The 228,392-nt window shown below is 67.7% G+C and carries 202 protein-coding genes, 6 tRNA genes and 3 pseudogenes; 105 read left to right on the forward strand and 106 right to left on the reverse strand.

The window, feature by feature from the left end:
- The coding region (locus tag J2728_RS12270) for a glucose PTS transporter subunit IIA (protein ID WP_309999490.1) at positions 1–950 on the reverse strand (950 nt) is incomplete at its 3' end.
- 195 nt (positions 951–1,145) lie between these two features.
- Between J2728_RS12270 and J2728_RS12275 the strand changes: the two genes are divergently transcribed.
- From J2728_RS12275 to J2728_RS12290, 4 genes are read left to right on the forward strand one after another with little or no spacing between them, the layout of a single operon-like run.
- On the forward strand, positions 1,146–1,943 hold the full coding sequence (locus tag J2728_RS12275; RefSeq protein WP_310000099.1) for a GntR family transcriptional regulator: 798 nt from the start codon (positions 1,146–1,148) through the stop codon (positions 1,941–1,943).
- 40 nt (positions 1,944–1,983) lie between these two features.
- Positions 1,984–3,060, forward strand: a complete 1,077-nt coding sequence (locus tag J2728_RS12280; protein WP_309999492.1) for an SIS domain-containing protein — start codon at positions 1,984–1,986, stop codon at positions 3,058–3,060.
- On the forward strand, positions 3,060–4,223 hold the full coding sequence (gene nagA, locus J2728_RS12285) for an N-acetylglucosamine-6-phosphate deacetylase (RefSeq protein ID WP_309999495.1): 1,164 nt from the start codon (positions 3,060–3,062) through the stop codon (positions 4,221–4,223). Before J2728_RS12280 ends, nagA begins: the two co-directional genes overlap by 1 nt.
- Positions 4,195–6,507: a GH92 family glycosyl hydrolase gene (locus J2728_RS12290; RefSeq protein ID WP_309999497.1), complete on the forward strand. Its 2,313-nt coding sequence runs from the start codon at positions 4,195–4,197 to the stop codon at positions 6,505–6,507. The genes nagA and J2728_RS12290 overlap by 29 nt, the downstream gene beginning before the upstream one ends.
- Before the next feature lie 12 nt (positions 6,508–6,519).
- Here the strand turns inward: J2728_RS12290 and J2728_RS12295 are convergent, their stop codons facing one another.
- The 8 genes from J2728_RS12295 to J2728_RS12330 all read right to left on the reverse strand — a co-directional run bounded on the left by J2728_RS12295 (position 6,520) and on the right by J2728_RS12330 (position 15,667).
- Complete coding sequence (locus tag J2728_RS12295; protein WP_309999499.1) at positions 6,520–8,499, reverse strand: TonB-dependent receptor; 1,980 nt, start codon at positions 8,497–8,499, stop codon at positions 6,520–6,522.
- A gap of 53 nt (positions 8,500–8,552) precedes the next feature.
- Positions 8,553–9,971, reverse strand: a complete 1,419-nt coding sequence (locus J2728_RS12300; protein WP_309999500.1) for an efflux transporter outer membrane subunit — start codon at positions 9,969–9,971, stop codon at positions 8,553–8,555.
- Positions 9,968–10,852, reverse strand: coding sequence for an efflux RND transporter periplasmic adaptor subunit (locus J2728_RS12305; RefSeq protein ID WP_309999502.1), 885 nt, complete (start codon positions 10,850–10,852; stop codon positions 9,968–9,970). Before J2728_RS12305 ends, J2728_RS12300 begins: the two co-directional genes overlap by 4 nt.
- 2 nt (positions 10,853–10,854) lie before the next feature.
- The gene (locus tag J2728_RS12310) at positions 10,855–11,064 is read right to left on the reverse strand and encodes a DUF1656 domain-containing protein (protein WP_013080236.1); all 210 of its coding nucleotides are present in this window, start codon (positions 11,062–11,064) and stop codon (positions 10,855–10,857) included.
- Entirely contained in the window at positions 11,061–13,082 is a 2,022-nt protein-coding gene (locus J2728_RS12315; RefSeq protein WP_309999508.1) for an FUSC family protein, read from the reverse strand. The genes J2728_RS12310 and J2728_RS12315 overlap by 4 nt, the downstream gene beginning before the upstream one ends.
- Before the next feature lie 10 nt (positions 13,083–13,092).
- Positions 13,093–13,551: a MarR family winged helix-turn-helix transcriptional regulator gene (locus tag J2728_RS12320; RefSeq protein ID WP_309999510.1), complete on the reverse strand. Its 459-nt coding sequence runs from the start codon at positions 13,549–13,551 to the stop codon at positions 13,093–13,095.
- 146 nt (positions 13,552–13,697) lie between these two features.
- Positions 13,698–14,561 carry a dienelactone hydrolase family protein gene (locus J2728_RS12325; protein WP_309999511.1) on the reverse strand — a complete coding sequence of 288 codons (864 nt, stop codon included), beginning with the start codon at positions 14,559–14,561 and terminating at the stop codon, positions 13,698–13,700.
- Between the two features lie 77 nt (positions 14,562–14,638).
- Complete coding sequence (locus J2728_RS12330) at positions 14,639–15,667, reverse strand: glycosylasparaginase (protein ID WP_309999513.1); 1,029 nt, start codon at positions 15,665–15,667, stop codon at positions 14,639–14,641.
- A 53-nt stretch (positions 15,668–15,720) separates the two neighbouring features.
- Between J2728_RS12330 and J2728_RS12335 the strand changes: the two genes are divergently transcribed.
- Positions 15,721–16,479 (forward strand): copper homeostasis protein CutC, encoded by a 759-nt coding sequence (locus J2728_RS12335; RefSeq protein WP_309999515.1) that lies wholly within the window; start codon positions 15,721–15,723, stop codon positions 16,477–16,479.
- On the opposite strand, the gene J2728_RS12340 is transcribed toward J2728_RS12335, so the two are convergent.
- Genes J2728_RS12340 through J2728_RS12350 form a run of 3 tightly spaced genes read right to left on the reverse strand, consistent with a single transcriptional unit; the run spans position 16,476 to position 19,087 of the window.
- On the reverse strand, positions 16,476–17,639 hold the full coding sequence (locus J2728_RS12340) for a glutathionylspermidine synthase family protein (protein ID WP_309999518.1): 1,164 nt from the start codon (positions 17,637–17,639) through the stop codon (positions 16,476–16,478). The genes J2728_RS12335 and J2728_RS12340 overlap by 4 nt on opposite strands.
- Complete coding sequence (locus tag J2728_RS12345) at positions 17,639–18,391, reverse strand: PspA/IM30 family protein (RefSeq protein ID WP_309999520.1); 753 nt, start codon at positions 18,389–18,391, stop codon at positions 17,639–17,641. The genes J2728_RS12340 and J2728_RS12345 overlap by 1 nt, the downstream gene beginning before the upstream one ends.
- 24 nt (positions 18,392–18,415) lie before the next feature.
- Positions 18,416–19,087 (reverse strand): YjfI family protein, encoded by a 672-nt coding sequence (locus tag J2728_RS12350; RefSeq protein ID WP_309999521.1) that lies wholly within the window; start codon positions 19,085–19,087, stop codon positions 18,416–18,418.
- Between the two features lie 156 nt (positions 19,088–19,243).
- Between J2728_RS12350 and J2728_RS12355 the strand changes: the two genes are divergently transcribed.
- The 4 genes from J2728_RS12355 (at position 19,244) to J2728_RS12370 (ending at position 21,588) form a co-directional block, all read left to right on the forward strand.
- The gene (locus tag J2728_RS12355) at positions 19,244–19,885 is read left to right on the forward strand and encodes a YjfK family protein (RefSeq protein WP_309999523.1); all 642 of its coding nucleotides are present in this window, start codon (positions 19,244–19,246) and stop codon (positions 19,883–19,885) included.
- A gap of 10 nt (positions 19,886–19,895) precedes the next feature.
- On the forward strand, positions 19,896–20,309 hold the full coding sequence (locus J2728_RS12360) for a DUF350 domain-containing protein (RefSeq protein ID WP_309999524.1): 414 nt from the start codon (positions 19,896–19,898) through the stop codon (positions 20,307–20,309).
- A gap of 11 nt (positions 20,310–20,320) precedes the next feature.
- Positions 20,321–20,953, forward strand: coding sequence for a DUF1190 domain-containing protein (locus J2728_RS12365; protein WP_309999527.1), 633 nt, complete (start codon positions 20,321–20,323; stop codon positions 20,951–20,953).
- Positions 20,954–21,096: 143 nt separating this feature from the next.
- Complete coding sequence (locus J2728_RS12370; protein ID WP_309999528.1) at positions 21,097–21,588, forward strand: hypothetical protein; 492 nt, start codon at positions 21,097–21,099, stop codon at positions 21,586–21,588.
- 3 nt (positions 21,589–21,591) lie between these two features.
- Here J2728_RS12370 and J2728_RS12375 read toward each other — a convergent pair whose 3' ends face one another.
- The 5 genes from J2728_RS12375 to J2728_RS12395 all read right to left on the reverse strand — a co-directional run bounded on the left by J2728_RS12375 (position 21,592) and on the right by J2728_RS12395 (position 28,612).
- On the reverse strand, positions 21,592–22,068 hold the full coding sequence (locus tag J2728_RS12375) for a low molecular weight protein-tyrosine-phosphatase (RefSeq protein WP_309999529.1): 477 nt from the start codon (positions 22,066–22,068) through the stop codon (positions 21,592–21,594).
- On the reverse strand, positions 22,068–25,685 hold the full coding sequence (locus J2728_RS12380; RefSeq protein WP_309999530.1) for a hydantoinase B/oxoprolinase family protein: 3,618 nt from the start codon (positions 25,683–25,685) through the stop codon (positions 22,068–22,070). Before J2728_RS12380 ends, J2728_RS12375 begins: the two co-directional genes overlap by 1 nt.
- A gap of 174 nt (positions 25,686–25,859) precedes the next feature.
- A complete protein-coding gene (locus J2728_RS12385; protein ID WP_309999532.1) occupies positions 25,860–26,435 on the reverse strand; it encodes a TMEM165/GDT1 family protein in 576 nt (191 codons plus the stop codon).
- A 338-nt stretch (positions 26,436–26,773) separates the two neighbouring features.
- Positions 26,774–27,511 (reverse strand): DUF2793 domain-containing protein, encoded by a 738-nt coding sequence (locus J2728_RS12390; RefSeq protein ID WP_309999534.1) that lies wholly within the window; start codon positions 27,509–27,511, stop codon positions 26,774–26,776.
- A gap of 93 nt (positions 27,512–27,604) precedes the next feature.
- Positions 27,605–28,612 carry an NAD(P)H-dependent flavin oxidoreductase gene (locus J2728_RS12395; protein ID WP_309999536.1) on the reverse strand — a complete coding sequence of 336 codons (1,008 nt, stop codon included), beginning with the start codon at positions 28,610–28,612 and terminating at the stop codon, positions 27,605–27,607.
- Between the two features lie 233 nt (positions 28,613–28,845).
- Between J2728_RS12395 and J2728_RS12400 the strand changes: the two genes are divergently transcribed.
- Both J2728_RS12400 and scpA read left to right on the forward strand, forming a co-directional pair.
- Positions 28,846–30,237, forward strand: coding sequence for a methylmalonyl-CoA mutase family protein (locus J2728_RS12400; RefSeq protein WP_310000100.1), 1,392 nt, complete (start codon positions 28,846–28,848; stop codon positions 30,235–30,237).
- Between the two features lie 3 nt (positions 30,238–30,240).
- A complete protein-coding gene (gene scpA, locus J2728_RS12405) occupies positions 30,241–32,391 on the forward strand; it encodes a methylmalonyl-CoA mutase (protein ID WP_309999537.1) in 2,151 nt (716 codons plus the stop codon).
- Here scpA and J2728_RS12410 read toward each other — a convergent pair.
- Positions 32,388–32,861 (reverse strand): DUF4112 domain-containing protein, encoded by a 474-nt coding sequence (locus J2728_RS12410; RefSeq protein WP_309999538.1) that lies wholly within the window; start codon positions 32,859–32,861, stop codon positions 32,388–32,390. The genes scpA and J2728_RS12410 overlap by 4 nt on opposite strands.
- A 139-nt stretch (positions 32,862–33,000) precedes the next feature.
- Here J2728_RS12410 and meaB point away from each other — a divergent pair, with 139 nt between their 5' ends.
- Together meaB and J2728_RS12420 are read left to right on the forward strand one after the other, a co-directional pair.
- Complete coding sequence (meaB, locus tag J2728_RS12415; protein ID WP_309999539.1) at positions 33,001–33,984, forward strand: methylmalonyl Co-A mutase-associated GTPase MeaB; 984 nt, start codon at positions 33,001–33,003, stop codon at positions 33,982–33,984.
- Positions 33,985–34,105: 121 nt separating this feature from the next.
- Positions 34,106–34,423, forward strand: coding sequence for a hypothetical protein (locus J2728_RS12420; RefSeq protein WP_309999541.1), 318 nt, complete (start codon positions 34,106–34,108; stop codon positions 34,421–34,423).
- A gap of 151 nt (positions 34,424–34,574) precedes the next feature.
- Here J2728_RS12420 and cckA read toward each other — a convergent pair whose 3' ends face one another.
- From cckA to J2728_RS12450, 6 genes are all read right to left on the reverse strand, one after another.
- Positions 34,575–36,656: a cell cycle histidine kinase CckA gene (cckA, locus tag J2728_RS12425; RefSeq protein ID WP_310000102.1), complete on the reverse strand. Its 2,082-nt coding sequence runs from the start codon at positions 36,654–36,656 to the stop codon at positions 34,575–34,577.
- Between the two features lie 102 nt (positions 36,657–36,758).
- A complete protein-coding gene (flhB, locus tag J2728_RS12430; protein WP_309999543.1) occupies positions 36,759–37,844 on the reverse strand; it encodes a flagellar biosynthesis protein FlhB in 1,086 nt (361 codons plus the stop codon).
- A gap of 9 nt (positions 37,845–37,853) precedes the next feature.
- Positions 37,854–38,609 carry a flagellar biosynthetic protein FliR gene (gene fliR, locus J2728_RS12435; RefSeq protein WP_309999545.1) on the reverse strand — a complete coding sequence of 252 codons (756 nt, stop codon included), beginning with the start codon at positions 38,607–38,609 and terminating at the stop codon, positions 37,854–37,856.
- A 15-nt stretch (positions 38,610–38,624) separates the two neighbouring features.
- Positions 38,625–38,891, reverse strand: coding sequence for a flagellar biosynthesis protein FliQ (gene fliQ / locus J2728_RS12440; protein ID WP_201722860.1), 267 nt, complete (start codon positions 38,889–38,891; stop codon positions 38,625–38,627).
- 327 nt (positions 38,892–39,218) lie between these two features.
- On the reverse strand, positions 39,219–39,521 hold the full coding sequence (locus J2728_RS12445) for a hypothetical protein (RefSeq protein ID WP_309999550.1): 303 nt from the start codon (positions 39,519–39,521) through the stop codon (positions 39,219–39,221).
- Positions 39,522–39,582: 61 nt separating this feature from the next.
- A complete protein-coding gene (locus J2728_RS12450) occupies positions 39,583–40,944 on the reverse strand; it encodes a hypothetical protein (protein ID WP_309999552.1) in 1,362 nt (453 codons plus the stop codon).
- A 388-nt stretch (positions 40,945–41,332) separates the two neighbouring features.
- Between J2728_RS12450 and J2728_RS12455 the strand changes: the two genes are divergently transcribed.
- Complete coding sequence (locus J2728_RS12455) at positions 41,333–41,812, forward strand: ribonuclease H family protein (protein ID WP_309999554.1); 480 nt, start codon at positions 41,333–41,335, stop codon at positions 41,810–41,812.
- Position 41,813: 1 nt separating this feature from the next.
- Here the strand turns inward: J2728_RS12455 and J2728_RS12460 are convergent, their stop codons facing one another.
- Entirely contained in the window at positions 41,814–42,206 is a 393-nt protein-coding gene (locus J2728_RS12460) for a methylglyoxal synthase (protein ID WP_309999556.1), read from the reverse strand.
- 171 nt (positions 42,207–42,377) lie between these two features.
- Between J2728_RS12460 and J2728_RS12465 the strand changes: the two genes are divergently transcribed.
- Positions 42,378–43,607 (forward strand): pyridoxal phosphate-dependent aminotransferase, encoded by a 1,230-nt coding sequence (locus tag J2728_RS12465; protein ID WP_309999558.1) that lies wholly within the window; start codon positions 42,378–42,380, stop codon positions 43,605–43,607.
- A gap of 48 nt (positions 43,608–43,655) precedes the next feature.
- On the opposite strand, the gene J2728_RS12470 is transcribed toward J2728_RS12465, so the two are convergent.
- Complete coding sequence (locus J2728_RS12470) at positions 43,656–45,119, reverse strand: alpha/beta hydrolase (RefSeq protein ID WP_309999560.1); 1,464 nt, start codon at positions 45,117–45,119, stop codon at positions 43,656–43,658.
- Between the two features lie 112 nt (positions 45,120–45,231).
- On the opposite strand from J2728_RS12470, the gene J2728_RS12475 reads away from it, so the two are divergent.
- A complete protein-coding gene (locus tag J2728_RS12475) occupies positions 45,232–46,650 on the forward strand; it encodes a LytTR family DNA-binding domain-containing protein (protein ID WP_309999561.1) in 1,419 nt (472 codons plus the stop codon).
- On the opposite strand, the gene J2728_RS12480 is transcribed toward J2728_RS12475, so the two are convergent.
- Positions 46,647–48,245, reverse strand: a complete 1,599-nt coding sequence (locus J2728_RS12480; protein WP_309999563.1) for a peptide chain release factor 3 — start codon at positions 48,243–48,245, stop codon at positions 46,647–46,649. The two genes, J2728_RS12475 and J2728_RS12480, sit on opposite strands and share 4 nt — an antisense overlap.
- Before the next feature lie 67 nt (positions 48,246–48,312).
- Entirely contained in the window at positions 48,313–50,703 is a 2,391-nt protein-coding gene (locus J2728_RS12485) for a TonB-dependent receptor plug domain-containing protein (protein WP_404979751.1), read from the reverse strand.
- 291 nt (positions 50,704–50,994) lie between these two features.
- Here J2728_RS12485 and J2728_RS12490 point away from each other — a divergent pair, with 291 nt between their 5' ends.
- Positions 50,995–51,132 (forward strand): hypothetical protein, encoded by a 138-nt coding sequence (locus J2728_RS12490; protein ID WP_309999567.1) that lies wholly within the window; start codon positions 50,995–50,997, stop codon positions 51,130–51,132.
- A 13-nt stretch (positions 51,133–51,145) separates the two neighbouring features.
- On the opposite strand, the gene J2728_RS12495 is transcribed toward J2728_RS12490, so the two are convergent.
- Together J2728_RS12495 and J2728_RS12500 are read right to left on the reverse strand one after the other, a co-directional pair.
- Positions 51,146–51,526 carry a hypothetical protein gene (locus J2728_RS12495; protein ID WP_309999569.1) on the reverse strand — a complete coding sequence of 127 codons (381 nt, stop codon included), beginning with the start codon at positions 51,524–51,526 and terminating at the stop codon, positions 51,146–51,148.
- Positions 51,527–51,662: 136 nt separating this feature from the next.
- The gene (locus J2728_RS12500; protein ID WP_309999570.1) at positions 51,663–52,001 is read right to left on the reverse strand and encodes a DUF1491 family protein; all 339 of its coding nucleotides are present in this window, start codon (positions 51,999–52,001) and stop codon (positions 51,663–51,665) included.
- 106 nt (positions 52,002–52,107) lie between these two features.
- Here J2728_RS12500 and J2728_RS12505 point away from each other — a divergent pair, with 106 nt between their 5' ends.
- The gene (locus J2728_RS12505) at positions 52,108–52,956 is read left to right on the forward strand and encodes a hypothetical protein (RefSeq protein ID WP_309999572.1); all 849 of its coding nucleotides are present in this window, start codon (positions 52,108–52,110) and stop codon (positions 52,954–52,956) included.
- Positions 52,957–53,004: 48 nt separating this feature from the next.
- Here J2728_RS12505 and J2728_RS12510 read toward each other — a convergent pair whose 3' ends face one another.
- Positions 53,005–54,732: a sensor histidine kinase gene (locus J2728_RS12510; RefSeq protein ID WP_309999574.1), complete on the reverse strand. Its 1,728-nt coding sequence runs from the start codon at positions 54,730–54,732 to the stop codon at positions 53,005–53,007.
- A 193-nt stretch (positions 54,733–54,925) separates the two neighbouring features.
- Here J2728_RS12510 and J2728_RS12515 point away from each other — a divergent pair, with 193 nt between their 5' ends.
- The 5 genes from J2728_RS12515 (at position 54,926) to J2728_RS12535 (ending at position 58,036) form a co-directional block, all read left to right on the forward strand.
- Positions 54,926–55,720 carry a sensor histidine kinase gene (locus tag J2728_RS12515; protein WP_309999576.1) on the forward strand — a complete coding sequence of 265 codons (795 nt, stop codon included), beginning with the start codon at positions 54,926–54,928 and terminating at the stop codon, positions 55,718–55,720.
- A 46-nt stretch (positions 55,721–55,766) separates the two neighbouring features.
- Entirely contained in the window at positions 55,767–56,201 is a 435-nt protein-coding gene (locus J2728_RS12520; RefSeq protein WP_309999579.1) for a SufE family protein, read from the forward strand.
- The gene (gene trhO, locus J2728_RS12525) at positions 56,194–57,144 is read left to right on the forward strand and encodes an oxygen-dependent tRNA uridine(34) hydroxylase TrhO (RefSeq protein ID WP_309999580.1); all 951 of its coding nucleotides are present in this window, start codon (positions 56,194–56,196) and stop codon (positions 57,142–57,144) included. The genes J2728_RS12520 and trhO overlap by 8 nt, the downstream gene beginning before the upstream one ends.
- A 59-nt stretch (positions 57,145–57,203) precedes the next feature.
- Positions 57,204–57,653 (forward strand): PA2169 family four-helix-bundle protein, encoded by a 450-nt coding sequence (locus J2728_RS12530; protein WP_309999582.1) that lies wholly within the window; start codon positions 57,204–57,206, stop codon positions 57,651–57,653.
- A 62-nt stretch (positions 57,654–57,715) separates the two neighbouring features.
- Positions 57,716–58,036 (forward strand): ArsR/SmtB family transcription factor, encoded by a 321-nt coding sequence (locus J2728_RS12535; protein ID WP_309999584.1) that lies wholly within the window; start codon positions 57,716–57,718, stop codon positions 58,034–58,036.
- Positions 58,037–58,200: 164 nt separating this feature from the next.
- Here J2728_RS12535 and J2728_RS12540 read toward each other — a convergent pair whose 3' ends face one another.
- From J2728_RS12540 to J2728_RS12555, 4 genes are all read right to left on the reverse strand, one after another.
- Complete coding sequence (locus J2728_RS12540; RefSeq protein WP_309999586.1) at positions 58,201–59,112, reverse strand: metallophosphoesterase family protein; 912 nt, start codon at positions 59,110–59,112, stop codon at positions 58,201–58,203.
- A 72-nt stretch (positions 59,113–59,184) separates the two neighbouring features.
- Entirely contained in the window at positions 59,185–61,668 is a 2,484-nt protein-coding gene (locus J2728_RS12545; protein WP_309999588.1) for a TonB-dependent receptor, read from the reverse strand.
- Between the two features lie 105 nt (positions 61,669–61,773).
- Complete coding sequence (locus tag J2728_RS12550) at positions 61,774–62,751, reverse strand: FecR family protein (protein WP_309999589.1); 978 nt, start codon at positions 62,749–62,751, stop codon at positions 61,774–61,776.
- Positions 62,745–63,203 carry an RNA polymerase sigma factor gene (locus tag J2728_RS12555; RefSeq protein ID WP_309999591.1) on the reverse strand — a complete coding sequence of 153 codons (459 nt, stop codon included), beginning with the start codon at positions 63,201–63,203 and terminating at the stop codon, positions 62,745–62,747. Before J2728_RS12555 ends, J2728_RS12550 begins: the two co-directional genes overlap by 7 nt.
- Positions 63,204–63,417: 214 nt before the next feature.
- Between J2728_RS12555 and J2728_RS12560 the strand changes: the two genes are divergently transcribed.
- Positions 63,418–64,914: a serine hydrolase domain-containing protein gene (locus J2728_RS12560; RefSeq protein ID WP_309999593.1), complete on the forward strand. Its 1,497-nt coding sequence runs from the start codon at positions 63,418–63,420 to the stop codon at positions 64,912–64,914.
- A 216-nt stretch (positions 64,915–65,130) separates the two neighbouring features.
- On the opposite strand, the gene J2728_RS12565 is transcribed toward J2728_RS12560, so the two are convergent.
- A complete protein-coding gene (locus J2728_RS12565) occupies positions 65,131–66,486 on the reverse strand; it encodes an ATP-binding protein (RefSeq protein ID WP_309999595.1) in 1,356 nt (451 codons plus the stop codon).
- 13 nt (positions 66,487–66,499) lie between these two features.
- Positions 66,500–67,219: a response regulator gene (locus J2728_RS12570; RefSeq protein ID WP_309999597.1), complete on the reverse strand. Its 720-nt coding sequence runs from the start codon at positions 67,217–67,219 to the stop codon at positions 66,500–66,502.
- Between the two features lie 156 nt (positions 67,220–67,375).
- Here J2728_RS12570 and J2728_RS12575 point away from each other — a divergent pair, with 156 nt between their 5' ends.
- The 6 genes and pseudogenes from J2728_RS12575 (at position 67,376) to J2728_RS12600 (ending at position 71,885) form a co-directional block, all read left to right on the forward strand.
- A complete protein-coding gene (locus J2728_RS12575) occupies positions 67,376–67,780 on the forward strand; it encodes a hypothetical protein (protein ID WP_309999598.1) in 405 nt (134 codons plus the stop codon).
- Between the two features lie 157 nt (positions 67,781–67,937).
- Positions 67,938–68,861 carry an alpha/beta hydrolase gene (locus J2728_RS12580; protein WP_309999600.1) on the forward strand — a complete coding sequence of 308 codons (924 nt, stop codon included), beginning with the start codon at positions 67,938–67,940 and terminating at the stop codon, positions 68,859–68,861.
- A gap of 86 nt (positions 68,862–68,947) precedes the next feature.
- Positions 68,948–69,227, forward strand: a pseudogene (locus J2728_RS22400) (DDE-type integrase/transposase/recombinase); the annotation flags it as partial.
- A 199-nt stretch (positions 69,228–69,426) separates the two neighbouring features.
- Positions 69,427–70,221 carry an MlaA family lipoprotein gene (locus tag J2728_RS12590; protein WP_309999601.1) on the forward strand — a complete coding sequence of 265 codons (795 nt, stop codon included), beginning with the start codon at positions 69,427–69,429 and terminating at the stop codon, positions 70,219–70,221.
- A 75-nt stretch (positions 70,222–70,296) separates the two neighbouring features.
- A complete protein-coding gene (locus tag J2728_RS12595; protein ID WP_309999602.1) occupies positions 70,297–70,785 on the forward strand; it encodes an ABC transporter substrate-binding protein in 489 nt (162 codons plus the stop codon).
- On the forward strand, positions 70,782–71,885 hold the full coding sequence (locus J2728_RS12600; RefSeq protein WP_309999603.1) for a sensor histidine kinase: 1,104 nt from the start codon (positions 70,782–70,784) through the stop codon (positions 71,883–71,885). Before J2728_RS12595 ends, J2728_RS12600 begins: the two co-directional genes overlap by 4 nt.
- Here the strand turns inward: J2728_RS12600 and J2728_RS12605 are convergent.
- Both J2728_RS12605 and J2728_RS12610 read right to left on the reverse strand, forming a co-directional pair.
- Positions 71,837–72,532 (reverse strand): response regulator transcription factor, encoded by a 696-nt coding sequence (locus tag J2728_RS12605; RefSeq protein ID WP_309999605.1) that lies wholly within the window; start codon positions 72,530–72,532, stop codon positions 71,837–71,839. The two genes, J2728_RS12600 and J2728_RS12605, sit on opposite strands and share 49 nt — an antisense overlap.
- Before the next feature lie 5 nt (positions 72,533–72,537).
- Positions 72,538–73,326, reverse strand: a complete 789-nt coding sequence (locus tag J2728_RS12610; protein ID WP_309999607.1) for a MipA/OmpV family protein — start codon at positions 73,324–73,326, stop codon at positions 72,538–72,540.
- Positions 73,327–73,689: 363 nt separating this feature from the next.
- Here J2728_RS12610 and J2728_RS12615 point away from each other — a divergent pair, with 363 nt between their 5' ends.
- Positions 73,690–74,439, forward strand: a complete 750-nt coding sequence (locus J2728_RS12615; protein WP_309999609.1) for a glucose 1-dehydrogenase — start codon at positions 73,690–73,692, stop codon at positions 74,437–74,439.
- Between the two features lie 3 nt (positions 74,440–74,442).
- Here the strand turns inward: J2728_RS12615 and J2728_RS12620 are convergent, their stop codons facing one another.
- The 5 genes from J2728_RS12620 to J2728_RS12640 form a co-directional block, all read right to left on the reverse strand.
- A complete protein-coding gene (locus tag J2728_RS12620; RefSeq protein ID WP_309999610.1) occupies positions 74,443–75,168 on the reverse strand; it encodes a DUF6456 domain-containing protein in 726 nt (241 codons plus the stop codon).
- Positions 75,165–75,536 carry a helix-turn-helix domain-containing protein gene (locus J2728_RS12625; protein ID WP_309999611.1) on the reverse strand — a complete coding sequence of 124 codons (372 nt, stop codon included), beginning with the start codon at positions 75,534–75,536 and terminating at the stop codon, positions 75,165–75,167. Before J2728_RS12625 ends, J2728_RS12620 begins: the two co-directional genes overlap by 4 nt.
- Positions 75,537–75,724: 188 nt before the next feature.
- Entirely contained in the window at positions 75,725–77,491 is a 1,767-nt protein-coding gene (locus J2728_RS12630) for a DUF885 domain-containing protein (protein ID WP_309999612.1), read from the reverse strand.
- Between the two features lie 93 nt (positions 77,492–77,584).
- Positions 77,585–77,659 (reverse strand) — tRNA-Gly (locus tag J2728_RS12635).
- A gap of 49 nt (positions 77,660–77,708) precedes the next feature.
- A tRNA-Gly gene (locus tag J2728_RS12640) sits at positions 77,709–77,783 on the reverse strand.
- Between the two features lie 171 nt (positions 77,784–77,954).
- Here J2728_RS12640 and J2728_RS12645 point away from each other — a divergent pair.
- Positions 77,955–78,815, forward strand: coding sequence for an SDR family oxidoreductase (locus tag J2728_RS12645; protein WP_309999615.1), 861 nt, complete (start codon positions 77,955–77,957; stop codon positions 78,813–78,815).
- Positions 78,816–78,819: 4 nt separating this feature from the next.
- Here J2728_RS12645 and J2728_RS12650 read toward each other — a convergent pair whose 3' ends face one another.
- Entirely contained in the window at positions 78,820–79,692 is an 873-nt protein-coding gene (locus tag J2728_RS12650) for an alpha/beta fold hydrolase (protein WP_309999617.1), read from the reverse strand.
- Positions 79,693–79,749: 57 nt separating this feature from the next.
- Between J2728_RS12650 and J2728_RS12655 the strand changes: the two genes are divergently transcribed.
- Together J2728_RS12655 and J2728_RS12660 are read left to right on the forward strand one after the other, a co-directional pair.
- The gene (locus J2728_RS12655; RefSeq protein WP_309999618.1) at positions 79,750–80,931 is read left to right on the forward strand and encodes a glycosyltransferase family 4 protein; all 1,182 of its coding nucleotides are present in this window, start codon (positions 79,750–79,752) and stop codon (positions 80,929–80,931) included.
- A complete protein-coding gene (locus tag J2728_RS12660; protein ID WP_309999620.1) occupies positions 80,928–81,902 on the forward strand; it encodes a glycosyltransferase family 9 protein in 975 nt (324 codons plus the stop codon). The genes J2728_RS12655 and J2728_RS12660 overlap by 4 nt, the downstream gene beginning before the upstream one ends.
- 6 nt (positions 81,903–81,908) lie before the next feature.
- Here J2728_RS12660 and J2728_RS12665 read toward each other — a convergent pair whose 3' ends face one another.
- Together J2728_RS12665 and J2728_RS12670 are read right to left on the reverse strand one after the other, a co-directional pair.
- Positions 81,909–82,508: a YitT family protein gene (locus J2728_RS12665; RefSeq protein ID WP_041538343.1), complete on the reverse strand. Its 600-nt coding sequence runs from the start codon at positions 82,506–82,508 to the stop codon at positions 81,909–81,911.
- 70 nt (positions 82,509–82,578) lie between these two features.
- On the reverse strand, positions 82,579–82,950 hold the full coding sequence (locus J2728_RS12670) for a hypothetical protein (RefSeq protein ID WP_310000122.1): 372 nt from the start codon (positions 82,948–82,950) through the stop codon (positions 82,579–82,581).
- Here J2728_RS12670 and infC point away from each other — a divergent pair.
- The 12 genes from infC (at position 82,858) to J2728_RS12730 (ending at position 93,593) form a co-directional block, all read left to right on the forward strand.
- Positions 82,858–83,379, forward strand: coding sequence for a translation initiation factor IF-3 (infC, locus tag J2728_RS12675; RefSeq protein ID WP_309999624.1), 522 nt, complete (start codon positions 82,858–82,860; stop codon positions 83,377–83,379). The genes J2728_RS12670 and infC overlap by 93 nt on opposite strands.
- Before the next feature lie 130 nt (positions 83,380–83,509).
- Positions 83,510–85,444 carry an alpha/beta hydrolase family protein gene (locus J2728_RS12680; protein WP_404979753.1) on the forward strand — a complete coding sequence of 645 codons (1,935 nt, stop codon included), beginning with the start codon at positions 83,510–83,512 and terminating at the stop codon, positions 85,442–85,444.
- A gap of 50 nt (positions 85,445–85,494) precedes the next feature.
- Positions 85,495–86,688: an MFS transporter gene (locus J2728_RS12685; protein WP_309999625.1), complete on the forward strand. Its 1,194-nt coding sequence runs from the start codon at positions 85,495–85,497 to the stop codon at positions 86,686–86,688.
- Between the two features lie 177 nt (positions 86,689–86,865).
- Positions 86,866–87,066 (forward strand): 50S ribosomal protein L35, encoded by a 201-nt coding sequence (gene rpmI, locus J2728_RS12690; protein WP_062099735.1) that lies wholly within the window; start codon positions 86,866–86,868, stop codon positions 87,064–87,066.
- A 15-nt stretch (positions 87,067–87,081) separates the two neighbouring features.
- On the forward strand, positions 87,082–87,438 hold the full coding sequence (rplT, locus tag J2728_RS12695) for a 50S ribosomal protein L20 (protein ID WP_013080315.1): 357 nt from the start codon (positions 87,082–87,084) through the stop codon (positions 87,436–87,438).
- A 121-nt stretch (positions 87,439–87,559) separates the two neighbouring features.
- The gene (gene pheS, locus J2728_RS12700) at positions 87,560–88,633 is read left to right on the forward strand and encodes a phenylalanine--tRNA ligase subunit alpha (protein WP_066683042.1); all 1,074 of its coding nucleotides are present in this window, start codon (positions 87,560–87,562) and stop codon (positions 88,631–88,633) included.
- Between the two features lie 136 nt (positions 88,634–88,769).
- Positions 88,770–91,244 (forward strand): phenylalanine--tRNA ligase subunit beta, encoded by a 2,475-nt coding sequence (gene pheT / locus J2728_RS12705; RefSeq protein WP_309999631.1) that lies wholly within the window; start codon positions 88,770–88,772, stop codon positions 91,242–91,244.
- A gap of 261 nt (positions 91,245–91,505) precedes the next feature.
- Complete coding sequence (locus J2728_RS12710) at positions 91,506–91,655, forward strand: hypothetical protein (protein WP_106907222.1); 150 nt, start codon at positions 91,506–91,508, stop codon at positions 91,653–91,655.
- 127 nt (positions 91,656–91,782) lie between these two features.
- Positions 91,783–92,085: a hypothetical protein gene (locus tag J2728_RS12715; RefSeq protein WP_013080318.1), complete on the forward strand. Its 303-nt coding sequence runs from the start codon at positions 91,783–91,785 to the stop codon at positions 92,083–92,085.
- The gene (locus J2728_RS12720) at positions 92,064–92,360 is read left to right on the forward strand and encodes a hypothetical protein (protein ID WP_309999633.1); all 297 of its coding nucleotides are present in this window, start codon (positions 92,064–92,066) and stop codon (positions 92,358–92,360) included. The genes J2728_RS12715 and J2728_RS12720 overlap by 22 nt, the downstream gene beginning before the upstream one ends.
- A 52-nt stretch (positions 92,361–92,412) precedes the next feature.
- A complete protein-coding gene (gene msrA, locus J2728_RS12725) occupies positions 92,413–93,003 on the forward strand; it encodes a peptide-methionine (S)-S-oxide reductase MsrA (RefSeq protein ID WP_309999635.1) in 591 nt (196 codons plus the stop codon).
- A gap of 62 nt (positions 93,004–93,065) precedes the next feature.
- A complete protein-coding gene (locus J2728_RS12730) occupies positions 93,066–93,593 on the forward strand; it encodes a TIGR00645 family protein (RefSeq protein WP_309999636.1) in 528 nt (175 codons plus the stop codon).
- Positions 93,594–93,611: 18 nt separating this feature from the next.
- Here J2728_RS12730 and J2728_RS12735 read toward each other — a convergent pair whose 3' ends face one another.
- Positions 93,612–94,226, reverse strand: a complete 615-nt coding sequence (locus tag J2728_RS12735) for a DUF1134 domain-containing protein (RefSeq protein ID WP_309999637.1) — start codon at positions 94,224–94,226, stop codon at positions 93,612–93,614.
- A 141-nt stretch (positions 94,227–94,367) separates the two neighbouring features.
- Between J2728_RS12735 and lepA the strand changes: the two genes are divergently transcribed.
- The 8 genes from lepA to J2728_RS12775 all read left to right on the forward strand — a co-directional run bounded on the left by lepA (position 94,368) and on the right by J2728_RS12775 (position 104,515).
- Positions 94,368–96,176: a translation elongation factor 4 gene (lepA, locus tag J2728_RS12740; RefSeq protein ID WP_309999638.1), complete on the forward strand. Its 1,809-nt coding sequence runs from the start codon at positions 94,368–94,370 to the stop codon at positions 96,174–96,176.
- A gap of 261 nt (positions 96,177–96,437) precedes the next feature.
- Positions 96,438–96,959: a hypothetical protein gene (locus tag J2728_RS12745; protein ID WP_309999640.1), complete on the forward strand. Its 522-nt coding sequence runs from the start codon at positions 96,438–96,440 to the stop codon at positions 96,957–96,959.
- Positions 96,959–99,652, forward strand: coding sequence for a serine/threonine-protein kinase (locus J2728_RS12750; protein ID WP_309999641.1), 2,694 nt, complete (start codon positions 96,959–96,961; stop codon positions 99,650–99,652). Before J2728_RS12745 ends, J2728_RS12750 begins: the two co-directional genes overlap by 1 nt.
- 9 nt (positions 99,653–99,661) lie before the next feature.
- Entirely contained in the window at positions 99,662–100,717 is a 1,056-nt protein-coding gene (locus tag J2728_RS12755; RefSeq protein ID WP_309999642.1) for a hypothetical protein, read from the forward strand.
- Between the two features lie 253 nt (positions 100,718–100,970).
- Positions 100,971–102,011: a hypothetical protein gene (locus tag J2728_RS12760; protein WP_309999643.1), complete on the forward strand. Its 1,041-nt coding sequence runs from the start codon at positions 100,971–100,973 to the stop codon at positions 102,009–102,011.
- A 160-nt stretch (positions 102,012–102,171) separates the two neighbouring features.
- A complete protein-coding gene (locus J2728_RS12765; protein ID WP_309999644.1) occupies positions 102,172–102,585 on the forward strand; it encodes a very short patch repair endonuclease in 414 nt (137 codons plus the stop codon).
- On the forward strand, positions 102,582–103,745 hold the full coding sequence (locus J2728_RS12770; RefSeq protein WP_309999645.1) for a DNA cytosine methyltransferase: 1,164 nt from the start codon (positions 102,582–102,584) through the stop codon (positions 103,743–103,745). The genes J2728_RS12765 and J2728_RS12770 overlap by 4 nt, the downstream gene beginning before the upstream one ends.
- A complete protein-coding gene (locus J2728_RS12775) occupies positions 103,742–104,515 on the forward strand; it encodes a GIY-YIG nuclease family protein (protein WP_309999647.1) in 774 nt (257 codons plus the stop codon). The genes J2728_RS12770 and J2728_RS12775 overlap by 4 nt, the downstream gene beginning before the upstream one ends.
- A gap of 1 nt (position 104,516) precedes the next feature.
- Here the strand turns inward: J2728_RS12775 and J2728_RS12780 are convergent, their stop codons facing one another.
- The 3 genes from J2728_RS12780 to J2728_RS12790 all read right to left on the reverse strand — a co-directional run bounded on the left by J2728_RS12780 (position 104,517) and on the right by J2728_RS12790 (position 106,955).
- Positions 104,517–105,398, reverse strand: a complete 882-nt coding sequence (locus tag J2728_RS12780) for a hypothetical protein (RefSeq protein WP_309999649.1) — start codon at positions 105,396–105,398, stop codon at positions 104,517–104,519.
- A 132-nt stretch (positions 105,399–105,530) separates the two neighbouring features.
- A complete protein-coding gene (locus tag J2728_RS12785; RefSeq protein ID WP_309999652.1) occupies positions 105,531–106,340 on the reverse strand; it encodes a protein NO VEIN domain-containing protein in 810 nt (269 codons plus the stop codon).
- A 48-nt stretch (positions 106,341–106,388) separates the two neighbouring features.
- A complete protein-coding gene (locus J2728_RS12790; protein WP_309999656.1) occupies positions 106,389–106,955 on the reverse strand; it encodes a hypothetical protein in 567 nt (188 codons plus the stop codon).
- Between the two features lie 63 nt (positions 106,956–107,018).
- Here J2728_RS12790 and J2728_RS12795 point away from each other — a divergent pair, with 63 nt between their 5' ends.
- Together J2728_RS12795 and J2728_RS12800 are read left to right on the forward strand one after the other, a co-directional pair.
- A complete protein-coding gene (locus J2728_RS12795; protein WP_013080330.1) occupies positions 107,019–107,198 on the forward strand; it encodes a hypothetical protein in 180 nt (59 codons plus the stop codon).
- Positions 107,195–107,815, forward strand: a complete 621-nt coding sequence (locus J2728_RS12800; protein ID WP_309999657.1) for a glutathione S-transferase family protein — start codon at positions 107,195–107,197, stop codon at positions 107,813–107,815. The genes J2728_RS12795 and J2728_RS12800 overlap by 4 nt, the downstream gene beginning before the upstream one ends.
- Here J2728_RS12800 and J2728_RS12805 read toward each other — a convergent pair.
- Positions 107,745–108,794, reverse strand: a complete 1,050-nt coding sequence (locus tag J2728_RS12805) for a M15 family metallopeptidase (protein WP_309999658.1) — start codon at positions 108,792–108,794, stop codon at positions 107,745–107,747. The two genes, J2728_RS12800 and J2728_RS12805, sit on opposite strands and share 71 nt — an antisense overlap.
- Before the next feature lie 86 nt (positions 108,795–108,880).
- Between J2728_RS12805 and J2728_RS12810 the strand changes: the two genes are divergently transcribed.
- From J2728_RS12810 to J2728_RS12840, 7 genes are all read left to right on the forward strand, one after another.
- Positions 108,881–109,960 (forward strand): L,D-transpeptidase family protein, encoded by a 1,080-nt coding sequence (locus tag J2728_RS12810; RefSeq protein WP_309999659.1) that lies wholly within the window; start codon positions 108,881–108,883, stop codon positions 109,958–109,960.
- A gap of 87 nt (positions 109,961–110,047) precedes the next feature.
- A complete protein-coding gene (locus tag J2728_RS12815; protein WP_309999660.1) occupies positions 110,048–110,635 on the forward strand; it encodes a beta/gamma crystallin-related protein in 588 nt (195 codons plus the stop codon).
- 91 nt (positions 110,636–110,726) lie between these two features.
- A complete protein-coding gene (locus tag J2728_RS12820; protein ID WP_309999661.1) occupies positions 110,727–110,864 on the forward strand; it encodes an entericidin A/B family lipoprotein in 138 nt (45 codons plus the stop codon).
- Between the two features lie 285 nt (positions 110,865–111,149).
- Positions 111,150–111,542 (forward strand): DUF983 domain-containing protein, encoded by a 393-nt coding sequence (locus J2728_RS12825; RefSeq protein WP_309999663.1) that lies wholly within the window; start codon positions 111,150–111,152, stop codon positions 111,540–111,542.
- A 94-nt stretch (positions 111,543–111,636) separates the two neighbouring features.
- Positions 111,637–111,792 carry a DUF3309 family protein gene (locus J2728_RS12830; protein WP_309999665.1) on the forward strand — a complete coding sequence of 52 codons (156 nt, stop codon included), beginning with the start codon at positions 111,637–111,639 and terminating at the stop codon, positions 111,790–111,792.
- A gap of 60 nt (positions 111,793–111,852) precedes the next feature.
- Positions 111,853–113,292 (forward strand): MFS transporter, encoded by a 1,440-nt coding sequence (locus J2728_RS12835; protein WP_310000105.1) that lies wholly within the window; start codon positions 111,853–111,855, stop codon positions 113,290–113,292.
- 116 nt (positions 113,293–113,408) lie between these two features.
- Positions 113,409–114,164 carry a DUF599 domain-containing protein gene (locus J2728_RS12840; protein ID WP_309999667.1) on the forward strand — a complete coding sequence of 252 codons (756 nt, stop codon included), beginning with the start codon at positions 113,409–113,411 and terminating at the stop codon, positions 114,162–114,164.
- Between the two features lie 55 nt (positions 114,165–114,219).
- Here the strand turns inward: J2728_RS12840 and J2728_RS12845 are convergent, their stop codons facing one another.
- From J2728_RS12845 to J2728_RS12880, 8 genes are all read right to left on the reverse strand, one after another.
- Complete coding sequence (locus J2728_RS12845) at positions 114,220–115,761, reverse strand: TolC family outer membrane protein (protein ID WP_404979761.1); 1,542 nt, start codon at positions 115,759–115,761, stop codon at positions 114,220–114,222.
- 210 nt (positions 115,762–115,971) lie between these two features.
- Positions 115,972–117,471: a tryptophan halogenase family protein gene (locus J2728_RS12850; protein WP_309999671.1), complete on the reverse strand. Its 1,500-nt coding sequence runs from the start codon at positions 117,469–117,471 to the stop codon at positions 115,972–115,974.
- A gap of 20 nt (positions 117,472–117,491) precedes the next feature.
- Complete coding sequence (locus J2728_RS12855; RefSeq protein ID WP_310000107.1) at positions 117,492–118,598, reverse strand: cupin-like domain-containing protein; 1,107 nt, start codon at positions 118,596–118,598, stop codon at positions 117,492–117,494.
- Positions 118,523–119,245, reverse strand: coding sequence for a SapC family protein (locus J2728_RS12860; protein WP_309999673.1), 723 nt, complete (start codon positions 119,243–119,245; stop codon positions 118,523–118,525). Before J2728_RS12860 ends, J2728_RS12855 begins: the two co-directional genes overlap by 76 nt.
- 98 nt (positions 119,246–119,343) lie before the next feature.
- Positions 119,344–122,448, reverse strand: coding sequence for a TonB-dependent receptor (locus tag J2728_RS12865; protein ID WP_309999676.1), 3,105 nt, complete (start codon positions 122,446–122,448; stop codon positions 119,344–119,346).
- A gap of 389 nt (positions 122,449–122,837) precedes the next feature.
- Positions 122,838–125,333 carry a beta-galactosidase GalA gene (galA, locus tag J2728_RS12870; protein WP_309999677.1) on the reverse strand — a complete coding sequence of 832 codons (2,496 nt, stop codon included), beginning with the start codon at positions 125,331–125,333 and terminating at the stop codon, positions 122,838–122,840.
- A 199-nt stretch (positions 125,334–125,532) separates the two neighbouring features.
- Positions 125,533–128,184, reverse strand: coding sequence for a TonB-dependent receptor (locus J2728_RS12875; RefSeq protein WP_309999679.1), 2,652 nt, complete (start codon positions 128,182–128,184; stop codon positions 125,533–125,535).
- 117 nt (positions 128,185–128,301) lie between these two features.
- Entirely contained in the window at positions 128,302–129,663 is a 1,362-nt protein-coding gene (locus tag J2728_RS12880) for a glycoside hydrolase family 53 protein (protein ID WP_309999681.1), read from the reverse strand.
- 354 nt (positions 129,664–130,017) lie between these two features.
- Between J2728_RS12880 and J2728_RS12885 the strand changes: the two genes are divergently transcribed.
- Positions 130,018–130,950 carry an iron-containing redox enzyme family protein gene (locus J2728_RS12885; protein ID WP_309999683.1) on the forward strand — a complete coding sequence of 311 codons (933 nt, stop codon included), beginning with the start codon at positions 130,018–130,020 and terminating at the stop codon, positions 130,948–130,950.
- A gap of 37 nt (positions 130,951–130,987) precedes the next feature.
- Positions 130,988–131,197 (forward strand): hypothetical protein, encoded by a 210-nt coding sequence (locus tag J2728_RS12890; protein WP_309999685.1) that lies wholly within the window; start codon positions 130,988–130,990, stop codon positions 131,195–131,197.
- A 30-nt stretch (positions 131,198–131,227) separates the two neighbouring features.
- Here the strand turns inward: J2728_RS12890 and J2728_RS12895 are convergent, their stop codons facing one another.
- Entirely contained in the window at positions 131,228–131,962 is a 735-nt protein-coding gene (locus J2728_RS12895) for a Crp/Fnr family transcriptional regulator (RefSeq protein WP_309999689.1), read from the reverse strand.
- Positions 131,963–132,188: 226 nt separating this feature from the next.
- On the opposite strand from J2728_RS12895, the gene J2728_RS12900 reads away from it, so the two are divergent.
- Complete coding sequence (locus J2728_RS12900; RefSeq protein WP_309999692.1) at positions 132,189–132,929, forward strand: Crp/Fnr family transcriptional regulator; 741 nt, start codon at positions 132,189–132,191, stop codon at positions 132,927–132,929.
- 13 nt (positions 132,930–132,942) lie between these two features.
- Here J2728_RS12900 and J2728_RS12905 read toward each other — a convergent pair whose 3' ends face one another.
- Positions 132,943–133,344, reverse strand: coding sequence for a DUF2177 family protein (locus J2728_RS12905; protein ID WP_309999694.1), 402 nt, complete (start codon positions 133,342–133,344; stop codon positions 132,943–132,945).
- A 163-nt stretch (positions 133,345–133,507) separates the two neighbouring features.
- On the opposite strand from J2728_RS12905, the gene J2728_RS12910 reads away from it, so the two are divergent.
- The 4 genes from J2728_RS12910 to chrR all read left to right on the forward strand — a co-directional run bounded on the left by J2728_RS12910 (position 133,508) and on the right by chrR (position 136,952).
- Positions 133,508–134,884: an NAD(P)/FAD-dependent oxidoreductase gene (locus tag J2728_RS12910; RefSeq protein WP_309999696.1), complete on the forward strand. Its 1,377-nt coding sequence runs from the start codon at positions 133,508–133,510 to the stop codon at positions 134,882–134,884.
- A 2-nt stretch (positions 134,885–134,886) separates the two neighbouring features.
- The gene (locus J2728_RS12915; protein ID WP_309999698.1) at positions 134,887–135,675 is read left to right on the forward strand and encodes a DUF1365 domain-containing protein; all 789 of its coding nucleotides are present in this window, start codon (positions 134,887–134,889) and stop codon (positions 135,673–135,675) included.
- A gap of 81 nt (positions 135,676–135,756) precedes the next feature.
- The gene (locus J2728_RS12920) at positions 135,757–136,317 is read left to right on the forward strand and encodes a sigma-70 family RNA polymerase sigma factor (protein ID WP_309999700.1); all 561 of its coding nucleotides are present in this window, start codon (positions 135,757–135,759) and stop codon (positions 136,315–136,317) included.
- Entirely contained in the window at positions 136,314–136,952 is a 639-nt protein-coding gene (chrR, locus tag J2728_RS12925; protein WP_309999704.1) for a cadmium/peroxide/UV radiation responsive anti-sigma factor ChrR, read from the forward strand. The genes J2728_RS12920 and chrR overlap by 4 nt, the downstream gene beginning before the upstream one ends.
- A 21-nt stretch (positions 136,953–136,973) precedes the next feature.
- Here the strand turns inward: chrR and J2728_RS12930 are convergent, their stop codons facing one another.
- Complete coding sequence (locus tag J2728_RS12930) at positions 136,974–137,744, reverse strand: DeoR/GlpR family DNA-binding transcription regulator (RefSeq protein ID WP_309999706.1); 771 nt, start codon at positions 137,742–137,744, stop codon at positions 136,974–136,976.
- A gap of 172 nt (positions 137,745–137,916) precedes the next feature.
- On the opposite strand from J2728_RS12930, the gene J2728_RS12935 reads away from it, so the two are divergent.
- The 3 genes from J2728_RS12935 (at position 137,917) to J2728_RS12945 (ending at position 142,868) form a co-directional block, all read left to right on the forward strand.
- A complete protein-coding gene (locus J2728_RS12935) occupies positions 137,917–139,464 on the forward strand; it encodes a glycerol-3-phosphate dehydrogenase (protein WP_309999707.1) in 1,548 nt (515 codons plus the stop codon).
- Positions 139,465–139,508: 44 nt separating this feature from the next.
- Positions 139,509–141,854 (forward strand): TonB-dependent receptor, encoded by a 2,346-nt coding sequence (locus J2728_RS12940; protein WP_309999709.1) that lies wholly within the window; start codon positions 139,509–139,511, stop codon positions 141,852–141,854.
- An 81-nt stretch (positions 141,855–141,935) separates the two neighbouring features.
- A complete protein-coding gene (locus J2728_RS12945) occupies positions 141,936–142,868 on the forward strand; it encodes an alpha/beta hydrolase (RefSeq protein WP_309999711.1) in 933 nt (310 codons plus the stop codon).
- A gap of 137 nt (positions 142,869–143,005) precedes the next feature.
- Here J2728_RS12945 and J2728_RS12950 read toward each other — a convergent pair whose 3' ends face one another.
- From J2728_RS12950 to J2728_RS12965, 4 genes are all read right to left on the reverse strand, one after another.
- On the reverse strand, positions 143,006–145,420 hold the full coding sequence (locus tag J2728_RS12950; RefSeq protein WP_309999712.1) for a glycoside hydrolase family 31 protein: 2,415 nt from the start codon (positions 145,418–145,420) through the stop codon (positions 143,006–143,008).
- Between the two features lie 2 nt (positions 145,421–145,422).
- Complete coding sequence (locus J2728_RS12955; protein WP_309999714.1) at positions 145,423–146,670, reverse strand: MFS transporter; 1,248 nt, start codon at positions 146,668–146,670, stop codon at positions 145,423–145,425.
- A gap of 199 nt (positions 146,671–146,869) precedes the next feature.
- Entirely contained in the window at positions 146,870–148,120 is a 1,251-nt protein-coding gene (locus J2728_RS12960; RefSeq protein ID WP_309999716.1) for a histidine-type phosphatase, read from the reverse strand.
- Positions 148,121–148,238: 118 nt separating this feature from the next.
- Positions 148,239–148,328 (reverse strand) — tRNA-Ser (locus J2728_RS12965).
- 172 nt (positions 148,329–148,500) lie between these two features.
- Between J2728_RS12965 and msrA (J2728_RS12970) the strand changes: the two genes are divergently transcribed.
- Both msrA (J2728_RS12970) and J2728_RS12975 read left to right on the forward strand, forming a co-directional pair.
- A complete protein-coding gene (msrA, locus tag J2728_RS12970) occupies positions 148,501–149,166 on the forward strand; it encodes a peptide-methionine (S)-S-oxide reductase MsrA (RefSeq protein ID WP_309999717.1) in 666 nt (221 codons plus the stop codon).
- Positions 149,166–149,519 (forward strand): MmcQ/YjbR family DNA-binding protein, encoded by a 354-nt coding sequence (locus J2728_RS12975; RefSeq protein ID WP_309999718.1) that lies wholly within the window; start codon positions 149,166–149,168, stop codon positions 149,517–149,519. The genes msrA (J2728_RS12970) and J2728_RS12975 overlap by 1 nt, the downstream gene beginning before the upstream one ends.
- Here J2728_RS12975 and J2728_RS12980 read toward each other — a convergent pair.
- Complete coding sequence (locus tag J2728_RS12980; protein ID WP_309999720.1) at positions 149,516–150,145, reverse strand: TetR/AcrR family transcriptional regulator; 630 nt, start codon at positions 150,143–150,145, stop codon at positions 149,516–149,518. The genes J2728_RS12975 and J2728_RS12980 overlap by 4 nt on opposite strands.
- 366 nt (positions 150,146–150,511) lie before the next feature.
- Between J2728_RS12980 and J2728_RS12985 the strand changes: the two genes are divergently transcribed.
- The 3 genes from J2728_RS12985 to J2728_RS12995 all read left to right on the forward strand — a co-directional run bounded on the left by J2728_RS12985 (position 150,512) and on the right by J2728_RS12995 (position 156,525).
- Positions 150,512–153,016: a TonB-dependent receptor gene (locus tag J2728_RS12985; protein WP_309999722.1), complete on the forward strand. Its 2,505-nt coding sequence runs from the start codon at positions 150,512–150,514 to the stop codon at positions 153,014–153,016.
- A gap of 139 nt (positions 153,017–153,155) precedes the next feature.
- A complete protein-coding gene (locus tag J2728_RS12990) occupies positions 153,156–155,015 on the forward strand; it encodes a glycoside hydrolase family 2 protein (protein ID WP_309999723.1) in 1,860 nt (619 codons plus the stop codon).
- Positions 155,016–155,214: 199 nt separating this feature from the next.
- Positions 155,215–156,525, forward strand: coding sequence for an MFS transporter (locus tag J2728_RS12995; protein ID WP_309999724.1), 1,311 nt, complete (start codon positions 155,215–155,217; stop codon positions 156,523–156,525).
- Positions 156,526–156,701: 176 nt separating this feature from the next.
- Here J2728_RS12995 and J2728_RS13000 read toward each other — a convergent pair whose 3' ends face one another.
- The 5 genes from J2728_RS13000 to J2728_RS13020 all read right to left on the reverse strand — a co-directional run bounded on the left by J2728_RS13000 (position 156,702) and on the right by J2728_RS13020 (position 161,496).
- A complete protein-coding gene (locus tag J2728_RS13000) occupies positions 156,702–157,589 on the reverse strand; it encodes a TauD/TfdA dioxygenase family protein (RefSeq protein ID WP_309999725.1) in 888 nt (295 codons plus the stop codon).
- A gap of 77 nt (positions 157,590–157,666) precedes the next feature.
- Positions 157,667–159,295 (reverse strand): glycoside hydrolase family 43 protein, encoded by a 1,629-nt coding sequence (locus tag J2728_RS13005; protein WP_309999726.1) that lies wholly within the window; start codon positions 159,293–159,295, stop codon positions 157,667–157,669.
- On the reverse strand, positions 159,292–160,527 hold the full coding sequence (locus J2728_RS13010) for an MFS transporter (RefSeq protein ID WP_310000108.1): 1,236 nt from the start codon (positions 160,525–160,527) through the stop codon (positions 159,292–159,294). The genes J2728_RS13005 and J2728_RS13010 overlap by 4 nt, the downstream gene beginning before the upstream one ends.
- Positions 160,528–160,697: 170 nt before the next feature.
- On the reverse strand, positions 160,698–161,213 hold the full coding sequence (locus J2728_RS13015) for a low affinity iron permease family protein (RefSeq protein ID WP_309999727.1): 516 nt from the start codon (positions 161,211–161,213) through the stop codon (positions 160,698–160,700).
- A gap of 31 nt (positions 161,214–161,244) precedes the next feature.
- Complete coding sequence (locus J2728_RS13020; RefSeq protein WP_309999728.1) at positions 161,245–161,496, reverse strand: hypothetical protein; 252 nt, start codon at positions 161,494–161,496, stop codon at positions 161,245–161,247.
- A 352-nt stretch (positions 161,497–161,848) separates the two neighbouring features.
- On the opposite strand from J2728_RS13020, the gene J2728_RS13025 reads away from it, so the two are divergent.
- Positions 161,849–162,238: a VOC family protein gene (locus J2728_RS13025; protein ID WP_309999730.1), complete on the forward strand. Its 390-nt coding sequence runs from the start codon at positions 161,849–161,851 to the stop codon at positions 162,236–162,238.
- Between the two features lie 58 nt (positions 162,239–162,296).
- Here the strand turns inward: J2728_RS13025 and manD are convergent, their stop codons facing one another.
- Positions 162,297–163,508, reverse strand: coding sequence for a D-mannonate dehydratase ManD (gene manD, locus J2728_RS13030; protein WP_309999733.1), 1,212 nt, complete (start codon positions 163,506–163,508; stop codon positions 162,297–162,299).
- A 155-nt stretch (positions 163,509–163,663) separates the two neighbouring features.
- Between manD and J2728_RS13035 the strand changes: the two genes are divergently transcribed.
- The 3 genes and pseudogenes from J2728_RS13035 (at position 163,664) to J2728_RS13045 (ending at position 170,740) form a co-directional block, all read left to right on the forward strand.
- Positions 163,664–164,425 (forward strand): FadR/GntR family transcriptional regulator, encoded by a 762-nt coding sequence (locus tag J2728_RS13035; RefSeq protein WP_309999735.1) that lies wholly within the window; start codon positions 163,664–163,666, stop codon positions 164,423–164,425.
- 431 nt (positions 164,426–164,856) lie between these two features.
- A complete protein-coding gene (locus J2728_RS13040) occupies positions 164,857–167,706 on the forward strand; it encodes a TonB-dependent receptor (protein ID WP_309999737.1) in 2,850 nt (949 codons plus the stop codon).
- 177 nt (positions 167,707–167,883) lie between these two features.
- Positions 167,884–170,740: pseudogene (locus J2728_RS13045) on the forward strand (M14 family metallopeptidase).
- Between the two features lie 729 nt (positions 170,741–171,469).
- Here J2728_RS13045 and ggt read toward each other — a convergent pair.
- The 5 genes from ggt to J2728_RS13070 all read right to left on the reverse strand — a co-directional run bounded on the left by ggt (position 171,470) and on the right by J2728_RS13070 (position 180,000).
- Positions 171,470–173,206, reverse strand: coding sequence for a gamma-glutamyltransferase (gene ggt, locus J2728_RS13050; RefSeq protein WP_309999739.1), 1,737 nt, complete (start codon positions 173,204–173,206; stop codon positions 171,470–171,472).
- A gap of 75 nt (positions 173,207–173,281) precedes the next feature.
- On the reverse strand, positions 173,282–176,566 hold the full coding sequence (locus J2728_RS13055; protein WP_309999741.1) for a TonB-dependent receptor: 3,285 nt from the start codon (positions 176,564–176,566) through the stop codon (positions 173,282–173,284).
- A gap of 126 nt (positions 176,567–176,692) precedes the next feature.
- Positions 176,693–177,655 carry a FecR family protein gene (locus tag J2728_RS13060; protein ID WP_309999743.1) on the reverse strand — a complete coding sequence of 321 codons (963 nt, stop codon included), beginning with the start codon at positions 177,653–177,655 and terminating at the stop codon, positions 176,693–176,695.
- Positions 177,652–178,245: an RNA polymerase sigma factor gene (locus J2728_RS13065; RefSeq protein ID WP_310000110.1), complete on the reverse strand. Its 594-nt coding sequence runs from the start codon at positions 178,243–178,245 to the stop codon at positions 177,652–177,654. Before J2728_RS13065 ends, J2728_RS13060 begins: the two co-directional genes overlap by 4 nt.
- Positions 178,246–178,332: 87 nt before the next feature.
- Entirely contained in the window at positions 178,333–180,000 is a 1,668-nt protein-coding gene (locus tag J2728_RS13070; protein ID WP_309999746.1) for an MFS transporter, read from the reverse strand.
- A 200-nt stretch (positions 180,001–180,200) separates the two neighbouring features.
- Here J2728_RS13070 and J2728_RS13075 point away from each other — a divergent pair, with 200 nt between their 5' ends.
- A complete protein-coding gene (locus J2728_RS13075) occupies positions 180,201–180,818 on the forward strand; it encodes a peptidylprolyl isomerase (protein ID WP_309999748.1) in 618 nt (205 codons plus the stop codon).
- A 101-nt stretch (positions 180,819–180,919) separates the two neighbouring features.
- Positions 180,920–181,846: a Gfo/Idh/MocA family protein gene (locus tag J2728_RS13080; protein WP_309999750.1), complete on the forward strand. Its 927-nt coding sequence runs from the start codon at positions 180,920–180,922 to the stop codon at positions 181,844–181,846.
- Positions 181,847–181,984: 138 nt separating this feature from the next.
- Here J2728_RS13080 and J2728_RS13085 read toward each other — a convergent pair whose 3' ends face one another.
- From J2728_RS13085 to J2728_RS13095, 3 genes are all read right to left on the reverse strand, one after another.
- Entirely contained in the window at positions 181,985–183,577 is a 1,593-nt protein-coding gene (locus tag J2728_RS13085) for a fatty acid--CoA ligase (protein WP_309999752.1), read from the reverse strand.
- 266 nt (positions 183,578–183,843) lie between these two features.
- Positions 183,844–184,647 (reverse strand): copper resistance protein B, encoded by an 804-nt coding sequence (locus J2728_RS13090; protein ID WP_309999753.1) that lies wholly within the window; start codon positions 184,645–184,647, stop codon positions 183,844–183,846.
- The gene (locus J2728_RS13095) at positions 184,647–186,332 is read right to left on the reverse strand and encodes a copper resistance system multicopper oxidase (RefSeq protein WP_309999756.1); all 1,686 of its coding nucleotides are present in this window, start codon (positions 186,330–186,332) and stop codon (positions 184,647–184,649) included. Before J2728_RS13095 ends, J2728_RS13090 begins: the two co-directional genes overlap by 1 nt.
- 45 nt (positions 186,333–186,377) lie before the next feature.
- On the opposite strand from J2728_RS13095, the gene ybaK reads away from it, so the two are divergent.
- Entirely contained in the window at positions 186,378–186,854 is a 477-nt protein-coding gene (gene ybaK, locus J2728_RS13100) for a Cys-tRNA(Pro) deacylase (RefSeq protein ID WP_310000111.1), read from the forward strand.
- A 63-nt stretch (positions 186,855–186,917) separates the two neighbouring features.
- A tRNA-Met gene (locus J2728_RS13105) sits at positions 186,918–186,994 on the forward strand.
- 100 nt (positions 186,995–187,094) lie between these two features.
- Here the strand turns inward: J2728_RS13105 and J2728_RS13110 are convergent.
- From J2728_RS13110 to J2728_RS13130, 5 genes are all read right to left on the reverse strand, one after another.
- Complete coding sequence (locus tag J2728_RS13110; protein ID WP_309999757.1) at positions 187,095–187,751, reverse strand: hypothetical protein; 657 nt, start codon at positions 187,749–187,751, stop codon at positions 187,095–187,097.
- 7 nt (positions 187,752–187,758) lie between these two features.
- Positions 187,759–187,959 carry a hypothetical protein gene (locus J2728_RS13115; protein ID WP_309999760.1) on the reverse strand — a complete coding sequence of 67 codons (201 nt, stop codon included), beginning with the start codon at positions 187,957–187,959 and terminating at the stop codon, positions 187,759–187,761.
- Complete coding sequence (locus J2728_RS13120; protein WP_309999761.1) at positions 187,956–188,402, reverse strand: hypothetical protein; 447 nt, start codon at positions 188,400–188,402, stop codon at positions 187,956–187,958. The genes J2728_RS13115 and J2728_RS13120 overlap by 4 nt, the downstream gene beginning before the upstream one ends.
- Before the next feature lie 252 nt (positions 188,403–188,654).
- Positions 188,655–191,447 carry a TonB-dependent receptor gene (locus tag J2728_RS13125; RefSeq protein ID WP_309999763.1) on the reverse strand — a complete coding sequence of 931 codons (2,793 nt, stop codon included), beginning with the start codon at positions 191,445–191,447 and terminating at the stop codon, positions 188,655–188,657.
- Positions 191,448–191,959: 512 nt separating this feature from the next.
- Positions 191,960–192,232, reverse strand: a complete 273-nt coding sequence (locus tag J2728_RS13130) for a hypothetical protein (protein WP_309999764.1) — start codon at positions 192,230–192,232, stop codon at positions 191,960–191,962.
- 242 nt (positions 192,233–192,474) lie between these two features.
- Between J2728_RS13130 and J2728_RS13135 the strand changes: the two genes are divergently transcribed.
- Positions 192,475–192,888, forward strand: coding sequence for a GFA family protein (locus J2728_RS13135; RefSeq protein WP_309999765.1), 414 nt, complete (start codon positions 192,475–192,477; stop codon positions 192,886–192,888).
- A 12-nt stretch (positions 192,889–192,900) separates the two neighbouring features.
- On the opposite strand, the gene J2728_RS13140 is transcribed toward J2728_RS13135, so the two are convergent.
- Both J2728_RS13140 and hutC read right to left on the reverse strand, forming a co-directional pair.
- A complete protein-coding gene (locus J2728_RS13140) occupies positions 192,901–193,440 on the reverse strand; it encodes a DUF1993 domain-containing protein (RefSeq protein WP_309999766.1) in 540 nt (179 codons plus the stop codon).
- A 43-nt stretch (positions 193,441–193,483) separates the two neighbouring features.
- Positions 193,484–194,227 (reverse strand): histidine utilization repressor, encoded by a 744-nt coding sequence (gene hutC, locus J2728_RS13145; protein ID WP_309999767.1) that lies wholly within the window; start codon positions 194,225–194,227, stop codon positions 193,484–193,486.
- Between the two features lie 81 nt (positions 194,228–194,308).
- On the opposite strand from hutC, the gene hutH reads away from it, so the two are divergent.
- Complete coding sequence (gene hutH / locus J2728_RS13150) at positions 194,309–195,853, forward strand: histidine ammonia-lyase (RefSeq protein ID WP_309999768.1); 1,545 nt, start codon at positions 194,309–194,311, stop codon at positions 195,851–195,853.
- A gap of 87 nt (positions 195,854–195,940) precedes the next feature.
- Here hutH and J2728_RS13155 read toward each other — a convergent pair whose 3' ends face one another.
- Both J2728_RS13155 and J2728_RS13160 read right to left on the reverse strand, forming a co-directional pair.
- Complete coding sequence (locus J2728_RS13155; protein WP_309999770.1) at positions 195,941–197,488, reverse strand: glycine betaine ABC transporter substrate-binding protein; 1,548 nt, start codon at positions 197,486–197,488, stop codon at positions 195,941–195,943.
- Positions 197,481–198,245: an ABC transporter ATP-binding protein gene (locus J2728_RS13160; protein ID WP_309999772.1), complete on the reverse strand. Its 765-nt coding sequence runs from the start codon at positions 198,243–198,245 to the stop codon at positions 197,481–197,483. Before J2728_RS13160 ends, J2728_RS13155 begins: the two co-directional genes overlap by 8 nt.
- Before the next feature lie 149 nt (positions 198,246–198,394).
- Between J2728_RS13160 and J2728_RS13165 the strand changes: the two genes are divergently transcribed.
- Positions 198,395–198,547 carry a hypothetical protein gene (locus J2728_RS13165; protein ID WP_193852707.1) on the forward strand — a complete coding sequence of 51 codons (153 nt, stop codon included), beginning with the start codon at positions 198,395–198,397 and terminating at the stop codon, positions 198,545–198,547.
- A gap of 76 nt (positions 198,548–198,623) precedes the next feature.
- Here J2728_RS13165 and J2728_RS13170 read toward each other — a convergent pair whose 3' ends face one another.
- Positions 198,624–199,496 (reverse strand): LysR substrate-binding domain-containing protein, encoded by an 873-nt coding sequence (locus tag J2728_RS13170; protein ID WP_309999775.1) that lies wholly within the window; start codon positions 199,494–199,496, stop codon positions 198,624–198,626.
- Between the two features lie 118 nt (positions 199,497–199,614).
- Between J2728_RS13170 and J2728_RS13175 the strand changes: the two genes are divergently transcribed.
- Positions 199,615–200,598, forward strand: coding sequence for a sodium-dependent bicarbonate transport family permease (locus J2728_RS13175; RefSeq protein ID WP_309999777.1), 984 nt, complete (start codon positions 199,615–199,617; stop codon positions 200,596–200,598).
- Here J2728_RS13175 and fliE read toward each other — a convergent pair.
- From fliE to flgB, 3 genes are read right to left on the reverse strand one after another with little or no spacing between them, the layout of a single operon-like run.
- Positions 200,595–200,903, reverse strand: a complete 309-nt coding sequence (fliE, locus tag J2728_RS13180; protein WP_309999778.1) for a flagellar hook-basal body complex protein FliE — start codon at positions 200,901–200,903, stop codon at positions 200,595–200,597. The genes J2728_RS13175 and fliE overlap by 4 nt on opposite strands.
- A 10-nt stretch (positions 200,904–200,913) precedes the next feature.
- On the reverse strand, positions 200,914–201,333 hold the full coding sequence (flgC, locus tag J2728_RS13185; RefSeq protein ID WP_309999779.1) for a flagellar basal body rod protein FlgC: 420 nt from the start codon (positions 201,331–201,333) through the stop codon (positions 200,914–200,916).
- A gap of 11 nt (positions 201,334–201,344) precedes the next feature.
- Complete coding sequence (flgB, locus tag J2728_RS13190; protein WP_309999781.1) at positions 201,345–201,788, reverse strand: flagellar basal body rod protein FlgB; 444 nt, start codon at positions 201,786–201,788, stop codon at positions 201,345–201,347.
- Between the two features lie 105 nt (positions 201,789–201,893).
- On the opposite strand from flgB, the gene J2728_RS13195 reads away from it, so the two are divergent.
- Genes J2728_RS13195 through J2728_RS13205 form a run of 3 tightly spaced genes read left to right on the forward strand, consistent with a single transcriptional unit; the run spans position 201,894 to position 203,963 of the window.
- The gene (locus J2728_RS13195; protein WP_309999782.1) at positions 201,894–202,208 is read left to right on the forward strand and encodes a FliO/MopB family protein; all 315 of its coding nucleotides are present in this window, start codon (positions 201,894–201,896) and stop codon (positions 202,206–202,208) included.
- Positions 202,205–203,005: a flagellar type III secretion system pore protein FliP gene (gene fliP / locus J2728_RS13200; RefSeq protein ID WP_310000112.1), complete on the forward strand. Its 801-nt coding sequence runs from the start codon at positions 202,205–202,207 to the stop codon at positions 203,003–203,005. Before J2728_RS13195 ends, fliP begins: the two co-directional genes overlap by 4 nt.
- A gap of 40 nt (positions 203,006–203,045) precedes the next feature.
- Positions 203,046–203,963 carry a ribokinase gene (locus J2728_RS13205; RefSeq protein WP_309999784.1) on the forward strand — a complete coding sequence of 306 codons (918 nt, stop codon included), beginning with the start codon at positions 203,046–203,048 and terminating at the stop codon, positions 203,961–203,963.
- 11 nt (positions 203,964–203,974) lie between these two features.
- Here the strand turns inward: J2728_RS13205 and mopJ are convergent, their stop codons facing one another.
- The 4 genes from mopJ to J2728_RS13225 form a co-directional block, all read right to left on the reverse strand.
- Entirely contained in the window at positions 203,975–204,469 is a 495-nt protein-coding gene (mopJ, locus tag J2728_RS13210; RefSeq protein ID WP_310000113.1) for a motility/cell cycle regulatory protein MopJ, read from the reverse strand.
- Between the two features lie 196 nt (positions 204,470–204,665).
- Positions 204,666–205,085 carry a Ros/MucR family transcriptional regulator gene (locus J2728_RS13215; RefSeq protein ID WP_309999786.1) on the reverse strand — a complete coding sequence of 140 codons (420 nt, stop codon included), beginning with the start codon at positions 205,083–205,085 and terminating at the stop codon, positions 204,666–204,668.
- Between the two features lie 227 nt (positions 205,086–205,312).
- Positions 205,313–206,536 (reverse strand): DUF2336 domain-containing protein, encoded by a 1,224-nt coding sequence (locus J2728_RS13220; protein WP_404979756.1) that lies wholly within the window; start codon positions 206,534–206,536, stop codon positions 205,313–205,315.
- Positions 206,537–206,620: 84 nt separating this feature from the next.
- Entirely contained in the window at positions 206,621–207,019 is a 399-nt protein-coding gene (locus J2728_RS13225) for a winged helix-turn-helix transcriptional regulator (RefSeq protein WP_309999790.1), read from the reverse strand.
- A 75-nt stretch (positions 207,020–207,094) separates the two neighbouring features.
- On the opposite strand from J2728_RS13225, the gene J2728_RS13230 reads away from it, so the two are divergent.
- Complete coding sequence (locus tag J2728_RS13230; protein WP_309999792.1) at positions 207,095–207,460, forward strand: YybH family protein; 366 nt, start codon at positions 207,095–207,097, stop codon at positions 207,458–207,460.
- A gap of 282 nt (positions 207,461–207,742) precedes the next feature.
- Here J2728_RS13230 and J2728_RS13235 read toward each other — a convergent pair whose 3' ends face one another.
- Together J2728_RS13235 and J2728_RS13240 are read right to left on the reverse strand one after the other, a co-directional pair.
- Positions 207,743–208,627 (reverse strand): crotonase/enoyl-CoA hydratase family protein, encoded by an 885-nt coding sequence (locus J2728_RS13235; RefSeq protein WP_309999793.1) that lies wholly within the window; start codon positions 208,625–208,627, stop codon positions 207,743–207,745.
- Between the two features lie 228 nt (positions 208,628–208,855).
- Positions 208,856–210,190, reverse strand: coding sequence for a cytochrome P450 (locus tag J2728_RS13240; RefSeq protein WP_309999794.1), 1,335 nt, complete (start codon positions 210,188–210,190; stop codon positions 208,856–208,858).
- A 164-nt stretch (positions 210,191–210,354) separates the two neighbouring features.
- Between J2728_RS13240 and J2728_RS13245 the strand changes: the two genes are divergently transcribed.
- The 6 genes from J2728_RS13245 to J2728_RS13270 all read left to right on the forward strand — a co-directional run bounded on the left by J2728_RS13245 (position 210,355) and on the right by J2728_RS13270 (position 216,562).
- Positions 210,355–212,022 (forward strand): GMC family oxidoreductase, encoded by a 1,668-nt coding sequence (locus J2728_RS13245; protein ID WP_309999795.1) that lies wholly within the window; start codon positions 210,355–210,357, stop codon positions 212,020–212,022.
- Between the two features lie 13 nt (positions 212,023–212,035).
- Positions 212,036–213,574, forward strand: coding sequence for an acyl-CoA synthetase (locus J2728_RS13250; protein WP_309999796.1), 1,539 nt, complete (start codon positions 212,036–212,038; stop codon positions 213,572–213,574).
- Between the two features lie 274 nt (positions 213,575–213,848).
- Positions 213,849–215,183: an Nramp family divalent metal transporter gene (locus J2728_RS13255; protein WP_309999797.1), complete on the forward strand. Its 1,335-nt coding sequence runs from the start codon at positions 213,849–213,851 to the stop codon at positions 215,181–215,183.
- A 55-nt stretch (positions 215,184–215,238) separates the two neighbouring features.
- A complete protein-coding gene (locus J2728_RS13260) occupies positions 215,239–215,688 on the forward strand; it encodes a MaoC family dehydratase (RefSeq protein WP_013080433.1) in 450 nt (149 codons plus the stop codon).
- An 83-nt stretch (positions 215,689–215,771) separates the two neighbouring features.
- Entirely contained in the window at positions 215,772–216,089 is a 318-nt protein-coding gene (locus J2728_RS13265; RefSeq protein ID WP_309999799.1) for a DUF1272 domain-containing protein, read from the forward strand.
- A 2-nt stretch (positions 216,090–216,091) separates the two neighbouring features.
- Complete coding sequence (locus J2728_RS13270; RefSeq protein ID WP_309999800.1) at positions 216,092–216,562, forward strand: OsmC family protein; 471 nt, start codon at positions 216,092–216,094, stop codon at positions 216,560–216,562.
- Positions 216,563–216,598: 36 nt separating this feature from the next.
- Here J2728_RS13270 and J2728_RS13275 read toward each other — a convergent pair whose 3' ends face one another.
- The 3 genes and pseudogenes from J2728_RS13275 to J2728_RS13285 form a co-directional block, all read right to left on the reverse strand.
- The gene (locus J2728_RS13275; RefSeq protein ID WP_309999802.1) at positions 216,599–218,500 is read right to left on the reverse strand and encodes a CocE/NonD family hydrolase; all 1,902 of its coding nucleotides are present in this window, start codon (positions 218,498–218,500) and stop codon (positions 216,599–216,601) included.
- Positions 218,501–218,664: 164 nt separating this feature from the next.
- A pseudogene (locus J2728_RS13280) lies at positions 218,665–218,867 on the reverse strand (CsbD family protein).
- 58 nt (positions 218,868–218,925) lie between these two features.
- Positions 218,926–219,774, reverse strand: a complete 849-nt coding sequence (locus J2728_RS13285) for a trypsin-like serine peptidase (RefSeq protein WP_309999803.1) — start codon at positions 219,772–219,774, stop codon at positions 218,926–218,928.
- A 135-nt stretch (positions 219,775–219,909) separates the two neighbouring features.
- Here J2728_RS13285 and J2728_RS13290 point away from each other — a divergent pair, with 135 nt between their 5' ends.
- The 3 genes from J2728_RS13290 (at position 219,910) to J2728_RS13300 (ending at position 224,535) form a co-directional block, all read left to right on the forward strand.
- Complete coding sequence (locus J2728_RS13290; protein ID WP_309999805.1) at positions 219,910–222,099, forward strand: S9 family peptidase; 2,190 nt, start codon at positions 219,910–219,912, stop codon at positions 222,097–222,099.
- Positions 222,096–222,653, forward strand: coding sequence for a GNAT family N-acetyltransferase (locus tag J2728_RS13295; RefSeq protein WP_309999806.1), 558 nt, complete (start codon positions 222,096–222,098; stop codon positions 222,651–222,653). The genes J2728_RS13290 and J2728_RS13295 overlap by 4 nt, the downstream gene beginning before the upstream one ends.
- Before the next feature lie 115 nt (positions 222,654–222,768).
- Entirely contained in the window at positions 222,769–224,535 is a 1,767-nt protein-coding gene (locus J2728_RS13300) for an ATP-binding protein (RefSeq protein WP_309999807.1), read from the forward strand.
- 218 nt (positions 224,536–224,753) lie between these two features.
- Here the strand turns inward: J2728_RS13300 and J2728_RS13305 are convergent, their stop codons facing one another.
- Both J2728_RS13305 and J2728_RS13310 read right to left on the reverse strand, forming a co-directional pair.
- Positions 224,754–225,182, reverse strand: coding sequence for a Ros/MucR family transcriptional regulator (locus J2728_RS13305; protein ID WP_309999809.1), 429 nt, complete (start codon positions 225,180–225,182; stop codon positions 224,754–224,756).
- A 603-nt stretch (positions 225,183–225,785) separates the two neighbouring features.
- Positions 225,786–225,859 (reverse strand) — tRNA-Gln (locus J2728_RS13310).
- Positions 225,860–226,024: 165 nt separating this feature from the next.
- Here J2728_RS13310 and J2728_RS13315 point away from each other — a divergent pair.
- A tRNA-Pro gene (locus J2728_RS13315) sits at positions 226,025–226,101 on the forward strand.
- Between the two features lie 175 nt (positions 226,102–226,276).
- Positions 226,277–228,061 (forward strand): signal peptide peptidase SppA, encoded by a 1,785-nt coding sequence (gene sppA, locus J2728_RS13320; protein ID WP_309999810.1) that lies wholly within the window; start codon positions 226,277–226,279, stop codon positions 228,059–228,061.
- The last annotated feature ends 331 nt before the right edge of the window (positions 228,062–228,392 follow it).

Here is a 228,392-nt window from a genome sequence, read left to right on the forward strand (position 1 = left end):
TGCTCGCGCACGGCGATGTCGGACGAGGCCAGGCGCACGGCCTTGCCGATCGCCAGGCCCGGCGCGGCCAGCACGCCCTTCAGCACCCCGTCGGCCGGCAGCGCCGCCGGCGCCAGAGGCGCTTCGGCGGCGATCGGCGCGGGAGCCGAAGTCGTCTTCGCCGAGGTCTTCTGGGCCGGAACCGGCGCCCCCTCGCCCATGCCGCTCTCGATCAGGGCGGCGATGGCGTCGACGGCGGCCTGGGCGTTCGCGCCCGAGGCCATGACCTGGATCTCGTCGCCATGGCGCGCGGCCAGGGCCATCAGCCCCACCGGGCTCCTGGCGCTGGCGCGGCGTTCGCCCACCACCAGCGCGGTCTCGGCGGAAAAGGTCTTGGCCAGCTCGGCGATCCGCGCCGCCGGTCGCGCGTGGATCCCGTGCATCAGCGGCACGGTCACCGCGCGGGTGATCTCGTTGATGGGGTCGGCGGCGTCCGAGACGCCGGCGCCGCCCAGCGGCCGCAGCTCCATCAGGAACCCGCCGGCCTCCACGGCCATGTCCTGGTCGCGGCGGACGATCTCGAAGGCTTCGGGATTGGTGACGACCACCGGGGTGATCAGGCTCTTGGCCCGCCGGGCCAGCAAATCCAGGTCAAAGCTGATCAGCGACTGCCCGGCCTTGACCGCCTGGCCCTCGCGCACGTGGGCCGTGAAGCCCTCGCCGCCCAGCGCCACCGTCTCCAGGCCCACATGCATCAGGATCTCGGCCCCGCAGTCCGCCCGCAGCGTCACCGCGTGACCCGCCCGATGCGCCGACACCACAACCCCGTCGCACGGCGCAACAAGCTCCCCGCCCAACGGATCGATCGCAACCCCGTCACCCAGCATCCGTCCCGCGAACACCGCGTCCGGAACCTCCGACAACGACGCGATCCAGCCCTTCAAAGGTGAAGACAGCACCAATGCCGACATCTGAATCGCCCCCCCCTTCCGCCGCGCTCCAGCGACGGGAAGGCACTACATTCCATTTTAATACCATTTGGCAAGGCCACTTTTGCTCTCTGGCATGGCCACTATTGCTAAGCCCCAGAAATAGCCAATATAACGGGACAAATCGGCGCGACCGAGGTATGAAGCGTTGACATCCGCCGCCGGATAATCGGACTCATATTGGTATCCGACGATTTGACCGTCGGGGTCACGCAACCGCAGGAGGCGGAGCAAGTGTCTCTTTCCCAGCGCATAGGCTTCGCCCACGGGGCGGTTTCTGCGCCTCTGTATCTTCAGCTGCAGCGCGCCCTGCGCGAGGCGATCCAGTTGAAGGTGCTGAGCCCGGACGACGCGCTCCCGCCCGAGCGGGACATGGCCGACGACTTCAACGTCTCGCGCATCACGGTGCGCAAGGCTCTGGAAGGCCTGGTCAACGAAGGCCTCCTGACCCGCCGTCAGGGCGCCGGAACTTTCGTGGCCGCCCGTGTCGAGAAGAACTTCTCCAAGCTGACCTGCTTCACCGAGGACATGATCTCGCGCGGCCGCGCGCCGCACAGCGAATGGATCACCCGCGCCGAGGGCGCGGTGACGCCGGAAGAGGCCTTGATGCTGGGCGTCTCTCCCAACACGCCGGTCTATCGCTTCCACCGGATCCGCTTCGCCGACGGCGCGCCGATGGCGGTGGAATACACCACGATCGCCGCCTTCGCCCTGCCCTCGCCCGAGGTCGTCAAGGACTCGCTCTACGAGGCGATGGCCGCGCATGGCCATCGTCCGGCCCGCGCGCTGCAGCGCCTTCGCGGCGTGCTGATCAACCGCGAACACGCCGCGCTGCTGGGCGTGAAGCCCAAGGACGCCGGCCTCCTGGTCGAACGGCGCGGCTTCCTGAAGGACGGCCGGGCCATCGAAATCTCTCATTCCTACTACCGCGGCGACGCCTACGACTTCGTCGCCGAACTGAACGACGCATCCTGACCGGCGCTCGCGCGCTGGCATGTTTCAAAGGACCACGAGCTTGGAGGCGACTGTCTTGACCCGTCCTGAAGGCCCCGCGACGGGGCGGCTGTCGCCGGAAAGCACGAAAATGTTCGCCGAGGCCAGCCAAGGCGCGGCGGTGGCCAAGGCGCTGCTGGCGGCGAACGCCGAACGCGTCGCGGCCCTGGCCGAGCGCCTGCGCGCCAACCCGCCCCGCGTGGTGGTGACCTGCGCGCGCGGCAGCAGCGACCACGCCGCGACCTTCGCCCGCTACCTGATCGAGACCAAGGCGAGCGTCCTGACCTCGTCGGTCGGCCTGTCGGTCAGCTCGGTCTACGACGCCTCGCCGAACCTGGAAGGCGCCCTGTGCCTGGCGGTCTCGCAGTCAGGCAAGAGCCCCGACCTGCTGGCGGCGGTGACGGCGGCGAAGGCTGCCGGCGCCTACGCCGTGGCCCTGGTCAATGTCGAGGACTCCCCGCTGGCCCAGCTGGCCGACGCGGTGATCCCGCTGCACGCGGGGCCGGAGCTGTCGGTGGCGGCCACCAAGTCCTACATCGCCGCCCTGGTGGCGGTGACCCAGCTGATCGCCGCCTGGACGGAGGACGCCGCGCTGACGGCGGCCTTGGCGGACCTGCCCGCCGCGCTGGAAGAGGCCTGGACCCTGGACTGGTCCGCGGCCGGCAAGCGCCTCGAGACGGCGACCAACCTCTATGTGCTGGGCCGGGGCGTGGGCTTTGGCGTCGCGCTGGAAGCCGCCCTGAAGTTCAAGGAGACCTGCGGCCTGCACGCCGAGGCCTTCAGCGCCGCCGAGGTGCTGCATGGGCCCATGGCGCTGGTGAAGGACGGCTTCCCGGCCCTGGTCTTCGCGCAGAACGACGAGAGCCGCCAGAGCGTCGAGGACATGGCCCAGGGCCTGAAGGCGCGCGGCGCCGACGTGTTCCTGGCCGCTCCAGGTAAAACCGGGGACGACCTGTTGCCTAGCCTCAAATCGCACCCGGTGCTCGAGCCGATCCTGATGGTCCAGAGCTTCTACCGCATGGCCAACGCCCTGTCGGTCGCGCGCGGCTACGACCCCGATAGCCCGCCCCACCTCAACAAGGTCACCGAAACCCTCTGATGTTGGTCGCGCTTATCAATGGCCGGGTGCTGACGCCGGCCGGCGTTGTCGACGGCCACGCCGTCCTCGTCGAGGGCGGCAAGGTCGCCGCCGTGGTTCCGATGGCGCGGGTCCCCGCGGACGCCGAGCGCCAGGACCTGGCCGGCGGCCTGCTGGTCCCCGGCTATATCGACACCCAGGTCAATGGCGGCGGGGGCGTTCTGTTCAACGACGCGCCCACCGTGGAGACGATCGCCGCGATCGGCGCGGCCCACCGCGCCTATGGCACGACCAGCTTCCTGCCGACCCTGATCAGCGATGACCTGGATGTGGTCGATGTCGCCCTGCGGGCCACCGAGGCCGCCATCGAGCGGGGCGTGCCCGGCGTGCTGGGCGTCCACATCGAGGGGCCGTTCCTGAACCCTAAGCGAAAGGGCATCCACGACGAGGCCAAGTTCCGGGTCATCGACGAGGACGCCATCGCCCTGCTCTCCTCGCTGAAGCGCGGCAAGCTCTTGCTAACCCTGGCCCCCGAGCGGACCACGCCGGAGATCATCGCCCGCCTCTCGAAGGCTGGCGTGATCGTCGCCGCTGGCCACACCAACGCCCGCTACGAGACCATGCGTCAGGCCATCGATCATGGCCTGACCGGCGTCACCCACCTCTTCAACGCCATGTCGCCGCTGACCAGCCGCGAGCCCGGCGTCGTCGGGGCGGTGCTGGAGAACCAGAGCGTTTGGGCCGGGATCATCGTCGATGGCCGCCACGTCGATCCGGTCACCCTGAAGATCGCCCTGCGCGCGCGGCCTCTGGACCGGTTCATGCTGGTCACCGACGCCATGCCGACGGTGGGCATGGTCGACAAGCGCTTCATCCTGCAGGGCCGCGAGATCACCGTCCGCGACGGCGTCTGCGTCGACGACGCCGGCACCCTGGCCGGCTCGGACCTCGACATGGCCGCCGCCGTCCGCAACGCGGTGAGAACGCTCGACCTCCCCTTGGCCGACGCCGTCATGATGGCCTCGGCCGCTCCCGCCGCGTTCCTGGGCCTGGCCCACCAGCGCGGCCGGATCGCCCCCGGCCTCGCCGCCGACTTCTGCCTGCTAGACGACGACCTCAACGTCGCGAAAACCTGGATCGACGGGAAGGAAAACCATGTCCGGAAAGAGCCTCTTCCCGTCTAGGCGGGTTCTGGCCCTCGCGGTCGCGCTGAGCCTGGGTTCCGTCGGCCTGGCCAGCGCCCAATCGGCGCCCGAGCTGCTGGCCAAGGTCGATCCGTTCGTCGGCGTCGACGGCGGCGGCGTCACGGGCGGCAACACCGTCCCCGGCGCCGGCGCGCCGTTCGGCTTCGTGTCGCTGAGCCCCGACACCACCAACGCCGACACCAACGGCTACGATTCCAAGAGCCCGATCATGGGCTTTAGCTATACGCACGTCAGCGGCACGGGCGGCTCGGGCAAGTACGGCAACTTCCGGGTCACACCGACGGTCGGCCCGCTGCGCGTCAACCACCTGCACTATGGCAAGACCGACGAGCGCGCCTCGCCCGGCTACTACGCGGTGGGCTTGGGCAACAGCGACGCCGAGCGGGTCAAGGTCGAGCTGACGGCCTCGCGCCGCGTCGGCTTCCAGCGCCTGACCTATCCGGCGCTCGCCGAGAGCAACCTGATCTTCGACGTCAGTTCGGTGATCGCCATGCGCGGTCGGGGCCAGCGCGTTCGCCTGGCCAAGGTCGAGCTGATCGACGACCACACCCTGGCCGGCGAGGTCACGGTCGAGGGCGGCTGGAACCCGACGCCCTACACCCTCTATTTCCACGCCGTGACCGATCGTCCGGCCGAGGCCTTCGGCGCCTGGAAAGCGGGCCAGGGCTGGATGGAGACCCAGCCCGGCGTCGGCCGCGCGGAAGGCGGCGTCCAGGTCAAGAGCGCGGCCAACCGCCAGGGCCTGATGATCGAGTACGACACCGAGCGCGAGTTCTCCAATCGCCTCGGCGCCTATCTCACCTTCGACACGACGACGAACCGCCAGGTGCAGATGAAGCTGGCCGTGTCGTTCGTCAGCGCTGACAAGGCCCGCGCCAACCTGGCCGAGGAGATGCCCGGCTGGGACTTCGACGCCTATCACGCGGCGACGGCGGCGCAGTGGTCGGACGCGCTGGCCAAGATCAAGGTCGAGGGCGGCACCGAGGAGCAGCAGCGGATCTTCTATTCGGCGCTCTATCGTTCCCACACCATGCCGCATGACCTCAGCGGCGAGAACGTCTGGTGGAAATCCGACGAGCCGCACTACGAGGACTTCTACACGCTGTGGGACACGTTCCGGACGCTGCATCCGCTGCTGACGGTGATCCAGCCGCAGCGGCAGCGCGACATGATCCGGTCGCTGGTCGACACTTACAAGCACACCGGCTGGATGCCCGACTCCCGCATCGCCGGGGCCAACGGCATGACCCAGGGCGGCTCGAACGGCGACATCCTGATCGCCGACGCGGTGACCAAGAAGCTGGGCGGTTTCGACGTCAACCTGGCCTATGAGGCGATCCGCAAGAACGGCGAGGTCGACAGCGACCGGCCCTTCCTGCAAGGCCGCGTGCTGAAGGACTATCTGAAGCTAGGCTATGTGCCGTTCACCGAGACTCGCTCGGCCTCGCGCACGCTGGAATACGCCTATGACGACTACGCGATCGGCGTGGTCGCCAAGGCCCTGGGCAAGACCGAGGACGCGAAGCGCTACATCGCCCGCTCGGGCAACTGGAAGAACATCTGGGACGATAGCCTCGGCTGCGTGCGCCCGCGCTATCCGAACGGCGAATGGGTCGAGAACTATAGCTGCACCTACGAGTATCCCGATCGCTCGGGGCCGTGGTGGGACGCGGTGTTCTACGAGGGCAACTCGCTGCAGTACTCTAGCTACGTCCCGCAGGACGTGGCGGGGCTGATGGCCAAGACCGGCGGGCCGGAAGGCTTCGTGAAGTGGCTGGATCACCTGTTCGACGACCACTACTCGCAGGGCAACGAGCCGGACCTGCTGGCGCCGTATCTGTACATCCATGCGGGGCGCCCGGATCGCACGAACGAGATCGTGCGCGGCTTGATGGCCAAGCACTATCGCCTCAGCCGCACGGGCCTGCCCGGCAATGACGACGCCGGGGCCATGTCCAGCTGGTACGTCTGGAACGCGATCGGGCTCTATCCCAACGCCGGCCAGCCCTACTACTACATCGCCTCGCCGGTGTTCTCGCGCGGCGTGATCGCGCTGGAGGGCGGCAAGACCTTCGAGGTGCGCGCGCCGACGACGTCGGAGACCAACCGTTACGTCACCGGGGCCAAGCTGAACGGCAAGCCGCTGGATCGCGCCTGGATCAGCCACGACGAACTGGCCAAGGGCGGGGTGCTGGAACTGACCTTGGGTCCGGCGCCGACCGGCTGGGCCAGCCGCTTCACGCCGCCGCCCAACGGGCTCTGAGCCGCCTTCGCCCTAGCGACGGAGCGCGAACCCCACGAAGACCGTCCGAGGCGCCGCGTAGCTGGTCACGCCATCGGCGGTCTGGGCCACGGCGAGGTTCGCGTCCAAGACGTTGTCGGCGGCCAGATAGACCTCGCTGGTCGGCGACAGCGCCCAGCCGGCGCGGAGGTCGACACTCGTCCCGGCCTTCAGCGTCCGCAGGTTCAGGTCGTCCTCATACCGCTTGCTCTCATAGCGCAGGTCGGCGTCCAGGTTGAGGCGCTCGATCGGTTTCCAGCGGGCGCCCGCCGTGACCGTCAGCGCTGGCGCCTGGGCCGGACGCTTGTCGGTCAGCTGAGGCGCGAGGACGCCGCCGTCGACCCGCGCATGCGTCGCGGAAAAAGCGGCGCGAACCGTCCAGGCCGGGGAGAGATCGGCGCTCACGTCGCCCTCAAGCCCGTAGGCGTTGATCTCGCCCGCGTTGCGCCGCTGACGCAGCACGCCGCCGGCCGGGATGAAGCCGGCCACGGGAAAGGTCCCCGGCCCGATCCCGACCGTGACGTTGGTGATCGGGTCCTGCACCTGATTGTAGAACAGCCCCAGGTTCCACCGGACGGCGCCCTCGCCGGTGAGCCCCGTCTCGACGCCGTACAGCGTCTCCGGCTTCAAGGCGGAATTGGCCTCGGTCACGTCATTGCCGACGCGGAACGGGCGATGCAGTTCGTTCAAGGTCGGCGGGCGGAAGCCGGCATAGGCGGCGGCCCGGATCCAGGTGTCGCCGGCCAGCCGCTGACGAACGCCCGCGCGCGCCGTCGGCGTCGTCCCCGAGGCGTCGGCGACGGGCGCGTCGAGGGTCAGCGCGCCGGTCGCCGCGTCCCGCTCGCGCCGCACGCCGTGATACGAGCGCCAGCCGTCCAGCCGCGCCCCGCCCGTCAGCGAGAAATCCGGCCGGCTGTAGGCGGCCTCGGCATAGACGCCGCCGACCAGGGTGCGGCCACCCGCCGTTCGCTGCCGGGTGAAGGCGCCGTTCTGATAGCGGTAGCGTTCGTTCGTCCGTCCCTCGGTCGCCCTAACGTCGCCGCCCAGCTCCCACGACCAGTCATTCGATTGGCCCTGCCAGGCGGCGTTAAGGCCGTAGCCGCTGGCGGGCGTGGAGTATTGTTCGTTGGCGGGTGTCGTCCCCGTCCGGCCGGCGGCCACGGCGGCGGAGGTGTTCTCGAGATCGCTCGACCGCGCCCACGCCTGCAAGCGCCAGCGATCGGTCGCCAGCGTCAACGCCAGCGAGCTTCCGGTCGCATTCGACTTGGCGCCGAACAGGCCCGCGCCGCGCTTTTCCTGGAAGGCGCCGAGCCGCGCCGCCCAGCGCACGCCGCCCGCCTCGCCTTGGACGCGGGCGGCGATCGAACCGTCCTCGAGGGTGGTCGGGACGTCGGCCGCGCCAGCCGCCGCGCCGCGCACGGGGCGATAGCCGTCGGTGCGAGAACCGCTGGCGGTCAGCAGCAGGTGATCGGTTCCGAAGGTCCCGGCCGCGCGCCAGCTGTCGCGCTCGCCGGCCTGCACTGAAAGACTGGAAAGGCCGCCGCCGGCCGCGCGCTCTCGCAACGCCACGACGCCGGTCAGGGCGCCCGCGCCATAAGGCCCCGCGCCCGCGCCGCGCACGATGGTCGCGCCGGAAAGTCCCTCGCCCGGTAAGGCGGTCCAGATGACCCAACCGCCGAACGGGTCGTTCTGCGGCGCGCCATCCAGCGTCACCAACGCCCGGCCCGCGCCCGACGGCGCCACGGCGCGCAGAGAGAGCCCCTGGATCGTCGGATTGGCCGCGTCGCTGCCCGTGCGCCGGAACAGCGAGACGCCGGGAGTCGTCTTGAGCACGTCATCCAGCCGCGCCGAGGCGCCCAGCTGGACGGCGTCATAGGTCGCGGTCGAGAAGGCCTCCTGCCCAGCCAGCGGCGGGAGCCGGGGCGCCTCGACGACGACGGCGGAGACCGGGGGCGGCGGGACGTCCAAGGGCACGGAAACCTCTAAGCGGGGAACAGCTACGGTTTAGCCAAAGCCTTCGCCCCCGGCTATCGTTCCCAGCCCCCGCCCAAAGCCAGGAACAGATTCACCTGATCGGCGGCGACCTGGCTGTCGGACGCGGCCAGCGCCGCCTCCGCGCCGGCCAGAGCGCGCTGGGCGTCGAGGCCGGCGAGGTAGGGGCTGCGGCCAGCCTGATAGAGCCTGCGCGCCTGATCCTCGGCCAGAGCGGCCTGATCGCGCGCGGCCTTCAAGGCGGCCTGGCGCCGCAGGTCGTGAGCATAGGCGTCGAGGCTGGTCTCGGTCTCCCGCAGCGCGGTGAGCACGACGCCATCGAACCGGGCCAGGGCGGCGTCCGCGCCGGCCTCGGCCTGGCGGATCCGTGACCGCTCGCTTTCGCCCGGCAGGGTCCAGGTGATCAGCGACGTCAGTCCCCAGCGGTTGGCGGCGGGCTGGCCGATGTCGGCCAAAAGGCCCGTCGAACCCGCGCCCGCGCCCAGGGTGATGCTGGGATAGAGCGCGGCGGTCGCCACGCCGATGCGGGCGGTCGCGCCGGCCAGGGTTCGCTCGGCTTGGCGCACGTCCGGACGGCGCTTCAGAAGGGCCGCGCCGTCGCCGACCGGGATGGGCCGCTTGAGCGCGGGCGGCGTCACGCAGGCTTCGACCGCTTTCGGAAACTCGGCGGGCGGCTTGCCGGTCAGCGTCGCCAGACGATAGAGCGCGGCGCGGCGGCGGCTCTGAAAGGTCGGCAGGGCCGCGCGCGACTGGTCCAGCAAGGCCTGGGCGCTGGTCAGGTCAACGGCCGTCCCCCTGCCCGCGCCGACCAGCCTGCGCGTCACCTCCAGGCCGCGGCTCCGCAGATCGACCGTGCGTTGCGCCACCGCCAGCTCGTGCCCATTGGCGCAGGCCTCGACATAGGCGCGGGCGACGTCGGCGGCGACGCTCACCCGGGCGAGGTCAAGCGCCGCCTGGGACGCGTCGGCGTCGGCGTGCGCCGCTTCGGACGCGCGCTTCAGCCGGCCGACCAGGTCCACCTGGTAGGAGACCTTCACGCCCGCGTCCGCCAGGTTCTCGACGGGCAGAGGTTCGGAGAGCAGGAACTGTTCGCCCGACTCCCGCGCGTGCATGGCGGAGGCCGAAGCCCCGACCTTGAAGCCGCCGGCGTCGTCGGCTTCGCCAGCCACCGCGCGGGCCCGGGCCAGGTTGGCGGCGGCGACCCGGAGGTCGGTGTTGGCCTTCAGCGCTTCCTCGACCAGAGCGTTGAGCACGGCGTCGTCGTACAGTTTCCACCAGCCGGCCGGGACGGGATCCTGGCGGACGGCGGCGGACTGGGCGCCAAGGAACGCCCCTTGGGCCGTGGGCGCGTTCAGCTTGGCCTCGTCGGGCAGCTTGTAGTTCGGGCCGACGGTCGCGCAGGCCGCCAGGCCCACCAGCGAGCCGGCCAGAGCCAGCGCTCTCAGCGGGTTCATCGACGGCCCCCCGTCAGCACCGACACCGTCGCGGTCCGGCCGGCGATCAGGCGCAAGTCGCGCGGCGTCTGCTCCAGGGCGACCCGCACGGGCACCCTCTGAGCCAGGCGCACCCAACTGAAGGTCGGATTGACGTTGGGCAGCAGGTTGTCGCTGGCGGCGCGGTCACGGTCCTCGATCCCGGCCGCGATCGACTGGATGTGGCCCTTGAGGGTCTTGTCCTCGCCCATGATCTTGACGCTCACCGGTTGGCCGATCCGCAGGCCCGAGAGCTTGGTCTCCTCGAAATACCCCTCGACCCGGAACGAGTGGGAATCGATCAGCGCCAGGACCGGCTTGCCCGCGGTGACGTAGTCGCCGGTGCGCAGCGTCAAGTCCGACAGGAAGCCGTCGGTCGGCGCCAGGACCTCGGTTCGCTTCAGGTTCAAGGCGGCCACGTCGCGGCTCGCCACCGCCTGGGCCAGGGCGGCCTGGACTTGCTCGACTTTGGACAGGCTCTGTTCCGTCACTTCGGCCGCGACGAGGTCGCCGAGCGCGCGGTTGCGCGCGAGCTCGCGGCGCGCCTGGATCAGGCTGGCGCGTTGGGCCTCGACGGCGGCGTCGGCTTGGCGCAGCGCCAGGGCGTAGCGCTCGCGATCCACATAGAACAGGGGCTGGCCGGCCTTGACGGCTTCATCGTTGGCGGCGGCGACCCGGGTGACGAGACCGGACACGTCCGGCGCCACCTTCACGACGTCGGCGCGGACGCGACCGTCCCGGGTCCACGGATCGACCTGGTAGTGGGTCCAAAGCGCCTTGCCGCCGACGACGGCGGCGACGAGGACGGCGCCGGTGACGGCCATGCGGCCGGCATAGGGTAGAAGGGTCTTCAAGGGGGGCATGGTCAGAACTTCAGGGGAGACGGGACCGTCACGACGGCGGCCCAGAGGATGACGAACAGGGCGGCGTCGAACAGCGCCGGATGCCAGACGAGGCGATAGGCGCCAAACCGGGCCAGCAGGCGTCGCAAGACGAACGCCGCGATCAGGGCGATCACCGCCGAGACCAGGACGGACGATAGGAAGACGCCGTCGATAGCGATTTCGCCGGTCATCGGGCGACCTCCGGAACGAAGGCCGGAGCCTTCGGGAACAGATTGCGGCGCAGGCCCACCAGACCCGCGACGCCCTGCACGGCCGAGGCGGCCGGCGCTTCGGCCAGGTCGCGCAGGGCGGCGTCGATGCGGGCTAGAAGCTCGGCGCCGGGCGCGGCGCGCGCGCCGGCGGCCAAGGCGGCGAAGTGGTCGCCGACGCCGTCCAGGGCGGCGTCGACGTGCTCCTTCCCATCGCGCGGCAGGTCCGGGCGCGCGGCCTGCACGGCGACCAGGTTCATGCCCACCCGCAGGTCGCGCAGCGCGTCGACGCCGACCAGGTCATGCGCGTGACCGACCTCGGCCAGCTTGGGCGTCAGAATACCCAGGCGATCCACCAGCACGGCGGCGAAGGCGGCGGGTTCCGGCGCTTGGCGCGCGCGGGCCAGGCGCGCCAGATTGCGCCAGGTGCGTGTCAGCAGGCGCCGGGCGCTGGCGTCCGTCCCCATCGATCGCAGGGCGGCCGTCACGGTGATGGCCAGCAGCAAGCCCACGAACTGGCCAAGGTTGCCATTGAGGAAGCCGGCGAAGTCGGCGCTGAACGTCTCCTGCAGGGCCAGGGCGTTGCAAAAGCCCATCAGCACGGCCAGGGCCGCCCCCATGCGGCGCGGATCGGGAATGTAGAGGCCCAGGAACAGCAGCGGCGGCCCCATGGCGGCGACGAGCATCGGAAAGCCGTCGATCGCCGGCAGGATGGCGAACATGTAGAGCGCCGCCAGCGGCAGCGAGAGCAGCGAGAACAGGCCAAAGTCCTTGATGGCCGGCACGGGATCGTCCAGCGCGGCGAAGAAGCAGCAGAACACGGCGGCCATGACCGGCGCGGCGATCCCGTCACCCCAGCCGAATTGAATCCAGGCCGCGCAGGACAGCATCACCGCGATCGCGGCGGCCCCGCCCGACAGAAGGGCCAGCGGCAGGTCGGCGTGCATCCCGTGGCGGGCGTTCTCCCGCGTGGCGGCGTCCAGCGCCGACGACAGCGGCGCGTCGGGATCGTCGATGCGGGCCATCAGGGCGTGCCCCTCGGCCAGCGCCCGCACGGCCTCCGATAGCCGCACCAGCAGGCTTTCCACCAACAAGCTCGACCAATTGGCGTCTGACCGGAGGGCGGCGAGGGTCCGGAGCTCGGCGATGAGGTCGAGCCCCGCCTCGCGTGGCGCGCCGGCCTCGATCCAGGCGATCACCGCATTCAGAGCCTCGCGCACCCGCGGTTCGCGAACATCTCGGAGGGCCTCCATGCGATCGCCGAGGCCGGACAGCAGGGGGATCAGCAGCAGCATCCGCTCCTGCAGCGCGCGCACGACGCCGGTGGTCTCACGCAGGCGCGAGGTGTCGAACGGGAGGTGGACGGCCAGCATGCGGATCTCGCTGGCGGCGGCGGCGAGGTGGCGGCGGTCGCGCGCGATCGTCGCCGGATCGGCCTCCTCGCGCAGGACATCCAGCGCCCAGCGATCGGCCTCGCCCAGCCAGTTGGCGAGGCGGATCTTCAGCACGCGCCCGACGGGACGGGGAAACACGAGGCTGTGGACCATCGTCGCGCACAGGATGCCAAGGCCGATCTCGATCACGCGCGAGACGGCGACGTCGAAGATCGCGCCGGGCTGGGAGACGCTGGGAAAGCCAATGATCGCGGCGGTGTAGCCGGCCAGCATCATCACATAGCTGCGCGGCGTGCGATCCAACAGCGAGATGGTCAGGCAGCCGCCAACCCACAGGGCCAAGGCTAGCGACAGCAGCCAGGGGGCGTTCACCAGGTTGGGGACCAAGGCCACGGTGGCGGCGGCGCCCAGGATGGTGCCGAGCACACGATAGACCGCCTTGGAGCGCACGGCTCCGGCCAGGGGCTGACTGACGATATAGGCTGTGGTCATCGCCCAGTATGGGCGCGGCAAGCCCAGGGCGAACCCGATATAGAGGGCCAGCATCGCCGCCGCGAAACTGTTCGCCGAGAACAGCAGCGTATGCCGATCGAACTTGGGCAGCATCTTGAGGTTCTCAGATCCCCTGCCCTGCCGCGAGCTCCAGCGCGGCCTCGAAGGCGGCGAAGGTGCGCAGGGCGGCCGCCAGATCGTCGTCCCCGACACCCGTCAGCATCTGGGCGCGCACGACCTGCACCGCGTCCTCGACAACGGCGGCCAGGGCTTGTCCCTCGGCGGTCAAGTGAAGGGTCTTGGCGCGCTTGTCGGTCGGATCGTCGCGCCGCTCGACGAGGTTGGCATGACAGAGCTGGTCCAGGATCCGGACCAGCGACGGCCCCTCGACCCCGATCTCTTCCGCCAACGCGCCCTGGCGAAGCCCGCCGCCGGCGCGGGCGATGTGCAGCACGGGCATGGCCTTCGCATCCGAAATGCCGTGGGCGGCCAGGGCGCGATTGACCTCCCGCCGGTAGACCCGCGCCAAGCGCAGCAGCGATTGGGCGAAGGTGCGTTCGTTCTGGATGCGAGCAGAGATCATGGAATGGCGATCTTTTAAATAGGTAGCTTCCTATTTAAATTAGATAGCATCCTACCTTTTTCATCGCAAGCTTCGTCGCCCTGGAAATTTGATACAGCGCAAAAAGCAAAAGGGCCCGGCGCCTAGCCGAGCCCTTCGCGATCGCCCTAACCCAAGGCCTGCTTGTAGAGCGCCAGAAGGTTGCTCCACGCCCGCTCGGCGGCTTCCTCGTTGTAGACTTGGCTGCCCTTGACGGTCCAACCGTGGTTGGCGCCCTCGAAGACCTCGACCCGCGCCGGCAGCTTGGCCTCGGCGAAGGCGGCCTTCAGCTTGTCCTTCACCGCCGGGTCCTGCTTGTCGTCGTTGTCGGCGATCTCGATCAGGTATGACGCCTTGGTCTTGGGCAGCAGCAGGTGCGGGCTGTCGGGCTTGTCGGTCAGCAAGCCGCCGCCATGGAACGAAGCCACGGCCGCGATGCGGTCCGGGACAGCGCCGGCGGTCTGGAACGACAGCGGTCCGCCCATGCAGTACCCCTGCACGCCGACCTTCTTGGCCTTGTTGGCCTGGGGCTGAGCGTCGAGGAACGCGATATAGGCGACCGCGTCCTTGGCCGTGCCCTCCGGCGTGACCGAGGCGCGCATTGGCATCAGCTTGGCGCGATCGTCCGGGTTGGCGAAGTTGAAGCTGCCCTGGATCACCGGCGCCTTCTGGACGCGGTAGTAGAGGTTAGGGACCAGCACGACATAGCCGGCCGCGGCCAGGCGACGGCCCATGTCGCGGAACACCGGCCGCAGGCTCATCACGTCGGGCCAGAGCAGCACGGCCGGGAACTTGCCCTTGGCTTTCGGATAGAACAGCGCCGCGTCGGCGGTCCCGTCGGGCGTCTTGATCTCGACATCCTTCTCCACGACCGTGTCGTCGGCGCGGGCCACGGTCGCGACACCGGTCAGGGCGACCGTCATCAGGCCGAAGGCGCGGCGGGAAACGCTGGGGTCGTGCACGAGGCCTTGGTGGATATCGTCATCGCACATGGCGGTCTCCTCCGGATGGGTTGGTCGGGCACGCTATAACCGCGTTATCCGTTCGCCTATCCACTTTACGTCGTAGGTCAGGCTCCGGATGCGTAGGTCGCCTTGCCCGGCAGCAGAAGGTCCTGCTTTCGACCGTCGCACAGCGCGTAGCTGAAGCCCGACTGGATCGCCCAGGCGCCGACCTCGCCCTTCTTGTTGATGGCCAGGAAGCCGACCTGGATGTCCTTGGCCTGGGGCTTCTTCTTCAGGATGCGCTCGACGGCCTCGCGACAGGCCGCCTCGGGCGAGCGCCCCTGGCGCATCAGCTCGACCACGAGAAAGCTGCCGACATTGCGGATCACTTCCTCGCCGACGCCGGTGGAGGTGGCGCCGCCGACCTCGTTGTCGACATAGAGGCCCGCGCCGATGATCGGGCTGTCGCCCACCCGGCCGCGCATCTTCCAGGCCATGCCGCTGGTGGTGCAGGCGCCGGCGATGTTCCCCTTGGCGTCGATGGCCAGCATGCCGATGGTGTCGTGGTTGTTCGCGCCGCCGGGCGTGCCCAGCTGGCCCGTGGTCTTTCCGTAGTCGCCGACCTCGCTGTTGGCCTTCGGCTGGTACTTGGCCTCTTTCTTCCAGGCTTCCCAGGCGGCGCGGGACTCCGGCGTCAGCAGCTCCTCGCGCGGGAAGCCCTGCTCCAGGGCAAACTGCAGCGCGCCCGCGCCTACCAGCATCACGTGCGGCGTCTTCTCCATGACCCGACGCGCGACCGAGATCGGATGGGCGATGTGCTCCAGGGCCGCGACCGAGCCGCAGTTGCCCAACTCGTCCATGATGCACGCGTCCAGGGACACATGGCCGTCGCGATCGGGATAGCCGGCGCGGCCGACGCTGTGGTTCTTCAGGTCCTGTTCGGGAACGCGCGCGCCCGCCTCGACGGCGTCCAATGCGCGGCCGCCTTTCGACAGCACAGCCCAGGCGGCCTGGTTGGCCGGCACGCCGAAGTCCCAGGTCGAGATCACGCAGGGTCCTTGCAATTGAACGCTCTCGCCCGCCGCCGCTGCCCGCCCACTGATCATCGCCGATCCAGCCAGGGTCGCGCCAATCAAGCCTCTACGATTCATCATGCCGGTGTGCTCCAAGAAGACCGCCGAATCCGTAACACGGCCGGAGAGAGACCATGACCGCCGCCAATAATCTCGTGGAAGGGCGCGTCCTGCTGGAAGTCTGTGTCGATACGCCCGCCGGATTGGCGGCGGCGATCGCTGGTGGGGCGGATCGGGTCGAACTTTGCGCGGCCTTGACGCTGCAAGGCCTCACGCCCGCCCCCGGGCTGATGGCGCTGGCGGCCGCCTCGCCAATCCCCGTCTATCCGATGATCCGGCCACGCAACGGCGACTTTTGCTACGACGCGCGCGACCTGGACACCATGAAGCGGGACATAGACGCGGTTCGCGCCTACGGCCTCGCGGGGGTCAGCATCGGCGCCAGCCGGCCCGACGGCGAGTTGGACCTCGATGTGCTGGGCGGGTTGGTCGCGCACGCGCAAGGCCTGGGCATGACGCTACACCGCGCCTTCGACCTCGTGGCGGATCAGTCGGCGGCGCTGGAGATCGCCGTCGAGATGGGCTTCGAGCGCGTGCTGACCTCGGGCGGGGCGATCAGCGCATTGGTCGGCGCCGAGCGGATCGCCGCCCTCGTCTCCCAGGCGAACGGCCGCATCGGCATCCTGGCCGGCGCCGGCGTGCGCGTCTCGAACGTCGGGCAGCTCGTCCAAAGCACCGGCGTGCGCGAAGTCCACGGCTCGTTCGGCGGCGCGCGACCGGGCGCGGACCCGGCGTCGAAGCTGGGCGCCATGGGCTTTGTTCCGCCGACGCTGCAGGACACCGACCAGGCCACGGTGGCCGAGGTCGCGCGGATCCTGCGCGGCTTGTCCTAGCCCTCGATGATGTGCGGCACGAACCGCGAGCGGTCACGCGTCACGCGGCCCCGGTCCTCGCGCACGCCAATCCCGGCCGGCTGGTCGCCGATCACCCAGGAGCCGACCACCGGGTAATTCGCGCCGAAGCGCGGCGGCGGCTTCAGTTCCTGGCGGATCCAGCCTTCGGCGCCATAGCCCTGGTCCAGCACCCGGCCCTTGCGGCCATTAGTCCAGAGCTCGACGTTCGCGCCTTCACGGCTGAACAGCGGCTTGCGGGCGTAGCTCGATCCCAGGCGTTCGACCTTGGGATCGTCGTCGAAATAGGTCTCGAGCAGATTGGGGTGCCCCGGATGCCGCTCCCAAAGCAGCGGCAGCAGCGCCTTGTTGGACAGCAGCGCCTTCCACGGCGGCTCGATGAACAGGGTCTTGGAGCCGCCGATGTTGGCCGCGTATGGCTCGCGCAGCATGTCCTCCCAAGGGTACAGCTTGAACATCGCGCCGATGAGGTAGTTGTCCTGGTCGACGAAGCGGCCGTCGGCGTCGAGGCCGATCTGCGTCGTCGGGACGAACTTGGGCTCCAGCCCCGCCAGCCGCGCCATGTCCTCCAGGAACCGCACCGTCTGGCGGTCCTCGACGAAGTCCGGATCGCTGGCGAAGTGGACGAAGCCGCCGTTCGGGAAGATCGCCCTGAAGCGCTCGGCGAGTTGGTCGTGCAGGCTGTTGAACTGGTCGGTGCTGTCGGGCAACGCGCCGCGCTGGATCAGGTCTTCCAGCCACAGCCACTGGAACACCGCCGCCTCATAGATGCTGGTCGGGGTGTCGGCGTTGTACTCGTAGAGCTTCGGCGGCCCCGCCCCGTCGTAGAAGAAGTCGAAGCGGCCATAGAGCGACGGATCGCGCGCCTTCCACGAGGCGGCCACGACGTCGCGCGAGGCTTCGGGAATCTGGAGCTTCGCCATCAAGGCGTCGCTGGCCACGGCCTCCTCGACGAAGTCCAGACACAGCTTGTGCAGCGCCTCGGTCGCGGGCTCCAGATGGCCCTCGACCTCTTCCAGCGTGAAGGCGTAGGCCGCCCGCTCGTCCCAGTAGCGGCGACCGTCGGCGTGATGCCAGGTGAAGCCGACGGCCTCGGCCCGAGACTTCCAGTCCGGCCGAGGCGTCAGGGCAAGACGGCGCATCAGGCGTCCTTGGACCCGGCCTTCACCTTGTCCTCGATGGCCAGCATCGGCGCGGGCAGAGCCTCGTCCTTCGGCGCCATCAGGCGGGCCAGAACGTCCTCGGCCCCGCCGCCGCCCGGCAGGATGCCCGCCGCGGCCAGCTTGGCGTCGAGATCGGCGCCGGTCTTGCGGTCCTCGGTCTCGCTGTGCAGGCGGAACTGCTCCTCGCGGACGGCCTGACGCTCCTTGATGCGCTTGAGGCTGTCAGCCGCCGAGCCGACCACGCCGCTGGCCGATCCCGAGCGCGAGATGACGGCGGCCTGGGCCTTCTGGACGCTCTCGTTGACCTTGACGATCTCGATCTCGCGGCGCAGCGCCTCGACCTTGGTGTCGGTCTGGGCGATGATCGTGCGCAGCTTTTCCTCCGCCGCGCGAAGCTCGCTCATCTGGGTCGACTTCTGCGTCGCGTCCTTCTCCAGATCGGCGATGCGCTGGGCCACTTCCAGGGCCAGGGCCTGGTCACCCTTGCCCATGGCCGCGCGGGCCGAGGCCTCGTACTTGCGGATTTGATCCGTCAGGCTGGCGACCTCGGTCTCCAGCGACCGGCGGCGGGCCACCAGCTTGGCCAGTTCGTCCCGGGCCTTGCCCTGGGCGTTGTCGGCGTCGCGGATTTCCTGGTCCAGGATCCGCAAGGCGTTGGCGTCCACGATGGTCTGCGCCCCGTCGTGCGCGGTCCCGCGGAACAGGGCCGAGAGCTTGCTCCAGATCGACATTAGAAGGTCTCCAGGTCTTGTTCGTTAGGCGGCCGCGCCGCGGCTCTTTTCGAAGGTGTCGCGCAGATCGCTGGCGGCGGCGATGGCGTTGTCGGCCAGGGTGCGCAGCTCGATCAACAGGGTCTGCAGGGTGGTCTTGGACGAAATCTCGCCCATCAGCTCGTAATAGTCGCGGCCTTCGATGGTCGTGATGCCAAAGTTCGACAGCGGTACGATCTTCTGGGCCTTGAGCAGGAATTCATTGAAGGCCGCGCGGTCGTTCTGCTCGTCGCAGGGCCAAAGCAGGGTGGAAACCACCAGCTGCAAACCGCCGCCGCTGACATAGATCGGCAGGTCGCCGAACTCGTGCATCACGACCAGCAGCACGGGCTCGACGCCCTCGACGACGGTGACGGTCATTTCGTCCTCGCGGACGAGCGAGCTCTCCACCAGTCCGTCACGCAAGGTGTGGATCGTCCAGGCGGTGTCGATAACGGAATCCATGTGTCTCACGCCCTTGGGAGGGTTGGGGTTGGTTTTCAGGGCCGGCCCGCGGGCCGACTCCACGACGATGGCTTGGACAGCCGAAAGGATGTCGGGCTTGCACGCCGCCGGGGCCCAGACCTCGATCTTCACGAAGCCGGCTTGCCGACGGGCTTCACGCCACGCCCTGGTTCTTTCGGCGGCCTGGGCGCCTCTCGTCGGTTTGGCAGGCATGCGTTACATGTACGCATAACATGTACGCTTGACAAGGCGTCGTCCGGCGTCATCCTGCGCCCCACTTCGCCAAGGGACAAGCGCGTCCGGCGGTAGAGCTGGCCTGGTCGCTTAGATGGGCACGCCGGCCAGGTATTCGAGGGCTCGCGAACGGCGATGTTCGGAAAGCTTTTCGGCAGAAAGGACGCCCAGCGCCCCGCCCTGCCCGTCATCCGCAACGTGACCATCGGCCGGACCGTGGTGCTGGATCCTCTGGCCTGGCGGCGCTTCAGCGGCGAAGCGAAGTTCGCCCTGGATCGCGACACTCTGGAGATCACGGCCCAAGGCCTGATCCACCTGAACGACGGCGCGTTCGTGCACCGCTTCTATACGGACGACGAAATCCTGTTCCAGGTGGTCTCGGACGACCGCGAGGGCCAGCGCGCCAATGACTTCACCGTCTTTGTTCCGTGGTCCAGCGAGTATCCGGCCGATCGCGCTGATCGTGACCTGTGGGCCGAGCGCCTGCGGGCCCGCGCGTTCCAGGCCGAGGGCCTGCCCGAGTACCGCCGCTTCTGGTTCGGCGAGGACGCCGAGCGCCAGGATCCCGTGACGCTGTGGGAAGACGTCTATTATGACCGCGAAGGCGCCGCGCCCGACCGGCGGCTCTTCCAGACCACCATGCTATTTCACCGCGAACTTTCGGGCGGCGAAGGCCGCGAGCTTTTGCTGGCGTTGACCGCCGAGCCCGAGGACGGTGACGTGACGCACGAGACGATGATCGGCCTGCCGCTGTCGGTGGGCGAGTTCAAGGCTTAAGGAGAGGCCGATGTTCGACTTCACGGCGTTCCAGGATGGAGCGATCGCGTTCCTGGTGGCCTTCGTGGCCGCCGGCCTGTTCACCATCGCCTTCAAGTACATCTACCAGTGGGTGACGCCCTACAACGAGAAGGCGCTGATCCGGCAGGGCAATCTGGCCGCCGCCATCGCCCTGGCCGGCGCCTTGATCGGCTACGTCCTGCCGCTGGCCTCGGCGCTGAGCCACACGGTCAGCCTGCCCGAGTTCGCCGCCTGGGCGACCCTGGCCGGCGTCATCCAGATCGCCGCCTTCACCGGCGTGCGCCTGGTCGCCCTGCCCGACGTCAAGGCGCGGATCGAGAACGGCGAGACCTCGATCGGCGTCTATCTGGCGGGCATCTCCATCGCCGTCGGCGTTCTGAACGCCGCCTGCATGACGGCGTGAGGAGCGGAGCCATGAGCACCCGTAAGCGCTCCGCCTCGCTGCGACTGACGACCATGCTGGCCGGGGCGGCCAGCCTGACCCTGGCGGGTTGCGATGACCCGGGCGCCGGCGCCCAGGCCAGCTGGGACCCCAATCGCGGCGAGCAGGTCGAGGCCTTCAGCTACAAGTCGCTGGAGGAGTGCAAGGCCGCCAACGAGGTCTCGGACCAGCAATGCGACACGTCCTGGGCGACCGCCCAGAAGGACGACCAGAAGAACGCGCCGCGCTATGAGGCCCGCGCCTCCTGCGAGGACGTCTATGGCGCCGGCAACTGCGTGCCGCGCAGCGAGCAAGGCGGCGGCAGCTTCTTCACGCCCCTGCTCACCGGTTTCGTGATCGGCCGGATGCTGGACGGTGGAGGCTACCGCGGGACAGGGCTCTATCGCGGGAACGACGGCTACTACTCCACCTGGGGCGGACGCCTGGGACGCGACTACGGCACGGGCCGGACAGTCATTACGCGCGAGAGCATCGACCCGCCCGACACGATCCGCAACGCACCGCCCAAGGTTCAGACCCGCACTTCGGTCGTCTCGCGCGGCGGCTTCGGCGGTGGTCGCAGCTATGCCTATAGCGGAAGCCACAAGGGCGGCTTCGGCGGATAAGGCGCCCGATAATTTTTGCGATTGACTCGCAACTAGACATCTCGTTTAGTTGAGAAGTGTTCGCAAGAACGCGTCGGGCCGCTCACCGAAGTCGGTTCGCCAGGGCGGGTGTCGGCCCCCTGCTCGGCGAGGAGATTTCCGGCGTGCGGTCCGACCTTTTCCCCGATCTCTTCCACGGCGCTTGCGTCGACGATTGCGGCCCGATGGAGCTAACGCGCGGCGAACGCGTGCTGCTTTGGATGCTGCGCCAGTGGGTGACGGCGCGCGTGCTGGACCAAGAACCGGGCGCGCGCCTGTCGCGAGAGGCCGGCGCCCTCGTCTCCCCGCGCGTGGCGTCGGCCTTCATCCTGATGATGACGACCATCGAAGGCCAGGTGCGCCGCCCCCTGTGCATCGCCGCCCCCTGCCGCCAGGGTTACGCCGAGGACGAGCAGCGGCTGATCACCGCCTGCGGGGTCTGCCCGGCCTCGCCGGAGATCGCCGGCCGGCTACTGGAGGATATGGTGACGACGCCGGAGCCGGTGATCGTCGCCGCTCGCTTTCTGAACATGGCCCTGGCCCATGACGCGCTGGCCCTGCCGCTCCGGTTCGACGAGCCGGCGCGCGCGCCGACGGCGCGGCCGACCTTGCACTGACCTCTACCGATACCCTTGATGCGCCAGGCGCTGGGCCAAGGCTCGGGCCGCCATCTCGACGTCGCGCCAGGTCGCGTCGAAGTCGCTGGCGTCGCCGTAATAGGGATCGGCCACCGCCTTGCCCTCATAACCGGGCACAAGATCCAGCAACAAACCCAGCTCCGCCGTCGCGTCCCGAGGCGCCAAGGCCCGCAGGCCGCTCAGATTGGTCTCGTCCAACGCGTAGATGTGGGTGAAGCTGCGGAAGTCGTCCTTGGTCACCTTGCGCGCCCGTTGACGGGTGATGTCGACGCCGTTGCGCCGCGCGGCGGCGATGGCGCGCGGATCCGGCGGCTCGCCGGCGTGCCAGCCGCCCGTGCCGGCGGAGTCGATGAGCACGTCAAGCTGCATCCGCTGGGCCTCGGCCCGGAACGCGCCCTCGGCCAGGGGCGAACGACAGATGTTGCCCAGGCATACGAACAGAACCGAAGCTTTCGCCATCAAGCCCTTCCCCAGCCGCCGCCGCCCGGCGTCTCGATCACGATAGCGTCGCCCGCGCCGACTCGCACCAGATCCGTGGCCGCCAAGGGTTGAACCTCGCCGTCGGCGCGTTCGATACGCGCCGCGCCCAGCGCACCGGGCTGGCCGCCTTCCATGCCGAAGGGCGGGACGCGACGACGGTTTGAGAGCAGCGTGACAGTCATCGGTTCTCGGAAGCCGATCTTGCGCACGACCCCTTCCCCGCCGCGATGCGTCCCTTCGCCGCCGGAGCCGCGCCGGATCGAGAAGGCCTCGACCAGCACCGGATAGCGCGCTTCCAGCACCTCGGGGTCGGTCAGGCGGCTGTTGGTCATGTGGGTCTGGACCGCGTCGGTCCCGTCGAAGTCAGGCCCCGCGCCAGAGCCCCCGCAGATGGTCTCGTAGTACTGCCGTCGATCGTCACCGAAGGTGAAGTTGTTCATCGTCCCTTGCGCCGCGGCCATCACGCCCAGCGCGCCGTAAAGCGCGTCGACCACCACTTGGCTGGTCTCGACATTGCCGGCCACCACCGCCGCCGGATAACGCGGCCGCAGCATCGAGCCCTCGGGGATCACCAACTCCACCGGTCGCAGGCAGCCGTCGTTCATCGGAATCTCGTCGTCCACCAGCGTGCGGAAGACATAGAGCGCCGCCGCCCGGCAGATCGAGGCCGGCGCGTTGAAATTGGTCGGAACCTGGTCGCTGGTCCCGGTGAAGTCGACGCGCGCGGCGCGGGCCTTCTGGTCGACCGTGATCGCGACCTTCACCACCGCGCCGTCGTCCAGTTCGTAGGCGAACGCGCCGCTCTTCATCGTCGCCAGCACGCGGCGGACGGCCTCCTCGGCGTTGTCCTGGACGTGGGCCATGTAGGCCTCGACGACGTCCTGGCCGAACTCGGCGACCATCGCTGTGAGCGCTTCGGCCCCGCGCGCGCAGGCGGCGATCTGAGCCTTCAGGTCGCCGATGTTCTGGTCGGGATTGCGGGCCGGCCACGCGCCAGAGGCTAGCAGGGCCCGGGTCTCGGCTTCGCGGAACCGACCGTCCTCGACCAGCAGGAAGTTCTCGATCAGGACGCCCTCTTCCTCGACCGTCTTGCTGTTCGGCGGCATCGAGCCCGGCGTGATCCCGCCGATGTCGCCCTGGTGCCCGCGCGCGGCGACGTAGAACAGCAGCGCGCCCGCCACATCGAACACGGGCATGACGACGGTCACGTCCGGCAGGTGGGTGCCGCCGTTGTAAGGCGCGTTCAGCATGTAGACGTCGCCGGGCTTCATGCCGCGACCGTCCGAGAGGCGCGCGTCGCGGATCGCCCGCACGCTGTCGCCCATCGAGCCCAGGTGCACCGGCATGTGCGGGGCGTTGGCGATCAGGTTTCCCTCACGGTCGAACAGGGCGCAGGAGAAGTCCAGCCGCTCCTTGATGTTGACCGAATAGGCGGTGTTCTGAAGGGCGAAGCCCATCTCCTCGGCCACGGCCATGAAGAGGTTGTTGAACACCTCCAGCATGACCGGATCGGCATCCGTCCCGATCGCCTTGCGGCTCGGCAGGGCGACAACGCGGTCGAGGATCAGGTTCAATCGGGCGTCGACGGTCGCGCGCCAACCGGGCTCGACGACCGTGGTGCCGGTGGCCTCGCGGATGATCGCGGGACCAAGGATCTCCGCGCCGACCGCCAGGACCACTCGATCGAACACCGGCGTGGCCTGGAGGGCGCCGGCCATGCGTGTTTCGACCGCGGCCAAGGCCTCGGGCGGTCCCATCGCCCTCGTCGCGCCGAAGCTTGGTTCGGCGCCGGCGTCGGCATGGCCGATCGCCTCGACCGACAGGGTCTCGATCACCAGCGCCGTCGCCGGGGAGGTAAAGCCGAACCGGCGCTGGTGCAGCGCCTCGAAGGTCGCGCGGACTTCGGCCGGCTCGCCGAACGGCACGACCATGGGCGTGTCCGTGCCCGCGTACTTCACGCGCAAGGTGGCGAGTGTCTCGACCGATACCAGGGGGATGCCCTGAGCGCGCAACGCGGTCGTCGCCTCGCCGGCCAGAACCGTCGCCCGCGTCGCGAGATCGCCCGCCGCGTTCAGGGGCCGCTCGACCGTCTCCTCCCGGATCAGGCGCAGGTCCGCCAGGCCCATGCCATAGGCCGACAGCACGCCCGCGAACGGGTGGATCATCACCTGGGTCATCCCCAGAGCGTCGGCGACCAGGCAGGCATGCTGGCCGCCCGCGCCGCCAAAGCACGCCAAGACATAGCGCGTGACGTCGTAGCCGCGCTGGATCGAGATTTGCCGCACGGCCTTGGCCATGTTCTCGACGGCGATGGTGACGAAGCCCTCCGCGATCTCTTGGGGCGCCATGACCTTGCCGGTCGCCGACGCGACCTCCGCCGCCATCGCCTGGAAGCCGCGTGTCACGGCCTCGACGTCCAGCGGCTGGTCGGCGCTCGCGCCGAACACCTTGGGAAAGAACTCCGGACGCAGCTTGCCCAGCATGACGTTGCAGTCGGTGACCGTCAGCGGCCCGCCCCGGCGATAGGCCGCCGGTCCGGGAACCGCGCCGGCGGAGGCCGGGCCGACGCGCAGCCGCGCGCCGTCGAAGCCGCAGATCGAGCCGCCGCCGGCCGCCACGGTGTGGATGTTCATCATTGGCGCGCGCATCCGCACGCCCGCCACCACGGTCTCGAAGGCCCGCTCGTACTCGCCCGCGTAGTGGCAGACGTCGGTCGAGGTGCCGCCCATGTCGAAGCCGATCACGCGGTCGAACCCGGCCTCGGCCGCCGTCCGCGCCATGCCGACCACGCCGCCGGCGGGACCTGACAGGATGGCGTCCTTGCCCCGGAAGGCCCGCGCGTCCGTAAGGCCGCCGTTCGACTGCATGAACAGCAGCCGCGTGTCGTGGCCCCCTCTTTCCTTTGCTTGAAGCGCGCCGGCGACCTGGTCCACGTAGCGGCGCAGGATCGGCGAGAGGTAGGCGTCGACCACCGTCGTGTCGCCCCTGCCGACCAGCTTCATCAGCGGGCTGACCTCGTGGCTGACCGAGACCTGGACGAAGCCGATCTCGCGAGCGATGGCGGCGACGCGCGCCTCGTGATCGGTGAAACGGAAGCCGTGCAGCAACACGATCGCCACCGCGCGGAAGCCGGCGTCGTATGCGGCTTGAAGCCCGGCGCGCGCGGCGGCCTCATCCAACGGCCGCAACACCTCGCCCTCGACACTCATCCGCTCGTCGATCTCGACAACGCGGTCATAGAGGGCCTCGGGCTTGACGATATGGCGCTCGAACAGCTTGGGCCGCGCCTGGTAGCCGATCCGCAGCGCGTCGGCGTGGCCCTTGGTGATCGCCAGCACCGTCGGCTCGCCCTTGCGTTCCAGCAGGGCGTTAGTCGCGACGGTGGTGCCCATCTTGACCGCGTCGATCGCCGCGCCCTGGGGCAGCAAGGCGCGCACGCCCGCCACGGCGGCGTCGGCGTAGTACTCGGGATTCTCGGACAGCAGCTTGTGGGTGACCAGCGCCCCGTCCGGCCGCCGCGCGACGATGTCGGTGAAGGTGCCGCCGCGATCGATCCAGAACTCCCAGCCGCGCGGCTGTTGATCGGTTGCGGTCATGAGTTGGGCTGCTCCCTTAGCGCCCCCGTCATAGCGGGTTCACAACCCGTGTCATCCCGGAAGCCTCGCCGAGGCTATCCGGGACCCAGGAGTGACGCAGCGCCGTGCGCGCCGCCCCTGGGTCCCGGCGCAACGCGCTACGCGCTTCGGCCGGGATGACGCGCTTTGGCGGGGTTACCTCAGAACCCCCAGCAACTCCGCCGCCTGCCACAGGCCCAGCAACAGGAAGATCACCGCGGCGCCGATGCGCACGTACTTCAGCGGGACGACCTTGGTGGCGGCCTCGCCCAGGTACACGGCCGGGACGTTGGCCAGCATCATGCCCAGGGTGGTGCCGGCGGCGACCCAGGCGATCGAATGGAACTTGGCGCCCAGGGCCACGGTGGCGATCTGGGTCTTGTCGCCCATCTCGACCAGGAAGAAGGCGATCGTGGTGGTCAGGAACACGCCGTAGCGGCCAGCGTTCTGGCCCTCCTCGTCATCGGCCTTGTCGGGGATCAGGGCCCAGCCTGCCATGGCGATGAAGGAGATGGCGATGGCCCACTTGAACCAGGCGCCGCTCAAGAAGTCCGACACCCAGTAGCCCGCCGTGGCGGCCAGGGCGTGGTTCGCGAGCGTGGCGACCAGGATGCCAAGGATGATCGGGACAGGCTTCTTGAACCGCGTGGCCAGGATGATGGCCAGGAGCTGGGTCTTGTCGCCGATCTCGGCGATGGCCACGACCAGGGTCGAGACGAGCAGGGCTTCCACTGAAATAGTCCTCCGGGCCGGGCGCATGCCAATAGCGTCGATGCCCCACCCGGCCCGGATAGAGATCGGCGCCACTGGTCTCGCCAAGGAAGCTTCAAGTCCGCTTCCCTTCCCCGCGCCATGCTTCCGGAGAAGCAAGTGTGTTGACGGCGGGGCCCGCTGATAGGCGCGGGCGGCTACTCCCCAAAGGTGGGGCGCGTGTAGCGGGTGAGAGAGATCAGGTCAATCTCCCTTCCCCCTTTGACGGGGGAAGGGTCGGGGATGGGGGTGAAGCGGCGGCTCAGCCATAAAGGCCATGGATCACCCCCACCCTCCCCTCCCCCATCGAGGGGGAGGGACTAGACGGAGGCCGGCGCGTCGAAGCGCATCACGTGGATCGCCACCCTCGCCTTGCCGCCGACGAAGTTGCCGCCGACGGCGGTCAGCACAACCGGTGTATCGGCGTAGTAGGCCGTCGGTCCGACAACCCCGATGTTGCTGGAATTCTTGGCCACGCCCAGCGAGCCGCCAAACTTGCTGGCCTCGCCCGCGACGCCGCAGTTGTAGGCGGTGGCGCCCGTGATCGCGGCGGTGGTCCGGGTCGAGACCGCCAGGACGATCGCCCGGTTGGGGATGACGATGCTGGTCGCGGTCGAAGCGCCCGACAGGGTCACCTCCTGCTCCAGGATCTCGAGCCGCGTGTTGGCGAGGCTCGGCGAGGCCGCGGCGGTCAGGCTTCGGAAGGTCGTCGACAGCGGCGTCCAGACGGCGCCGTCGAAGGCCACCATCTGGTTCTCGTCCTTGACCCACGCCAGCACGCCCTCGGCGGGCGCGAGCGCCTCCCAGGCGCCGGCCTCGAAGCGCATCAGAGTGCCGGCCGGTTGGCCCGTCCACGCCGCGCCGGACGCTCCCGTCGGCAGGATCCAGACGCCGCCGGCGACGGGATTGGCCGGCTGCGCGGCGAGGGTTCGGCTTTCGACGGCCAGCTGAATAAGAGCGTCCAGCCGAGCGAAACTCTCGTTGATCGGGATATGCTTCTGCGCCTGGGCGGCGACCACATAGGGCAGGCCAAGGCGGGGCGTGACGTCATCGAACATGGAGCGGCTCCGGGAGCGATGGAAGACGCTCCCAGCATCATGCCGCTGTCAGGGCGGGGGACGGCGCGGTCTCCGTCCCCGTCGAACGCCCGTCTATTCGGCGGCGAAAGCCAAATGATTTCCAGAGGTAAGCGCCGTCTTGGCCGCGAGTTCGGCCTTGGCTTGCTCGTACTCGGCCGCGAAACGCGCGATGAGTTCGGCGGCCGGCAGCACTTCCTTGATCGCGCCGATGCCCTGGCCCGAGCCCCAGATGTCGCGCCAGGCCTTGGCCTCCTGATTGCCGCCGGAGCCGAAGCTCATCTTGGACGGATCGCTTTGCGGCAGGTTGTCCGGATCCAGGCCCGCGGCGACGATCGACGAGCGCAGGTAGTTGCCGTGCACGCCGGTGAACAGGTTCGAATAGACGATGCCGTCGGCCTGGCCTTCGACGATGGCGCGCTTGTAGCCTTCCACCGCGTTGGCCTCCTCGGTCGCGATAAAGGCCGAGCCGATATAGGCCAGATCCGCCCCCATCGCCTGGGCGGCCAGGATCGAGCGACCGCAGGCGATCGAGCCCGACAGCGCCACCGGCCCGTCGAACCACTGGCGGATCTCCTGGATCAGGGCGAACGGCGACAGCGTGCCGGCGTGGCCGCCCGCGCCGGCCGCGACCGGGATCAGGCCGTCCGCGCCCTTCTCGATCGCCTTGCGGGCGAAGCGGTCCGTGATGACGTCGTGCAGCGTGATCCCGCCGTAGGAGTGGATCGCCTGGTTCAGGTCCTCGCGGGCGCCCAGCGAGGTGATGACCACCGGGACCTTGTACTTCACGCACAGCTCGATGTCTTCCTCGAGCCGGTTGTTCGTCTTGTGAACAATCTGATTGACGGCGAAAGGCGCCGAGGGGGTGTCTGGGTTAGCCTTGTCGTAGGCGGCCAGCTCTTCGGTGATCCGCGCCAGCCACTCGTCCAGTTGCGACAGCGGGCGCGCGTTCAGCGACGGGAACGAGCCCACGATGCCCGCCTTGCACTGGGCGATCACCAAGTCGGGATTGCTGATGATGAACAGCGGCGAGGCGATGACGGGAAGGCGCAGGCGGTCACGCAGGATCGGCGGCAGGGCCATGGGCGAAGGTTCTCCCCTTTGGAGATCGGCTTGAGCGCCGAATATATGATCACCGTTCAGCTTAAACGCTCGTTTGGCGCTCGCGCAAGGCTTGACGGCCGTAGCGGCAGGGGCGCATCACGATCAAAAATAACAATGCTGCAGTGCAGGAGAGAGACGCTTTGACCGAGGCGACCACGCCCCTGGCCGAGGACTTTGGTCCGCAAGGCGACGACGCCACCCGCGCGCGTTGGATGGCCCTGGTCGAGAAGACCCTGAAGGGTCAGAGCTTCGAGGACACCCTCACCACCGCCACGCCGGACGGCGTGACGATCCAGCCTCTCTACACCGCCAAGGACGGGGTCGCCGTCGCCCGCGACCTGCGCCTCCGCGACGCCGAGCGGCCGTGGGACCTGCGCGTCCGCGCCGCCCATCCCGATCCAGCGCGCGTCGCCAAGGACGTGTTGACCGACCTCGAAGGCGGCGCGGCCTCGGTGCTTTTGCAGCTCGATCCCTCGGGCGAGAATGGTATCGCGGTCGGCTCGGCCGATGATCTCGCCAAGGCCCTGTCGGGCGTGCTTTTGGACCTGGCGCCCGTGGCGCTGGACGCCGGTTTCCTGGGTCCGAAGGCGGCCGACTGGCTGGGCGCCCTGGCCAAGGCCGCGCCGAACGCGCCGCTGGCTTTCCACCTCGATCCGCTGACCGCCTTCATGCGGGCCGGCTCCAGTCACGGCCCGATCGAGAGCCACGTCTTCAACGCCGCGACCGTGGCCACGCGCCTGGCTTCGACCTACGCCAAGGCCAGCCTGTTCCTAGCCACCGGACGCGCCACGCACGAGGCCGGCGGCTCGAACGTCGAGGAACTGGCCGCCATGACCGCGGCCGCCCTCGCCTACGCCAAAGCGCTGACGCGATCGGGCCTGTCGACGCGGGAGGCCTTCGACCGCATCGTTCTGGGCGTCAGCCTGGACGGCGAATACTTCACGGGCGTCGCCAAGCTGCGCGCCGCCAAGGCGCTGTGGGCGCGCCTGACCGAGGCTTGCGGCGTCTCCGTTTCCGCCAAGATCGAGGCCCGCTCGTCGCGGCGGATGCTGGCCAAGGCCGACGCCTGGACGAACCTGTTGCGGCTGACCTCGGCCGGGTTCGCCGGGGCGGTCGGCGGCGCCGACGCCATTGTGCTGGACGCCTTCACCGACGCCATCGGCCTGCCCACCGCCTTCGCCCGCCGCCAAGCACGCAACACCCAGCTGGTCCTGATGGAGGAGAGCAACCTCGGCCGCGTCGCCGACCCGGCCGGCGGGGCCTGGTACCTCGACAGCTTGACCGACCAGCTGGCCCGCGCCGCCTGGAACGACTTCCAGGCCATCGAGGCCGCCGGCGGGATCATCAAGGCGCTGGAGAGCGGCTTCGTGGCCAGCGGCGTCGCCAAGACCCGCGCGGCGCAGGAAACCGCCTTCGCCGACAAGACCCGCAAGATCCTCGGCGTCACCGTCTTCCCCAACGCCGACGACAAGACGCCGGAGGTCGAGACGCCCGATCCGGCCGCCTTCGCGGTCGCCGCGCCGGACGTCCGCCTCCCCGGGCCGGACAGCAAGTGCGCCGCGCTGACGCCCATCCGCTTCGCCGCCGCCTTCGAGGGAGCCTGAGCCGTGACCAAGTTCCCAGACTTCACGACGATCGACTTCGCCGAGGTCGCCCCCGGCGCCGCGCCGGTCGGCAAGGCCTGGAGCACGCCCGAGGGCGTCGATGTCGCCCCGGCCTTCGACGCCAGCGACATCCAGGGCCTGGACTTCCTGGGCGGCTATCCGGGCGTCGCGCCCTATGTGCGCGGCCCCTACCCTACCATGTACGTGACCAACCCGTGGACGGTGCGCCAGTACGCCGGCTTCTCGACGGCCGAGGACTCCAACGCCTTCTATCGCCGCAACCTGGCGGCCGGTCAGATGGGCCTGTCGGTGGCCTTCGACCTCGCCACCCACCGGGGCTATGACAGCGACCACGAGCGGGTGAAGGGCGACGTCGGCATGGCCGGCGTGGCCATCGACTCGATCCTGGACATGCGCACGCTCTTCTCGGGCATCCCGCTCGACAAGATGAGCGTGTCGATGACCATGAACGGCGCGGTGCTGCCGATCCTGGCGCTCTACATCGTCGCGGCCGAGGAGCAGGGCGTCAGCCCCGACAAGCTCTCCGGGACGATCCAGAACGACATCCTCAAAGAGTTCATGGTGCGGAATACCTACATCTATCCGCCCGCGCCCTCGATGCGGATCATCTCGGACATCTTCGCCTTCACCTCGGCGAACATGCCCAAGTTCAACTCGATCTCGATCAGCGGCTATCACATGCAGGAGGCCGGCGCGACGGCCGACCTGGAGCTGGCCTACACCCTGGCCGACGGCGTCGAATACGCCCGCGCCGGCGTCGCGGCCGGCATGAGCATCGACCAGTTCGCGCCGCGCCTGTCGTTCTTCTGGGCGATCGGCATGAACTACTTCATGGAAGTGGCCAAGATGCGCGCCGCGCGCCTGCTGTGGGCCCGCCTGATGAAGCGCGAGTTCGAGCCCAAGGACGACCGCTCGCTGTCCCTGCGCACCCACAGCCAGACGTCGGGCTGGTCGCTGGCGGCCCAGGACGTGTTCAACAACGTCGCCCGCACCTGCGTCGAGGCCATGGCCGCCGTGAACGGTCAGACCCAGAGCCTGCACACCAACAGCCTGGACGAGGCGCTGGCCCTGCCGACCGACTTCTCGGCCCGGATCAGCCGCAACACCCAGCTCTTCCTGCAGATGGAGAGCGGCACGACCCGTGTCGCCGACCCTTGGGGCGGCAGCTACTACGTCGAGCGCCTGACCTACGAGCTGGCCCAGAAGGCCCTCGCCCACATCGAGGAAGTCGAGGCGCTGGGCGGCATGGCCAAGGCCATCGAGCAGGGCCTGCCCAAGCTGCGCATCGAGGAAGCCGCCGCCCGCACCCAGGCCCGCATCGACAGCGGCAAGCAGAGCGTCGTCGGCGTCAACCGCTACAAGCCCGAGGTCGCCGACGACATCCCGGTGCTGAAGGTCGACAACGGCTCGGTCCGCGCCCAACAGCTGGAGAAGCTGGCCCGCCTGAAGGCCGAGCGCGATCCGGCCGCCACCGAGGCCGCCCTGAAGGCTCTGGAGGACGGCGCGCGGGGGAACGGCAACCTCTTGGCCCTAGCCGTCGACGCCGCCCGCGCCAAGGCCACCGTGGGCGAGATTAGCTACGCGCTGGAGAAGGTGTTCGGCCGCCACCGCGCCGAGATCAAGTCGATCCAGGGGGTCTACATGAAGGAGGCCGGCAACGATCCGAAGACCGCCCGCGCCAAGGCCATGGTCGAGGCGTTCGAGCAGGCCGACGGCCGCCGCCCCCGCATCCTGATCGCCAAGATGGGCCAGGACGGTCACGACCGGGGCCAGAAGGTCATCGCCACGGCCTTCGCCGATCTCGGCTTCGACGTCGATATCGGACCGCTGTTCCAGACCCCGGCCGAGGCCGCGCGCCAGGCGGTCGAGAACGACGTGCACGTGGTCGGCGCCAGCTCGCTCGCGGCGGGTCACCTGACCCTGGCGCCGGAGCTCAAGGCCGAGCTCGCCAAGCAAGGCCGAGACGACATCCTGATGGTGGTCGGCGGGGTCATTCCGCCCCAGGACTTCCAGGCTCTGCGCGACGCCGGGGCGGCGGCGATCTTCCCGCCGGGCACGGTGATCGCCGAGGCGGCCATCGAACTCCTGGACCAGCTCAACCGGCAGCTGGGCTACACGCAGGAAGCGGCCTAGACGGACCTACGCCGGAACAGACCGCGCTTCTTCTGGCTCCGCTCGAAGGCGACTTCCTCCGGCAGGCCATGACGCGCCTCGATGTCCTTCTGCAGCGCCTTGGCCGCCATCAGGTGGCCGGGGAAGATCGTGTCCACGGCCCAGCCGAGGACCGGCACGGTGTCGGAGAGGTTATCGGCGGCGAGATAGGCCGCCATCCTGCCCATCGTGCTGGGCGAGGCCTTGGCGTGAGCGGCATGGAACAACAGCAGCGCGCCCGCGCCCAGGCCGTAGGCGAGGCCCACGCCTGGAACCCAGGCCAGCACGCCGTCGAGGCCGATACCAACAGGGCCCACGCCGATCAGGCGGTCGGAGAGACGCTTGATGGTCTCGGCCGCCCGCCAGGCGCGGTGCGCCTTGAACCGCGCGTCATCCACGGGGCCCGTTCGCGGGCCAGCATAGGCGGCGGCCATTGAGACATCCTCGGTCATGCTCGCAGAACGCTCCGTCTCGGACCTCGTTGCATGGGTATCAGATCGTGCCGCGTCGACGCCGCGGCAAGTGCCAGGCCGTCGCGTCGCCGACCCGTTTGGGTTTCGCGATCTGACCGCGTCGGCTAAGCGAGGACTCGTGAACCCTGGTCTCGACATAGACGTCCTCGAACAGCGCCTGGTCGGCGGCGACCGCGCCGCCCTGGCCCGCGCCATCACCTTGGTCGAGAGCCGCCGCGCCGATCACCAGGTCGCGGCGCGGACCCTGCTGTCCCGGCTCATGCCGCTGACCGGCCGCGCCCAGCGGATCGGGATCACCGGCGTGCCCGGCGCCGGCAAGTCCACGACGATCGAACGGTTCGGCTGCGACCTGATCGAGGCCGGCCACAAGGTCGCGGTGCTGGCCGTCGATCCGTCCTCAGGCCGACACGGCGGTTCGATCCTGGGCGACAAGACCCGGATGGAACAGCTCAGTGTCCAGCCCAACGCCTATATCCGCCCTTCCCCGTCCGGCGGCGCGCTGGGCGGGGTGGCGCGTAAGACCCGCGAGGCCATGCTGCTGTGCGAGGCGGCCGGGTTCGACGTGGTCATTGTCGAGACCGTCGGCGTCGGCCAGTCCGAGACGGTCGTCGCCGACATGGTCGACATCTTCCTGGCTCTGCTGATCCCCGGGGGCGGCGACGAGCTGCAGGGCATCAAGAAGGGCCTGATCGAGCTGGCCGACCTCCTGGTCATCAACAAGGCCGACGCCGATCCGGCGAAGGCCGAACGCTCGGCGCGCGACTATCGCAACGCCCTGCATATCCTGACCCCCGCCCACCCGGACTGGACGCCGCCGGTGCTGACCGCCTCGGGCCTGACGGGCCTGGGCCTCGACGTGCTGTGGACCCAGATCCAGCGCCATCGCGAGATCATGACCGCCAATGGCGCGCGCGCCGCCCGGCGCGCCGACCAGGACGCGCGGTGGATGTGGGCGATGGTCGAGGATCGTCTGCGCGACGCCTTCCGAAACGCGCCGGCGGTGGCCGCTCTGGCGCCGGACCTCGAAGCGGCCGTGCGCGCGGGACAAGTCCCCGCCTCGGCCGCCGCCGACAAGCTTCTGGATGCGTTCGGCTTGCTTTGACCGTCCGGTCTAGCGCTCCGCCAATCGCGGGCGGTCGATCACCGCTGACATCGCCGCTTGAGCGGCTTTTCACTCATGTCTCGCGGATGGGAACAGCGGGCCAACGGTGCTAGGACGGGCCATGGTTCGCAAAGTCACCGCCAAGATCGTCCCCGCCAGGGATCCGACCGCCGAGGCCGATCGCGCCTGGTTCGAAGCCAACACCGAGCGGCGCTTCCGGCTGCGCGATCCCGCGCCGCTGGAATTCAGGGACCCGCTGGGCGATCCGGGCGACGGCTTCTCGTGGCGCGTGCTGGTCGCGAGACTGCCGGACGGGGGTCGGTTGCGACTGCCGATTTCCCTGTCGTGGGAACTGCACAACGACCACGCCAAGGATCAACACCTGCGGATCCTGTTCGACCAGATCGCGCCGCCGGAAGCCAAGGCGCGCCTAGGCTAGTCCTATGGACGCGGCGCCGGGATCGCGCCCCCTCGCCGCATGACCCGCGCGATCCTGATCTGAGCGTTGGTCCTCGCGGTCGGCGCTTTCGCCCTGGTCAGCGCGGCGTTGCCGCGCAATTCGCGGTCCCTGCCCGCGAAAGCTTGAAGACCTAGGCCGCCTGCAGCTGCTGCTTCACCCGCTCGGCCAGGGTCTTGATGTCGATCGGCTTGGGCAGGAACGTCACGCCCGTCTCGCCTTCCAGCAGGTCGCTGAACTCGGCCTCGGCATAGCCCGAGATGAACATCACCGGCGCGTTTCCGAGATAGCCGCGGGCCTTCTTCAGCAGGGTCGGGCCGTCGATGCCGGGCATGATCACGTCGCTGATCAGAAGATCGATCGTGCCGGCGTGCTCCTCGGCGATCAGCAGGGCTTCCTCGCCGTCGGCGGCCTCCAGCACTTCGTAACCGCGGGCGCGGAGCAGACGAGCGGCGACGCTGCGGACGGCGTCCTCGTCCTCGACGAACAGGATGCGGCCGGCGCCGGAGAGGTCGCGGGCGGCGCGGGGCTTGGCCGGCTCGGCGGCGGCGGCCTCGGCGGCCAAGGTGACACCGGCGGGCGCTTCGTAGACCGGCAGGAAGATGCGGAACGCCGCGCCTTCGCCCGGGCGGCTATGGACGTGGATCCAGCCGTCGCTTTGCTTGACGATGCCGTAGACGGTGGCCAGGCCCAGGCCCGTGCCTTCGCCCACCGGCTTGGTGGTGAAGAACGGGTCGAAGATCTTGCCCATCACGTCGGGCGGAATGCCGGGGCCGTCGTCGCTGACCTCGATGAAGGCGCAATCATCGTCGGCCGCCGGGAAGCCCAGCTGGATCGCCTCGTCGCGAGTCAGGCGCGCGGTGCGGATGCGCACCACGCCGCCGCCCTTGGCCGCGCGGACCGCGTCGCGGGCGTTGACGGCCAGGTTCATGACCGCCGTTTCGAGCTGGCTCTTGTCGGCCCGCACCCGGGGCAGGTCGCGGCCGTAGTCGGTGATCAGCTTGACGTCCTCGCGCAGCAGACGGCGCAACAGGACCTCGAACTCGGAGATCAGCTCGCCCAGGTCCAGCACTTCGCGCTGGACGGTCTGCTTGCGCGAGAAGGCCAGCAGCTTACGGACCAGATCGGCGGCGCGCACGCCGGTCTGGCGGATTTCGTTGAGCCCCTCGTACGACGGGTCGCCGACCGGGTGACGGTGCAGCAGTTCGTCCAGGCGCAGTTGGATGGCTGTCAGCAGGTTGTTGAAGTCGTGGGCCACGCCGCCCGCCAGCTGGCCGATCGCCTGCATCTTCTGGGCCTGGGCGAGTTGCAGTTCGATCTGCTTCTGCTCGGACACGTCGATCATGTAGGCCACCAGGCGGCCTTCGGCGCGATAGAGATAGAGGTGGGCGATGCGGGTGGCGTCGCGGGCCAGGCGCACTTCGTAGGGACCGGCGCGGCCTTCGGCCAGCCGCGCTTCGGTGTCGGCGCGCGAGGCGGCGTCGATCAGGTCGCCAAACACCACGCCAGCCTTGGCGCCGGTCATGGTGGTGAGGGCGGGGTTGGCCTCCAGAACGCGGGACGTGAAGGGATCCAGACCTTCCAGCAAGGCCGCGCCGAACGGCGAGGCGCCGGCGAAGGCGTCCAGCGAGTTGGGCGGCGGCGCGGCGCGCTCGGCGACGGGCGCGGGCGCGACGGGCTCGGCGACGGGCTCGGGAGTCGCGACGGGCGAGAGGCGGATCAGCAGACGGCCGCCGGGCAGGCAGGACACCTTGGCGCGGTGATCGATCTCGCCGGCGCGCAGCGCGCCCTCGGCCATCTCGCCGTTGCGCGCCCGGATCATGGCCGCGAAGAGGTCGGCGCCAGCCACGCCCTTGGGCAGACGACGCTGCGCCCCCATCAGAGCCCGCCAAGCGGCGTTGGCCGCCAGCACCCGGCCGTCCGGCGCGGACAGGCTGGCTGGCTCGCTCAAGGCGGCGATAAAGGTCTCGGCTTGATCGGAATCGTCGCCGCCTTGCGCGGCGCCGCGGATGGCCAACAAGCCGAGAACGGCGACGCCCGCCACGCCCAGCAGCAGCAGCAGACCCGCCAGGGTGGCCGGGCCCGCCTTAAGCGCTGGCGCGGCCGAAAAACCGGCCGCCGCCAGGAAGAAAATCGCCGCGCCCGCCAACCACGGATCGAAGCGCCGGCGCGCCGCGCCGGCCAAGGCTCTGTCCTGGAGGTGAAGATCGGCCATCGGCGGCATGAATACCTTGGTTACGGCAAGCCCGCGACTCACCGGAGATCGTTGAAACAATAACCTTTCCCGAGGGCTAGGTCATTTTTACGGAAATGGAGCCTATAGCGGACGAGCCCTGGACTGGGACTTCTTGCCGTTGAGGATAAAGCTGATGACCTTGGCCACCGCTTCGAAGTGCTCGACGGGGATTTCCTCGTCGACCTCGACGCTGGCGTAGAGGGCCCGGGCCAGGGGCGGATCCTCCAGCACCGGCACCCCATGCTCCTCGGCGATGGCGCGGATTTTCAGGGCCAGTTCGTCCACGCCCTTGGCCACGCAGAGCGGCGCGGGCGTCTCGCCGGCCTCGTACTTCAACGCCACGGCGTAGTGGGTCGGGTTCATGACGACCACGGTCGCCTTGGGCACCTGCTGCATCATCCGCTGGCGCGAACGCTGCATCTGGATCTGGCGGCGCTTGCCCTTGATGTGCGGGTCGCCGTCCGATTGCTTGAACTCGTCCTTGACCTCCTGGAGGGTCATCCGCATCCGGTTCATGAACCGATGGCGCTGCCAGAACCAGTCGAAGGCCGCCGTGCCGGTCAGGAAGATGATCACGGCGATCAGCAGCGACTTGGACAGCTTCATCGCCTCGGGCAGCATCAGCGCCGGATCGAGACCGACCAGGTTACGAACCTCCCCGACATGGGGCTTCAGCACCATCCAGGCGATCAGGCCGGTGACCAGGAACTTCACGGCCGACTTGGCGAACTGGACGAAGCCGTCGATCCCGAAGATGCGCCCCAGGCCCTTGATCAGGTCAAGCTTGCTGAAGTCGGGCTTCAGCTTGCTGGGCGTCAGCAGGAAGCCGGACTGAGCGATGTGGGCGACCGCGCCGGCGCAGGCCGAGACCAGCATCACCAGGATCAGCGGCGGCAAGGCGGCCATGGTCGCCCGCTTCATCACCACCATCGCGCCGCCGCTCGAAAGGTCGATCGTGCCGGCGTGGGCGATGAACGGATAGAGGGCGGCCGACAGGTCGCGGGTCAGCCAGCCGCCGGCCAGGATCACCACCGAGACAGCACCGACCAACGAGGCCAGTTGCGGAATATCGGCCGACTTGACGACATCGCCCTTGGCGCGCGCGTCCGATAACCGCTTCGCCGACGGTTCTTCTGTTTTCGATTCGGGATCCGTATCGTCCGCCATGCGCGCCCCTTAAGCGAAGACCTGCAGGAGCGCGCGGTAGCGGTCGGTCCAGACCATGGCGATGCCGCCCAACGAGAGGGCCAGCAGCGACAGGCCCAGGATCACGCTGAGCGGCGAAGCGACGAAGAAGATCTGGAATGCGGGCATGACCCGGCCGACGAGGCCCGTGGCGAGGTTGAAGACCAGCGAAAAGACGATCACCGGCGCGGCCAGTTGCACGCCCAGCGAGAACGACTCCGCCACCGTCCGCACGGCCAGGGTGACGGCGTCGTTGACCGGCACGGCGCGCGTGAACGGGAACAGGGTGTAGGACTTGACGATCGCGCCGATGAACAGGTGATGCAGCCCGGTGGCCATGACCAGCGTCAGCCCCATCATCGACAGGAACGTCGCCACCGCCGTGCTCGAGCCCTGCATCGATGGGTTGGTGGTCTGGGCGAAGGAGAGCGTCGTCTGCAGCGAGATGATCTCGCCGGCGGTGGTCAGCGAGATCATGAACAGCCGCAGCACCGAACCGATCATCAAGCCGATCAGGATCTCGTGGATGATCGCGCCGACCAGACCGCCCAGGGTCGTCGGGATCGGCGGCACCGTGTCCTGGACCAGCGGCCCCAGCAACAGCGCCATCAGGAGCGCGAAGGACAGGCGAATGCGCGGCGGCACCGTCTGGTCGCCAATGCCAGGCATGGTCATGACCATGGCGCCCACCCGCGAGAACACGAGGGCGGCGACATAGACCTGAAACGCCGTGGCGAACGCGTTCACGCCCCTCCCCTTCCGCTACATGCCGGCGATGCGGGCGGCGATCTGGCGCATGAAGGCGCTCATCAAGGCGCCCATCATCGGCAGGAAGATCAGCAGCGAAACGAAGATGGCGACGATCTTCGGCGCGTAGACCAGGGTCTGCTCCTGAATCTGGGTCAGGGCCTGGAACAGGCCGATGGCGACGCCGACCACCAGGCCGACGATCAGCACGGGCGCGCATAGCTTAAGCGTCAGCCAGATCGCGTCCCGGCCGACATCCAGAACCTCGGCGCCCGTCATCAAAAGCCTCGTGGGAATCGGCCGCCCGGGGCCGTGGAATCGAGGGCTTCAGCTTGGGCGAAATATGGTTAACGAGGCGTTAGGAGTTACGCGTTCGAAGGGGCGATGAGGCGGGCGCGACCGTGGGTCGCGGCGGGGAAGACCGCCCGAACCCTGAACGTCTTGCCCAACAGCCTCTCGGCCAATCTGGACGTCCCGTCTCGCGCCGGCTTGTCACCTTCCGGCGCGAGAGACGCTCGATCCTCTATTCGGCCGACGACGGCGCGATCTGGATCCGCTCGACGGGAAACCCGCGAGCGTCACCAAGGAGGACCGCGAGGTCGTGAAAATCTAGCGGATGCGGATGCGCACCGGCACCTGGATGTAGGAGCCCGCGCGGCTCTTGCCGTCGGGGCCCAGCAGGTCGACCTGGAACTGGGACGCCATCGCAAGCGCCGCTTGGCCAACGCCCAGTTCGCTGGGCGTTTCGTTTTGCACGGTGCAGCCCGTCAGGCGGCCATCGTTCTTCACGAGGCAGTTCAGCAGGGCGACGGCCTCGCGCGGCTCCGAGGCGGGGATGAGCATGTCCGAGGCGGTCTTGGCCGGAACGGGGGTGGCGACCACGGCGGCGGCCAACGCGAGCGAAGCAATCACGAGTTCATCCCTTACTTGTCGTTCTTTTGGCGGGTCCTCTCCCGCCGCGTCCCGTTTCGGGTCAGACGGCCGGAGCCCGCTGGAGGCGTTGCAGGCCCTGTGCCGCCAGATCGGTCAGCGAGCGCAGACCCAGCTCCGAGAAGATGTCGAAGGCGGCGGCCAGGGCGACGCCGGCGCGCGCCAGGCGACCATCGTCGCGGCCCGTGATGTCGACGCGCGCCTCATAGAGGCGAGCCAGGTTCATCTGGGCGACCGCCCAGCTGGCGGGATCCCGCGCGCCGCGCACCTCGGCCAGCTCGGCCTTGAAGGCCAGTTCGGCCGCGTCCAGCACGGCTAGATCGGCGGTCAGTTCGGCGCAGCGGGCCAGGCACAGGGCGCGGTTGTTGGCGACGTGGGCGCGCAGGGACAGAGCCGGCTGAACCCTCAGGATCTGGGTGGCGCGGTCGTAAGCCGACACGGCCTGCTCGAAGATGCGTTCGCTGGTCGTCGCCTCGCCCATGGTTTGCAGGGCCGCGCCAAGCAGCGCCTGGGCGCGGGCCCAGTCCATCGGGCTATGATCCAGCGAAATGACCTGACCCGCGTCGGTGATCGCCTGAACACCCTCGCCAATACGCGCGATCTCGCCATCGAGGTCGCCCAGCTGCACCAGGGCCGCGCCGCGCAGGCATTCCAGCCGAGCCCAGGCCAGGGGTTCGAAGTCCGAGTCCAGGCCTTCCAAGGCGGCCTTCGCCTCGGACGCGGCGAGCTCCGCCAGGGCGCGGTCCTTCAGGCGTGTCGAACAGGTCAGGATCAGGTCGATGCGGGTGGCGCGCTGATCAGCCAGCAGAAGCCGGGCGGCGCCGCCCTTGGCGCGCTTGGCGGCCGCCAAAGCGCGTAGTGGCGCCTCGAAGCCCTGGACGGCGGCGAGCGCCCGGTCCAGATCGCCATCGACCATCGCCGCCCGCCCCTCGAGCGTCGACGACAAGGCGCCGCAGAGCGGGGTGCGGTGACTGGCCGGCGTGCGAGCCAAGGTCGAGACGGCGGCGGCCACCAGGCCCTCGTCGCCGAACAGATCCGCGCCTTGCAGCGCCAGCATGACCTGTTCGCAGCGCGCGGCGGCTTGACCGTCTGGACGGCGCTCGGTCTCGAAGATCTTGAGAGCGGCCTCGGCTTGCGCCGCGCCCTTGCGCAGGGCCGTCGCGTCGCCGGTGCGGCGAGCCAGTTCGCGCCAGATCACGGCCGCTTCCAGAAGGCGGCTCCCACGATCCTTCGCGCCGAGGCGGCTGGCGGCGACATCGGCCGAGCGCGCCTCATTGGTCAGAAGGCGTGTGTCCAGCAGCTCCAGCAGCGAGGTGTCGCCGCCGGTCAGGCCTTCGCGCCAAGCGCCCTTGGCCTCGGCCTCGACACCGAACAGCCGCTTCAAATCTCGTCCGAATTCGAACATGGCCAGCGCACTCCACTTGGGGACGTCCCAACCCGGGACAGCCTTCGAAGGTTCAACGCCCAAGCAGCAAAACCGGAGCCAGCAGCTTTAACAAGTGGTTAATAGGCCTTTACAGCGCGTTAACCATAAATATTTCCTGACTTTTTATACTCCACGCACAAGTCCGCCCAAAAAGGTGGATATTGGGCCAATATGGCACACTTCTTGCTTCAGCGAAGACGTCCAAACGCGCCCAGTGAGCACATTTGTTAGAACAATGTTCATCGAGCTTAAAATGACGTTAACCATACGTTTTAGGACGATGTTTACCTTCCGTTCGCGCCCACTCCCCTAGCCCGAGCGAAGCAGGTTAGAACCTGGGCCAATTCGCCTTGATTGGGAGCCCGCCATGGTCGCCGCCACCCTCTGGATCGCCAGCCTCTGCCGCCAGGACCCGAGCTATGGCGGCTGGTGCTATGTACGGCGGATCGACGGCGAGACCGGCGCGGGCGCGATCAAGGGCGCGGCCGGCGGAGAGCGGCGCACAACGGCCGCCAAGATGAGCCTGACGGCCCTGACCGAAGCCCTTGACGGCCTCTCGGACCTGCCCGCCGACGCCGCGGTGACCCTGCGCTTCTCCGATCTGGAGCTGGCGAGCCAGTTGGTCGCCTCCGATGGCGACTACGCGACCGCCGAGCCCGACGCCTGGGCGGCCGCCCGCGCCGCCGTGGCCTCGCGCCCCGTGCTGGAGATGATCCCCGCCTCGCCCGTCGACGCGGTCCATGGCTTCCTCGCCGCATGGGCCGAGTTTGGCCTCGACACCAGCAAGTCGCGCGGGACCTTCAAGGCCGCGATCCCGAAACCCAACCTGATGAAGTTCCCGGGCTGACCTAGTCGCGACTGCCCACGATCAGGTCGGCCGTCGCCGGGTTGCAGGCGAACGGGATGTCCGCCAGCGTCGCCATGCGGATCAGCGCCTTGACGTCCACGTCATGCGGCTGCGGCGACAGCGGATCGACGAAGAAGATCAGCACGTCCAGCCGCCCCTCGGCGATCATCGCGCCCAACTGCTGGTCGCCGCCCAGGGGGCCGCTTTTCAGGCGCACCAGATCAAGGTCGGGCAGCGCCTCCAGGATCCGGCCGCCGGTTGTGCCGGTGGCGAACAGCGCCTTGTCCTTCAAGAAGCCGGCGTGCGCCCTGGCCCAGTCGACCAGGGCGGCCTTCTTGTCGTCGTGGGCCACCAATCCAATCGAGATGGGACCGATGGCGAGGGGAGCGGGCATGGCGCGATTCCTGGCGGCTTGGAGGCGCACTCATTTCGCGCCTCGGGTGCGATGGCAAGCCGGGCTTTGCTCGCGACTTGAGCAGGACGCGCGCGAGCGTCGCCCAGCCTCTTGCGTGATCGCGCGCGAAGGTTCGTCCTGAAGCTCTAGCCAGATGGGGAGCAGACGACGATGGTCACGCGCGATTCCGACGAGCCGGCGCTGGGGCGCCGTTCCTTCCTGCGGAGCGCGGCCCTGCTCGCCGCCGCCGCGCCGATCGTGACCGAGGCCAGCCTCGCCCACGCGGCCCAGACCACCGCCCCGCCGTCGGGCATGGCGCTGCATGGCCAGAGCCCCAACGCCCCGCCCTCCGGCGCGGTGCTGATCAACGCCAACGAAAACCCGCTTGGCCCCAGCAAGGCGGCCTGCGACGCCATCGCCCGCGTGGCCCCGCTGGGCGGGCGCTATGACCTGAACGGCGAGACCGACATGCTGGTCCGAACCTTCGCGGCCCAGAACGGCCTCAAGCCCGAGTCCGTCGTCGCCTATGCGGGGTCCTCCGAGCCGCTGCACTACAGCGTGCTGGCCTTCACCTCGCCGACCAAGAGCTTCGTGACCGCCGATCCGTCCTACGAGGCGGGCATGTACGCGGCCAAGACCAGCCAGGCCAAGGTGGTCAAGGTGCCGCTGACCAAGGACTGCGCCCACGACGTCAAGGCGATGGTCGCCGCCGACGCCCAGGCCGGCGTCATCTATATCTGCAATCCGAATAACCCGACCGGCACCGTCACCACCAAGCAGGACATCGTCTGGGCGCTGGAGAACAAGCCCGCCGGCTCGATCCTGTTGGTGGACGAGGCCTATATCCACCTCACCGACGAGCCTGACACCCTGGACCTGGTGGCCCAGGGCAAGGACCTGATCGTCCTACGCACCTTCTCCAAGATCTACGGCATGGCCGGCATCCGTTGCGGCTTCGCGGTCGGCCGCCCCGATCTTCTGGCCAAGCTCAAGCCGTTCGGTCAGAACGCCATGCCGATCACCGGCTCGGCCGCCGCCCGCGCCTCGCTGGAGGACGCCAGCCTGGTGCCCGAGCGCCGCAAGATCATCGGCGACACCCGCCGCGACACGATCGCCTGGCTGAAGGCGGGCGGCTACAAGGTGATCGGCGATCCCCAGACTAACTGCTTCATGATCGACACGGGCCGCAACGGCAAAGCCGTGTTCGCGGCGATGAAGGCCAAGAACGTCCTGATCGGCCGCACCTGGCCCATCTGGCCCAACGCCGTCCGCGTCTCGGTGGGCACGCCCGAGGAAATGGCGGCGTTCAAGGTGGCCTTCAAGGCGGTCATGGACGCCAAGCCGATGGCCTCGGGCGACCACGTCCAGCACGCGGAACTGGACTATTACGCGACACTGTAGACCCCGGCGGTAGGCCGGCGAAGACGACTCCCCCGGCCCACCTACCCGTCAAGCCAGCTTGAACTTCGGCGGCGGCAGGCTCAACCGGGTGTCGGCGACGGCGTCGCCGCGGAAAAACCGCACCAACAGGCCCTGCACGTCGGGATGAGCCTCGAAGACGTTGTGACCCGCGTTCTCGACGATCACCCTGGACATGCGCCTGAACTGAGCCGCGACCTCGTCCTGTTCGGACATCGGCGTGCGGCCGTCCAATGTGCCGGCGAGCAGAAGGGCGGGATGATCGATCCGGAGCGGCGTCCGGAAGGTTTCGCCCAGGTCGACGCCCGGGACCGCGCCTAGCAATTGCGGCATCGGGAAGTTCAGGGCCTCGCCCAGCACGGCGGTCTTGGCCTCGCGTCGCACCAGGGCCAGCCGGCCGGGCGAGATGCCCGACGCCAGGTCCGTCGCCTCGGGCATGCCGGCGATGCCGAGCTGCCCCGCGAACTCGCCCACGAACGGCTTGAGCACGTCCGTGTTTCCAGCGTCCAGCGCCAGATAGAGCCCCGGCAGCATGACCAGGGTCTGCGGATTGGCGATCATCCCGCCAGCCATCAGCTGAATGGCGAAGCCGCCCAGCTTCAGCTCGACCGGCTTGCCGTTCAGCGTCGCGGCCATGCTGACCGGCGCGGCCTCCATCTTGGCGTGAACCCGCCGCATCAGGGCCGGCAGGTCGGGGATCGCCGCTCGGACGGCGGGGTCGGCGGCCAGAAGGCTATCCACCTGTCGCAGCATCGCGTCGACCGCCGCCGGCCGCTTCACGGTCTGGTCCTGACCTTCCAGGCTGGCCAGGGCCACGCGGTTCACCCGCTCGCCGTGCCGTTTGAGCATGCTGAGCGCCAGGTGGCTGCCATAGCTGATGCCCCACAGATCGACCTTCTCGGCGCCCAGATGGCGGCGCAGGTCGTCGATGTCGTCGGCGTTCTGTTCGGTGTTGTAGCCCGTCATGGCCACGCCGGCCTTGGTCCAGTCGGCCCACGCCTCCTGAAAGTCCCGCCGGAAATAGGACGTCAGCCCTCCCTCGGTGAACGGCGGCGGCGGGCGCGTCGAGGCTGGGCGCTCGGGGATGTGGTTGGACAGGCCCGTGCCGCGCTGATCGAAGGCGATGACGTCGGCCACCTCGCGCAGGGCCATCATGATCGGAAAGCGCGGTCCGGCCAGCGCCCGCGTCGCCAGCCCCCCCGGTCCGCCGGCCAGATAGATGATCGGCGGCCCAGGCTTGGCCGCCGTCGAGGCGAACCGGACATAGCTCAGGCGGATCTTCCGCGAGCGAGGATCGCGACGGTCCTCCGGAACCTCGAAGAAGCCCCGCTCGGCGTCGGTCTCCTGGCCCTTCCAGCCCTTGAAGCGGAACGGACCGGGCGGCGGCGAGGACGGCGCGGCTGTTTGGGCCAGCGCCCCTCCAGAGACGGCAAGGCCAGGAAGGGCGAGGCCGGCGGCGAGCACGGCGCGGCGGTTGAGCGATGCATGGGTCATGACGACAGCTGAGCCGATCGGCGGGGCCGTCGGCCACACCGCTTCGGTCAACGGCGGCTGGCGATCGGTGAACGGTGGCGCGCCTCGGCGAACGGCGCTCTAGAGTGACGCCATGTGGCGAACCCTTCTTCCGATCCTCTTTCTGACAAGCCTCGCGACTCTGGCGCGGGCCCAGGACCTGGCGTGGGAGGCCTGCCATGGCGCGCCCAGCGTGACGGGCCCCGTGCTGAGCGATTGCCGTCCGATCGGGGACTTCGTCGATCCCCAAGGCCAGGAGCTCTGGATCCGCGCGACGATCCCCGCCCCGAGCGACACCCAGCCGCGCGCCCTCTACGTGGCCGGCGTCGCCTCGTCCGAGGCCTGGCTCAATGGCCAGCGGCTGGGGTCTAACGGCCGCCCTGGGGCGTCGGCGCGGGACGAGATCCCAGGACGCTATCAGGCGACCTTTCCGATCCGCGAGACCGCCTGGCGTCCCGACGCGAACACCCTGGTGCTGCGCCTGTCGTCCTTCCATGGCGGCCTGCGCTTCGCCGGCCCCATGACCGCCATCACCGTTCTGCCCTTCCCCTACCCACAGCGCGCCGCCTTGTTGGCCGTGACCTTCGTGGCGACCGGGACCCTGCTGGCGGCGGCGTTCGGGTTCGGCGTCATCCACGCCCTGAGACGGACGGGCTCCAGCCTCATCCTGGCCGCCATGGCGAGCGTCGCGGCCGCGCAGTCCATCGTCGAGAGCTTGCGGCCGCTCTTCAACTATCCCTATCCGCTTCATGCTTGGCGGATGAGCGCCATCTGGGGACTGGCGGCCGCCTTCGCGATCCTGCTGGTCGCCTATGTCACCAGCCGGTTCCTGCCCAAGGCGCGAGGCCTGATGATCGGTCTGGCCATGGGCGGGGTCGGCGCCACGGTCCTGTTTCCTGGCTTCGACAACAAGACGGTTTGGGCGCTGATCCTGGGCGTGGCGCTGGCCGTGGCGCCGGCGGTGGCAGGCGTGCGGCGGCGCATCCCCGGCGCCCGGCCCGCCCTGGCCTATCTGGCGCTGTTCCTGGCCCTGGCCCTCGGCTTCCCCGAATGGCTGGCCGACTTCTCCTACTTCCTGCTCGCCGCCAGCCTGGTGCTGCCGCTGCTGATGGTCGAGGTCGTACGGCTGGGCCGCGAGGACCGCGGCCGCGAAGCCGCCCTGACCCGCGCCGTCAGCCTTCCCGACCGGCTGACCGTGGCCTCGGCGCGCGGCGTCGAGCTGGCGCCCGTCGCCGAGATCCTGGCCGTGGTCGGGGCCGACGACTATGTCGAGCTGCGGATGGTCGGGGGCCGAAGCCTGCTGCACGCGGCGCGCCTGGACGGGCTGACGGCCCAACTGCCGGCGAACTTCCTGCGGGTCCACCGGTCGGTGATCGCCAACCTGGCGCACGTCCAACGGCTAGAGCGCGACGGGGACCGCTGGCGGCTGCATCTGAGCGAGGGCGCGCCCTTGCCCGTCAGCCGTGCCCGTCAGCCCGCCGTGCGCGAGGCCCTGGAAGCCCCTTCCGCCTAGGCCCGTTCCTTGGTCCGCTCGAAGCGCACCTTCGGATAGCGCTCGGCGACATAGCCGATCTCCCAGGAGGACTTGCCCAGGAAGACCGGGGCCTCGTCGATGTCCTGGCCCATGGCCGACTTGTGCTTGTTGACGAAGTCCTCGACGTCGGCGCGGTCGCCGCCTAGCCAGCGGGCTTCGGCGTACGGGCTGGCCTCGAAGATCACTTCCAGCTGGTACTCGTTGGCCAAGCGGTCGGCCATGACCTCGAACTGCAGCTGGCCGACGGCGCCGACGATGAAGTCGCTGCCGATCATCGGCCGGAAGAGCTGGGTGACACCCTCTTCCGCCAGGCCTTCCAGGGCCTTCTTCAGGTGCTTGGCCTTCAGCGGATCCTTGACGCGCACGCGGCGCAGGATTTCCGGCGCGAAGTTGGGCAGGCCGGCGAAGCGCAGGGTCCCGCTTTCGGACAGACTGTCGCCCACTCGCAGCACGCCATGGTTCGGGATGCCGATCACGTCGCCGGCGAAGGCGTCCTCGGCCAGCTCGCGGTCGCTGGCGAAGAACATGATCGGCGCGTTGACGCTCATGGCCTTGCCGGTGTTCTGGGCCTTCAGCTTCATGCCGCGCGTGAAGCGGCCGCTGGTCAGGCGCAGGAAGGCGATCCGGTCGCGGTGGTTGGGGTCCATGTTCGCCTGGACCTTGAACACAAAGCCCGACACTTCGCTGTCGCCCGGCGCGACATGGGTCTCCGCGCCGTTCTTGCTGGCCGGCATGGGCTTGGGCGGCGGGGCGTAGGCGCCGATGCCGGCCAGAAGCTGGGACACGCCGAAGTGACGCAGCGCCGAGCCGAAGAACACCGGCGTCATGTGCCCCTCGAGGAACGACTGAACGTCGAACGGCTTGCCGGCCTCGGTGACCAGCATGGCGTTGTCTTCCAGCTCGGCCTTTTCCTCGGGGTCCAGATACTGGACCACCGCGTTGCCCTTGAAGGCGATCGGATCGGGATGGCCCTCGTCGTCGGTCGAGCTCTTCTTGGCGTAGGGAATGAACTTGTCGTTGCGCAGGTCCAGCATGCCCTTGAAGCGGCCGCCGGAGCCGGCCGGCCAGAAGAGCGGCGCCGGATCGAGCGCGAGCTTCGACGAGACTTCGTCCAGCAGCTCGAACGGATCCTGGGCCTCGCGGTCCATCTTGTTGATGAAGGTGATGATCGGGATGTCGCGCAGGCGGCAGACCTCGAACAGCTTCAGGGTCTGGGGCTCGATGCCCTTGGCGGCGTCCAGCACCATGATCGCCGCGTCGGCGGCCGTCAGGGTGCGGTAGGTGTCTTCCGAGAAGTCCTCGTGGCCCGGGGTGTCCAGCAGATTGAACATCAGGCCGTCGTGGTCGAACGTCATGACCGAGGCGCTGACCGAGATGCCGCGCTCGCGCTCGATCTTCATCCAGTCCGACTGGGTGCGCCGCGTCTGGCCGCGCGCCCGCACGGCCCCCGCGGCCCGGATCGCCCCGCCAGCCAGCAGCAGGTTTTCGGTCAGGGTCGTCTTGCCGGCGTCGGGGTGACTGATGATGGCAAAGGTGCGCCGACGGGCGGCTTCAGCGGCGGGGGAAGAGCTCATGGGCGGGGACTAACGTCATCAGCCCTTTTTGTCACCTTCCCTCGCCGCCGCACCGACCACGCGGCGCCTAGAACTTCGCCGACAGACGCGCGTACCAGAGGCCGCCGTCGGTGTCGTAGGGCGCGTTACGCGAGTAGATCAGGCCGCGCGAGGCCTGGAACGTCGCCTCGTCCGGATAGGTGTCGAACAGGTTCTCGGCCCCCACCGTCAGCTTGAGCGCGTCGGTCAGTTGCGCGCTGACCGACAGATCGACCAGCGCCTTGCCCGAGAACTTCTGGATCAAGTCGGCGGTCCCGTTGGCCTGGGCGTCGGTCCATTCGCCCGACCAGCGGGCGCGGATCAGGCCGCTGAAGCGGCCCTTGGCGTAGTCGAACGACACATTGGCGGCGTTCTGCGGCAGGCCGTCTTCCAGGTTGATGCGAGCCAGCTTCGAGACCTCGGTCAGCTTCGAGCGCGTGACCTTGGTGTCGTTCCAGTTCCATGCGGCAGTGACGCCGGCGCGCCCGCCCCAGACCTGGCCGCGCCAAGAGCCAACGACGTCAACGCCCTGGGTGCGGGTGTCGAACGAGTTGGTGAAGTAGCTGACCGTCGTCAGGCTGTCGGCGCCGGGAACGCCCGCGGCGACCAACTGAGCGCGCAAGGCCGGTGTCACCGTGAAGTTCGGCGAGACGGCGAAGCGGTTGTCGATCTCGATACGGTAGTAGTCGACCGAGGCCGTGAAGCCGCCCTGGCGGAACACCGCGCCCAGCGACAGGTTCTTGGATTCTTCCGGCTCCAGCGGCTTGCCGCCCAGGGCCACCGAGATCGGGTTGATCGGCGACAGGCGGCCCGAGGTGTTTAGCAACAGGGTCGTGGTGTTCAGGCCCTGCGAGGTGCGGGTGTTGTTGATCTGGCCAGCGGTCGGGGCCCGGAAGCCCGTCGAGACCGCGCTGCGGAGGGCGAAGTTCGGGGTGAACTCGTAGCGCGCGGCGATCTTGCCGTCGGTCGTCTGGCCGAACTCGGAGAAGTCCTCGTGGCGGATGGCGATGTCGGCGCCGAACTTGTCGGTGATCGGCAGGTCGAGATCGGCGTAGGCCGCGTAGCTGGTCTGATCCCAGGACCCGGCCTGGCTGGGCGCGTAGCCCGGGAAGCCGTTCGAGCCGCTGGGCAGACCCGTCGCCGCGCCGGGGCCGACGTCCCACGAATAGCGGTCGCCCGCCTCGATCTTGTACGTTTCCTTGCGCGCTTCCAGGCCCAGGGCCAGGTTGGCGGGCTTGGCCAGGAACGACCATTCCAGCGGGCGCGAGGCGTCGAGGTTCAGCGTCGCCTCTTCCTGGATCAGCGAGCCGGCGTCGAAGCTGGTCGGCGATCGCGGACCGAACGAGGCGTTGATGCTGTTGTTCAGGAAGTAGTCGACCTTGTCACGGCCCCAGCCGGCCGAAGCGTCCCACGACCAGCCCATGGCGTCGCCGCGCACGCCGCCGTTGACGGAGGCGTTGGTTTCGTCCTGGCCGAACTTGGGCGAGAAGCCGGCCGGATAGATCTGGTTCAGCGACCACCCCGGAAACACCGTGCTGGCCCTGTACGAACTGTCGGTCGACGGGTTGCGCCAGTTGAAGTCGGTGACGCCGTGCAGATCGCTATAGGTCGCGAAGCCATAGGCTTCCGCGACGTCGCCAAGCGGCAGGACCAGATTCAGCGAGCCCCGCCACACTTCGCGATCGGGCTGGCCCCAGCGCTGGACCGGGTTGGGAACCTTGATGTTCGGATTGGCCGCCTGGAAGGCGATCGCGTCCGGACGCTGGCGCGTCCGCGAAGTCGCCTCGGCGTTGGTGTAGTCCAGCGCGGCGACCACGCTGCCGCCATTGCCGATCGCCAGGCCGTAGCGCGCGCCGATCTCGGTCTTGTCGCCGTCGCCGGCGAAGTAGCGACCACCCTGAGCGTAGCCCTCGAAGCCCGTCTTGTCGCTCAAGAGGATGTTGATCACCCCGGCGATGGCGTCCGAGCCGTACTGGGCCGAGGCGCCGTCGCGCAGCACCTCGATGCGTTCGATGCCGCTGGTCCCCAGGGCGGCCAGATCGACGCCCTGCTGGCCACGGCCGCCCAGCACGGCGGACCGGTGGCGGCGCTTGCCATTGACCAGCACCAGGGTCTGGTCGGGCGAGAGGCCCCGCAGGGTGGCGGGACGGACGAAGGCCTGGCCGTCGGCGGCCGGCAAGCGCTGGACGTTGAACGACGGCGTCGTGGCCGCGAGCTTGTCCATGATCTCGTCCGAGACGACGCTCTTCAGCGCTTCCTGGCTGACGACATCCACGGGCGCGGCCGACTCGAAAGCCGTACGGTCGACGCGGCGGGTGCCGGTGACGACGAGGGTGTCCACCTCCGCGACCTCGGGGGCCGGCGCCGCCTGCTGGGCGTGGGCTTGGGTGGAAAGAACCAGGGCGAGCACGCCCCAGGCGGCCGTCGTCATGAGCTTCATCGGGAACCTGCGCTGTTTACTGCGGCGCGGGGTAAAGACCGGTCTTGTCAGGTGGACGACAGACGTGTGTTGGTTCGATGAAGGCTCAGAACGGCGTTCTTCAAACATTACACCAAGGGTTGAACGCCACGACCAAAACGAGTTTCGCTCGCCCAAACCGCGTCACCATGTCTCCACGAAGAGCTCACCAGGCGGGCAGAAACCCTCTATTCGAAGAATGGGTTTGGAGTCATGCTCGCCCAATCACCAATGACGACGCTAGATCGTCAGGTGTTTGGAGGAAATAGAAAGATGGCCCTGCTTGACCATCACCGTTCCGAGGGCCGGCAACACCCCGCCGGCAGCGCTCTGTGTCTTGGCGTCACGATCGCCGGCCTCATCGGCTTGGCGATAATGATCAGCTGGCTGATGACGTTCGTGACGTTCTAGAGCGCGGCGGGCTCTAGGCCGCCAAGCGCTGCCAGACCTGACGGTCGGCCTCCGCGTTGGTAAGGGCGCCCGCGTTCTGGCGGTGCAGCAACGCGCCCATGACTTCCACGCTGAGCTGCACGTAGCGAGCCTGCACATCCTCGACCATGCAACCGCGCGCGGGGGCCACGAACAGAGCCGCATTGATATCCGGCGCCTTGGCGATGATCAGAGCGGCGAGACGCTGAGCCCGCTCGACGTCCTTGTGCTGCAGGATGGGCTCTTCCGAAAACAGCTCTTTCCCGAGATCCAGCACGCTGTTCAGCGACAACTTCGCGAAGCGTTCGCGCGTCACGGGCGGCGTCACTTCGCTCGGGTCGAAGCTGAGGATGACGTCATTCATCAAGAAAAGCATGGGCGTCACGGGCTGAACGGCTACGAGCCGGACAGATACCCGATCCGGGCTTTCAGTCGGGTTTAGGATCAGGGTTAATGGGGCGCCGACGTGGTTCGCCACCGATCAACGGCCGTCTCGCGCCGAGTTCGTCCGTTCAGGCCGGGTCGGATTCGACGGGCTCGGTCAGGAAATGTCGCCCTTCGCGATCCTCGATCTCGACCAGCCAGATATCGGGATCGATGCGCGCGGCGCGCTCGACATAAGCGTCCAGGTCGGGTTCGAACACGGATCGGACCGGCTGCATCCAGAAACGCTCGCCATCCCCGCGCATCGCCTCGCTGTAGAGTCTGGCGGTTCCAGCCCGACGGTCGATCACCTTGACCAGGACCGCGCCCGCGCGCGCGTCGCCCTTGCGGGCCACGGTGGCGAACGCCCCGCTCAGCTCCGCGCGCCGGATCAGCGCGCCAATCCAGATGTCCGTCGAAAGTAGCATGCTAACCGAACCGCAACCCGAGCTGGCCTAGAACCCGCTCTTCGAGTGTCTCACCCATAGGCCAATGACGTCCGCAGAGCATCATAAAGGTCGCGCCCGTCGCGGGATGACGGCGGTCGTTCTCGCGGGGATCCTCGCCGCGCCCGCGGGACCATGCGCCGCCGAGGCCGCCGACCAGCTGTACGAACGCACCTTGATGACCGCGGCGGATGCGCGATGCCGTCTGTTCGCGCCTCCGATCTCGGCCGCGCTGGACGCCGCCCGCGCCCAGGCCAGGGGCGCCACCCTACGCTCGGGCGTCAGCGAGCAGCAGGTCTCCGCGCTGGAGCAGAGGGCCCGCGCCAAGGCCGGCGCCTCGGCCTGCAATTCCAAGGACCTGACCTTGGCGGCGTCGCGCGTCAAAGCCGCTTTCGACGGCTACGCCCAGATGCAGACCATGAGCTACCCTGGGGACGTCGCGTCGTGGAAGGCCGATCGGTCCTCGTCGGCGACCATTCCATTCTGGCGCCTATCGCAGATGTCGGCGTTCGGCGGCGACCGGCTGATGTTCGGCCTCGCCGGACGCGACAAGGCCGTCACCGCCGTCGCGACCTTCGAGACCGGCCAGCGCCCCTACGCCGCGCGCGTGATCATGCGCGACACCCGCCGCACCTTGGGTCCCTATATCGATCAGCGCTCGGGCCGGGCCTTGAACGGCAAGGTCGCGCCGCGCAACGCCAGCCTGGTGTTCAACGCCGAGACCCGCGATGAAGCCCCGCCGACCCTTCTGCCCACCGGCGCCAAGACAGGGCTCGCCTTCCGCTTCCCCATCGCCGTGGCCGACGCCATGTCGCGATTGGATCCCCGGGAGGCGGTGACGATCGAATTCGTCTTTACCGGACGCGCTGACGAGATGACGCGCAAGGCCTATGTCGAGGTGGGCGATTTCGCGGCCGGACGGGCGTTCCTGCGCTAGAGCCCCCTCGCTTCCGGTGGAGACGTCGGAAGCGGAAAGGCTTCGCGATCAGCGGGGCGCGAAAGCGATGACGTTGTCACCCAGGCTCGAGGGCGGCGGGGAAGTGTCTTCGACCGGCGCTTCGGGCTCGGGCGTCTTGGCCGGCGGCAGCACCGCCAGCAGCACCGGTAGCCGCACCGACACCGTGGTGCCAGCGCCCAGACGGCTCTCGATGGCCATCTCCCCGCCGTGCAGCTTGGCGAAGGCGCGAACCAGCGACAGGCCAAGCCCCGTGCCCCGGGCGCGCTGTTCCGCACCGCCGGCCTGCTCGTAGGGCCGCCCCAGCCGTTCCAGGTCCTCGGGACTGATGCCAACACCCGTGTCCGCCACGACGATTTCCAGGACGCCGTCATAGCCGTCCAGCGTCACGGTCACCTGGCCGCCGCGGGGCGTGAACTTCAGAGCGTTGGAGACGAGGTTCAACACGATCTGCTTCAAGGCGCGACGATCGGCGTCGACCTCCAGCTCGCCCGGCGGCAGAACGCCGCGCAACTGGACACCCGCGCCGTCCGACTGGACCCGCAGCAGGCGCATGGCCGCCTGAACAGCCTCGCGCGCGTCGAAGACCCCGCGCTGCAACTCGAACCGCTCGGCCTCGATCTTCGACATGTCCAGCACGTCGTTGATCAGATCCAGCAGGTGCCCGCCGCTCTCGTGGATCAGCTCGGCGTATTCGGCGTAACGATCGCTGAGAGGACCGAACATCCGCGCCCGCATGATGTCCGAGAAACCCATGATGGCGTTCAGCGGCGTGCGAAGCTCGTGGCTCATATTGGCCAGGAAGCGCGCGCGGCCCGCGGCCAGGCCCTCGGCGTCGGCGCGGGCCTGTTCCAGGGCGGCCGCCCGGTCGCGCTCGGCCGTCACGTCGCGCAGGACCCCGACCAACTGGTTAGGCGCCACGCGCTGGAGGTCCAGAGCCACGACGCGCTCCACGCCTTGCGCGGGGGCGAAGTCCAGGCTGGCCGCGCCATCGCGATGAGCCTGGGCGATGGTGGCGGCGAGCCGCGAGCGGTCCGCGGGCGCGGCCGACTCGGCGAGGCCGCGCGTCATCAGTTGCTCGATTGACATGCCCAGCGGCGCCGAGCCGCGCACCGTCGTGACCTGATCATGGCCTCGCACGGCGAGCGCCAGATAAGGAAGCCCATCCAGCAAGGTCTCCAGCCAGCCGATCTCGAGGGCGTCGCGATCCTCGCGCAGCTCCTGGCGACGACGGCCGATGAGAAGCCCGGCGGCGAGACCCAGGCCCATGGTGACCAAGGCCAGGAAACCCAAAAGGAAAGCCAGGGGTCCAGTCGGCGCGGGTGGAGCCAGGCCCGAAAGCTGAATCAGGGCCGCCACGCAGCCGCCGATCAAGGCCAGGGCCGCGCCTTCCGCGAGACGCTTGGGCCGATTCATGGTCGAGGCCGCGGCGACGGGCGCCAGACACCAGGCCGCCATCGCGCCCGACACGCCCCCGGTCAGGGACGCCGCGGCGGCTCCGCCGACGGCCCAAAGCACCAGCAAAAGAGACTCGGCGCGCTCGCCGCCGCGCGTGAACATCACGGCGGCCAGGGCGGGCGCGGCGCCGGCCGCCAAAGCGCTCCAGATTGGCCAGGCGCGGGCGTCGACGATGAACAACGCCGCCGCGGCGGCCAGACAGACAGCACCCAGCCATCCCAGCCGCCAAGCAAGCGCGGGATCGAACCCCGCTGTAGGAGCGGGACGCCTGATCGAGTCTGGTCGCGCTTCGAGTTCCAAGGCCGGCCGGTTTCGACTGCGGCGGGAGTCGCCGTTCCATGAAGCCTAACGCGAGCGGCAGGTTCCGGCCAAGCGCGCACAATCGTTAAGCGAGGTTAATGGCGGACTTCGCTGTGGACGGAAACGGAATCGTAAGCGCCATGCGTCATGGTCCGACTCTGATTGGTGCGGACAGAAGGTCCGGGAGTTCGTAATGCCAGAACCGGCGTCCCTGGACGCATCGCTTATCGTGCCCTTCGACGACGCTGTTCCGACCGAGCGTCGGACGGCGGCGGAGGAGCGTCGCCGCGCGGCGCTCGACGATCGCAAGCGTTCCTTCCTGCGTATGGTCAGCCATGAGCTGCGCACCCCTCTGAACGCCGTCATCGGCTTTTCGGAGATTTTGTCGCATGAGCTGTACGGCCCGCTTGGCGCGCCGCAGTACCGCGAATACGCGCAGATCGTGCACGAAAGCGGCGTGAAGCTGCTGAAGCTGGTCAATCAGATCGTCGAGATCGCGCGCCTGGAAGGCCACGTCACCGACATCAAGATGACCCCCGAAAGCCTCGACGAGGCCCTGGAGGACGTGATCGAGGGCCTGCGCCCCGAAATCGCCCGCCGCGAGGTGATCATCCACATCATCGGCCAGGGCGCCCTGCCCCTGGTCCTCGCCGACAGCCGGGGCCTGCGCACCATGCTGTCGAACCTGCTGCAGAACGCCGTCACCCACTCGCCGGCCGGCGGGGTGGTGCACGTCGCCGCGGGGCGGATCGGCGCCGAGGTCGAGGTCACGATCCGAGACCAGGGTCCAGGCGTCGACAGCGCTGAATTGCCGCGCCTGCTGCAGCCGTTCGAGCAAGGCGGCTCGCCCCTGACCCGCGCCAACGAGGGCGTGGGCCTGGGCCTGCCGATCGTGGACCTGTTGTCACGCGCCATGGGCGGGCGGCTCAAGCTGTCGTCCAGCCTGGGCGCGGGGTTCCTGGCGCGGCTGATCCTGCGGGCGGGCTGATCGCCACGCTTGCCTTGGACGGGCGAAGGCGCCTAAACGCCCGCCCATGACCAACCCGATCGACGCCGCCCTCGACGAACTGGCCGACGAGTTCGAACTGCTCGGCGACTGGGAAGAGCGCTATCGCTATGTGATCGAGCTCGGCAAGGAGCTCGCCCCCCTCACCGACGCCGAGCGTTCGGACGAGAACAAGGTCCGCGGTTGCGCCAGTCAGGTGTGGCTGGTCACAGAGCCCCAGGCCGACGGAACCCTGACATTCCGCGGCGACAGCGACGCCCATATCGTCAGCGGCCTGGTCGCGATCATGCTGCGCCTCTATTCCGGCCGCGCGCCCGCCGACATCGTCGCCTTCGACGCCAAGGCCGCCCTCGACCGGCTGGGCCTGTCGGAGGCTCTCTCATCGCAGCGCTCCAACGGCCTGAAATCGATGGTCGCCCGTATTCAGCGGGACGCCCAGGAGGCGCTGGCGAACCTTGGCTAGGTATCGGGTCGCCGCGCTCTATCGGTTCACGCGGTTCGAGGATCCGGCCGCGATCCAAGCGCCGCTGGCGACCCTGTGCTGTGGCCTGGGCGTCAAGGGCACCCTGCTGCTAGCGCGCGAGGGGATCAATGGCACGATCGCGGGCGAGGACGCCGCCATCGAGGCCGTGCTCGCCCACATCCGCGCCCTGCCCGGCTGCGCCGATCTGGCGCCCAAGACCGCCTGGGCCGAGCGCATGCCGTTCCACCGGATGAAGGTGCGGCTGAAGAAAGAAATCGTGACGTTGGGCGAGCCGGACCTCGATCCCACCGATCCCGGGACCTATGTCGCCCCCGCCGACTGGAACGCCCTGATCAGCGATCCCGACGTCGTGGTGATCGACACCCGCAACGACTACGAGGTCGGCGTCGGCCGGTTCGAGGGCGCGGTCGATCCCCGGACCGCGAGCTTCTCCGAATTCCCGGCTTGGTTTCGCGACTGGCGCGCCGAGGTCGAGGCCGCGCGCGGTCCAGGCGCCCCGCCGCTGAAGGTCGCCATGTACTGCACCGGCGGGATCCGCTGCGAGAAATCGACCGCTTTCCTGAAGTCCGAAGGCGTCGAGCAGGTCTTCCATCTGAAGGGCGGGATCCTCGACTATCTGGAGCAGGTCCCCGAGCCCGAAAGTCTCTGGCGCGGCGAGTGCTTCGTGTTCGACGAGCGGGTCGCGGTGGGCCACGGGCTCTCGCCGGGAACCCACGTGTTATGCCGAGGCTGCCGCATGCCGGTCAGCCCGGAGAACCAAGCCTCGCCCCTCTATGTCGAGGGCGTCTCCTGCCCCGCTTGTCATGATCGGCGAACGGAGGACCAGAAGGCCAGGGCCGCCGAGCGTCACCGCCAAGCCCTGCATTGCGAGGCCTTGGGCATAGAGCATGTCGGCGCGCGGCCGCCCGCGAGAACAGGCTGAACCCTTCCCGCCCCGCCCGCGTTGACCAGGCTCCCCTTCCCCACGCGAGGAGCCTCCCGATGCATACCAACGAAGATCACATCAAGCTCGTCAACGGCCTGGTCGAGACCACGATCGACAGCGCCGACGGCTACGCCGAGGCCGCCAAGGACGCCGACAACAGCCGCTACAAGGATCTGTTCGAACGTCGCGCCCAGGAACGCCGCTCGGTGGCCTCGGAACTGCAGGAAGAAGTTCGTCGCCTCGGCGGCGAGCCCAAGGACGACGGCACCATCCTGGCCGCCGCTCACCGCGCGTTCCTGAACCTGAAGGACGCCATGACCAAGGGCGACGAGGCCGTGGTCAACGAGGTCGAGGCCGGCGAGGACCACATCAAGGCCAAGTACGAAAAGGCCATGCAAGACGCCGACGTCGATCCCCAGACCCGCGCCGTGATCGAGCGCGCCTGGACGTCGGTGAAATCCGGCCACGACCAGATGCGCGACATCAAGCACATGCTGAAGCACTAGACGATGCGAAGGGCGGGTCCGAAAGGTCCCGCCCATTTGCTTCCTGGCGCGTCCCAACGCATATGACGACCATGGAAGACGCGCCGCGCCCCGCCCTCGCCGAACACCTCGTGCTGGATGAGCGGCAGGTGAACCTGATCGCCAAGGCCTTGGCCGAGCCTCGCCGCCGGCGGATTCTCAAGGAAATCGGGGCCGCCAGCGAACCCACGCCCTGCGGCGCCGTCGCCCAGCTCATCGAGGTCAGCGCGGCCACCTTCTCGCACCACATGAAGGAGCTGGAGAACGCCGGCCTGATCCGCATCTGCCGCCAGGGCAAGTTCGCCTTCCTGGTGCTTCAGCGGGACGTGCTGAATGCGTACCTGGCCCAGTTGGCGGAGATCTAGGCCTTCTCGATGAGGCGCTCGGCAAGGGCTACCGGCCGCCTTCAGGCCGTAACGCCGATGCGAGAATAGCGCGTTCCAGGCCGCGCCGCCCGCGCGCGTGGATGAGGGGCCGCCCTCGTTGCCGGGAGGTCGACGACCAGGCCGCGCGCGCCGTCACCCGTGCGTCAAATCGGGACATCCCGGCGGCGTGGCGGCGTGAAGCCGTAGGTTCTGAATTGGGTATCGAGACGACCGTTGGCGATGGTCACCTCCAAATAGCCCTCCGGCGTACCAAGGAAGCTACCGCGCCAGTCCGCGCCAGCGACCGCGCCGCTGGAGATATAGCGCACCCCGGCGACCTCGACGGTCTCGTATACGTGACCATGTCCCTGAAGCACCCCCAGCACATTGCGGTTTTGGAACAGGCGCATCACCTCCCGGCCGTTCATCACCCGCGTCCAGTCATAGGGCGAGGCCGCCCAGTCTTCGGGCTCGTAGCACTCAAGCGCGGTCACCAACGGGATGTGGGTCAGGACGACCACCGGATCCGAGGGCGAAAGGATCGCGAACTCGCCACGTAGCCATGCCAGCTGCTCGGCGTCGATGCGGCCCTCGTAGTTGCGCCCCTTGAAGCCGATCGAGTCCAGAACGAGGAACCGCACGCCCTTGTGGCTGAAACCGTAGTAGGTCGGCCCAAATTGGTCGGTGAAATAGCGCTTGCCGTAGCCAGGCTCGGACGGGTCGACCCCGCTCTTCTCGAAGAGCCCAAAACAGTCGTGGTTGCCCAAGACGTGATGGACGGGCTTGCCCAGAAGGCGCTCGGACTCGCGATAGAGCGCCATCTGAGCGTCGGCGCGGGCGCGTCCCACTTCCATGGCGTCGAACACATGGTCGCCGCCATGCACCACGAAATCGGCGTCGCTGGCCGCCACCTGGGCGAAGCAGCGACGCACGCCCTCGACCGCCCCGTCCTCGGGCTGGATGTGCGTGTCGCTGAGGAACACGAACTTGAAACCCCCAGGCTGGGCCTGGGCGGTCGCGGCGGCGGCGCAACTGGCGGAGACAAGCGCTCCGCGAAGCAGGGTTCGACGGTTCATGGCGGTCTCGATCATCATGTTGCTCGAAAGGCGTCGCCGCCGAGGCGCGACCTCGGCGGCGTTTGGACCGGACTAGAAGCTGACGCGGACGGTGGCGAACACCTGGCGGGGCGCGCCTTGCTGCAGCGTCGTGTACGAGCCCGTGGGGTCGGTATTGACGAAGCCGCTGGTGCCAACGGACGAGTAGTAGCGCTTGTCGAACAGGTTGGTGACGTTCAGCAGCACCTCGACACGCGTCCGAGGGACGCGATAGCCAGCCGCTAGATCAAATACCGTCGAGCTCTTCACCGGCGAGTCGTTCAGGTAGGTGTAAAAGCGCTCGCCTTGATAGTGCGCCGTGATCTTCGACCAGACCGCGCCGTTGTCATAGGCCAGTTCGGCGCCGCCGACGGTCTTCGGGGCGGCCACGACGCGCTTGCCCTTCGTCGCGATCGCCGCGCCGCCGAGCGGCCTGACGTCGTCGTCGTACTTGGCGTCGTTGTAGGCGAAGCTGCCGAACAGCGACCAGTCGGGCGCGAAGCGCCAGTTGATCGCCGTCTCCACGCCGCGCGAGGTCACGCCGCCGACATTCTGCAGAACGTTCTGGTTGCCGACGATCGTGGCGCTGATCGAGGTGGCCAGCAGGCGGTTCTGGAAGGCGACGTCATAGGCGGTGACGGTGGCCTGCAGCCCGTCCCTGGAATAACGATAGCCGGCCTCCAGGGTGCGGGTCTTCTCGGGCTTCAGGTCCTTGCGGATGTAGTCGAAGCCGGCCTGGGTGGTCGAGAAGGGACCGCTGGACGCGGAGGCCACGAAGGCGGCCATGTTGCGCGTGAAGCCGGCGAACAACTCGTTGCGCTCATCGAGGCGATACAGGATCCCGGCCGAGGGCAGGAAGTAGTCCTTGGCCTCGATCGTGCCATTGATCGGCGTTTTGCTGGTGATCGTCTTGGCGTCGTTCGTGACCTTCAGCGCCTTGAAGCCGGCGTTGACCTTCAGGTCGTCGGTGACCGACCAGGTGTCACCGACATGGAACTGGTAGGTCTTGGTGCTGAATCGATAGTCCCAGCGCGTGCGGAAGGGATTGTCGTAGAAACGCTGGAAATTGGTCGGAGCAACGCCCTTGGTCAGGCCATAGAGATAGGCCGCTTGGTGAAAGTCGTTGTTCTCGTACCAGACCCCGGCATCCAACTTGTGATCGCCCAACGTGTAGCTCAGGCGGCTGATCAGTCCGGCGCGGTCGATGTCGTAGCGCAGCGCTGAAACCGAGACCGACGATCCGCCATACGCCTGCGGTGTCGCGTCGTAGGGGCTGGCATAGGTGCCGATGCCGTGATCGCGGTGATAGTAGGCGGTCGTCGAACCCGACAGCGACGGCGTCACGTCGTAGTCGAGCCGTTCATAGACCAGGGTGTCCTGCCGCACGCCGCCGCCGTTGTAGTAGACGTCGTCGGCGTTGAGATACGGCTTGGGAACGGCGCCGCCAGTCTGCAGGGCGGTGGCGAGCGTTTCGGCCAGGGCGAAGTCGTCGCTAATGGTGTCGACTTTCCAGCCCAGCCGATTGACCAGGGCGAAGGACAAGTCCGCGTAGTCGTCCTCGCGGCGGTCGGCATAGTCGACGAAGGTGGTCGAACGCACGGCTTCGCCCAGCGGCTGGACGAACTTCACATTGACCTGCTCGATGTTTTGCTCGCCAGCGGCCTTCCACTTCTTGGTGTCCTGCCGGGCATAGGCCGCGTAGAGGCTGCCGCCGCCAGGCAATTTGCCCGTGTTAAGCCGCGCGAACCCGCGCCAGGTGCCGCCGCTGCCGTAGGTACCGGCTATATCGACGCCGAACGCGTCGGTCGGGTCGATGGAGGTGAAATCGATCGTGCCGCCGATATTGCTGGTCGAGGCCGTGCCAAGGGCGCTGCCGCCCTGCGAGAGCGAGGTGGCGCCGTTGTTCTCGGTCAGCAGCGCGCGGCCGATGCTCAGGCCGTTGTTGTTGCGGTACTGCATGTTGCCCAGGGGCAGGCCATCCAGGGTGTAGCCCATCTGGTCGGTGGTGAACGAGCGGATGGTCACCTGCTGGGCCCATTCATAGGCGCCGAACGGGTCGGAGGACGTGAAGTTTACACCCGGCAGCTTGTTCAGCGCCGCCAGAGGTGAAGTGCCCGGGGCAAGCTTGTTCAGTTCGGCCCTCGAGAGCGTCTGCATCTGGCGCGTGCGCCCGCGGCCCAGCACGACCACGACCTCGTCGACCGCCGCGACGTCAGCCTGGGCGAGCGGAGCAGGAGCCTCGACGAGCAGATAGGAGCCGCCCGGCGTCGTTTGGACGTCCAGCCCCGACCCGACCAGCAGTCGGCGCAGCGCGGCGTCGGCGGTGAAGCGACCCTTGAGGGGCTCGGCGGCCTTGCCGCTGACCTGCTCGGGGCGGAAAACAACATTGACCTGGGCCTGACGGCCGACGGCGGTCAGCGAACGCTCGAGAGACTGGCCGGGCAGGTTGAAGGCGTACTGGGCCTGGGCTTGGGCCGCTCCGGCGGCCATCACTACCAAGACGGCCGCGCTCGCGACGGCGGCGTGTTTGAAAGGCATCTGGATCCCCTGAAGACTGGAGAGGATCCAGCGGGACCCTCACAAGGGAAACGAAGCCTTCGCGCCGATCCGACATGAAGATTTCATGACTTGGCGGCGGCCCGCCTATCGCCGCAGGTCCAGCCCATCCTCCCGATGCACGACCTTGAGCCCGTGCAGCTGAGCCGCGGCGGTGGCGAACTCGGCGGCCTGGTTGGTCGCGAAGACGCCGGAAATCCGCAGGTCCGAGACATCGGCGTCGACCGTGACCTTGATGGGTCCATAGCGATTCATCTCGTTGGCGGCTTCGGCCAGGGTGGCGCCTTCGAAGATCACTTCGCCTTGCTCCCAGGCGGTCACCATCTCGATAGGCGGCGTGTCCAGCTGGGGCTGCGCCTGCGGCGCCACCCGCAGCCGCTGGCCCGGGGTCAGGATCGCCAACACCCGCTTGGCGCCGCGCGAGTCCGCGCCCGCGCCAGAGACTTCCACCTTGCCGCGCACCAGGGTCACCGAGACCCGATCGCCCTGCCGTCGCACCACGAAGGCCGTACCCAGAGCGCGGACTTCCGTCGTCCCGGCCACGACGACGAACGGGTGGGCCGGATCGTGAGCCACGTCGAACGCGGCTTCCCCGCGATCCAGGCGGATCCGGCGCTCGGTCGCCGAATAGATCACCTTGGCGCGGCTGTCGGTGTTGAGCGTCAGGCGCGAGCCGTCCGCCAGGGTCATGGCCCTATGCTGCCCCTCCTCGGTGACATAGACCGGCCCGCCCTTGATCGTGATGACCCCGATGGCCGCCAGCACGCAGGCCGCCAGCCCCAGTCCAGCGAAGGCGGGTCGGATCGCCGAGCGCCGAGGGGCGAAGCCTCGACTAGAGCGCGCGGACGCCGACTGCGTTGGCGACATCAACGCCGCCGCGCCGGGCAGAAACTCCCAGGTCTCGGTTACCTGCTGGAAAGCAAGCCGGTGCTCGGGATCCAGCGACAGCCAGTCCTGCAGAGCCTGGCGGGTTTCCTCCACGCCGGTCTCGCGCTGGATGCGTATCAACCATACGGCGGCCTCCGCCCGAACGCGGTCGCGACGCGGTGCGGCCGGCGTCACCATAGATCCATCCACTTCGTCAGCTCGACGGTCGCGCGCGCAACATGCTTTTCCACCGCCGCGACGCTCATGCCTTCCTTCTCCGCGATCTGGGCGTAGCTGAGTCCGTCTATCCGGCGCGCCAACAGAAGCCTACGCGTACGCTCGGGCAAGCGTTCCAGTCCCTTGGCCGCGTGACGGAGCTTGGACCGCGCGCGGAGGATCTCGTCGGGAGCCGGCGTTTCATCGGCGATCAGCGGCGTGGTGTCGTCGAGGTCGATGAAGGGCGCGATCCGACGGCGTCGCGCCGCGTCGATCGACAAGTTCACCGCGGCCACCACGACGCGACCTTCGGTGACAGGCGCCCCCTCGCGCCGCCCGAACGCCTCGACCCGCAGGAAGGCTTCTTGGACGAGATCCTCGGCGTCCTGCGCCAGGACGCCCCGTCGGATGACCGCTCCGCGCGCCTTACGCAAGATTTGCTTCAACCCATCCATGGCCTGCCCGCGAACGCGCCCATCTCCGTAGACGAACGGGGACGTCGAATCCGACATTTGCGCCTCAGTTTTGTGACGCCGACCTCCGCGAGCGCGGGGCGGCTCGAGGCTCCGCCATGGTTACGGCGGTTTAACTTCGCGGCGACAACGGGATGATCCAAGGTCGCGCTGGTGGCGATGTGGAGCGCGATTGATGAGCCGTCTTCTGCTGGGAGTGGCCCTGGTCGCCGCGATCGCGACGCCAGGATGGGCGGCGAACTCCGATCCGCTGGCGGCTCTTGACCGCGGCCTGCGTCCCGACGTGATCGCGGCGGGCCAGACGACGCCGGGTTGGGCGCTGACAGAGCGCATGGCTCACTACAAGGTGCCAGGAGTAGCCGTCGCCATACTCAGGGACGGCGAGGTCGTGAGCGCGGTCGGCTACGGCGTTCGCGAAGCCGGGAGCCAGGACAAGGTCGACGGCGACACGCTGTTCTCGGTGGGATCAATCAGCAAGGTGGTGACAGCGGCGACCACGCTGCGACTGGTCGCGGACGGTCGACTGGACCTAGACCGCGACGTCGACGACTACCTGAAGCGCTGGAAGCTTCCAGCCTCGACCGAGGTCCCCGAGCCGTACGTCAGCCTGCGTATGCTGATGTCGCACACCTCGGGCCTGGGCGTGCACGGCTTCGCCGACTACCAGCCCGCCGAGCCTTTGCCGACCCTGGTCCAGGTGTTGAACGGGGAGAAGCCGGCCAAGAACGAGGCCGTGCGGTTCAAGTGGTCGCCGGGCGCCCTCAACGACTATTCGGGGGGCGGAATCACCGTCGAGCAGGCCGTGATCGAGGATGCGACCGGGCAGCCCCTCGAAACACTAGCCCGGACTCGGGTGTTCGCGCCGCTGGGCATGAAGCGCAGCACGTTTGAGAGCCCACTGTCGGCGGCGCGCGGCAATATCGCCAAGGCCCACGACGCCCAGGGCGCGCCGACCGCCCTGCCGCGCGGTTGGGAGAGCTTCGCCGAGGCCGGCGCGTCCGGCCTGTGGACCAGCGCGAACGACCTGGGCCAGTTCGTGGGCGGCTTGATCAGGAGCTACCAGGGACGCGGCGACTTCCTGCCCCAGCCCCTGGCGAGGGCGATGATGACCGAGATCGCGCCCAGCCCCTTCGGCCTGGGGCCGCGGCTGAGCGGCGCCGGCCCGGGGCGGTACTTCTTCCACCTGGGCGCCAACCAGAGCTACCTCGCCCTCATGGAAGGCTATCTCGAGACCGGCGACGGCTTCGTGATCCTAACCAATGGCAGCAATGGCCTAGCCTTGATCGCCGAGGTCCGCAACGCCCTGGCCGACGCGATTGGACAGGGCGCGCACCCGCCGCTACGCGCCGTCGCGCCGCGCGCGCCGCCGTCGCCGGACTTCGCCGGCCGCTATCGGCTCGACCCCGCCACGCCCGCCGATCTGCGTCGAGCGCTGGCTGACAATTTCGAGTACGACACCCTGCGGGTGGGCGTCACCGACGACACCGTCGCGATCACGCCGACCGGTCAGGACACGCCGATGCCGCTGGCGCCGCTGGGACCAGCTAGGTTCGCCCTGTCGGGCCTCTACGCCTTCACCTTTGAATTCCATCGCGACGCCTGGGGCAAAGTGCGCGGGCTGACGGTCTTCATGCCCGAGACCAGTTCGTCGGCGTACTATTCGCGCCAGTAAGCGCATTCAGAGGTCCCCTGGCGTCTAGCCAGACCGTTGCATTCGCCCGTTCGCCAGCATCGCTGGATGTCGCCCTCGGAGCGACCGCGCAGGCCGTTCATGGCTCATCGCTGACCTTGCGAAGGTCTGCCCCTGGGCGCCGCGCTAGAGCCTAAATCCAGTGCGCCCGGCGCGTCCGCTCCCGGGTCTTCGGGACCTTCGCCGGACCGCCGAGGATCATGGCTCCGCGAGCCGACCCAAGGGCGTTGGCAGCGCTATGGTCGCCATCAAACCCCCACCCTCGCGGTTGGCCAGGACTAGCCGGCCACCTTGCGCCTGGGCCAGGGCCTGGACAATCGAGAGGCCCAGGCCCGCTCCGCCGGTGCGTCGGTTGCGCGAGGCCTCGCCGCGCTCGAACGGAGCGGTGACGCGGGCCAGCGCCGCGTCTGGCAGGCCAGGACCGCGATCCAGCACCGTGATACGCGCCTCCCCATCCGTGACCTCGGCTTCCAGCGTCACGCCGCCGCCATACGCGACCGCGTTGTCCACGAGGTTGTCCAGCATCCGCCGCAAGGCGACCGGCGAGACAAGGGCCGTGACGGGCGCGCCCCCCGAAAGGGCCACGACCTGGCCCATGTCGGCGCGCAGGGCGACCAGGCTCTCCAGTTCGCGCCGGACCTCGACGGGCCGCGCGCCCTCGCCGCGCCCGGCCTCCTGGCGGGCGAACAGCAGGGTGTCGTCCAGCAACTGGGACATCTCGGCCAGGTCGCGGGTCGCCTTGGTCCTCTGCTCGGGGTCGGCGATGAACTCGGCCCGCAGGGTCAGCCGGGTCAGGTAGGTGCGCAGGTCGTGGGCGATGGCGGCCAGCATGCGCGTGCGCTCGTCGACCAGCCCCCGGATTCGTCCGCGCATGGTGTTGAAGGCGGCCGAAAGCTCGCGGATCTCGCGAGGCCCCGTCGCGGGAAGCGAGGCCGCGTCCAAGTCGTCGCCGAACCGCGCCACCGCGCGCGCTAGGCTCTCGACAGGCCGGGTCGTCTGGCGCACGGCCACCAGGATCATCAGCAGGGTCACCGCCAGCAGGGCGGCGCAAGCCAGGGTGATGCGGCCCAGATAGCGCCGCGCCGCCTCCGGCGCGCGGCGGCGCAGGGTCAGGACCGATCCGTCCTCCAGCCGCACCGACAGGCGCAGGGCCGCGCGTCCGGGCATGAAGCCGTCACGGAGCCGGCCGCCGCGCAGCACCTCGATCCGCCAGTCGCGCCCCGCCAGCGCCCGGTCGTAGACCCCGTAGCCGGGATCACGCGCGTCGGCGGGACGCGCGCGCCGCAGCGAGACGGGAAAGTCCGCGCCGAGCGTGGCCCGGATCACGCCGGTGTCCAGCGCCTTCATCACGGCGGGGCGGGCCGAGGGCGGCGAGGCGTCCAGGGCCTCGACCATGGCCACCGCCTCGGCTGGCTGGGGCAGTTGGTAGAAGCGCACCCCGCCGCCATCCTCGGAGGGCCAGATCAGCAGCGCCGCGCCCAGAACCAGCAGGATCATCAGGCCCGCCAGCAGGATGGCGGCGATGCGCGAGGAGAGGTTGTCCAGCATCACCATCGGCGGCGCCCCCTCAAAGCCGCTCGACCGGCGCGCTGAACAGGTAGCCGCCGCCGCGCACGGTCTTGATCAGCCCTTCGCCGCCCGCGCCCGAGGCCAGCTTGCGGCGCAGGCGGCCCAGCAGGACGTCGATCGAGCGGTCGTATGGCGTGGCGCTGCGGCCCCGCGTCCAGTCCAGCAGCTGGTCGCGGCTGAGCACCCGCTGGGCGTGGCGCAGGAAGGCCATCAAGAGGTCGTGCTCCCCGCCCGTCAGCACCACCGGCGCGCCGGCGGCGTCGAGGAGATCGCGGCTGGCCGAGTCCAGCCGCCAGCCGGCGAAGCCATAGACCTCGCCCGGCGGCGCGACGGCCACCCGATGGATCTCGCGCGTGCGGCGCAGGATGGCGCGCACTCGGGCCAGAAGCTCGCGCGGCACATAGGGCTTGGGCAGGTAGTCGTCGGCGCCGATCTCCAGCCCAACCACGCGGTCGATGTCGTCGCCCTTGGCCGTGACCATCAAGATCGCCGTGTCGCCCGTGGCCCTCAGGCGGCGACACAGCGACAGGCCGTCCTCGCCGGGCATCATGATGTCCAGCAGAACCAGGTCGACGCGACGGCGGGCGGCCAGTCGGTCGAAGGCGGCGGCGTCCTCGCAGCCCACGGCCTCCCAGCCTTCCCGGCGCAGCAGGCCCAATGTCAGGTCGCGGATCTCGGCGTCGTCCTCGACGACCGCGATCAGGGTGTTGTCGATCATGACCAAAGCCTTGCCCCAGGCGCGCGGCGCGGAAAAGGCCAAGGGGCCCACGATTACATTTCGACACGTTTCGTCGGCGAGGAAACATCGGGGCGAGCGCGCCAGCGTGTTTTCTGTCCAGCGACGAGGGACGTCACCCCAGAGATGGAAGACACCATGCGTAAGACTGTTTTCGCCGCCGCCGGCATGACCGCCACGGCCCTGTTCATCGCGCTCGCTCCCGCCGCCGAGGCCGGCCAGCATGGCCACACGGTCCGCGCGCAGGGCGCCTATGGCCGTGGCTACGTCCACGACCGTCATGTCAACCGCCAGCCGGGCGCCGTCTCGGTCTCTCGCGGGACCCAGACCAACGGCGGCTACGGAGTCGCCAGCCAGCGCGCCGCCAGTTGGAGCGATGGCGCCTATTCCGGAAGCGCCTCTCGGACGTTCAACAACGGCGCCTCGGCCAACCGCGCGACCAGCGTCGTCAACAACGGCGACGGCACCTACAGCTACAACGCCAGCCGCACCGGCTATGACGGCGACATCCGTTCGGTCAGCGGCGTTGTGAGCCGCCCCTGATCGAGGCCGGAGCGCGTCGGCGGCGAAACCTCGCCCGGCGCGCTCCGGACGCCAGAGTCCGAGCCTGTCCACGGACGGGTCCCGGAGGCCGGCGCGCGGCAGCCCCCTAGTATCGCGCGTCGGCCATCGCTTTCTCGCTGGAGCACTGACCTTGAAGATGACCCGCCCACTGACCCTCGCCCTGGCCGCCGCGCTGACCGTCTCGCTGACCGCTGGCGGCGTCGCCGACGCCCAGATCGGCCCGCGCGGCAAGATGCGTGAACGCATGATGCAGCGCCTGCAGGAGAAGAAGGCCGAGGAGGAGCGCCCGATCGACCTCCAGGCCATCCTGCCCGGCGCCCGCAAGCTGACGGCCTCGTACGGCGCCGATCCGGCCCAGGCTGTCGACATCTACATCCCGCCGAACGTCCCGCGCGACGCGCCGGTGATCGTGATGGTCCATGGCGGCGCCTGGAAGATCGGCGACAAGGCCAATACGGGCCCGGTCGAGAACAAGCTTCGCCACTGGCTGCCCAAGGGCTTCGTGTTCGTCAGCGTCAACTATCGCATGCTGCCCCAGGCCATGGCCTATACGCAGGCTCAGGACGTGGCCGCCGCCCTGCGCTGGACGCAGAGCCACGCCGCCGACTGGGGCGCCAGCAACCGCCACATCATCCTGATGGGCCATTCGGCCGGCGCGCACCTGGTCGCCCTGCTCTCGTCCAAGCCCGCGATGGTCGGCCAACCCTGGGCCGGGACGGTGGTGCTGGACTCGGCGACGCTGAAGGTCTCCGAGACCATGGCCGGCCGCCATCCGAAGTTCTACGACGAGGCGTTCGGCGGTGATCCCGCCGGCTGGGCCAAGGCCTCGCCGATGGACCAGTGGACGCCGTCCGCCGTGCCGATGATGCTGATCTGCTCGACCAAGCGTCCGGACAAGCCCTGCGACGACGCCCGCGCCTTCCAGGCCCTGGCGAGGCGGGCGAACGTCCCGATGCCGGTCTTGTCCCAGCCCCTGACCCACGCCGATGTCAATCGCGCCCTGGGCCTGCCCGGCGACTACACCGACGCCGTGGATCGGTTTATCGCTGAACGGCTGTGACGCTGAAGGAAGCCGACATCCTCCTTCGGCGGCGCCAAGACGCCGACGCGGCCACAAAGTTCTTAGCGAGATTGCTGCGCGGCCACTTGCATCTTTCGGGCGGCCTGCGCGAGAACAACAGGGTGGAGAACTCGCACCTGCCGATCCGACAGCGGGAGCGAAGGATGCAAGGCTTCAAAAAGCCCGGCCTCCGTTCAGCGCGTTCCCACCACCCACGCCGCCGTCTACAACACCTTCAACACCCAACGTCATCTGGTCAGCCGCTCAACACTTCGGCGCTTCCGCGCCCAGGGCTCACGCCGCGTGGGCGGCGACTCCCCCCCTGAGGCGGCCAAGTATTCGACCTCTGTGACCTGGCGCGATTAACTTGACAGCTCCCTTTGACGCGGTCCCAGTGCGCGACGCGCCTTCATCGAACGCCGCATTCCTGGAGGCGCGGCGACGGCGGAAATTGGCGCGATCCCGCCCCCCCCCTCCCCCCCCGCGGACGAGACGTCTCACAAAGAAAGCTTCGAGCAAGCTACGGCGGCCATAGGGCTGGGCGTCCTTCCTGGAGCCCAACGTCATGACCAAGTCGTTCTCCGCCGCCCGTCGCCTAGGGCTGATCGCCAGCCTGACCTTGGCATACGCCGCGCCGCACCACGCTCTGGCGAAAGCCCTCCCTGAACTCCCGCTTGAATTGACGCGGGAAGTCGGTCCCCTCGCACACGATCCATGGGAAGGGCTCAACCGAAAGACCTTCAAATTCAATCAGGGCCTCGATCGCGTCCTAATCGGGCCGATCGGACGGGGGTACATGAAGGTGACGCCGCGTGTCGTTCGCGGCCGGGTGTCCTCGTTCGTGGCCAACCTGGCCGAGCCGCGCACCGCCATCAACGATCTGGCTCAGGGGCGCCCACGCGCGGCCGGCGTGACGGCCTCGCGCTTTCTGATCAACACGACGGTCGGGGGGCTTGGCCTGTTCGACGTCGGCGGTAAGCTGGGCCTGGAAGGCCACCAGGGCGATTTCGGCCAGACCCTGGGCCGTTACGGCGCCGGTTCGGGGCGCTATCTGGTCCTGCCGCTGATGGGGCCGACCACCTTGCGAGACGGCGTCGGCCAGTTGGTCGATATGATGACCGATCCCGTCGCCATGGCCACGGCTGGCGGTCCGAAAATGTTCGGCCCCATCCGCTCCAGCGCCACCATGCTCGATGGACGCGCCAACGCCGACGGCTTTCTTCGCGCCCTGGACGACGCGGCGGATCCCTATGCGATGATGCGGTCCGCCTACCTGCAGAACCGGGCGGACATGGTTCGCCAGGCTCGCGGCGGCGCCCAAGTGCTACCAGACTTCGACGCGGCCAAGATCGAGCCCTGATCGCGCATGACCTATCGCTTCAGTCCTTGGCGCGTTCTCATGGAATGCGCGCTCCCCGCGCCATGGACGGTCCTCGTGAGCCAGTCGGAAGCCGAAGCCTTCGTGGCCGAGACCGTGCGGGATCTTCTGCGCATCATGGCCGACGCGACCCTGACCCCGTCCAGGCGGGCGGGCGCCTTCGCTTCGGCCATGGTCCGGGTCGCGGACTTCGGAGGTATCGCGGACTTGATCCTAGGCGCTCGCGCCTCCGGGCTGACCGCGGCGCGGCGACAGCGCTTCGCGGCGACGCTCGCCTCCCATGTCGGACACGCCTATGACGGACGGCTCTGGTACGGGTCCGCCGACGATTTCACCCTGCTGGGATCGACGGCTCCCAAGCTTGATGAGGTCGTCGTCCGTTTTACGGTCCGGAACAGCCGCGCCTTCGCGCCGATCCAGATGTCCTGGCGCGTCTTGCGATCGGTGGGAGGATGGCGGCTGATCGACATGGAATATCGCGGAATCTGGCTGGTCGACGCGCACCGGTCGAAGGGGCGACGCCGCAAGGGAGGAACATGCCGATGACGCGCCGGACCTTGATGCGTCTGTCTCGAAGACTGGGCGGCCCGTCGCTGATGCGGATGCTCGTGCCGCTGGTCCTGCTGGCGGTCGCCGCCACGATTCTGTTCGCCATGGCCAACGGCGACACGCCAGAAGAGCACGCCATGTCGATGCTTCAGCGCATGCAACCAGCGCGCCTGTTGGCCGAGACCACCGACAGCGCGACGGAGATCCTGCTGCTGGTGAGCCTGATTATGGTCGGCGTCTATCTGACCCTGCACATCGGCCTGCGACCGCTGCGGCGCCTGTCGAGGCTGGCCGGCGGCATCGGTCCCGCCACCATAGACGCTCGGCTGCCAGTCGAGAGCGCCCCGCGTGAGGTCGCCCCGCTGGTCGAGGCCTTTAACGCCGCCCTCGATCGGCTGGAGACCGGCCTGCGCGCGCAGCGAGATTTCTCGGCCAACGCCGCCCACGAACTGCGCACGCCGCTGGCGACGCTGCGGGCCCAGGTCGAGAGCCTGCTGGAGCCGAGCGAGCGCCAGGCGGCCAGCGAGGAGTTCGAGCGGCTAGGGCGACTGATCGCCCAGCTCCTCGCATTGGCCGAGGCCGAGGGCGGCGCCTTGGGGGCCAATACGCGCTTCGACCTGGTCGCGCTGTCGCGAGACGTGGCCAGCGATATGGCCAGCTTCATCCTGTCCAGCGGTCGGACGCTCGGCTTCGATAGCGCGGTCCAGGCGCTCACGCTCGACGGCCAGGCCGGGCTTGTGGGGACGGCTCTGCGCAATCTGCTTGAGAACGCCGTCCGCCATACGCCCCCCGGCGCGGAGATCCTCGTGGCGGTCACCGCCGACGCCGTGGTGCGGGTCAGTGACGATGGGCCTGGCGTGTCGGCCGAGATCCGGGACCGGGTGTTCGAACGCTTCAGTCGTGGGAGTCCAAGCGGTGCTGGCGCCGGCCTGGGCCTGTCGATCGTCCGCCAGATCATGGAGCGGCACGGCGGCGTGGCGCGGTTGACCTCCGTCGAGCGCGGCGCGTGTTTCGAGCTCGACTTTCGGCCGCAAGGCCATCGCGGCGATCAGTCGGTCGCGCAGGTTCCCGCGGGCGGTAACCGGACGGCCATGTAGCCTAGACCCCTCAGCGCGCGGATCGTCACGTCGGCGCCCAGCTCGGCCATCTTCCGGCGCACGCGATGGACGTGCACCTGGATCGAGTTGTCGGTGTAGTCCTGGTCCAGGCTGTGCAGGCTGTCGCCCAGTTGAGCCTTGGTCACGACACGGTCGGGATGGCGCAGGAAGCGCTCCAGTACGATGCTCTCGCCCCGCGACAACGGCAGGCGCGCGCCGCCGACGCAGATCTCCCGCGCGCCCTGGTCGTACTCTAGGTCGCCGTAGCGCAGGACGTCGGCCGTCAGGGCCGGCCGACGTCCCAGCGCCCGCAGACGCGCCACCAGTTCTTCGATGGCGAAGGGCTTGATCAGATAGTCGTCAGCGCCGCGCTCCAGGCCCTGAACCCGCTGGTCGACGCTACCCAGGGCGGTCAGCATCAGGACCGGTGTGCGCAGGCCGGCGGCGCGAGCCTGGGCCAGCAGGTCCAGCCCACTTTCGCGACCTAGCATGATGTCGAGGATCACCACGTCGTAGGTCACGCTGCGCCAAGCGTGCCAGCCGTCTTCCAGCGTGTCGAACAGGTCGACCGTGAAGCCGGCCTTGACCAGCGACCGGGTGGTCGCTTCGCCGAGCCGAACATTGTCCTCGATCAGCAGGGCGCGCATGGGTGTCAGAAGCTGTACATCAGGGCGAAGACGAGTTGGCCCTGATTGGCGGAGCCCTCGCGGGCGACTATGGGGCTGTCGGCCGCGCTGTCAACGAGCCGGCTATAGCCGCCCCGCGCCAGGGCGCTCCAGCGATCGCTGATCTGGTAACGCAAGCTGGCGCCGACATCCACGGACTCAACCCCGGCCTTGGCGGCGTAGGGCGTCAGGCCGCTGGCCGAGGCCCCCGTCGCCGAGACGCCATAATAGGTCCGCATGTACTTGCGGTCGGCCCAGGTCGCCGAAGCGTCCACACCCAGGCTCCAGCGGTCGGTCAATTCACGGTCGTAAGCGACCTCGAAGCGCGCCAGCTTGCCTTCGTGGACCTTGCCGGTGTCGGTCAGGGCCTCGATCCCGACCGACAAGGAGTCCTGCCCGACGTCGAAGCGCTTGCGAATGAACACACCGGCGTTCACGGCGGCGTCGATCTCGCCCAAACGGCGCACGGTCAGGTTCTTGATGTCATCATCGCGGCCGCGGTCATAGGTGATCACCGGGCCGGCCTCCACGAACCCGCCGGGTACGAGATTGACGCGCAGCGAGGGGCCTTCGAGGGCCACGTAGTAGTCGCCCCGGCCATAGCGCAGGGCCACGAAGGGCAGGGGCTTGAACTCATAGTCCTTGGAGCCTTTGAACTCGGGGCGATAGGCGCCAGCCACGCCCAGGGAGAGGCGCAAGCCGTCCTCGTCCTGGGCGCGCGCGGCGCTGGCCGCCGAAAGGATCAGGCTCAGGGTCAGAAGGGGGAGCTTCATCATACTCAGGTCCGACAAGTCCGCTTTCGTGCGGCGGCCGGGGTATGCGAGCTCAAGCTTACACGGAGCTTTCAGCCGCGGGCTTTGCGCGAGCGACGACAGGTCCCTCGTCTTCTAGATCGCTTTCGGCGCGTCCACATTCTGGCCAGGTGCCAAGGTCCGCTTTTGGCGAAGAAAGGTCGTGACAATAAAAAGCCTTCAAGATGCGATTGATTCGCATTGTTGACAATTCCAACTGGAAATCGGGACGGTTCTAACTGGTACCGACACAGCGACACGCCAAAAATCCAGCCTCTCCCATTGAATCACTTCGACACTTATCTAAATGTCTAACCGATCGCCAATTGGGCGATGGAGAGACAGATCATGAGTAAGCTCGCGGGCAAGACGGCCGTGGTGACCGGCGCGTCGAAGGGGATTGGGGCGGGGATCGCCAAGGCGCTGGCGGCCCAGGGCGCGGCGGTGGCGGTCAACTACGCGTCCGACCGAGCCGGCGCCGAGAAGGTCGTCGCCGAGATCACCGCCGCTGGCGGCAAGGCCATCGCCGTCCAGGGCTCTGTCGCCAAGCCCGAGGACGTCACCCGGCTGTTCGACGAAGCCCAGACGGCCTTCGGAAGCATCGACATCCTGGTCAACAACGCCGGCGTCTACGCCTTCACGCCGCTGGAGGCGGTCACCGAGGCCGAGTTCCATCGCCAATTCGACACCAACGTGCTGGGCCTGCTGCTGGCCTCCCAGGAGGCGGCCAAACGCATGGGTCCGGATGGCGGCGGCATCATCAACATCAGCTCCTCGGCGGTGACGCTGGAGCTCCCGGCCTTCTCGATCTACACGGCCACCAAGGCCTCGGTGGACGCGATCACCCGCGTGCTGGCCAAGGAACTTGGGCCGCGCAAGATCCGCGTCAACGCGATCGCGCCAGGCGCTGTCGAGACCGAAGGCACCCACACCGCTGGCATCATGGGTTCGGACTTCGAGGCCCAGATCGTGGCGAGCACGGCCCTGGGCCGCGTGGGTCAGCCCTCGGACATCGCGCCGATCGCGACCTTCCTGGCCTCGCCCGACAGCTTCTGGATCACCGGTGAGGTGATCGCGGCGGCCGGCGGCAACCGCTGATCCTCAGACCATCCGATAGTGCCGCGCCAGGCGCTGCAGGGCGAGTTTCAGGACCGTCTTGCCCGTCCGGCGCGGCAGCTTCAGCGCGGATTCGGCGGCTTCGAGGGCCGAGCCCATCAGGCAGACGCGCTCGAGAATTTCACGCAGACCCGGCCCCGCCGCCGCCAAGGCCGAGGCGATCCGCTGGCGGGCGGCGTGGTTTCGTTCGGCGGATGCCAGTCCGGGCGGTCCGCCGTCAACCCGCGCGGCGTCCCAGCGCATGGTCAGCCGCCCTTGCGTTCCCAGGCGCTCGAACTCCTCGCGCAGGCGTTCGCCGGCGGCCGCCTCGATTGGCGTCAACCAGGGCTGTCCGTTCCGATCGCGGCGGCGCGCCAGCCAGGCGATCGGCGACTCGCCCAGGTTCTTCCGCACCGGCTTGGACGCGTCGGGCAGAATGACCTCTTCCTCGATCACGCCGGGGCGGCCCGGCGGTGGCGGCGACAGGGGTTCGGGCCTGGCGGTCATGGTCCAGCCGCCCAGCGAACGAACCTTCAGCGTCGCCTCGCGGGCTAGAGCCTGGAAACCGGCTTCATCGAGCGTAAGCATCACGCGCCGGCGACGGCTGGCCCCCAGCCGCACGCCATAGCCGTCGCCCTGGGCTTCGACCACCGCGCCCGGGCGCGCCAACAGACGCATGGCGCGCTCGGCCTGACGACGGGCTTCCAGCTCTTGATCGAACGTCGCGCTCATAGCGGCAGGGCCTCCGAGTGAGCCGGCGCCTGGCGCAGGCAAGCTTCCAGCTCTGCCAGGCGACGATCGAAGTCGACGTTCTCGCGCAAGTCCTCGATCTTGCGGCAGGCGTGCCCGCAGGTGGTCCGGTCGCGGCCGAAGGCATAGGCCACCCGATGCAGCGGCCAGTGGAAGGTGATGTGGGTCAGGTAGATGGCCAGATGCCGCGCGCGTACGGCGGCGTTGGTGGTCCGGCGGGCCGTGTTGATCTCGGCGGCGGGAATCCCGGTGGCCAGGGAAACGAGCTGGGTGACGAAACCCGCCATCAGGCGGTCGCGTCTAGGATCGGGCGTGATGACCCAGATATCCTCAAGGGCATGAACCAACATGGCGCTCTCTCCTCCCGACCGCGAGTAGGTCGGATAGCGCCACTATAGGTTTATTTTCCCACGCAGAGGAAGATATTCCTATTTTCACGAGACTCAGGAGGTCAAGCCATTGAAAGATCAGGAGAGCTTGTCGCGAAATCCCGTGGCTTGACGAGCGCTCGCGCCATCGGACGCGGCGCCCTCCCCCTTCAACGCTTCGCCTTCCGCTCGGCGATCCACGCGTCGATTCGGCGCTCCAGCACCGCCAGGGGCAGCGAGCCGTCCAACAGCACCACGTCGTGGAACGCGCGCTCGTCAAAGCGTGGACCCAGCGCCCGCTCGGCGCGGCGACGCAGTTCCAGGATCTTCAACTCGCCGACCTTGTAGGCCAGCGCCTGCCCGGGCCACGACACGTAGCGCTTCAGCTCGACCTCGATATTGACCGGCGACAGGGCGGTATTGTCGGTGAAACAGGCGCGCGCCTGGTCCAGACTCCAGTGCTTCCAATGGATGCCGGTGTCCGCGACCAGGCGGCAGGCCCGCCACATCTCGTAGGACAGGCGGCCGAACAGTTCGTAGGGGTCGCGATAGATCCCCATCTCCTCGCCCAGCCACTCCGAATAGAGACCCCAGCCCTCGCCGAAAGCGGTGAAATAGAGGCTCTTGCGGAACTCCGGCGCGCCGGTCTGCTCCTGGGCCAGCGAGGTCTGGATGTGGTGACCGGGCGCGCCTTCGTGCAGCACCAGGGCGGGCAGCTCATAGAGCGGCCGCTGATCCAGTTCCGAGGTGTTGATCATCAACCCGCCCGCGCGGCCAACCTTCGGATCGCCGCCGAAGTAGCGGCCCGTGGTGTAGCCCTTCTCGATGGCGGCCGGCACGGGCCGCACGCCATAGGTCAGGCGCGGCAGGACGCCGAAGTGGGCCGGCAGCTGGTCATCGGCGCGCTTGGCGATCTCGCTGGCCTTCTCCAAGAGCTGTTGACGGCTGGTCGCGTAGAAGCGCGGATCCTTTCGCAGCATGGCGATGAAGGCCGGCAAGTCGCCCTCGAAGCCAGCCGCCCGCATCGTCTCCAGCATCCGCCCCCGGATGCGCGCGACCTCGGCCTGGCCGATGTCGTGAATCTGGTCCGGCGTCATGGTCGTCGTGGTGTGCCGACGGGCCAGGAAGGCGTAGTAGCGCTTGCCGTCCGTCAGATCCGAGGCCGCCAGGCTCTTGGCGGCGTGAGGGACGTATTCCTCGGTCATGAACTCGACGAAGCTGGCCCGGGCCGGAGCGACCTTGGTCGTCACGGCGCTTTCGCCCTCCGCCATCAGCGCCGCGCGCGTCGCGTCGGGGATGCCCGCCGGCAGGGCCCGCAACGGCGCCAACAAAGGGTCTTCCGCCAGCGGCGTGGCGGCGGCGCGCTGGGCCCGCTCGAGCACGGTCCGCGCGGTCGGAACCGCCTGGACGAAGCCCGTCCTCACGCCGCGACGGGCGTTCTCGATATTGACCGCGTACCAGTCGGGCATGCGGTTCAGCAGCGCGATCCAGCGGCGCGCCTCGCCCTCGTCCTTCAGGCGTAGCCCGCTGGCGCGATACAGCATCATCACGTCGAAGCCGCCGTCGCTGCTGAACGGCAGGCGGGATTCGTCGAAGCTCGCCGCCTCGATACGATCGCTCGCGGTCCATAGAAGAAGCTCGCGGGTTAGAGCCTCGTCTTCCGAAAGCCTGGACGTTCCCATCGCGGTCAGTTCGGCCCGGATGGCCTTCAGCTTGACCAGGCGCGCGGCGTCGGCGGCGGGGGTGACATCGGGCAGGCGCCAGCGCGCCTCGGCGGCGCCGCCGGAGTCGGGATCCTCATCGCCGCCGCCCAGCGCTTCGAACCGCGCCACGAGCCCCATCAAGGTTTCGGAGGGACCAGCCCACGCGGCCGACGCGGTCAGGGCGGTGAGACAGACGCCGACGAGAGCGGCGCGCCAAGGTGCGATGCGAGTCATGCGCGCAGCTTAAGCGAACGCTCGTCCCCGAGCGAGACGCCGGCGTGGACCGCGACGCGGTCCGAAATGTCCAATATCGGAAAGAACCGAGAATGGAGCGGGCGAAGAGATTCGAACTCTCGACATCCACCTTGGCAAGGTGGCGCTCTACCACTGAGCTACGCCCGCGCTATTCGCGAGATATGGTCTCCTCCAGCCCGTCCCGAAAGGGAGGGAATGGAGCGGGCGAAGAGATTCGAACTCTCGACATCCACCTTGGCAAGGTGGCGCTCTACCACTGAGCTACGCCCGCATCGGAGGGGCTTGGTGAAGCGCCCCGCGACGAGGAGGCGGCTTATGGCAGAGCGCTTCGCGGTTTGCAAGCGCCCTTTGAGGGGTTGCGAAGCGGCTTTTTTCCACGGCTTGATCCAGCCCCGTTTCGGCTAGGTTTTTCACTTGGCGATCTTGGGGCGGAGTCCTGGCGTTGCGTCTGTTCGTGTTCGGTCTTGGCTATGTGGGAGCGGCTTTCGCCGAGGCCTTACGGGCGCGCGGCTGGGAAGTCGCGGCCAGCGCGCGGAGCGCCGATCAGGCGCGGATACTCGGCGCGAACGGCGTCGTGGCCGTCGATCCGGACGATCGCGACGCCATGGCGCGGGCGTTGACGGGTGTGAAGGCGATTCTGATCACCGCTCCGCCGGGGCCGGACGGCTGCCCCGCGCTCGAATCGATCGTCCCCGCCCTCGCCCACGCCCAGGCCTTTCCCGACTGGATCGGTTACCTGTCGACGACCGGAGTCTATGGCGACTTCGACGGGCGCTGGGTGTTCGAGACCTCGCCGCTGAAGGCCCAATCGGTCGAAGGCGCGCGCCGGGTTGGCGCCGAGCGCGACTGGCAGGAGGTCGGGCGCGGCATGGGCCTGACGGTCACGGCTTTCCGCTTGCCCGGCATCTATGGGCCAGGCCGCAGCGCTCTGGATCGCCTGCGCGCCGGCGAAGGCCGCCGCATCGTCAAGCCGGGCCAGGTGTTCAGCCGCATACACGTCGACGACATCGTCTCGGGACTGCTGGCCTCGCTGGACAAGCCCCGCGCGGGCGGCGTCTACAACCTGGTCGACGACGAGCCCGCGCCGCCGCAGGACGTGATGGAGCACGCCGCCCACCTGCTGGGCGCACCCGTCCCGCCGGACCTGCCGTTCAACGAACTGGGCCTCTCACCCGCGACCCGCCGTTTCTACGCGGAGAACAAGCGCGTCTCGAACGCGCGCGCCAAGGCCGAGTTGGGCTGGCGGCCCGCCTATCCGACCTATCGCGAGGGGCTGAAGGCGATCCTGAAGGCGGGCGGCTGAGCGCTTACTCGTCGTCGATCGCCGGCGATCGCGGCGTGATGCCCACGGCCTCGAGCCCCGCCGCGTTGCGCAGCCGCGCGGCGCGGGCCAAACGGCGCGAGACGAGGTCGCCCTCCTCCGGCTCGGCCAGGCCTTTCGCCTCGGCGACAGCGGCGACCAGGCGCTCCAGGTCCTGGGGCCGCGAAAGGCGATGGTCCCCGTCCTTGATCAGGGTGAAGACGACGTCCTGGCTGGTCAGGGCGTTGGCCAGTTCAAGGGCGTGGGTCCACGGCACATCCGGATCCGCGCCGCCTTGCAGCACGCGGACGGGTATGTCGATCGGCACGGCCCCCGGCAGGATCGACCACCGCGCCCCATCTTCCAGAAGGTGGCGGGTGATCGGATAGCCCCCGTCGTCGTATTCGGAAGGGCGGATCCAGAAGCCGTCGCGGGCGATCGCGGCCTTGGCCTCGTCGGAGAGTTCGGGCGCCATCAGCTTTTCGGTGAAGTCGGGCGCGGGCGCGATCAGCACCATCGCCTTGACCCGGTCCGGCCGCGCGATGGCCGCCAGGCACGCCAGCCAGCCGCCCATGGACGATCCGACCAGCACCAGCGGCCCTTCGGTCAGCTCGTCGATGACCGCCAGCGCGTCCTCGCGCCAGCGGCTGATCGCGCCGTCCTTGAACGCGCCCTCGGACTCGCCGTGGCCGAAATAGTCGAAGCGAACATACGAACCGCCGCTCGCCATGGCCTGCTCGGCCAGCACCTGGGCCTTGGTCCCGGTCATGTCGGAATGGAAGCCGCCCAGCCACACGACCGTCGCGCCCTCTCCCGAAATGCGTCGGAAAGCGAGCCGGGAGCCGTCTTCGCGCTTTAGGGCGCCTGGGGATTCGGTCATGGCGTCGCCTCGATCCTTTCGCTACTTACAGCCCCGCGTTGTCCTCGCGAGAGTCGTGTGTCCGACCTACCTCCCGATTTCACCCTGCTGCAAGTGACGCCGGAGCTGGAAACCGGCGGCGCGGAGCAGACGACGATTGATGTCGCGCACGCGGTGGTGGCGCAAGGCGGCAAGGCCCTGGTCGCGACCAAGGGCGGGCGGATGGCCGCGCGCCTGACGGCCGACGGCGGGCGCCTGGCGCAAATGCCGGCCCAGTCCAAGAACCCTCTGGTCATGCTGGGCAACGCCGCGCGGCTGATCGACCTGATCCGGCGCGAGAAGGTCAGCCTGGTCCACGCGCGCTCGCGCGCGCCGGCGTTCAGCGCCCTGTGGGCCGCCCACGCCACCAAGACCCCCTTCGTCGCCACCTATCACGGCGTCTACAACGCCCGCTCGAACCTCAAGCGCTGGTACAACGCGGTGATGACCAAGGGCGACCTCGTCATCGCCAATTCGGAATATACCCGCCTGCATGTGATCCAGGAGCACGGCATCCCGCCCGAGAAGGTGGTCGCCATCCCGCGCGGCGTGGACCTGTCGCGCTTCGAACCCGGGATGGTCGGCGGTGATCGCGTGAAGGGCCTGGCCGAGACCTGGGGCGTCGCGCCGGACGAGCGCCGGCTCAAGGTGCTGCTAGCGGGCCGCCTGACCCGCTGGAAGGGCCAGGGCCTGATGATCGAGGCCATGACGCTGCTGAAGGCGCGCGGCGAGGATCGGATCCTGCTGCTGCTGGCGGGCGACGACCAGGGCCGCAAGGGCTATCGCGCCGAACTGACGAACGCCATCGCCACCGCTGGCCTCGAGGATCGGGTCAAGCTGGTCGGTCACTGCGACGACATGCCGGCCGCCTACATGCTCGCGGATCTCGCCATCGCGCCCTCGCTGGAGCCCGAGGCGTTCGGGCGGACGGCGGTCGAGCCGCAGGTCATGGGTCGCCCGGTCATGGCCGCCGATCACGGCGCGACGCGTGAGACGGTGGTCCTGGGAGAAACCGGCTGGCTGGTGAAACCCGGGGACGCCGAGGCCTGGGCCAACGCGCTCCTGGAAGCCGCCGAGGCGGGCGCCTCGCGACGCCAGGGGATGGGTCAAGCCGCCCGCGCCAGAGCACGGCGGTTGTACTCTGTGGACGCGATGTGCGAAGCCACTCTCGATGTCTATGCTCGCGTGTTGCGGGCCCGCGGCATGGAGCACGCGTCGTGAGCAAGGAGATCAAGAAGGTCCTGGTCATCAAGCTGGGCGCGCTGGGCGACTTCGTCCTGGCCCTGGCCGCGATGAAGAAGATTCGCGAGGCGCATCCCAAGGCCAAGATCACCCTGCTGACCACGCCGCCATTCGAAGCGCTGGCCAAGCTCAGCCCCTATTTCAACGCTGTGGAGACCGACGGCCGCCCTGGCGATTTCGCCGAGACGCTGTCCATGATCGGCCGGATCCGAAAAGCGGGCTATGACCGGGTCTACGACCTCCAGACCAACAGCCGCACCAACTGGTACTTCCAGCTGCTGCGCCCCTTCCCGCCGCAGTGGAACGGCATCGCCTTCGGCTGCGCGCTGCCGCAGAAGGGCAAGGCTCGCCTGGGCATGCACACGCTGGAGCGGCAGGCCGACCAGCTGAAAGCCGCCGGCATATGGCCCGACGCGCCGACCGAGCCGGGCAGCGCCCCGGCGCCGGACCTGTCCTGGATTCTTCGAAAGCGGAAAAAAGAGCCGCCCCCCGTTCCGGGTGCCGCCAAGCCCAAGCCCTATGTGTTGCTGGTGCCCGGCGGTTCGGCCCACAGGCCCGAGAAGCGCTGGCCCGTCGAGTTCTACGCCCAACTGGCCTCGCTGCTGAAGGCGCGCGGCTTCGACATCGTCATCATTGGCGGTCCACAGGAAAGCGCCATGGCGCGCCAGATCCAGAAGGCGGCCGCCGGCGCGCGTGACCTGACCGGCCGCACCGACTTCGCCCAGCTCGCCCTACTCGGCGCCAAGGCGGCGCTGGCCGTGGGCAACGACACCGGCCCGACGCACCTGCTGGCCGCCGCCGGCGCGCCGACGATCGCCCTGTTCTCGGACGCCTCCGATCCGGACCTCTGCGCGCCCCGCGGCCATGTGACCGTGATCCGCTCGCCCGACCTGCAAGCCCTGCCGGTCAGCACGGTGGCTGGCGCGGCCATGGCGCTGACGACGCGCTAAGGCGCCTTAGTACCCGGCGTAGCGCCCCGGCTTGTGGTTGGCGATGATCACCGCGCTCAGCGCCACGGCGCTGGCGATCGACAGCAGCAGCTTGTCGAAGCTGATCGTGAAGAAGGCGGTGGCCACGACCACGCAATCGGCCGCCATCTGCACCTTGCCGGCGCTGATCCCCCGCCGCTCCTGCAGATAGAGGGCCAGCACCCCAATCCCGCCCACGCTGGAGCGATGCCGGGCCAAGGCCAGGATGCCCATGCCGACGATCGTGCCGCCGAAGATCGCCGCGAAGATCGGATCGACGCCCGTCACCTTCAGCCAATGCGGCATGGCGTAGGCGAAGCCGGCCAACAGCAGGTTCGTCGCCAGGGTCTTGAAGGTGAACATCCATCCCAGGGTGCGCTGGGCCAGCACATAGAACGGCAGGTTCAGCACGAAGAACACCACGCCCACTGGCCAGCCGCTCAGGTACGAGACGATCAGCGCCACCCCGGCGACGCCGCCCGTGACCAGGCCCGCGGCCTTCAGCAGGGTTAGGCCGACAGCGATGAAGCTGGAGCCGATCAGGAGGGCGTGAACGTCCTCCAACGCGGTATGACGATGCGGATTCATGGAGATCAGGCAGGGGTCTTCGTCAGGATGACACGCATCCCCGCCTCGCCGTTTCCCCCTAGCCGCCCCTCTAGAGCATTTTCTGGTAAGTGCGAAACGGTATTGGGTCGAAAAATGCCCCAAACTTTTCAGTTGGAGCCTTTTTTACCCAGCCCGGTGAACTCAGCCGGATCGGAAAGAACTCCGCCCCCGAAAAAACTCGGTCCGGCGACGTCTCTTTAACCGCCTTCGCTTGATAGAGCGCGGCCGGCGCGTCATATATCAGTTTCTCGCGGCGCGCCCAGCGCGGCGCGTACGCGTTCAGCCCTACCCTATCAACAGCCTCGGAGCCGCCCCTATTCGCCGTCCTATGCAAACGCCGCCCGTCAAGGACGGGCCGCGTATCAACGATGAAATCCGTGTCCCCCGCGTCCTGCTGATCGACCAAAATGGCGAGAAGCAAGGCGAGATGCCGACGTCCGCCGCCCTGGAAGCGGCCGAGGAGGCTGGCTTGGACCTGGTGGAAATCGTTCCGAACGCCAATCCTCCCGTCTGCAAGATCTTGGACTACGGCAAGTTCAAGTTCCAGGAGCAGAAGAAGAAGAACGAGGCGCGCAAGCGGCAAAAGGTCGTCGAGCTCAAGGAAATCAAGCTCCGCCCCAACATCGACAAGCATGACTACGACGTCAAAGCCAAGTCGATGTTCCGCTTCTTCGAGGAAGGCGACAAGGTCAAGGTGACCCTGCGCTTCCGCGGCCGCGAAATGGCGCACCCGGAACTTGGCATGAAGCTGCTCCAGCAGGTCAAGGCCGACTTCGACGAGGTCGCCAAGGTCGAATACGAGCCGCGCATGGAAGGCCGACAAATGATCATGATCCTGGCGCCGCGCTAGGATTGGATCACAGGTAAAGATCAAGACGCCCCGGCCCCACGGCCGGGGCGTTTTGTTTTATCTATTCGATCGAGCATCTCGACAGCTCCTCAACCCGTGATAGATTTTTCGCGGGGTTGGGGAGTCTCTTGTGATCAAGTCGCTATTGGCCGCGGGGGCGGCCTGCTTTGCTCTGTGCTCCAGCGTGGCGTTTGGGGCTGAAAAACCCGATCTGGCGATCTACGGGCGATTGCCGCAGTTCGAGGGGGTGACGATCTCGCCCGACGGCTCGAAGCTGGCGCTGATCATGACCAACGGCGAAGATCGCGTTCTCGCCGTCCGCAAATTGAATGGCGAGATGCTGGGCGGCGTGAAAGCGTCCAAGGCCAAGCTGCGGAGCGTCCTATGGGGCGGCGAGGACCACGTCATCATGGTCTCCTCGCAAACCGCGGACGTCTACGGCCTGCGGGGGCCGACCCGCGAATACCTGATGGCCGTCGACTTCAACCTGGTCACGCGCAAGCAGACGCTGCTGCTGCGCTCCCAGCCCGACTCGATGAACGTGATCCTCGACCGACCGATGGTTCGCACGATCGGCGACCAACCCGTCGCCTTCGTCGAGGGGGTCCATTTCGTCGACAACTCGGGCGTCAACACCCTCTTTCGGATCAATCTGAAGGACGGCGCCACGCGCATGCTGGACGGCGGCGCGCGCGCGGAAACCGATGGCTGGCTGGTCGACGCCGCGGGCGAGCCGGTCGCGCAATCGCTCTATGACGGCAAGAAGGGGCGCTGGGCCCTGCGGATGAAGATCGGCGCCGGCTGGAAGACAGTCGACGAGGCGGATGCGCCGATGGGCTCCTACGGGCTTTCCGGCTTTGGCCGCGACGGCAAGTCGGTGCTGGTCTGGCGCACCGACGACAAGAACGCCAGCATCCTGCGGGAGTATCGCGGGGTGGGCGCCTACGAGGACCTCCCTGGCGGTCTCGATCTGAGCGGCCTCCTGCACGACCCCGACAACCTCGGCCTGCTGGGCGGCTATGCGTTGAAGGGCGACGACCTCGCCTACACCTTCTTCGATCCCGTCAGCCAGAAAGCCTGGGACGCCGTGACCAAGGCCTTCAAGGGCGACCGGGTCAGCCTGGCGTCCTGGTCACGCAACCGAAAGCGCGTGGTCGTTCTGGTCGACTCGGCCGTGGACGGTCCCGCCTACGCGCTGATCGACCTCGACACCAAGCGGGCCAGTTGGCTGGGCGTCGTCTACAAGGACCTCGGCGCCGAGGCGGTCTCGCCGGTGCGCCCGATCAAGTACAAGGCGGCCGACGGACTGGAGATCACCGGATACCTGACGCTGCCCAAGGGCCGCGATCCAAAAAACCTGCCTCTGATCGTGCTGCCGCACGGTGGCCCGGAAGGGCGCGACACGCCTGGTTTCGACTGGTGGAGCCAGGCTCTGGCCTCGCGCGGCTACGCCGTGCTGCGGCCCAACTTCCGAGGTTCGGAAGGCTTTGGCTGGGACTTCGTCAAGGCGGGCTTCGGCGAGTGGGGCAAGAAGATGCAGACGGACCTGTCCGACGGTGTCCGGGACCTGGCCAAGCAGGGAATCGTCGACCCCAGGCGCGTCTGCATCGTCGGGGCGTCCTATGGCGGCTACGCGGCGCTGGCGGGCGCCACGCTGGACCAAGGCGTCTATCGATGCGCGGTCTCGGTGGCCGGCCCCTCCGACATCAAGAAGATGCTGATCTCGGTGCGCGACGTCCACAATGGCGCGATGTCGGCCGCCCAGCGCTACTGGCTGCGCTTCATGGGCGCCGACGGCATCAAGGACCCCGACCTGGTGGCGATCTCGCCGGCCCGCCTGGCCGACAAGGTCGAGATCCCCGTGCTGCTGATCCACGGCAAGGACGATACGGTCGTGCGCTACGACCAGAGCCAGATCATGGCCGACGCCCTGAAGAAGGCCGGCAAGCCTTATGCGTTCGTCACCCTGGAGAGCGAGGACCACTGGCTGTCACGCGGCGCCACGCGACTGAAGATGCTGACCGAGACCGTCGCCTTCGTCGAAAAGCACAACCCACCGGAGTGATCACAAGAGCGGTCGCCAAGCGGTGGGTTCGGGGGTAAACCCCGCCCGCGATGTCCGATACCGCTCACAGCACCCGCGCCTTGGCCGTCCTGCTCCTGGTTGTCTTCGTCAACCTGGTGGGTTTTGGCGTGGTCATCCCGTTGCTGCCGTTCTACGCCACGGCTCTGGACGCCGCCCCATGGCAGGTGACGACGATGTTCGCCGCCTACAGCCTGGGGCAGTTCTTCGGCGAGCCGTTCTGGGGCCGGATGTCCGACCGCGTCGGCCGGCGTCCGGTGCTGATCGTCACGATCCTGGCCAACGCCATCGCCTATGTGGCGCTGGCCTTCGCGCCGAACATCTGGATCGCCATGGCCATCCGCCTGGTCGGCGGCTTCGGCAGCGGCAACATCTCGACGATCCAGGGGTACATGGCCGATGTGACGCCGCCCGAAAAGCGGGCCGGGCGCATGGGCCTGCTGGGCGCGGCGTTCGGCGCGGGCTTCGTCATCGGCCCGTCGCTGGGCGGACTGCTGGCCCACCCCAGCGCCGGACAACTAGGCTTCCAGATTCCGCTGTTCGTCGCCGCGGGCATGGCCGCGGCCGCCGCGATCGGCGTCGTCGCCTTTGTCACCGAAAGTCGGATCGGCATGGCGTCCGGCGCGCCCCAGCCCGGACGCGGCGAGGCCTTGGCCCAGGCCGCCGCCCACCCGATCCTGTCGCGCGTTCTGCTGGTCACCCTGGTCTCGACCGGCGCCTTCGCGGGCATGGAGTCGATCTTCGGCCTCTGGGCCAACGCGCGCTTTTCGTGGGGACCGCGCGAGGTTGGACTGTGCTTCGCGGTCATCGGCGTGATCGCCTCCCTAGGCCAAGGCGTGCTGACCGGCCGCCTGGCCCGACGGTTCGGCGAGAGCCGCGTGCTGACCACGGGTCTTGTCATCATCCTGCTGAGTCTGTTCGTCACGCCCTTCGCGCCGCATGCCAGCCTGGCCATCGTCGCCGTGGGCTTCACGGCGTTCGGCCAGTCCCTGGTCTTCCCCTGCGTGGCGGCTCTGATCTCCCGCGCCAGCCCGCCGGACCGGCAGGGACAGATGCTGGGCCTGAACATGGCGGCGGGCTCGCTGGCGCGGATCGCCGGCCCCTTGACCGCCGGCCCGCTGTTCGGCCTCGCGACGGGCGGCCCCTACTGGCTGGGGTCGGCGCTGATGATTCCGGCGATCGCCCTGGCTCTGACGATCGTGCGCCGGACCAAGACCGCCGCTTGATCCTGGTCGCGGGGCGGACGTCGAAACCGTCCGCGCTTTTCGACCGCCGCGCCGCGAACCCTTGCCAGAGGCGAGTCTTTCCTGTAGCAACGCCGCCTTTCCGGAACCGCCTGGCCATTGGCATGCCATGGCGGTTCGTCATGCTTCCAGAGGACGGGGCGAAAGCTCCGACGCGAAATGCCGAAGTTGAAGACGAAATCGGGCGCCAAAAAGCGCTTCAAACTGACCGCCACGGGCAAGCTGAAGGCCGGCGTCGCCGGCAAGCGCCACCGCCTGATCGGTCACAATGGCAAGTACATCCGCCAACAGCGCGGCACGAAGGTGATGAGCGAGGCCGACGCCAAGATCATCAAGACCTACCTGCCCTACGGCCTTTAAGAGGAGCGCTGACACATGGCTCGCGTTAAACGGGGCGTCGTCGCCCACGCCAAGCACAAGAAGGTTCTCGAGCAAGCCAAGGGCTTCTACGGGCGCCGCAAGAACACCATCCGTACGGCGAAGGCCGCGGTCGACAAGGCCGGCCAATACGCCTACCGCGACCGCAAGGTGCGCAAGCGCGCCTTCCGTTCGCTGTGGATCCAGCGCATCAACGCCGGCGCTCGCCTGGAAGGCTTCACCTACTCGCAATTTATCCACGGCCTAGACGTGGCGGGTATCGTGATGGACCGTAAGGTCCTCGCCGACATCGCCGGCGCCGATCCGGTTGCGTTCAAGGCCATCGCCGACAAGGTTCGCGCCGCCCTGGCCTAAGGACATCTGGGTTTTTCGAAGCCCAATCGATCCTGAAAAGCCCTCCGGTGCGAACCGGAGGGCTTTTTGCTGCGCGCTCCCCTACTCCCCCGCGACCAAATCCTCTAGACGGATGCCCGTCATGACCGATCTCAACACCCTCGAAGCCGATGTGCTGGCCCAGGTGGCCGCCGCTGGCGATCTCTCGACGCTCGACGCGGTCCGCGTGGCCGCCGTCGGCAAGACCGGCTCGATCTCGGGCCTGCTGAAAACCCTGGGCGCGATGAGCCCCGAGGAGCGCAAGACCCAGGGCGCGGCGATCAACGCTTTGCGCGACAAGGTCACCGAGGCCATCGCCGCCAAGAAGGCCGCGCTCGAAGCCGCAGAGCTGGACGCGCGCCTGGCCAGCGAGACCCTCGATCTGTCGCTGCCCGCGCCCTACCGCCGCAAGGGCTCGGTCCACCCGACCATGCAGACCATGGACGAGATCGTCGCGGTCTTCGCCGAGATGGGCTTCGCCGTCGCCGAAGGTCCGGACATCGAGGACGACTTCCACAACTTCACGGCTCTGAACTTCCCCGAGAAGCACCCGGCCCGCGAGATGCATGACACCTTCTTCTTCAATACGAAGGAAACGGGCGAACGCATGCTTCTGCGCACCCACACCAGCCCCGTGCAGGTGCGGACCATGGTGTCGCAGAAGCCGCCGATCCGCATCATCGCGCCGGGCCGCACCTATCGCGTGGACAACGACGCCACCCACACGCCGGTGTTCCACCAGGTCGAGGGCCTGGTGATCGACAAGGGCATCCACATGGGCCACCTGAAGTGGACCCTGGAGACCTTCCTGGCGCGGTTCTTCGAGACCGACGCGGTCACCACCCAGTTCCGTCCGCACCACTTCCCGTTCACCGAGCCGTCGGCCGAGATGGACGTGCAGTGCGACCGCTCGGGCGGCGAGATCAAGATCGGCCAGGGCACCAGCTGGCTCGAGATCCTGGGCTGCGGGATGGTTCACCCGAACGTCCTGCGCGCCTGCGGCATCGATCCGGACGAGTACCAGGGCTTCGCCTTCGGCATGGGCGTCGACCGCCTGGGCATGCTGAAGTACGGCATGCCGGACCTGCGCGACATGTGGTCGTCGGACGTCCGCTGGCTGTCGCACTACGGCTTTAGCGCCTTCGCCGCGCCGAACCCGGCCAGCGGCCTGAGCTGAACAATGCTCCCCCCAGCGGGGGAGCTCCCGGCGAAGCCGGGTGAGGGGGAAGTCAGCGCAACGCTTGCAGCTACTCCCCCCTCCACCGCTTCGCGGTCCCCCTCCCCCAGAGGGGGAGGATTTTGAGAGACGGACCATGAAATTCACCCTGTCCTGGCTCAAGGATCACCTTGAGACCACCGCCACCGTCCCCGAGATCGTCGCGGCCATGACCATGGCCGGGCTCGAGGTCGAGCACGTCATCGACCCGGCGACGAAGCTCAAGCCCTTCACGGTCTGCAAGATCGTCGAGGCCGCCCGCCACCCGAACGCCGACCGTCTGCAGGTCTGCCAGGTCGACACCGTCGATGGCCGCAAGGAGATCGTCTGCGGCGCGCCGAACGCCCGCGCGGGCCTGACCACCATCTACGCCCCGATCGGCGCCTATGTGCCGGGCCTGGGCGTGACCCTGGTCGAGAAGCCGGTGCGCGGCGTCGTCTCGAACGGCATGCTCTGCTCGGCCGCCGAGCTGGAATACGCCACCGAGAGCGACGGCATCATGGAGCTGCCCGACAGCCTGGCGGTCGGCACGCCAGCCGTCGACGCGCTCGGCCTGGAAGCCGTCATCGACTTCGAGGTCACCCCCAACCGTCCCGACTGGCTGGGCGTCGCCGGCATCGCCCGCGACCTTGCCGCCGCGGGCGTGGGCAAGCTGAAGGACCTGTCGATCGCGCCGGTCGCCGGGACCTTCCCTTGCCCGATCACCGTCAAGGTGGACGGCGAGGCCTGCCCGGTGTTCGCCGGCCGTCTGATCAAGGGCGTCAAGAACGGTCCCTCGCCCAAGTGGCTGCAGGATCGCCTGACCGCCATTGGCCTGCGCCCGATCAACGCCCTGGTGGACGTCACCAACCTGATCTCCTACGACCGCGCCCGCCCGCTGCACGTCTACGACGCGGCCAAGCTGGTCGGCGCGACGATCGAGGCTCGACTGGGCCGCGGCAAGGCCGAGATCACGCCGGGCGATCAACCCTCGCCCGCCGAGCATCACGACGAGCAGCTGATCGCGCTGGACGGCAAGACCTACGACGTCACGCCGGAGATGTGCGTGATCGCCGACGCCCAGGGCAACCGCCCGATCGGCCTGGGCGGCGTCATGGGCGGCGAGAGCACCGGTTGCTCGGACGAGACCGTGGATGTCTTCATCGAGAGCGCCTGGTTCGAGCCGATCCGCATCGCCCAGACGGGCCGCGCCACCGGCATCAACAGCGACGCCCAGTACCGCTTCGCCCGGACGGTCGACACCGGCTCGGTCGTGCCGGGCCTCGAGCTGGCCACCAAGCTGATCGTTGAGCTGTGCGGCGGCCAGCCGTCGGAGATCGTTGTCGCCGGCGAGGCCCCGGCCGCGCCGGGTCCGATCCTGTTCGACCCGGCCTATGTCGGCCAGCTGTCGGGACTGGAGATCGAGCCGGAACGGTCGCTGCAGATCCTGCGTGACCTTGGCTTCACGGTCGAGCCGCCCAAGGACGTGTCGGCCGCCGACTTCGTCACCCACGCCGAAAGCTTGGTCCGCGTCACGCCGCCGACCTTCCGCCGTGACTTGGAAGGCAAGGCCGACCTGGTGGAAGAAGTCGCCCGCATCGCCGGCTACGGCGCCCTGCCCTCGACGCCCCTGCCGGAAGTTCCCCGCGCCGTCGGCGGCGTGCTGACCGCCAAGCAGGCCCGCGCCCGCGCGGCGCGTCGGGCGCTCGCCGCCGCCGGCTACGCCGAGGCCGTGACCTTCAGCTTCACCAGCCGCGAGACCGCCGAGCTATTCGGCGGCGGCGCGGCCGAGCTGGTCCTGGCCAATCCGATCGCCTCGGAGCTGGACTGCATGCGCCCGTCGCTGCTGCCCAACCTGATCGAGGCCGCTGGCCGCAACGCCCGCCAGGGCTTCCCCGACGCGGCCCTGTTCGAGATCGGCCCGACCTTCCACGGCGACAAGCCGAACGATCAGCGCACCGTCGTCTCGGCGATCCTGGTCCCCAAGGCCCCGCGCGGCTGGGACAAGGCGGCGCAAGGCGACGTGTTCACGGTGAAAGCCGATCTGCTGGCCCTGCTGGAGGAGCTGGGCGCGCCTGTCGCCTCGCTGCAAACGGCGCAGGGCTCGGCCTCGTCCTGGTGGCACCCGGGCCGCTCGGCGCGCCTGCAACTGGGCCCCAAGGCGGTGATGGCCGAGTTCGGCGAGATCCACCCGGCGGTCCTGAAGGCCCTCGACGTGGCCGGCCCGGTCTACGGCTTCGAGATCACCCTGGAGGCGATCCCCGAGCCGAAGAAGAAGTCGGTCAAGACGCGCCCGGCCTTCTCACCCTCGGCCCTGATGCCGCTGACCCGCGACTTCGCCTTCCTGGTCGAGAAGACCAAGGCCGCCGGCGATCTCGTGAAGGCCGCCGCCGGCGCCGACAAGGCGCTGATCACCGCCGCGCGCGTGTTCGACGTCTACGAAGGCCCCGGCGTGCCGGAGGGCTTCAAGTCGATCGCGATCGAGGTCGTGGTCCAGCCCCGCGACGCCACCCTCACGGACGCCGAGATCGAGGCCCTGTCGGCCAAGGTCGTGGCGGCGGCCGAGAAGGCCGGCGGCAAGCTGCGGTCGTAGGTTCTAGACCCTCCCCCTAGCGGGGGAGGTGTCCGCGAAGCGGCCGGAGGGGGAAGTCCTGCCGAGGCGGTCACTCCCCCCTCCGGCCTTCGGCCTCCCTCCCCCACGGGGGGAGGATTGTCCACTTTCCAGGCGCCAAGCCTCACCACGGGCAAAACCCGCCCCCTCCGCGACCGAACGTCCCTGCTGGGCGCGGGCCCTTGCGCGGCGCCAAATGTCACGCTACCTGTAAGAAGCGCTCACTGGAGTCATCGCTTCCACATGCAATCGACCTTCGCCTTCGCCGCTTTCGTGACCACCGGCCTCGCCGCCGTGGCCGCGATGTCGTGCGCGGTGTCGATGTGGAATATGATTAACCAGATTAAAACCGTGCGAGTTCGAACGGGGCAAAATCGGCGCAAGCAACGGTAGGGAACCCTACCAGACCCAAAGCCGAAGGATCGCAAGATCTCCAAAAAAGCCCCGCTCCCACGAGCGGGGCTTTTTTGTTGCGCGGTTCCTCGGTCCTCCAAGTCTCTCAAATCCAAGGACCACCTCGATGAGCTACCTACCCTCTCCACCCGCCTTCCACAGCGACGCCGACGGCGTCACCGTGCACCAGTTGCTGCTGGCCGCGCAGGACGCGCCCAGCGCGCTCGACGCCGTTCGCCAAGGCCTGGCCGACAGCGGCGCCGAACTGTGCGGCCTGACCCTGAAGCCCGTCGGTCAGATCGTCGAAGCCTCGCTGCGCGTGCGCCATCTGGGCGACCAAGCGGCCCGCCTTCTGGCCCGCGACCTCGCCGCCTGGCCGGGCGTGAGCTCGGCCTCGGTAGAGCACCAGTGGGTCCGTCCGTGCGCGTAGAGGACCTCAAACCGGAAGAAGACACCTTTGCTTCTCTTAGGCGCCGCCTCTTCCTCGTAACCGCCGAGGACACGCCCGACGCCCTGATGCGCGTCCTGGGCGTGGCCTCGGTGCAGCAGGCGCGGCTGCGCGCCCTGTCCGCCGCTCCCGAGGGCCAGCACATGGCCATTCGACTCGAGATCGACGACCAGGGCGACGCCCGCGCCGAGGCCCTGGCCTCGCGCCTGGCCGCCTGTCCGGCCGTGCATGGGGTCGGGTTCGGCTGGCGACAGTAACCAATCGGCGCTCTCGTGCGTATCTGAAATGAGTACGCCTCCGGAGACCACGATGCGCCGCCTGTTTGCCCTCCTCGCCACCGCCTTGGCGCTGTTCGCCGCCGGCGCGCCCGCGCTCGCCGCCCCGAAGACCGAGACCGCCGTCTTCGCCGGCGGCTGCTTCTGGTGCATGGAGCACGACATGGGCGGCGTCCCGGGCGTGCTGAAGGTCGAGAGCGGCTACACCGGCGGCCACGTCAAGAACCCGACCTATCGCGACGTCACCAGCGAGCGCAGCGGCCACTACGAGGCCGTCCGCGTCACCTACGACCCCGCCAAGCTGGACTACGGCTTCCTGCTCTATCGCTATTGGAAGCTGGTTGATCCGACCGACGACGGCGGCCAGTTCTGCGACCGCGGCCCGTCCTACCGTCCGGCGCTGTTCGTCACGCCGACCCAGCGCCCGATCGCCGAGAAGTCCCGCGCCGAGGCCGCCAAGCGCCTGAAGACCGGGACGATGAAGGCCCAGATCCTGCCGCTGCAAACCTTCTATCCGGCCGAGGAATACCACCGCGACTACGCCAAGCGGAACGCGGCCAACTACAACGCCTACCGCCTGGGCTGCGGCCGCGACGCGCGGCTGGCGCAAGTGTGGGGTCGATAGCCGCCGCGAGGTAGCGTTCGCCGTCCTCCGCCGCTAGGTTGCCCACCCACGCGGAGGTCTTGATGAAGAAACCAGTTCTGGAGATGTGGCTCGAGCGCGGCCTGTTCGCCTCGCGCTGGCTGATGGCGCCGTTCTATGTCGGCTTGGTCGTCGCTCTCGCGGCGCTGATCGTCGTCTTCTTCCAGGAACTGGCTCACGAGCTGCCGCGCGTCCTGTCGATGAAGCCCGAGGACGCCATTCTGCTGGCGCTGTCGCTCATCGACCTCTCCCTGGCCGCGAACCTGCTCGTGATCGTGATCCTGTCCGGCTACGAGAACTTCGTCTCGAAGATCGACACGGCCAGCCACGAGGATCGGCCCGACTGGATGGGGACGGTCGATTTCTCGGGCCTGAAGATGAAGCTCATCGCCTCGATCGTGGCGATCTCGGCCATCGCCCTGCTGAAGGCGTTCCTCAAGCTGACCGAATCTGGCCAGCCCGTCGATCAGGTGCGCCTGTTCTGGCTGGTGATCGTGCACCTGTCGTTCGTCGTGTCCGGCGTGCTGCTGGCCGTGATGGACTGGCTGAACGGCAAGGTGGAGAAGCACTAGGCTTCTCCACGCTGGTTCCTAGAACGGCAGCGTCCGGCGCTTCCGGCTATAGCCGAGGTAGCCGATGTTGGCGCCCAGCCGCAGACCAACGCCCGCGCGGATCGGCGCCAGGGTGATCTCGTCGGCCTTCTGGTAGTTCACGCCCAGGCCGCCCACCAGATAGGCGCTGCCTTCGACGCCCGGGAACCGGCGGAAGATGGCGTCGGGATACTGCAGGTTATAGCAGAGGGTGAAGACACGGCTCGCGTTGCCGCCCCAATCCCAGCCCACCGAGGGGCCTTGCCAGAAGACCTCCAGCGTCGGACGGCCCTTCATATACAATAGGCCCCGGCCATAGCGCAGGCCCGCGATGAACGCGCCCGAGCCTTCCTCGCCGGCGATGTAGCCGGTGGGCTGGCCCTTGTCCTTGAACACGCGCTCCACCGCCGCGCCCGCGCTTTCGGCCGTCACGCCCAGGAAGTCAGAGGTGGCGCGGACCATCTCGTCGCGCGAATAGGTCGAGGCGCCCCCGGTCTCGTAGACCGGGCCGCTGGACCCCGCCGGCGGCGGATTGGCCTGCCGGGCCAAGGCGTCGGTCGCCGAGGCGGTCAGGCCGGCGGCGGCGCCGGAGAGGATCAGCTTGCGACGGTCCATGGGTGGGCCTCCAGGTCGATTACTTTGCAACACTGTTGCAAGCCATTGAGACGGGTTTGCGGCCCCAAACTTAACGCGCGGTTAAGCATGTCCTCCCGCCGCCCCCTCGCGAAGCGGGCCAAATGTGCTAGAGGCTCGCTCATGACTTCGACGCCTCTCGACAAGATCCGTAACTTTTCCATCGTGGCGCACATCGACCACGGCAAGTCCACGCTGTCCGACCGCCTGATCCAGACCACCGGCGGCCTCACCGCGCGCGAGATGAGCGCGCAGGTGCTGGACAACATGGACATCGAGAAGGAGCGCGGGATCACCATCAAGGCGCAGACCGTGCGCCTGACCTACAAGGCCAATGACGGCGAGACCTACATCCTCAACCTGATGGACACCCCCGGCCACGTCGACTTCGCCTACGAGGTCAGCCGGTCCCTGGCCGCCTGCGAAGGCTCGATCCTGGTCGTCGACGCCTCGCAAGGCGTGGAAGCCCAGACCCTGGCCAACGTCTACCAGGCCATCGACAACAACCACGAGATCGTCCCGGTCCTGAACAAGGTTGATTTGCCCGCCGCCGACGTCGACCGCGTCAAGGCCCAGATCGAGGACGTCATCGGCCTGGACGCCTCCGACGCCGTCGAGTGCTCGGCCAAGACCGGCCTGGGCATCCCCGACGTGCTCGAGGCCATCGTCACCCGCCTGCCCCCGCCCAAGGGCGACCCCAACGCCCCGCTGAAGGCCCTGCTGGTCGACGCCTGGTACGACGCCTACCTCGGCGTCGTCGTCCTGGTCCGCATCTTCGACGGGACCCTGAAGGCCGGCCAGCAGGTCCGCATGATGCAGACCGGCGCCACCCACCGCATCGACAAGGTCGGCGTCTTCACGCCCAAGGCCACCGACGTCGAGTACCTGGGCCCCGGCGAGGTCGGCTTCTTCACCGCCTCCATCAAGGAAGTGGCCGACGCCGCCGTCGGCGACACCATCACCGACGAGAAGAAGCCCACCGCCGCCCCGCTCAAGGGCTTCAAGGAAGTGGTCCCGGTCGTGTTCTGCGGCCTCTTCCCGGTCGACGCCGCCGACTTCGAGGACCTGCGCGCCGCCGTCGGCAAGCTGCGCCTCAACGACGCCAGCTTCACCTACGAGATGGAGAGCAGCGCCGCCCTGGGCTTCGGCTTCCGCTGCGGGTTCCTGGGCCTCCTCCACCTGGAGATCATCCAGGAGCGCCTGTCCCGCGAGTTCGACCTCGACCTGATCGCGACCGCCCCCTCGGTGGTCTACAAGATCAAGCTGCGCAACGGCGACGAGGTCGAGCTGCACAACCCCGCCGACCTGCCCGACGTCATGCAGATCGAGGAGATCGCCGAGCCCTGGATCAAGGCCACGATCTTCACCCCCGACGAGTACCTGGGCGGCGTCATCAAGCTGTGCCAGGACCGCCGCGGCATGCAGCGCGAACTCAGCTACGTCGGCAGCCGCGCCATGGTCGTCTACGACCTGCCGCTGAACGAGGTTGTCTTCGACTTCTACGACCGCCTGAAGTCGATCTCGAAGGGCTACGCCAGCTTCGACTACCAGCTGGAGGACTACCGCGCCGGCGACCTGGTGAAGATGTCGATCCTGGTCAACAGCGAGCCCGTCGACGCCCTGTCGATGCTGGTCCACCGCAGCCGCGCCGAAAGCCGCGGCCGGGGCATGTGCGAGAAGATGAAGGAGCTCATCCCCCAGCACATGTTCGTCATCCCGATCCAGGCCGCCATCGGCGGCCGCATCATCGCCCGCGAAACCGTCCGCGCCCTGCGCAAGGACGTGACCGCCAAGTGCTACGGCGGCGACGCCAGCCGCAAGCGCAAGCTTCTGGACAAGCAGAAGGAAGGCAAGAAGCGGATGCGCCAGTTCGGCAAGGTCGAGATCCCGCAGGAAGCCTTCATCGCCGCCCTGAAGATGGACGAGGATTGATCGGGGCGGTTGGCGCCGGATCGTTGGGTTTAGAGCGCCCCCGCCGGGAGACTGGCGGGGGTTTTGTTTTGGGCTCATCGACGACATCGAGAAGGGCCGACCTGGTGAGGACAGGCCTTCACTAGCCAAGTGTCTCTCGTCGCCACGCCGAGCTCGCCTGGCGGGCGTACCGAGAACGGTTCAGCCGAAGATTGACCTAGTCGTATAAGACGTTCAAAGATTTGTTAAAGTTTGCCTGGGGGGGGAGGCTGCGTCCGAACGTTGACCGAGATCCAAGAACTGCTGGCGCGCACGGTTGCGTCGCGCAAACTGAAAATTCTCGTTTTCGGCCCTCAGGTAGCGACGATCTCCCCGGATGAGAGAACCGCTAAGCTCCAAAAGAAAAGAATAGAGATCCGGGAGAAGCTCGAGGCCCTCGGTCATCATGTTCGCTACGCTGAAGAGTTGGTCGACCCGAGCCTGCCAGGCCTAATGGGCAACCCGGTCTTTCAGGAGATGATCCTGATGCGAGAGTACGATTTCGTGGCGACCTTGGTGGAGTCGCCGGGCAGCGTCGTGGAAGCTACCTTGATCGCCGGAGACGACGAGCTCGCCCGAAAAGCCAGCCTCTTCATCGATCATGACTATCGCCATGGCCTAGCCGCAAAAGCCTGCGAGATGGCTCAGGCCAGGGGGTGCCACTTCACGACATACAAATATCCCAATGATCTCGACGAATGTAATTTGTATGGGATGATCGCTGACCGAGTGAGCCATATCCAGGCCGTGAAATACATCTTCTGATGACGTCGAACCTAGACAGCGTCAATCAAGTCATCGCCGAGAACCAAGGTGTTCTATCGGTGCTCGCTCGGCGCGACTTGTCGTCTTTGCTCGAAGAATTTGACTACGACTGGATTTCCAATAGCTTCAATCAATCATCTGAATTCGCCAATACGATAAAATCGCTGAACTACGAGGATGAGGCGCAACCTGGGTCTCTGAATCGATCAGGAAAGCTCTTTATGGGGCGACTACTGCTCCACTTCGATATAATCGAAAAAGACCCCTCGAATTCAATCACAGACAAGTACAGCGAATTTGAGCTGATTTCCTCCGGGAAGAACGCCATCGTTTTCTCGGCCAGGCATAAGCTACTCAACTCTCGGGTAGTCCTAAAGATCGTCCGCCCGGGCGCGTCGGAGAACATCACAGACTCAATTCGACGCTTGAGTGACATTCGGAGCGATAGCGGGCTTGTTCTTCCCATCGATTACATCGAGGCGGCCGTCCCCGACCTCCTGGGCAAGCCCTCACCAGTTGGATGCATCGTGTTCCCTTACATCAAGGGAAAGACCTTCGGCGAATTCCTTAAGCAGCAAAACCATCACCTTAATTCCCAGGTGGTGATTTCTTTTGCGCGGCAGATCGCTAGGGCGTTAGCGGAGCTAGAGCGGGTTGGCGCCTACCATGGCGATCTTCACGAGGACAACATCCTAGTCGATCAGTACGCCGACGGGGGACTGACATTTCGCGTTGTCGACGTCTCCTTCGACGCCATGGGCAGCCTTTCCAGAGAAATATGCAAGAACAATGATCTTAATAGCTTCAAGCAGCATGTATGGCGAGTATTGGCGGCACAACGCGCCTTTGTACCCACCTTGTCGATCAGGAAGTATATTGGAACAAGGTCCTACCTTATTATATCATCTATACTTTCGGAAAGAGCCGACTCATTTTCTAACATTTGCTCTCTTCTAGAGAGTGATGGCGGGTACTCTGCCTTCATAAACGATCGCGATCGCTTCATTAGCAAAAAGTTCGAGACGCCAAGCTCGTTCCGGCTCCAGCGTTACGAAGAGATCACCGACCCCACGGTGGCAGTAGAACTTTTTGTACCATTTGAAGAACTTATCAGTAAAATCACCGAATTCGGAAACATGTATGTCTCCGGAAACCGGGGATCCGGAAAATCTACCTACCTAGCTGCGCTAGCGTTCTTTCCGGAAACCGCCGGCTCTGTTGTAGAAACTGAGAAGATATTTGGCATTTACTTCCCCTGCCGACAGGGCGAGTTCAAGGCATTAGAAGGACGAACACTGAATCGCGAGTCGGTGACACGAGCCACAAATCGACTACTTGCGATCAAGATCATCCGGACAACCCTTGAGGCCGTATCGGCCGGACTGGGGGCGGGAAAGCTCTCCACCCCTTCAGATCTTTCCAAGCTTCGGGATTACGTGTCCGGGTTTGTCCCCCCTCCGGGCCTAGTGTCGGTCAGCCCCGACGTACAATCGGAGATGGAAAACCTCGTCTCAACGATGGTTCGCGTAGAAATGGTCGAAAGCGCTTGGCTTTTCGATGGCACTAATGATCGCGCCCCTCCCCTTGAGCTTCGGTCGCTAATCGACTTTTTCAAAAGGCTGCGCGAGGCGATTCCTCAACTTGTCAGCACTCAGTTCCATCTACTTTTCGACGATGCGGGAACGCCGTATGTGCCGAAAAATGTCCAGGCCGCACTCAGCGACCTAATGTTACTGTCCAACCCCATATTTTGCGTGAAGATTTCGGCCGAGAAGCTTACCTTTGATTTCTGCAGCTCAGAAAATAAGATTCTGGAAATTGGTCAAGACTATGTAGAGCATGACATTTCTCAGGTTCTATTTATTGGCGCAGATAAATCCCTAAGACGGGAAGAACTTTCAAGATACTTTAGAAAAATTGTCCAAGAGCGTTTAAAACATTTCCGATACAGCAGTACTGATATTCTTGAATACCTTGGCGACCACCAAATACCGCCCGATGAGCTGATCATGCGCTTAGCTAAGCGCCAGCGTAACGCCTACTACTGCGGCTGGACCGCAGTCTGGAATATCGCCGACCGGACCCCCAGAAACCTCCTAGAGATCGTCTCCGAGGTCTTCGCCGCAGGAGGCATAGAGCCCAACTCCCCCCCTAAGCTCGTGGGGCCATCCGCACAAAACAGGGCGATACGCACGATTTCGGAGAAACGGCTGGATTCACTAAGCCAAATTTCGGGCGCGATAGCAGTTGGCGGAGAAGAAATCAGCCTTGGCAGACGGCTGTTCGAGGTGACAACAGCGATCGGCTCAACTTTCCGAAAATACCTTAGGTCTGATGAAGGCATTCGCCCGCCACGCCAACATCTAGCCGTAGAGAGAAATGACCTCGGAGAGCTATACCCAGATGCACAACGAATTTTGAACCGCTTAATTACATTTGGGGTGCTGGACGCTACAAAATTTGAATTTTCTCGCGATGATGAGGCCCGCAAACCTATTTATGTCCTCAACAGGATATATTGCCCAATATTTGGAATAAGCTACAGACGCGATGATCACCTGCGATTATCCAAATCTAAACTAGAAATGCTATTGATGAGGCCAAACTTGTTCTTGCGAGACGGCACCAGAAGACTTCGAGAGCTTGAAGAGGGCGGAGAGGAAGATCTCTTCACATATCGTCAAAAACTGTGAGCCTTAACAATGACCGCCGCACCCTCGGTACATCCAGTGATCGACTTAGCCTCCGCCACAGGGGCGGTCGACGCCCTTATAGTGGCGGGTGGCTTTGAGGAGCGCGCATTCAAGGTTCTTGAGGAGGCTAGATTTCATCCGGACGCGCATTGCGTCATCATTCGCTATGCCAACAACGTCTTGAACAATCGAACCCATTTCGTCCGCTACCTCACCGAAGCTCGCAAGAAGCTCGCGGAAGAGCGCATACATGTCGTTACCCTGCGTGATACCGACATTGCAGGGTTTTCGGCGGACTTTAATAAAGCCCTGGCCAACCTACCACGCGATGTCCGCGCAATGGCCGTCGATATTTCAGGCATGCCCGCCTATCTGATCTGCACTGTCCTAAGGATATTGCGAGAACATCGCTCGCGAGAACGTCAAACCATTCTCTACACCTCGGCCCAGGACTACACGCCGACCCGCGCTGAGTACGACAGAATAATCGCTGACGCGCACGAAGAGATCGAGCTAGTACCCCGGTCAATGGTTTTAGAGATGGGAGATAACCTCGTCCTCGACGCATTCTCGGGTTACCGCAGTCAGGCCGGCAAAACCTGTTTGGTGATCTTCGCCGGCTACGACCCTCACCGAACCGCTGGCGTCCTCGACGCTGTAAACCCCGCTTTACTTTTGCTGCTATATGGCAAGCCTGGCAATCCCGAATTAGCCTGGCGATTAGATCTATCCCAGCGCCTACACAAGAAGTTCGAACGCGGCAGACGAACGGCCACGGAAATTGTTTCAACCCTAGAAGTTTCAGAGTCTCTAGAAACTCTAGAGGAATACTATAATTATCTCATCGATGACTATGATCTTGTTATAGCCCCCATATCATCAAAGATGGATACTCTAGCAACCTATCTATTTTGGGAACGCTACGGTGAGGTGCAACTGACATTCCCGATTCCAATCGGCTACAATCCAGACAATTGCCCCCAGGGCGCTTCAACCACCTACCAAATGGTACTTGAGCCGCGGCGGTCGCTATTTAGATCTCAAGACGTACCCGCGACGCCGTGAGGCTTTTGCATTCACCAACTCGAACCGGCGTGAACGCGCGTTCGCGGTCTTCTGGTGAAGGGTTAATCAAACAGACCGAAAGTCGTACTGTTTCAACCGACGGCCGGCGGCAGTCCTAGCCACCGAAGCGGCACCAACGTCGATTGCCCTATCCCCACCTCTTCCCACGCCTAACCCCCTGAAATCCCTCACCCCGACCCCGCTCTACGCCCCGCCGCGTCCCCGGTGTCCGGAGCGGCCGTATTCTACGGCCATGAGCAGATCACATCCCGACGCCCGCCCCACCTGGTTCCGCCTCTCGGAGGCCTCGTGGGCCCAGGTGGCCGAAGAGTACAAGAACGGCGCGACCGCCGCCGAGCTGGGGGCCAAGTGGAAGGTCTCGGTCAGCAGCGTCTATCGACACGCCTGCAAGGACGGCTGGACCAAGAAGGCGCACGCCGACGACGTGGCGCGCGAGCACGCCGCGGCCGCCGAGGCCGAAGCCGAAGCCGCGCGGCGGACGGCGCTGGGCGGCGCGGGGCCCCTGCCCGGCGAGCTTTGGCTGACCGGCGACGAGGACGCCGACGAGGAGGCCCTCAGCGCCTTCGGCGCGTCCTTTGGAGACAAGACGACCTTCGATCCGGCCTTCGCCGCCGCCTTGCGCGCGGCGACGCCCCCGCCCCCGCCGCTGTCGACCGATCCCTCCGACCTGAAGGCCGCGACGCTGGCGCGGCTGGCGGCGGCGATCCAGTCGGGGCGCGACCAGGAGGCGCTGAGGCTGGCCACCCTGGCCGACCGGCTGACGCGGCTGGCCTCGGCCGACGACGAAGGGCTGGGGTCGTTTCCGGGCGGCGGCGCGTCCGACGGCGACGAGCCCTATGACGCCGAGCGGGCGCGGCTGCTCATGACCGGCTTCGTCGACTGGCGGCCGACGCGGGCCCAGGTCGAGCACGAGACGGCCTACATGTTCCGTTCGATCTACCTGATCGCCCTGGCCATGCTGCTGAAGCCCGACACCGTGCCGGGCCTTTTCAAGCGGCGGGTCATGCGCTTTCGGCGCGACTATCTGGGCGAGGACGATCCCGAGGCGATGGAGGCCGCCGAGATCATCACCGAGGCCCTGCTGCGCGAGCAGGAGGTGGCAGCCATGGACTTCACCGGCGCCGCGCCGCGGCCGGCCCGCAAGCTGCCGGCCCGGACCTGGCCGCCGCCGCGTCCGCCCTACCCCTCGCGCAAGGACCTGGCCAAGGAGGCCACGCCCCTGCCGCCGGCCGAGCCCCCGCCCGGGGCGGTGCGTTATGGGCGGCGGCGCTAGAGCCTCGCGCGTCAAAACGGAATCGTTTCGACGCGATAACGAGGCTCTAAATCAAACACTTAGAGCGCGACTCGTGCCGAAACCGGTTCCCACTTTCGGCGTCACGCTCTAGGGAGCGCTCGGCGTTTAAAGGCCGTCGGAAATAGACTAGGCGTTGTCCATGGACACCCTCTCCCCCGCCGAGCGCAGCGCCCGGATGGCCCGCGTCAAGGGCAAGGGCTCCGAGGCCGAGATGACGGTCCGGCGGCTGGTCCACCGGCTGGGCTATCGCTACCGGCTGCATGGCGGAACGCTGCCAGGAAGGCCGGACCTGGTGTTTCCCGGCCGGCGCAAGGTGATCTTCGTCCACGGCTGTTTCTGGCATCGTCACCCCGATCCCGACTGCAAGCTGGCGCGACTCCCCAAATCACGGCACGAGTTCTGGATCCCGAAGCTGGAGGGGAATCGCGCGCGCGATCTTCGCCAGCTGGCGGCGCTGGAAGCGCTCGGCTGGCGGGCCCTCGTCCTTTGGGAATGCGGGCTGAAGGACGAGGCTTTTCTCGAGAACGAAATTAGAACATTCTTGGACTCATGAAGTCGATCGAACTGTTCGCGGGCGCCGGGGGGCTGGGGATCGGTCTCTGCCGGGCGGGGTTCAAGCCGGCCAAGGTGGTCGAGTGGAACCGCTATTGCCGCGAGACCATCGCCGAGAACCGCGCCAGCAAGGCCTCGCCCATGGCTGGGTGGCCCGTGGTCGAGGGCGACGTGCGCGACGTCGACTTCCGGCCGCTGGAGGGCAAGGTTGATTTGGTCTCGGGCGGGCCGCCGTGCCAGCCGTTCTCGCTGGGCGGCAAGCACCGGGCCTATGATGACACCCGCGACATGTTCCCCCAGGCGATCCGGGCGGTGCGCGAGACGCGGCCGCGGGCCTTCGTGTTCGAGAACGTCAAGGGCCTGACGCGGGCCAGCTTCCGCAACTACTTCGAATGTATCCGGCTGCAGCTGGAGCATCCCGAGGTCGTGGCGCGGCCGGACGAGGACTGGTCCGAGCACCTGTCGCGGCTGGAGGAGCATCACCTGCGCGGCGCGCGCGACGGCCTCTCGTATCGCGTGGTGGCCCGGGTGCTGAACGCGGCCGACTACGGCGTGCCGCAAAAGCGCGAGCGGGTGATCTTCGTGGGCTTCCGCGACGATCTCGACCTGGAATGGTCGTTCCCGACCGCCACCCACTCGGCCGAGGCCCTGCTGTGGGCGCAGTATCGCTCGGGCGACTACTGGGACGCGCACAAGGTGGCGCGCAAGGCTCGGCCGGACGCCTCGGCCGCCCCCGCCCGCGCCCTGGCGCTGAAGGACAAGCCCGAAGAGCTCGCCTGGCGCACGGTGCGCGACGCGATCGCCGACCTGCCCGACCCCGAGTTCGAGCCGGAGGCGGCGGCCGCCTTCGCCTATCACCGCTTCCAGCCGGGGGCGCGGTCCTATCCCGGCCACACCGGCAGCCCGCTCGACGAGCCCGCCAAGACCCTGAAGGCCGGGGTGCACGGGGTGCCAGGCGGCGAGAACATGCTGGCGCGGCCGGACGGCTCGGTGCGCTACTTCTCGGTCCGCGAGAGCGCGCGCCTGCAGACCTTCCCGGACGGCTTCATCTTCCACGGGGCGTGGAGCGAGGTCATGCGCCAGCTGGGCAACGCCGTGCCGGTGCGCCTGGCCGAGGTGATCGGCCAGGACGTCGCCCGCAAACTGCGCCGCGCGGCATGACCAAGGGCTACGCCGAGTTCGAGCTTGATTTGCCCAAGGCGCTGCTGCGCGAGCTGACCCACGTCCTCGAGAGCCTGCCGCCCGCGCCGCTGACCGCCGAGGCCGTCGCGGAGCTGCCGCGGCGCCAGGGCGTCTACCAGCTGCTGCTGGGCGACGAGGACGATCACGAGGTGATCTACATCGGCAAGACCGACGCGGCCTCGGGCCTGCGCGAGCGCCTGCAGAAGCACCACAAGAAGGTCCAGCACCGGCATGGCCTCGCGCCCGAGCGGGTGCTGTTCCGCGCCGTGCGGGTCTTCGTGTTCACCGCCGTCGACCTGGAGGCGCTGCTGATCGGCGCCGAGAAGCAGCGGGCCAAGGCGCTGTGGAACGGCAGCGGGTTCGGCGCCAAGGACCCGGGCAAGGAGCGCGACACCACCAGGTACAAGCCCGAGCACTTCGACACCTGGTACCCGATCGACATCGACCGGCCGTTGGACGAGGACTTCCCCACCGAGGGCTCGGCGGCGGCGCTGGTCCAGGCGCTGAAGCGCCAGCTGCCCTACGTCTTCCGCGCGCAGGGCGCCGACGAAGGCTCAGGCTCGCACGATGATCTGCTCGCCACGCCGATCGTCCTGGAAGGCCCTCTGACCGCGCGCGCCGCGCTGAGCCAGATCCTGGAGCGCCTGCCCGCCGGCTGGCACGCCACGAAGCTGCCCAGCCACGTCATCATGTACAAGAACGACGACCGCAAGTTCCCGAGCGGCGAGCTGATCGGCGCCTCGCGCTAGGCTAGGCGGCCGCCTGGTATTGCGCCTCCCACCAGCCCAGCAGGTTCTGCTCGCGCATCGCCGCGAAGAACCGCATCAGGACCTGGGCGTGGCGCTCGGAGAAGGCGCGCCAGCGCGGCTCCTCCATCAGATCGGGGGGGATCAGGTAGCCGCGCCCGACCTTCCGGCAGAGCCCGTTGTCGGCGATGCGCAGCGCGTTGCGGCGAACGCTCTCGAACGGCAGCCCCAGGGCGCGGGCGATGGCCGAGGCCGGAACGGGCTTGCCCTCGGTCGCCTGGCTGCCGTCGAGGATCGCGAACAGCATGACGACGGCGAACGGGTCGCCGACCATCGGCAGCAGGGCCTCGATCAGGCGCAGGAAGTGGTTGGTCCACAACCGCATCATCAGGCGCAGCGGCGGCGGCTGGTCCGGCGTCGCGGGCTCGACCGGCTCCAGCGCGCCGGCGCGGCGCAGGTTGGCGTAGAAGGTGGTGAACAGCGCCCAGGTGTCGATCGCCGTCCGCAGCGCGTGGGGCGAGCTGGTGAAGGCCTGGGGCATGATCACGCCGTCCTCGCGCATGACCAGGATTCCGGCCTCGACCAGGGTGGCGACCCGGCGGCGCGCCGTCTCCTGCGGCACGCCCAGCGACACCGCGATCGAGCGGACGCGCGCGGGCCGCCGCATCTCGTCGGGCGGCGAGACCTCCAGCCCGGCATAGGTCTTCTGGAACTCGGCGTCGCGCGCCATCGGGGCCAGGTTGGCCTGGGCGATGGCCAGCATTAGTAGAATGTCGATCGCCGAACGGTGGCCCTGTTTTCGAAAGCCATTGGGAATTAGCTGAGCCGAAAAGGCCAGGCACAGGCCTTCGCAGGTCCTGTCCGCCGTCACGGTCGATGCGGTCATAATGTCAAAACCCCAGGAAGGGGTCCGAGACCTGCCCCTATGCTTGGTCTCCGCCCCCCATCCTAAATATTGCGCCCTGTCGTGATCTAGTGCCGACCGTCGGTGGGCGCAATTCACATCCTCGGCTTATGGCTAGCCGCGCGTGGCTTCCTCGAACGGCGGCTTGAGCCGGAAGAAGCGGGCCTCGCCCAGCAGGTCGTAGACGCGCCGCATACGGAAGGCCTCGGGGCGGGCGCGGGCCAGGGCCAGCTCGGCCTCCGTCAAGCCGAACGGCGCGACCTCGGCGCCCAGGGTGGTCTTGACGACCAGCAGGCGCGGCGCGGCGTCAAGGTCGAAGCTGACGACATCGCAGCCTTCGGGATCGCCGGCCCTGGCCAGGCGAACCTGGTGGGCCAGGTCGAGACGGCCGTGGTCGGTCAGGCGGCGGACCTCGTGGGCGACGATACTGGCCGCGCCCACGCTGGGCAGGAAGCGATCCTCGGCGGCGCGCGTGGCGAGGTCGAAACGCTGGATGATCCTGGCCAGGGTCTCGTCCGGCGGCACGGGCTGGGGCGGCGCGGCTTCGATCAGCGGAATGGCCGGCGGGGCGGCGAACAGGGCGTCGGGACGGACGGCGGCGGCCAGCAAGGCGGGCTTGGCGAGAAGGGCGTCCTCGATGGCGGTCAGCAGCGGCGCGTCATAGGTCCAGCGAGGCGGCGGGTCCTTCAGTACCGGCAGGCCGATCAGGGAGAGAACCGCGGTGATCTCGCCCTGCTTGGCCATGATGGGCATGCCGGACTTGCCGGTGACGAAGCGCACCGCCCGGTCGTGGGTGGCGCGGTCGACCGGCTTGCCGGCCAGGGTCTTCTCCAGCTGGGTCAGGTAGTCGCCGACCACGACGGTGAGCTCAGCGCCAGTCCACTCGCGCCCGATGGCCTCCCGTTCCGCCGAATCCCCCGTCATCGGATGATCCTGCGCCAGCGGGCGCGCGCGCGCCAGGGCTTGGGCGGTTTAGCGGCCGCCGGCCGTCCCCCCCACCGAGGCGCGCGGAGGCTCTTGCACCGGCGTCTGGTCCGACCGCAGCCCGGCCAGTTCCATGGCGCGGCGCAGGGTGGTGACCGGCGCGCCATCCTCGACCTTGAAGGTCAGGCTGGCGGTCTCGGCGGGGTTCTCGCCGAGATTGGCGAAGCCGCCGGACCGCTCCGCGTTGAAGGTCACCCCGTAGACGCGGCCCGCCAGCACGCGGCAGATCAGGACGAAGGTCTTCTGATCGGAGAGCAGGCGCGGGGTCTTCACGCAGTCCATCGGCTCGACGCCCGGCGCGGGCGCGTAGTTCCAGACGGTCGGCGACATCTGCTGATCGAAGGCGGCCTTCAGGATCAGAATCCCCGGCGCGACGCTCTGGTCCTGGGTCGGATAGGTCGAGACCAGCTTGGGCGGCAAGGTCGGCGGCAGGATCAGCACCGGCGAGACGGCGTTCGGAGCCTCCGCCGACGGCCTCTGAACCTGGGCGTGGGCGCTCGTGGCGCACACGGCGGCGCAGAGGACAACGGCGGGAACCAGGCGGCGGCGCGGCATCTTTCCAGAGTGGCCGCTAAGCGCGGCCTTCTCAAGGCGCCAAACGAGGCCTACATCGCCCTCATGACCGACAAGACCGACGCTCCCCCGCCGGAGGGCGAAACGCCGATGCAGCGCGCCCTGCGCCTGAAGAAGGCCGCCCAGGGCCGCCATGGCCACGGCCCCAAGGCCTCCAGCGGCAAGGTCGAGCGCGCCAGCGCCGCCGCCCCGACCGGCAAGTCCAAGCCCTGGATGACCCGGTGACGATCCCCCGGGTTCTCGGCCGGACCTCGTCCATCAACGTCCGCAAGGTCCTTTGGACCCTGGACGAGCTGGGCCTGGCTTACGAGCGCGAGGACTGGGGCGCGGGGTTCGCCTCGACCAAGGCCCCTGGGTTCCTGGCGATGAACCCCAACGCGCTCGTCCCGGTGCTGGTCGATGAGCACGGGTCCCTGTGGGAGAGCAACACCATCTGCCGCTACCTGGCCGCCGGTACGCCGCTGCTGCCCGAGGGCCGGCGCGCGCGCGCGGTGGTCGAGCAGTGGATGGATTGGCAGGCCACGGAACTGAACACGGCCTGGCGCCACGCCTTCGCGGGATTGGTGCGCAAGAGTCCCGGCTTCGACGACCCCGCCCAGATCGCCGCCAGCGTCGAGGCCTGGAACACCGCCATGGGCCTGCTGGACGCGCGCTTGGTCGACACCGGCGCCTATGTGGCGGGCGAGAGCTTCACCCTGGCCGACATCGTCCTGGGCCTGTCCACGCATCGCTGGCTGCGCAGCCCGATCCAGCGCGTCGAGTGGCCCGCCCTCACCGCCTATTACGCGCGGCTGAAACAGCGGCCGGCGTTTGCGGCGTGGAGCCTTCCAGAGGTTCCGTGACCGGCTCGGCGCCGGCCTGGGGAAGGCTGACGATCGGCGTCCCGGGCAGCAGCGGCTCGCCGGTCCACTCCCAATGCCAGGGCTCGTAGACGTAGTTGACGAAGCCGAAGCGCCCCGCGTTCGACACCATCCATCGATAGAGCGGCGAGCGCGCCATCGCCAACCGATTAGCGTCGGCCGACGAGTCGGGGCCAAAGCCGGGGGCGGCGTCGATGAAGAGGTCGACGGCCAAGCCGGTGCGGTGGGCCGAGCAGATGGTGCGGATCAGCCCCTGGCAGTTGCGGTCGCGCGCGCAGCGTTGGGCGTCGGCGTCCGGGGCCCGAAAACCAGAATAGATCTTCAGCGCCTCGGGCCGCCGCGGCACGCCGGCGGCGCGGGCCTCCGCCGTCATCCGGCGATAGGCCTCCAGCGCGGCGGGGCGCAGTTGGATCGTCTTTCCGCCATAGCTCTCGTCGGGGCGAGCCGTCGCGAGGCTGGTCGGGGCGGGCGCGCCAGGACAGACCCCGTCGCGGTTCACTTGGACGAACGGCCGCGCCAGGTGCCAGCGCGGCAGCATGACGGCGAAGGCCGCCGCGTCCATCACCCCCGTTCGCGGCAGGCGATTGGCCACCTGCCAGCGAGCCAAGGCGGCGGCGAAGCCTTCGGAGCCCGCGGCGCAACTCGTGCCGATCTCGGCGGCGATGCGTGGCGCATAGATTTCCCAGCCTGTCTCGGGCTTGCCGAACGGCGACCAGGCCAGGGTCGAGAGCGAGGCGGCGTTGGCGGCCGCCGCGCCGGGCGGGCCCGCTTCGCTTCCGACGCAGAGCGCCGGCGCGGCCACCAGGGGCGGGGCGATCTCGGCGATGGCCGGAATGTCGGACGGCCGATCGACACCGGCTCGCTCGGATCGAGCGGCCTCGCCCGGGGGCCAGACAACCCACAGCCAGAACGCGCCCACGGCCAGCGCCAGCGCGACCAGTCCCCACAACAGACGACGCAACGCCCTCAAGCCCAGCCTCACAACTCGTGGAACTTCGCCATGGCTCAAGCCTTCAAGCGGTGAAGTTGTTCCCGCCTGGAGTTTTCATGACCGGTCTGGTTTCCCGTTTCGCCCTCGTCGCCGCCCTCGCCTTGAGCGCTTGCGACGACAAGCCGCCGGCCAAGCCCGCCCCCGCCAACACCGTTCAGAAGACACCCGCGCCCACCGTCTCCGCGCCGCCGGTCTCGGCCGCATCGTCGCCGGTGGGGCAAGCGATCAACGCCGCCGCCTTCGATCCCGCGGCCACCGATCCGCGGGCGCGCCGCGACGTGCTTATCCGCGTCCAGACCCTGCTGGACCGCGCCCATTTCTCGCCGGGCGTCATCGACGGCCGCGATGGCGGCAATCTGAAACTGGCGATCCAGGCCTTCCAAAAGGCCCAGGACATGACGATGGACGGCGAAGTCAGCCAGGCGCTGGTCAACGCGCTGGTCGCCGCGGACAACGGTCCGGTGATGGTCGACTACACGATCACCGCGGCGGACGTGGCCGGCCCGTTCACCCCGCCCATCCCCAAGGACGACTACGAGGCGATGGCCCGGGAGCCGGCCATGAACCACCACGACATCGTCGAGATGCTGGCCGAGCGCTTCCACATGGACGAGGCCCTGCTGCGCGAGCTGAACCCGGGCGTGAACTTCAACCAGGTCGGGGCCGCGATCATGGTCACGGCCGCCGGGGCCGACCGTCTCGAGGCCAAGGTCGACCGCATCGAGATCGACAAGGCCCTGGGCCAGGTGCGCGCCTTCGACGAAGCGGGCGTCGAGTTGGCCGTCTATCCGGCCACGGTGGGCAGCACCGAGCGCCCCGCCCCCTCGGGCGAGTGGGCGGTGCGGACGCTCGCGCCGCGCCCGACCTACACCTACGATCCCTCGCGCCTGACCTTCGGCAAGCCCAACACCAAACTGACCATCCAGGCTGGTCCGAACAACCCGGTGGGCTCGACCTGGATCGACCTGACCAAGGACACCTACGGCATTCACGGCACGCCGGACCCCAAGCTGGTCAACAAGCGCGCCTCGCACGGTTGCGTGCGCCTGACCAACTGGGACGCGGCCGAACTGGGCTCGGCGGTGAAGAAGGGCGCCAAGGTGATCTTCATGGGTGTCGAGGCGCGGCCCGGCTAGACCTTCGCAAGCTTCAGCGTTCAGGCTGGGTTCAGCCAGCGAGCCATCTAGTGCCCCCACACGTAGCTTTTGCTTGGGGGAACCAAGATGTCCAACACGCTCAGCCTGACCGCTCTCTCCACCGCCATGCTGATCGCTGGCTGGGCCGGCGCCGCCAGCGCCCAGGCCCCCGGCTGGGATGGCCGTTACGACGAACCGCCGCGCGGGTCCTATACGCGGTCGTGCCGCGAGATCACCGCCTTCGACGGCCGCGTCTGGGCGCGGTGCCAGAACGATCGCGGCGGCTGGGAATGGAGCAGCGCCCGCGCCCGCGATTGCGGCGGACAGGGCCTCGAAAACCGCGACGGTCGCCTGCAATGCGCCGGGTTCGGCGGTCCCGGTCCCTTCCCCGGCCCTGGCCCGGGCCGTCCGCCGGGCGGCGGCTGGCGCGCGGACGCGGTTCTGTTCGAGCACGTCGGCTACGACGGTCGCGTCTACGAGGTGCGCGGCGACATGCCCGACCTGAGCCAGACCGACTTCAACGACAAGACCTCCTCCATCAAGATCCTGCGCGGCGCGTGGGAAGTCTGCGAGGACGCCTACTACCGCGGCCGCTGCACCGTGATCGACCGCGACCAGGGCGTCTTGCCGCGCGAGTGGAACGACCGGATCAGCTCGATCCGTCGCGTTCGCTAGACGTCGCGCGCCACCTTGGGTCGCGCCCCTCTTGAAGGCCGGCGCGACCCACGGTTAAGGTCCCGCGCCCCGAGAACAGTGGAGTTTCAATATGCGTAAGATCGTCGTTCTGGCCGCCGTGGCGACGGCCTTGCTGGTCTCGGCCTGCAACACCATCGAAGGCGCCGGCCGCGATATTTCGGCCGCTGGCCGCGCGGTCAGCAATACCGCCAAGGACGTCAAGAACTGACAAGCCTAGGGCGTCTCGACCCAGCGTCGAGTTCAGGCCAGCCGACAAGATCGGCGGGCGTTTTGCCTGATCGAGTACTAAATTCGGAACTTATGTCGAAAAATAAACGATCCTAATATTCATCGCATTAACTTCACCGTGAAATTCCGCGTGAACCCGTCGCGAAGGCCGGGCCTGTTCTCGAGCTTCGTGGCGAAAATGCGCGGAATACTCTTGTTTTGATCGAGACAAATCGTCGCCGTGCGACCCCCGGTCGCCCTTTTCTTGCCAGGCCAGGAAGCGCATATGGACGCCATGTCCGAGACCCGCACCGCTCCCCCGTTGCTCACCGGCCTTAAGCGCGGCCTGCTGCACCGTTGCCCGAACTGTGGCGACGGTCGGCTGTACATGCGCTATCTGAAGGTCGACCCCGAGTGCGAAGCCTGCGGGCATGAGCTGGGCTGCTATCCGGCCGACGATGGTCCCGCCTATTTCACGATCCTGCTGATCGGCCACCTGTTCGTGGCGCCGCTGCTGTTCTTCCCCTGGATCTGGGAAGCGCCGCCGGCCCTGGTCGCGCCGCTGACCTTGATCCCCCTGGCCGTCCTGACCCTGCTGCTCCTGCCGCGGGTGAAAGGTGTCGTCATCGGCGCCCTCTGGGCCATGCGCCTGCGGAAGGCCGAAGACACGCCGAGCTGATCTCCGGAACCGACCCGCGCCGTCGCGTATTCCCAACACGTGCTCCTAGCGTCGCCGTGGTGGCGGACACGGGAGCGGAGGGAAACCACGGACCATGCTCGGCACGATCCTTATCATCATCCTTATCCTCGCCCTGATCGGCGCTCTGCCCACCTGGGGCCACAGCCGGTCGTGGGGCTACTTCCCGTCGGGCGGTCTGGGCCTGATCCTGGTGATCATCGTCATCCTGGTCCTGATGGGCAGAATCTAGCGCGCTTGCCCTAGAACGGCGTTCGCCTAATCTCCCCCTCGACAAGAGGGGGAGATGACCATGACGGCGAACGCCGACGCGCTGGCAGCGCGACTTTCGCCGACCGCCCGCGCACGGGCCATTCTCGGCGGATCGGCCGGCAACCTCGTCGAATGGTACGACTGGTTCGCCTACGCCGCCTTCACCCTCTATTTCGCCCCCGCCTTCTTCCCGAAGGGCGACCAGACCGTTCAGCTGCTGCAGGCGGCGGCGGTCTTTTTCCTGGGCTTCGTCGCGCGCCCGATCGGCGCCTGGCTGATGGGTCTCTACGCCGATCACGCCGGCCGGCGGGCGGCGCTTTCGGTTTCGGTGGCGCTCATGTGCGCCGGGGCGCTGATCATCGCCATCACGCCTGGCTATGCGGCGATCGGCCTGTGGGCGCCGGCGATCCTGCTGTTCGCGCGCGTGCTGCAGGGACTTTCCGTCGGCGGCGAATACGGCGCCAGCGCCACCTATATGAGCGAGATGGCCGGCAAGCAGCGTCGCGGCTTCTGGTCCAGCTTCCACTACGTGACCCTGATCGCCGGCCAGCTTCTGGCCCTGGGCGTGCTGATCACGCTGCAGAGGCTGATGCCCGAGGACGCCCTGAAGGCCTGGGGCTGGCGCATCCCGTTTGTCATCGGCGCCTTGCTGGCCGTGGTGGTGTTCTGGATCCGCAGGGGCCTGGACGAAAGCATCTCGTTCAAGAGCGCCGGTCCGCGCGAGAGCTTGTCGCGGCGCCAGGTCGGCGTCGCCGGCGCGCTGCTGGCCCTGACCGTGATCGGCGGCGTCGTGGGCGTGGCCAGCGGCCCCCTGGCGAGACCCGCCCAGATCCTGGGCGCGGTGTTCCTGGTGCTGTTCTTCGTGTCGCTGATCGTGCCGCTGGTGCGCCTGCATCCGCGCGAGAGCCTGCTGATCATGGGGCTGACGGCGGGCGGCTCGCTGACCTTCTATGTCTACACGACCTACATGCAGAAGTTCCTGGTCAACACGGCGGGCTTCTCCAAGGGCCAGGCCTCCGAGATCAGCGCCATCAGCCTGATCGGCTTCCTGCTGGCCCAGCCCCTCGCCGGCTGGCTGTCGGACAAGGTGGGCCGCAAGCCGATGCTGATCGCGGCCTTCGGCGGCGGCGCCCTGACGATCTGGCCGATCATGACGGGAATCTCCCAGGCGACCACGGTGACCGGCGCCCTGGCGCTGATCCTGGTCGGCGTGGCGATCCAGTCCTGCTACACCTCGATCAGCGCGGTGGTGAAGGCCGAGCTGTTCCCCGCCCACATCCGCGCGCTGGGCGTGGCCCTGCCCTACGCCCTGGCCAACGTGCTGTTCGGCGGCACGGCCGAGATGGTCGCCCTGGCCTTCAAGCACGAGGGGATCGAGAGCGCCTTCTACGTCTATGTCGCCGGCGTCATGACCCTGGGCCTGATCTGCGCGATCATCCTGAAGGACACCGGCCGCCACAGCCTGATCCACGAGGACTGACGCCGGTGCTTTTTGGGCGCGTGGCGGGCGCCCAAGCCGCTCACGCCTTCGGCCGCCACGCCTAGATCCTTCGAACCCCGTTTTCCGACTCTCCGCGCCCGTCTAGATTGCCGCCCATGCCGTTGCTCGACATCATCGTCCTCGTCGCCTTCACGCTCTGCTGGCTGCTGTACGAACCCATGCTCCGCCGCCTGGGCGAGGCGGGGGGCGTGCTCAACACCGACATGACGGTGATCCGCCGCCGGTGGATGCAGGAGATGGCGGTACGCGAGATCGCGCTGCTGGACGGCCAGCTGTTGGGCCACGCGATCAATTCGGCCAGCTTCTTCGCCTCGTCGAACCTGATCCTGATCGCCGCGGCGGCCGGGGTGCTGTTCGGCGGCGACAGCGCCTTGCGGAGCGTCGAGGGCCTGGCGGTGCTGGCCAAGACCACGCCGATGATGTTCCAGATCAAGCTGGGTTTGGTGCTGGTGGCCCTGGCGCGCGGCCTCTTGGACTTCATCTGGTCGATCCGGCAGATGAACTACTGCCTGGCCGCCATCGGCGCCGCGCCGATGTGGGCCCCGCCCAAGGTGCTGGAGGAATACGCCGAGGCGGCGGGCGGCATCCTCAACCCGGCCCTGTCGGCCTTCAACGCCGGCGTCCGCGCCTACTACTTCGCCCTGGCGGCGGCGTGCTGGCTGCTGGGCCCCCTGCCCTTCATGACCGCCACCTTGGGCGCCATGACCCTGTTGCTCTGGCGCCAGCGCCGCAGCCGCGCCTCGATCGCCGTGCACAAGGTCCGCGAGATCCTGGAGCGCCAGCCGGTCGTGCACGGACCGCACCTGACCAAGCTGAAGAGGCCGCCGCATCCCCCGAAGGACCGCTTGTAGGCGCCCCGGGAGAGGGCCGCTGCGCGGCCCCGCGGGAGCACGCCGCGATCGCGCGCTAGTTCTTCGGCGCGGTGACTAGCGGGCCCTCGCCGTCGCTGGGCGCCATCATGTCGCTCATCGAGGCTGGCGGCGTGACCTTGTCCGCCGACTCGGGCTTGGCCGGCAGTTCGCTGGACGGCGGCCGGATCGGCGTGGTGTCGCCCGCCGGCGGCTTCTTGGCCGCCATCGGCAGGGCGATCTTGTCCATGGTCTGGACGATCAGGTCGGTCGGCAGCACGCCCTTGTAGCGAACCTTCTTGAAGTTGCGGGCGGGGTCATAGGACGCCACGCCCGGCGCCAGGTCGCTGACCTCCAGCGTGCCCATCTGCGCCAGCAACTGCACGCGGCTGACATATTCGGTCGCCCGACCGCGCACGAAGCCGATCTGGGCGCCCTGCAGTTCGGCCTGGGTGTTCAGCACCTCGATCGTGCTGCGCAACGCGAAGCGTTCTTCCTCGCGCACGCCATAGAAGGCGATCGTGTCGGCCTTCATTTCCTCTTCGGTGGAAACCAGCGCCTTACGGGCGGCGGTCAGCTGGTTCCAGGACTGCGAGACGTTCAACACCATCGTGCGCCGAGCATCCTCGATGAGGAGTTGGTCGCGATTGTTCTCCTCGATCGCCTGGCGGACCTCGGAATTCAACTGCCCCCCCGCGTATAGGGGCTGGGTCAGGGTGATGGCCGCGTTGAGCGTATTGTTACGATTGCCTTCCCGGTAGGCGTAGAACGGGCCGTTGCGGTAGTCGGCGCGGGCCGAGATCGAGAACAGACGGCGGGCGCGCGCCTCGGCCACGCTCAAGCGCGACGCCTTCTCGGTGAAGAGCGCGGCGTTCAGGGACGGGTTCGTCTGTTCGGCCTGGTTGAAGGCCTCGTCGAGGGTGGTGGGCAGGCCGTCGATATCCGGCTCGGGCTCGAGGTTGTCCGGAAGGCGCCCGACCAGGGCGGCATAGTTGGCGACCGTGATCGCGAGTTGCGCCTCGGCGTTGGCCACCTGGGTGCTGGACGCCGCGAGACGGGCCTTCGACTGATTGACGTCGGTCAGGGTGACCTGACGGACGCTGTATTTGTCCTGGGTGTCCTGCAATTGCTTGCGGAGAAACGTCTCCCCGCCTTGAGCGATGCGAAGAACCTCGCGGTCGCGCCGCACCGCGACATAGGCGTTGGTGACGCGCACCAGCAGGTCCATCTCGATCCGACGGAGATTCTCGCGGGCCGCCTTGATCTGGGCCTCCACGGCGCCGAGACGCGCGGCGTAACGGCCGTTGGTGTAAAGCGCCTGACTGACAGACAGCTCCGTCGACGGATTGAGCGCGTCCTCGCCGGGGGGCGGGCGCGTGAGCGAGGCGCGCGTCTGCGGCCCCTTGGCGTAGCCGTAGGATTCGCCCGTCGAAATGCTGGCTTGAGGCCCATAGGCCGCCCGGGCCTGAGCGTAGTTTTCGTCCAGCCCCCGCAGCGAGGCCCGTTGAGCCTGAATGGCGGGGTTGCTCTGGTAGGCGGCGGTGATCGCGTCGGCCAGGGTTTCGGCGTGGACGAGCTCGGCGCGGCCCATCACGGCCATGGCGACCGCCACGGCGATCACGGACGTCCGACGGAACAGGACTTTCGACAGCACTCGCGTTTCCCTGACTTGCCGGCGCCGCCGGGTCGCGGCGGTTCAAGCCTCTATTTGTGGCTTAATCAAGAAGGAGAAACACAGTCACCGCCCCTGTGACATTCTTGTCGCGCTGGATATCACGGCCCAAGGGCCGCGCCGGTCGACGCTTGGCGGTCAAGCGCTCTTGCTGACCGGCGGCGCGCAATAGGCGTCGAGGAACGCCTGGTGCTGAGGCAGGCGCGTGACCGTGGCGGCGATGTTGCGCTTCAGATCGTCCAGGGCCTGCTTCAGCTGCTGCGGCGGCATCAGCCGGCCCATGGCGTGGAAGCTCTCCGGCTGGACGCGTTGGCCCAGCAGCACCTGCAGCCAAGAGTCGACCTGGAACAGCTCGCCCGGCGCCTGATAGACCTGGGCGCTTTCCCGGAACAGCTCGATGCGCTGGGCCAGGCTGTCGGGGATATCCATCTGGCGCACGCGATCCCAGAACGGACTGTCGGTCCGCTCGGTCGCCTTGTAGTGCAGGATGATGAAGTCGCGGATCTTCTCCAGCTCGTCATCGGCCAGACGGTTGTAGCGGTCGATCACGGCCTGGCTGATCCCACCGAACGGGAACAGCTGCATCAGTCGCGTGACCCCGACCATGATCAGATGGATCGAGGTCGATTCCAGGGGTTCGACGAAGCCGCTGGAGAGACCCAGGGCGACGACGTTCTTGTCCCAGGTCTTGCGGCGGCGGCCCGTGCGATAGCGGATCAGGCGCGGCGGGATCAGGGTCTCGCCCTCGATCTCGCCCTGGAGCAGGGCCAGCGCCTCGTCGTCGGACATGAACTCGTTGCAGTAGACGAGGCCGTTGCCGACGCGGTGCTGCAGCGGGATCTTCCAGCGCCAGCCGGCGTGGTGGGCGATGGCGCGGGTGTAGGGCTTGGCCGGCTCGGTCGAGCGGGTCTGGACGGCCAGGGCGCTGTTGGTCGGAAGCCAGTGGTCCCAGTCCTCGTAGCCGGCCTTCAGGGTCTGCTCGATCAGAAGCCCCCGGAAACCGGTGCAGTCGATGAAGAGATCCCCCTCGACGACCTGCCCCGACTCCATGACCAGCGCCTCGACCGAGCCGTCGGTCGCGCTCTGGCGGACGCTGGCGATCTTGCCCTCGACGCGCTTGACGCCGTCGGCCTCGGCCATCCGGCGCAGGAACTGGCCGTAGAGGCCGGCGTCCAGGTGGTAGGCGTAGTTCAGCGGGCCATTCTCGCCCGTGAAGAACCGGTCGCCCTCGGCCGCCTTCAGCTCCAGGCAGTAGTCGCCCAGGTCTCCGCCGAAGCCCTGCGCCTGGGCCTGCATCCAGAAGTGATGGAAGCCGCCCATCCAGGTCGACTTGCCCACCTGGCCGAACGAGTGGATGTAGCGATCGCCGATCTCGCCCCAGTTCTCGAACGAAATGCCCAGCTTGAAGGTCGCCTGGGTCGCCCGCATGAACGCGGCCTCGTCGATGCCGAGCAGGGCGTTGAAGGTGCGGGCCGTGGGGATGGTCGACTCCCCTACCCCCACCGTGCCGATGTCCTCGGACTCGACCAGGGCGATGTCCAGCAGGGGGCCGAGCTGCCGCGCGAGCGCGGCGGCGGCGGTCCAGCCGGCGGTGCCGCCGCCCGCGACCACCACCTTGCGGATTCTCTGCTCGGTCATGGCGTCACTCCCTCTGGATCCTATCGGTTGAGCCGGTCGAGCAGTTGCGCGCGCAACCGCCGCGCGGTCATCGCGTCCATCGGCCCAAGCGGCCCGCGCGCGCCTTCCGGCAGATGCGCGCCGGCCCGCTCGGCGGGACCGAAGACGTAGTAGTCGAACATCGCTCTCCAGGCCTGTTTCTCGAACTCAGGACGATCCCTGAGGCTGAGCAGGCCGTGCAGCAAGGTGTTCATCGGCGTGTCGGCGTGAACCGGCGCGGCGTTCCACCAGTAGTTCATCAGGATGTTGAACGGCTCCAGCGCCTCGACCTGGTGCCACCAGAGCGCCGGATAGACCAGCACGTCGCCGGGCTCCATCTCGGCCACCTGCGCGGTGGCCAGCGCCTCGCGGAAGCCGGGGTGGGCGTCGAAGTCCGGATTCTCGAAATCGACCATGCTGACCACCTGCCCGCCCGGCGTCGGCTCCAGCGGCCCGGGATAGAGGTTGGCGACCTGGTCGGGCGGGAACAGGGTGAAGCGCCGGCGCCCCGCGGCGCAGACGGCGATGTTGTTCGACATATCCCAATGGGCGGCGGCCACCGTGCGGTTGCCGATCCAGATGCCGGCCATCGGCGGCTGGTCGCCATAGAGCTCGGGCCCCAGGCCAAGATCGTTCTCGGCCTTGAGGCCGGGGAAATAGGCGTCCAGATCGGCCGAACCGACATAGACGGCGGGCGCGTCGTTGAGCGCCTCGACCTCTTCCAGCCGGCTCAGAAAGGTCTCCAACGGCGCGCGCTCGGCCCTGAAATTCACCGCCGCGCGGGTCTCGTCGTAAAAAAACCGCCCCCGGATTTCCGGCCCCGCCGAATAGCCAACGACGCGGCCGCCTTGGTCGTGGCCGCGAATATAGTCGCGGGCGACCTGGCTGGATTCGAGGCCTTTCTGGACAATCGGCCAGTCGCGAACGAGGCCCTTGAACAGCATGGGCGTCTGGCCCGCGAGGATGGCGTCGAACGGAATGTCCGCCGGCGCGGCGACGGCGGCCTCCAGCACGCGGCGGGCCGTCGGGGCGGTCATGCCAGCAGGGCCTTGCGCCGCGCCTTGCGGGCGATCAGGTCCTCGATATTGCCCATGGAGGCGATGATCCAGTGGGCGGCGCGCAGCAGGCCCGACTGGTGAAGCCTTTCCAGCGGCTCGCCGGTCACCGCGGCCAGCCGGTCGGGCGCCAGGGTGAAGACGTCGGGCAGGTCGTAGGTGGTCCCGTCGTCCAGCTTGATCTCGACATCGATCGGCTCGATCAGGCCCAGTTCGTCGAAGAAGGCGAACATGGGACCGGCGATCTCGAGGCCGTCGTGAATCTGGCCCAGCGCGCGGCTGACGGACTGCAGGTACGGCGCGTTGCCGCCGGCCGGCAGGAACAGGCGCTCGCCGTCATCGCGGCTGACGCGGGGATGGTCGAGATCGACATGGATCATGGGGCGAGGTTCGCCGCCGACGCCATCGCGCTGCAGGGCGATGGAGAAGGGCCCGCGCCGCTGCACGGCCGGGACATAGCGGGCGTTCCAGCCGGTCTCGTCCAGGAAGAGGTTCTCGTCGCGGTCCAGGCCCAGCAGGACCACGGCCTGGTACGCGCCGGCGGCGTCCTTGCGGATCAGGATCGGATATTCGCGCTGGGCCGCCTCGAACTCGGTGGGCAGGATCAGGGTCTGGTTGATCGCGTCCCCAAAGGCCGCGCCGTGGCCGGCGATCACCCGCAGGTCGGCGTGATCGACATTGTTCAGAAGCACTCGGTTCATCGGGGCCGCACTCACGCTGTCTCAAGCGTACTTCAAAGGAAGAAAGGGGCCGCCGCAAGCGCGGCGGCCCCTCCTTGGACTTCTAGGAAACTCCAGACCTAGAAGCGGTAGCGAGCACCGAGCAGGAAGCGACGGTCCAGCTCTTGAGCGAACCACAGCTGGTTCGGATCGCGAGCGTAGGTGCGCACGTGCTCCTTGGTCAGGTTGATGCCTTCGAACGAGACCGCCAGCTTCGGCGTGACGTCGTAGCTGATGTTGAAGTCGATCTGCGTGAAGGGCGCGACATAGACCGGGTTCCGCGAACCACCGCGGTTGGTGGCTTGCAGGAACTTGTCACGCCAGTTGTAGGTCAGGCGCGCCGAGATGCCGTTCTTGTCGTAGATCAGCGTGGCGTTGGCCGTGTCCGACAGACCCAGCAGAGCGAACTGGTCTTGCGACGGGCTCGCGCCGTTGTCGAATTCGACGTCGCCGCGCACCATCGTATAGGCCCCCGAGACACCGATGCCGGTGTCGCCGAAGAAGTGCTGAGCCGCGATTTCGAAGCCGTGGATCTTGCCGGTCCGGTTGTTGATCGGCTTGGACACCTGGAAGTTCATCAGCGGATCGCTGCTGTTCGGCGCGATGTCCACCGCGGCCAGGATCTGGTCGACGAAGGCTTGGTTCAGGTCGCCGCCCGTACCGCGGTTGGCCTGGAACTGAGCCTGAGCCGCCGCCGAGGAGCCGGTGGTCTGCAGCAGGGCCGTCATCGTGAACAGGTTGACGTCGGTCTGATCGGCGCCGATGGCCGTCAGCAGCGCCTTGGCCGTGCCCGAACGCGTGCCGTCCGCGCCCGAGCTGACGTCACGCAGACCAAACAGGTTCTGGGTGAAGGTGCCGGTGCCGACGAAGTTGTTCACGCGCTTCTCGAAGAAGCCGGCCGAAACGAAGCTGCTGGGCTTGTAGTACCACTCCAGCGAGACGTCGAAGTTGTCCGAGATCAGCGGCTCCAGGTCCGGGTTGCCGCTGGTGCCCAGCGGGATGGCCCCGTTGGAGACCGGACGGTTCGGCGTGCCCACCGTTTGCGAGGCGAACAGGTTGCCGTAGTCCGGACGCGCGATCGTGCGGCTGAACGAGAAGCGACCGATCAGGTCGTCCCGGATGTCGACGCTGAAGTCCAGGGCCGGCAGCAGGTTGTTGTACTTGCCCTTGCCCGACAGCGGCGAGAAGCTGCTGGCGGTGTCGAGGCGGAAGTCGTTGTCGGCGGTCCAGACGATGGCGCTGGGAGTCCGGATGAGCGAGGTCGACGTCACGTCGGTGCGCTCATAACGGACGCCAGTGACCAGGGTCGCGGGACGACCGGCCAGTTCCGACTTCCAGGTGACCTGGGCGTAGCCGGCCAGGATGTCTTCATCGACCTGGTTGCGGGCCTGGCCCGTGATGCCGACCGCGTTGCCGAGCGCTGCGTACGGCGCCGACATGGCGTTGTAGAGGTCGATCGCGTTGGCGCGGAACGAGACGAGGCCCGGGCCGCTCTGCTGCAGATCAAAGTCGTTGAACTGGCAGGCCATGCAGAAGGCCTTGACCAGGCTGCCGGCGTATTGCTGGACGTCGCGCGGGTTCGAGATACCCCAGCTGCCCAGGTCCTGCTGCGTCGAGCTGGACGACTGGACCATCTTCGACGTGCGGTAGTTGAAACCGGCGTCGAAGCGGCTGCCGTTGTCGTCGAGATCCCAGGTCAGGTCGCCCCGGATTTCCTTGACTTCGTGCTGCTGGCGGTTGGTCCAGGTGCGCGCCACCTGGCTGCCCAGGTCGCCCACGTCCATCACGCCGTTGCCGTTGCCGCGCGGGCCCGCGTCATTGATCGTGATCTTCTGGATCGGAACCTTGCCGCTGTAGTCGACCGAGTGCGACGAGACGATCGGCGCGCCGATCGACACGGTGGTCGAGCTGGTGCCGTTCGGCGAGTCCGGACCGGAGTCGGCCTTCGAGATGTGGCCGTCCAGGCGGACGCGGACGCGGTCCGACAGGTCCCATTCGGCGTTCAGGCCGTAGGACTTCAGGGTGTCTTCGTTGCTGCGATACTGCTGCTCGAAGCCCATGTCCTTGGTGCCGCTGAGCGTTTCCGACAGCAGGACGGCGGTGGCGACGACGGGGTTGTTGTCGAAGGTGACCTTGTCGAACGGACGGTTGAACCAGTTGGTGCTGTCGTTGCGGCGCTCGAACGACTTGTTCTGCGCGTACAGCACGTCGGCCGTGATCGTCAGGCTGTCGGTCGGGCGGTATTGCGCCGTCAGCTGGCCGTTGATGCGCTCACGCTCGCCTTGGGCGAAGTGATAGCGGCTGTCGTTGGGGATCGCCACGAGGGTCGAGCCGCTAGCCGGCGCGCCCGTGATCTGGGTCGCTCCGCCGTTGCGGACGAAGCCGTTGGCGGGATTGTTGAATTCCGAGAAGGGACGGATGTTCCAGTCGTTCGACGTGACGCTGCGGCTGGTGAAGTCGCGCTTCTGGTAGGCGCCGAACAGGGCGACGCCGAACTTCTTGTCGTCGTCGGTCCAGTTCAGCAGGCCCGAGACTTCCGGCGTGATCTTGTGGCCGAAGTCGTCGACCTTCTTGTCCATGCTCTGGTCATAGACGCCCTTGACGCCGATGCTGCCGCTCAGGCCGCTCTCCCGAGCGTCCAGCGGGTGGCGGGTCTTGACGTTGATCGTGGCGCCGATGCCGCCCGACGGAATGGCCGCGCGGCCGGTCTTGTAGACCTCCAGCGTGGTCACGCCTTCCGAGGCGAGGTTCGAGAAGTCGAACGAACGGCTGGTGCCGCCCGCGGTGTCCGACGACTGGTCGCCGCCGACCGTGGCGACGTTGGCCGTCGGCATGGTGCGGCCGTTCAGGGTCACCAGGTTGAAGCCGCCGCCGAAGCCGCGGACCGTGACCTGCGAGCCTTCGCCGTTGGTGCGGTCGATGGACACGCCGGTGATCCGCTGCAGCGATTCAGCCAGGTTGGTGTCCGGGAACTTGCCGATGTCTTCGGCCGAGATGGCGTCGACCACGCCGCTGTTGGTGCGCTTGATCTCGATCGAACGCTCGAGCGAGGCGCGAATGCCCGTGATGACGATCTCATCGACGGTGGTGGTTGTGGTCTGCTGAGCCAGCGCCGGGCTGGCGAACATGGCCGCCGTGATGGCGACGCAAGAGGCAGACGCGTTCAAGCGACGAAGCCGCTTCATAGCCGTTCCCCCTAATAAAGCCCTCTATGGGGCGATGTTATTGTTACGATCCGGAAGCATTTCCCGGCCGCTCTTCCCGTTCCGGGCGCCTGATGGACAACCAGGGCACGAGAGACGAGTTAGCGGTAACATCGGTCCACGACTGCCGCAACGCCAAAATGACAGCGCTGGCAATCTTTTTTCAAGCAGTTTTTCCGGCCATTCTTATGACAAATGGGCCGCGATTTCGGCGCTCTTCGCGGGCGCCACACAAAGCCATGCCTCGGGCCTTGCCAACAGTCTGACTATTTCAGCACGGTAACCGGTTTCCGTGCGTAGAAACGCATCGAGACGAGCGCCGGCTCCGACACTCGTCTCGCAAGGGCGTAGGAAAATTTCGCGTTGCGGCGTTATATCAACGCAACATCCAGGGCCGCGCTTTTCAGACCCGCGGCGCTGACGATCACCCGCCCTCTTCCCGACTGATTCTGTCGGGTACGGACGATCCCCTGGGCCAGACCGTTGAAGACCTTGCGCTGAAGCGCGACGTCGCTCTCGTGGCTGGTCGGGTTGCCGTTGCCGACGCCGATCAGGTCGATCGGGCCGGAAAGCTCGAAGCGGACCAGGTTCTCGGCGCGCGGAACCGGACGGCCCTTGGCGTCCAGCACCTCGACCTTCAGCACCGCCACGTCCTGGCCGTCTGCGGCGAGACGCGCGCGGTCGGCGGTCAGGCGCAGGGCGGCGGCCGGACCGGCGGTCTCGCGGCGCTCGCGCAGGATCACCTTGCCGTTCTTGTAGCCATGAGCCTCCAGCACGCCCGGCGCGTAGGGCACCGACCATTCGACGTGGTGGTTGGCCTTCACGTCGCGCACGCCCTGGCTCTTGCCGTTCAGGAACAGCTCGACCTTGTCGCAGTTGCTGTGCGCCCACACCGCGATCGGCTGGCCCTCGCGGCCTTCCCAGTTCCAGTGCGGCAGCAGATGCAGCAGCGGCTCGGGCCGCCACCAGGCGCGGTAGTAATAGTAGTTGTCCTTCGGGAAGCCGCAGGTGTCCAAGGCCCCGAAGTGCGAGCTGATGCTGGGCCAGCGATTGAACGGCGTCGGCTCGCCGCGATAGTCGAAGCCGGTCCAGATGAAGCCGCCGGCCATCCAGGGCCGGTCGGCCGCGTGGCTCCACCACTTCTCGGCGGTCGTCGCCCACCACGGGTGGTCGGTGTCATAGGCCGGAACATACGACTTGGCCTCGTCGCGGACGTACTCGCCCCGCGTGGAGACGACACTGGCGCTCTCGGTGCCGATGATCGGCATGTTCGGGAAGCGGGCGTGGAAGTCGTCCATCTTCTCGTGGCGATAGTTGAAGCCCTGGACGTCGATGACCGCGCTGATGCCCTCGCCGAAGCCGTTGTCCATGGCCGCGGTGACGAGGCGGGTGGGGTCCAGGCGGTTGACCAGGCGCTTCATCGTCGTGGCGACCTTGACGCCGCGCGGGGTCGCCTGCTGCGGCTCCTCGTTGCCGATCGACCACAGGATCACCGACGGGTGGTTGCGGTCGCGGCGGACCAGGCGCTCCAGCTCGTCCATCGAGGTCCGATCGCTGGACATGCGGCGGGTCTCGTCGATGACCAGGACCCCCAGGCGGTCACAGGCGTCCAGCAGCTCGGGCGTCGGCGGGTTGTGGGCGGCCCGATAGGCGTTGGAGCCCATCGATTTCAACTGCTCCAGACGCCAGACCTGCAGCGCGTCCGGGATGGCCGCGCCGACGCCGGCGTGGTCCTGGTGGTTGCAGCTGCCCTTCAGCTTCACCGGCTTGTCGTTCAGGAAGAAGCCGTTGGCCGAGTCGAAGCGGATCGAGCGGACGCCAAAGCGCGTGACGAAGCGGTCCACGACGGCGCCGCCGACCTTGGTCTCGGTGACCAGGGTGTAGAGGTGCGGGTTCTCCAGAGACCAGAGCACCGGATTGGCCAGGGTCACGGTCTGGGACAGGCTCTGACGCTCCCAACCCGGCAGGCGGCCGGCCGCGGGCGCGACGGCCAGGACGGGCTTGCCGGCGGCGTCCAGCACCGCGTGCGAGACCTCGAAGGCCTGGGCCGCGTCGGACTCGTTGACGAGGTCGGTGTCGATCTGGACCGTGCCGTCGACCTTGGCGCGGACGAAGACGCCCCATTGCGGCACGTGCACCGGCGCGGTCTTGACCAGCCAGACGTGGCGGTAAAGCCCCGCGCCTTCGTAGAACCAGCCCTCGCCCAGGCTGGCGTCGACGCGCACGGTGATCAGGTTGTCACCGCCGATGTTGGCGATGTCGGTGATGTCGACGCGGAACGGCGAATAGCCGCTCTCCTCGCGCTCGAGGACGTAGCCGTTGACCATCACCAGGGTGTCGCGGAACGCCCCGTCGAACTCGATCGAAAGGCGCTTGCCCGCGTCGCTGGCCGGCAGGGCGAAGGTCTTTCGATACCAACCGATGCTGTTTTCGGGGAAGCGACGCCCCAACGCCTTGTAGCCGTGCGCGGCCAGCACATCCTCGTCGTCAGGCTTGCCGGAGGGCTTGTATTCGGGGTTGTCGACGAACGGCAGCTCGACCGCCCAGTCGTGCGGCAGGGTCACCGGCTTCCAGGTGCTATCGTCGAAGGTCTTCTGGGCGGCGGCCGCGACCCACCAGTTGGGCGCATCGGCGCCGGCCTTGGCGTAGGTGCGCTGATTGCCCCCAAAATCGAAGTCCTTGGCGGGATCCGAGGCGTGCCCCAGGGCGAAGCGCCAGCCGAAGTCCAGCGAAGAGCGCTCGCGCGGCGCCAGGTCGATGGTCGCGGTCGGCGCGACGGCGGGCGCGGCGGCGGCGGACCGCGCATTGGCCAGAAGGGCGGCGCCCCCAGCGGCGGCCAGGGCCTGGCGTCGGTTGATCTGAGCCATGGGGCGAGCCTCTCGATAAGTCAAAAAAATGGGGAGGAGGCAGGTGGCCTCCTCCCCAGCGCAGGGAACGTCGGGGAGGATCGACGTTCTAGAACCCGTCTGTTTCCGATGGAACATCGAAAACAGATAAACAGGCTCCATTTCAAATACTTAGAACGTAGCAGGCGCCGAAATCGCATACGCTTTCGGCCGTCACGTTCTAGAACTTCAAGGTGACGTCCATCAGGTAGCGACGACCATAGGAGTCGTAGCGGCCGATGCGGTTCGGGTCGTTGTCGCGGTACATGCGCAGCGTCTCGTTGGTCAGGTTGTTGACCTGCAGGCGGACGCTGATGTTTTCGCTGATCTTGTAGGACGAGCTGAAGTCGAGGGTCTTCTCGCTTTCCAGCGTCTGCAGATCCGAACCGCTCCAGCCATAGATGACCGTCATCGGCGAGTGGTACTTCCAGCCCAGGCGCGCCTCGATCGGACCGTCGGCGTACCACAGGTCAACCGTGGCGGTGTTCTTGGCCAGGCCGGTCATCCGCAGCGGATTGTTGGCCGGCGAGAACTCCTTCAGGTTCGATTGCACGTAGGCGTAGTTCGAGTAGATCCCGAACTTGCTCAGCGGACCGGGCAGGAAGAAGAACGGCGTCTGGAAGGTCACTTCCACGCCCTGGATGTGGCCGCTGCCGCCGTTGGTGGGGCTGGCGACCGTGTAGGTCTGGCCGCCGAACACGACCGGGGTCTGCTTCCAGCCGATGTAGGAGTCGACGTCCTTGTAGTAGTAGGACAGCGCCACCAGGGCTTCGGGACGGAAGTAGTATTCGGCCGAGGCGTCGAACTGAGTGGCCTCGAAAGGCTTCAGCTTCGGATTGCCGGCGCTGCCGGTCCACGGCGCCCAGTTGGACAGGCTGCGGCTGGCGCGCAGCTCGTCCAGCGGCGGACGCGCGATGACCTTGGCCAGGCCCAGGCGCACGACCTTGCCGCCGCCGAAGTCCAGCTTGGCGTTCGCCGAGGGCAGGACGTCCGTATAGTCGTTGTCGACCGTCGCGGGGACGAAAGCGCTGGCGGTGTTCTGTTGCAGGCCTTCGCTGCTGGTCTCGGTGTGGACGACGCGCGCGCCGACATTGCCGGTGACCCACAGGCCGGCCGGGCCATCAGCCGCGAAGTTCAGCTTGCCGTAGCCTTCGTAGACCTTCTCTTGGACGGTCCAACGCTCGGCCAGCTTCTCGGTCGCCTTGGAGACGTCGAAAGCGTTCGCGCCGTAGGCGACGGCGGCGATCTTGTCGATGTCGCCAGTCAGCATCGCCGGCACGTTGGCGCCGTCGCTCAGCTTGTAGGCGGTCAGCAGGCTGGCCGGCACCGTGGCGCCGGTAGCCGTGGGCGCGAAGCTGAAGTTGCTGTGGCTCTTCACGCGGTCGGAGGCGCGGGCGCCGAACTGAACGCTCTTCACGACGCCGCCACCGAAGTCACGGGTGAAGTCCAGGGCGGCCGCCTTCAGCTCGTCGTTCAGGTGCTCGGGGCCGTCAAAGGAGCCGGCGAGATCGGCGGTCTGGGTGAGCTTGCTGTTGTCTTCGCCGGTGGTGATCGTCGGGGTCACACCCGCGCGCCAGTCAAAGCTGGTCCAGGTCGGCCAGGCCTCGAAGCGCACGGCCTGCCAGCTGTTGGTCCGCTTGGCCTTCGAGTAGGACACGTCGCCGATGACGGTCCACTGGTCGCCGGTCCACTTGCCGTTCAGGCCTCCGGCGAACAGATCCTTGTCCTCGCTGTACTTGGCCAGCACGGTCTTGACCGGGCTGAACGGCAGGCGCGAGGCGGCGACCACCGTGTTGTTGATCAGCGTGTAGGACGCGCCGGGCGCGTTGTAGACGTCGTCGTTCCAGCCGACATTGTTCGTGCCGGTGTTCCAGTTGCCCCACTTGCCGTCGCCCCAGACCGTCTGGTCCTGGACCTCGGTGATCTTGATCTTCGAATAGAGGGCGTCGGCCTTCAGTTCGAAATTGTCGGTCGGCTTGTACTGCAGGCCGCCCGAGACGCCGGTGCGCTTCTGGTCGATGCGGCTGGCCGACATCTGCGCGCCCCACGGCGTGGCGTCCAGCTTGCCGTCGCGGTTCAGGTCGCTGCTGTAGTCGCTCGCGCCCGCGGGCGGGCGGGCGTTGGAGTCGTTGTAGCCCCAGCCCGTGAACGAGCCGTAGCCGTTCTTCTGGCGCTGGGCGGTCACGCCCAGGACGACGGCGAGGTCGTCATTGATCTTGCGAACCCACGAGCCCGAGCCGCGATAGCCGGTCGTGCCGTAGTTCGGGATGTCCTTGCCGCCGTCGTAGAAGACGGGGCCGGCGCGCACCACGAACTCGGGACCGCGATAGTCCAGCGGAGCGATCGTGTTGATGTTGATGGTCGCGGCGACGCCGCCGGCGATCAGGTCGGCCGACTGCGACTTGTAGACCTCGACGCCCGAGACGACTTCCGACGGGTAGATTTCCCAGCGGACGTTGCGGTCCGGCTCGGTCGAGGCGACCTCGCGACCGTTGACCGTGCCCAGCACCAGGCGCGCGCCCAGGCCGCGAACCACCGCCTGGCTGTCGTTGCCGCGGTCGCGGGTGGCGTTGACGCCCGGCAGGCGGGCGATGGACTCGGCGATGGTGACGTCGGGCAGGACGCCGATGTCCTTGGCCGAGATGGCTTCGACGACCTTGTCGGAGCCCTGCTTGACGGCGAGCGCGTCGCGCAGGCTCTTGCGGACGCCGGTGACGACGACCTCCTCGACCTGGGCGGCGTCGGTGGCCGGAGCGGTTTGGGCGTGCGCGCCGGCGGCCACGAGCATGGCGAAGCCGCTGGCGGCGGCGAAGAGCATGGAATGACGAGTCATGAGTTTCCCCCTCAAGGCGCGGCGCCCACGCTTCGTTCGGCGGGGCTGCCCTTGGGATCAGAGCGAATTGCGCGGCTAATTATCATATCAATCGGACATGACAAGCCGCTTGGCCGGTCAGTCCAGGGCGATGACCGAGGCGCCCTTGCCGACGGCCGCGGTCTTGGCCGGCGCGTCCGCCACCGCCGAGGCTTCGGCGGCCGTGGCCGCCGTCACCGAGGCGCCTGGCATCAGTCTCGCGCGATAGGTCCACGCCCCGCCTTCCAAAGTCATCGGGCGCGGTCCGACGCCGCCCAGGAAGTCGCCGTCGATGAAGCGGGCCGCCTCTCCGCGCGCCGTCGCGCGGAAGGTCACGTCCACGGGCATGACATAGGGCGTCTTCAGCCAGTCGACGCTTTCGAGGGCCTGGCCCTTGAAGTCGAACAGGGCCGCGTTCTCCCAGTTCGAGCCGACGCCCCAGCGGGTCTTGCACTTGGTCGAGAGCCACGCCGGCTCCCAGTAGACGACCCCGACCCCGCCATTGGCGAAGACCAGCTGGGTCAGGTCGGTCAGGTACTTCTTCTGACCCGCGGGCGTCGCCGGATAGCCGGCGATCAGCGAGTCCTCGCCCAGCAGATTGGGCGAGGCGTCCGCGCCGTCATTGGTGAACGGATAGGCGGTCTCGACCACCACGACGTCGGCCGAATAGAGGTGGCGCAGGCGATTGATGGTCTGGCCCAGCTCCGCCATCGAGCGCTTGGACCACTTGCTGTAGTAGCTGATCCCGATCAGGTCGAAATCGGTCACGCCCGCCTTGGCCGCCGCCGCGAACCAGGGCTCGATATTATCGGGCTGGGCGATGTGCAGCATGATCCGGGGCTTGGTCGCCGAGACCGCGCTGGCGTCCCGCACGGCCTTGATGCCGGCGTTGAACAGCAGGGCGTTGCGCTCCCAGTTGATCGGCTCCTTGGCCTTCTCCAGGCTGGAGACGATCTCGCCATTGGTCTCGTTGCCGACCTGGACCATGTCGGGCGCCAGGCCTTCGCGATCCAGCTCGGCCAGGGTGTCGCGGGTGAAGGCGTACAGCGCCTTGGCCTGTTCCGGCGTCGACAGCTTGGCCCAGGCCTTGGGCGCGATCTGCTTGTCGCCGTCGGCCCAGTCGTCGGAATAGTGGAAGTCCAGCAGCACCTGCATCCCGGCCTTCTTGGCCTTGGCGATGCTGCGCTTGACGTCCTTCAGGTTCGAATAGGGCGTCCAGTCCGGATCGTTCCAGATGCGGATGCGGGCGAGGTTCGCGCCGGACTGCTTGAAGAACGCGTAAGGCTCGACGGTCTTGCCGCCCGCGCGATAGACCGCCCCGCAGTCCTCCATCTCGTTGGCGTACGAGATGTCGACGCCCAGATACGTCTTCGGCGCCGCCGCGGCCGAGCCGAACGGCGAAGCCATCGACAGGGCGAGCACGGAAGCAAGGGCGACGCGGCGCGGGTTCGAGACAGACATGTTTCCTCCGTCGCGGCCACTCGCCGGCCGCAAAAGCAAGTTTGAATAATATTTATCGTATAATTTGGATGCAAGGCGCCTCGCGCGGGGATCGCCCTCTTGGATCGCCTTCCTGGGGCGGACTCTGGGAGGGGCCGAACGGCGCGGGCTATCAAAAGAGCGAGCCTCGAGCCCGTCGCCAGGGTGTTCTTCAACAGCGCGCGCGCCCCTGGCCGCCGGCGTGGAACATTGGCGTCCGCGCCCTCGTTTGTCCTGCTCACCGCCGCGAAGCGGCCCATTCTCTTTCTGGGAGAGCCGATCGTGATCTCGCGGAGATCCCCTCGCCCCTCCCCGCGGATGCTCGGAGCAGCAAGCATGTTTGGTGGCGATCGCCTTTCGCGTCTCGGTCATTTCAGCCCCCGGTTCCCGGACGCCGAAGCCCTGCACAAGGGCCTGGCGCACTGGAACCACGACCGCCTCGCCCCGGCGGCGCCCTCGGACGATTGGCGCGAGGACCTCGACCGCGAGCGGCTGATGAAGCGGCTGGAGGGCGAGTTCGTCGAGGCCTTCCGCGCCCACGTCTCGTCGCTGGTCGCCGAGGTCCCCGAGGATCCGGAAGGCTTCGTGGCCTGGTTCGAGGCGCTGAAGGACCACGGCCCTGGTCAGTGGGACCCGCTGTTCGACTGGCTGGAGGGCGAGGCGAGCCTGGAGGACATCAAGTGGTTCCTCACCCAGGAAGCCGCGGGCGAGGCGGGCTTCGACGACCTCGTCGCCATGACCCAGGTGAAGATCCCCGATCGCGCCAAGCTGGAGCTGGCCCGCAACTACTGGGACGAGATGGGCCGCGGAAGCGCGCGCGGCATGCACGGTCCGATGCTGACGCGGACCACCGCCACGCTGGGCCTGACCCCGACCATCGACACCACGCTTTGGCAGTCGCTGTGCCTGGCCAACACCATGACCGCCTTCGCCACCACGCGCCGCTATACGTGGCACTCGATCGGGGCGCTGGGCGTCGTCGAGCTGACCGCCCCGACCCGCGTGTCCCGCGTCGACGCCGGCCTCAAGCGCGTCGGCGTCTCGCCGGAGACGCGCAAGTACTTCGCGCTCCACGCCCAGATCGACATCGAGCACTCCAAGGCCTGGAACGCCGAGGCGCTGATCCCGCTGGTCGCCGAGGATCCCTCGCGAGCCCGCTTCATCGCCGAGGGGGCGGTCATGCGCCTGCTCTGCGGCGAGCAGTGCTTCGACACCTACCGCGCGCATCTGTGGGCGCACACCCACCCGTTGGTCTACGCGGCCGAATGAAGCCGTCGCCGTCTCATCTCCAGCCCCAGGGGGCGTCATGCGTGAAGACAAGTTGATCCGGTTCTCGATCGCTCCGCGCGGCGCCGGCGCGTGGCTCTGGCGGACCATCGAGCGCGATGGACGGGTCCGCTCCCAGGGGATCGCGCCCAGCAAGAAGATCGCGGCCGCGCTGGTCGTGCGGGACATCGTCGCCGCGCGCGTCAGCCAGGCGCGGCTGGACGCCTGCCCCGCCGCCCAGGCGGCCTAGTCTCGGAAACGAGGCGGTCCGAGATCGACCTCAGACCGCGTCGCTCTGGAGGCGCAGATAGGTCGCATCGAACTCGGCGAACGTGGCCAGGCGGTCCCAGTCCGGGATCGTCACCTGGGCGCCCTTCCACTCGATCAGCCCTTCCCGGCGCAGCTCCATCAGCACCCGGTTCACATGGATCGGCGTCAGGCCCAGCACGTCGCCGAGGTCGGCCTGCGTCATCGGAATCCTGAGCTGGCCGTCGCTGGCCAGCTCGACCGCCTCCAGCCGCCGATAGAGTTCGCAGATCAGGTGCGCCAGCCGGCTGGCCGCGTCCTGCTGGCCCATGGTGACGAGCCACTGGCGATGGATGGCCCCGTCGATCACCGTCTCCAGCCAGAGCAGCCTGCCCAGGTGAGGATGCTGTTCGGTCAGCCGCCGCAGGTCCGCGTGCGGCGCGAACGCCACGACCGAGTCCGCCAGCGCCACCACGCCGTGGTCCATCTGGCGCATCAGCATGCTGTGCAGGTCGATGAAATCGCCCGCCACGTTGATCTCGGTCAGTTGACGGCCGCCGGCGGCCGTCACGCTGAAGCGGGCGCAGAAGCCGCTGATCAGGAAGGTGCTGTAGCTGGGCCGATCGCCGGGGGCGACTAGCACCGCCCCGGCCTTGACCGCGCGCTCGGGCCCGAGAAGACCCGCCAGCGCCTCGCGCTCCAAGGCGGACAGGGCGTCGCGCCGCGCCATCTTGCGAACGAGGGGCCCGATGCTTGGCGATGACGACATGGCGACCCAGAGCCCCTTCCTCGACCAGACCGCGGCCTCCGCCCATCAAAAGATCGTCGGGGCTAACCTAGGTTAGGGCGGAACTTCGCGGGCGCGCCTAAGCCGAGACGCTCTCGCGGAGATCTGTATTGCCGAGTTCCACCGCCGACCGCTTCAACGAACGAAGCCGTCATTTCGTTGTCGCCAAAGTCGTGCGCCGCGCCCGTTTCGCGACCGGAGCGTCGGCGTGAACCGACTGCTGATCGCCAGCCTCGACCTGTTCGGCCCCCTGCGCGAGGGCGCGCGGGACGACCTGATGGCCTGCTCGCAAGAGATCGAACGCTTCGAACCGGGTCAGCTCATGGTTCCGGCCGGCGCGCGCTCGCGTCTTCGGCTGCTGGCGCGGGGCCTGGCGGTGAAGCAGCTGGCGCCGCCGGATGGCGGACGCCAGATCTTCGGCCTCGCCACGCCCGGCGACCTGATCGACGTGGGCGGCCTCTATGTCGGTCTCGACCACGAGGTCCGGGCGCTGGGCGTCTGCGAGACGCGGATGACCACCGCGCACGAACTGAGGACCATGCTGCGCGCCCATCCCAACCTGCTGGCGGCGCTGTGCCGCGTGGCGCTGACCGAAGCCCAGCGGCAACGCAACTGGATGGTCGGCCTGGGTCGTCGCACGGCGCCGGGGCGGGCGGCCAATCTGTTTTGCGAGGTCTATTGGCGGCAGGCGGCGCTGCGACTGGCCGGCGACGGCGAATGCGCGTTTCCCGCCGTCCAGGCCGATATCGCCGACGCGCTGGGCCTGTCCGTCGTCCACGTCCATAGAGTTCTGCGCGCCCTGCGCGACGACGGCTTGGCGACGTTGAGCAAGGGGGTCCTCAAGATCGGAGATTGGGAGGGCCTGGCGCGCCTTGGCGGCTTCGACCCTGAGCGACTTCGTCCGCAAAGGGAGACCCCGGACATCGCCCTGAGAGCCTCCAGCGGCTGACGGCTCCGATCGCCTACTTCGCGAGCGCCTTCCAGGCCGCGTAGCCGGCGACGCAGGCCACGGCCGAGGCGAACGCGCCCCAGGTGATGTCGATGACGGTCAGGCGCGTCGACCATCCCCGCAGCGTCGCGTGGTTGGTCAGGTCATAGGTGGCGTAGGCCACGGCGCCGAACACCAGGCCGTTGATCGCCGCGCGCGTCATGCCGCCTTCGCGAACCGCCGGCGCCACGGCCAGGAAGATCATCCCCGCCACATAGGCGATATAGAAGACCACCGCCGCCGCCACGTTGGGGCGCGGCGACAGAAGGTCGCCCAGGGCGGGCTTGTAGAGCCGGTCGATCATCGTCCCAAGCCAGACGAAATCCAGGGCAAGGAACGCGGCCATGGCGGCGAAATAGGCGGCGACAACCTTCATCGACGAACTCCATCGCGATCCATGCGCCAAACGGCTTGGCGCTGTCTCGGGTTCGGAAGGCGTTACGCGGGAAAAACTTGAGTGGACGCATTCGTCCGCTCGCGAGCTTCGACCGTAGATAGGAGCAAGCGCGCCTTTCGCGCGGAATTCCAGGAGATCGTCGATGCGGCCCATGCACGGAGAGTTTCCGGTGAATCCTGGCCATGGCGCCCCCATGCGGATCGCCGTCATCGGCGCCGGGATTTCGGGCCTCTCCAACGCCTGGCTGCTGGGCCAACGCCACGACGTCACCCTGTTCGAGTCCGCCGATCAACTGGGCGGCCACGCCCACACGGTCGAGGTGAAGACGTCCAAGGGCGCCGTGCCCGTGGACATGGGCTTCATCGTCTACAACGAGTTCAACTATCCGAACCTGACGGCGCTGTTCCAGCACCTGGGGACGCCCACCAAGCACGCCGACATGTCTCTGGCCATTTCGCTGGACGACGGCGACCTGGAGTACGGCAGCAAAAGCCTGGCCTCGCTGTTCGCCCAGCCCAGCGCCCTGCTGCGTCCGCGCTTCTGGTCGATGCTGCGCGACCTGAACCGCTTCTACCGCACCGCGCCGGGCCATCTGGCGACGCTGGATCCCGTGGTGTCGCTGAGCCAGTACCTGCGCGACAACGGCTACGGCGCGGCGCTGAGCCAGGATCACCTGCTGCCGATGGCGGCGGCCATCTGGTCGGCCACCATCGAAGGCGCGGGCGAGCATCCGGCCGCGGCCTTCATCCGCTTCTTCGAGAACCATGACCTCCTGCGGTTCGTCGGCCGGCGCACCTGGCGGACGGTCGATGGCGGCAGCCGCGCCTATGTCGACGCCCTGGCCGCCGCCTTCACCGGGCGCGTGCGCCTGTCGGCCCGCATCAAGGCCGTGACGCGGTCCGACGACGGCGTGAAGATCGTCGAGGCCGACGGCCGCGAGACGATCTTCGACCATGTGGTCTTCGCCACCCACGCCCCTACCACCCTGTCCCTGCTGACCGACGCCGACGCGCGGGAGCGTTCTGTGCTGGGCGCGTTCCGCTACACGACCAACGAGGTCGTGCTGCACCAGGACAAGCGCCTGATGCCGCGCCGACGCATGGCCTGGGCCAGTTGGAACCATCTGGGCCGGCGCGACGATCCGACCGCCGGCTGCGTCAGCTACTGGATGAACCACCTGCAGAGCCTGAAGGGCGCGCCGCCGCTGTTCGTCACGCTCAATCCGCACATCGCGCCGCGCGAGGACCTGGTCCACGAGGCGCGGAGCTTCGAGCACCCGCATTTCGACGCCGGCGCCCTGACGGCCCAGAACGACCTATGGAGCCTGCAGGGCGTCCGTCGCGCCTGGTTCTGCGGCGCCTATTTCGGCGCGGGCTTCCATGAGGACGGTCTGCAATCAGGGCTCGCCGTGGCCGAACAGCTGGGCGGCGTTCGCCGGCCCTGGAGCGTGGCCGACGAGAATGGCCGCATTCCCTTGCGCCCCCTGCTCGGCGCCACGCCGCTGGAACGGGCCGCCTGACGATGAGCGCTTCGGCGATCTACGAGGGGGTCGTGACGCACCGGCGGTTCTCGCCCGCCTCCCATCGCCTGCGCTATCGCATCTTCATGCTGCTGCTCGATCTGGACGAGCTGTCGGCCTTGGCGTCGAGACTGAAGCTGCTGAGGTTTGGCGCCTTCGGCCTGATGTCGTTCCGCGCCGCCGATCACGGCGATCGCTCGGGCGGAGATCTCAAGGCCTATGCCCGCGAGCGCCTGGGCGAAGCTGGCATCGTCGCCGACGGGCCCGTCCGCCTGCTCTGCATGCCGCGCATCCTGGGCTATGGCTTCAATCCGCTGAGCCTCTATTTCTGCCACCGCGCCGACGGCGAACTGGCGGCGATCCTGTACGAGGTGCGCAACACCTTCGGCCAGAGCCACAGCTATCTGGCCGCCGCGCCAGAATCCGGCTTTGGGGCCGGCGCTGGACCGGTGCGGCAGAGCGCGCCCAAGCGGTTCTTCGTCTCGCCCTTCATGGACATGGATCTCACCTACGACTTCGAGATCCTGCCGCCCGGTGAAGCCATCGCCGTCAGCGTCTCGGCGCGTCGCGGCGATCAGGCCATCCTGACCGCGCGGTTCGCGGGCCAGCACGGCGCGCTCACGGACGCCAACCTGCTGAAGGCCTGGCTGAAGCACCCCCTGCTGAGCTTCAAGGTCATCGCGGGCATCCACTGGGAGGCGATCCGCATCGTGGCGCGGGGCATTTGGCCGCGCCCTCGCCCACCCTTGCCGCCCGAGGCCGTGACCCTCGGCGCGAGCTCGACAAGCTAGAGTCATCCAAATCGAACCTTTCGGCGTATTGTGGACATGTATGCGACTCAGGCCGCCCCTCACCGCTCCCGAAATCGCGCCGTGACCACGTCGCGCGACTTCGATTCCTGCGTGCTGCGGATCGCCGCCGAGCGTGACCGCGAGGCCTTCGCGACCCTGTTCGACCACTACGCGCCGCGCGTGAAGGCGCTGCTGATGCGCGCCGGGTCTCCCGCCGCCGCCGCCGAGGAGCTGGCGCAGGAGACCCTGCTCAGCGTCTGGCGCAAGGCGCATCTGTTTAATCCGGAGCGCGCCTCGTCGGCGGCCTGGATCTTCACCATCGCCCGCAACCTGCGCATCGACAGCCTGAGACGCGGCGACGCCAGCGTCTACGCCGCCGATCTCGCCCTGGCCGCCGAAGAGCCCGAGCAGCCCGACGCGATCCTCAGCGGCGCGCAGGACGTCGAACTCGTCAGGGCCGCCATGCGAGCCCTGAACCCAGACCAAGCCCGAGCAATCGAGATGGCCTTTTTCCAAGAGCAAACCCACACCCAGATTTCGCGGGCCCTGGGCGTTCCCCTCGGCACCGTCAAGGCGCGGATCCGCTTCGGCATGATGAAGCTCCGCGCCTTCATCGAACGCGACGGCGGAGGCGCCGCATGAGCCTTCGACGTCAACCGAGCGAGGAACGACTGCTGGCCTACGCGGCGGGCACGCTCAGCGCGCCCGAGGCCGTGGTCGTCGCCACGCATCTGGCGCTGAAGCCGGAGACCCGTCCGTGGGCCGATCTCGGCCGCGCCGTCGGCGGCGCGATGCTTGAGGACGCCGAGCCGGTCGCTCTGGGCGCCGGCGCGCGCGAGGCGGCGCTGGCCCTTCTGGACGCCCCCGTTTCGACGCCCGAGCCCGCCGCCCCGGCTACCGCCGACCCGTCGCTGCCCGAGCCTCTACGCGGCCTGCCCCTGGGTCCCTGGCGCTGGGCGGGCCCCGGCGTGCATGTGCGGAATGTGATCGGGCCGCGCGACGGCGACTGCCGCGTGATCCTGCTGCGGATCGCGCCGGGCCAGTGCGCGCCACGCCACACCCATGGCGGCGTGGAGCTGACCTGCGTGATCAGCGGCGCCTACGCCACCGAGGACGGCGTCTTCGCCCAGGGCGACTTCGAGGAGGCCGATCCGAAGGTGACGCACCAGCCGCGCGTCGTCTCCGAGGAGCCCTGCCTCTGCGTCGCCGCCTTGGACGGCCAGATCGTTCTGCCCGGCCGCCTGGGCCGCCTGCTGGCGCCGTTCGTCAAGCTCTGAGGCTTGCCCCGGGGGCCGCGCCTACGCGGGCGAGGTCTCGATCACCCGGACGCCTTCGGCTTCGCACTTGGCCGCCAGCTCGGGGCTGTCCAGCCGGTCGGTGACGAAGACGTGGACATCGCCGATATGGCCGATGCGCACCGGCGCGGGCCGGCCCAGCTTCTGGCTGTCGGCGACCAGGATCACCCGTCGCGAGCTCTGGATGATGGTCTGCGAGACCTGCACTTCGTTGATGTCGAAGTCCAGCAGCGAGCCGTCCTCGTCCATGGCTGACGCGCCGATGATGGCGAAGTCGACCTTGAAGTTGCGGATGAAGTCGACGGCGAAGGCCCCGACCGAGGCGCGATCGGCGCTCCGCACGCGCCCGCCCACCACGATGACCTCGATACCCGGCGATGACGCCAGAATGTCGACGACGTTGAGGTTGTTGGTGATCACCAGAAGACCGGTGCGGCCTTGCAGGGCCTTGGCCACCTCCTCGGTGGTCGTGCCGATATTGATGAACAGCGAGGCCTTTTCCGGGATCAGCGCCGCCGCCGCCGCCCCGATCGCTTCCTTGGCCTCGCGCGCCAGCACCCGCCGCGCCTCGTATTCCAGGTTGTCGACCCCGCCCGCCCCGATCACGGCCCCGCCGTGCACGCGGTTGAGCAGCCCTTGGTCGCACAGGTCGTTGAGGTCCTTGCGGATCGTCTGCCGCGAGACCTGAAGCTGATCGGACAAGGCCTCGACCGTCACCCGCCCGCTCTTGCGGGCGAGCGCGAGAATCGCCTCGTGACGTTGCTCGATAGCCATCAACGCACCTCCATCCCCGGCTTAGCGCGTCGGCGTCGCCCTTGACCAGCGCGCCCGCCGGATCGGTTTCGGATCCACGCGCGCTTTTCGCTCTGAGTTTCGTTTTTGATTTCGTATTTGCGATTTTTATAGGAATACGCTAGCAATGCGCAACGTGGAAGGAGCGTCAGGCATGGAGTTCGACCTTCTGGTGGTCGGCGGCGGCGTCAACGGCGCGGGCATCGCTCGCGACGCGGCCGGACGCGGACTGTCGGTTCTGCTGGTCGAACAGAACGACCTGGCCAGCGCCACGTCCTCGGCCAGCACCAAGCTGGTGCACGGCGGCCTGCGCTACCTCGAATATTATGAGTTCAAGCTGGTCCGCGAAGCGCTCGAGGAGCGCGAGACGCTGCTGGCCATGGCCCCGCACATCATCTGGCCGCTGCGCTTCGTGCTGCCGCACGCCCACGCGACACGCCCCGCATGGCTGGTCCGGCTGGGCCTGTTCCTCTACGACCACCTGGGCGGCCGAAAGCGTCTGCCGGGCTCGCGCGGACTGAACCTGAAGGGCGCGCCCGAGGGGGCGGCTCTGAAACCGGAATACGGCAAGGCCTTCGCCTATTCGGACTGCTGGGTCGACGACGCCCGCCTGGTCACGCTCAACGCCATGGACGCCCGCGAGCGCGGCGCCGTGGTCGAGACCCGCACCAAGCTGGTCTCGGCCCGCCGGGTCGGCGCCCTCTGGGAAGCCCGCCTGAAACCGGCGGTCGGTCCCGAGCACAACGTCCGCGCCCGCGCGATCGTCAACGCCGCGGGTCCCTGGGTCTCGGAGGTCCTGACCGGCGCGCTGAGCGTGAAGACGGGCAGCGGCACCCGGCTGATCAAGGGCAGCCACATCGTCGTTCCGCGCCTGTTCGAGGGCGATCACGCCTACATGCTGCAGAACCCCGACCGCCGGATCGTGTTCGCCATCCCCTACGAGGACCGCTTCACCCTGGTGGGCACGACCGATGTCGCCTGGGACGCGCCGCCGGGACCGGCCAAGATCTCGGCCGAGGAAGTCGACTATCTCTGTGAGAGCATCAACCGCTACTTCGCCCGCCCGACCACGCCGGGCGATGTCGCGTGGAGCTACGCGGGCGTTCGCCCGCTGTTCGACGACCACGCCGACAGCGCCTCGGCGGTGACCCGCGACTACGTCCTTGAAGTCGACGCCCCGGAGGGCGAGGCGCCGGTTCTGTCGGTGTTCGGCGGCAAGATCACCACCTACCGTCACCTGGCCGATCAGGCGATGAACCGGCTGGCGGCGTTCTTCCCACGGGCCGATCGCTCCTGGACGCGCGGCGCCGTTCTTCCGGGCGGCGATCTGCCCGACCTGGACCGCGCCGCCCTGGCGCGGGCGCTGCGCGACGAATTCCCGTTCCTCCCCGAGGACATGGCCACGCGCCTGGCGCGCTCATACGGAACGCGCGCCCGGAAATTCCTGGCCGGCGCCAAGACCCTGGCCGACCTGGGCGAGGCGTTCGGCGCGGGGCTGCACGCCGCCGAGGTCGACTATCTGGTCGCCGAGGAGTGGGCGCGCACGGCCGAGGACATCCTCTATCGGCGCGGCAAGTTGGGCCTGCACCTGCCGTCCGAAGGGGCGGCGCGCCTAGAGGCCTACCTTGCTGGAAAGGCCGCGCCCCGCGACTGTTTGACCACTTCTCAAGATTGGCTTGACCAAAGACGAACAACGGTTTAGCCAGACTACAACAAAATAAAAATCAACAACTTAGGGAGGGTATCATGCGTAAGTTGATCCTGCTTGCGACTGCCGCTTCGTGCGTCACGGCCATGCCGAGCCTGGCGGCGGCGCAAGACAAGAACGAGACCACGGGCCTGGCCGAGATCGTCGTCACGGCGACCAAGCGGTCCGCCAACCTGCAGAGCGTCCCCGTGGCCGTGACGGCCATCACCGGCGAGACGATCCAGAACCAGCGCATCAGCGAGTTCGGCGACCTGACCCGCGCCGCCGCGTCGCTGACCCTGACGCAAAGCACCGCCTCGCCCAACAACGCCATCATCCTGCGCGGCATCGGCACCTACGCCTTCTCGATCGGCGTCGAGCCCTCCGTGGCGGTGATCATCGACGACGTGCCGGTCGTCCAGCAGGCCCAGGCCTTCGACAACCTGTCCGACGTCGAGCGCATCGAGGTCCTGCGCGGCCCGCAAGGCACGCTGTTCGGCAAGAACGCCAGCGCCGGGGCGATCAACATCGTCACCCGCGATCCCTCGGTCGTCTTCAGCGGCCAGGCCTCGGCCACCGTCACCACCGACCGCGGCTACAAGGCCGACGGCTCGATCTCGGGGCCGATCTCGGACTCCACCGGCTATCGCCTGGGCGTCTACTACAACCACTGGGACGGCAACGTCCGCAATCTGGCCAACGGCCACCGCCTGAACGACAACACCTCCTACGGCGTGCGCGGCAAGCTGCGGTCCGAGCTGACCGACAAGCTGGTGCTGTCGCTGAACGGCTCGTACGCCAAGTCCAAGTCGGACGGCACGGCCGCCACGCTTCGCTTCGTCGACCTGAACTACCTGCCGGCGGGCGCGACCACCCCGGTGATCCCCAAGTTCAATGGCGTGTCGATCCTGCCGGCCCTGGCCGGCATCAAGCCGGGCGAGACCAACCGCAAGACCCGGGTCGACAACGACGGCTTCACCGAGAACAAGCAGGCCAGCTTCAGCGGCAAGCTGACCTATGACCTCGGCTTCGCCAGCCTGATCTCGGTCACCTCGTACCAGGACTGGAAGTACAACTTCTCGGCCGATGTCGACGGCACCGACCTGGCGGTCAACGGGACCGCGCCCAACGTGACCAGCCCGATCGCGCCGGGCCTCGGCGTCAGCAACTCGGGCCCCTATCACTCGACGTCCTTCACCCAGGAAGTGCGCCTGACGTCGAAGGGCGAAGGTCCGCTGTCTTACGTGCTGGGCGCGTTCTACGCGGACGCCAAGACCACCCGCGACTTCCAGCGCGGCCCGGCCCTGATCCTGGCCAAGTGGACCGGCTGGCAGAGCACCCGCAGCGTCGCGGCCTTCGCGGGCGTGGACTACAAGTTCCCGACCAACACGACCGTCAGCGGCGCGGTGCGCGTCAACAACGAGCGGATCAAGGACAGCTTCGTCAACCTGCTGTCGACCGCCACGGTCTACGTCTCGCCGACCAGTATCGGCACCTGCGGCGCGGGCAGCCAGCTGTGCGCCGGCAGCAACGAGGACACGGCCGTCACCTGGAAGCTGTCGGTGAACCAGGAGCTGGCGCCGCGCGTCTCGGTCTACGCCAGCGCGGCCACCGGCTATAAGGGTTTCGCCTACGACATCTCGTCCGGCTACACCCCGCTGCGCACCCAGAACCCCGTGCAGCCCGAGAAGTCGAAGTCCTATGAGACCGGCCTCAAGAGCCGCTTCCTGGACAACCGGCTGCAGCTGAACGTCGCGGCCTTCTATACCGACTACGACAACTTCCAGGCCCAGTCGTCGCAGTACATCAACGGCGCGCTGCAGCAGAAGCTGAACAACGTCGGCAAGCTGCGCACCAAGGGCGTCGAGATCGAGGCCCAGGCGATGCCGGTCGAGTGGCTGCGCCTGGACGCCTCGGCCGCCTATACCGACGCCAAGGTCGTCTCGTTCCCGAACGCGGCCTGCTACCCCGGCCAGGCCCAGACGGGCGTGGGCTGCGCGCCCTCGACCAATCCGCCGGGCCTGGGCAACGTCCAGGACCGCTCGAACACCCAGCTGCCCAACAGCCCGAAGGTGAAGATCAACCTGGGCGGCACGGTCACCCGCGACCTCTCCAGCGACATGAAGGGCGTCTTCGCCCTCAACTATCAGTACCAGAGCAAGGTCAATTTCGACCTCCTGGGCAACCCGCTGGCCGAGCAGAAGGCCTATGGCCTGGTCAACGCCTCGGCCTCGATCGAGCGCGGCGACGTCAAGGCCACCGTGTTCGTCAACAACCTGCTGAACGAGCACTTCGTCACCGGCATCGGCGACGGTTTCGGCTCGTACGGCGTCCACTTGGTGACCCAGGTGCTGTCGCGCGACAGCGACCGCTATTTCGGCTTCAAGGTCGACACCAAGTTCTAGGCGGTCCTCCCCGGACGAACCCTCGACGGGGAGCGGGCTTCGGCCTGCTCCCCATTTTTTATTCAAGACCAGGAGACCCGCATGCGAAACGCCCTCCCCCGTCGACTGGCCGGCCTCGTGGCTGGCGTTTCGGCCTGCTTGGCCGCGCTCGGCGCGCAGGCCGCGCCCGGCGACTGGGTCAATGGCGTGCTGGCGATCCCCGCCCCGAAGGAGCCTCCGGCCTTCGCCCTGCCCGTGGCGACGCCGCTGGCCAACCCGGCCCGCGAGGCCTGGGCCCAGCAGGACCCCAAGCAGCGGCTCGTCTACAACGTTTCCAAGCCGACCCTGACCCTGATGCCGGGCGGACCGGCGGCCGACCAGGACGCGCCGGCGGTGATCCTGGTCCCCGGCGGCGGCTTCCAGTTCCTGGCGATGGACAACGAGGGCTACGACGTCGCCAAGCGGCTGGCCCCGCTAGGCGTCCGCGTCTTCATCCTGAAGTACCGGACGATCCCCCTCCCCGACAGCTTCGACGGCTTCAAGGGCGCGCTGGCCGGAACGTTCCAGCGCGGCGAAGGCGCCGGGGATCGCGACCGACAAGCGCCCTACGCCGTCGCCGACGCCCAGGCCGCCGTCCGCGCGGTCCGCGACCACGCGCGCGAATGGCATGTCGATCCCAAGCGGGTCGGCGTGCTGGGCTTCTCGGCCGGGGCCATGACGGTGCTGGGCGTCCTGCAGGCCAACGCCTCCGACGCGCGGCCGGACTTCGCGGGGATGATCTACGGCCCGACCCAGTCGAGCATGGTCCCGCCCAACGCGCCGCCGCTGTTCGCGGCCCTGGCTGCCGACGACCGGTTCTTCCGATCGCAGGACTTCAGCCTGATCCAGAACTGGCGGGCCTCGGGCTCCTCGGTGGAGCTGCACCTCTACAGCGCCGGCGGCCATGGCTTCGCCTCGCAGCCCCACGGCACGACCAGCGACGCCTGGTTCGACCAGTACGCCCTGTGGCTGAAGGCGATGAAGTTCGCGCCGTAGCCTCCAACTCCTGTGTCATCCCGGAAGCCTCGCAGAGGCTATCCGGGACCCAGGGGCCGCCGCACAGCCTTGGCCCCTGGGTCCCGGCTCTCCCCCGGCTCAAGGCCGGGGTACGGCCGGGATGACACCGGAGAGGTTCAAACGCTCCAGATCACGACACGGCGCGAGACGCCGAGCACGGTCTCCACGGGCGGCGCGGCGACCTCGCCATTCAGCGTCACCGCGCGCGTCTCCTCGGCTGGCAGGACGAGCTTCAGAGCCTCGGCCGGGGCCGGCGCTTCACCCTGCCAGGCGGCCGTGATCGCCAAGGCTTGGTCGCTCGCCTCAACAGTCACACGCCAGCCCTGCGGCGCGGCCGGATCACGCGGCGCGGCGTCCGCCTCGTCGAAGCCGCTCCAGGTCATCGCGCCCGCGACGGGCGGGTACAGCAGCACCGCCGGCTCCGGCGGGGCGGCGGCGAAGCCGGCGGGGGCCACGTCGACGAACACGCCCGAGCCCTCTTTCGCCAGCATCGGCGGAAGGCCGTCCAGCGGCGCGGCCAGGTCATGCTCGGCGCCGCCCGCATAGACCTTGTCGTCGCGCAGGTCGCGCCAGGTCGCTCCGGCGGGCAGGTAGGCGCGCACGGTCTCGACACCCTGGTCCAGCGCCGGCGCGACTAGCAGGTCCGGTCCCAGCAGATAGGCGTCGCCATCTTCCCACGACCGAGGCTCTTCCGGGAAATCCAGCCACAATGGCCGGGTGACGGGCTCGTAGTCGGCATGGTGGCGCCAAAGCAGGTCGTGCAGCAGCGGCCGCAAAGCGCGACGCAGCTTCATCATCTCGACGATGGCGGGCGTGGCCTCCGGATACATCCAGGGCTCGTTGACCGTGCCGTCGGTGTTCCAGCTGTGGATCGAGAAGCGCGGCATCACGATCCCGGCCTGTACCCAGCGCAGCAGCAGCTCGGGCTCGGGCGCCGGACCAGCGAAACCGCCGATGTCGTGGCCGGTGTTGGAGACGCCCGACAACGCCATGCCCAGCCCCATCTTCTGATTGAAGCGCAGGGTCTTCCAGGCGGTGTAGTTGTCGCCCGACCAGGTCTGGGCGTAGCGCTGCATGCCGGCCATGCCGCTCCGCGTCACCACATAGGGCCGCTCGTCCGGGCGATGGGCGATCTGGGCCGCGCGGCTGGCGCGCATCATCAAGAGGGTCTGCACAGGACGCTCGGCCGCCGCCGCGCGCGGCGTTCCAAAGCCGGCGATGCGAGCGCGGCTGTCCCAGATCTCGTACTCGTTGTTGTCGTTCCAGGTGGAGCGGATGCCGTAGGCCAGCAACTGCTCGGTCACCTGCCCGCGCCACCAGGCGGCCGCCTCGGGGTTGGTGAAATCGACATAGCTGCCGACCTCGTCCCAGAACTGGCAGACGATCGGATCGCCGTCGGCGTCTGTCACGAACCAGCCCTTTGCGGCGAGCTCGGCGTAGCGCGGATGGGTGACCAGCAGGGCCGGCTTGATGTTCGGGACCAGCTCGACCCCGGCCTCGGCGTAGCCGCGCACGAAGCCCGCCACGTCGGGGAACTTGTCGCGGTTCCAGTGGAAGACATAGCGCCGGTCGCCGATCGAGGTGTAGCCCGACGACAGGTGGAAGGACTCGCACGGGATGTCGTGACGGCTGACGCCCGCGATGAACTCGCCCATGCGCGCCTGGGCGTTCGGGGCGTCGGTATAGGTCATGGTCGAGCCGGAATAGCCGACCGCCCAGCGCGGCATCAGGGCGGGCCGACCGGTCAGCCAGGTGTAGCGGCGGGTGACCTGGCGGGCGTCCGGACCGGCGATCATATAGTAGTCGAGGTCGCCGCTCGCCGCCCGCATATAGCGGTAATGCGGGTGGTAGTTGTCGTGCTCGTGGCCGAAGTCGAACACCGGGTCGGCCGTGGTGTCGTGAAAGACCCCGTGCGCCGCGCCCTCGGCGTCGACGACCAAGACGTACGGGATCGACTTGTACAGCGGATCGTCGGCCGAGGCGTCGTAGCCCATCGGATCCAGGTTGGTCAGGCGGAACCGGCGGCCCGCCCGGTCCATCGCCCCCGCCCGCTCGCCCAGGCCGTAGTAGCGCTCGCCCGGCCGCCGCTTGACGTAGTGATAGACGCCCTCGTCCCACCAGCCGAAGTTATAGGCCTGGGTCGGACGGTCCTCAGCGATGAGGTGCCAACCCTCTGGCGTCGCTTGCGACCAGCGGCAGAAGAAGCCCGCCAGCGTGATCTCCAGCCGCAGGCGCGCGGTGGCGAGCACCAGCACGTCGCCGCCCGCCTCCAGCGTGAACGCCGGCGCGGCGAAACCCGAGACGTCCAGGCGGTCGCGACCGGGCTCGGCGATATCGGTCTGGCCGGGCGCCACGGCCCAGCTGGGCGGCGAGGTCACCGCGCCGTCGGTCAGCAGCAGGACGCGGACGATGTCCTCCTCCAGCACGAAGACGTGCGCCACGGCGCCGGTGTCGGCGCGCAGGGTGACGCGCGGACCGTCGCGCTCGGCCAGGGCGAAAAGCGGCGGCTGGGCCAGGCTTGCCTTGCGCACGATCAGGCCTCCTTCACGATGAGATGGCGGCGCATGGCGAACAGCCAGATGGCGCCGATCAGGTCGAAGACGCCCAGGCAGGCGAACAGGGGGGCGAAGCCGATCTTGTCGGCCAGCTGGCCGATGGCCAGCGAGAACAGCAGGCCGCCGGTCCAGCCCGCCATGCCCACCAGACCATTGGCCTTGGCGATATCGCCCTTGGGAAAGACGTCCGCCGACAGGGTGTTGATCAGCACCGAAATCACCTGGTGGGCGAAGCCGCCGATGGCCAGCAGGGCGATCGCCGCCATCGGGTGGCCGACGATGCCGACGAAGCCCGGCGCGATCATCAGCACCGCGCCCAGCGCCACGCCGGCGATCCGCGAGCCCTCCAGGGTCATACCCCGCCACTTCTGCAGGAACGGCGCGAGATAGCCGCCCAGGATGCCGCCCGCGTCGGCGGCCAGGAACGGCATCCAGGCGAACAGGGCGATATGGGTCAGGTCCATGCCCCGCTCCTTGGCGAGGTACAGCGGGATCCAGAAGGAGAAGGTCTGCCAGGCCGGCTCGGCCAGGAAGCGCGGCACGGCGATGGCCCAGAACCTGGGCGTGGCGGCGATGGCCTTCAGGGTGGTGGCGCTGGCCGAGACCGGACGCTGGCCGGCCTCGATCTCGGCGCGCTCGACGGGGGAGACGTAGGCCGCCTGAGCCGGCGAGCGGTAATAGCGGTACCAGACGCCGGCGAAGACGACGCCGATCAGACCCGTGACGAAGAACGCCGCCTGCCAGCCCCAGGTCTTGGCGACCAGGGCGACCAGGACCGGCGCGATCACCGCGCCCAGCGAGGTGCCGGCGTTGAACCATCCGACGGCGACGGAGCGCTCGCGATCGGGAAACCACTCGCCGATCGACTTCATGCCGGCGGGGATCGCCGCGGCCTCGGCCATGCCGAGCAGCCCTCGGAACGCCGCCAGCGAGACCCAGCCCTTGGCCGCGCCGTGCAGCATATTGGCCAGGCTCCAGGCCAGGGCGAACAGCGCGAAGCCCGCCGTGAGCCCGATCTTGTCGATCAGCAGGCCCGCGATCGGCTGCATGACGGTGTAGGCCAGCTGGAAGGCGCCGACGATGTAGCTGTATTGCTCGGTCGTGATCGCCAGGTCTTGCTTGAGCTGCGGGGCCAGCACGCCCAGCGAGTTGCGCGCGATGTAGTTGATGATCGTCCCGACGATCACCAGCAGGAGAATGCGTAGCCGCACCGAGCGCCAAGTCATTGGTCTTCCTACCCGTATTGTTCTTATTCTAAGCGATGGGCCGTCCCCGGCTCCGGTCGCTTTCGCCCCTCCACATCCATGGCCAATGCGGATTGGCCTGTCAATTTCCAAAGAGTGGTAAGGCCAATTTCGCGACAGGCGCGCGAAAGCTGGGCGGCCCGAGATAGACGGCCAGCGCGCGCCGTCGATCTGCGCGCGATCAGCGCTTCGGCAGGGCCTTCAGCTTACCGGCGACGATGTTCTGGAACGTCTCGAACGGGCAGAGCGTGGGCTCGCCCGCCACGCGGCAGCCGGGAATCTCGAAGTACGCGTAGGACGGCGGATTGCTGGCGGTCAGCGGTTGCAGCTCGCGCAGCTGGTCCATGGTCTGGGCCGTATAGAACGCCCGCACATAGCGCTGGCCGCTCTGGGCCTTCAGAAGCTCGAAGCCCATGGCGCCGCCGGGCGGAGGATCGTCGCGCGGATAGTCGGCCACGGTGAAGCGCGCGCGGAAGAACCCCCGCAGCGCGGCGACATTGGTGTCGTGGCCGACCAGCATGGTCAGCTTGGGCCCTTGGGCGCCGCTCAGCGCCTCCAGGATCTTCTGGGCGACCGGCGCGGCGTAGCGCTCGGCGACATAGGGCGCGCCGACCTCGTAGTGGAACTTCAGCGCGTGGAAGCGCAGCATCGTCTGGATGTCGGCCTTGGAGGCGCGGCCCCAGCCGACCTCGCTCATCGGCTTGCCCTCGACATATTCCAGCAGGACCGTCTGGCTGGCGGTCGAGGCGACCGACAGCGCGCCCTCCATCTCGGGGGTGTCGTTCTGGGCGGCTTCCAGGTGGGACGGTTTCTTGGCGATGTCGCAGCCGGCCTTGGTGACCGGATCGCAGCCCAGCACCCGTTGCAGGACGGCGAACTCGGCGGCGCGCAGACGCGGCTCGGCCGCCAGGCCAGGCTTCTGACGCAAGGCGGCTTGCAGGGCGATGTCGCCATCGATGCCTTCCGACGGATGGAAGATCGCGTCGTTGTCCTCGCTGTCCGGATAGTCGACCTTCACGCCGCAGCCGGGCTGCAGGCCCTCGACGAACATCTCGGCGGTCTTGATCGCGCGCTGCTTGCTGCTGGCCAAGGCGACGACCTCGCCGCCGGCCGCGCACCCGTCGCGCGGCAACAGCCCTCGCGCGCTCAGGAAGGTCCGGTAGTAGACGCCCATCAGCCGAGCGCCCTCTCCACCATGCGGCGTCAGCTCGCCATACGGCGAGCTCCAGGCGCCCCAGGGCTGGGCGGTCGTGCCCGCCGGCGTCGCCACGGGCTTGGTCGGCGGCCGGACGCCGTGGCGCATCATCATCACGACGCGCTCCAACTTCAGCCCTTCGGTGGGACCGCCCGCCGGAGCGGCCTCAGCGCGCGCGGGGCCAGACAGCGCCAACAAGATCGCCGTGATCACGCCCGCGTTTTGAAGCCTCATCATCCCCTCGCCGACCCGCGATATCCAACCCAGCCCTCTATGTCGGATCCGCGACACGATCGTGACAGGATCCTTGGCCTCGACCGAAGCGAGGTGCTTTCGTCGGATACAAAGGGAAGTATGGCGGTGAGAGAGGGATTCGAACCCTCGATAGAGTTTCCCCTATACACGCGTTCCAGGCGTGCGCCTTCAACCACTCGGCCACCTCACCAGCGCATGCGAGTCGGGGGTGGTTGAGACCCCCGGCGCGGGAAGGCGCGCAATATACTCAGGGACCGCCGCAGGGCAAGCGAACAAAGCGCGCCTCTTCATCGCGGGGTGAAACCGACCGCGCGAACGCCTATATCGGGGCCCAAGACATTCCAGCCTTCAAGAGGCCCGCCATGCTGTCGCTGAAGAAAACCCTCGAGATGCCCACCGTCGACACGGCCCTGCCCGGCCGCGCCGAGCCGATCCCGACGGCCCAGACTCACTTCGTCAACGGCCACGCCCTGAAGGGCCCCTATCCGGACGGCCTGGAGACGGCGGTCTTCGCCATGGGCTGCTTCTGGGGCGTCGAGCGCATCTTCTGGAAGATCCCGGGCGTCTACGTGACCGCCGCCGGCTACGCGGGCGGGATCACGCCCAACCCGACCTATGAAGAGACCTGCACGGGCCGCACCGGTCACACCGAGGTGGTGCTGGTGGTGTTCGACCCCAAGGCCGTCACCTACGAGGCCCTGCTGAAGACCTTCTGGGAGAATCACGACCCGACCCAGGGCATGCGCCAGGGCGGCGACATCGGCACCCAGTACCGCTCGGGCATCTATGTCACCAACGACGCCCAAGCCGCCGCGGCCGTCGAGTCGAAGGAAGCCTACCAGCAGGCGCTGTCGGCCAAGGGTCTGGGCGCCATCACCACCGAGATCGCCGCCGCCGGGCCGTTCTATTTCGCCGAGGACTACCACCAGCAGTACCTAGCCAAGAACCCGAACGGCTATTGCGGCATCGGCGGCACCGGCGTGGTCTGCCCGATCGGCTTGGGCGTCCCCGGGGGCGTCGAGGCCTGATGAGCCCTGAAGCCTTCGACCGGGCGTGCCTGGCCCTGCCGGGCGCGACCCTGTCGATCCAGTGGGGCGACGACCACGTCTTCAAGGTCGGCGGCAAGATGTTCGCCGTGCGCGGCTCGGGCGTGACCTTGGGCGGCGGGATCTCGTTCAAGGCCTCGGACGTGGCGTTTGAGGTCCTGACCGAGTCCGGGCGAGCCGCCCCCGCTCCGTATCTGGCGCGGGCCAAGTGGGTGCATTTCCCCGACCTCGCCGCGCTCGATGACGCCGAGCTCGCCGACTGGGTGAAGACCGCCCACGGCCTGGTCGCGGCCAAGCTGACTCGCAAGGCGCGCGCCGAACTGGGGCTGTCCTAGACCCGCGCCAGGCCCCGCAGGGCCGTGGCCTCGAGGGCCTCCAGCAGGCGCTCGTTGGTCAAGCCGGGGGTCTGCGGCGTCCACTTAACCAGCCAGATCAGCATGCCGACCAACAGCTGCACCACCAGCGGCGGCTCGCAGGGCGCGATCGTGCCGTCGGCCACGCCCTCCTCCAGGAACCGCTCCAGCGTCTTGCGAAGCTCGGCGGTGCGGGTCTCGATCGCCTCGCGCTGAGCCGCGTCGAGATAGGAATTGTCGCCGAAATAGAGCTGCGGTCCGTTGTCGACGCCGTCGTCCAGCACCGCGCGCAAGATGCGCCGGAGCTTGCACAGCCCCGTCCCGCCCGCCGCGTCGACGGCCAGGAGGATGGCCTCGAACCGGTCTAGCGACTGGTGATGGCCCGCGAAGGCCAGGGCCTGCTTGTTTGGGAAGTAGTAGTAGAGCGCGGCGTCGCGCAGATCGAGCGCGGCGGCGATGTCGGTCATCGTGGCCGCGGCGAAACCCTTGGCGTTGATGATCTCGATGGCGGCGCGCAGGATCGCCTCGCGCTTCTTCAAGGACTTCTGACTCTGCGCTAACGGTCGAATCTCGTCCGTCGGCGTCAGGGGTTCCCCCGCCCTCGACAATGGTCGTTCCTCCGCCCGGCGCGCGCGATTCTGCGTCGAGCGATCACCGGTCAGCCAAGCTCTCCCCGAACGCCCGCCCGATCAATCGGATAATTTCTAACTTGCGCTAGAATATCGAGAGCATGTTAGATTTCTCCTTAGCTCGGCACGGGATGCAAGACCGTGCAGGCTTGGGGCGAAAAATGACGGACAACGTCCGCATCCACGGTCCGGCTTTTCCGACCGCCACGCGCGGTACGGCCGGCCGGCCGAGGCAGCCCTTACCCAACGTAAAGAAAACCGCCCTTCCCTCCAGGAACTCCGGTCAAGCTCGAACCGGAGCGGGAAGACGCGCGGATAAAAATAAAACACATCAGGGAGTTACCAATGAGAAACGTCCAGATGCTGGGGGTTTCGGCCCTGGCGCTCGCCATCGCCGCCCCCGCCTTCGCGCAACAATCCAAACCCGCTGACCCCACCGCCGTAGAAGAGATCGTCGTCACCGCCACCAAGCGGGAACAAACCCTCCAGGACGTGCCGATCTCGGTGGCCGTCACCGGCCAGCAGACGATCGAGCGGGCCCAGGTCCGCGACCTGATCGACCTGCAATCGGTCGTTCCGTCGCTGAAAGTGTCGCAATTCAACGCCACCGGTCAGACGAACTTCATCATCCGGGGCTTCGGCAACGGCAACGGCAATGACGGTATCGAAAGCTCGGTCGGCGTCTTCATCGACGGCGTCTACCGCAGCCGCTCGGCCGCCGCCCTCGACGACCTGCCGGAGATCGAGCGCATCGAAGTGCTGCGCGGCCCGCAATCGACCCTGTTCGGCAAGAACGTGTCGGCCGGCGCGATCAGCATCGTGACCAAGCGCCCGCAGTTCGAGGCCGGCGGCAAGATCGAAGCCACGATCGGCAACTACAACACCCGCCAGATCAAGGGCACCTTCACCGGGCCGCTCAGCGACACCTTGGCGGTTCGCCTGTCGGGCAGCCTGAACAAGCGCGACGGCTTCTTCACCAACCTGACCACGGGCAGCGACGTCAACGATCGCGATCGCTGGTCGATCCGCGGCGACGTGCTGTGGGAGCCGACCGACAAGACCTCGGTCCGCTTCATCGCCGACTACAACAAGATCAACGAGACTTGCTGCGCGGTCAGCTCGATCCTGAACGGCCCCGCCACCCTGGCGATCGGCGCGATCCTGAAAAAGCCGATCAGCGACACGACCAAGGTCTTCGACCGCAACGTCATCTTCAACACCGACCCGGCCAACAACCTGTCGGGCAAGGGCGTCTCGGCTCAGATCGACCACGACCTGACCTTCGCCAAGCTGACGGCCATCACCGCCTACCGGAACCAGAAGAACGCCTCGTTCCAGGACATCGACTTCACGGGCGCGGACATCTCCAACAACCGCACCTCGAACGCGATCAAGACCTTCACCCAGGAAGTCCGCCTGGCCTCCAGCGGCGACGGCCCGGTCAACTGGCTGATCGGCGGCTTCTATCAGAACGAAAAGCTCGATACCGGCCGCACCATCACCTACGGCACGGACATCCGCGGCTTCGCCGAGGCCCTGTCGGGTCCGGTGCCGGCCGCTCTGCTCGGCGCCCTGCCCGCGACGCTGCGCCCGGCCCTGACCGGCCGCTCGAACCTCTACGCGCTGGAGTTCCTGCAAAGCCTGGCCACGCCGACCCTGGTGCGCCCCGGCCTGACCTACTTCCAGCCCGGCCAGGGCATCGACGACTACTACAGCATGAAGCAGACGTCGTACTCGCTGTTCGGCCAGGTCGATTACCGCGTCACCGACAAGCTGACCCTGACGGGCGGCCTCGCCTATCTGAACGACGACAAGAAGGCCCGCTCGAACGTCGTCATGAACGACCCGTTCTCGGCGCTGAACCTGGGCGCGGTGCCGCAGTTCCCGGCCCTGGGCCTGCCGGGCAACCTGTATAGCGCTCTGGGCGCCCTGCAGTTCTTCTACGGCAACACCACCAACCACGGCCCGGTCAACTTCCCGAACGCCAGCGAGTCGGGCGTGCTCAAGGCCGACAAGGTCACCTACGCGGTGCGGGCGGCCTACGACTTCGGCGCCATCAACGCCTATGTCAGCTACTCCACGGGCTGGAAGGCCGGCGCCTACAACCTGTCGTCGGACAGCCGTCCGCCGAACGCCAACGGCGTGGGCCGCACGGCCAACCCGGAAAACGTCGACGTCTACGAACTGGGCGTGAAGGCCAACTTCCCGGGCGGCTACGCCAACGTCGCGGTGTTCAAGCAGTCGATCAAGGGCTTCCAGTCCAACGCCTTCACCGGCCTCGGCTACAGCCTGGTCAACGCGGGCGAGGAGTCGGTCAAGGGCTTCGAGGTCGACAGCGCCTGGCGTCCGGTCAGCTGGCTGAACCTGGCCGCGGCGGTCACCTATCTCGACCCGGTCTATGACAGCTTCACCGGCGCGGCCTGCGTGAACTACGACACGGCCCGCTGCCCGGTTGATCCGGCCACCGGCCGTCGCCCGAACTTCCGGAACCTGACCGGCGACCGTCCGGCCAACATTCCGAAGTGGTCGTTCTCGACCTCGGCCACGGTCAATCATGACCTGGGCGGCGACTACCAGGGCTTCGCCCGCGTGGAGTACGACTTCGTCAGCAAGACCCAGCTGACCGAGACGACGCCGCCGGAACTGTCGACCTGGGGCCAGAAGGTGGTCAACGCCAGCGTGGGCGTCACCAACACGGCCAAGCAGATCGAGGTCATGGTCTGGGCGCGTAACCTGACCAAGGACGATAGCCTGATCTCGACCTTCCCGACCGTGGCCCAGGACGGCAGCTACAGCGGCTATCCGAACGCCCCGCGCACCTACGGCGTGACGGTCCGCAAGTCGTTCTAGTCTCGGATCATCACCACCAGGGAGGGCGGCCTCGCTAGGCGGGGCCGCCCTTTCTATTTTCAGAGTGGCCTGACCGCTATCCGAGGGCGTCGGACCATGCTTCAACCTTCCGGCGGGCCAAAGGCCGCGGGAGGATCTGATGGGAATGGGACTGAAGACCCTGATTGGCGCGGCGTGCGCTCTGATGATCGCGGCGCCCTTGGCGGCCCTGGCGTCTTCGCCGACCCTGACTCGCGCGGACCTGCGCGATGGCTTGGACCTCTCCGGAACCTGGCGCTACTCGGTCGACCCCTATCGCGACGGCCTGGCGGGTTTCCATCGCGGCGCGCCGGGCCCAGGCCACCGCCGCTACGACGACGTCGATGTCGACGCCCTGACGCGGGCCAAGCCGACGGCGCTCTACGAATACGACATGGACCGGAGTCCGACGGCGACCCTGCCCCAGGGCTGGATCGGCCACGACCCGACCCTGCGCCACTACCAGGGCCTGATGTGGTACCAGCGCCGCTTCGACGCGCCGGCGCTCAAGCCGGGCCAGCGCGCCTTCCTACGCTTCGAGGCCGTCAACTACACCGCCAAGGTCTATCTGAACGGCAAGCCCGTCGGCGAGCACGAGGGCGGCTTCACGCCGTTCTCGATGGAGGTCACCGACGTCCTTCGCGCCAGCGACAACCAGCTGACCGTGGGCGTCGACTCCGCGCCCCAGGCCGATGGCGTGCCCCCGCCGGTCACCGACTGGGAGAACTATGGCGGCATCACCCGTCCGATGCGCCTGGTCATCACGCCCGGCACCTTCATCGACGAGGCCTGGGTGCGCCTCTCCAAGGACGGCGAGATCGCGGCCACCGTGACGCTGGACGGCGCGCGAGCGGCCAACCAGGAGGTCCACGTCCGCGTCGCCGAACTGGGCCTCGACATCGTCGGCAGGACCGACGCGCGAGGCGTGCTGAACGTTTCGGCCCCCGCGCCCAGGCGTCTGGCCCGCTGGTCGCCGGAGAGCCCCAAGCTCTACGACGTCGTCGTCCAGGCCGGCGAGGATCGGATGACCGACCGCGTCGGCTTCCGCACCATCGAGACCAAGGGCTCGGAGATCCTGCTGAACGGCAAGCCGATCTTCCTGCGCGGCATCTCGATCCACGAGGAGGAGCTGGGCGACACCCCGGCCCGCGCGATCACCGAGGCCGGCGCCCGCGCCCTGCTCGGCGAGGTGAAGGAGGGCCTGCACGGCAATTTCGTACGCCTGGCCCACTACCCCCACAGCGAGATCACGACGCGCCTGGCCGACGAGATGGGCCTGCTGGTCTGGAGCGAGATCCCCGTCTACTGGCTGGTCGACTTCGCCAATCCCCGCACCCTCTCCCTGGCGCGCGGCATGCTGGCCGACAACATCCGCCGCGACCGCAACCGCGCCTCGATCATCCTGTGGAGCGTGGCCAACGAGACGCCGATCACCGACGCGCGGAACAGCTTCCTCTACCAGCTGGTCGACGACGTCCGGGCCCTGGACGACAGCCGCCTGGTCACGGCGGCCCTGCTGACCGACCGGGAGACGGCCGGCGGCCGCCCGCTGATGGGCCTCAATGATCCCCTGGCCGCCAAGCTGGATGTGCTATCGGCCAACACCTACAACGGCTGGTACAGCGACGATGCGCTGGACGCCCTGCCCGACATGGCCTGGAAGACCACCGACAAGCCGCTGGTGTTTTCCGAGTTCGGCGCCGACGCCCTGGCCGGCTTCAGCGACCCGGTGCTGACGCGCAAGTTCTCCGAGGATTTCCAGACGCGCTACTACGAGAAGACCCTGGCCATGGCCCGGAAGGTCCCGACCCTGCGCGGCATGTCGCCCTGGATCCTGAAGGACTTCCGCAGCCCCCGGCGCCAGCACCCGGTCTACCAGCAGGGCTGGAACCGCAAGGGCCTGATCTCGCCGACCGGCCGTCGCAAGCCGGCCTTCTTCGTGCTGCGCGGCTTCTATGACGAGAAAGCGGCGGCCCGGTGAGGCCGCGTCGTATCCGACCAAAGTCGGATAGATCGCCCCAGGCCTTTGGGATAGCGCTAGCCCATGTCAGCGTTATCCCGACCGTCGGCGCTCGCCCAACGACACGATCCGGCGGGGACGGCATGACGACGCCACGCAACGCGAGAGCGGAAATCCTGGCCTCGCGGCCCGCTCTCCTCCTGATCCCGGTGACCATCGCATGAGCCTGGAAGTCTCCACCGTCCGCCGGGTGACCGCGCGGCTGATGCCGCTGTTCTGCGTGATGTACCTGATCGCGTATATCGACCGGCAGAACGTCTCCTACGCCAAGCTGGAGATGGTCCAGGCCCTGGGCCTCAGCGAGGCCGCGTATGGCCTCGGCGCCAGCCTGTTCTTCATCGGCTACTTCCTGTTCGAGGCGCCCTCGAACCTGATCCTGGCCAAGGTCGGCGCGCGCGTCTGGTTCGCGCGGATCATGTTTACCTGGGGTCTCGTGACCCTGGCGCTCGGCTTCACCCAGAACGCGACGATGTTCTACATCCTGCGCTTCCTGCTGGGGGTGACCGAGGCCGGCTTCTTTCCAGGCGTGCTGTACGTCCTGACCCTGTGGTTCCCGCACGCTCACCGCGCCCGCATGGTGGGCCTGTTCATGATCGCCTCGGCCCTGGCCAACGCGGTCGGGGCGATGATCGGCGGCGCCTTGCTCGATCTTCACGGCCTGATGGGCCTGGCGGGCTGGCAGTGGGTGTTCCTGGCCACCGGGGCCCCCGCGATCCTGATGACGCCCTACGTGCTCTGGAAGCTGCCCAACGGGCCGGACAAGGCCCCCTGGCTGGCGCCCGAGCAGAAGGCCTGGCTGGCCAAGACGCTCGCCGACGAGGACGTGGGCCAGGACACCGGCCACGCCGGGGCCTGGAAGGCCATGCTGGACCCGCGCGTGCTGCTGCTGGCGGGGCTCTATATCGGCATGCCGCTGGGCGCCTATGGCCTCAGCTACTGGCTGCCCACGATCGTGAAGGCGTTCGGCGTCTCCAACACCGTCAACGGCCTGATCAACATCATCCCCTGGATCCTGGTGGCCGCCGCCCTTTGGTGGGTCCCCCAGCACGCCGCCAAGCGCGGCTTCACCGTGTGGCACGTGGCCGGCCCGCCCCTGCTGGCCGCCGTCGCCCTGGTGGCCAGCGTGGTGGTTCCAGGAACCTGGGCCAAGTTCGCCCTGCTCTGCATCGCGGCCCCCGCGATCTTCGCCGGCCAGCCCGGCTTCTGGAGCCTGCCGCCCAGCTTCCTGCGCGGTGCACGCGCCGCCGCCGGCATCGCGGCGATCAACGCGGTCGGCAACCTCGGCGGCTTCATCGCTCAGAACGTCGTGCCGATCATCCGCGACTCAACCGGCAGCAATCTTGCCCCGATGTTGTTCCTCGCCGCCTGTCTGACGCTGACCGGTGGGCTCGTCTTCGTGGCCTTCCGCGTATTGGGGACGGGAGTCAGGCCCGCACAACCTCCGGAAATGCCTAAATCCCAGGCAAAATAAGGGTTCCGCGCCCGATTGTCGCAGTCGCGCAACCACAAGGAGCGTTGCCATTCCGGCAGGATTCGTTAATTGATCTTGCACTCGGCGCACCCCACCGCGCCGACACCTTTTTGTTTCGGCCGGCCGGCTCGTCTTCTGGACGTGTCGGCCGGTTTTTTTCTTTCCCGTCAAAAATGTCAGAAGGGCTTGTCGCCCTTGATCGTGACCCGCTCCACGACGCGCTCCTGGGGCCAGTAGTCCAGCACGGCGTAGTGCTGGGTCGCCCGGTTATCCCAGAAGACGATGGCGTTCGGGGTCCAGCGGAAGCGGACCTGGTATTCCGGGGCCTTCACCCGGTCCAGCAGCTCGTTGAGCAGCGCCTTGGCCTCGTCCTCGGGCAAGCCGAGGATTCGGGTCGTGAAGACCTTGTTGACGAACAGGTGCTTCTCGCCGGTTTCCGGATGGGTGCGGACCACCGGATGGACCATCGGAGGATAGGCGGCGCGCAGCTCCCGACGCTTGGCCTCGTCGACCCGGTAGCCATAGCTTTGGATGATGTCGTGCTCGGCCGTCAGGTCGGCGATCTGGTCTTTCAGCGTCTGCGGCAGGTCGCGGTAGATCGCGGCCGTATCGGCGAACAGGGTGTCCCCGCCCAGCGGCGGCATCTGGCGCATGCGCAGCACCCCGCCCATCGAGGGCGCTTCGCGGAAGGTGACGTCGGTGTGCCACTTGTTGGCGGCGCGGACGATCGGGACGATGTCCTCGCGCAGCTTCATGCCATCGGCCGCCTCGATGTGCAGGATCTCTGGAAAGCCCGGCACGTGCGCCGTCACCGGATGCCCCTCGAGGTCTCCGAAATAGCGCCCGAAGCGGACGTGGTCCTCGTGGCTGATGTCCTGGTCGCGGAAGAACACGACCTTGTAGCGCAGCAGCGCCGCCCGGATCGCGGCGACGATCTCGGGCTTCAGGGGCGCGCGCAGGTCGACGCCGGAGATCTCCGCGCCCAGCACCGTGCCGGCGGGGGTCACGGTCAGTCCGGCGTGGAGGGCGGCGTCCTGTTCGGAAATGGAGACGGGGGCGTTCATGGCGTTCTCCCAAGGCCGTCTTCGGCGGCGCATGGGAGAACACTACGAGTGAACGGCGTTCACTCAATTCACAAATTCTAGGGTCGGTATTCCCGTTCCTCGTAGTCGAACCAGTCGAAGTCCGCCGGAGCGCCCTGCCCCGACATGTCCTGACAGGCCATGCCGACGAAGGCGCCGGTGAAGTTCGGCGCGCCGGGCGCGGTGGCCTCGTCCGAGAGGATCGAGGCGTCGAACACCTCCGGCAACCAGGTCCAGTCGCCGCCGCCCTGGCGGAAGCCGAAGCGCAGGCGTTCGAAATCGACCTCGACGCGCAGCTCGACCGGGCCGGCGGCCAGCTTGATCGGGGCGGTGAAGCTGTCGGACTGCGGGCTGTCGGGCGTGCAGGTCATGACCCGCAGATGCTTGCCGATGTCCTCGTCATGGGTGACGTGGAGATAGTGCAGCTTGGAGCCGTTGTAGTAGCAGATCAGGCCCGCGGCCTGCTGGAAGTGCGCGGGCTCGAAGTCCACCACCGTGGCGGCCGAATAGCAGTGCGCCTGCTGGCGGCGAGCGACCAGGGCCTGGCGGAACAGGCTGCCGACCGTCTCGCGCCCATACAGGCGCAAGGAGCCCGGCTTGGCGGTCAGGCTAAGGATCTCCGCCGGATAGGGCGTTCGCAGCCACTGGAAGTCGATCGGCATGCTCGACGCGTCGAAGTCCTCGCGGATGGGCGCGGCGGGCCAGGCATGCTCGGGCAGGTTCGGCGCGGGCGTCTCCAGCGTCGGGTCGCCCGAGCCATCCAGGGTGCGCGGCCAGCCGTCCTGGCCCCACTCGACCTTCTGGATCGCCGTCTCGCGACCCAGGGTGCAGCGGCCCCGATTCGGGATCGGACGGCCGACCAGATAGACCGCGTAGGTCTCGCCGTCGGCGGTCTCCACGAGGTCGGCGTGCCCGGCGCGCTGCAGCGGCGCGTGCGGGCGGTCGCGCGAGGTCAGCAGATAGGTGTCGGGGTGAAGCTCATAGGGACCCTCGATGGTCCGCGAGCGGGCCATGGTCACCGCGTGACCCCAGCCCGTGCCGCCCTCGGCGGTGATCAGGTAGTACCAGCCATCGCGCTTGTAGAGGTGCGGCGCCTCGGTCAGGCCGATCGGCGTGCCCTCGAAGATCACCTTGCGCTCGCCGACCAGGCGGCCCTCGGCGGGCGAGAACTCTTGCAAGACGATGCCGGCGAAGCGGCTCTTGCCTGGCCGGTGGTCCCACAGCTGGTTGACCAGCCACTTGCGGCCGTCGTCGTCATGGAACAGCGAGGGATCGAAGCCCGAGCTGTTCAGATGGACAGGCTCGGACCACTCGCCGTCGATCGTCTCGCAGGTGACGAGGTAGTTGTGGAAGTCCCGCAGGCTTGCGCCCGAGGCCCCGCCCACGGTCGTGCGGCCATAGCGCTTGACGTCGGTGTAGATCAGCCAGAACCGCCCATCGGCGTACGACAGGCACGGCGCCCAAACGCCGCAGCCGTCCGGGTCGCCCAGCATGTTCACCTGGCTGGCGCGTTGCAGAGGCCGGCTCAGCAGGCGCCAGTTCTTCAGATCGCGCGAGTGGTGGATCTGAACGCCCGGGAACCACTCGAAGGTCGAAACGGCGATGTAGTAGTCGTCCCCCACCCGCACGATCGAGGGATCGGGGTTGAAGCCACGCAGGATGGGATTGCGGATCACGGACAAGCTCACGGATTGGGAATCTGGCTGACCGGCTCGGCCTTGGGCTCGATGCGGTCGCGGATAAAGGTCCATAGGATGATGGCGCCCAAGATGTCGAGCACGCCCAGGGCGACAAAGAACGGGTCATAGCCGATCGTGGCCACCAGCCCGCCAATCAGCAGCGAGAACAGCAGGACGCCCAGATTGCCCATCATGCCGGCCAGGCCCGCGACCGTGGCGACCTCGTCGCGGCGGAAGAGGTCCGAGGCCATGGTGATCACCGTGACCGACAGGGTCTGGTGGGCGAAGCCGCCCAGGCACAGCAGGGCGATGGCGGCGTAGGGGCTCTCGACCCGACCAACGAAGATCATGCCGGTCATCATTGCCGCGCCCAGAGTAACCGCCCAGCGGCGGGCGTTGATCAGCGAGACGCCGCGCGCCTGCAGGAAGCTGGCGACGGTCGGACCGAACAGGCAACCCAGGTCCGCGGCGACGAACGGCAGCCAGGCGAACATGGCGATTTGCTTGAGGTCGAAGCCGCGCGTCTGGGACAGATAGAGCGGCACCCAGAACGACAAGGTCCCCCAGGTGGGATCGGCCAGGAAGCGCGGCAGGGCGATGCCCCAGAACTTCCGCTGCTTCAGGATCGAAAGGATCGAGGGCTTGGCGCCAGCCTCGGCCAGGTGCGTCTCCTGCCCCGCGGCGATCCGCGCGCGCTCCTCCTCGGTCATCGACGGATGCTGGTCGGGCGAGCGGTAGAAGAACAGCCACAGCGCCAGCCAGACCAGGCCCAGGGCGCCGGTCATGACGAAGGCCGCGCGCCAGTTCCAGGTCAGCACCGCCCAGACCACCAGCGGCGGCGCCAGCATCGATCCGACCGAGGCGCCGATGTTGAACACCCCGCCCGCGAAGCCGCGCTCCTTGGCCGGAAACCAGGTGGCGACCGTCTTCATCCCCGCCGGCTGGGCCGAGCCCTCGGCGAAACCCAGGAGACCGCGCAGAACGGCGAAGCCCTGCCAGTTCGACGCCAGGCCATGCGCCATGGCGGCCATCGACCAGGCGGCGGCGAACACCGCGAAGCCGGTGCGCAGGCCCAGAGTGTCGAGCACATAGCCGCAGACCGGCTGCAGCATGATCCCCAGCTGGAAGGCGCCGGTGATCCAGGAATACTCCGTCACCGTGATGCCGAGGTCCTTCAGCACCGTCGGCGCGGCCACGCCCATGGTCGAGCGCGTCAGGTAGTTGATGATCGCGCCCAGCATGACCAGGCCGATGATCCACCAGCGCAGGGCCCGAAGTTTCGGAAAGGATAGCTTGGGCAAGGCGGCGTTTCCTCATCGGGCGCGCGTTCATCCCGACGCGCTCACCCTCTGGTACCGCTACCGTCTAAGGCTACCGACGTCCAGCCCGTCGAGGTCGTACCCTTCACGCATCAGTCGACGGCGCGACCGGCTTTCAGCGCCTTGGCGCGGCTGGCGACGCGCGCCGTGTTGGAGGCGGCCCGCTTGCCGCCGCTCTTGGCGGAAGCCCGGCCACTAGGAGCCCTGGCCGCGCGCGCGTCCTTCTCGGCGGCCGCCCGTCGCAAGGCGCGCATCGAGCGATCCGCCCGCGCCTTGCAGCGCGCGTGCATCGCCTCGAGCTCCTTGTCGGTCAGCTTCTCGATGCCAATGAACTCGTCCTCCGCGTCGGTCGTGGCGCGGATCAGTTCGTCGAGCTTGGTCTGGAGCGCGATCCCGTCACGGTTCTGGGTGTTTTGGATCAAGAACACCATGAGGAAGGTGACGATGGTGGTGCCCGTGTTGATCACCAGCTGCCAGGTCTCGGAGAAACCGAAGAGCGGACCGCTGATGGCCCAGGCTAACACCAGCCCCACGCAGACGAGGAACGCTGGCGGGCTGCCGGTGATCCTAGCGGTTGTGTTGGCGAACTTGGCGAACAGCTTGTCCACGAAAGACCTCCCGAGGGTCTTCCGGTAACGCTTAAGCCGTGGCGGAAGCTCCATGGTCGCCGGACTTGCGTGACTCGTCCATCAGGCCGCCGACCTGGCCGACGAAGCGATCCAGCCCCTCGGGGGTGGACGATGGCTCCCAGACGAAAACGCCGACGCAGTCATGGTCCGCCGCGATGTCCGCGGCCATTTCCATCGCGTCCGCGTCGTTCTTCGCGGCTTGGGCGACAAAAGTCAGCGACACGCCATTCGCGCGACGGGGATAGAAAATATAAGCAGGCATCGATTGCTCCGGCCGTTCGAGCGGGAGCTGAGGCTTTGGGCCTCGTCTCTCACCACCAGCGCTCGAGAAGATCGTTCTGGCGATAGGTCTAGACTAGCAGGCAAGCCCCCAATTCGCGAGTAAATAATTCCACCTAAGCGGGAACTATAAGTCGTAAACCCGACATTGCAGATGCTGTATTGCTACAACTACGTGACTTTTAGAGCATTTCCATGAGCGCAGGCGAGCCATAACCACCGAGTTACGCACAGCCACGCTTGCGATTCACTTTCATTGAAAGCGTGATTTTTCGCTGGCCCGCCAAGGCGCCCTCCGGCAACTTCAGGGCGAATTGTATCGGGGAGGGATATCGATGATCGGGTACACCTTGGTCGGCGGCAACGACCTGGATAAGGCCAAGGCCTTCTACGACGCGCTGTTCGGCGTGATCGGCGTCAAGCGGCTGATGGAGTTCCCATCGGGCGGCTGCGCCTGGGGCCAGGACTGGAGCAAGCCGATGTTCGGCGTGGGCAGGCCCTATGACGGGCAAGCCGCCACCTTCGGCAACGGCACGATGATCGCGCTGGTGCTTGACGAACGCGCCAAGGTCGACGCCCTGCACGCCAAGGCCTTGGCGCTGGGCGGCCAGTGCGAGGGCAAGCCCGGCGTGCGCGGCGAGGACGGTCCGCAAGCCTTCTACGCGGCCTATTTCCGGGATCTGGACGGCAACAAGCTGTGCGCGTTCCGCGTGGGACCGGCCTAAGACGAAAACGGCCGCCGGAGGGGTCCCCCGGCGGCCGAATTTCCGAAGGCCGGTTGGCCTACCAGTTGAACATCGTGCCGTCCTGCAGGCGGTTCACCGGCAGGTAGGCGCGCTTGTACTCGTACTGGGACGCCAGCTCTTCGTCGATGTCGACGCCCAGGCCCGGCTTGTCGCCCGGATGCAGCATGCCGTCGTTGAAGGTGTAGGCGTGCGGGAAGACGGCGTCCGTCTCCGGCGTGTGGCGCATGTACTCCTGCAGGCCGAAGTTCGGGATCGACATGTCGAAGTGCAGCGCCGCGGCCATGGTCACCGGCGACAGGTCGGTCGCGCCGTGGCAGCCGGTCTTGACGTGGTGCAGGTCGGCGAAGGCGGCGATCTTCTTCAGGTTGGTGATGCCGCCGGCGTGCAGCACGGTGGCGCGCAGATAGTCGATCAGTTGCTCTTCGATCAGCTGCTTGGCGTCCCAGACGTGGGCGAAGATCTCGCCGACGGCCAGCGGCGTCGTGGTGTGCTGGCGGATCAGGCGGAAGCCGGCCTGGTTCTCGGCCGGGACCGAGTCCTCCATCCAGAACAGGCGGTAGGGCTCGAGATCCTTGCCCAGGCGCGCGGCCTCGATCGGGGTCAGGCGGTGGTGGACGTCGTGCAGCAGGTGAACGTCCCAGCCCAGGACCTCGCGGGCCTTCTCGAACAGCTGGGGCACGTGCTTCAGATAGGCGGCGGTCGACCAGACGTTCTCGGTCGGCAGGTTCCCGTCGGCCGGCTCGTAGAACATCTTGTCGCCCGAGACGCCGTAGGTGCTGGCCAGGCCAGGCACGCCGGTCTGCAGGCGGATGGCCTTGTAGCCCATGGCCTTGTACTTCACGGCCTCGGCGATGGTGTCTTCGATCGTCTCGCCGTTGGCGTGGCCATAGACGGTGACGCCCGTGCGGCAGGCGCCGCCCAGCAGCTGGTAGACCGGCAGGCCCGCGACCTTGCCCTTGATGTCCCACAGCGCCATGTCGACGGCGGCCAGGGCGGTCATGGCCACCGGGCCGCCGCGCCAGTACGAGCCGCGATAGAAGAACTGCCAGATGTCCTCGATCTGATGGGCGTCGCGGCCGATCAGGCTGGGGACCATGTGATCTTGCAGGAAGCTGACCACCGAAAGCTCGCGGCCGTTCAGGGTGGCGTCGCCGACCCCCGTGACCCCATCCTCGGTGGTGATCTTCAGGGTGACGAAGTTGCGGCCGGGGCAGGTCACGATGACCTTGGCGTCGATGATCTTCAGCATGGACCTAGTCGTTAGCGTGAGAAGGAAATTGGCCTGACCAGTTTTAGCGACTTATCAGACGAGACGCTAGGCCTGTCGACGAAGGTCGGGTAGCGCGCCCCCTCCCCTTGCAATAGTCTGCAACGTCCGGTGCGTAGGGACGGGATTGAAGAGACATGACCACTTCGACAGCGGAAACCCGCAAGCTTTACCAGCAGGTGGCCAGCGCGATCGCGGAGTCGATTCGTGAAGGCGTCCACAAGCCCGGCCAACGGCTGCCCTCCGAGCGCGATCTGGCGGAGGACTACAAGGTCAGCCGCCCCACCGTGCGCGAAGCCATGATCGCGCTCGAGATCCAAGGCCTGGTCGAGGCCCGTCACGGCTCGGGGGTCTATGTCACCGACGCGCCGCGAGCCCAGGGCTCGGCGCCCGAACTGGACATCGGCGCCTTTGAACTCACCGAAGCCCGCCGGCTGATCGAGGGCGAGGTCGCCGCCCTGGCGGCCGCGACGATCACCGACGAGGAGCTGCTCGAGCTGGCGACGATCATGGACGACATGGTCGTTGAGAACGACAAGGACGTGCGCGGCGAGGGCGCCGACCGCCGCTTCCACGTCACGATCGCCCGCGCCAGCCGCAACAGCGCGCTCGTCAGCGTCGTCGAGACCCTGTGGGACCAGCGCTACAAGTCGCCGCTGTGCCGGGCGATGCTGGAGCGCGCGCGCCAGGTCGGCGTCCGCCCCCGGATCGACGATCACCAGGAAATCCTGCTGGCCCTGAAGGCCCGCGACCCGGCCGCCGCCCGCAACGCCATGCGCGAGCACCTCGGCCGAGTCATCGACAACCTGCTGACCGCCACCGAGATCGACGCCCTGGAGCGGGCCCGCAGCGAAGTGGCCGCCCGCCGCGTCGAACTGGCCCGTCGCTCGGCGATCTAGCTCACCCATCTTAGTCAGGCGGGTTAACCGGCGCGCGCCCGCGCGCGGGACGGAGGCCTTGCGCCGCGAGCTTCACAATAGACTTGAGCAACTTTGTTTATTGAAATTCGACTCCGAGCGAGCGATCCACATTCTCGCGTTCATCGAACAGCATTTATTCAGTTTCTATACGGAAATCACATCAATTTTGACGGAATTGTTTCACAACAGAAACTATCAAAACTCATTCAGACCTCAATCCGGCAAGCAAGTTGCCCGAAAGATACAGTTTCAAGACAATAATATTACGGATCATCCCGCGCGATTGACCGCTTCGCCGCGCGGCTCCTAAGCCGCCCCTCAACCGCCGGATCGCGACGGGAAACCATCTTGCATCGGGCCGTGAGGACGCCGGCGTTCGCGTCGACGAGGGCGGCCCGGAAGGATCGACTATGAAGTACCAGATTACCCGGGGTCGCCTGCTGGCGACGACGATGATCGCGGGCGTGGCGGCGCTGGCCGGCTTCGCCGCGAACGCCCAGACGGCCGCGCCGGCCGCTCAACCGGCCGCCGAGCAGAACAACGAGATCGACGCCGTCGTGATCACCGGCTCGCTGCTGCGCCGCACCGACACCGCCACCCCCTCGCCCGTCACGGTCCAGACCAGCGAGCAGCTGAAGGCCCAGGGCATCACGACGGTGGCCGACGCCATCCGCAGCCTGTCGGCCGACAACTCGGGCTCGATCCCCGCCGCCTTCGGCAGCGGCTTCGCCGCCGGCTCGACCGGCGTGTCGCTGCGCGGCCTGTCGGTGAACTCGACCCTGGTGATGATCGACGGCCTGCGCAACGCCAACTACCCGCTGGCCGACGACGGCCAGAAGGCGTTCGTCGACCTGAACTCGATCCCGTTCAACGCGGTGGAGCGCATCGAGACGCTGAAGGACGGCGCCTCGTCGCTGTACGGCGCCGACGCCATCGGCGGCGTCGTCAACATCATCATGAAGTCCAACTACCAGGGCATGAGCGCCGACGCCTCGTATGGCACGAGCCAGCACGGCGGCGGCGACCAGTACCGCTTTAACGCCGACATCGGCCACGGCGACCTGGAGACCGACAAGTACAACGTCTATTTCGACGTCGAGTACCAGCTGGACAAGCGCATCCGCGGCAACCAGCGCGGCTTCCCGTTCAACACCAACGACCTGTCCTCGATCCCGGGCGGCTCGAACGACAACCCGCAGACGGGCGGCAGCACCTTCTACGGCAACGTCAAGCGCGCGACCCTGACCACCCCGGGCAACCTGGCCACCGGCCTGGCGATCGACTCGCCGACCAATGTCTGGCAGCCGCTGCGCACCTGCGCCGCCGACGCGCCGCTGACCACGCAGTACGATGAAGACGGCGCGCTGATGGGGAGCTACTGCGCCCAGAACATCGCCAACCTCAACGACATCCAACCCAAGCAGTCGCGCATCGGCACCTACGGCCGCTTCACCTTCAAGCCGACCGACAACCTCGAGGCCTACATCTCGGGCAGCTTCGTCCAGAGCAAGACGTCGGTGAACGGCACGCCGGTCAGCATCTCGTCGAGCACGCCGAACAACCTGTCGAACCTGGTGCTGCCGGTCTACGTCTGCTCGTCGGGCGTCAGCTGCGCCACGGCCGCCGACCGCCGCCTGAACCCGAACAACCCGTTCGCGGCTAGCGGCGACTACGCCCTGATCAAGTACCGCTTCAGCGACCTGCCCGCCTCGGCCAACTACACCAACCGCATGTTCCGTATGGTCGGCGGCGTGAAGGGCATGGCGGCCGAGTGGAACTACCAGGCCAACCTGGTGATCGCCCACGCCAACCTAGAAAGCGCCCAGTCCGGCTTCCTCAGCTACAAGCAGCTGATGAGCGACATCAACACGGGCGCTTACAACTTCATCGACCCGTCGAAGAACAGCCAGGCCGTCCGCGCCGCCCTGTCGCCGGTGCTGGCCAAGACCTCGACCTCGGACCTGGACTCGATCAACGTCCAGGCGTCGCGTCCGCTGTTCAGCCTGCCGGGCGGCGACGCTCAACTGGGCGTCGGCGGCGAGTTCCGCTACGAGGCCACCAACGACCCGGCCCTGAACCCGGTCAACGACGCGCAAGGGCTGGGCAACGCCCGCACCCAGGGCAACCGCACGGTCGCCTCGGCCTTCGCGGAGCTGGGCCTGCCGGTGCTGAATCAGGTCGAGGTGAACCTCTCGGGCCGCTACGACCACTATTCGGACTTCGGCGACAACTTCTCCCCGAAGCTCGGCGTCAAGTACACGCCCATCAAGTCGCTGGCACTGCGTGGCACCGTCTCGAAGGGCTTCCGCGCGCCCAGCTTCTCGGAAGCCGGCAACTCGGCCAGCCAGGGCTTCACGACGTTCTCGTTCAGGGGCGACCAATACGCCGCCTTCCGCGAAGCCCACGGCAACAACGAGTACACCAAGGCCTACTCGCTCTCGTCGATCACCACGGCCAATCCGGACCTGAAGCCGGAGAAGTCGACCAGCTACACCTTCGGCGCGGTGTGGGCCCCCACGCGGACGTTCAGCGTCTCGCTGGACTACTACCACATCAAGAAGACCGACGTGATCGCCCAGGCCAGCGCGGGAACGGCCCTGGCCGCCTACTACGCCGGTCAGGCCATCCCGGCCGGCTACGTGGTCACGCCTGACGCGGTGGATCCGGAGCACCCGACCGCCCTGCCCCGCGTGCTGTCGGTCGCCTCGCCCTACATCAACGCCGACTCGCTGGTGACCAGCGGTCTGGACCTGAACGTCCAGGCCTCGTTCTTCCTGCCGGCCGACGTGAAGTGGACGACCAATGTCGAAGCCACGACCATCTTCGACTACCGCTACACCCAGGACGGAAACACCTACGACTACGTCGGGACCGAAGCCCCCTACGTCCTGTCGTCGGGCGCCGGCACGCCGAAGAACCGCCTGCAGTGGACCAACACCTTCGAGCGTGGCCCGATCCGCGTCACGGGCGTGATGAGCTACGTCAGCGGCATGCGCCAGGGCGACGACAGCTATCAGGAAGGCTGCCTGTACGGCGATACGGACTTCAACTGCCGCATCAAGTCGTTCACGACCGTCGACCTGACCGGCGCCTACGACGTCACCGACAAGGCCACGGTCTATGCCGACGTGATGAACCTGTTCGACGCCGGCCCGATGTTCAACCCGGCCAACTACGCCGGCGTGAACTGGAACCCGACCTATTCGCAATCGGGCATCGTGGGCCGCTACTTCCGCGTGGGCATGCGCGTGAAGTACTAGGCCGGCGGGCGTGATAGCCGGAGGTGGTCGCCGGTTCCGGCGGCCATCACGCGCCACGCCAACGAGATCTCGCGTACGGGCCGCCAGTATGGCCCGATGAGATGGAGGGGTCGTCCGCGAGGACGGCCCCTTTTTCTTGCATGGAGCCGGCCTCGAAAAAATGGGCGCGCCCAACCGTTGCTCGGGATGCGGAAATCCGATCCAGCTCCGTCAGTCTTAAGAGAAGCGGCGCCGCTGTCGGCGACCGAAGGGCTTACGGGGTGATGCGATGACGCGTGGCGGTGCGATGGCCGGGGCGGCCCTTGGCGTGGTGTTGGCTCTAAGCGGGATCGGAGCGGCGATCGCCGCCGACGTCACCCCGCCCGAAAAGGCGTTCGCCCAGCCGATCGGCAGCGACTACTTCCTGGCCGACTACACCGCCTACGAGGCCTATCTGAAGATGCTGGCCGGCCAATCCGACCGGATGAAGCTGGTCGACATCGGCAAGACCGAGGAGGGCCGCACCCAGTGGATGGCGGTCGTCTCCTCGCCCGCCAACCTGGCCAAGCTGGATCGCCTGAAGGAGATCTCGCGCAAGCTGGCCAAGGCCGAGGGCGTCTCGAAGGAAGAGGCCGAAAAGCTCGCGGCGGAAGGCAAGGCGGTCGTCTGGATCGACGCGGGCCTGCACGCCACCGAGACCATCACCTCGCAGGGCCAGATCCAGGTTCTCCACCGCATGCTGACGGCCAAGGATCCCGAGACGCTGCGCCTGCTGGACGACTGCGTGATCCTGTTCGCGCACGACAATCCCGACGGCATGGAGCTGGTCAGCGACTGGTACATGCGCAACCAGGATCCGAAGACGCGCGAGTTCAACTCCCTGCCGCGCCTCTATCAGAAGTACGTCGGCCACGATAACAACCGCGACAGCTTCATGTCGGCCATGGCCGAGACCACCAACGTGAACAAGCAGCTGTTCCGCGAGTGGTATCCGCAGATCATCTTCAACCAGCACCAGACCGGCCCCAACGGCATGGTGGTGTTCGTTCCGCCGTTCCGCGACCCGTTCAACTTCAACTACGACCCGCTGGTCATGACCCAGCTGCAGGAAGTCGGCATGGCCATGCACAGCCGGCTGGTCGCCGAGGACAAGCCGGGCTCGGGGGCGCGCAGCGCCGCGCCCTATTCCACCTGGCACAACGGCATGGTGCGGTCGGTCTCCTACTTCCACAACGCCATCGGCCTTCTGACCGAGATCATCGGCGGCCCGACCCCGACGACGGTCAATCTGGTGCCGGACCTGCAGCTGCCCAACAACGACCGCCCGGCCCCGATCGCCCCGCGCGTCTGGCGCCTCCAGGACTCCCTGGACTACCAGATGACCATGAACCTGGCGGTTATCGACTACGCCGCCCGCAACCGCGAGCGCCTGCTCTTCAACATCTGGAAGATGGGCGACAACAGCATCAAGCGCGGCTCGACCGACAGCTGGACGATCACCCCGACCCGCGTCGAGGCCCTGGCCGCCGCCGGCAAGGGCAAACCGGGCCCCTATGGCGCGGCGATCGATCCCAGCCTCTTCAAGACGGTGCTGCAAACGCCGGAGGCCCGCGATCCGCGCGCCTACGTCATCCCGGCCGACCAAGCCGACATGCCCACGGTCGTGGCCTTCCTCAACGCGCTGATCAAGACCGGCGTCGACGTCGACAAGGCCGACAAGGCCTTCACGATCGCGGGCAAGACCTATCCGGCGGGCTCCTACGTCGTGCGCACGGCCCAGGCCTATCGCCCGCATGTCCTCGACATGTTCGAGCCGCAGGATCACCCGCATGACCTCGAATATCCGGGCGGCCCGCCCAAGGCCCCGTACGACGTCACCGGCTACACCCTGGCCTACCAGATGGGGATCAAGTTCGACCGCGTCCTGGACGGCTTAGAGGCCCCGACCCGCCGCGTGCCCGACCTGATCAAGGTCGCGCCGGGCGCGGTGAAGGGCTCGGGAAGCGCCGGCTGGCTGATCGGCCACGAGACCAACGCCAGCTTCACCCTGACCAACCGCCTGCTGAAGGCCGGCGCCAAGGTCCAGTGGGTCAAGGACGGCGCCAAGGCCGGCCCCGAGGGGAACAGTGTCGCCTTTGGCCCCGGCGCGATCTTCGTCCCCGCCTCGCCCGCCGCCAAGGCGGTGATCGAGAAGGGCGTGAAGGAGCTGGGGATCGACGCCTACGCGGTCGCCGGCAAGCCCGCCGGGGCGACCATCGCGCTGAAGCCCATCCGCATCGGCCTCGTCGACGTCTATGGCGGCTCGATGCCCTCGGGCTGGAACCGCTGGATGTTCGAGCAGTTCGAGGCGCCGTTCCAGGTCGTCTATCCCCAGCGGCTGGACGCCGGGAACATCAAGAAGGACTTCGACGTCCTGGTCTTCCCCGACGGCGTCGTACCGGCGCCGCAAGGCGGGCCCTTCCGAGCCGGCCGCGCGGGCGCGCAGCCCAAGCCCGAGGAGATCCCGGCGGAATACCGCGCCTGGCTGGGCCGGATCACCGACGACAAGACCCTGCCCAAGATCGCCGAGTTCGTGAAGGGCGGCGGCTCGGTGGTGGCGATCGGCGCCTCGACGCGCCTGGCCACGGCGCTCGGCGCGCCGGTCGAAGTGGCCACCGCCAAGACCGAGAACGGCCAGCTGAAGGCCCTCTCGAACCGCGAGCTCTACATCCCCGGCTCGGTCCTGCGGGCCAAGGTCGATCCCAAGCAGCCCCTGGCCTACGGCGCGGGCGATCAGGTGGACGTCTTCTTCGACCGCAGCCCGGCGTTCACCGTGAAGCCCGACGTCAAGGGCGTCTCGCGCGTGGCCTGGTTCGACACCGACAAGCCGCTGCGCAGCGGCTGGGCCGTCGGCCAGGAGAAACTGAACGGCTCGACCGCCATGCTCGACATCGACCTGGGCAAGGGCAAGATCTTCGTCTTCGGCCCCGAGATCACCCAGCGCGCCCAGTCGTGGGGCACGTTCAAGTTCCTGTTCAACGGGCTGCTGTACGGGCCGGCGGTCAGCGGGAAGTAGGAGGCTGGCAAATACCTCCCTTCCCCCTTGATGGGGGAAGGGCCGGGGATGGGTGTGACCTGCCGAGGCCAGCCCTAACGCGGCTTCCACCGCCGCATCACCCCCACCCTACCCTCCCCCATCAAGGGGGAGGGATTCAGGTCTTACTTCGCCCCTGAGCGGACTTTCGCGAAAACCCTCTCTCTTAGAGAGAGGGAGGGGCCCAAGCGAAGCTTGGGAGGGTGAGTGGTTACGCCCTCGGCCGGCGTGCCGGCACATCGCTCTCAACCACGCCAGGATTGTCCACGGGCTTCGCCTACCCTCTCACCCTCCCACGCCTACGGCGCGGGCCCCTCCCTCTCTCCATGAGAGAGGGATTTTGAGTGTCCGTTCACCACCCCGATCAGCCCTTTGGCATGCCTGCTTCTGGCGCTCGCGCATGACGGCCCGCCCTCGGAGCGACGGCGCCCCAAAAACAAGATCGGCGCCGGATGCGATTCCGGCGCCGATTTAGCTTCGAGACCCCTAGGGGGCACGGCCCCGAAGCGCCGCCGCCCGGCGTCGAACTGGCGATGACGCCGACCGGCGGTAGGCTTCTGTCTGGACCGCAAACAGAAGAGCCTGAGGAGACGTTGCGCCCGCCTGTCGGGACCAACCTTGATACGCCTCAAATCCCCATACGAATTCGGCGCCGGAGGGGCAGCTCCGGCGCCGTGATCGCGTCCCAGGGTGCGGGTGGGAGATCGCCGCCTAGGGCGCGACCGCCTCGGCCCCGGGTCGACGCGGATCCGCGCCGCCCAGGAAGAGGCCATTGTCGATCATGATCGACTGAGCGGAGCCCATGGTCTCGTCCGAGGATATCGGGTGGCCCATCGCTTTGAGCAGGGCCACCGTGTCTGGATTGAAGTTCGGCTCGACGCGCAGGTTGTCGCTGGCGTCCTGGAAGATGCGCGGCTGGTGCGTCGCCTCGGCCACGTTCAGCTTGAAGTCGACGGTGTTGACGATGACCTGCAACACCGTGTCGATGATGGTGGCGCCGCCGGGCGTGCCGGTGATCAGCCAAGGCTTGCCGTCCTTGAAGATCATGGTCGGCATCATGGTCGACAGCACGCGCTTGCCCGGCTCCAGGGCGTTGGGCGGCAGCGGCTTGCCGGCCTTCCGGGACCGCCAGGCGGCCTCGTGGGCGTAGTTGTTCATCTGGTTGTTCAGGACGAAGCCCGCGCCCGTCACCATCACGCCCGAGCCGAAGTCGGCGCCCAGGGTGTAGGTGTTCGACACCGCGTTGCCCTCGGCGTCGGCCACCGAGAAGTGGGTGGTGTTGTGGCTCTCGAACGCCCAGGGATCGCCGACGCCCAGGTCCTTGGCGGGGGTGGCCTTGTCCGGGTTGATCCGCTTGGCGCGCTCGGCGCCGTAGGCCTTCGAAGCGAAGCCGCCCAGCGGGACCTTCACGAAATCGGTGTCGCCCAGGTACCGCGAGCGGTCGGCATAGGCCATCTTCATGGCCTCGGCCTGCAGGTGCAGCGTCTTGGCCGAGCCCAGTCCCGAGGCCTTCAGGTCGAAGGTCTCCAGGATGTTCAGCATCTCGAGCAGCGTCGCCCCGCCGGCGCTGGCGGGCGGCGATGTCATGACCGTCAGGCCGCGATAGCTCCCGACCAGCGGTTCGCGGATCACGGCCTTGTACGAGGCCAGGTCATCCAGGGTGATCAGGCCGCCATGGGCCTTCATGTCGGCGGCGAAGCGCTGGGCGATCTCCCCGCGATAGAAGGCGTCCGCGCCCTTGTCGGCGATCTGGCGCAGCGACCAGGCCAGGTCCGGCTGCTTCAGGGTCTCGCCCGCGCGGTAGAGCGTCCCGCCGGGTTTGTAGAAAGCCCGCTGGCCCGCCTCGCTCTCGGACAGGCGCTGCTTGCCCCAGCTGAACACGAAGGCTTCGTCGGGCGAGAGCGCGACGCCGTCGGCGGCCAGGCGATAGGCCGGCTCGACCAAGGTTTTCCACGGCAGGCGGCCGTACTTCTGGTGGGCCAGGAAGAGGCCCGCCACGGTGCCAGGCACGGTCGGGGCGCGATAGCCCTTGGAGGCGACGTCGTCGATTTCCTTGCCGTCCTGGTCGACGAAGGTGTCGAGCTTGGCGACCTTGGGCGCGACGCCGCGATAGTCGATGAAGATGGTCTCGCCCGTCTTGGCCAGATGGACCATCATGAAGCCGTCGCCGCCGATATTGCCCGCGCGCGGCAGGGTCACGGCCAGGGCGAAGGCGGTGGCCACCGCCGCGTCCACGGCGTTGCCGCCCTGGCGCAGGATGTCGGCGCCGACCTTGGTGGCGATCGTGTTCTGGCTGACCACCATGCCCTTCTCGCCGACGACCGGCGAGTGGATGCTGGGATACTCCAGAAGCTGCTTCTTCTGCGCCCAAGCTTCGCTCGAGGCGATCGGCGCGGCCGCGACGGCCAGGGCCGCCAAACTGGCGGAAACGAACCGGAAGAAGGACATGGCGGCCTCGTGCGCGCGCGAACAGTCACGACCGACTTCCCCGACTGGCGGTCGGGGAAGTCGGGAGTTTCAGACCTAGAACCGCTTGGACACGTTCATGTACCAGTAGCGGCCGGTCGCGTTGTACAGCGAGCCGTAGTAGCCGAAGTTGTTCGACGCGATCGGCGGGTCCTTGTCGCCAATGTTGCGAACGCCCACGCGCACCGTGGAGCCGTCGAAGCGGCCTTCCTTGAACGCGTACTGGCCGTACAGGCTGACCGTGGTCCAGGACGGCATCTGGTAGTACTCGCCGCCCGTCAGGGTCGAGCCGGTGTCGTACACCTCGCTCACATAGCTGACGAAGGCGCCCGCGCCCCAGCCGTCCTTGCGCCAGGTCATGCTGGCGCTGCCGCGGAATTCCGGCGAGCCGCCCATGCCGATCTGGTTGCCGGCGGTGGTGACCGTCACGCCCGGCAGCTTGCCGGCCGCGACGGCCTGCTGCAGGAGAGCCTCGGTCGCGCCCGGCGACTGGTCGTACTGCAGCAGCTTGGCCACGTTGACGTTGAGACCAAAGTCGCCCCAGGGGGTGTCGTCCAGGTCATAGGCCAGCGAGAAGTCGACGCCCTTCACCACGCGCGGCTGCAGGTTCGTATAGACGTCGTTGATGGCGAGGATCGCGCCCACGGTGTTCGTTCCGATCGGCGCGTCGCGCACGACGTTCGGGTTGGACGAACCCTGCTGACGCAGCAGCCAGTCCAGCGCGATCTGGTTGCCGCCGCCCAGGATGCCGATCACGCCCTTTTCGCGGATCGACCAGAAGTCGGTGGTCAGGGTCAGCTTGCCGTACTCGAGCGGGATGAAGCGCGGCTGGTAGACGAAGCCGACGCTGGCGTTGTCGGCCTCTTCCGGCTTCAGGTTGTCGTTGCCGCTGCGGATTTCGACCGTGCTCCCGCTGGGGCAGGTGGCCACCGTCGGGGTGTTGATCCGGCAGGCCGCCCAGTCGGTGCGGGTGTTCGAGACCGAAGCCCCTTCGCTGTAGAACTGCGGCAGGTTCGGCGCGCGGAAGCTCTGCGAGACCGAGCCCCGCAGCGACAGGCCATGGCCGACCTTCCACAGGATCGCGCCCTTCGGCTTCAGGACGTTGCCGAAGTCCGAATAGTGCTCGTCGCGGGCGGCGATCTGCAGGCTGACGTCCTCGACGAACGGGATGTTCATCTCGGGCGAGATCACCGGCACGGCCAGTTCGAAGAACACCGAGGCGATCGAGCGATGGGCCGAAACGTCCGGCGAGCCGGAGGCCCCCATGACGTCGGTGTTGTAGGTCACGCCGGTGACGGTGTTGGTGTACTTGATCGTGCCGTCCAGGCGGTCGTCGCGGTCGTCGTCGTAGGTCTCGCGACGCAGCTCGACCCCGGCCGCGAAGCCGACGTCGCCGCCGGGCAGCTGGAACAGGTCCTTCTTGGACACCTTGAAGTCGGCGAGGGCCAGCGAGGTCTTGCTGATCCGGTAGACGTTGATCAGGAACGAGTTGATCGTGTCGCGGCTGTTGGGCGTGGCGTCTTCACCCGAATAGTTGGTCAGCGACCCGCCGTTGAACGGATTGTAGGCCGACGCGTCCGTGCGATTCAGCGCCGCCTGGAAGAGCGTGTTGCTGATCGCGTTGTGGGTCATGTCCTTGGTGCGGGCTTCCGAGTAGAGCAGCGCGCTGTCCCACTTCCAGCCGTTCCAGTCGCCCTTCAGCCCGCCCAGCAGGCGGAAGCTGTCGTCGGTCACCGTATAGGTGCGACCGCCAGCGTCCACCGGGCGATAGTTGGTGATGTTCATCGCCACGCCGGAATTGGACACGCCGGTCAGGCCCGACAGGCGGTTCGGGTTGACCGCGCCGTTGGCCAGGGTCGTCGGACCAAAGGGGTTCCAGTAGGCGTTGGCCGCGATGCTCATCTGCGCGGTGTTGAGCGGCGCGGACTGCTCGCGGTTGCCGGTGAACAGCGCGTGATAGTAGCCCGCCTCGCCATAGGCGGTGATGTCGCCGAAGTCGTGCTCGACGGTCGAGAAGAGGTTGGTGCGCTCCAGCCCGCCCTTCAGCGAACGCTGGGCGTTCTGGTCGTAGCGCAGCGCGCGGCTGTTCGCGCCGGTGATGCCGCCGGACTTGATGCAGATGTCGCCCGTCAGGACCGCCGACGAGCAGCCGGCGGCGGTGTTGGAGACCGGCTCGATGTGGAACGCGCCCGAGGTCGTCAGGGCCACGCCGTTCTGACGCGGCGCGGTCGAGGGCGGGATCAGGGTGAACGCGCCCCAGGGACTGGAGGTCGAGCGGTTGTCGAACAGCGTGTCGTTGGCCCAGGCGGTGCCGGCCATGGCGGCGCGGTGATCCTCGCTGGCCGAGTAGTCGCGCTCGCTGGCCATCAGGCGGCTGTGACCTGTGTACGAGCCGAAGAAGGTCAGGCGCGTGCCGTCTTCCAGGCGCGTGCCAGCCTTCACGTTGAAGCTGCCTTCGCGATAGCCGGTGCCCTCCGAGCCGCCGACCTGGCCCTCGACGCGCAGGCCCTGGAACTTGGTGTCGAGCACGGTGTTGACCACGCCCGCCACGGCGTCAGCGCCGTAGATGGCGGCCGCGCCATCGAGCAGGACTTCCACGCGCTTGACGCCGGCGACCGGGAAGGCGTTGGTGTTGACGGTCTGCACCGGAACCAGGTTCTCGGTCTGGGTGCCTGGCGCCAGCACGGCGCGACGGCCGTTCAGCAGGGCCAGAGTATTGCCGGTGCCCAGGCTGCGCAGGTTCAGGGACGAAACGTCGCCGCGCGCGTCGTTCAGGTTGCCCGTGGTGCGCGCTTCCTGGAACTGGACGTCGCCGGCCTGCGGGATCGAGCGGAACAGCTCATCGCCAGAGACAGCGCCCGTGGCGATGATCTCCTTTTCGCCGACCACCGTCACCGGCAGGGCGCCCGTGGTGCGCGCGCCTTCGATCTGCGACCCGACGACCACGACGGCTTCGACCATCTGAGCCTCGTCAGTCGACGCGCCGGCCCCCACGCTCGCGGACTGGGGGAGTTCGGCCGGCGCCGGGCGCAGCGTGATGGTCTTGCCGTCGTCCGACTGGACGACCAGGCCGGCGGCCTTGGCCAGGCGCGCCAGCGCCTCGGCGTCGGCGATGTCGCCAGCCACGGCGGGCGTGCGCTTGCCCGTGGCCGCCTCGAACGGGAATAGAACCTGCTTGCCCGACTGCTGGGCGAAGGCCTGCAGCGCGGTCACCGCGTCGCCGGCCGGAATGTTGAAGCTGTGGCGGGCCTCTTGGGCCAGGGCCGGACCGGCCAGCACCAGGACCGCGGCGGACGCCATCAGGAAGCCGCGAACCGTGCGGCGACGCGTGTCGTTAGACATTGTTTTTATAAACCCCTCTCGACGTCTCCAGCCCCGACGGGAGAACGTCTTCACGGGATCGACGGTATAGCTTCGCGTTTCCGCCAGTCGCGGCGGAACTTTTTTGAGCGGGGCTTCGAGCGGGGGCTAGCCGCGCCGCGACAGGCGGATCGCGCCGTCCGCGCCCTCGGACGCCCGCACCGGGAAGGCGCTGGTCACCGCCGAGACGAAGCTGGTTGGCTCGGTCGTCTGGAAATAGCCGGCCAGACGCAGGTCGGCGATCGACGGGTCGGCGATGCGGATCTGGCGGTGGTTGTACCGGTTGAACTCCGCCGCCGCCTGCGCCAGCGACTGGCCGTTCAGCGCGATCGCGCCCTGACGCCAAGCCAGGCTGCGATCGATCTCGGCCTCGGACACCGGCCGCGAACGCGAGCCCTTTGAATCGTAGATCGCCGCCACGCCGGCGGTCAGGCGCAGGTCGTCCTTGGGCTCGGCGCGAACGGGATCGACGTCGACCGCGCCCCTCTTGACCGTCACCGCCGCCCCGTCGGAGCGCAGACGGACCGCCACCTCGGCCGATCCGTCGGCGGCGATCACCGCGTCCGCCGCCTTGACCACGAAGGGCCGCGCGTCCGCCGCGGCGTCGAACAGCGCCTCGCCCTTGACCAGCTTGACCTCGCGCACGCCGCGCTTGAAGCTCACGACCACCTTGCTGTCGGTGTTCAGCTCGATGCGGCTATTGTCGCCCAGCACCACGACGCGGCGCTCGCCGATCGCGGTGGCGTAGGCGGTCGAGGTCCCGACCGACAGGCTACCCGCCACGATCAACGCCATGGCCGCCGACGCGGCCACGCCCCGCGCCCAAGGCGAACGGGCCAGGGCCGGCAAGCGGGGCCGCGCCGTCGGGGCCAGGAGATCGGAGTCGATTTGCCGCGGCCCCGGACGCAAGGCGCGCACGCGCTCCAGCCGCGCCCAGGCGTCGGCTTCACGCTCATAGGCGGCCTCGTGCTCGAAGCTCTCGCCACGCCAGGCCTCGAAGGCGGCGCGGTCGGCGTCGGAGCACGAAGGATCGTCAAGCCGGACCACCCAGAGGGCGGCCGCTTGCCTCACCGCTTCGCGTCGTGATCCCGTCTCCCGCTCCATGAGCGCCTTTCGTCGAGCCTGATTTTACGTTCGTTACGCCGTCCCAGCTTCTCCGAACAGTAGCGAAGCCCCTTCACGAGATGCTTCTCAACTGTAGAGACGGACAGCCCCAGCCGAACCGCTATCTCGTCCGGCGAGAGGCTATAGACTTTTCTCAACGTGAAGACGCGTCGGCATTGCGTCGGAAGTTCGGCGATCGCGTCGGCCAAAGCTCGAAGCTCCTCGCGCGATTCGACGATCGAGTGCGCACCCGGCGCCTCGTCGATGGGATCGATGCGCTCGAAGTCGGCGACGGCGGTGATCGTCAGCACCTTGCGGCGGCGCAAGGCGTCGAGGGCGCAGTTGCGCAGAATGCGCGTGGCGAACGCGCCGGGATTGCCGATCTCGCGCCACGTCTTGCAGGCGATGGCCCGCGCGAAGGTCTCGTGAACCAGGTCTTCGGGATCGGTCTGCCCGTCGCGGCAGAACCGCCGCGCATAGGCCAGCAGGTCCGGCTCCAGCGGCAGGATCTCCCGCCGAAACCAGGCGCGCCTGTCTTCGTCGTCTTGCGCCATCAACGCCCCTCTCGACCACAAGCAAGCCGATTGGGTGCGGAATAGCAACCCGGCGACGGCCTCGCCGCCGGGTTGCTTCACGCTCGCTGCCTAATCCTCGATCGGATTGTGCCGCGTATCCTTCAGGAAGAGACCACCGATAACGGCGGTCACCGCGGCGATGATCACCGGGTACCAGAGGCCCGAATAGATATCGCCCGTCGCCGCCACGATCGCGAAGGCCGTGGTGGGCAGGAAGCCGCCGAACCAGCCGTTGCCGATATGGTAGGGCAGCGACATCGCCGTGTAGCGGATCCGGGTCGGGAACAGCTCGACCAGCATGGCCGCGATCGGGCCGTAGACCATGGTCACATAGATCACCAGGATCGCCAGCAGCCCGATGACCTTGGGTTTGTCGACCAGGGCCGGATCGGCCTTGGTCGGATAGCCGGCGACCTTCAGCTGGGCGCCGAGATCGGCCTCCCAGGCCTTGCGCGCGTCGGCGAAGGCCTTGCCCGCGGCGCCCTGGGGATCGAAACCCTCCAGCGTCACGCCGCCGACCTGGACCGTCGTCGGCGCGCCAGCGGAGGCGGCGTGCGACGTGTAGGTGACCCCCGCCTTGGCGAGGTAGGCCTTGGCCACGTCGCAGGGCGTGTTGAACTTGGCCTTGCCGACCGGGTCGAACTGGAAGGCGCAGGTGGCCGGATCGGCCACGACCACGACCGGGGCGGAGATCTCGGCGCGCGCCAGAACCGGATTGGCGTAGGTGGTGATCGCCTTGAAGATCGGGAAATAGGTCGCCGCGGCCAAGACGCAGCCGATGATGATGATCCACTTGCGGCCGATCTTGTCCGACAGCCAGCCGAAGAACACGAAGAACGGCGTGCCGATCAGCAGGCTGGTGGCGATCAGTAGGTTGGCCAGCGCCCCGTCCAGCTTCAGCGTCTTCTCCAGGAAGAACTGCGCGTAGAACTGGCCGGTGTACCAGACCACCGCCTGGCCCATGGTCAGGCCGAACAACGCCAGAAGCACGACCTTCAGGTTCGGCCATTGGCCGAAGGCCTCGGCCAGCGGCTTCTTGGTCCCCTTCCCTTCCGAGATCATGCGCTGGAAGGTCGGGCTCTCGTGCAGCTTCAGGCGGATCCACAGCGACACGCCCAGCAGCAGCAGCGAGACCAGGAACGGGATGCGCCAGCCCCAGGCCTTGAAAGCCTCCTCGCCCATCCAGGTGCGGGTGGCCAGAATGACCAGCAGCGACAGGAAGAGACCCACGGTCGCCGTGGTCTGGATCCAGCTGGTGTAGAAGCCGCGGCGGCCCTCCGGCGCGTGCTCGGCGACATAGGTCGCGGCCCCGCCGTACTCGCCGCCCAGGGCCAGGCCTTGCACCAGGCGCATCAGGATCAGGGCGATGGGCGCGGCGACGCCGATCTGCTCGTAGGAGGGCAGGAGGCCGACCACGAAGGTCGAGACGCCCATCAGCAGCATGGTGATCAGGAAGGTGTTCTTGCGGCCCCAGATGTCGCCGAGCCGCCCGAAGATCACCGCCCCCAGCGGCCGGATCGCGAAGCCGGCGGCGAAGGCCAGCAGAGCCAGGATGAACCCGGTGGTCTCGTTGACGCCCGAGAAGAAGTGGCTGGTGATGATCACCGCCAGCGAGCCGTAGAGATAGAAATCGTACCACTCGAACACGGTGCCGAGCGAGGACGCCCCGATCACCAGCGCGTCGCGGCCCTTCCCAGTCTTTCCCTGAGCGGGCGCGGCTTGGCTGTCAGCCCCCATCGATGAATTCCCTTCCCTGATCGCCGCGTTTCCCCGCGGTCAAGCGCGACCCTAACTCAGCGAACGCGACTCTTGCGATGCAGGAAATCTGGGAGCGGTCACTTTTTCTGGGACCGGTTTCCACAATACGATCGCGATGGGTCGGCGATGACGGCGCGGTCGCGATATGCCATCACGCCGGACAACGAAGAGGAGCCGCCATGACCGTCTCGAAGATCGCCCGTCGCGCCCTGGTCGGCGCCCTGGCCGTGGCCCCGTTTTTCGCCGGAGCCGCCTCGCCCGCCCTCGCCGCGAGCAAGCCGCGCGTGGCGATCGAGACCGACAAGGGGACCATCGTCGTCGAGCTGGAGGACCAGAAGGCGCCGATCACGGCCAAGAACTTCCTCTACTATGTCGACAAGCACCGCTTCGACGGAGGCCAGTTCTTCCGCGCCAACCGGGCCAAGGGCGCGCCGGGCGCCGGATCGATCCAGGGCCAGCCCAAGCCCTACTCCCGCCGCGCCCCGCCGATCGCCCACGAGAGCACGCTGAAGACGGGCCTCAAGCACAAGGCGGGCGCGATTTCGATGGGCCGCGACGCGCCGGGTTCGGCCACCGCCGACTTCTTCATCTGCGCCAGCCCCCAGCCCTATCTCGACGCCAAGCCGGGCAAGTCCGACGCCGCCCGGGGCTACGCCGTGTTCGGTTATGTCGTGCAGGGCATGGACGTCGTGAAGAAGATCCTGGCCGGCCGGACCGACGGCCAGACCAACGTGCCGTCGATGAAGGGCCAGATCCTGAACCCGCCGGTGAAGATCATCAGCATGAAGCGGCTCTAGGGGCCCGATCACGCCGGATGAGCTTTTTGCCTCGGCCAGCTTGCGCCGGCGCATTTATACTATAAACGCCAGCGGCAATATCCGCGCGGGAGGAGACTAACGTGATCCGCATCGGCCTCGTCGGCGTGGGCAAGATCGCCCATGACCAGCATATCCCCGCGATCACCGCGGACCCGCGCTTCGACCTCGTCGCCGCCGCCAGCCGCAGCAAGCCGGACCTGGGCGAAGGCGTCGCGGTCTTCCACGATATCGCGGAGATGCTGGCGGAGGGCCCCGACCTGGACGCCGTCGCCCTCTGCACCCCGCCCCAGGCGCGCCGCGAGACGGCCCTGGCGGCCCTACGCGCCGGCAAGCACGTCTTCCTGGAAAAGCCGCCCGGCGCGACGGTCAGCGAAGTAGCCGAACTGGCCGCCGTCGCTCGCGAGCAGGGCGTCGTCCTGTTCACCAGCTGGCACTCGCGCTTCGCCGCCGGCGTGCCCCAGGCCAAGGCCTGGCTGGCCAAGAACCCCGTTCGCACGCTGTCCATCGAGTGGCGCGAGGACGTTCGCCGCTGGCACCCCGGTCAGACCTGGATCTGGCAGGCGGGCGGCATGGGCGTCTTCGACCCGGCCATCAACGCCCTGTCGATCCTGACCGAGATCATGCCCGACGAGGTGTTCGTCACGAACGCCAAGCTGCGGGTGCCCGAGAACGTCCAGTCGCCGATCGCCGGCCACCTCGACATGACCACGCTGAACGGCGCGACGATCACCGCCGATCTCGACTTCCTGCAGACCGGGCCGCAGACCTGGGACATCACCGCCTGGAGCGACGCCGGCGAGCTGAAGCTGTCGCTGGGCGGCGCCGAACTGACCATCGACGGCCAGGCCGTGGAGATCGGCGAGAACCGCGAATATCCCGGTCTCTACGACCGCTTCGCGACCCTGATCGCCGAGGGTCGCTCGGAGGTGGACGCGCGCCCGCTGACCCTGGTGGCCGACGCGTTCATGGTCGGCACGCGGGAAGTGGTCGAGCCGTTTATCGAGTAGGGGCGCGGATCCCAAATCCTCCCCCTAGCGGGGGAGGTGTCGGCTCGAAGAGACGACGGAGGGGGAAGAGGCAGAGCCAGGACAACTTCCCTCTCCGGCGCTTCGCGCCACCTCCCCCTCTAGGGGGAGGATTGGGTTTCAGTTCACCTGCCGCTCGCGCCCTTCCCAATACGGCGCCCGCAGCTCCCGCCGCAGGATCTTCCCCGAGGCGTTCCGGGGCAGAGCGGCCACGAAGTCCACGCTCTTGGGCGCCTTGAAGTGGGCGATCCGTGTCCGGGCGAAAGCGATGATGTCGTCGGCGTCCGGCGTGACGCCGGGCTTGGGCGCGACCACCGCCTTGACGGCCTCGCCCCATTTCTCGTCCGGCACCCCGATCACGGCCACCTCGGCCACGTGCGGGTGGCCGTAGACGGCGCTCTCGACCTCGGCCGGATAGATGTTCTCACCGCCCGAAATGATCATGTCCTTCACCCGATCGTGGATGAAGAGATAGCCGTCCTCGTCGAGGTAGCCGGCGTCGCCGGTGCGCAGCCAGCTGTCGGCGTCGATCGTCTTGGCCGTGGCCTCGTCCAGCTTCCAATAGCCCTTCATGGTCGAGGCCGAGCGGACGGCGACCTCGCCCACCGTGTTCGGCGGCAGGCTGTTGCCGGCCTCGTCGATGACCTTCAGCTCGACGCCCGGCATCGGCAGACCCGCCGCGCGCATGCGCGCGTTGCCGGCGGGGTCGTGATCCTCGGGCGGCAGATAGACCACGGTGCCGGTCGTCTCGGTCATGCCGTACTGCTGGACGAAGCCGCAGCCGAACACCTCCATGCACTCGCGCAGCAAATCGAGCGGGATCGGCGCGGCGCCGTAGAGGATGTAGGACAGGCGCGAATAGTCGACCTCGCGCGCCCTGGGCAGCCGCACCACGATCTGCAGCGCGGCGGGCACCATGAACATCTTCGAGATGCGGTCCTTCTCGATGTAGTCCAGCACCTTGGTCGGATCGAACTCGCGCGCCACCACGCCCTTGGCGCCATTCAGCAGACCCACCAGACCCCAGCCCGTGCCCCCGATATGGGCGACGGGCATGGCGACCAGGCTGACGTCGCTCGGCCCCCACTGGTTCCACGCGAGCGGCGTCTTCGAGGCCTCGCGCCGCATGGCCAGCAGGTTGTCGTGGGTCAGCATCGCCCCCTTGGGCCGCCCGGTGGTGCCCGAGGTGTAGAGCTGGATGGCGATGTCCGAGGTCGCGATCGGCTTGTGGGGATCGGTGTCGGGTTGCGCGTCTCGCCAGGCCTCGAAGGTCGCGTTCTCACCCGCGCCCTGGGGCTCCATGGCGATGACGACAGGGCGATGGGTCAGCTCGGCGGCCACGTCCTCGACATGGCCGATCAGCTCGGGCCCGACGAAGACCAGCTTGGCGTCGCTGTCGGCGACGATGTAGGCGATCTCCGGCGCGGCCAGCCGCCAGCCGATCGGCGTGGTGACGACCCCGGCCTTGGCCGCGCCGATCAGAAGCTCGAAGTACCAATCGCTGTTCTTGCCGACATAGGCGACGTGGTCGCCGGTCGAGAGCCCGGCCGCGATCAGGGCGTTGGCGACCTGGTTCGTATGGCGGTCGAAGTCGGCGAAGGTGGTCTCGCGGCCCTCGAAGCTGAACGCCACCGCGTCCGGCCGCGCCTCGGCGTGATAGCGGGCGACGTCGCCCAGGGTCCGCATCCGCTCGAAGTCGATCGCGTCCGACATCCGTCCTGGCTCCCTCGTTGTCCGGCTCTGCGGCCGGTCAAACGGATGTTGGGCCAGGCTTCCGCGCGCGGCAAGCTATCCGTAGCGATAGGGTGAGCGCCAGCTATCTCTATCAGCTAAAATCCCTGCCTTCCTCGCCCTCGTGGCGAGGACCCAGCGTTCCGCTAGCGTCGAAGACAACGGAATAGCGTGGAGGCCGCGGACACACGGGTCCTGGGCACAAGGCCCAGGAAGGCGGTGTTTACAGTGCTTGATTTGGCTGAGGACTAACGCCAGGCGCGCACCCCGATCACCACCGCCGTGCTTCCCGCCCGCTCGCCGGCGACAACGGCCGGACCGAAGGCCCGCTCACGCACAAGGCCGACATAGGGCGCGAACTCTTGGGTGATCTGGTAGCGCAGCCGCAGGCCGCCCTCCAGCCGCGCGGCGCCGGCCTCGGCGAGGTCGCCTTCCAGCCGGGGCTGCAGGATCAGCTTCTGGGTCAGGCGCAGATCGTAGGACGCTTCGGCGCGAGCCGACACGTCGCCCTGGTCCGACAGATAGGCCGCGCCCTGAACCTCGAACCAGTACGGAGCGAGACCTTCGAAGCCGATGGCCGCGTAGCTCCGCCCTTTCGGCGCCAGGTCGTAACGAACGCCCGCCTGCAGGTCGAAGTAAGGCCCCACCGGCCAAGCCTTCAGCAGCTCGGCCTCGCCGTGTTCCCAGCCCTCGCCGTCCAGGCGCTCGCCACGCGCCTTGACCACCCAACGCGAGGCGTCGCCGCCCCACCAGGCCTCGCCCTCGAAGGCCTGCGCGTCGGCGCCCTTGCGCGCGCGATATTCCAGCACGTCGGCGCGGACGGTCCAGGCGGTCCCGCCGCCATGCTCCTTGGCCAGCTGGGCGCGGGCGGCGGCCATGACCGCGGGGCTATGGAAGCGCTCGGCGGCGTGGTCGGTCGGGATCGGCGGCGGCTTGGCCTGGCTCGCGGGCGCTGCGGGCGCTGGCATGTGGTGGCCAGCGTGCGGGTCGGCCGGCGTCGGCGCGGCCTGGTGATGCTCGTGCTGAGCGGCGGGCGGAAGATCGACCAGCATCACGCCGCCTCCCCGTCCAGCGGACGCACGGTGACCACCGCGAACATGCCCGCGTGCATGTGCAGCAGCATGTGGCAGTGGAAGGCCCAGTCGCCCGGCTCGTCGGCGGTGAGGTCGAAGGCGGTTCGGCTCCCCGGCGCGACATTGACCGTGTGTTTCAGGGGCTGCCGCTCCTGGCCGTTGACCAGCTCGAAGAAGTGGCCGTGCAGGTGGATCGGGTGGGCCATCATGGTGTCGTTGATCAACACCACCCGCGCCCGCTCGCCGCGCGCGAAGGCGTAGGGCTTGCGATCGGGACCATAGGGCTGGCCATCGAACGCCCACATGAAGCGCTCCATGTTGCCGGTCAGGTGGATCTCGATCGTTCGGCCCGGCGGGCGCTTGTCCTTGGGCTCATTCAGGTTGGCGAGGTCGGCGTAGGTCAGCACCTTGTGGCCGACATCCTCCAGCCCCTGCGGCGGCTCGGCCATGCGGTCCATCGGCATCGGCGAGATGCTCTGGACGCCGGGGGTCAGGGGCACGCTCGGCGCGTTGGCCTGGGACCGCATGGACATGTCCATGCCGGGCATGTCCATGCCGTGGGCCATGTTCCCCATGCCCATGTCCTTCATCGTCGCCAGCGGCCGCTTCCGAAGCGGCGGGACGGGGGCGGTCATGCCCAGGCGCGGCGCCAGGGTCGCCCGGGCCAGGCCCGAGCGGTCCGAGGCCTCGGCGACCAGGGTGAAGGCCTTGTCCTCGGTGGGCCGGACGATGACGTCATAGGTCTCGGCCGGCGCGGTCTGGAATTCATCGACGCTGACCGGCGAGACCGGCTGGCCGTCGACCGCGACGACCTCCAGGGCCAGGCCCGGGATACGGACGTTGAAGGTGGTCATGGCGGCGGAATTGATGATGCGAAGGCGCACCCGCTCGCCCGGCGAAAACAGGCCCGTCCAGTTGTCGGCGGGACCGTGGCCGTTGACCAGGTAGGTGTAGGTCGAGCCGGTGACATCCAGGATGTCGGTCGGGTCCATCCGCATCTTGGACCACTCGATCCGGCCCTTCAGCGACTGGTCCTCGCCGCGCAGCAGGCCCGCCACCGTCTGCTTCTGCTGATTGAAGTAGCCCGCCTGGGCCTTCAGCTTGCGGAACAGCTCGTGCGGATGCCGGAAGCTCCAGTCCGACAGCACGATCACGTGCTCGCGGTCATAGGCGATCGGGTCCTCGCCCGCCGGATCGATGATCATCGGCGCGTAGTGGCCCGACAGTTCCTGCAGCCCCGAGTGGCTGTGCCACCAGTAGGTGCCCGACTGCCGGACCGGGAAGTCGTAGGTGAAGGTCTCGCCCGGCTTGATCCCCGGGAAGCTGACGCCCGGCACGCCGTCCATCTGGAACGGCACCAGCAAGCCATGCCAGTGGATCGAGGTGTCCTCGTCGAGGTTGTTGGTCACCGCGATGCGGACGTTCTGGCCTTCCTTCAGCCGGATCAGCGGGCCGGGGATCGTGCCGTTGATCGCGACGCCATGGCCGGTCCGCCCGTCGATGCGTGGCATGACATGGCCGATCGAGAGCTTGATCTCCTCGCCGCTCAGCGCCGCCGGCGATCGCGTCCCCTCGCCCGCCCGCGCCCAGGCCGGCAGCAGCCCCAGCGCGCCCAAGCCCAGGGCGCCGCGCAGCAAGCTCCGTCGATCGAAAGCCGTCATCACCGTTCCATATTCCAACGCCCGGAGCACTTGGGTATCACCAAGGCCATGTCCAAGAGCACCCCCGCCACGATCGCACTCACCAAGGCCGGCGTCCCGTTCGACCTTTATACGTACGAATACGATCCTGGATCGGAACGCGTGGGTTTACAGGCCGCCGAAGCGCTGGGCGAGGACCCGCGCCGGGTGCTGAAGACGCTGGTGGTGATGCTGGATGGCAAGCCCGCCTGCGCGATCCTGCCCTCCGACAAGGAGGTCAGCATGAAGAAGCTGGCCGCGGCCCTGAAAGGCAAGTCGGCCGCCATGGCGCCCGTGCCCGACGCCGAGCGGATCACGGGCTACAAGGTGGGCGGCGTCAGCCCCTTCGGCCAGAAGAAGCGCCTGCCGACGGTGATGGAGGAAGCCGCCCTCGCCGAGCCTTACGTCTTCATCAATGGCGGACAGCGGGGCTTGCAGGTGAGGCTCGCGCCCGCCGACGCGGTCAAGGCCCTGGGCGGGACGACGGCGGCGATCGTGGCGGATTAGCGCGCGCTTCAGCGGGCTTGAAATCCCGCGCGGTTCTCGCCTATAAGCCGCGCCTCCTGGTCTGGCTGGGTAGCTCAGATGGTTAGAGCGGTGGATTCATAACCCACAGGTCGGCGGTTCGATCCCGCCCCCCGCCACCAGGACGATTTCCACAAAGCACTATCTTTGTTGATGTTCTCGGCTCGCGCCGCTGAGAGCAGATTGAAGCTGTTTCGTCTGAAGTCGCACTCACCAGATTTCTCAAGAAGGCGGTGACCTGCTGAAGAGCGGACCAGCTTTCACCATCAAAAGGAAGAACAAGACATGGACCGCTTCAATGAATGTGGTCCTCGGATCAGTCATTTCCGCCTTTGGGCGCGGGATCCAAGCGGCGCATCGCCACTCCGGATCTACATTGATCATGTAATCTTCGGCTAAGCTGATGGTCGTCCCGTTCTTTCGATGAAGGTAGCGAGGCTCGTCAGCGGCTAAATCTTCCATCGTGAGACCTAGCTTCTGACCTTGAGATGCAACGAGCGTCATCTTAGGTACGACTAGCGCCATACACTGCGGAGCGACCGCCGGGTGGTCAAGCGCGTGGATCATCAGGTCATGAGCGAAATCGTTCCTGATTTCCCGAATGACATCGATGTCCGCGAGAGCAGGCCCTAAGAGGATGCCGAGGGCGCTGGCCAGGCGTATCTTAGTATTGAAGTTGCTGATGCTCCTGAAAAGTTCTTTCTCTTGCTTTGGCGTCATCACGACGAACTGCGCTTTCAGAGCTAGCGTCAAAGCAGAATCTAGCAACGAGACTGCCAAGATGCACAGCTCGCGGTCTGACTTGTGAAGGTGCAGGTCGTTCGCGATTTCGCTGAGATCTGCCGTATCGGGGCGAGGCTTAGGGATATCAGCGGTCATCACCCGTTCAGTCCTGCGCGAAGGGGAATTCAAGCGTCCGCTCCGCGGCGGCGCCCACGCGGACCCAGACACGTAGGATGCCGTCGGTAGGGTATCGGATCGCAGCCTGCGCAAACCGGTTGAAGTCGGGATGAAGGGCGAGGGTCTCATCCAGGAGATCCTCGATCGCCGCATTGATCGGCCCGGCGACTACGCTGAGAATTTTCACAAGCGCGATGATCTCTTCCTCGGAGCCCCCTGAAGCTCGATCGCGGCACCGCCGCGAAAAACGTGCGGATTGCTGATACCAAAATGGACCGTGTCGCCTTTGGCGATCGCTCCCTGAAGTACTGCTGAAGCGTCCTTCGCAGCCTTCTCGCCCTTGGCGCTTAAAAACCACTTCACGCCGGCTGTACCAGTGTCGAGGGCCTTCCCAACTAGCCAGGCTCGGACGTCGGGCAGGGCGATGGCATAGAGCGATGACAGGGCAGCCCACCCCGCCGGACTGAGCAGCCAGTGGACGACCTCATTGGGACCGGCCAAGCCCTCAATCGTCTTGATCTCAACATCCTGCTCGAGGAGCCCTCCGAGCAGGCGCTGAGAAGCGACAACCTCTTCGCTACCGTGCTTGTAGACCGTGCCGACTTGCACACCGAAGTCCAGGTTTCGCATCGCACAGCCTCGCTAGCTCGAAGTTAGCGCTCAATGGCGCCGACTTTCGCGCGCCACGGCGGCGCTTGTCCACCATTGTAATCTCCCGCCGTGCGAACGGTGGCTGCATCATCAGCAATCGGGGATCGACGCGCGGGAAGAGCAAGGGCGGCCCGCGAAAGACCGGCCCGCGTTCGCGCGTAGCGGGGCGCCTCGAACGCGGGTCGGGGACTTCCCGAGCGGTCGGGTTGGGCGCTCTCGCGCCCTCCCCCTTTAGAACTTAGCGCGCACGCCGAAGAAGAAGCGCGAGCCGAAGGTCTCGTTGCCGATCCGACGGACGGCGTTGTTGTTCTCGATCCGCACTTCGTCGGTCAGGTTCACGCCTTCCAGGAAGACGGTGAAGTTGTCGTTGATGTTGTAGCTGGCCGAGGCGTCCAGCGAGCCATAGGCCTCGTTGAACTCGGGCAGGTTGCCCCGTCCGGCCGCCGTGATCAGCCACTGGTCACGCCAGTTGTACGAGGCGCGGGCGCTGAACTTGTCGTTCTCGTAGTAGAGCGAGACGTTGTAGCTCTTCCGCGACAGACCCGGGAACGGCAGGATCTCTCCGGTCAGCTGGTTCGTGCCCTTGAAGCCCTTGTCCTTCTGGTAGGTGTAGTTGGCCAGGACGCCGAAGCCATCGAACGGCGCGGGCAGGAAGTCGAAGGCGTACTGCCCGCCGATCTCCAGGCCGTTGATGTTCACCTGATCCGTGCCGTTGATCGGCCGCGTGATGTTGTAGGTCGTGCCGTCGATCACCTCGGCCGCCGACTGGTTGGTGATGAACGACGAGATCTCCTTGCGGAAGAAGGTCGCCGAAATGAAGCTGTCGCGGCTGAAGTACCATTCCAGGCCCGCGTCATAGGCGGTGGCTTCGAACGGCTGGAGGTCGGGATTGCCGCGCGAGCCGGTCAGGCCAACGACGTCGATGCTGCGGCGCAGGGCCAGCTGGCTCGGCGCGGCGCGCGCCATCACCTTGCTGGCGGCGGCCCGGCCGATCAGGGTGTTGGGGATGAATTCGAAGCGCAGGTTCAGCGACGGCAGGGTCTTGGTGTAACCGCCGTCCTGCGAGCCCTTCACGAAGTTGACCGGAGCGCCGCCGCCGGGACCAGTCGTGCGGTTGTAGCCGGTGGAGACGGTCTTGGTGTCGACGACGCGAACACCCAGCGTGCCGCTGACCGGCACGGGCAGGTTCTGGAAGTCGAACGCGGCCTGGACATAGGCGCTCTTGGTCTTCTCCTCGACCGACCAGGTGTCGAGGAAGGCCTGGAAGCTGCCCTGACCGCCGGCGCGTTCGGCCGTGTTCGGATTGGGGTTCACGCCGTAGACGTCGTTCTGAAGGCCCGCCGCCGCCAGGGTGGCGTTGTAGGTGGCCATGGTGTTGTTGTTCCAGTAGCGAATCCCGCCCGAATAGCCGAGGTCGCCGGTCTTGAAGAACGGGATGTCGTTGGTCACCGAGTTGGTGTTGACGATGCCCTCGATGGTCGCGCAAGGCACGCTGACCGCGACGGCCGCGGCGCCGCTGGCGTCGCCCCGACAGGTCAGGCGCGTGGTGCGCTGGTAGAGGATCTGATCGGTCTGGAACTGCCGCGCCTGGACGCCCGCCTTGATCGAGGACAGCCACGAAACGTCGGGCCGATAGGTGACGTTGAACTGCTCGGCGGTTTCCTCGGAGGTGTTGTTGCGAGGATTGAACACCGCGTCGAGGCGATTGACGCCCTGGCCGCTGGTGACGTCCAGCCCCGGGAACGTGAAGTTCGGGGCGCGCTGGCCGCCGGTGTAGTCGATCACCGCGCGCGGCACGCCAAACACCGTCGCCGTCGAATTGATCTCGTTGTTCTGGACCTCGGCGTTGGAGTAGTCGAAACGCGCGTCGAACACCCAGCGGTCGAGCTTCCATTCACCGCCCAGCGCGGTCGTATACTGGGTGCGCTTCAGATCGCCCAGGATGTTGCGGTAGGCCAGATCCATCGGGAAGGCGGCGCTGCTGGTCAGCTCGATGTGGTTGACCGTGTTGTCCGCGCCCAACGTGGTCTTGCTGTAGTCGATCAAGCCGCCCGACGCGCCGAGCTGCAGGAAGGAGCTGTTCACCTTCTCCGTGGCGGTGGCGTAGGTCCCGTCCAGATAGGCCCGGAAGCTGTCGTTCGGCCGCCACTCGAGGATGCCGTTCAGGGCCTTCCGCTCGGTCTTGCGGCGATCCATGATCAGGCGCGGGATTTCGGGGACCCAGTCCAGCGTCCCGTCGCCATTGACGTCGGTGCTCCGCCCGGGCGTCGCGCCCGCGCCGCTGGCCGTGGCGGCCCGGCGGACCCAGCCCGTGGTGCGAGCGTTGTTGCTGTCGAGGTGACGCTTTTCCCAGGTGCCGGACACCAGCACGCCGAGCGTGTCGTCGAGGAAAGTCCGGCTGCCGATCAGGGCCAGCTTGGGATCATATTCCTTGGCCAGGTTCGAATAGACGCCCTGCACCGAGCCCGCGATGAAGGGCTCCTTCTTGTCGAACGGACGACGGGTGATCACGCGCACCGTGCCGCCGATGCCGCCTTCGGTCATGTCGGCGGTCGGCGACTTGACGACATCCAGGCGCGAGACGAACTCGACCGGGATGTCGCGGAAATCGACGGCGCGGTCGCTGCCGCCCACGGTGAGCGACAGGGCCGAGGAGCCGTTGATCTCGACCCGGTTCAAGCTCGGATCGGCGCCGCGGATGCTGACGCCTCGCCCCTCGCCGTCCTGGCGGCTGATCTGCACGCCGGTCACCCTTTGCAGGGCTTCCGACAGGTTCTTGTCGGGGAACTGGCCGATATCCTCGGCCGAGATGCTGTCGACCACTTGCAGCGACTGCCGCTTGACGTCCATGGCGCTGCGCAGGGAGGCGCGGATGCCCGTGACGATGATCTCCTCGACAACGTCAGGCTCGGCCGGAGCGGGCGCGGACTGCGCCATGGCGGCGGTCGGCGCGGCGGCCAGCGCGGCCGCCAGAGCGGCCGCCGAAATGCTGGCGCCCATCGCCACGCGCGAAATCTTGGTCATGATGTCCCCTCCACTCTGTCGCGTTCACCGGGCGCCGGGGGAAACCCCCTCTAACAACCCAGTTCGCAATTCCCATATTATGAAATGCGATCCCTATAGACGGGATAGTATGGACATTGTTCGCGCTTGTCGACCCTCTCGGATTTGAATCCGCCTCGAGCCCGCGAGGCGCTTCTTCGGGAACGGACGCGACGGCCCGGGCCCGGAGGCTCGGGATCGAGCCGAGCGTGAGTCGGTCGAGCGACCCGACAATGGAGGACAGGGGGGCGCGCGCGAAGCCGCAAGACGCCCGTCGACGAGCATGGTCGGCGGCGTTCGGGACAAGGCACGGCCGCAGATCTCGCCCCTATCGTCCGACCGGACGCCTTTTGGGGCGCGCGGAACAAGGACCAGGACGGCCTAACGTTTCGGATAGCGTGGCAGCTCTACGAGCGCCGAACCAGAACCCCGGCTCGCCACCTGGACAGAGATCGCGTTTGAGCGGGTTATGGAGCTCGATCTAGCTCGATTGGCTAGGCGGAGATCGGCGACCGATCGCCCTCCAGGCCGCCCACCACCAGCTTCAGCAGCGGCCGCGTCGCCGTCGGGCTAGAGCCGCGGAGCTCCTCGCCCAGCATGTGGAAGTAGCTCGCTATGCGGGTGTCTTGCTCGTGGCGCGCCAGCACGTCCATGGCCTCGGCGAATTCCTGCCGCGAGGCCGCGCCCTTGGCGGACAACACGCCGACGAGGGCCGCGAACAGACCCGTCTGGATCTGAAGCAGAGAAGGTTGGTCCGGCATTTCCATCTCGACGCTCCTCGTCACAACGGCCACCTGAATATATTGCGCCGCGCCGCGAGAAGCTCCCAATGAAAACGGCCGTTTATATCCGAGGCGAATTGCCACACTCCAGCGCTAGAGAGTAAATTTCGAGATCATTATTTACGGATATTGGTGCGACAACTTGTCCACGCACCGGACTCGTCGCATCGTGACAGCTTCTCCGGCAAGGGTTTGACCCGCCCTCGCGCCAAGGCTCTACTGGCGTCATGATGACCAAGACCTTCAAAGGCGGATGCCTGTGCGGGGCCTTGCGCTGGGAGGCGAACGGCGCGCCCGACTACATGGGGTTGTGCTGTTGCGCCGACTGCCGCAGGGCCTCGGGCTCGGGCTTCATCCCGTTCATGGGTTTTCCGGCCTCGGCGCTGACGATCACCGGACCCGCGCGGCAGTATCGCTGCCAGGCTTTCAGCGGCGGTGTTTCGACGCGCAACTCCTGCCCCACCTGCGGCGGGCTCGTCTTCGGCGGCGAGCATGGCTTGAGCGACAGCCACACGATCTACGCCGGCAGCCTGGACGACCCCAGCCTGTTTGAGCCGACCATGCTGCTATTCGACCGTGAACGGCCCGCGTGGGTAGTCGCCCCCGAAGGCCTGAAGCGCTACGCGGCGATGCCCGAGTAGCGCGCGCATCGCCTAGCCGCCAGGCAGCGTGCCCGGGCGGATGTAGGCGAACATGTGGCTGACCCAGTCGGGCTTGCCCAGCGGGACGCCCTTGTGACGCAGGATCGCGTACGCGGTCGTCGCGTGGAAATAGAACTGGGCCAGGGCCCAGTCGCGGACGAACTGCTCGCCGGTCATGTCGAACATGACGCCGTTGGGCAGCTTCAGCTCGATTGCCTTTTCCGCCGCGCCGGCGAAGGCCGAGGCCGGCGTCGCCTCCAGGCGCGCGACCGCGTCGGCCAGTTGAGCCCGCAGCCCCTCGAAGTCCGTCGCGTCCTCGGCGGGCGCGAACGAGTCCGCGCCCGTCAGGTGGCGCAGCAGATCGCTGGCCTGGGTGCAGACGAACCGCACCTGGCTCGACAGCGGGAACATGTCCGGCGCCAGGCGCGCGCCGATCAGGGCGTCCGGTGAGAGCCCGCTTTCGGCGGCGAACGCTTCGGCCTTGGTCAGCTGCGCCGACAGGCCCTTGATCATCTGGAGGTAGGTCGGAACGGCGATCGCGTACGGATCCATGGCGTCTTCTCCCTGCGGCGCCGGTCGCGCGCGCCTGAAGGACTTAGGCGCTCGGCCCGAACCTCGCCACCAGGTCGTAGGCGTCGCCGGGAAAAACCTGGCGCACGCGGGTGACGCCGCGCCCTTCCCGCCAGGTGCGGCGGTCGACCACCAGGCAGGCCGCGCCTTCGTCCAGGGCCAGCAAACGGGCGACCTCGGCGTCGGCGTTGACCGCGCTGATCCGGCTCTCGGCCTCGGTCCAGGCGACGTGCTCCAGCAGCCAGGCGCCGGGCGTGATCGCGTCGAAGTCGGCGCCCTCCATCTCGGGCGCGGCCGCCAGCGCGACGAGCCGGCGCTCCAGGGCGAAGGGACGACCGCCAGCGTCGTGGACACCGTCCAGGACCAGCAGCTTGCCGCCGGCCGCCAGTTCGGCCTCACCCGGCGCGTCCCGGTCGGCGTCCCGCGCGGCCCGCGCCAGCAGTCGGAAGGCGTAGGCCTCGCCGCGCGCCTCGATCTCGGCCTGAATGTCGGGAATGTTCAGGACCGGAGCATGGACGCGCGGCCGCGCCACGAACGAGCCGGCCCGCTTCCGGCGCACGATCAGCCCGGCCTCGACCAGGGCGGTCATGGCCTTGCTCACCGTCATGCGAGCACAGCCGTACTGGCCCATGAGCTCCGTCTCGAACGGCACACGATGGCCCGGCGGCCAGGCTCCGGAGCGGATGCGGCGCTCGATATCCTCACGGATCCGCAGGTGGAGCGGCGCGCCGCCCGACCCGGGAGTCTCTTGAACACGCGCGTCGGTCACTGGACAAGCCTCATCACTCCCAAATATGACTATACATATTGGCGAGCCGCAAGAGGCCGCGCCGCCCTTCCGGAGACCCGAGTGACCGAGCTTGTTCTGAATCCCGGCGACGTGCCGCTGGCCGACTGGAAGGCGATCTATCGCGGCGCCGGCGCGCGGCTGGCCGACGGCGCCTGGCCGGTGATCGCCGCCAGCGCCGAGGCGGTGAAACGCATCCTGGCCAAGGGCGAGCCGATCTACGGGATCAATACGGGCTTTGGGAAACTGGCCAGCGTCCGCATCGGCGACGAGGACCTGGCGACCCTGCAGCGCAACATCGTCCTCTCGCACGCCGCCGGCGTCGGCGAGCCCTCGCCCGTTCCCGTCATCCGCCTGATGATGGCCCTGAAGCTGGCCAGCCTGGCGCAAGGGGCCTCGGGCGTGCGGGTCGAGACCGTGCGCCTGCTGGAGGCCATGCTGGTCCAGGGGCTGACGCCGGTCGTCCCCTGCCAGGGCTCGGTCGGTGCCTCGGGCGACCTGGCGCCGCTGGCGCACATGGCCGCGACCATGATCGGGGTCGGCGAGATCTTCGTCGGCGGGGCTCGCGTCCCGGCCGCCCAGGCCCTGAGCGCGGCGGGCCTGTCGCCTCTCACCCTTGGCCCGAAAGAAGGCCTGGCCCTGCTGAACGGCACCCAGTTCTCGACCGCCAACGCCCTGGCCGGCCTGTTCGAGGCCGAGCGCCTGTTCCAAACGGCTCTGGTCTCCGGCGCCCTGTCGACCGAGGCCGCCAAGGGTTCGGACACCCCCTTCGATCCGCGAATCCACGCCCTGCGCCGCCACGCCGGCCAGATCGAGACCGCCGCCGCCCTGCGCGCCCTGATGGCCGGCTCGGCCATCCGCGCCTCGCACCTGAAGGAGGACGAGCGGGTCCAGGACCCCTATTGCCTGCGCTGCCAGCCCCAGGTGATGGGCGCGGCGCTGGACGTGCTGCGCCAAGCCGCCACCACCCTGGCCACCGAGGCCAATGGCGTCTCGGACAATCCGCTGATCTTTCCGGAAGCCGACGAGGCCCTCTCCGGCGGCAACTTCCACGCCGAGCCGGTAGCCTTCGCCGCCGACATGATCGCCCTGGCGGTCTGCGAGATCGGCTCGATCGCCGAGCGGCGGATCGCCATGCTGGTCGACCCGGCGCTCTCCGGCTTGCCGGCGTTCCTGACGCCAAAGCCGGGCCTGAACTCCGGCTTCATGATCCCGCAGGTCACGGCCGCCGCGCTGGTCTCGGAGAACAAGCAGAAGGCCTATCCGGCCAGCGTCGACTCCATCCCGACCTCGGCCAATCAGGAGGACCACGTCTCGATGGCCGCCCACGGCGCGCGACGCCTGCTGGCCATGGTCGAGAACGCCGACGCCGTGCTGGGCATCGAGCTGCTGGCCGCGGCGCAAGGCTGCGACTTCCACGCGCCGTTGCGGTCCAGCGCCGCGCTGGAGACGGTCCGCGCCCTAACGCGGGAGAAGGTCCCGCATCTCACCGACGACCGCCACTTCCATCCGGACCTCGAGGCCGCCAACGCCTTGGTGCGCTCGGGCGCGGTGATCGCGGCGGCGGGTGAAATGTTCCTCCCCCGCGTCGCGGGGGAGGTGGCCTAGAGGGCCGGAGGGGGCTAGTTCGGCCCACCCCAGCTTGCCCCCTCAGTCGCTCCGCGACAGCTCCCCCGCATCGCGGGGGAGCATCTATCAGCGCGCCAGCATCGCCGCCGCCTCGGCCGGGCTCTTCTTGCCGGTGTCGCGGTCGACGGCGTAGTTGGCCGCCTGCATCGCCTTGACGTCGATGGATCCGCCGAGCGGCTTCAGGGCGCCGATCAAGCGCGGATCCCCCGCCCGCTTCGGCGAAACCAGGATCACCGCGTCGTAGGGCGGCAGCGCGCCCTTGGGGTCGGTGAGCAAAACAAGGTCGTCGGCCGCGATCCGCCCGTCGGACGAGAAGGCGGAGATCACGTCCGCCTCCCGGCTCTCCAGCGCCCGGTACATGAAGGTCGGCTGGAACTGGCGCTTGGCCTTGAAGCGCAGGCCGTACGCCGTCACCACCGCCGCCCATTCCGGCCGCGAGAAGAACTCGAGATCGCCGCCCATCGTCAGGTCCGGCGCGCGGGCGGCCAGGTCGGCCAGGGACCTGATCCCCAATTGCTCCGCGCGATCGCGGCGCATGGCCAAGGCGTAGGCGTTCTCGAAGCCCAGCGGCGCCAGCAGCACCACCCCGTCGCGGGCCTTCAGTTCGGTCCGCAGGTCCTCCAGCACGGCCTGGCGGCCAGGGTTGTCCTGGCGGTTCAGGACATTGGCCCAGAGCGTGCCAGAGTAATCGACATAGGCGTCGATCTCCCCGGCCGCGAGCGCGCGGTAGGCCACCGCCGAGCCGAGGTTCACACGCCGCTGGACGCTCGCGCCTTCGCGCTCGAGCCGCCCCGCCATCAGCTCGGCCAGGATGTACTGCTCGGAGAAGTTCTTGGCGCCGATCACATAGGTCGGACGGCTTTGGGCGAGCGCGCCAACGGCCAGCGGGGCCAGCGCGGCCAGCAGGCCGATCGCCAGACCCGCGCCGCCCGCCAGGAGCCGCTTACCATCCCGCCGCGCCACACCGGCCTCGATCAGGCCCAGCAGCCCGTCGACGATCAGGGCAAGGCCCGCCGAGGCCGCGCAGCCGACCAGCACCGCCACCCAGTCCTCGGTCTGCAGGCCGGAGAAAATGTAGTCGCCCAGCGAGGTCTGGCCGACGGGCGTCGAGAGGGTCGCCGCGCCGATGGTCCAGACCGCCGCCGTGCGCACGCCAGCCATGATCACCGGCGCGGCGAGGGGCAGCTCGACCCGCCAGAGCCGCTGACGGTCGGTCATGCCGACGCCCCGCGCCGCCTCGACGACCGCCGGATCAATCCCCGAGACGCCCGCCGCCGCGTTCCGCAGGATCGGCAGCATCGAATACAGCGTCAGGGCCAGCAGCGACGGCAGGAAGCCCAGGGCCGAGAAGCCGTGGCCCAGCATCCGCTCCGCCAGGCCCGAGAGCAGCAGCAGCACCGGATAGAACAGCGCCAGCAGGGCCAGGCTCGGGATGGTCTGCACGAGGCCGGCGCCGCCCAGGGCGACCCACTTCAGGCGCGGGTCGCGCGCGGCGGCGATCCCGAGCGGCAGGGCGATGGCGAGGCCCAGGACAAGCGCGCTGGCAGACAGCGCCACGTGCCAGCCCAAGCGTTCCGGAAGGACGGCGAGGGCCGCGTCGAAACGGTCAGCCACGCGCCAGCTCCGCCAGCCGCCGCGCCTGTCGTTTGGGCGCGGCGATCAAGTCGGCGACCACCGGATTCGGATGCCCCGCCAGCAGCTCGCGCGGCGAGGCCTGGGCCAGCACCCGTCCACCAGCCATCACCACCACCTCGTCGGCCAGCAGCAGCGCCTCGCCGACGTCATGGGTGACCATCACCGTGGTCAGGCCCAGCGCCTCGTGCAGCCGCCGGACATCGTCGGCCAGGGCGACGCGGACCACGGGATCCAGCGCCCCGAACGGCTCGTCCATCAGCAGGATCGACGGCCGCGCGGCGAGCGCCCGAGCCACCCCGACCCGCTGCCGCTGCCCGCCCGACAGCCGCGCCGGCGTCCGGGCGGTGATGTCGCGCGGCAGGGCCACGAGGTCCAGAAGCTCATCGGTCCGCGCGGCGATCACCTCCGCGGACCAGCCCAGCAGCGATGGCGTGATCCCGATGTTCTGGGCGACGCTCATGTGCGGAAAGAGACCCGTCTCCTGGAAGACATAGCCGATCCCCCGGCGCAGCTCGGGGCCGGGACGCGCGACGATGTCCGCGCCGTCGATCAGCACCCGGCCGGACGTCGGCGCGACCAGCCCGTTGATCAGCTTCAGCAAGGTCGTCTTGCCCGCGCCCGACCCGCCGACCAGGGCGACGAAGCGCCCTTGAGCGATGCGCAGGTCCGTCTCCATCAAGACGGCGCGGCCATCGTAGGCCTTGCTCACCCGGTCGAGGACGATGGCGGCGGTCATTCGGGCTCCGGGCGGCGCGTGGGTTGGACCTTCACCGGTTCCGAGCCGGAAATCAAAGCCAGGGTGCGACAAGGCGGCGCGCGACAGGTCGTCCGGTTCGCCAAGGCCGAGTCAATCTCGACCATGGGGGCATGTTCAAGGAGCGCCAGATGCCCTTCGCGTCGCAGACCCGCCCGTTCGATCCCCGCGCCCGTCGGCCCCGTCAGTGGCCGCTGGGCGTCGCGGTGTTCGTCGCGGCCGTTCTGAACGCGATCGTCTGGGGCGGGCTCTTGTCGGTCGCCCGCGCGTTCCTGGGTCTGTGAGCTTAGCGTTTTCGCGTTTTCTCCCCCGAGCGACTTGAAGGCCGCGCCCGACCTGGGCGCGGCCCTTTTTCTTCTCTCAACCCCGATGCGCGACCGCGCGGTCCAGCGCCGCCAGCACGTGCTCGGCCAAGCGGTCGGCGGCTGGGCCGGCCTCGCGGTTGCGGATCAGGGCGATCTCGCCATCGGCCAGGGGCGGCGCCTCTTCGCCGATGATCGCGAGGTCATCGGGCACCATGGCGCGCGGCAGCACCGAAACGCCAAGCCCCGCCCTCAACGCCGCCAGTTGTCCCGCCACCGAAGGGCTCGTGTAGGCGATCCGCCAGGCCCGTCCGGCCTCGTCCAAGGCCGTTGTCGCGCGACGGCGATAGACGCAGGGCGAGGGCGCGGCGATTAGCGACACGACCCTGGACGAGGCCAGGTCCTCGCCGTCGCGCCCCACCCAGACCAGCGGCTCGCGCCAGACCCGTACGCCCAGCTCGCCGCCCAGGGGCTCGCGCTTGACGAGGGCCAGATCCAGCTCGCCGGCGCTCATCTTGTCGAGCAGCCGAAGGGTCAGGTCGCAGGTGACCGACAAGGCGATGCGTGGGTGGCCGCGGGCGAAGGCGCCCAGCACCGCCGGCAGATGGGCGGTGGCGAAGTCCTCAGGCGCACCCAGCCGCACCTCGCCTTCGACCTCGTCGGCCGCCAGCGCCGCGACGATGTCGTCATTGACCCGCAACAGCCGCCGCGCCTGGGCCAGCAACACCTCGCCCTTGTCGGTCAGGCTGACCCGGCGAGCGTCGCGCTGAAACAGCGGCTCGCCAATCAGGTCCTCCAGCCGCCGCACCTGCAAGCTGACCGCCGATTGTGACCGACCCAGGCGCTCGCCCGCGCGGGTGAAGCTGCGGCTTTCGCTGACCATGACGAAGGCGCGGATCAGGTCGAGGTCGAGATTCGTCGCGTGGGGCATGACCGATCTATTTCATTTTCTCATGATAATGATGTGATCAATGATCTTATCGAATTGATCAAGCGTGGCTAGAGCACCGCCGCGCCTCGACCGGGGGCGGCACAAGGAGCTCACGCGGATGGATTTGACCCAGGGCCTGGCGCACGCGGCCGGCAATCTCACTCAGCCGGCGGTTCTGTTCTTCGTGCTGGGGGCGGGAGCGGCCCTGGCCGGCTCGCCGCTTCGGCTGCCCAAGGGGGCCATGAGCCTTCTATCGATCTATCTGATGCTGTGCATCGGGTTCAAAGGCGGCGCCGAAGCCCGCGCCCACGGCCTGGACTCGGCCTTTGTCAGCGCCGGCCTCGCGGGGCTGGGCCTGGCCCTGCTGCTGCCGGTCTGGGCGTTCGCGGCGCTCCGGCGGGTGGGGCTGACGACGTTGGACAGCGCGGCGGTGGCGGCGCACTACGGCTCTGTCTCGGTGGTCACCTTCGCGGCGGCGCAGAGCTATCTCACCGCGATCGGCCACGCCCCCGCCGGCTACATGTCCGCCGTTCTGGCGCTGATGGAAACGCCTGGCGTCCTGGTCGCGGTCACCTTGGCCAAGCTGATGTCCCCGGACGAGGCGCGCTCGGCCTCGACGGGCAAGCTGCTGCGCGAGGCGCTACTGAACCCCGCCGCCGTGGTGCTGCTGGGCAGCTTCGCGATCGGCCTAGTCGCCTCCCCGCCTAGCTCGGCCAAGCTAGATGTGTTCGTCGGGCCGATGTTCCAGGGCGTGCTGTGCCTGTTCCTGCTGGAGCTGGGCGTCACGGCCGCCGAGCGGCTGCGGGCCTGGCGCGAAGTGCGGCCGGCGGTCGTCGGCATGGGCGTGGCCCTGCCCCTGCTGGGCGCGGCCGTGGCGCTGGCTCTGGGCTGGCTGGTCGGTCTGCGTAACGGCGAGCTGGCCGTCCTGACGGCCCTGGCGGGCTCGGCGTCCTATATCGCCGCGCCGGCGGCCATCCGGCTGACCCTGCCCAAGGCGGACGCGGGCCTGTGCCTTACGCTGTCGCTGGGCGTGACCTTCCCGTTCAACATCCTGCTGGGCATCCCGCTCTACGCCCAGCTGGCTCTAGCGCTCAGCCGCTAGATCGGCATCCGCATGATTTCCTGGTAGGCCGAGATCACCTGGTCGCGGATGGACATCACCGTCTCCAGGCTGGCCTCGGCCGAGCTGATCGCGGTGACCACGTCGACCAGTTCGGCCTTGCCGGCCACCTGGTCAGCGATCTTGTGCTCGGCGACCTTCGAGGCCTTGGTCGCGTCGGTCATGGCGGACTTCAGGATATCGCCGAAGTCGAGACCGTTCTTCTGACCGCCGATCGAGCCGACGGAGCCCACCGACATGGCGCCGGAGCTGGCGTAGGCCTTGGCGGCGGCGAGCGCGGTGATCATGGCCTAGCCCCTACTTCTTGATGATGTCGAGGGTGCGCGATTCCATGACGCGCGCCGTCTCGATGACATTGAGGTTGGCTTCGTAGGCGCGCTGCGCCTCCTTCATGTCCAACGCCTCGACCAGCGAATTGACGTTGGGCAGCTTGACGTAGCCCCGCGCGTCGGCGGCCGGATTGCCCGGATCGTATTCGGTCTTGAAGTCGCTCTGGTCGGGATCGACGCGGACCATCTGGACGCCCTCGGCGCCTTGAACCTTGGTCGGGCGGAAGATCGGAACCTGACGGCGATAGGGATCGCCGCCGGCCGTGGTCGCCGTGGAGTTGGCGTTGGCGATGTTCTCGGCGATGACCCGCATCCGGCCCTGCTGGGCGCGGAGGGCGGAGGCCGCCACGGACATGGCCGCCATCGGTTGGGACTTGATCTCCGGCATCGCCTAGCTCCTCAGCCGTTCGGCTTGCGCGCCGCCATGCGCAGCATGGTCATGGACTTTTGGTAGAAGCTGATCGCCGCGTCGTAGTTCATGCGCGCGTCGGTCATCTTGATCATCTGGTCCTCGAGCGACACGGCGTTGCCGTCGAGGGTGACTTCCGAATCGGTCCCAGCCGTCGAGCGCCAGGCGCTCGGCGCGTTCGACGGCGCCAGGTGCGAGGCCGAGGTGGCGATCATCCGCACCCCGTTGGTCGGCGCGGCGACACCGCCGCGGTAGACCGCGCCGGAGGTCTGGTTCATCAGCGAGGCCTGGAAACTAAAGGCCTTCAAGTCGCTGGGGCGATAGCCCGCCGTATCGGCGTTGGCCACGTTCTGAGCGACAAGCTTCTGGCGCTCGGACAGATATCCGAGGCGGCTCTTGAGCATGCCGAAGAGAGGAATGTCATCCGGACCCATGACGAACATGGTGAAGAAACAGGGTTAATTCGACATTAAGAACCGTCAGGCACACCAGGGGTGTCGGGGGCCTTTCCCTGCGCCATCTTGTCTCGCTTGGCCTTCATGCCCGTCATCGAATTCATCCGCGCCCTGGCGGCGCTGGCGATCACCCTGGGCCTGATCGGCCTGGCCGCCTGGGCCTTGCGCAAGTTCGGCCCGGACGCTGTCGGCCGGATGATCGCCGCGCGCCAGGACCGCCGCCTGAAGGTCGTCGAGAGCCTGGCGCTCGACCCCACCCGCCGCCTGCTGGTGGTCAGCCTGGACGGCGAGGAGCGCCTCGTCCTGCTGGGCGACGGCAAGCTGCTGGACTGGACGCCCGCCCCCTCTCCAATTCCTTCGGCTTCCACTTCCGTTTCCGCTCCGGAGCCCGTGGCCTGATGCGCGACCTGATCAAATCCCTGACGGGGGCCAAGCCGGAAGACCTGCGCCGCGCCGCGCTCATCTCGGTGCTGGCCGCCATCGCCTGCGCGGTCATGCCGGCGGCGGCCATGGCTCAGTCGGCGGTGAACATCAATCTGGGCACCGGCGCGGGCCTGACCGACCGCGTGGTGCAGCTGGTCGCCCTGATGACGGTGCTGTCCCTGGCGCCGTCGATCGTGATCATGACCACCTCGTTCGTGCGGATCGTGGTGGTGCTGGGCCTGCTGCGCACCGCCATCGGCGTGCAGTCGAGCCCGCCCAACCCGGTGATCATCAGCCTGGCGCTGTTCCTGACCGCCATCGTCATGGGCCCGACCTTCGAGCGCTCCTACGACGCCGGCATCAAGCCGCTGCTGGACAAGCAGATCGAGCTGCCCGAGGCCTTCGACGCCGCCAGCGGCCCGGTGAAACAGTTCATGCTGAGCCAGGTCGATCGCGACGACCTGGCCTTGTTCGTGCGCCTGTCCAAGATCCCGCAGCCGAAGACCGCCGCCGAGACGCCCATCCAGGTGGTCACCCCCGCCTTCATGATCTCGGAGCTGAAGCGCGCCTTCGAAATCGGCTTTCTATTGTTCATCCCGTTCCTGGTCATCGACTTGGTCGTCGCCAGCGTGCTGATGAGCATGGGCATGATGATGCTGCCCCCAGCGACGATCAGTCTTCCGTTCAAGCTGATCTTCTTCGTGCTAGTGGACGGCTGGCGACTCGTCGCGGGCAGCCTCGTCGAGAGCTTCCAACGCGGCGCGGCCGGTTAGCGTCAAACCCCAAGACCAGAAGACGATCCAGAAGACAACGATGACGGTATTTGTTCTCGGCTCCATCAATCTCGACGCGGTCGCGCGGGTCGATGACCTGCCGCGTCCGGGCGAGACCGTGGCCGGCCGTTCGCTTGAGCTATTCCTGGGCGGCAAGGGCGCCAACCAAGCGGTCGCGGCCGCGCGGATGGGCGCGCCCACGCGCTTGATGGGCGCGGTTGGGCAGGACGACAGCGGCCTTAGCTTGAAGACGAAACTGACCGGCTATGGCGTGCAGGTCGGCGACGTGCTGGAGCTCGAGGGCGCGCCCACCGGCCAGGCGCACGTCTGGGTCAGCGCCAGCGGCGAGAACATGATCGTGGTCACCGCCGGCGCCAACGCCCTGGTGACCCCGCAGCAGGTAGCGGGCGCGACGCTCGAAGGTCAGCGCATCCTGCTGTGCCAACTGGAAACCCCGCCGACCGCGATCGAGGCGCTGTTCCGCGCGGGCGCGGCCAAGGGCGCGCTGCGGATTCTCAACGCCGCCCCCGCCCTGCCCCAGGGCGCGGCGCTGTTTCCGCTGACCGACATCCTGATCTTGAACCAGACCGAACTGGCGACCTACGCCAAGCTGGACCACGAGCCGGTCCGGCTCGAGGAGGTCTCGCTGGCGGCGCGCAAGCTGATGAGCCGTCCCGACCAGACGATCATCGTCACCCTGGGCGCGGCCGGCGTGGCCGGCGTGCGGCGCGACGAGGCGTTCCTCGTCGAGGGGCGCAAGGTCAAGGCGATCGACACGGTCGGCGCGGGCGACTGCTTCTGCGGCGCCTTGGCCGCCGCCCTCGCCGCGAACATGGATCCGCGCGAGGCGGTGGAGATGGCCAACGCGGCGGCCGCCCTGTCGGTGCAGAAATCAGGCGCGGCGCCCTCGATGCCGAACCGGCGCGAAGTCGAGGCTTTCCTGAGCGGAGAAGACTGAGGCGAAGGCCGTCAGGCCGCGCGAATGCCGGAACCGCTTTCGGCTTGAGCGCCGACCACCGCGTCATAGCCAAGGATCATATCGACATCCTTGCCGTTGCTGGCCAAAGGCAGGCGCAACCACAGGATCGACATGTGCGGCGCGCCGCGCCAGGCCAGACTATGGACGCCGACGCCCGGACGACGCTCGTCGACCACCTTGTCCAGCTCCTTGCGCCAGTATTCCGCGGCGACGGTGTTGTAGACTTCCGACAGCCCCTTGCCCGTGATCTCCCGACCGTAGACGCCGTAAAGACCGGTGCCCGCCAGGCGCAGGCGATAGTCGCGGGGCTCGCGCGTGACGTCGATCAGACTGACGGTGGGAAGCAGGCGCTTCATGCTGGCGGGGTGCAGGTCCACGCGCCCGGGGAGGCCCGCCCCCCGGCGGAGGGACGCCCAATAGGCGAACATCTCCTGGTGAGCGCGCGCCGCGGTAGCGGATGCGCTCAATTGCGCGGACATCTTCAGAGTCCCCAACAAGCCTTTGGAATCACTTCGATTCACTATCGCTTAAGGATCGAATCGCGGGCAAGCGAAAAACGGTCTCCGCGGCAAGTTTCCCCAGGAAGTCAACACGGACAGAAACGCCCGCCATCCGCATTGGGACGACGGGCGTTTCGATGCTGAAAGCGGGGCTCTCAGCCAAGCGGTTGTTCGGACTCGACTATTTGCTCTTGCGCGCGGGCTTCCGGCCACCCTGGCCCAGGCCCATCTGCTTGGCGAGGTTCGAACGCGCCTCGGCGTAGTTCGGGGCGACCATCGGGTAATCCTTGGGCAGGCCCCACTTGGCCCGGTAGTCTTCCGGGGTCATGTCGTACTTGGTGCGCAGGTGGCGCTTCAGCGACTTGAACTTCCGACCGTCTTCCAGACAGATCAAATAGTCCGGCGTGATCGAGCGCTTGACCGGAACGGCGGGCTCCTTCGGCGGCGCGGGCGGCTCGGCCGCCGGCGAACCCACGGTCGCCAAGGCTTGGTGCACTTGCTTGATCAGCGCAGGCAAATCAGCGGTCGCGACCACGTTATTGCCGACATAGGCGGAAACAATACCCGCCGTCATCTCAATCAGATCGGATTGATCTTCCATATGGCCTCGCCCGTCGACAATCTTTTTGCTGATACGGACTGATTCACACATCAGTCAAAAGGTGCATACAAAGATTGACCGCCCCGGGCAATACGGACCAATCAAGATAACAGCTGTAAAAAGCCAGTGTTCAAAAACGAAGCTCGACCCGTTGAAGGATGTCCGAGGCACGTTGAGTTCCTGGACGCAACACACTGTGGGTATCAGAAACCAATGATATCCGGCCTTTAACGACCGAAATCGCGAGACAGCGCTAACAATGCCGGCCGTTGTGGCTTCGAGTATTCGTCGATCGCGCTTTCGTTGTCTTGTCGTAAAGCTTTCAACAACGCTGGCGAGAGCCCGGAGGTCATCGACCAGTTCCAGTAGCGCAGCACGGTTTGCGCCCGATCCACCGAGATGGCGTCATAGACGACAAGGGCCCGCTCCAGGGCGTGGGCGATGGCTCCGCCGCGGTCGACATCCTGGCGATTGAGCCCTCGCCACAACGCCCCCAGAGCCGTTCGCGGCAAGCCGGCGGCCTTGCACAGCATGGCCAGGGGCTCCCCGCCGGCGTCGGTGAAGATCTTGGCGCCCGTCACCGGCTTCAATCCCGCGAGATAGGAGATCTCCTCGCCGATCTCGGGGGTCAGTTCGGCCTCGGCCGCCGCGACCGCGGCCTCCAGACTGGCGAAGGGACTCTTGCGGGCCGCCCCAAGATTGCGCTGCCGCCGACCGATGAAGTCCCGCGCCTTCCGCGACAGCATGTCTTCCGGCGCCGCCCCCTCGGCCCCGTCGATCAGATCGGCGACGGCGTCTTCCAGGATGTCCCGGGGGATCGCGAAACGCCGCAGAATGCTCAGGCGGGTCTCGGCGTCGGCCCACCAGAACAGGACATAGGCGTGGCTGGGCCGCAGCTCGGCCCGCCGCAGCAGCAGCGGCGCCAGGTGCGGCGTGTCGCGGCTGGCCGCGACCAGGTGCTCGACGCCGTGGTGGCTGAGCCGGGCCAGGTCGTTGCGCAGCAGCGCCTCGGCCACGGCCTCCTCGTCCATGTCGATCAAGGCGTCGGTGACGATCTCGTTGACGCCGCGCCGCTGGGCGATCAACCGGCGGTGCTCGGGACCGGCCTGGTAGAGGCAAGCGATCAGGTCGGCGTCGCCGAGATGGTTCGCCTCCTCCAGCAACGGCCGCGCCACCGACAACGTGTCGCGCAGCAGCACGCGGACCAGCGGCCCCGGCGGGTCGGCCATCAGCGCCAGGCGTCGGGCCACGCGCTCACGCTCCACGAGGCTCGCGTCGCGCAACAGCTCCAGCAGGAGATCGCTGGCCATCGCCCGCTCGAAGGCGTTGATCCGGCTGGCCGGCAGGCAGACCACGTCGGCCAGACGCTTGAGCAGAGTCGCGCGGGCGCGCGCCGCGGACGCCTCCGTCCGCGCTTCGTCCGACATGGAAATCGGCGACGGCTCGCTCATCGTCGTCAGCAGACCATTTTAGCCTTAACGCGCGATGAGCGGAGGGCGCGGAAGGCGCGAGCGCCTACCGCTTCAGCCGCCCCTCTAGGGCGCGCCCGCCGTTCCGACGGCTGGGTCGCTCCGACCGCTGGCCGCCAGGTCGCAGGGGCGACCCAACTGGCGAAACTGATCGAGGATGCACATGACGGCGAAGCCGCGATCGCTGAGCCTGTAGTCCGTCTGCCTCGGAAAGCCCGCCCCCGCGGTCCGGATCACCAGGCCATACTTCACCATGCCGCCGAGCCGCTCGGTCAGCACCTTGGCCGAAATTCCCGGTAGGCGCTCGGCAAGCTCCGTGTAGCGCAACGTCTCGCCCGACAGTTGCCAAAGCAGCACCGCGCTCCAGCGATGTCCAAGAAAGTGGAGCCACTCCTCGGCCGGGCAGTCCGCGTGATGGCGTACGGTCGGCGCCTTGAGCCGCTGGCCGTCAGCTGTCGCCGCCACGCTCATTCTTCCCATTTGGATAGTAATGGGGAGGCATGGCTAGAAGATACCCTCCAAAGAAATACGGGGAAAAACGTGTACAAAGTCCATGCACCGGAGGCGATGAACCAGGCATTTGTTATGGCATTTAATAATAGAAAAATAGATATAATTTTATCTCTTTATGCGGATGATGCAGTATTAGTCACTGACAGCGCTGGACAACCGCTATTTGGTAAGGAAAGTATTCGGAAACGGATCGAGGATTTACTCGAACTATCCGATACAATGACTTCGCGAGACACCCTGTGTATGGCGCATAAAGACTTGGCGCTTTTGTGCGCCGATGTAGACCTGAGGCTGGGGAAGCGGGTCATCTCAACGGATAAGATGAGTGCGCTGGTGCGCCGGGATCCAAACGGCCATTGGCTCTACGCCGGCGCCACGCTTCCAGGGATTTGAAGTCGTATCCGGCGACGGCGCGTGGCGCGCGATCCGCTCCGCCAGAGCGCCTCACGACCTGACCGCGCCAGCGCGCGGCTATCGAGCCCTGGACGATCCCGGAGATCGCCCGGCGACGCCCCGTCGATGGTCGCGGGCGCGCCCCGGGGAGGCGGCAGCGGCCAGATCCGCGCCCCTCGTCACTCAATTCATTGAACCTTACGGGCCATCGCCAGGCTCCTTTTCAGAAGCCCCGCGACCGGCGACCTCGCTCCGCCGCGAGATCCTGTCGAGGATGGCCCCTTAGCGGAACGCGGGGTCGACCCACTCCGGCCAGATGTCGGGCAGATCGGTCGAGACCTTGTTCGGATAGACCGGCGCGCGCTTCTCGAGGAACGAGGTCACGCCCTCCTTGGCGTCGCCCGAGGCCCCGCGGGACTGGATCGCCCGGCTGTCGGCCTTGTGCGCTTCCATGGGGTGCGAGGCCCCCGCCATGCGCCACAGCAACTGACGGGTGATGGCGACCGAGACCGGGGCGGTGTTGTCGACGATCTCGCGGGCGAGCGCGCGAGCGGCGGGCAGCAACTCGTCGGGCGCGTGCAGCGAACGGACAAGGCCCCGCTCCAGCGCTTCCTGGGCCGCGAAGACCCGGCCGGTGTAGCACCACTCCAGCGCCGTCTGCAGGCCGACCAGGCGCGGCAGAAACCAGGACGAGGCGGCTTCCGGATTGATCCCCCGCCGCGCGAACACGAAGCCGAACTTGGCCTCGGTCGAGGCCATGCGGATGTCCATGGGCAGTTGCATGGTGACGCCGACGCCCACCGCCGCGCCGTTGATCGCGCCGATGATGGGCTTGAGACTGTCGTACATGCGCAGGGTCACGCGGCCGCCGCCATCGCGATAGACGTCGCCGACCTTGCCCTCCTCGCGCTCCAGCGCCTGGGGCGCCGAGCGGTCGAAGGTGGCGCCGCCGCCGCCGAGGTCCGCCCCGGCGCAAAAGGCCCTCCCCGCGCCGGTGACGATCACGGCCTTGACCGCGTCGTCGGCGTCGGTGACGTCGAACACCTCGATCAGGTCCTTCATCATCCGGGCGGTGAAGGCGTTCATCCGATCCGGACGGTTCAGGGTGACCGTCGCGATCCCGTCCTCGACATCGTACAGCAGGGTCTCGAAAGTGGGCTTCGACATGGCGTTGGCCTCCCGGCGGCTCTTTTAAACAATCGTATGATCTTGGCGCCGCCGAGCACAAGGCTTTCATCACCCACGCTCGCTCGACTGCTGTTTTGGGTTCCCCGCGGCAGCGCGTCGCGACGCCGAGCGCGCCAAGCTGGGCCATTGTCCTTGGGCCCGGCGCCCCCGCCGGGCATTCGTCCCAGCGCCGGCCGCAAGCCCCCCCTTCGCGGCCGGCGCGTCCTTTCAGCCGCGCTTGACGCCCAGCTTGCTGATCGCGTGGACGAAGTTGTTCGGGGCGATCTCGATGTCGCCGGTCCAGTTCAGGTCCGGGAACCGCGCCAGGATCTGGCGGTAGGCCTCCTCCAGCTGGATCTGGGCCACGCGCTTGCCGACGCAGGTATGCGGGCCGTAGCCGAAGGCGATGTGCTTGCCGGCGTTGGCGCGGGTCACGTCCAGCTGGTCGGGGTTCTGAAACATCGCCGGATCGCGGTTGGCCGCGCCGTAGTACATGATGACCTTCTCGCCCTCGCGGATGCGCTGGCCGTTGACCTCGACGTCGCGCGTGGCGGTGCGGCGCATGTAGATCACCGGACTGACCATGCGGATGAACTCGTCGACCGCGCTGGGCAGCAGCGAGGGATCGGCGATCAGCCGCTGTTTCTGCTCCGGAAACTCGGTCAGCAGCTTCATCGCGCCGGACAGGGTGTTGCGGGTGGTGTCGTTGCCGGCGAACACGATCAGCAGCCACGAGCCGTCCAGGTACTCGTCCGACAGCACCGCGCCATCGACCTGGGCCCGCGCGATGGCGGTCATCAGATCCTCTTTCGGGTCCAGCCGCCGCTTGTGCAGCATGGTCCGGCCGTACTCGAACATCTCCTCGACGTTGTTGTTGAAGTCCATGACGAACTGCATGAGCTCCAGCGTCGGCTGCAGCGGCGCGTTGGCCTGCTGGACCGCCAGGTCCTGGGCGCGCTCCAGGTAGTGCATCCAGGTTAGGAACTTGGGGCGGTCCTCGGGCGGCACGCCCAGGATCTCGCAAAGCGTGAACAGCGGCAGCACCGACGAGAAGTGCTCGACCATGTCGATCGCCGTCCCGCCCGCCAGCTTCGGCTCCATCTCGTCCAGCAGGCGCGTGACCTCGGCCTTCACCCGCTCGGTCAGGCCGCGCAGATAGGCCGGGGTGAAGTAGGGCATGTGCTCGCGGCGCAGCTGCAAGTGATGCGGCGCGTCCATGTTGATCATGGTGTCCATCGAGGCGCGGAACAGCAGCGCATGGCGCTTCTCCGGCGCGCCCATCGACATCAGGATGCCGCCGCGCTGCGACGAGAAGGCCTCGGGGTCGCCGTTGACCCGATGAACGTCCTCGTAGCGCGTCAGGGCCCAGAAGCCCGGCCCGTCGAACGGCTCCCGGTGCCACATGACCGGCGCCTGCTCGCGCATCCTCGCGAAGTCGGCCCAGGGCTGGCCCTTGGTGAAGCGGAAGATGTCGGCCAGGTCGACGCCCTCCAGCGTCGGGTAGGTCGGGGGCGTCCCGGGTCCGGCCACGCCATCCACCACCGTCTGGCTGATCAGGTCCATCACGCGTCTCCCTGGAACATTGTTATGCGCCGACGATAGCGCGGAAAGGCGACACGGGAACGGCGCCGCGACGGCAACTTGCGCGATCAGCGAACCTGGGCGCATCCTCCCAACTGAACACTGATCACGCGGGTCACACGCGGGGCAGTGAAGGGAGAGAGACGATGACCGGGATCATCGAGGCCGACTACGTGATCGTGGGCGCGGGATCGGCGGGCTGCGTGCTGGCCGCCCGGCTGTCCGAGGGCGGCAAGTTCAAGGTCGTGCTGCTGGAGGCCGGCGGCGACGACCGCCCGACCAAGAACCTCTCGCAGTTCGCCTCGAACCTGATGATCCACATCCCGGTCGGCTACTCGTCGACGCTGAAGGATCCCAAGGTCAACTGGCTCTACACCACCGAACCCGACCCCGGCACCGGCGGCCGCAGCCACGTCTGGCCGCGCGGCAAGGTGCTGGGCGGCTCGTCCTCGATCAACGGCCTGCTCTACATCCGCGGCCAGCACGCCGACTATGACGGTTGGCGGCAGCTGGGCTGCGCCGGCTGGGGCTGGGACGACGTCGCGCCCTACTTCCGCCGGGCCGAGCACCAGGAACGCGGGGCCTGCGACTGGCACGCCACGGGCGGGCCGTTGAACGTCTCGGACGTGACCACCAAGCATCCGGTGTCGGACGCCGTGATCGCGGCCTGCGAGCAGGCCGGCATCCCCCGCAACGACGACGTCAACGGCGGCGCCCAGGAAGGCGCGACCTACTACCAGCTGACGGTCAAGAACGGCCAGCGCTGCTCGGCGGCGGTGGCCTATCTGCACCCGGCGATGAACCGCCCCAACCTCCAGGTCGAGACCAACGCCCTGGCCGGGCGGATCCTGTTCGAGGGCAAGCGCGCGGTTGGCGTCGAGTTTCGCCAGAACGGGCAGAAGCGCGTGGCGATGGCGAGAGCCGAGGTCATCCTGGCCGGCGGCGCGATCAACTCGCCCCAGCTGCTGCAGCTGTCGGGCGTCGGTCCCGGCGAGCTCCTGAACCGCCACGGGATCGAGGTCGTCGCCGACCTGCCCGGTGTCGGCGAGAACCTGCAAGACCACTACGTGATGAGCGTGCGCTATCGCCTGAAGGCGGGCGTGGTCTCGGTCAACGAGCAGAGCAAGGGCGGCCGCCTGGCGGGAGAGGCCCTGAAGTACCTCTTCCAGCGCAAGGGCCTGCTGACCCTGTCGGCCGCCCACATCGCGGCATTCTGTAAATCCCGTCCGGATTTGGCGGGACCGGACATCCAGTTCCACATTCTGCCAGCGACCATGGACCTCGATAAGCTGGTCAACGAACAGAAGATGGAGCTGGAGGCCGCGCCGGGCCTGACCATCGCCCCGTGCCAGCTGCGCCCGGAAAGCCGCGGCCATATCCGCATCAAGTCACCGGACCCCAGCGTCTATCCCGCCATCTTCGCCAACTATCTGGCCGATCCGCTGGACCAAGAGGTCGCGGTCGCGGGCCTGAAGTGGGCCCGCAGGATCGGCGAGGCCCCGGCGCTTTCGCCCTACGTCGACCACGAAATGGACCCCGGCGCGGCGGTCGCCAGCGACGCCCAGTTGCTGGACTTCGCGCGCCTGGCGGGCTCGACCATCTATCACCCGGTCGGCACCTGCCAGATGGGCCACGGGCCGATGGCGGTCGTCGACGATCAGCTGCGGGTGCGGGGCCTGGAAGGCCTGCGCGTGGTCGACGCCTCGGTCATGCCGCGCCTGGTTTCCGGCAACACCAACGCCCCCACCATCATGATCGCGGAGAAGGCCTCGGACATGATCCTGGGTCGCGCCGCCCTGTCCGCCGCCGCCTGATCGGGAGACGACGATGCACCCCTTCCACCACGCCCAGAACCAGGCCGACAAGCCCGCCTACATCATGGCAGGGTCCGGCGAGACCGTGACCTACGGCCAGTTGGACGCCCGATCGAACCAGGGCGCGCACCTCTTCCGGTCGCTCGGTCTGCGGCGCGGCGACGTCATCGCCCTGATGATGGAGAACAACGCCCGCTACTTCGAGATCGCCTGGGCGGCCCAGCGGGCCGGGCTCTACTTCGTCTGCGTCTCGACCAAGCTGACGGCGGCCGAGGCCCAGTACATCCTCGAGGATTGCGGGGCGAAGGTCTTCATCACCTCGCCAGCCATGGGCCCGGTCATCGACGAGATCGCCAAGGCGCTGCCCAGCCTGACGCTCTACGCCGTCGGCGGCGCGCACGGTCCCTACGCCGACTTCGAGGCCGCCCGCGCGCCGATGCCGACGACGCCGATCGCCGACGAGAGCGCGGGCTCGGACATGCTCTATTCGTCGGGGACAACCGGCCGCCCCAAGGGCGTGAAGCCGGCGCTCAGCGACCTGCCGATCGACGCGCCGCACGCGCTGCAGATGATGGCTCAAGGCCTGTTCGGCTTTACCGGCGACAGCGTCTATCTCTCGCCCGCGCCGCTGTACCACGCCGCCCCGCTGCGCTGGTGCATGGTCGTCCACAAGCTGGGCGGCACGGTGATCGTGATGGAGAAGTACGAGCCGGAAGCCGCGCTCGCCCTGATCGAGAAATACAAGGTCACCTGTGGCCAGTTCGTGCCGACCCACTTCGTGCGGATGCTGAAACTGCCCGAGGACGTCCGGGCGAAATACGACGTCTCATCGATGAAGTCGGCGATCCACGCCGCCGCCCCCTGCCCCGTGCCGGTCAAGGAGCAGATGATCGCCTGGTGGGGCCCGGTGATCTACGAGTACTACGCGGGCACCGAGGGCAACGGCTTTTGCTGGATCAACGCCGAGAACTGGCTGAGCCACAAGGGCAGCGTCGGCCAGGCGGTGCTGGGCGAGCTGCGCATCTGCGACGAAAACGGCGACCCGCTGCCGCCTCGCACGGAAGGTACGGTCTACTTCGCCAACGGCCCCGCCGTGAACTACCACAACGCCCCGGAGAAGACGGCCGAGAGCTACAACAAGCACGGCTGGACCACGCTAGGCGACGTGGGCTGGGTCGACGAGGAGGGCTACCTCTACCTGACCGACCGCAAGAGCTTCATGATCATCTCGGGCGGGGTGAACATCTATCCGCAAGAAATCGAAAACTTGCTGATCACCCATCCCAAGGTCGCCGACGCCGCCGTGGTCGGCGCGCCGTGCGAGGAGATGGGCGAGAAGGTCGTGGCGGTCATCCAGCCGATGAACTTCGGCGACGACCAGGTTACCCTGGCCGAGGAGCTGATGACCTTCGCCCGCGCCAACCTCAGCCACGTGAAGTCGCCGCGCCGCATCGACTTCATGGCCGAACTGCCCCGGCACCCGACCGGCAAGCTCTACAAGCGGCTGATCCGCGACGCCTATTGGGGCAAGGGCGAGAGCCGGATCGTCTAGCCGGTGATGGACGGCGTCTGAAGGGTCAGGCGCGCTAGCCCCGGCGCATTCGTCCGCCGGGGCCGCCGCTGGGATACGCGCGGACTCGCCGGGGACCGGGGAGACGCGGGGCGAGCTTGAATGGAAGGTTCCAGCGCCGCCGCCGTTCCGGCCTGTTCCCTGGCCGGCGCAGGAAATCGGCGGGCGCGCTAAATTCGCCTCCTAGGCGAGCAGTCTCGCCTAAGTTCCGGGCGATGGGCTGACAAGCTTGGCGACGCGCCCCTAACTAGGCCGCATGTTCGCCGCCCTGCTCGACCGCCTCCCCAAGACCGCCACCGCCCCGTTCTGTCCGTCGGAGGTGCGCGGCGCGGTCGCCGTGCCCGACGGCCTGCCGACCTGGAAGCGGATGCTGCGGGTGGCCGGGCCTGGCCTGCTGGTCAGCGTCGGCTACATGGACCCCGGCAACTGGGCCACCGACATTGAGGCCGGCGCCCGCTACGGGACCTCCCTGCTATTCGTCGTGGTGCTGTCCAGCCTGGCGGCCATCGTGCTGCAGACCTTGTCGATGCGCTTGGGCCTCGTCACCGGCAAGGACCTGGCCCGCATGTCGCGCGACCAGTTCGGGCCGCGCGCCGTCAAGGTCCAGTGGTTGCTGGCGGAGCTGGCCATCATCGCCTGCGACATTGCCGAGGTGCTGGGCACGGCCCTGGCCTTCAAGCTGCTGCTGGGCGTTCCGCTGTGGGGCGGCGTGCTGCTGACGGCGCTGGACACAATCATCGTGCTCGGCCTGAAGGGAAAAGGCTTCCGCCAGCTGGAAGCCATCATCCTGGGCCTGATCTCGACGGTCGGGATCTGCTTCCTGGTCCAGCTGATCCTGGCCCCGCCAGACGCCGGCGAGGTGGCGCGCGGCTTGGTCCCGTCGCTCGACGCGCTGCAGCAGGGCAACGCCCTGTACCTGGCGATCGGCATCCTGGGCGCGACGATCATGCCGCATAACCTCTATCTGCATTCCTCGATCGTGCAGACGCGATTGACGCCCGCCGACGAGCCGGGGAAGCGGGCGGCGATCCGGCTCTCGACGATCGACACCGTCGTCTCGCTGCTGCTGGCGCTTTTCATCAACGCCGCCATCCTGGTCCTGGCCGCCTCGGCCTTCCACGGTTCGGGCCTGACCGAGGTGGCCGGCATCGAGGAGGCGCACCAGCTGCTGGCGCCCGTCACCGACGGCGCCCTGGCCGGCGTGCTGTTCGCCATCGCCCTGTTCGCCTCGGGCCAGAGCTCGACCTTCACCGGCACCATCGCCGGCCAGGTGATCCTGGAAGGCTTCCTGAACTTGAAGATCCCTTGCTGGCAGCGGCGGCTGATCACCCGGGGCCTGGCCATCGTCCCGGCGCTGATCGGCGTCCTGACCCTGGGCGAGCACTCGGTCGGCAAGCTGCTGGTGCTGACCCAGGTGGTGCTGTCGGCCCAGCTGCCCTTCGCCATCTGGCCGCTGCTGCGCTTCACCGACGACAAGGCGCTGATGGGCGCGTTCGCCAACGGCTGGATCACCAAGGCGGTGGCCTGGTTCCTGTTCGTGGTGATCTCGGCGGCCAATGTCTGGCTGGTCGTGAGCACCTTCTCCGGTTGACCTGAGCGGCGCGGGCTGGTCTCTATCCAAACAAATGTTTGGGAGAGAAATCGCCATGAAGGAAGTCGCCTACGCCGACCTCGCCGGCCTGGTGGGCCAGGAGCTTGGGGTGTCCGACTGGGTCGAAGTCACCCAGGAGCGCGTGAACCTGTTCGCCGAGGCCACCGGCGACCACCAGTGGATCCACGTCGACGTCGAACGCGCCACGAAAGAGATCGGCGGCCCGATCGCCCATGGCTTTCTGACCCTCTCGCTGATCCCGATGCTGGGCGCGGGCATCCTGCGCGTCACCGGCGTCACGCGTGGCATCAACTACGGCTGCGACAAGGTCCGCTTCACCGGCATGGTGCGGGTCGGCAAGCGGGTGCGCATGCGCCAGAAGCTGGTCAGCGTCGAGCCCAAGGCCGGCGGCCTGCAGATGAAGAACGAGTGCACGATCGAGATCGAGGGCGAGGAACGTCCCGCCTGCGTCGCCGAGACCATCTCGGTCATCTACGGGGCCTGAGGCCCGTCCGAAATCGAGGGATCACCGTCATTTCTCCCAGTGGCCGTTCGCGCTAGCGAGCGGACCACCGCTGGGAGATTGGCATGCTCGAACTCCGCCCCAACTGCGAACTGTGCGATCGCGACCTGCCGCCGAACACGCTGGACGCGCGGATCTGCAGCTACGAGTGCACCTACTGCGTCGCGTGCGCCGATGATGTACTGAGGAACGTCTGCCCAACCTGCGGCGGCGGCTTGGCGCGACGGCCTATCAGACCGGAAAAGGCCTACCGGCATCCGGACATTTCACTGGGCCTCCTCTTCCATCCGGCCAGCCAGACGCGCAAACACAGCCGTTGGAACCGCGAAGAGATCGCCGCGATGACCGCGCGGCTGAAGGACGTCCCGCCGGAGGAGCGCTGACCATGGCCAAGCAGCACGACTACACCAGCCTGATCGAATGGACCGGGGATCGCGGCCAGGGCACGCGGACCTACAAGGGCTATGACCGCACCTGGGAGGTGCGCACGCCGGGCAAGCCGCCGATCGCCTGCTCCAACGACCCGCTGTTGGGTGGCGACCCGACCCTGCACAATCCCGAGGACCTACTGCTGTCCTCGCTGAGCGCCTGCCACATGCTGTGGTACCTGCACCTGGCGTCGAACGCCGGGATTGTCGTGCGCGGCTATCGCGACCAGCCGCTCGGCGTCGGCGAGAGCACGCCGGACGGCGCCGGTCGCTTTCTGCGCGCGACGCTGCGGCCTCACATCGTCGTCGAGCATGGCGCCGACCTCGCCAAGGCCGACGCCATCCATCACGAGATCCACAAGGTCTGCTTCATCGCCCGGTCGGTGAACTTCCCGGTCGACTACGCGGCCACCTACGAGGAGGTCTGAGGCGCTCTAGGCGCCCGACCTCCCCGCCCCCGAACCCTACTTGGCCGGCACGACCGGCAGCTCGACATAGGACGCCTGGCCCGCCGCGTGGTAAACCGCGTTGCGGGCGACCACGAAGCTCGCTTCCTGCTCGTTGTCGCCGCCGGTGTTCAGGTTGCGGACGAACTTGGGGAAGTTCGACGAGGTGATTTCGATGCGGATCCGGTGCCCCGGCAGGAAGGTGTTGCTGGTCGTGATTGGCGTGGGCTTCACGACGCTGACCGCGCCCGGCGCCAGCATCTTGGGCTTGTCGTAGCCGTCGCGATAGCGAGCGCGCATGATGGTGTCGCCGATGATGTAGGCCGTGCCGTCCGGCGCCACATCGACCAGCTTGACCGCGAAGTCCGTGTCCTTGGCGTCCGAGGACACGTGCAGCACCGGCCGCACGAAGCCCGTCACCTCCATGGCCTCGGTCAGGGGCTCGCTTGTGTAGACGAGCACATCGTCGCGCGCCTCGATCGGGCGTTGGTCGAAGGCGCCGGCGATCACCAGGCCGCCATTGCAGCAGTCGCCGCCGCCGATGGTCTGCACCGGGTTGGCCGGGTCATAGACATAGCGATCGGGCTTCTCGCCGGCGGCGGGCGCGGCGGTCGAGAGCTTGCCGTCGCCGTTCAGGCTGTTGGCGCGGCCGCTGGAGCGCAGGTAGAAGCGCACCGTCTTGGCCTGCTGGGGCGGCCATTGGGCGCTCTCGCGCCAGGCGTTGGCGCCCATCGAGTAGTAGCGGACCGGCGGCGTCGAAGCCGAGAACGCGGCCGCATCGCCCTTCAGCCAACGGTCGAAGAAGGCGTAGACCTCCTTCTCGGCGTCGAAGTCGATCGACCCCAGCGCCCGGTCGCCGGACTTGTAGGGGCCGCTGAGGACGCGGGAATTGAAGCCGCAATGGTTCGACGGCGTCACGACCACATACTGGTTGGCGCTGGCCTCCTTGTCGGAGTTCACCGTCCGGGCGTGGTTGAACAGGGCCATGTTCGGCCCGATCGACACGTCGTACCAGGAATTGAACCACAGGGACGGCACGCCCCAGCCCATGTCGTCGTGATAGAGGCCACCCTTGCGCCAGGCCGGGTCGGCCGGCCCCTTGCGGTTGATCAGCTCTTCGAACGTGCCGGTCGGCTCGCCCAGGTCCTTGAGCATGTCGGCCACGGGCAGGTGACGGATCTGCTTGGGCCAATCCACGACGGGCTTGTTCGGCGCCAGGTCGTTGTAGCGGGCGATCCGGGCCATGGTCGGCTGGTCGAGGCCCTTGGGCGGCTGCGGGTTCAGCGGATTGTCGACGCCGTAGAGCCACACGAAGAACAGGTTGCGCGGCACGCCGCCGGTGTACCAGTTGCCCTGCTCCTCGAACTCGCCGACCTTGCCGATGCCGGCGCCTGAGGCCATAGGGACCATGGCCGCGTGGGCGGGGTGGTTCTGTGCCGCCAGGGCCAGCTGCCACTCGGCCGAGGACGAGCAGCCGCGCGTGCCGACCTTGCCGTTCGACCAGGGCTGCTTGGCGATCCAGGTCAGGGTGTCGTAGCCATCGGTCTGGGGCTTGCCGAGGATCTCCCAGTCGCCTTCGGAATAGAACCGGCCGCGCTCGTTCTGCAGCACCAGCGCATAGCCGCGCTTGATCGCCTCCAGGGCGTTGCGGCCGCCGCCGACCTTGTAGGACAGCTCGTTGTAAGGGGTCTTGATCAGGATGGTCGGCAGAGGCCCCTTGGCGCCCTTGGGCCGATAGACGTTCGTGGCCAGACGCACGCCGTCGCGCATCGGCACCATCTCGAACATCGTGACGTCGGCCTTCGCGGCCAGCTCCCGCTCGATCGCGGCGTCCGAAAACTGGGAATAGTCCTGGGCCCAACTCGGCGACGCCATCGCCAAGATCATGACCGCCGCACACGCCTTCGCGGAAATACGCATCCTCACCCCTCCCATAACGCACGCCCAACAACCAAACCGGCGGGGGGCGCTCAAGCCACTTTTGCCGCGTATCGGAGGGGCAGCTTCGACGGCAAGGCAAGCGCCAAATCAGGGCCCACGACAGCAAAACGGCCGCCGGATCGCTCCGGCGGCCGTTTCGTCAGTCATAGGACGGGGTTCAGCGCTTGATCGCGTCGCCGATCTTGTCCTGGGCCTTACCGACCTTGTTCTGGATGTCGCCCTTGGCCTTCTGGGCCGCGCCCTCGGCTTCGAGGCGTTCGTTGTCGGTCATCTTGCCGACGGATTCCTTGACGGCGCCCACGCCCTTATCGACGGCGCCTTCGACACGATTGGTGCTCATGGCTATCTCCTGCGGTGGTGTTGTGGTTGCAGGAGAAACGGCCAGCGCCAGGGTCTGTTCCGAACTAGTGGGACGCGCCCATCGCCATGGCCGATACGGCGACGGCCGGTGTCGCGCCGGGCATGGCGGGCTCGGGTTTCGGCGCCCGCGCCTGGGTGACCGTCGCGCCAGGGACATTGTCGAGCAGCGTCAAGGTTTCACGGATGAACTTGGCGTGGGTGACGATGCCGATCTCCAGGCGCTCGCCGGAGAGCTCGACCTGCTGGGTCAGCAGACCCGCCACGAACTGGACCTCCTGGCTCTCGCTAGCTCCCGGCCGACGACGCGCGCCCTCGGCCATGAAGACGGGCCCGCCCGAATTGCCGGGGAACACCGAGAAGTCCATCAGGAAGGTCGGGAAGTTGGTGGCCGGCGCCAGCGGATACGAGGCGACGCGGCCCGACCGTAGAATGGGGAAACCCGCCGGATTGGCCGACAGCCCGCGCGGAAAGCCCAGCGCCATCATCTCGTCGCCGGGACCCAGGTTGTACTTGTTGAAGGTGTCGTCCTGGGCCAGGTAGTTCAGCGGGATCGCCGCCTTGGCGAACTCGGGCGGAGCCTCGACCACCATGACCGCGACGTCGCGGGTCGGGTGCTTGGTCCACAGCGGATGGTCGCCGTCGCGGATCTTCAGGGACTCCGGATCGTAGCGCCAGACGCCTTCGGAGCCCTGGATGCGGTAGCCGATCCGAGCCGACATCGACGGCATCTTCTCGAGGACGTGGGCGGCGGTGACCAGGATGGTGCGCGGCTTGCCGTCCGGCGTCGGGTCCGACACCAGGAAGCCCGTGCCAACCGTGCGCGAGCCATCGCCCAGCGGTTGCTCCAGTTGCACCGTCGCCTTGATCAGGTCGACGGACAGATCCCACGCCATGTCGCCCCCTTCGTTACGCTTACAAAAAACTCATGCGCCCGACCGCTTCGGGAGTTTGACCACAGGTTTTTCGCACCGCAAGTTGTCGTTCTGCCGCGGTCGCGCGTTGAGCAGGGTTACGGGGAAATTTCTCGCATGAATCGCCGCCAGATGATGACGAGCGCCGCCGCCGCGCTTACCTCGTCTTCCACAGTCCTTCCTGGAATAGCTTTCGGATCACCCATGTCCTCATCCGCCGCCCGCCCCACGCCTCCGGTCGCCAAGAAGACTCCCAAGACGATCGAGCAACTGGGCCGCGCGCGGACCGACGACTATGCCTGGATGAAGGATGACAACTGGCAGAAGGTCCTGCGCGACCCCAGCTTGATCAAGGCCGACGTCAAGGAACACCTGACGGCCGAGAACGCCTACACCAAGGCCATGCTGGGCTCGACCGACGCTCTTCAACAAAAAATGTTCGAGGAGATGAAGGGGCGGATCAAGGAGGACGACGCCAGCGTCCCGGCCAAGGACGGTCCCTTCGAGTACTACACCCGCTATGACAAGGGCGCGCAGCACCCGATTCACGCCCGCAAGCCGGTGGCCGGCGGCGCCGAGGAAGTCCTGCTCGACGAGGAGAAGGAGTCCAAGGGCAAGGCCTTCTACCAAGTCGGCGCGGCCACCCATTCGCCGGACCACAAGCTCTACGCCTTCGCCGTCGACGAGCAGGGCTCGGAAGTCTATCGCATCCAGGTCAAGGACCTGGCGACCGGCAAGGTCCTGGAGAGCCCGGTCGACAGCACGACAGGCGACTTCTGCTTCTCGCCCGACAGCCAGTGGCTGTTCTGGACCTTCCGGGACGACAACGGCCGTCCGGCCAAGATCTATCGCCGCCCCGCGCGGGGGACGGCCAAGGACGACGTGCTGATCTATGACGAGCCCGACGAAGGCTTCTTCATCGGCGTCGGCGCGACCAGCTCCGACAAGTACGTCGTCATCTCGTGCGGCAACCAGGAGACCAGCGAGGCGCTGATCATCCCGGCCGCCGATCCGACCGCCAAGCCGGTGATCTTCCACCCGCGCGAAGTCGGAGTCCGCTACGAGGTCGAGCATTGGAACGACCACTGGGTGATCCGCACCAACGCCGACGGCGCGGTCGACTGGAAGCTGGTCACCGCCCCCGAGGCCGCGACCGGCAAGGCGAACTGGAAGGACTGGATCCCGCACCAGCCGGGCCGCCTGATCTCCGGGACCATGGCCTTCAAGCGCTGGTTCGTGCGCCTTGAGAAGGTCGACGCCCTCAACCGCGTCACCGTCACGGCCCAGGACGGGGCCGAACATGTCATCGGCTTCGACGAGGCGGCCTACGCTCTGTCACTGGAGGGCGGCTACGAGTACGACACCGACACCGTCCGCTTCGTCTACAACTCGATGACCACGCCCCGGCAGTGGTTCGATTACGACATGAAGAGCCGTCAGCGGACCCTGCGCAAGACGCAGGAAATCCCCTCCGGCCACGATCCGTCGAAGTACGAGACCCGCCGCCTGAACGCCAAGGCCGCCGACGGCGCCGAGGTGCCGATCTTCGTGCTGATGAAGAAGGGGACCAAGCTGGACGGCTCGGCGCCGCTGCTCCTGTACGGCTACGGCAGCTACGGCATCGCCATGGAGCCCAGCTTCTCGATCCGCAACTTCAGCCTGGTCGACCGCGGCTGGATCTGGGCCACCGCCTGCCCGCGTGGCGGCTCGGAAAAGGGCTGGGGCTGGTTCCTGGACGGCAAGAAGTTCAAGAAGAAGAACACCTTCACCGACTTCATCGCCTGCGCCGAGCATCTGCACGCGGCGGGCTACGGCAAGCCGGCCAGCACGGTGGCCTATGGCGGCTCGGCCGGCGGCATGCTGATGGGCGCGATCAGCAACATGCGCCCGGACCTGTTCGCCGGGATCATCGCGGCGGTGCCGTTCGTCGACGTGCTGAACACGATGAGCGACACCACCCTGCCGCTGACCCCGCCGGAATGGCCCGAATGGGGCAATCCGCTGGAGGACAAGGAAGCCTACGACTACATCGCCAGCTACAGCCCCTACGACAATGTCACGGCAAAGCCCTATCCGGCGGTGCTGGCGACGGGCGGCCTCTCGGATCCCCGGGTGACCTACTGGGAGCCGGAGAAGTGGACGGCCAAGCTGCGGGAGCACACCACCAGCGGCAATCCCGTCCTGCTGAAGATCAACATGGACGCCGGCCACGGCGGGGCCTCGGGGCGGTTCGACTTCCTCAAGGAGATCGCGCTGGACTACGCCTTCGCCGTCTGGGCGGTGGACAAGGGCTGGACCAAGGCGTGAGCGGGACGGTCATCATCCGCCCCTCCGCCGACGCCGACGTCCCCGCGATCACGGCCATCTACGGCTGGAACGTCCTGAACGGCTTCGGCACCTTCGAGGAGACGCCGCCCGACGCGGCGGAGATGGCGCGGCGGCGCGAGGGCTTCCTCGCGCGCGGCATGCCCTATCTGGTCGCCGAGCTTGACGGCAAGGTGGTGGGCTACGCCTACGCCGGCCCCTTCCGGCTGCGGGCGGCCTACCGCTACACGGTCGAGGACAGCATCTATGTCTCGCCGGACGCGGTCGGGAACGGCGTCGGACGAGCCCTGCTCCAAGCCCTGATCGACGCCTGCGAAGCCCTAGGCCTGCGACAAATGTGCGCGGTCATCGGCGACAGCGGCAACACCGCCTCGATCGCCCTGCACACCGCCCTCGGCTTTGAAAAGAAGGGCGTTTTCCCAGATATGGGCCACAAATTCGGCCGTTGGCTGGACTTGGTTTGGATGCAGAGGCCCCTGAACGGCGGCGGCGCGACGCCACCCGACGCGCCTGGCATGTCGCTCAGCGGTGTTTGAGTCGTTTTCGAAATAAAGCTTAACCTAGCCCTGTATATCCTCACCCGGAGGCCAGTGAGGACAGGGATTGCAAGTCAAGGACGCCAGTTCCGATCGGCGAGCGGAAGTCGCGCTGATGCGCGCTTACGTGCCGATCGTGCGCGGGTACCTGATCGCCAGCGCGGTCTATTACGCGCTGATCAGCCTGTCTCATCCCTTTTACGAGAAGGATCTCTATCTTCTGATCCTTCAGGGGTTGTCGGTCGCCGCCTGCCTCTACGGCTTCGGCGCCTGGTGGGCGCTGGGCCGCGGCCGGATCGTCGGCCTGGGGCTCGAGGCCGTGGCCCTGGGCATGAACGCCCTGTTCCTGTCCAACGTCCTCGCCTACCAGATCCTGCATTTCGAGCCGATGAAGCTCGTCTATTTCGTGCTGATGGGGCTGGTCTTCGCCACCTCGGCGCCCTCTCGGCGGGTGGCGCTGGGCAGCGTGAGCGCCGCGGTGATCGGCCTGGTGTGGATGGCCCAGAAAGCGCCGGGCGACACGATCAACAACTACGCCTTCGTCGGACTGGCCGGAGCGTTCGCGGCCTTCGGCATGTCCACCCTGATGCGCGGCGTCGTGCGACGCGAAGTCCGCGCCCGCCTGGCTAGCGAGGCGCTGAACGCCGACCTGCAGCGCGAGCTGACCGAGAACCGCCGCCTGAAGACCGAGGCCCAGGAACTGGCTCTCGCGGCCGAGACAGCCAACCGCGCCAAGACCGAATTCCTGGCCACCATGAGCCACGAGATCCGCACGCCCCTCAATGGCGTGCTGGGCATGGCGCAGATCATGGCGGCCGGAGAGCTGACGCCCGAACAGCGCCGACGCTTGGATACGATCACCGCCTCGGGCCAGACCTTGCTGAACGTGATCAACGCCATCCTCGACATTTCGAAGGTCGAGGCGGGCAAGATGGAGATCACCCCGGCGCCGTTTGATCTCTCCGCCCATCTGGACGCCCTGCGCCAGCTCTATGGCGGCCTGGCTCGCGACAAGGACCTCGAGTTCAGCCTGGAGATCACCAGCCAAGCCCAGGGTTGGCGTCTGGGCGACTCCGACCGTCTGCGGCAGGTGATGTCGAACCTGATCGCCAACGCCATCAAGTTCACCGACGCCGGCGCCGTGCGGGTGTTCGTGGAGGGTGACGACAAGACCATCATCGCGCGGGTGATCGACAGCGGCGGCGGCATCCCGGAGGCGGAGCGGGACCGTCTCTTCACGAAGTTCGCCCAACTCGACAGCTCCAGCACGCGCCGCGCCGGCGGGTCGGGCCTTGGTCTGGCGATCTGCAAGACTCTAAGCGAGTTGATGGGCGGCTCGATCGCCTATTCGCACGCCGAAGGGGGTGGAGCCTGCTTCACCGTCACCCTGCCGATGCCGCGCGTGAGCCCGGCGGATGACCAGGCCCCCAAGAGCGGCATCGCCGGACCAGACGCCGCGCCATCCGACGCGCCAAGGATCCTGGTCGTTGACGACAACCAGACCAACCGCGCCGTGCTGCTGACCCTGCTTGGGCATTTGGGCGTGGCGGCCCAGTTCGCGGTGGACGGCCGCGACGCGTTGGCCATGTGGGATCGCGAGAACTGGGACGCGATCCTGATGGATATCCACATGCCGATCATGGATGGCGTCCAGGCCAGCCAGATGATCCGCGCCCGAGAAAAGGCGACGGGCCGCGCCCGCACGCCGATCATCGCCGTCACGGCCAGCGTGCTGACGCACGAACGCACCCTCTACGCCGAGGCCGGCATGGACGGGATCGTGGCCAAACCCGTCGAAATCCCTCGTCTCGTGGAAGTGCTGGGCAAGGCGCTGTCGATCGATCCCGTCGTCGATCACGCCGACACGCGCGGCGTCGCCTAGAGCCCCTTCGGAGCAGCGCGCTCCAAGCCAATTCCGCGCCTAACGCGAAAAAGGGGGCGTCGTGACGCCCCCTCTTCTTTCCCGCCGGGAAACCGTGCGACGCCTTTGGCGCCGCCGCGAGCCCTAGAGCGCCCGCTAGGCTCAAGCAACGCGCTCCAAGCCCATGATTTGGAGCGTGTCTCTCTAGCCTGGATGGCCCCATCCAAACTGGATGGGCTCTACGCCTTGCGCGAGCGCGGCGCCTTGCCCTTGCGACCGCCCTGTCCAAGGCCCAGGGCCTTGGCCATCTTCGAGCGCGCCTCGCTGTAGGCGGGAGCGGTCGTCGGATAGTCGTTGGGCAGACCCCACTTGGCCTTGTACTCGGCCACGGTCATGCCGTGGGTGGTGAGGTGGCGCTTGAGAGTCTTGTAGGGCTTGCCGTCCTCGAAGCTAATCAGGGCTTCGGGCGTGATGCTCTTGCGGATCTGAGCCGGCGTCGCCTTGGTCACGGCCTCCACGGCCGGAGCCGGCGGCGCGCCAATACCAGCCAGCGCGTCGTGCGTGGCGCGGATCAAAGCCGGAAGCTCCGAGACCGGCGTAGAATTGTTGGCCACATAATTGGCGACGATTTCCGCCGTAAGCTCGATTAGGGTCGCTTTGTCTTCCACGATCACAACTCCATTCCCCTATTGGCCCGGAATTACACCTTCGCTTGAGAAAAACAAGTAGTTCAGACCGATAAATCTGATTGATTCGTGTTAAAGCTTAGCAATCGATTGTGGATGAGCGCGTTCAACGAGGAAAGTTTCCGTCAACTATAACGCTGACGACCTCGCTCTAAGCCCGGCCCACGCGGCGAAAACAGCGTAAACGCAGGCCCATTTCGCAACCGCGAAATAGGATCATGCGCGCGAACGACGATCACAGTACGAATATCAGTCACTCACACCTTGGGCGGCAATAAACACGCGAACGTTGAATCGCGTCACCAGCACTCGCGCTCCCGTCGATTGAGATATTGCTTATCTGGATTTTGACGAGAAAGGCTCGACCATCGAAGAAGCGATTGGGAGGTGGTTCGTCACACGATCGACGCGACGAACGATGAGGCCTTGCCTGGACGCCCCCGACTTGACCGGCCCCCGACTTGAAGGAGATGCGCCGCCCCAAGCCGATGCGCGCGCCGTGGAGTGGCGCGGCGCCGCGAAGAGACAAGCCGACGCCCCGCCAAGTGAAACTCGGCGGCTCTTCAGAACTAATCGGGAAGAAAGTGGCTGGGGAACTAGGACTCGAACCTAGAATGACGGTACCAAAAACCGCAGTGTTACCATTACACCATTCCCCAGCAGGAACGGCGAGACCCGTCAGGGCCCGGCGAGGCGGTGGAGATAGCTCACGACTCGGATGGATGCAACAGGCCATTTTCGAACTTTTTTCGGGCCGTCGCGCGAACGTCGAAAAAGGCGCTTGCGCCCTCCGAAACACCCTCCTATAAGGCCGGCCTCCAAGTCGGAGTGTGGCTCAGTCTGGTAGAGCACTGCGTTCGGGACGCAGGGGTCGCAGGTTCAAATCCTGCCACTCCGACCATTTCCTCCCCGCTAGCCAGAAGCGGGAAACCTGCCGAAAAAACAGGATTTTACGGATCCGCGCCAAGGCGCCGGCCTCGGCCGCGCGCGAAGCCGCCCGGCATTGCGCGCTCTTCATTTGGAACCGTCGGCGACACCGGGTAGCTTGTGTCCGACACCTCCCAACGGGACTTCCGATGAAGCAGTTCTTTCTGACCGTCGCCGGCGTGTTTGTCGGCCTTCTGTTGTTCGTGGTCGGAGTTCCGTTCCTCCTTGTCGTGATGGCCGCCGGCGCGGCTCGCCCCGCCCCCACGCCGGCCCACGCCGTCCTGCAGTTGGACCTGCGCCAAGGCCTGAGCGACCAGGCGCCCAGGAACCCCTTCGCCTCGCTGAGCGGCGGCGGCGACTCCATCATGTCGATCATCGAGACCCTGCGGCGGGCCGAAAAGGACGACAAGGTGCGCGCCATCCTGGTGCGCCTGCCCGAGGGCGGCGTCGCGCCCGCGGCCGCCGACGAACTGCGCCTGGCCTTCAAGCACTTCCGCGAAGTCGGCGGCAAGCCGGTCTACGCCCATAGCCAGGGCCTCTATCCCTCCGGGATGGTGACCTCGACCTACATGCTGGGCGCGTCGGCCAGCGAGTTCTGGATGCAGCCCGACAGCAGCTTCCAGGCGGTGGGCGTCTCCAGCGAGTCGATGTTCTTCAAGCGCTTCTTCGACAAGTACGGCGTCAAGGCCGACTACGAGCAGCGCTATGAGTACAAGAACGCGGTCAATCCCTATCTCTACAGCGACTACACGCCGGCCCACCGAGAATCGACGCTGTCGTGGATGGGCTCGGTCTATCGGACGGCCCTGGTCAGCGCCGCCGTCGATCGCAAGCGCGACCCCGTCCAGCTGACCCGCGTCCTCGAGGACGGCCCCTACAGCGCGCAAGAAGCGCAAGCCAAGGGCCTGATCGACAAGGTGGGCCAGGTCAGCGACATCCAGGCCATGGCCCTCGACAAGGCGGGCAAGGGATCGAAGCTGATCGACTTCGACGACTACGGCTCGCGCAACAAGCCGCCGGCGGTGAAGACCGGCCCGGCGATCGCGGTGATCGGCGCCGAGGGCGCGATCGTCACCGGGACCAGTGGCGGCGGCTCGCCGTTCGGCGGCGAGAGCAATGTCTATTCCGACGACGTGGCCAAGGCCTTCCGCGACGCGACCGAGGACAAGGACGTCAAGGCGATCGTCTTCCGCGTCTCCTCGCCCGGCGGCTCGGACACGGCCTCGGAACAGATCCTGGCGGCCATGAAGACGGCCAGGGCCGCCGGCAAGCCCGTCGTCGTCAGCATGGGGACCTACGCGGCCTCGGGCGGCTACTGGATCTCCAGCCAGGCGGACTCGATCATCGCCCAGCCCTCGACCCTGACCGGCTCGATCGGCGTCTATGGCGGCAAGTTCGCGATCGGCGACGCCCTGGCCCGCTTTGGCGTCGACACCAAGCAGTTGCATGTCGGCGGCGACTACGCCCAGGCGTTCGGCTCGGGCGACGGCTTCACGCCCGAACAGCGCGCCAAGTTCGCCGGTTGGATGGACCGCATCTACGCCGGCTTCATCGCCCGCGTCGCCGAGGGCCGCAAGCTGCCCGCCGACCGCGTGCGCGAGATCGCCAAGGGCCGTGTCTGGACCGGCGAGCAGGCCAAGCAGCTGGGCCTCGTCGACGAGCTGGGCGGCTTCTACCAGGCGATCGACAAGGCCAAGGCCCTGGCCAAGCTGAACGGCGACGTGCGGCTCAAGCGCATGGATGGCGGCCAATCGCCGTTCGAGGCGCTGGAGAAGCTGCTGGGCGTCAGCGAGACCTCGATGAAGACCCTGGCGGCGGCGGCCTGGGTGCTGGGCGATCCCCGCTCGCAGGCCATCCTCGACGAAATGGTCCACGCCCGCCTGCGGGCCGCGCCCGGCGGGGCGTCGGTGCTGGCGGACACGCCGGTGCGGTAGGGGGCCGGCGCGCTTCCGAAACATCGCCTAGCGGCGAAGGCCGTCGGAGGGTCCTCCGACGGCCTTTTTGGTTTCCCACCGGCTGCCTCTCCCGACTGAGGCGCTTTCGATCCGATAGCGGTTTCCCCTATCGGGAAATACCCTGGTCCAAGCGTCGCCAATCCAGCGTCCGCCTTCGGCATTTCAGCCCACCGGGCGAGTGACGCGGGCGCTTGGCCGAGCTGGCCCGTCCCCTCTTTTGGGGGTGAAGAAGGCGATCGGCCAGAGCCGTGGCCTCCCTCCAGCCATCCATCACCGCCGCGCAAAAAAGAAGGGCCGCCCGAGGGCGGCC

The organism is Caulobacter segnis (assembly GCF_031454995.1).
GTDB lineage: Bacteria > Pseudomonadota > Alphaproteobacteria > Caulobacterales > Caulobacteraceae > Caulobacter > Caulobacter segnis_E.

Excerpts from the sequence above, each read along its gene's own strand:
- J2728_RS13070 (WP_309999746.1), bottom strand. The coding sequence starts at position 180,000 with ATGGGGGCTGACAGCCAAGCCGCGCCCGCTCAGGGAAAGACTGGGAAG.
- cckA (WP_310000102.1), bottom strand. The coding sequence starts at position 36,656 with ATGGCCGATCTTCACCTCCAGGACAGAGCCTTGGCCGGCGCGGCGCGC.
- J2728_RS12475 (WP_309999561.1), top strand. The coding sequence starts at position 45,232 with ATGTGGCGAACCCTTCTTCCGATCCTCTTTCTGACAAGCCTCGCGACT.
- J2728_RS13110 (WP_309999757.1), bottom strand. The coding sequence starts at position 187,751 with ATGACCGCTGATATCCCTAAGCCTCGCCCCGATACGGCAGATCTCAGC.
- J2728_RS12495 (WP_309999569.1), bottom strand. The coding sequence starts at position 51,526 with ATGCTTTTCTTGATGAATGACGTCATCCTCAGCTTCGACCCGAGCGAA.
- sppA (WP_309999810.1), top strand. The coding sequence starts at position 226,277 with ATGAAGCAGTTCTTTCTGACCGTCGCCGGCGTGTTTGTCGGCCTTCTG.
- J2728_RS12590 (WP_309999601.1), top strand. The coding sequence starts at position 69,427 with ATGACCAAGTCGTTCTCCGCCGCCCGTCGCCTAGGGCTGATCGCCAGC.
- msrA (WP_309999635.1), top strand. The coding sequence starts at position 92,413 with ATGCGCCGCCTGTTTGCCCTCCTCGCCACCGCCTTGGCGCTGTTCGCC.
- J2728_RS13120 (WP_309999761.1), bottom strand. The coding sequence starts at position 188,402 with ATGCGAAACCTGGACTTCGGTGTGCAAGTCGGCACGGTCTACAAGCAC.
- J2728_RS12885 (WP_309999683.1), top strand. The coding sequence starts at position 130,018 with ATGTTTGGTGGCGATCGCCTTTCGCGTCTCGGTCATTTCAGCCCCCGG.
- J2728_RS12955 (WP_309999714.1), bottom strand. The coding sequence starts at position 146,670 with ATGACTTGGCGCTCGGTGCGGCTACGCATTCTCCTGCTGGTGATCGTC.
- J2728_RS12910 (WP_309999696.1), top strand. The coding sequence starts at position 133,508 with ATGCGGCCCATGCACGGAGAGTTTCCGGTGAATCCTGGCCATGGCGCC.
- J2728_RS12780 (WP_309999649.1), bottom strand. The coding sequence starts at position 105,398 with ATGACCGCATCGACCGTGACGGCGGACAGGACCTGCGAAGGCCTGTGC.
- J2728_RS13125 (WP_309999763.1), bottom strand. The coding sequence starts at position 191,447 with ATGACCAAGATTTCGCGCGTGGCGATGGGCGCCAGCATTTCGGCGGCC.
- J2728_RS12315 (WP_309999508.1), bottom strand. The coding sequence starts at position 13,082 with ATGCTGCCCAAGTTCGATCGGCATACGCTGCTGTTCTCGGCGAACAGT.
- J2728_RS12375 (WP_309999529.1), bottom strand. The coding sequence starts at position 22,068 with ATGGCGAAAGCTTCGGTTCTGTTCGTATGCCTGGGCAACATCTGTCGT.
- J2728_RS12625 (WP_309999611.1), bottom strand. The coding sequence starts at position 75,536 with ATGTTGGTTCATGCCCTTGAGGATATCTGGGTCATCACGCCCGATCCT.
- manD (WP_309999733.1), bottom strand. The coding sequence starts at position 163,508 with ATGCTGAAGATCATCGACGCCAAGGTCATCGTGACCTGCCCCGGCCGC.
- J2728_RS13090 (WP_309999753.1), bottom strand. The coding sequence starts at position 184,647 with ATGCTGGTCGATCTTCCGCCCGCCGCTCAGCACGAGCATCACCAGGCC.
- J2728_RS12890 (WP_309999685.1), top strand. The coding sequence starts at position 130,988 with ATGCGTGAAGACAAGTTGATCCGGTTCTCGATCGCTCCGCGCGGCGCC.
- J2728_RS12600 (WP_309999603.1), top strand. The coding sequence starts at position 70,782 with ATGACGCGCCGGACCTTGATGCGTCTGTCTCGAAGACTGGGCGGCCCG.
- J2728_RS12530 (WP_309999582.1), top strand. The coding sequence starts at position 57,204 with ATGCATACCAACGAAGATCACATCAAGCTCGTCAACGGCCTGGTCGAG.
- J2728_RS13215 (WP_309999786.1), bottom strand. The coding sequence starts at position 205,085 with ATGGAAGATCAATCCGATCTGATTGAGATGACGGCGGGTATTGTTTCC.
- J2728_RS13025 (WP_309999730.1), top strand. The coding sequence starts at position 161,849 with ATGATCGGGTACACCTTGGTCGGCGGCAACGACCTGGATAAGGCCAAG.
- J2728_RS12570 (WP_309999597.1), bottom strand. The coding sequence starts at position 67,219 with ATGATCGACAACACCCTGATCGCGGTCGTCGAGGACGACGCCGAGATC.
- J2728_RS12420 (WP_309999541.1), top strand. The coding sequence starts at position 34,106 with ATGGTTCGCAAAGTCACCGCCAAGATCGTCCCCGCCAGGGATCCGACC.
- J2728_RS12810 (WP_309999659.1), top strand. The coding sequence starts at position 108,881 with ATGACCGGTCTGGTTTCCCGTTTCGCCCTCGTCGCCGCCCTCGCCTTG.
- J2728_RS12775 (WP_309999647.1), top strand. The coding sequence starts at position 103,742 with ATGACCAAGGGCTACGCCGAGTTCGAGCTTGATTTGCCCAAGGCGCTG.
- J2728_RS12310 (WP_013080236.1), bottom strand. The coding sequence starts at position 11,064 with ATGACCGGCGAAATCGCTATCGACGGCGTCTTCCTATCGTCCGTCCTG.
- J2728_RS12770 (WP_309999645.1), top strand. The coding sequence starts at position 102,582 with ATGAAGTCGATCGAACTGTTCGCGGGCGCCGGGGGGCTGGGGATCGGT.
- J2728_RS12975 (WP_309999718.1), top strand. The coding sequence starts at position 149,166 with ATGAGCCCTGAAGCCTTCGACCGGGCGTGCCTGGCCCTGCCGGGCGCG.
- J2728_RS12365 (WP_309999527.1), top strand. The coding sequence starts at position 20,321 with ATGAGCACCCGTAAGCGCTCCGCCTCGCTGCGACTGACGACCATGCTG.
- J2728_RS13195 (WP_309999782.1), top strand. The coding sequence starts at position 201,894 with ATGCCCGTCATCGAATTCATCCGCGCCCTGGCGGCGCTGGCGATCACC.
- J2728_RS13035 (WP_309999735.1), top strand. The coding sequence starts at position 163,664 with ATGACCACTTCGACAGCGGAAACCCGCAAGCTTTACCAGCAGGTGGCC.
- flgC (WP_309999779.1), bottom strand. The coding sequence starts at position 201,333 with ATGCCGGAGATCAAGTCCCAACCGATGGCGGCCATGTCCGTGGCGGCC.
- J2728_RS12460 (WP_309999556.1), bottom strand. The coding sequence starts at position 42,206 with ATGCCCGCTCCCCTCGCCATCGGTCCCATCTCGATTGGATTGGTGGCC.
- J2728_RS13040 (WP_309999737.1), top strand. The coding sequence starts at position 164,857 with ATGAAGTACCAGATTACCCGGGGTCGCCTGCTGGCGACGACGATGATC.
- ggt (WP_309999739.1), bottom strand. The coding sequence starts at position 173,206 with ATGTCCTTCTTCCGGTTCGTTTCCGCCAGTTTGGCGGCCCTGGCCGTC.
- J2728_RS12350 (WP_309999521.1), bottom strand. The coding sequence starts at position 19,087 with ATGCCTGCCAAACCGACGAGAGGCGCCCAGGCCGCCGAAAGAACCAGG.
- J2728_RS12985 (WP_309999722.1), top strand. The coding sequence starts at position 150,512 with ATGAGAAACGTCCAGATGCTGGGGGTTTCGGCCCTGGCGCTCGCCATC.
- J2728_RS13255 (WP_309999797.1), top strand. The coding sequence starts at position 213,849 with ATGTTCGCCGCCCTGCTCGACCGCCTCCCCAAGACCGCCACCGCCCCG.
- J2728_RS13235 (WP_309999793.1), bottom strand. The coding sequence starts at position 208,627 with ATGTCGAAGCCCACTTTCGAGACCCTGCTGTACGATGTCGAGGACGGG.
- J2728_RS12500 (WP_309999570.1), bottom strand. The coding sequence starts at position 52,001 with ATGCTACTTTCGACGGACATCTGGATTGGCGCGCTGATCCGGCGCGCG.
- J2728_RS12450 (WP_309999552.1), bottom strand. The coding sequence starts at position 40,944 with ATGTTCGAATTCGGACGAGATTTGAAGCGGCTGTTCGGTGTCGAGGCC.
- J2728_RS12540 (WP_309999586.1), bottom strand. The coding sequence starts at position 59,112 with ATGAACCGTCGAACCCTGCTTCGCGGAGCGCTTGTCTCCGCCAGTTGC.
- J2728_RS12480 (WP_309999563.1), bottom strand. The coding sequence starts at position 48,245 with ATGAGCTCTTCCCCCGCCGCTGAAGCCGCCCGTCGGCGCACCTTTGCC.
- J2728_RS12360 (WP_309999524.1), top strand. The coding sequence starts at position 19,896 with ATGTTCGACTTCACGGCGTTCCAGGATGGAGCGATCGCGTTCCTGGTG.
- J2728_RS12650 (WP_309999617.1), bottom strand. The coding sequence starts at position 79,692 with ATGACCGAATCCCCAGGCGCCCTAAAGCGCGAAGACGGCTCCCGGCTC.
- J2728_RS12470 (WP_309999560.1), bottom strand. The coding sequence starts at position 45,119 with ATGACCCATGCATCGCTCAACCGCCGCGCCGTGCTCGCCGCCGGCCTC.
- J2728_RS13270 (WP_309999800.1), top strand. The coding sequence starts at position 216,092 with ATGGCCAAGCAGCACGACTACACCAGCCTGATCGAATGGACCGGGGAT.
- J2728_RS12945 (WP_309999711.1), top strand. The coding sequence starts at position 141,936 with ATGCGAAACGCCCTCCCCCGTCGACTGGCCGGCCTCGTGGCTGGCGTT.
- J2728_RS12410 (WP_309999538.1), bottom strand. The coding sequence starts at position 32,861 with ATGACCGAGGATGTCTCAATGGCCGCCGCCTATGCTGGCCCGCGAACG.
- J2728_RS13265 (WP_309999799.1), top strand. The coding sequence starts at position 215,772 with ATGCTCGAACTCCGCCCCAACTGCGAACTGTGCGATCGCGACCTGCCG.
- infC (WP_309999624.1), top strand. The coding sequence starts at position 82,858 with ATGCAAACGCCGCCCGTCAAGGACGGGCCGCGTATCAACGATGAAATC.
- J2728_RS12840 (WP_309999667.1), top strand. The coding sequence starts at position 113,409 with ATGCCGTTGCTCGACATCATCGTCCTCGTCGCCTTCACGCTCTGCTGG.
- J2728_RS13010 (WP_310000108.1), bottom strand. The coding sequence starts at position 160,527 with ATGCTGGGCGCGATCATCAACTACCTGACGCGCTCGACCATGGGCGTG.
- J2728_RS12325 (WP_309999511.1), bottom strand. The coding sequence starts at position 14,561 with ATGTGCGATGACGATATCCACCAAGGCCTCGTGCACGACCCCAGCGTT.
- J2728_RS13250 (WP_309999796.1), top strand. The coding sequence starts at position 212,036 with ATGCACCCCTTCCACCACGCCCAGAACCAGGCCGACAAGCCCGCCTAC.
- J2728_RS13085 (WP_309999752.1), bottom strand. The coding sequence starts at position 183,577 with ATGTCGGACGCGATCGACTTCGAGCGGATGCGGACCCTGGGCGACGTC.
- J2728_RS13000 (WP_309999725.1), bottom strand. The coding sequence starts at position 157,589 with ATGAACGCCCCCGTCTCCATTTCCGAACAGGACGCCGCCCTCCACGCC.
- J2728_RS12610 (WP_309999607.1), bottom strand. The coding sequence starts at position 73,326 with ATGATGAAGCTCCCCCTTCTGACCCTGAGCCTGATCCTTTCGGCGGCC.
- galA (WP_309999677.1), bottom strand. The coding sequence starts at position 125,333 with ATGGCTCAGATCAACCGACGCCAGGCCCTGGCCGCCGCTGGGGGCGCC.
- nagA (WP_309999495.1), top strand. The coding sequence starts at position 3,060 with ATGTTGGTCGCGCTTATCAATGGCCGGGTGCTGACGCCGGCCGGCGTT.
- J2728_RS12815 (WP_309999660.1), top strand. The coding sequence starts at position 110,048 with ATGTCCAACACGCTCAGCCTGACCGCTCTCTCCACCGCCATGCTGATC.
- J2728_RS12880 (WP_309999681.1), bottom strand. The coding sequence starts at position 129,663 with ATGTCTGTCTCGAACCCGCGCCGCGTCGCCCTTGCTTCCGTGCTCGCC.
- J2728_RS12940 (WP_309999709.1), top strand. The coding sequence starts at position 139,509 with ATGCGTAAGTTGATCCTGCTTGCGACTGCCGCTTCGTGCGTCACGGCC.
- J2728_RS12305 (WP_309999502.1), bottom strand. The coding sequence starts at position 10,852 with ATGCCCCCCTTGAAGACCCTTCTACCCTATGCCGGCCGCATGGCCGTC.
- J2728_RS12520 (WP_309999579.1), top strand. The coding sequence starts at position 55,767 with ATGACCAACCCGATCGACGCCGCCCTCGACGAACTGGCCGACGAGTTC.
- J2728_RS12490 (WP_309999567.1), top strand. The coding sequence starts at position 50,995 with ATGGCCCTGCTTGACCATCACCGTTCCGAGGGCCGGCAACACCCCGCC.
- J2728_RS12390 (WP_309999534.1), bottom strand. The coding sequence starts at position 27,511 with ATGTTCGATGACGTCACGCCCCGCCTTGGCCTGCCCTATGTGGTCGCC.
- J2728_RS13205 (WP_309999784.1), top strand. The coding sequence starts at position 203,046 with ATGACGGTATTTGTTCTCGGCTCCATCAATCTCGACGCGGTCGCGCGG.
- pheS (WP_066683042.1), top strand. The coding sequence starts at position 87,560 with ATGACCGATCTCAACACCCTCGAAGCCGATGTGCTGGCCCAGGTGGCC.
- J2728_RS12715 (WP_013080318.1), top strand. The coding sequence starts at position 91,783 with ATGAGCTACCTACCCTCTCCACCCGCCTTCCACAGCGACGCCGACGGC.
- J2728_RS13220 (WP_404979756.1), bottom strand. The coding sequence starts at position 206,536 with ATGAGCGAGCCGTCGCCGATTTCCATGTCGGACGAAGCGCGGACGGAG.
- J2728_RS12875 (WP_309999679.1), bottom strand. The coding sequence starts at position 128,184 with ATGACTCGTCATTCCATGCTCTTCGCCGCCGCCAGCGGCTTCGCCATG.
- J2728_RS13160 (WP_309999772.1), bottom strand. The coding sequence starts at position 198,245 with ATGACCGCCGCCATCGTCCTCGACCGGGTGAGCAAGGCCTACGATGGC.
- J2728_RS13260 (WP_013080433.1), top strand. The coding sequence starts at position 215,239 with ATGAAGGAAGTCGCCTACGCCGACCTCGCCGGCCTGGTGGGCCAGGAG.
- msrA (WP_309999717.1), top strand. The coding sequence starts at position 148,501 with ATGCTGTCGCTGAAGAAAACCCTCGAGATGCCCACCGTCGACACGGCC.
- J2728_RS12760 (WP_309999643.1), top strand. The coding sequence starts at position 100,971 with ATGAGCAGATCACATCCCGACGCCCGCCCCACCTGGTTCCGCCTCTCG.
- J2728_RS12845 (WP_404979761.1), bottom strand. The coding sequence starts at position 115,761 with ATGGCCGTGATGGGCCGCGCCGAGCTCGTCCACGCCGAAACCCTGGCC.
- J2728_RS12615 (WP_309999609.1), top strand. The coding sequence starts at position 73,690 with ATGAGTAAGCTCGCGGGCAAGACGGCCGTGGTGACCGGCGCGTCGAAG.
- J2728_RS12485 (WP_404979751.1), bottom strand. The coding sequence starts at position 50,703 with ATGAAGCTCATGACGACGGCCGCCTGGGGCGTGCTCGCCCTGGTTCTT.
- J2728_RS12905 (WP_309999694.1), bottom strand. The coding sequence starts at position 133,344 with ATGAAGGTTGTCGCCGCCTATTTCGCCGCCATGGCCGCGTTCCTTGCC.
- J2728_RS12995 (WP_309999724.1), top strand. The coding sequence starts at position 155,215 with ATGAGCCTGGAAGTCTCCACCGTCCGCCGGGTGACCGCGCGGCTGATG.
- J2728_RS12790 (WP_309999656.1), bottom strand. The coding sequence starts at position 106,955 with ATGCCGCGCCGCCGCCTGGTTCCCGCCGTTGTCCTCTGCGCCGCCGTG.
- J2728_RS12355 (WP_309999523.1), top strand. The coding sequence starts at position 19,244 with ATGTTCGGAAAGCTTTTCGGCAGAAAGGACGCCCAGCGCCCCGCCCTG.
- J2728_RS13020 (WP_309999728.1), bottom strand. The coding sequence starts at position 161,496 with ATGCCTGCTTATATTTTCTATCCCCGTCGCGCGAATGGCGTGTCGCTG.
- J2728_RS12785 (WP_309999652.1), bottom strand. The coding sequence starts at position 106,340 with ATGACGGGGGATTCGGCGGAACGGGAGGCCATCGGGCGCGAGTGGACT.
- J2728_RS13175 (WP_309999777.1), top strand. The coding sequence starts at position 199,615 with ATGGATTTGACCCAGGGCCTGGCGCACGCGGCCGGCAATCTCACTCAG.
- lepA (WP_309999638.1), top strand. The coding sequence starts at position 94,368 with ATGACTTCGACGCCTCTCGACAAGATCCGTAACTTTTCCATCGTGGCG.
- J2728_RS13055 (WP_309999741.1), bottom strand. The coding sequence starts at position 176,566 with ATGTCTAACGACACGCGTCGCCGCACGGTTCGCGGCTTCCTGATGGCG.
- J2728_RS13285 (WP_309999803.1), bottom strand. The coding sequence starts at position 219,774 with ATGGCGTGGGATCTGTCCGTCGACCTGATCAAGGCGACGGTGCAACTG.
- J2728_RS12990 (WP_309999723.1), top strand. The coding sequence starts at position 153,156 with ATGGGAATGGGACTGAAGACCCTGATTGGCGCGGCGTGCGCTCTGATG.
- J2728_RS12565 (WP_309999595.1), bottom strand. The coding sequence starts at position 66,486 with ATGGTGATGCTGGACAACCTCTCCTCGCGCATCGCCGCCATCCTGCTG.
- J2728_RS13290 (WP_309999805.1), top strand. The coding sequence starts at position 219,910 with ATGAATCGCCGCCAGATGATGACGAGCGCCGCCGCCGCGCTTACCTCG.
- J2728_RS12750 (WP_309999641.1), top strand. The coding sequence starts at position 96,959 with ATGACGTCGAACCTAGACAGCGTCAATCAAGTCATCGCCGAGAACCAA.
- J2728_RS13170 (WP_309999775.1), bottom strand. The coding sequence starts at position 199,496 with ATGCCCCACGCGACGAATCTCGACCTCGACCTGATCCGCGCCTTCGTC.
- J2728_RS12455 (WP_309999554.1), top strand. The coding sequence starts at position 41,333 with ATGGTCGCCGCCACCCTCTGGATCGCCAGCCTCTGCCGCCAGGACCCG.
- J2728_RS13165 (WP_193852707.1), top strand. The coding sequence starts at position 198,395 with ATGCCCTTCGCGTCGCAGACCCGCCCGTTCGATCCCCGCGCCCGTCGG.
- J2728_RS12835 (WP_310000105.1), top strand. The coding sequence starts at position 111,853 with ATGACGGCGAACGCCGACGCGCTGGCAGCGCGACTTTCGCCGACCGCC.
- J2728_RS12865 (WP_309999676.1), bottom strand. The coding sequence starts at position 122,448 with ATGAAGCGGCTTCGTCGCTTGAACGCGTCTGCCTCTTGCGTCGCCATC.
- J2728_RS12765 (WP_309999644.1), top strand. The coding sequence starts at position 102,172 with ATGGACACCCTCTCCCCCGCCGAGCGCAGCGCCCGGATGGCCCGCGTC.
- J2728_RS12505 (WP_309999572.1), top strand. The coding sequence starts at position 52,108 with ATGACGGCGGTCGTTCTCGCGGGGATCCTCGCCGCGCCCGCGGGACCA.
- flhB (WP_309999543.1), bottom strand. The coding sequence starts at position 37,844 with ATGGCGGACGATACGGATCCCGAATCGAAAACAGAAGAACCGTCGGCG.
- J2728_RS12545 (WP_309999588.1), bottom strand. The coding sequence starts at position 61,668 with ATGCCTTTCAAACACGCCGCCGTCGCGAGCGCGGCCGTCTTGGTAGTG.
- J2728_RS13275 (WP_309999802.1), bottom strand. The coding sequence starts at position 218,500 with ATGCGTATTTCCGCGAAGGCGTGTGCGGCGGTCATGATCTTGGCGATG.
- rplT (WP_013080315.1), top strand. The coding sequence starts at position 87,082 with ATGGCTCGCGTTAAACGGGGCGTCGTCGCCCACGCCAAGCACAAGAAG.
- J2728_RS13075 (WP_309999748.1), top strand. The coding sequence starts at position 180,201 with ATGACCGTCTCGAAGATCGCCCGTCGCGCCCTGGTCGGCGCCCTGGCC.
- J2728_RS12580 (WP_309999600.1), top strand. The coding sequence starts at position 67,938 with ATGACCCGCCCACTGACCCTCGCCCTGGCCGCCGCGCTGACCGTCTCG.
- J2728_RS12575 (WP_309999598.1), top strand. The coding sequence starts at position 67,376 with ATGCGTAAGACTGTTTTCGCCGCCGCCGGCATGACCGCCACGGCCCTG.
- J2728_RS13245 (WP_309999795.1), top strand. The coding sequence starts at position 210,355 with ATGACCGGGATCATCGAGGCCGACTACGTGATCGTGGGCGCGGGATCG.
- J2728_RS12730 (WP_309999636.1), top strand. The coding sequence starts at position 93,066 with ATGAAGAAACCAGTTCTGGAGATGTGGCTCGAGCGCGGCCTGTTCGCC.
- flgB (WP_309999781.1), bottom strand. The coding sequence starts at position 201,788 with ATGGGTCCGGATGACATTCCTCTCTTCGGCATGCTCAAGAGCCGCCTC.
- J2728_RS12665 (WP_041538343.1), bottom strand. The coding sequence starts at position 82,508 with ATGAATCCGCATCGTCATACCGCGTTGGAGGACGTTCACGCCCTCCTG.
- J2728_RS12895 (WP_309999689.1), bottom strand. The coding sequence starts at position 131,962 with ATGTCGTCATCGCCAAGCATCGGGCCCCTCGTTCGCAAGATGGCGCGG.
- J2728_RS12710 (WP_106907222.1), top strand. The coding sequence starts at position 91,506 with ATGCAATCGACCTTCGCCTTCGCCGCTTTCGTGACCACCGGCCTCGCC.
- J2728_RS12535 (WP_309999584.1), top strand. The coding sequence starts at position 57,716 with ATGACGACCATGGAAGACGCGCCGCGCCCCGCCCTCGCCGAACACCTC.
- J2728_RS12340 (WP_309999518.1), bottom strand. The coding sequence starts at position 17,639 with ATGCGCCGTCTTGCCCTGACGCCTCGGCCGGACTGGAAGTCTCGGGCC.
- J2728_RS12345 (WP_309999520.1), bottom strand. The coding sequence starts at position 18,391 with ATGTCGATCTGGAGCAAGCTCTCGGCCCTGTTCCGCGGGACCGCGCAC.
- J2728_RS12620 (WP_309999610.1), bottom strand. The coding sequence starts at position 75,168 with ATGAGCGCGACGTTCGATCAAGAGCTGGAAGCCCGTCGTCAGGCCGAG.
- chrR (WP_309999704.1), top strand. The coding sequence starts at position 136,314 with ATGAGCCTTCGACGTCAACCGAGCGAGGAACGACTGCTGGCCTACGCG.
- J2728_RS12335 (WP_309999515.1), top strand. The coding sequence starts at position 15,721 with ATGACCGCCGCCAATAATCTCGTGGAAGGGCGCGTCCTGCTGGAAGTC.
- J2728_RS12795 (WP_013080330.1), top strand. The coding sequence starts at position 107,019 with ATGACCGACAAGACCGACGCTCCCCCGCCGGAGGGCGAAACGCCGATG.
- J2728_RS12915 (WP_309999698.1), top strand. The coding sequence starts at position 134,887 with ATGAGCGCTTCGGCGATCTACGAGGGGGTCGTGACGCACCGGCGGTTC.
- J2728_RS12930 (WP_309999706.1), bottom strand. The coding sequence starts at position 137,744 with ATGGCTATCGAGCAACGTCACGAGGCGATTCTCGCGCTCGCCCGCAAG.
- J2728_RS13130 (WP_309999764.1), bottom strand. The coding sequence starts at position 192,232 with ATGGAAATGCCGGACCAACCTTCTCTGCTTCAGATCCAGACGGGTCTG.
- J2728_RS12685 (WP_309999625.1), top strand. The coding sequence starts at position 85,495 with ATGTCCGATACCGCTCACAGCACCCGCGCCTTGGCCGTCCTGCTCCTG.
- J2728_RS12380 (WP_309999530.1), bottom strand. The coding sequence starts at position 25,685 with ATGACCGCAACCGATCAACAGCCGCGCGGCTGGGAGTTCTGGATCGAT.
- J2728_RS12395 (WP_309999536.1), bottom strand. The coding sequence starts at position 28,612 with ATGGCCCTGCCGCCGATCCTGCGTGACCGCCTGCGCCTTCCCGTCATC.
- J2728_RS12330 (WP_309999513.1), bottom strand. The coding sequence starts at position 15,667 with ATGATGAATCGTAGAGGCTTGATTGGCGCGACCCTGGCTGGATCGGCG.
- J2728_RS12400 (WP_310000100.1), top strand. The coding sequence starts at position 28,846 with ATGGCCCTGGTCGAGAAGACCCTGAAGGGTCAGAGCTTCGAGGACACC.
- J2728_RS12825 (WP_309999663.1), top strand. The coding sequence starts at position 111,150 with ATGGACGCCATGTCCGAGACCCGCACCGCTCCCCCGTTGCTCACCGGC.
- J2728_RS12320 (WP_309999510.1), bottom strand. The coding sequence starts at position 13,551 with ATGATCTCTGCTCGCATCCAGAACGAACGCACCTTCGCCCAATCGCTG.
- J2728_RS12290 (WP_309999497.1), top strand. The coding sequence starts at position 4,195 with ATGTCCGGAAAGAGCCTCTTCCCGTCTAGGCGGGTTCTGGCCCTCGCG.
- J2728_RS12560 (WP_309999593.1), top strand. The coding sequence starts at position 63,418 with ATGAGCCGTCTTCTGCTGGGAGTGGCCCTGGTCGCCGCGATCGCGACG.
- J2728_RS12820 (WP_309999661.1), top strand. The coding sequence starts at position 110,727 with ATGCGTAAGATCGTCGTTCTGGCCGCCGTGGCGACGGCCTTGCTGGTC.
- J2728_RS12465 (WP_309999558.1), top strand. The coding sequence starts at position 42,378 with ATGGTCACGCGCGATTCCGACGAGCCGGCGCTGGGGCGCCGTTCCTTC.
- J2728_RS12550 (WP_309999589.1), bottom strand. The coding sequence starts at position 62,751 with ATGGTGACGCCGGCCGCACCGCGTCGCGACCGCGTTCGGGCGGAGGCC.
- J2728_RS12850 (WP_309999671.1), bottom strand. The coding sequence starts at position 117,471 with ATGACCGAGCAGAGAATCCGCAAGGTGGTGGTCGCGGGCGGCGGCACC.
- J2728_RS12830 (WP_309999665.1), top strand. The coding sequence starts at position 111,637 with ATGCTCGGCACGATCCTTATCATCATCCTTATCCTCGCCCTGATCGGC.
- J2728_RS13140 (WP_309999766.1), bottom strand. The coding sequence starts at position 193,440 with ATGGATCCGTACGCGATCGCCGTTCCGACCTACCTCCAGATGATCAAG.
- J2728_RS12605 (WP_309999605.1), bottom strand. The coding sequence starts at position 72,532 with ATGCGCGCCCTGCTGATCGAGGACAATGTTCGGCTCGGCGAAGCGACC.
- J2728_RS12630 (WP_309999612.1), bottom strand. The coding sequence starts at position 77,491 with ATGACTCGCATCGCACCTTGGCGCGCCGCTCTCGTCGGCGTCTGTCTC.
- J2728_RS13300 (WP_309999807.1), top strand. The coding sequence starts at position 222,769 with ATGCGCGCTTACGTGCCGATCGTGCGCGGGTACCTGATCGCCAGCGCG.
- J2728_RS12735 (WP_309999637.1), bottom strand. The coding sequence starts at position 94,226 with ATGGACCGTCGCAAGCTGATCCTCTCCGGCGCCGCCGCCGGCCTGACC.
- J2728_RS12935 (WP_309999707.1), top strand. The coding sequence starts at position 137,917 with ATGGAGTTCGACCTTCTGGTGGTCGGCGGCGGCGTCAACGGCGCGGGC.
- J2728_RS12515 (WP_309999576.1), top strand. The coding sequence starts at position 54,926 with ATGCCAGAACCGGCGTCCCTGGACGCATCGCTTATCGTGCCCTTCGAC.
- rpmI (WP_062099735.1), top strand. The coding sequence starts at position 86,866 with ATGCCGAAGTTGAAGACGAAATCGGGCGCCAAAAAGCGCTTCAAACTG.
- J2728_RS13135 (WP_309999765.1), top strand. The coding sequence starts at position 192,475 with ATGATGACCAAGACCTTCAAAGGCGGATGCCTGTGCGGGGCCTTGCGC.
- pheT (WP_309999631.1), top strand. The coding sequence starts at position 88,770 with ATGAAATTCACCCTGTCCTGGCTCAAGGATCACCTTGAGACCACCGCC.
- J2728_RS12755 (WP_309999642.1), top strand. The coding sequence starts at position 99,662 with ATGACCGCCGCACCCTCGGTACATCCAGTGATCGACTTAGCCTCCGCC.
- fliE (WP_309999778.1), bottom strand. The coding sequence starts at position 200,903 with ATGATCACCGCGCTCGCCGCCGCCAAGGCCTACGCCAGCTCCGGCGCC.
- J2728_RS12960 (WP_309999716.1), bottom strand. The coding sequence starts at position 148,120 with ATGATGAGGCTTCAAAACGCGGGCGTGATCACGGCGATCTTGTTGGCG.
- J2728_RS12860 (WP_309999673.1), bottom strand. The coding sequence starts at position 119,245 with ATGAACCGAGTGCTTCTGAACAATGTCGATCACGCCGACCTGCGGGTG.
- J2728_RS12300 (WP_309999500.1), bottom strand. The coding sequence starts at position 9,971 with ATGAACCCGCTGAGAGCGCTGGCTCTGGCCGGCTCGCTGGTGGGCCTG.
- J2728_RS13240 (WP_309999794.1), bottom strand. The coding sequence starts at position 210,190 with ATGGACCTGATCAGCCAGACGGTGGTGGATGGCGTGGCCGGACCCGGG.
- ybaK (WP_310000111.1), top strand. The coding sequence starts at position 186,378 with ATGTCCAAGAGCACCCCCGCCACGATCGCACTCACCAAGGCCGGCGTC.